Source organism: uncultured Paraglaciecola sp. (genome assembly GCF_937123705.1).
GTDB lineage: Bacteria > Pseudomonadota > Gammaproteobacteria > Enterobacterales > Alteromonadaceae > Paraglaciecola.
Genome location: NZ_CAKZKO010000037.1, coordinates 57,672 through 248,960, shown reverse-complemented (window position 1 = coordinate 248,960; position 191,289 = coordinate 57,672). Strand labels below are relative to the sequence as shown.

At 41.7% G+C, this 191,289-nt stretch carries 175 protein-coding genes, 1 tRNA gene and 4 pseudogenes (1 of these 180 cut by a window edge); 110 read left to right on the top strand and 70 right to left on the bottom strand.

Going from position 1 to position 191,289, the window contains the following annotated elements; genetic code table 11:
* The first annotated feature begins 278 nt into the window (after positions 1 to 278).
* Both Q0688_RS06210 and Q0688_RS06205 read left to right on the top strand, forming a co-directional pair.
* Complete coding sequence (locus Q0688_RS06210; RefSeq protein ID WP_299074209.1) at positions 279 to 509, top strand: type II toxin-antitoxin system Phd/YefM family antitoxin; 231 nt, start codon at positions 279 to 281, stop codon at positions 507 to 509.
* Positions 509 to 895 (top strand): type II toxin-antitoxin system VapC family toxin, encoded by a 387-nt coding sequence (locus Q0688_RS06205; RefSeq protein WP_299074207.1) that lies wholly within the window; start codon positions 509 to 511, stop codon positions 893 to 895. The genes Q0688_RS06210 and Q0688_RS06205 overlap by 1 nt, the downstream gene beginning before the upstream one ends.
* 162 nt (positions 896 to 1,057) lie before the next feature.
* Here Q0688_RS06205 and Q0688_RS06200 read toward each other — a convergent pair whose 3' ends face one another.
* Both Q0688_RS06200 and Q0688_RS06195 read right to left on the bottom strand, forming a co-directional pair.
* Positions 1,058 to 1,402 (bottom strand): EscU/YscU/HrcU family type III secretion system export apparatus switch protein, encoded by a 345-nt coding sequence (locus Q0688_RS06200; RefSeq protein ID WP_299074205.1) that lies wholly within the window; start codon positions 1,400 to 1,402, stop codon positions 1,058 to 1,060.
* Positions 1,403 to 1,416: 14 nt separating this feature from the next.
* Entirely contained in the window at positions 1,417 to 3,654 is a 2,238-nt protein-coding gene (locus tag Q0688_RS06195; RefSeq protein ID WP_299074203.1) for a flagellar hook-length control protein FliK, read from the bottom strand.
* Positions 3,655 to 3,872: 218 nt separating this feature from the next.
* On the opposite strand from Q0688_RS06195, the gene ccmA reads away from it, so the two are divergent.
* The 11 genes from ccmA (at position 3,873) to Q0688_RS06140 (ending at position 12,703) form a co-directional block, all read left to right on the top strand.
* Complete coding sequence (gene ccmA / locus Q0688_RS06190) at positions 3,873 to 4,502, top strand: cytochrome c biogenesis heme-transporting ATPase CcmA (RefSeq protein WP_299074201.1); 630 nt, start codon at positions 3,873 to 3,875, stop codon at positions 4,500 to 4,502.
* A gap of 11 nt (positions 4,503 to 4,513) precedes the next feature.
* A complete protein-coding gene (ccmB, locus tag Q0688_RS06185) occupies positions 4,514 to 5,167 on the top strand; it encodes a heme exporter protein CcmB (protein ID WP_299074199.1) in 654 nt (217 codons plus the stop codon).
* Positions 5,167 to 5,934 carry a heme ABC transporter permease gene (locus Q0688_RS06180; protein WP_299074197.1) on the top strand — a complete coding sequence of 256 codons (768 nt, stop codon included), beginning with the start codon at positions 5,167 to 5,169 and terminating at the stop codon, positions 5,932 to 5,934. The genes ccmB and Q0688_RS06180 overlap by 1 nt, the downstream gene beginning before the upstream one ends.
* Positions 5,935 to 5,953: 19 nt before the next feature.
* Positions 5,954 to 6,205 (top strand): heme exporter protein CcmD, encoded by a 252-nt coding sequence (gene ccmD / locus Q0688_RS06175; RefSeq protein ID WP_299074195.1) that lies wholly within the window; start codon positions 5,954 to 5,956, stop codon positions 6,203 to 6,205.
* A gap of 1 nt (position 6,206) precedes the next feature.
* Entirely contained in the window at positions 6,207 to 6,692 is a 486-nt protein-coding gene (ccmE, locus tag Q0688_RS06170; protein WP_299074193.1) for a cytochrome c maturation protein CcmE, read from the top strand.
* Position 6,693: 1 nt separating this feature from the next.
* On the top strand, positions 6,694 to 8,700 hold the full coding sequence (locus Q0688_RS06165; protein WP_299074191.1) for a heme lyase CcmF/NrfE family subunit: 2,007 nt from the start codon (positions 6,694 to 6,696) through the stop codon (positions 8,698 to 8,700).
* Complete coding sequence (locus Q0688_RS06160; protein WP_299074189.1) at positions 8,697 to 9,269, top strand: redoxin family protein; 573 nt, start codon at positions 8,697 to 8,699, stop codon at positions 9,267 to 9,269. The genes Q0688_RS06165 and Q0688_RS06160 overlap by 4 nt, the downstream gene beginning before the upstream one ends.
* Positions 9,270 to 9,289: 20 nt before the next feature.
* On the top strand, positions 9,290 to 9,742 hold the full coding sequence (locus Q0688_RS06155) for a cytochrome c-type biogenesis protein (RefSeq protein WP_299074187.1): 453 nt from the start codon (positions 9,290 to 9,292) through the stop codon (positions 9,740 to 9,742).
* Complete coding sequence (gene ccmI, locus Q0688_RS06150) at positions 9,739 to 10,995, top strand: c-type cytochrome biogenesis protein CcmI (protein WP_299074184.1); 1,257 nt, start codon at positions 9,739 to 9,741, stop codon at positions 10,993 to 10,995. Before Q0688_RS06155 ends, ccmI begins: the two co-directional genes overlap by 4 nt.
* Positions 10,992 to 11,756 (top strand): VacJ family lipoprotein, encoded by a 765-nt coding sequence (locus Q0688_RS06145; protein ID WP_299074182.1) that lies wholly within the window; start codon positions 10,992 to 10,994, stop codon positions 11,754 to 11,756. Before ccmI ends, Q0688_RS06145 begins: the two co-directional genes overlap by 4 nt.
* A gap of 104 nt (positions 11,757 to 11,860) precedes the next feature.
* Positions 11,861 to 12,703: a transposase gene (locus Q0688_RS06140; RefSeq protein ID WP_299074179.1), complete on the top strand. Its 843-nt coding sequence runs from the start codon at positions 11,861 to 11,863 to the stop codon at positions 12,701 to 12,703.
* Positions 12,704 to 12,741: 38 nt separating this feature from the next.
* Here Q0688_RS06140 and galE read toward each other — a convergent pair whose 3' ends face one another.
* The 3 genes from galE to Q0688_RS06125 all read right to left on the bottom strand — a co-directional run bounded on the left by galE (position 12,742) and on the right by Q0688_RS06125 (position 15,647).
* Positions 12,742 to 13,755 carry a UDP-glucose 4-epimerase GalE gene (gene galE / locus Q0688_RS06135; RefSeq protein WP_299074177.1) on the bottom strand — a complete coding sequence of 338 codons (1,014 nt, stop codon included), beginning with the start codon at positions 13,753 to 13,755 and terminating at the stop codon, positions 12,742 to 12,744.
* A 2-nt stretch (positions 13,756 to 13,757) separates the two neighbouring features.
* Entirely contained in the window at positions 13,758 to 14,063 is a 306-nt protein-coding gene (locus tag Q0688_RS06130; RefSeq protein ID WP_299074175.1) for a DUF6170 family protein, read from the bottom strand.
* 81 nt (positions 14,064 to 14,144) lie between these two features.
* Positions 14,145 to 15,647 carry a peptide MFS transporter gene (locus Q0688_RS06125; protein ID WP_299074173.1) on the bottom strand — a complete coding sequence of 501 codons (1,503 nt, stop codon included), beginning with the start codon at positions 15,645 to 15,647 and terminating at the stop codon, positions 14,145 to 14,147.
* A 389-nt stretch (positions 15,648 to 16,036) separates the two neighbouring features.
* Here Q0688_RS06125 and Q0688_RS06120 point away from each other — a divergent pair, with 389 nt between their 5' ends.
* Positions 16,037 to 17,377 carry a UDP-glucose/GDP-mannose dehydrogenase family protein gene (locus Q0688_RS06120; RefSeq protein WP_299074171.1) on the top strand — a complete coding sequence of 447 codons (1,341 nt, stop codon included), beginning with the start codon at positions 16,037 to 16,039 and terminating at the stop codon, positions 17,375 to 17,377.
* 2 nt (positions 17,378 to 17,379) lie between these two features.
* Positions 17,380 to 18,273 (top strand): UTP--glucose-1-phosphate uridylyltransferase GalU, encoded by an 894-nt coding sequence (gene galU / locus Q0688_RS06115; protein WP_299074169.1) that lies wholly within the window; start codon positions 17,380 to 17,382, stop codon positions 18,271 to 18,273.
* 51 nt (positions 18,274 to 18,324) lie between these two features.
* Here the strand turns inward: galU and Q0688_RS06110 are convergent, their stop codons facing one another.
* From Q0688_RS06110 to queF, 5 genes are all read right to left on the bottom strand, one after another.
* Positions 18,325 to 18,627, bottom strand: coding sequence for a helix-hairpin-helix domain-containing protein (locus Q0688_RS06110; protein ID WP_299074168.1), 303 nt, complete (start codon positions 18,625 to 18,627; stop codon positions 18,325 to 18,327).
* Positions 18,628 to 19,203: 576 nt separating this feature from the next.
* Entirely contained in the window at positions 19,204 to 20,949 is a 1,746-nt protein-coding gene (locus Q0688_RS06105) for an HDOD domain-containing protein (protein WP_299074167.1), read from the bottom strand.
* A gap of 38 nt (positions 20,950 to 20,987) precedes the next feature.
* The gene (locus Q0688_RS06100) at positions 20,988 to 21,362 is read right to left on the bottom strand and encodes a DUF3192 domain-containing protein (protein WP_299074165.1); all 375 of its coding nucleotides are present in this window, start codon (positions 21,360 to 21,362) and stop codon (positions 20,988 to 20,990) included.
* 98 nt (positions 21,363 to 21,460) lie between these two features.
* Positions 21,461 to 22,822: a nucleotide 5'-monophosphate nucleosidase PpnN gene (gene ppnN / locus Q0688_RS06095; protein WP_299074164.1), complete on the bottom strand. Its 1,362-nt coding sequence runs from the start codon at positions 22,820 to 22,822 to the stop codon at positions 21,461 to 21,463.
* 30 nt (positions 22,823 to 22,852) lie between these two features.
* Positions 22,853 to 23,692: an NADPH-dependent 7-cyano-7-deazaguanine reductase QueF gene (queF, locus tag Q0688_RS06090; protein WP_299074161.1), complete on the bottom strand. Its 840-nt coding sequence runs from the start codon at positions 23,690 to 23,692 to the stop codon at positions 22,853 to 22,855.
* Between the two features lie 136 nt (positions 23,693 to 23,828).
* On the opposite strand from queF, the gene syd reads away from it, so the two are divergent.
* Positions 23,829 to 24,386: a SecY-interacting protein gene (syd, locus tag Q0688_RS06085; protein ID WP_299074159.1), complete on the top strand. Its 558-nt coding sequence runs from the start codon at positions 23,829 to 23,831 to the stop codon at positions 24,384 to 24,386.
* On the opposite strand, the gene Q0688_RS06080 is transcribed toward syd, so the two are convergent.
* Positions 24,383 to 24,679, bottom strand: a complete 297-nt coding sequence (locus Q0688_RS06080) for a hypothetical protein (RefSeq protein ID WP_299074157.1) — start codon at positions 24,677 to 24,679, stop codon at positions 24,383 to 24,385. The genes syd and Q0688_RS06080 overlap by 4 nt on opposite strands.
* Before the next feature lie 216 nt (positions 24,680 to 24,895).
* On the opposite strand from Q0688_RS06080, the gene Q0688_RS06075 reads away from it, so the two are divergent.
* Both Q0688_RS06075 and Q0688_RS06070 read left to right on the top strand, forming a co-directional pair.
* The gene (locus Q0688_RS06075; RefSeq protein WP_299074155.1) at positions 24,896 to 25,264 is read left to right on the top strand and encodes a DUF3192 domain-containing protein; all 369 of its coding nucleotides are present in this window, start codon (positions 24,896 to 24,898) and stop codon (positions 25,262 to 25,264) included.
* A gap of 114 nt (positions 25,265 to 25,378) precedes the next feature.
* A complete protein-coding gene (locus tag Q0688_RS06070; RefSeq protein ID WP_299074153.1) occupies positions 25,379 to 26,020 on the top strand; it encodes a GNAT family N-acetyltransferase in 642 nt (213 codons plus the stop codon).
* Positions 26,021 to 26,689: 669 nt separating this feature from the next.
* Here Q0688_RS06070 and Q0688_RS06065 read toward each other — a convergent pair.
* Both Q0688_RS06065 and Q0688_RS06060 read right to left on the bottom strand, forming a co-directional pair.
* Complete coding sequence (locus Q0688_RS06065) at positions 26,690 to 26,995, bottom strand: DUF3301 domain-containing protein (protein WP_299074151.1); 306 nt, start codon at positions 26,993 to 26,995, stop codon at positions 26,690 to 26,692.
* Complete coding sequence (locus tag Q0688_RS06060; RefSeq protein WP_299074149.1) at positions 26,992 to 28,017, bottom strand: DUF3549 family protein; 1,026 nt, start codon at positions 28,015 to 28,017, stop codon at positions 26,992 to 26,994. The genes Q0688_RS06065 and Q0688_RS06060 overlap by 4 nt, the downstream gene beginning before the upstream one ends.
* Before the next feature lie 80 nt (positions 28,018 to 28,097).
* Between Q0688_RS06060 and Q0688_RS06055 the strand changes: the two genes are divergently transcribed.
* Genes Q0688_RS06055 through Q0688_RS06045 form a run of 3 tightly spaced genes read left to right on the top strand, consistent with a single transcriptional unit; the run spans position 28,098 to position 29,655 of the window.
* On the top strand, positions 28,098 to 28,421 hold the full coding sequence (locus tag Q0688_RS06055) for a YqcC family protein (RefSeq protein WP_299074147.1): 324 nt from the start codon (positions 28,098 to 28,100) through the stop codon (positions 28,419 to 28,421).
* A 1-nt stretch (position 28,422) separates the two neighbouring features.
* A complete protein-coding gene (gene truC / locus Q0688_RS06050) occupies positions 28,423 to 29,169 on the top strand; it encodes a tRNA pseudouridine(65) synthase TruC (RefSeq protein ID WP_299074145.1) in 747 nt (248 codons plus the stop codon).
* A gap of 39 nt (positions 29,170 to 29,208) precedes the next feature.
* Positions 29,209 to 29,655, top strand: coding sequence for a flavodoxin domain-containing protein (locus tag Q0688_RS06045; RefSeq protein WP_299074142.1), 447 nt, complete (start codon positions 29,209 to 29,211; stop codon positions 29,653 to 29,655).
* 55 nt (positions 29,656 to 29,710) lie between these two features.
* Here Q0688_RS06045 and rpsT read toward each other — a convergent pair whose 3' ends face one another.
* A complete protein-coding gene (gene rpsT / locus Q0688_RS06040) occupies positions 29,711 to 29,974 on the bottom strand; it encodes a 30S ribosomal protein S20 (RefSeq protein ID WP_299074140.1) in 264 nt (87 codons plus the stop codon).
* 235 nt (positions 29,975 to 30,209) lie between these two features.
* Between rpsT and murJ the strand changes: the two genes are divergently transcribed.
* The 6 genes from murJ to ispH all read left to right on the top strand — a co-directional run bounded on the left by murJ (position 30,210) and on the right by ispH (position 37,623).
* Positions 30,210 to 31,772, top strand: a complete 1,563-nt coding sequence (murJ, locus tag Q0688_RS06035; RefSeq protein ID WP_299074138.1) for a murein biosynthesis integral membrane protein MurJ — start codon at positions 30,210 to 30,212, stop codon at positions 31,770 to 31,772.
* A gap of 174 nt (positions 31,773 to 31,946) precedes the next feature.
* Positions 31,947 to 32,873, top strand: a complete 927-nt coding sequence (gene ribF, locus Q0688_RS06030) for a bifunctional riboflavin kinase/FAD synthetase (protein ID WP_299074136.1) — start codon at positions 31,947 to 31,949, stop codon at positions 32,871 to 32,873.
* Positions 32,874 to 32,915: 42 nt separating this feature from the next.
* Positions 32,916 to 35,732, top strand: a complete 2,817-nt coding sequence (gene ileS / locus Q0688_RS06025; protein ID WP_299074133.1) for an isoleucine--tRNA ligase — start codon at positions 32,916 to 32,918, stop codon at positions 35,730 to 35,732.
* A complete protein-coding gene (gene lspA / locus Q0688_RS06020) occupies positions 35,725 to 36,219 on the top strand; it encodes a signal peptidase II (RefSeq protein ID WP_299074131.1) in 495 nt (164 codons plus the stop codon). Before ileS ends, lspA begins: the two co-directional genes overlap by 8 nt.
* Entirely contained in the window at positions 36,212 to 36,658 is a 447-nt protein-coding gene (gene fkpB / locus Q0688_RS06015; protein WP_299074129.1) for an FKBP-type peptidyl-prolyl cis-trans isomerase, read from the top strand. The genes lspA and fkpB overlap by 8 nt, the downstream gene beginning before the upstream one ends.
* Positions 36,659 to 36,678: 20 nt before the next feature.
* Positions 36,679 to 37,623 (top strand): 4-hydroxy-3-methylbut-2-enyl diphosphate reductase, encoded by a 945-nt coding sequence (gene ispH, locus Q0688_RS06010; protein WP_299074127.1) that lies wholly within the window; start codon positions 36,679 to 36,681, stop codon positions 37,621 to 37,623.
* Between the two features lie 83 nt (positions 37,624 to 37,706).
* On the opposite strand, the gene Q0688_RS06005 is transcribed toward ispH, so the two are convergent.
* Entirely contained in the window at positions 37,707 to 38,123 is a 417-nt protein-coding gene (locus Q0688_RS06005; protein ID WP_299074125.1) for a type IV pilin protein, read from the bottom strand.
* Between the two features lie 103 nt (positions 38,124 to 38,226).
* On the opposite strand from Q0688_RS06005, the gene Q0688_RS06000 reads away from it, so the two are divergent.
* The 9 genes from Q0688_RS06000 to Q0688_RS05960 all read left to right on the top strand — a co-directional run bounded on the left by Q0688_RS06000 (position 38,227) and on the right by Q0688_RS05960 (position 47,962).
* Positions 38,227 to 38,745, top strand: coding sequence for a Tfp pilus assembly protein FimT/FimU (locus Q0688_RS06000; protein WP_299074123.1), 519 nt, complete (start codon positions 38,227 to 38,229; stop codon positions 38,743 to 38,745).
* A complete protein-coding gene (locus Q0688_RS05995; protein WP_299074121.1) occupies positions 38,739 to 39,368 on the top strand; it encodes a prepilin peptidase dependent protein B in 630 nt (209 codons plus the stop codon). Before Q0688_RS06000 ends, Q0688_RS05995 begins: the two co-directional genes overlap by 7 nt.
* Positions 39,361 to 40,488 carry a hypothetical protein gene (locus Q0688_RS05990; RefSeq protein ID WP_299074119.1) on the top strand — a complete coding sequence of 376 codons (1,128 nt, stop codon included), beginning with the start codon at positions 39,361 to 39,363 and terminating at the stop codon, positions 40,486 to 40,488. The genes Q0688_RS05995 and Q0688_RS05990 overlap by 8 nt, the downstream gene beginning before the upstream one ends.
* Positions 40,489 to 40,503: 15 nt before the next feature.
* Complete coding sequence (locus tag Q0688_RS05985) at positions 40,504 to 41,073, top strand: prepilin-type N-terminal cleavage/methylation domain-containing protein (RefSeq protein ID WP_299074117.1); 570 nt, start codon at positions 40,504 to 40,506, stop codon at positions 41,071 to 41,073.
* A gap of 250 nt (positions 41,074 to 41,323) precedes the next feature.
* Entirely contained in the window at positions 41,324 to 41,956 is a 633-nt protein-coding gene (locus Q0688_RS05980; protein WP_299074115.1) for a prepilin-type N-terminal cleavage/methylation domain-containing protein, read from the top strand.
* Positions 41,953 to 42,813 carry a PilW family protein gene (locus tag Q0688_RS05975; RefSeq protein ID WP_299074113.1) on the top strand — a complete coding sequence of 287 codons (861 nt, stop codon included), beginning with the start codon at positions 41,953 to 41,955 and terminating at the stop codon, positions 42,811 to 42,813. Before Q0688_RS05980 ends, Q0688_RS05975 begins: the two co-directional genes overlap by 4 nt.
* Complete coding sequence (locus Q0688_RS05970) at positions 42,810 to 43,391, top strand: PilX N-terminal domain-containing pilus assembly protein (RefSeq protein WP_299074111.1); 582 nt, start codon at positions 42,810 to 42,812, stop codon at positions 43,389 to 43,391. Before Q0688_RS05975 ends, Q0688_RS05970 begins: the two co-directional genes overlap by 4 nt.
* A gap of 12 nt (positions 43,392 to 43,403) precedes the next feature.
* On the top strand, positions 43,404 to 47,486 hold the full coding sequence (locus Q0688_RS05965) for a PilC/PilY family type IV pilus protein (RefSeq protein ID WP_299074109.1): 4,083 nt from the start codon (positions 43,404 to 43,406) through the stop codon (positions 47,484 to 47,486).
* Positions 47,483 to 47,962 carry a type IV pilin protein gene (locus Q0688_RS05960; protein ID WP_299074107.1) on the top strand — a complete coding sequence of 160 codons (480 nt, stop codon included), beginning with the start codon at positions 47,483 to 47,485 and terminating at the stop codon, positions 47,960 to 47,962. The genes Q0688_RS05965 and Q0688_RS05960 overlap by 4 nt, the downstream gene beginning before the upstream one ends.
* Positions 47,963 to 47,975: 13 nt before the next feature.
* Here Q0688_RS05960 and Q0688_RS05955 read toward each other — a convergent pair whose 3' ends face one another.
* Positions 47,976 to 48,167 carry a YwbE family protein gene (locus tag Q0688_RS05955; RefSeq protein ID WP_299074105.1) on the bottom strand — a complete coding sequence of 64 codons (192 nt, stop codon included), beginning with the start codon at positions 48,165 to 48,167 and terminating at the stop codon, positions 47,976 to 47,978.
* Positions 48,168 to 48,416: 249 nt separating this feature from the next.
* Complete coding sequence (locus Q0688_RS05950; RefSeq protein WP_299074103.1) at positions 48,417 to 50,456, bottom strand: winged helix-turn-helix domain-containing protein; 2,040 nt, start codon at positions 50,454 to 50,456, stop codon at positions 48,417 to 48,419.
* Positions 50,457 to 50,604: 148 nt separating this feature from the next.
* On the opposite strand from Q0688_RS05950, the gene Q0688_RS05945 reads away from it, so the two are divergent.
* Complete coding sequence (locus Q0688_RS05945) at positions 50,605 to 52,938, top strand: CocE/NonD family hydrolase (RefSeq protein ID WP_299074101.1); 2,334 nt, start codon at positions 50,605 to 50,607, stop codon at positions 52,936 to 52,938.
* Positions 52,939 to 53,197: 259 nt separating this feature from the next.
* Complete coding sequence (locus Q0688_RS05940) at positions 53,198 to 54,403, top strand: hypothetical protein (protein ID WP_299074099.1); 1,206 nt, start codon at positions 53,198 to 53,200, stop codon at positions 54,401 to 54,403.
* An 82-nt stretch (positions 54,404 to 54,485) separates the two neighbouring features.
* Here the strand turns inward: Q0688_RS05940 and Q0688_RS05935 are convergent, their stop codons facing one another.
* Positions 54,486 to 54,875, bottom strand: a complete 390-nt coding sequence (locus tag Q0688_RS05935) for a MerR family transcriptional regulator (protein WP_299074097.1) — start codon at positions 54,873 to 54,875, stop codon at positions 54,486 to 54,488.
* 76 nt (positions 54,876 to 54,951) lie between these two features.
* On the opposite strand from Q0688_RS05935, the gene Q0688_RS05930 reads away from it, so the two are divergent.
* Entirely contained in the window at positions 54,952 to 57,009 is a 2,058-nt protein-coding gene (locus Q0688_RS05930) for a TonB-dependent siderophore receptor (protein ID WP_299074095.1), read from the top strand.
* A 108-nt stretch (positions 57,010 to 57,117) separates the two neighbouring features.
* Here Q0688_RS05930 and Q0688_RS05925 read toward each other — a convergent pair.
* Positions 57,118 to 57,378 (bottom strand): annotated as a pseudogene (locus Q0688_RS05925) (endonuclease III); the annotation flags it as partial.
* A gap of 178 nt (positions 57,379 to 57,556) precedes the next feature.
* On the opposite strand from Q0688_RS05925, the gene Q0688_RS05920 reads away from it, so the two are divergent.
* Together Q0688_RS05920 and map are read left to right on the top strand one after the other, a co-directional pair.
* Positions 57,557 to 57,763 (top strand): ParD-like family protein, encoded by a 207-nt coding sequence (locus tag Q0688_RS05920; RefSeq protein WP_299074093.1) that lies wholly within the window; start codon positions 57,557 to 57,559, stop codon positions 57,761 to 57,763.
* Positions 57,756 to 58,523 (top strand): type I methionyl aminopeptidase, encoded by a 768-nt coding sequence (gene map / locus Q0688_RS05915; protein ID WP_299074092.1) that lies wholly within the window; start codon positions 57,756 to 57,758, stop codon positions 58,521 to 58,523. The genes Q0688_RS05920 and map overlap by 8 nt, the downstream gene beginning before the upstream one ends.
* 84 nt (positions 58,524 to 58,607) lie before the next feature.
* Here map and Q0688_RS05910 read toward each other — a convergent pair.
* The 10 genes and pseudogenes from Q0688_RS05910 to Q0688_RS05865 all read right to left on the bottom strand — a co-directional run.
* Positions 58,608 to 58,856: pseudogene (locus Q0688_RS05910) on the bottom strand (endonuclease III); the annotation flags it as partial.
* Positions 58,857 to 58,950: 94 nt separating this feature from the next.
* The gene (locus Q0688_RS05905) at positions 58,951 to 59,688 is read right to left on the bottom strand and encodes a hypothetical protein (RefSeq protein WP_299074091.1); all 738 of its coding nucleotides are present in this window, start codon (positions 59,686 to 59,688) and stop codon (positions 58,951 to 58,953) included.
* Between the two features lie 150 nt (positions 59,689 to 59,838).
* Positions 59,839 to 60,498 (bottom strand): endonuclease III, encoded by a 660-nt coding sequence (nth, locus tag Q0688_RS05900; protein ID WP_299074090.1) that lies wholly within the window; start codon positions 60,496 to 60,498, stop codon positions 59,839 to 59,841.
* A 38-nt stretch (positions 60,499 to 60,536) separates the two neighbouring features.
* Positions 60,537 to 61,235 (bottom strand): electron transport complex subunit E, encoded by a 699-nt coding sequence (locus Q0688_RS05895; protein ID WP_299074089.1) that lies wholly within the window; start codon positions 61,233 to 61,235, stop codon positions 60,537 to 60,539.
* Entirely contained in the window at positions 61,228 to 61,929 is a 702-nt protein-coding gene (rsxG, locus tag Q0688_RS05890; protein ID WP_299074088.1) for an electron transport complex subunit RsxG, read from the bottom strand. Before rsxG ends, Q0688_RS05895 begins: the two co-directional genes overlap by 8 nt.
* The gene (gene rsxD / locus Q0688_RS05885; RefSeq protein WP_299074087.1) at positions 61,926 to 63,020 is read right to left on the bottom strand and encodes an electron transport complex subunit RsxD; all 1,095 of its coding nucleotides are present in this window, start codon (positions 63,018 to 63,020) and stop codon (positions 61,926 to 61,928) included. Before rsxD ends, rsxG begins: the two co-directional genes overlap by 4 nt.
* A complete protein-coding gene (gene rsxC, locus Q0688_RS05880; RefSeq protein ID WP_299074086.1) occupies positions 63,020 to 65,182 on the bottom strand; it encodes an electron transport complex subunit RsxC in 2,163 nt (720 codons plus the stop codon). The genes rsxD and rsxC overlap by 1 nt, the downstream gene beginning before the upstream one ends.
* Positions 65,183 to 65,191: 9 nt before the next feature.
* Positions 65,192 to 65,758, bottom strand: coding sequence for an electron transport complex subunit RsxB (gene rsxB / locus Q0688_RS05875; protein ID WP_299074085.1), 567 nt, complete (start codon positions 65,756 to 65,758; stop codon positions 65,192 to 65,194).
* Entirely contained in the window at positions 65,758 to 66,339 is a 582-nt protein-coding gene (rsxA, locus tag Q0688_RS05870; RefSeq protein ID WP_293756416.1) for an electron transport complex subunit RsxA, read from the bottom strand. The genes rsxB and rsxA overlap by 1 nt, the downstream gene beginning before the upstream one ends.
* Positions 66,340 to 66,511: 172 nt before the next feature.
* A tRNA-Asn gene (locus tag Q0688_RS05865) sits at positions 66,512 to 66,588 on the bottom strand.
* Positions 66,589 to 67,658: 1,070 nt separating this feature from the next.
* On the opposite strand from Q0688_RS05865, the gene Q0688_RS05860 reads away from it, so the two are divergent.
* The 7 genes from Q0688_RS05860 to Q0688_RS05830 all read left to right on the top strand — a co-directional run bounded on the left by Q0688_RS05860 (position 67,659) and on the right by Q0688_RS05830 (position 75,734).
* Positions 67,659 to 68,969, top strand: a complete 1,311-nt coding sequence (locus Q0688_RS05860) for an MATE family efflux transporter (protein ID WP_299074219.1) — start codon at positions 67,659 to 67,661, stop codon at positions 68,967 to 68,969.
* Positions 68,962 to 70,971, top strand: coding sequence for an excinuclease ABC subunit UvrB (gene uvrB, locus Q0688_RS05855; protein ID WP_299074084.1), 2,010 nt, complete (start codon positions 68,962 to 68,964; stop codon positions 70,969 to 70,971). The genes Q0688_RS05860 and uvrB overlap by 8 nt, the downstream gene beginning before the upstream one ends.
* A gap of 300 nt (positions 70,972 to 71,271) precedes the next feature.
* A complete protein-coding gene (locus Q0688_RS05850) occupies positions 71,272 to 72,036 on the top strand; it encodes a DUF6090 family protein (RefSeq protein WP_299074083.1) in 765 nt (254 codons plus the stop codon).
* 145 nt (positions 72,037 to 72,181) lie between these two features.
* Positions 72,182 to 73,102, top strand: a complete 921-nt coding sequence (locus Q0688_RS05845) for a LysR family transcriptional regulator (RefSeq protein ID WP_299074082.1) — start codon at positions 72,182 to 72,184, stop codon at positions 73,100 to 73,102.
* Between the two features lie 144 nt (positions 73,103 to 73,246).
* A complete protein-coding gene (locus Q0688_RS05840) occupies positions 73,247 to 74,326 on the top strand; it encodes a DUF3179 domain-containing protein (RefSeq protein ID WP_299074081.1) in 1,080 nt (359 codons plus the stop codon).
* 15 nt (positions 74,327 to 74,341) lie between these two features.
* A complete protein-coding gene (locus tag Q0688_RS05835; protein ID WP_299074080.1) occupies positions 74,342 to 75,265 on the top strand; it encodes a transporter in 924 nt (307 codons plus the stop codon).
* On the top strand, positions 75,255 to 75,734 hold the full coding sequence (locus Q0688_RS05830; protein ID WP_299074079.1) for a TlpA disulfide reductase family protein: 480 nt from the start codon (positions 75,255 to 75,257) through the stop codon (positions 75,732 to 75,734). The genes Q0688_RS05835 and Q0688_RS05830 overlap by 11 nt, the downstream gene beginning before the upstream one ends.
* 60 nt (positions 75,735 to 75,794) lie before the next feature.
* On the opposite strand, the gene queC is transcribed toward Q0688_RS05830, so the two are convergent.
* Complete coding sequence (queC, locus tag Q0688_RS05825) at positions 75,795 to 76,451, bottom strand: 7-cyano-7-deazaguanine synthase QueC (protein ID WP_299074078.1); 657 nt, start codon at positions 76,449 to 76,451, stop codon at positions 75,795 to 75,797.
* Between the two features lie 98 nt (positions 76,452 to 76,549).
* On the opposite strand from queC, the gene queE reads away from it, so the two are divergent.
* The 4 genes from queE to Q0688_RS05805 all read left to right on the top strand — a co-directional run bounded on the left by queE (position 76,550) and on the right by Q0688_RS05805 (position 80,149).
* Positions 76,550 to 77,224 (top strand): 7-carboxy-7-deazaguanine synthase QueE, encoded by a 675-nt coding sequence (queE, locus tag Q0688_RS05820; RefSeq protein WP_299074077.1) that lies wholly within the window; start codon positions 76,550 to 76,552, stop codon positions 77,222 to 77,224.
* 97 nt (positions 77,225 to 77,321) lie between these two features.
* On the top strand, positions 77,322 to 78,182 hold the full coding sequence (locus Q0688_RS05815; protein WP_299074076.1) for an amino acid ABC transporter substrate-binding protein: 861 nt from the start codon (positions 77,322 to 77,324) through the stop codon (positions 78,180 to 78,182).
* 465 nt (positions 78,183 to 78,647) lie between these two features.
* Positions 78,648 to 79,271: an amino acid ABC transporter substrate-binding protein gene (locus Q0688_RS05810; RefSeq protein ID WP_299074075.1), complete on the top strand. Its 624-nt coding sequence runs from the start codon at positions 78,648 to 78,650 to the stop codon at positions 79,269 to 79,271.
* Between the two features lie 194 nt (positions 79,272 to 79,465).
* A complete protein-coding gene (locus Q0688_RS05805) occupies positions 79,466 to 80,149 on the top strand; it encodes a PEP-CTERM sorting domain-containing protein (protein ID WP_299074074.1) in 684 nt (227 codons plus the stop codon).
* A gap of 86 nt (positions 80,150 to 80,235) precedes the next feature.
* Here Q0688_RS05805 and asnB read toward each other — a convergent pair whose 3' ends face one another.
* Positions 80,236 to 81,903 carry an asparagine synthase B gene (gene asnB / locus Q0688_RS05800; protein ID WP_299074073.1) on the bottom strand — a complete coding sequence of 556 codons (1,668 nt, stop codon included), beginning with the start codon at positions 81,901 to 81,903 and terminating at the stop codon, positions 80,236 to 80,238.
* 244 nt (positions 81,904 to 82,147) lie between these two features.
* On the bottom strand, positions 82,148 to 83,797 hold the full coding sequence (locus Q0688_RS05795) for a M28 family peptidase (protein WP_299074072.1): 1,650 nt from the start codon (positions 83,795 to 83,797) through the stop codon (positions 82,148 to 82,150).
* Between the two features lie 67 nt (positions 83,798 to 83,864).
* On the opposite strand from Q0688_RS05795, the gene Q0688_RS05790 reads away from it, so the two are divergent.
* On the top strand, positions 83,865 to 84,692 hold the full coding sequence (locus Q0688_RS05790; protein WP_299074070.1) for a DUF3025 domain-containing protein: 828 nt from the start codon (positions 83,865 to 83,867) through the stop codon (positions 84,690 to 84,692).
* Here Q0688_RS05790 and Q0688_RS05785 read toward each other — a convergent pair.
* The gene (locus tag Q0688_RS05785) at positions 84,684 to 85,391 is read right to left on the bottom strand and encodes a YIP1 family protein (RefSeq protein WP_299074069.1); all 708 of its coding nucleotides are present in this window, start codon (positions 85,389 to 85,391) and stop codon (positions 84,684 to 84,686) included. The two genes, Q0688_RS05790 and Q0688_RS05785, sit on opposite strands and share 9 nt — an antisense overlap.
* Before the next feature lie 159 nt (positions 85,392 to 85,550).
* On the opposite strand from Q0688_RS05785, the gene Q0688_RS05780 reads away from it, so the two are divergent.
* Positions 85,551 to 86,336 (top strand): ATP-binding cassette domain-containing protein, encoded by a 786-nt coding sequence (locus tag Q0688_RS05780; protein WP_299074068.1) that lies wholly within the window; start codon positions 85,551 to 85,553, stop codon positions 86,334 to 86,336.
* 12 nt (positions 86,337 to 86,348) lie between these two features.
* On the top strand, positions 86,349 to 87,542 hold the full coding sequence (locus Q0688_RS05775) for an ABC transporter permease (RefSeq protein WP_299074067.1): 1,194 nt from the start codon (positions 86,349 to 86,351) through the stop codon (positions 87,540 to 87,542).
* Between the two features lie 98 nt (positions 87,543 to 87,640).
* Here Q0688_RS05775 and Q0688_RS05770 read toward each other — a convergent pair whose 3' ends face one another.
* Entirely contained in the window at positions 87,641 to 88,567 is a 927-nt protein-coding gene (locus Q0688_RS05770; RefSeq protein ID WP_299074066.1) for a GGDEF domain-containing protein, read from the bottom strand.
* 109 nt (positions 88,568 to 88,676) lie between these two features.
* On the opposite strand from Q0688_RS05770, the gene Q0688_RS05765 reads away from it, so the two are divergent.
* The 9 genes and pseudogenes from Q0688_RS05765 to Q0688_RS05725 all read left to right on the top strand — a co-directional run bounded on the left by Q0688_RS05765 (position 88,677) and on the right by Q0688_RS05725 (position 98,471).
* Positions 88,677 to 90,650, top strand: a complete 1,974-nt coding sequence (locus tag Q0688_RS05765) for a monovalent cation:proton antiporter family protein (RefSeq protein WP_299074064.1) — start codon at positions 88,677 to 88,679, stop codon at positions 90,648 to 90,650.
* Between the two features lie 3 nt (positions 90,651 to 90,653).
* Positions 90,654 to 92,444, top strand: a complete 1,791-nt coding sequence (locus Q0688_RS05760) for a carboxyl transferase domain-containing protein (protein WP_299074063.1) — start codon at positions 90,654 to 90,656, stop codon at positions 92,442 to 92,444.
* Between the two features lie 85 nt (positions 92,445 to 92,529).
* Positions 92,530 to 92,754, top strand: coding sequence for a hypothetical protein (locus Q0688_RS05755; protein WP_299074062.1), 225 nt, complete (start codon positions 92,530 to 92,532; stop codon positions 92,752 to 92,754).
* A 77-nt stretch (positions 92,755 to 92,831) separates the two neighbouring features.
* Positions 92,832 to 93,317, top strand: a complete 486-nt coding sequence (locus Q0688_RS05750) for a GyrI-like domain-containing protein (RefSeq protein ID WP_299074061.1) — start codon at positions 92,832 to 92,834, stop codon at positions 93,315 to 93,317.
* A 76-nt stretch (positions 93,318 to 93,393) separates the two neighbouring features.
* Complete coding sequence (locus tag Q0688_RS05745; protein ID WP_299074060.1) at positions 93,394 to 93,858, top strand: DUF1456 family protein; 465 nt, start codon at positions 93,394 to 93,396, stop codon at positions 93,856 to 93,858.
* Between the two features lie 246 nt (positions 93,859 to 94,104).
* Positions 94,105 to 95,064 carry an aldo/keto reductase gene (locus tag Q0688_RS05740; RefSeq protein WP_299074059.1) on the top strand — a complete coding sequence of 320 codons (960 nt, stop codon included), beginning with the start codon at positions 94,105 to 94,107 and terminating at the stop codon, positions 95,062 to 95,064.
* Positions 95,065 to 95,077: 13 nt separating this feature from the next.
* Positions 95,078 to 96,061 (top strand): TauD/TfdA family dioxygenase, encoded by a 984-nt coding sequence (locus Q0688_RS05735; RefSeq protein WP_299074058.1) that lies wholly within the window; start codon positions 95,078 to 95,080, stop codon positions 96,059 to 96,061.
* A gap of 51 nt (positions 96,062 to 96,112) precedes the next feature.
* Positions 96,113 to 97,090: a putative sulfate exporter family transporter gene (locus tag Q0688_RS05730; RefSeq protein ID WP_299074057.1), complete on the top strand. Its 978-nt coding sequence runs from the start codon at positions 96,113 to 96,115 to the stop codon at positions 97,088 to 97,090.
* A 130-nt stretch (positions 97,091 to 97,220) separates the two neighbouring features.
* A pseudogene (locus Q0688_RS05725) lies at positions 97,221 to 98,471 on the top strand (cation:proton antiporter).
* Between the two features lie 132 nt (positions 98,472 to 98,603).
* On the opposite strand, the gene Q0688_RS05720 reads toward Q0688_RS05725, so the two are convergent.
* The 5 genes from Q0688_RS05720 to Q0688_RS05700 form a co-directional block, all read right to left on the bottom strand.
* On the bottom strand, positions 98,604 to 100,982 hold the full coding sequence (locus Q0688_RS05720) for a TonB-dependent receptor (protein ID WP_299074056.1): 2,379 nt from the start codon (positions 100,980 to 100,982) through the stop codon (positions 98,604 to 98,606).
* Between the two features lie 262 nt (positions 100,983 to 101,244).
* On the bottom strand, positions 101,245 to 102,288 hold the full coding sequence (dctP, locus tag Q0688_RS05715; protein ID WP_299074055.1) for a TRAP transporter substrate-binding protein DctP: 1,044 nt from the start codon (positions 102,286 to 102,288) through the stop codon (positions 101,245 to 101,247).
* 1 nt (position 102,289) lies between these two features.
* Positions 102,290 to 103,576, bottom strand: a complete 1,287-nt coding sequence (locus tag Q0688_RS05710) for a TRAP transporter large permease (RefSeq protein WP_299074054.1) — start codon at positions 103,574 to 103,576, stop codon at positions 102,290 to 102,292.
* 1 nt (position 103,577) lies between these two features.
* Positions 103,578 to 104,120: a TRAP transporter small permease gene (locus Q0688_RS05705; protein WP_299074053.1), complete on the bottom strand. Its 543-nt coding sequence runs from the start codon at positions 104,118 to 104,120 to the stop codon at positions 103,578 to 103,580.
* Positions 104,120 to 106,240, bottom strand: coding sequence for a TIM-barrel domain-containing protein (locus Q0688_RS05700; protein WP_299074052.1), 2,121 nt, complete (start codon positions 106,238 to 106,240; stop codon positions 104,120 to 104,122). Before Q0688_RS05700 ends, Q0688_RS05705 begins: the two co-directional genes overlap by 1 nt.
* Positions 106,241 to 106,492: 252 nt before the next feature.
* On the opposite strand from Q0688_RS05700, the gene Q0688_RS05695 reads away from it, so the two are divergent.
* Positions 106,493 to 107,242, top strand: coding sequence for a GntR family transcriptional regulator (locus Q0688_RS05695; protein WP_299074051.1), 750 nt, complete (start codon positions 106,493 to 106,495; stop codon positions 107,240 to 107,242).
* On the opposite strand, the pseudogene Q0688_RS27630 reads toward Q0688_RS05695, so the two are convergent.
* The 4 genes and pseudogenes from Q0688_RS27630 to Q0688_RS05680 form a co-directional block, all read right to left on the bottom strand.
* A pseudogene (locus Q0688_RS27630) lies at positions 107,225 to 107,269 on the bottom strand (hypothetical protein); the annotation flags it as partial. The gene Q0688_RS05695 and the pseudogene Q0688_RS27630 overlap by 18 nt on opposite strands.
* Before the next feature lie 168 nt (positions 107,270 to 107,437).
* Positions 107,438 to 108,766, bottom strand: a complete 1,329-nt coding sequence (locus Q0688_RS05690; protein ID WP_299074050.1) for an MFS transporter — start codon at positions 108,764 to 108,766, stop codon at positions 107,438 to 107,440.
* 137 nt (positions 108,767 to 108,903) lie between these two features.
* Entirely contained in the window at positions 108,904 to 109,860 is a 957-nt protein-coding gene (locus Q0688_RS05685; protein WP_299074049.1) for a glycerophosphodiester phosphodiesterase family protein, read from the bottom strand.
* A 53-nt stretch (positions 109,861 to 109,913) separates the two neighbouring features.
* Positions 109,914 to 112,598 (bottom strand): TonB-dependent receptor, encoded by a 2,685-nt coding sequence (locus Q0688_RS05680; RefSeq protein WP_299074048.1) that lies wholly within the window; start codon positions 112,596 to 112,598, stop codon positions 109,914 to 109,916.
* A 363-nt stretch (positions 112,599 to 112,961) separates the two neighbouring features.
* Between Q0688_RS05680 and Q0688_RS05675 the strand changes: the two genes are divergently transcribed.
* Both Q0688_RS05675 and Q0688_RS05670 read left to right on the top strand, forming a co-directional pair.
* Complete coding sequence (locus Q0688_RS05675; protein WP_299074047.1) at positions 112,962 to 114,128, top strand: ROK family transcriptional regulator; 1,167 nt, start codon at positions 112,962 to 112,964, stop codon at positions 114,126 to 114,128.
* A 63-nt stretch (positions 114,129 to 114,191) separates the two neighbouring features.
* Positions 114,192 to 115,538 carry an MFS transporter gene (locus tag Q0688_RS05670; RefSeq protein ID WP_299074046.1) on the top strand — a complete coding sequence of 449 codons (1,347 nt, stop codon included), beginning with the start codon at positions 114,192 to 114,194 and terminating at the stop codon, positions 115,536 to 115,538.
* A 122-nt stretch (positions 115,539 to 115,660) separates the two neighbouring features.
* Here Q0688_RS05670 and Q0688_RS05665 read toward each other — a convergent pair whose 3' ends face one another.
* The 3 genes from Q0688_RS05665 to Q0688_RS05655 all read right to left on the bottom strand — a co-directional run bounded on the left by Q0688_RS05665 (position 115,661) and on the right by Q0688_RS05655 (position 121,344).
* On the bottom strand, positions 115,661 to 117,241 hold the full coding sequence (locus Q0688_RS05665; protein ID WP_299074045.1) for an amidohydrolase family protein: 1,581 nt from the start codon (positions 117,239 to 117,241) through the stop codon (positions 115,661 to 115,663).
* Entirely contained in the window at positions 117,241 to 118,404 is a 1,164-nt protein-coding gene (locus tag Q0688_RS05660) for a M14 family metallopeptidase (RefSeq protein WP_299074044.1), read from the bottom strand. Before Q0688_RS05660 ends, Q0688_RS05665 begins: the two co-directional genes overlap by 1 nt.
* Positions 118,405 to 118,503: 99 nt before the next feature.
* Entirely contained in the window at positions 118,504 to 121,344 is a 2,841-nt protein-coding gene (locus Q0688_RS05655; protein WP_299074043.1) for a TonB-dependent receptor, read from the bottom strand.
* A gap of 242 nt (positions 121,345 to 121,586) precedes the next feature.
* Here Q0688_RS05655 and Q0688_RS05650 point away from each other — a divergent pair, with 242 nt between their 5' ends.
* The 7 genes from Q0688_RS05650 (at position 121,587) to Q0688_RS05620 (ending at position 130,415) form a co-directional block, all read left to right on the top strand.
* Complete coding sequence (locus Q0688_RS05650; RefSeq protein WP_299074041.1) at positions 121,587 to 123,305, top strand: Na+/H+ antiporter NhaC family protein; 1,719 nt, start codon at positions 121,587 to 121,589, stop codon at positions 123,303 to 123,305.
* A gap of 11 nt (positions 123,306 to 123,316) precedes the next feature.
* On the top strand, positions 123,317 to 124,234 hold the full coding sequence (locus tag Q0688_RS05645; RefSeq protein ID WP_299074040.1) for a LysR family transcriptional regulator: 918 nt from the start codon (positions 123,317 to 123,319) through the stop codon (positions 124,232 to 124,234).
* Positions 124,235 to 124,311: 77 nt separating this feature from the next.
* Positions 124,312 to 125,310, top strand: a complete 999-nt coding sequence (dgcN, locus tag Q0688_RS05640; protein ID WP_299074038.1) for an N-acetyltransferase DgcN — start codon at positions 124,312 to 124,314, stop codon at positions 125,308 to 125,310.
* Positions 125,307 to 126,347: an N-acetyl-D-Glu racemase DgcA gene (gene dgcA / locus Q0688_RS05635; RefSeq protein WP_299074037.1), complete on the top strand. Its 1,041-nt coding sequence runs from the start codon at positions 125,307 to 125,309 to the stop codon at positions 126,345 to 126,347. Before dgcN ends, dgcA begins: the two co-directional genes overlap by 4 nt.
* A gap of 102 nt (positions 126,348 to 126,449) precedes the next feature.
* Positions 126,450 to 127,487, top strand: coding sequence for an MBL fold metallo-hydrolase (locus Q0688_RS05630; RefSeq protein ID WP_299074036.1), 1,038 nt, complete (start codon positions 126,450 to 126,452; stop codon positions 127,485 to 127,487).
* A 2-nt stretch (positions 127,488 to 127,489) separates the two neighbouring features.
* Complete coding sequence (locus tag Q0688_RS05625; RefSeq protein WP_299074034.1) at positions 127,490 to 128,239, top strand: NUDIX domain-containing protein; 750 nt, start codon at positions 127,490 to 127,492, stop codon at positions 128,237 to 128,239.
* 76 nt (positions 128,240 to 128,315) lie between these two features.
* Positions 128,316 to 130,415, top strand: a complete 2,100-nt coding sequence (locus Q0688_RS05620; protein WP_299074032.1) for an SHOCT domain-containing protein — start codon at positions 128,316 to 128,318, stop codon at positions 130,413 to 130,415.
* Positions 130,416 to 130,451: 36 nt separating this feature from the next.
* On the opposite strand, the gene Q0688_RS05615 is transcribed toward Q0688_RS05620, so the two are convergent.
* Positions 130,452 to 131,690 carry a saccharopine dehydrogenase NADP-binding domain-containing protein gene (locus tag Q0688_RS05615; RefSeq protein WP_299074030.1) on the bottom strand — a complete coding sequence of 413 codons (1,239 nt, stop codon included), beginning with the start codon at positions 131,688 to 131,690 and terminating at the stop codon, positions 130,452 to 130,454.
* A gap of 138 nt (positions 131,691 to 131,828) precedes the next feature.
* Between Q0688_RS05615 and Q0688_RS05610 the strand changes: the two genes are divergently transcribed.
* Positions 131,829 to 132,941, top strand: a complete 1,113-nt coding sequence (locus tag Q0688_RS05610; RefSeq protein ID WP_299074028.1) for a DUF2855 family protein — start codon at positions 131,829 to 131,831, stop codon at positions 132,939 to 132,941.
* Positions 132,942 to 133,031: 90 nt separating this feature from the next.
* On the opposite strand, the gene Q0688_RS05605 is transcribed toward Q0688_RS05610, so the two are convergent.
* Positions 133,032 to 133,511 carry a DUF4920 domain-containing protein gene (locus tag Q0688_RS05605; RefSeq protein WP_299074026.1) on the bottom strand — a complete coding sequence of 160 codons (480 nt, stop codon included), beginning with the start codon at positions 133,509 to 133,511 and terminating at the stop codon, positions 133,032 to 133,034.
* A 242-nt stretch (positions 133,512 to 133,753) separates the two neighbouring features.
* Here Q0688_RS05605 and Q0688_RS05600 point away from each other — a divergent pair, with 242 nt between their 5' ends.
* Together Q0688_RS05600 and Q0688_RS05595 are read left to right on the top strand one after the other, a co-directional pair.
* Complete coding sequence (locus Q0688_RS05600; RefSeq protein ID WP_299074023.1) at positions 133,754 to 134,383, top strand: hypothetical protein; 630 nt, start codon at positions 133,754 to 133,756, stop codon at positions 134,381 to 134,383.
* 80 nt (positions 134,384 to 134,463) lie between these two features.
* Complete coding sequence (locus tag Q0688_RS05595) at positions 134,464 to 135,348, top strand: formate dehydrogenase accessory sulfurtransferase FdhD (RefSeq protein ID WP_299074022.1); 885 nt, start codon at positions 134,464 to 134,466, stop codon at positions 135,346 to 135,348.
* A gap of 6 nt (positions 135,349 to 135,354) precedes the next feature.
* Here Q0688_RS05595 and dsbB read toward each other — a convergent pair whose 3' ends face one another.
* A complete protein-coding gene (gene dsbB, locus Q0688_RS05590) occupies positions 135,355 to 135,873 on the bottom strand; it encodes a disulfide bond formation protein DsbB (RefSeq protein WP_299074019.1) in 519 nt (172 codons plus the stop codon).
* Positions 135,874 to 135,887: 14 nt separating this feature from the next.
* Positions 135,888 to 137,471 carry a sodium/proton antiporter NhaB gene (gene nhaB, locus Q0688_RS05585; protein WP_299074017.1) on the bottom strand — a complete coding sequence of 528 codons (1,584 nt, stop codon included), beginning with the start codon at positions 137,469 to 137,471 and terminating at the stop codon, positions 135,888 to 135,890.
* 214 nt (positions 137,472 to 137,685) lie between these two features.
* Here nhaB and fadR point away from each other — a divergent pair, with 214 nt between their 5' ends.
* The 3 genes from fadR (at position 137,686) to Q0688_RS05570 (ending at position 139,640) form a co-directional block, all read left to right on the top strand.
* Complete coding sequence (gene fadR / locus Q0688_RS05580; protein WP_299074015.1) at positions 137,686 to 138,396, top strand: fatty acid metabolism transcriptional regulator FadR; 711 nt, start codon at positions 137,686 to 137,688, stop codon at positions 138,394 to 138,396.
* Between the two features lie 235 nt (positions 138,397 to 138,631).
* Positions 138,632 to 138,985, top strand: coding sequence for a phasin family protein (locus Q0688_RS05575; RefSeq protein WP_299074013.1), 354 nt, complete (start codon positions 138,632 to 138,634; stop codon positions 138,983 to 138,985).
* Positions 138,986 to 139,079: 94 nt separating this feature from the next.
* On the top strand, positions 139,080 to 139,640 hold the full coding sequence (locus Q0688_RS05570; RefSeq protein ID WP_299074011.1) for a hypothetical protein: 561 nt from the start codon (positions 139,080 to 139,082) through the stop codon (positions 139,638 to 139,640).
* Positions 139,641 to 139,748: 108 nt separating this feature from the next.
* On the opposite strand, the gene Q0688_RS05565 is transcribed toward Q0688_RS05570, so the two are convergent.
* Entirely contained in the window at positions 139,749 to 141,221 is a 1,473-nt protein-coding gene (locus Q0688_RS05565; RefSeq protein ID WP_299074008.1) for a DUF3336 domain-containing protein, read from the bottom strand.
* Between the two features lie 227 nt (positions 141,222 to 141,448).
* Here Q0688_RS05565 and Q0688_RS05560 point away from each other — a divergent pair, with 227 nt between their 5' ends.
* Positions 141,449 to 142,666 (top strand): DUF445 family protein, encoded by a 1,218-nt coding sequence (locus Q0688_RS05560; protein WP_299074006.1) that lies wholly within the window; start codon positions 141,449 to 141,451, stop codon positions 142,664 to 142,666.
* Here Q0688_RS05560 and Q0688_RS05555 read toward each other — a convergent pair.
* Positions 142,652 to 143,419 (bottom strand): ParA family protein, encoded by a 768-nt coding sequence (locus tag Q0688_RS05555; protein WP_299074004.1) that lies wholly within the window; start codon positions 143,417 to 143,419, stop codon positions 142,652 to 142,654. The genes Q0688_RS05560 and Q0688_RS05555 overlap by 15 nt on opposite strands.
* Positions 143,420 to 143,540: 121 nt before the next feature.
* On the opposite strand from Q0688_RS05555, the gene Q0688_RS05550 reads away from it, so the two are divergent.
* A complete protein-coding gene (locus Q0688_RS05550) occupies positions 143,541 to 144,185 on the top strand; it encodes a TetR/AcrR family transcriptional regulator (protein ID WP_299074003.1) in 645 nt (214 codons plus the stop codon).
* Positions 144,186 to 144,222: 37 nt separating this feature from the next.
* Entirely contained in the window at positions 144,223 to 145,671 is a 1,449-nt protein-coding gene (locus tag Q0688_RS05545; RefSeq protein ID WP_299074002.1) for a wax ester/triacylglycerol synthase domain-containing protein, read from the top strand.
* 45 nt (positions 145,672 to 145,716) lie between these two features.
* Here Q0688_RS05545 and Q0688_RS05540 read toward each other — a convergent pair whose 3' ends face one another.
* Positions 145,717 to 146,433, bottom strand: coding sequence for a hypothetical protein (locus Q0688_RS05540; protein ID WP_299074000.1), 717 nt, complete (start codon positions 146,431 to 146,433; stop codon positions 145,717 to 145,719).
* Positions 146,434 to 146,697: 264 nt separating this feature from the next.
* On the opposite strand from Q0688_RS05540, the gene Q0688_RS05535 reads away from it, so the two are divergent.
* Positions 146,698 to 148,314, top strand: coding sequence for a choline dehydrogenase (locus Q0688_RS05535; RefSeq protein WP_299073998.1), 1,617 nt, complete (start codon positions 146,698 to 146,700; stop codon positions 148,312 to 148,314).
* 63 nt (positions 148,315 to 148,377) lie between these two features.
* Here the strand turns inward: Q0688_RS05535 and glpQ are convergent, their stop codons facing one another.
* From glpQ to Q0688_RS05520, 3 genes are all read right to left on the bottom strand, one after another.
* Complete coding sequence (gene glpQ / locus Q0688_RS05530; protein ID WP_299073996.1) at positions 148,378 to 149,394, bottom strand: glycerophosphodiester phosphodiesterase; 1,017 nt, start codon at positions 149,392 to 149,394, stop codon at positions 148,378 to 148,380.
* 9 nt (positions 149,395 to 149,403) lie between these two features.
* Positions 149,404 to 149,787, bottom strand: coding sequence for a lactoylglutathione lyase (gene gloA, locus Q0688_RS05525; protein WP_299073993.1), 384 nt, complete (start codon positions 149,785 to 149,787; stop codon positions 149,404 to 149,406).
* Between the two features lie 139 nt (positions 149,788 to 149,926).
* A complete protein-coding gene (locus Q0688_RS05520; protein ID WP_299073991.1) occupies positions 149,927 to 150,469 on the bottom strand; it encodes a GspH/FimT family pseudopilin in 543 nt (180 codons plus the stop codon).
* A gap of 219 nt (positions 150,470 to 150,688) precedes the next feature.
* Here Q0688_RS05520 and nadE point away from each other — a divergent pair, with 219 nt between their 5' ends.
* The 17 genes from nadE (at position 150,689) to Q0688_RS05435 (ending at position 166,513) form a co-directional block, all read left to right on the top strand.
* Positions 150,689 to 151,519, top strand: coding sequence for an ammonia-dependent NAD(+) synthetase (gene nadE / locus Q0688_RS05515; protein WP_299073989.1), 831 nt, complete (start codon positions 150,689 to 150,691; stop codon positions 151,517 to 151,519).
* A 37-nt stretch (positions 151,520 to 151,556) separates the two neighbouring features.
* On the top strand, positions 151,557 to 151,895 hold the full coding sequence (glnB, locus tag Q0688_RS05510) for a nitrogen regulatory protein P-II (protein ID WP_299073987.1): 339 nt from the start codon (positions 151,557 to 151,559) through the stop codon (positions 151,893 to 151,895).
* Positions 151,896 to 152,075: 180 nt separating this feature from the next.
* The gene (locus Q0688_RS05505) at positions 152,076 to 152,447 is read left to right on the top strand and encodes a hypothetical protein (RefSeq protein WP_299073984.1); all 372 of its coding nucleotides are present in this window, start codon (positions 152,076 to 152,078) and stop codon (positions 152,445 to 152,447) included.
* A gap of 96 nt (positions 152,448 to 152,543) precedes the next feature.
* A complete protein-coding gene (locus Q0688_RS05500) occupies positions 152,544 to 153,392 on the top strand; it encodes a DUF692 domain-containing protein (protein ID WP_299073982.1) in 849 nt (282 codons plus the stop codon).
* On the top strand, positions 153,392 to 154,132 hold the full coding sequence (locus tag Q0688_RS05495) for a putative DNA-binding domain-containing protein (RefSeq protein ID WP_299073980.1): 741 nt from the start codon (positions 153,392 to 153,394) through the stop codon (positions 154,130 to 154,132). The genes Q0688_RS05500 and Q0688_RS05495 overlap by 1 nt, the downstream gene beginning before the upstream one ends.
* A gap of 122 nt (positions 154,133 to 154,254) precedes the next feature.
* Positions 154,255 to 154,377, top strand: a complete 123-nt coding sequence (locus Q0688_RS05490) for a hypothetical protein (protein ID WP_299073978.1) — start codon at positions 154,255 to 154,257, stop codon at positions 154,375 to 154,377.
* Between the two features lie 48 nt (positions 154,378 to 154,425).
* Positions 154,426 to 154,962, top strand: coding sequence for an adenine phosphoribosyltransferase (apt, locus tag Q0688_RS05485; protein ID WP_299073976.1), 537 nt, complete (start codon positions 154,426 to 154,428; stop codon positions 154,960 to 154,962).
* A gap of 6 nt (positions 154,963 to 154,968) precedes the next feature.
* Positions 154,969 to 157,293 carry a DNA polymerase III subunit gamma/tau gene (dnaX, locus tag Q0688_RS05480; protein WP_299073974.1) on the top strand — a complete coding sequence of 775 codons (2,325 nt, stop codon included), beginning with the start codon at positions 154,969 to 154,971 and terminating at the stop codon, positions 157,291 to 157,293.
* 35 nt (positions 157,294 to 157,328) lie between these two features.
* A complete protein-coding gene (locus tag Q0688_RS05475) occupies positions 157,329 to 157,658 on the top strand; it encodes a YbaB/EbfC family nucleoid-associated protein (RefSeq protein WP_299074217.1) in 330 nt (109 codons plus the stop codon).
* Between the two features lie 27 nt (positions 157,659 to 157,685).
* On the top strand, positions 157,686 to 158,285 hold the full coding sequence (gene recR, locus Q0688_RS05470) for a recombination mediator RecR (RefSeq protein WP_299073972.1): 600 nt from the start codon (positions 157,686 to 157,688) through the stop codon (positions 158,283 to 158,285).
* A 105-nt stretch (positions 158,286 to 158,390) separates the two neighbouring features.
* Complete coding sequence (htpG, locus tag Q0688_RS05465; protein WP_299073970.1) at positions 158,391 to 160,331, top strand: molecular chaperone HtpG; 1,941 nt, start codon at positions 158,391 to 158,393, stop codon at positions 160,329 to 160,331.
* Positions 160,332 to 160,520: 189 nt separating this feature from the next.
* On the top strand, positions 160,521 to 161,165 hold the full coding sequence (gene adk, locus Q0688_RS05460) for an adenylate kinase (protein ID WP_299073968.1): 645 nt from the start codon (positions 160,521 to 160,523) through the stop codon (positions 161,163 to 161,165).
* Positions 161,166 to 161,247: 82 nt separating this feature from the next.
* Positions 161,248 to 161,637, top strand: a complete 390-nt coding sequence (locus tag Q0688_RS05455; protein WP_299073966.1) for an MAPEG family protein — start codon at positions 161,248 to 161,250, stop codon at positions 161,635 to 161,637.
* 383 nt (positions 161,638 to 162,020) lie between these two features.
* Positions 162,021 to 163,241, top strand: coding sequence for an efflux RND transporter periplasmic adaptor subunit (locus tag Q0688_RS05450; RefSeq protein WP_299073964.1), 1,221 nt, complete (start codon positions 162,021 to 162,023; stop codon positions 163,239 to 163,241).
* A 1-nt stretch (position 163,242) separates the two neighbouring features.
* Positions 163,243 to 163,974 carry an ABC transporter ATP-binding protein gene (locus Q0688_RS05445; RefSeq protein WP_299073962.1) on the top strand — a complete coding sequence of 244 codons (732 nt, stop codon included), beginning with the start codon at positions 163,243 to 163,245 and terminating at the stop codon, positions 163,972 to 163,974.
* Positions 163,975 to 164,014: 40 nt separating this feature from the next.
* Positions 164,015 to 165,253: an ABC transporter permease gene (locus Q0688_RS05440; RefSeq protein ID WP_299073960.1), complete on the top strand. Its 1,239-nt coding sequence runs from the start codon at positions 164,015 to 164,017 to the stop codon at positions 165,251 to 165,253.
* A 15-nt stretch (positions 165,254 to 165,268) separates the two neighbouring features.
* The gene (locus Q0688_RS05435) at positions 165,269 to 166,513 is read left to right on the top strand and encodes an ABC transporter permease (RefSeq protein ID WP_299073958.1); all 1,245 of its coding nucleotides are present in this window, start codon (positions 165,269 to 165,271) and stop codon (positions 166,511 to 166,513) included.
* 70 nt (positions 166,514 to 166,583) lie between these two features.
* On the opposite strand, the gene Q0688_RS05430 is transcribed toward Q0688_RS05435, so the two are convergent.
* The 3 genes from Q0688_RS05430 to Q0688_RS05420 form a co-directional block, all read right to left on the bottom strand.
* The gene (locus Q0688_RS05430) at positions 166,584 to 168,749 is read right to left on the bottom strand and encodes a malate synthase G (protein WP_299073956.1); all 2,166 of its coding nucleotides are present in this window, start codon (positions 168,747 to 168,749) and stop codon (positions 166,584 to 166,586) included.
* Positions 168,750 to 168,871: 122 nt separating this feature from the next.
* Positions 168,872 to 169,816 (bottom strand): LysR family transcriptional regulator, encoded by a 945-nt coding sequence (locus Q0688_RS05425; protein WP_299073954.1) that lies wholly within the window; start codon positions 169,814 to 169,816, stop codon positions 168,872 to 168,874.
* A gap of 250 nt (positions 169,817 to 170,066) precedes the next feature.
* Complete coding sequence (locus Q0688_RS05420) at positions 170,067 to 171,665, bottom strand: isocitrate lyase (RefSeq protein WP_299073952.1); 1,599 nt, start codon at positions 171,663 to 171,665, stop codon at positions 170,067 to 170,069.
* Between the two features lie 256 nt (positions 171,666 to 171,921).
* Between Q0688_RS05420 and Q0688_RS05415 the strand changes: the two genes are divergently transcribed.
* Both Q0688_RS05415 and Q0688_RS05410 read left to right on the top strand, forming a co-directional pair.
* Positions 171,922 to 172,875 (top strand): chemotaxis protein CheV, encoded by a 954-nt coding sequence (locus tag Q0688_RS05415; RefSeq protein ID WP_299073950.1) that lies wholly within the window; start codon positions 171,922 to 171,924, stop codon positions 172,873 to 172,875.
* Positions 172,876 to 172,984: 109 nt separating this feature from the next.
* Positions 172,985 to 174,295 carry an alkaline phosphatase gene (locus tag Q0688_RS05410; protein ID WP_299073949.1) on the top strand — a complete coding sequence of 437 codons (1,311 nt, stop codon included), beginning with the start codon at positions 172,985 to 172,987 and terminating at the stop codon, positions 174,293 to 174,295.
* Between the two features lie 48 nt (positions 174,296 to 174,343).
* Here Q0688_RS05410 and Q0688_RS05405 read toward each other — a convergent pair whose 3' ends face one another.
* From Q0688_RS05405 to Q0688_RS05365, 9 genes are all read right to left on the bottom strand, one after another.
* Positions 174,344 to 175,042, bottom strand: a complete 699-nt coding sequence (locus tag Q0688_RS05405; RefSeq protein ID WP_299073947.1) for a VC0807 family protein — start codon at positions 175,040 to 175,042, stop codon at positions 174,344 to 174,346.
* 55 nt (positions 175,043 to 175,097) lie between these two features.
* Complete coding sequence (locus Q0688_RS05400; RefSeq protein WP_299073946.1) at positions 175,098 to 175,664, bottom strand: rhomboid family intramembrane serine protease; 567 nt, start codon at positions 175,662 to 175,664, stop codon at positions 175,098 to 175,100.
* A gap of 74 nt (positions 175,665 to 175,738) precedes the next feature.
* The gene (locus tag Q0688_RS05395; RefSeq protein ID WP_299073944.1) at positions 175,739 to 176,902 is read right to left on the bottom strand and encodes a glutathionylspermidine synthase family protein; all 1,164 of its coding nucleotides are present in this window, start codon (positions 176,900 to 176,902) and stop codon (positions 175,739 to 175,741) included.
* A 36-nt stretch (positions 176,903 to 176,938) separates the two neighbouring features.
* A complete protein-coding gene (locus Q0688_RS05390; RefSeq protein WP_299073943.1) occupies positions 176,939 to 177,547 on the bottom strand; it encodes a DUF1190 family protein in 609 nt (202 codons plus the stop codon).
* 9 nt (positions 177,548 to 177,556) lie between these two features.
* Positions 177,557 to 177,973: a DUF350 domain-containing protein gene (locus Q0688_RS05385; protein WP_299073940.1), complete on the bottom strand. Its 417-nt coding sequence runs from the start codon at positions 177,971 to 177,973 to the stop codon at positions 177,557 to 177,559.
* A 34-nt stretch (positions 177,974 to 178,007) separates the two neighbouring features.
* Positions 178,008 to 178,655 carry a YjfK family protein gene (locus tag Q0688_RS05380; protein WP_299073939.1) on the bottom strand — a complete coding sequence of 216 codons (648 nt, stop codon included), beginning with the start codon at positions 178,653 to 178,655 and terminating at the stop codon, positions 178,008 to 178,010.
* 8 nt (positions 178,656 to 178,663) lie between these two features.
* A complete protein-coding gene (locus Q0688_RS05375) occupies positions 178,664 to 179,716 on the bottom strand; it encodes an ion channel (protein WP_299074215.1) in 1,053 nt (350 codons plus the stop codon).
* A 33-nt stretch (positions 179,717 to 179,749) separates the two neighbouring features.
* Positions 179,750 to 180,430: a PspA/IM30 family protein gene (locus tag Q0688_RS05370; protein WP_299073937.1), complete on the bottom strand. Its 681-nt coding sequence runs from the start codon at positions 180,428 to 180,430 to the stop codon at positions 179,750 to 179,752.
* Positions 180,431 to 180,459: 29 nt separating this feature from the next.
* Entirely contained in the window at positions 180,460 to 180,849 is a 390-nt protein-coding gene (locus tag Q0688_RS05365) for a YjfI family protein (RefSeq protein ID WP_299073935.1), read from the bottom strand.
* A gap of 185 nt (positions 180,850 to 181,034) precedes the next feature.
* Here Q0688_RS05365 and Q0688_RS05360 point away from each other — a divergent pair, with 185 nt between their 5' ends.
* Positions 181,035 to 181,340: a DUF6471 domain-containing protein gene (locus Q0688_RS05360; protein ID WP_299073933.1), complete on the top strand. Its 306-nt coding sequence runs from the start codon at positions 181,035 to 181,037 to the stop codon at positions 181,338 to 181,340.
* A gap of 261 nt (positions 181,341 to 181,601) precedes the next feature.
* Entirely contained in the window at positions 181,602 to 182,648 is a 1,047-nt protein-coding gene (gene queA / locus Q0688_RS05355; protein ID WP_299073931.1) for a tRNA preQ1(34) S-adenosylmethionine ribosyltransferase-isomerase QueA, read from the top strand.
* A gap of 136 nt (positions 182,649 to 182,784) precedes the next feature.
* Here the strand turns inward: queA and Q0688_RS05350 are convergent, their stop codons facing one another.
* Positions 182,785 to 183,579: a PEP-CTERM sorting domain-containing protein gene (locus Q0688_RS05350; RefSeq protein ID WP_299073930.1), complete on the bottom strand. Its 795-nt coding sequence runs from the start codon at positions 183,577 to 183,579 to the stop codon at positions 182,785 to 182,787.
* Positions 183,580 to 183,778: 199 nt separating this feature from the next.
* Complete coding sequence (locus Q0688_RS05345) at positions 183,779 to 184,825, bottom strand: hypothetical protein (protein WP_299073928.1); 1,047 nt, start codon at positions 184,823 to 184,825, stop codon at positions 183,779 to 183,781.
* A 351-nt stretch (positions 184,826 to 185,176) separates the two neighbouring features.
* Between Q0688_RS05345 and tgt the strand changes: the two genes are divergently transcribed.
* The 5 genes from tgt to Q0688_RS05320 form a co-directional block, all read left to right on the top strand.
* A complete protein-coding gene (gene tgt / locus Q0688_RS05340) occupies positions 185,177 to 186,289 on the top strand; it encodes a tRNA guanosine(34) transglycosylase Tgt (protein WP_299073926.1) in 1,113 nt (370 codons plus the stop codon).
* Between the two features lie 46 nt (positions 186,290 to 186,335).
* The gene (gene yajC / locus Q0688_RS05335; RefSeq protein WP_299073924.1) at positions 186,336 to 186,671 is read left to right on the top strand and encodes a preprotein translocase subunit YajC; all 336 of its coding nucleotides are present in this window, start codon (positions 186,336 to 186,338) and stop codon (positions 186,669 to 186,671) included.
* A gap of 63 nt (positions 186,672 to 186,734) precedes the next feature.
* Entirely contained in the window at positions 186,735 to 188,579 is a 1,845-nt protein-coding gene (gene secD / locus Q0688_RS05330) for a protein translocase subunit SecD (protein WP_299073922.1), read from the top strand.
* Between the two features lie 10 nt (positions 188,580 to 188,589).
* Positions 188,590 to 189,531, top strand: a complete 942-nt coding sequence (secF, locus tag Q0688_RS05325) for a protein translocase subunit SecF (protein ID WP_299073920.1) — start codon at positions 188,590 to 188,592, stop codon at positions 189,529 to 189,531.
* A 198-nt stretch (positions 189,532 to 189,729) separates the two neighbouring features.
* A protein-coding gene (locus Q0688_RS05320; protein WP_299073918.1) for an insulinase family protein crosses the window boundary here: on the top strand, positions 189,730 to 191,289 show its 5' portion. It continues 1,323 nt past the right edge of the window; only the first 1,560 of its 2,883 coding nucleotides appear in the window; its start codon is at positions 189,730 to 189,732; its stop codon lies beyond the right edge, outside the window.

Sequence of the window (191,289 nt, the reverse complement as noted above, 5' to 3'; positions counted from 1 at the left end):
ACACTCATGATGAACAACGAAGATAGGGGCAAAAATAGCGCTACTTACAGGCGTTTCTTATCCCGAGTTCGGGTTAATTAATGTCGCATAAAAAAACCGCTTTGTTGCGGTTTTTTTATGCGACATTGAAAATTATTGAAAAAATAGAATTAGAGAATGGTACTAGCATTCGCACATGACTTTTTAAGCTTTGAATAAACGCCATAATATAAGATTTAATTAAATTTTACTTTTGCAGTATACTATAGCTAAGTCTAGCTAAGTCGTGAAGGTGTGTTATGCAAACAAATATGCATGAAGCAAAAAGCAAATTATCCCAACTCGTAGAGTTAGCATTATTGGGAGAAGAAGTAATTATCGCCAAATCAGGGAAACCGACTGTAAAATTGGTGCCTTACACACTTCAAAAAACAAGAACTTTCGGGCAGTTTAAAGGGCAATTCGTAGTATCTAAAGACTTTGATTCAAAAGAAGTTAACGATGAAATAACAGATTTATTTGGATCCTAATGAAAAGAATTTTATTGGATACTCATGCACTAATTTGGTGGTTAAATGGAGATAATCAATTAGGCGCGAATGCCATTGAGCATATCGCTAATCCAGAGAACGACATCTATGTTAGCGCTGCTACTGTTTGGGAAATGTCCATTAAACAGCAAATGGGTAAATTGGTAGTACCAGAAGATATAGAATCAAAAGTAGAGCAAGCTGGGTTTAGCGAACTACCGATAACATTGTTTCATGGACAGCAAGCGGGACGACTGCATTTACACCATAGAGATCCTTTTGACCGCATGTTAATTGCACAGGCGCAAGCGGAAGGCTTACAGATATTAACTAAAGATGAACAGTTTCCTGCGTATGGTATTAGATTAATTAACGCAAGCCACTAGATTTGAGTTGACCGTCCCACGGATATAATACAAATCTCTCTGTTAGCCGTTTCAACGTTGATCTTTAGTAATCTAAAATCTCGCGAATATGTGGGATTTTTTATGAATGCCTATTTGTGCAAAGTTATTTATCTGCTTCTCTTATTTTTTGGAATAATGGTATTACACCTTTTTCGACACCTTGTTATGCATTTTTGCCCAACTATCTGGGAACTTGCCTTGTAATACATAAGAGAAGGAAATGAGTTCGGCAATGACATGGTATAGCTGTTCGGGTATTTCTTGTCCTAAGTCAAGAGTGGCAAGAAAGTCGCTAAGATAAGGATCTTCATGAATCAATACGCCGTTTTGCCTCGCTAGCGTGATGATTTCTTCTGCTAGGTCACCAAAGCCTTTGGCTATTATTGTGGGCGCTTCACTAGATGCAGTATTATCGGCAGAGTTTTGTTGATATTTTAGGCCTACCGCACTTTTTTGTTTGGACTGTTTTGAGGTTTTATCTGACATCACTTTATGGCCTGTTACGCTTTAGCTTGGAATACATGATAAGGCCGCTTTTGCAGCGAATCGGGAATTTTGCCTAGTTGGCATTGGCTGTTACTCACTTCTATACCTAGGGAGGCAAACTTTCTACGCAGCAAGGGCAGGTAGTTCATGACTTGAATTTTTACGGTTTCATTAGAGGCGTAAAAATTGATGTCTAAGGTGTCACCACTTAATTTGGCCTTTGTTAGTAATTCTCCTAATTCGCCTACACCTAGCTTCATCGTTAGTTGCCAAGTTTTAGGGGCTTGTTTATCGCTGGATGCTGGATCTTTACTGTCGTCTTCTCGTTTGATTAATAATTCAATATCTCTAACAACGCCGCCCAAGGCAGATGGCAAGTTGTAGTAAAAGCTATCTTGGCCTTGAAGCATTTGCTCGGCGTTACTTAACTTGCTGGTTTGATGCCCGGCAAATAAACGTCCAATTTCTTTCATTAATTGATGTTTTTGCTCTAATTGCGACATCTCAGTCATCGCTTTAGGTGTTACTTTGGCAGTACTGGAATGGCTCAATACCGAATTTAATGTTGTGGTTATGTGTTCTGCACGACTACTTTGATGACGACTGAGCCTAGCACTAAGTGACATTTGTAAGAGGGTGACTAAACCACTCATAAACCCTTGACTGGATGTGGGGTTAACCATTTGCAGTGCCGATAAATTGAGCGCTGGGGTTGTTAGTAATTGCTTAATTTGATTGGCATCTTGCTCCCTGCCCTGAGGTAAAGACAGCTTTATTTGTTGCATTATTTCAGCAAGCACTTGCTTACTCGGCTGCTCGGGGGCGCTTTTAAAAAAGTCGCCATCGTTAAAGGCTTTTTCAAGGGATTGTAAGCCGAGGGTTGGTGCCTCTGCTTTGGGTTGCACAATGCGTAATAAAGTTTGCACTAAGTTGCTTTGTTCTGCTTTGTTGCTGAGTAAACTCGGGCTTATCACACTTTGATGTATAGGACTATTCTGAACCACAGTCAGCAAATCGGCCCTCGCTTGTTTTAAGCTAATTCCGGCGTCTTGATGTTGACTGCCATCAACCTTAGGTAGCGGCGATTTACTATGGGTTTCAATGGTTAAGTTTTTGGAAATATCCGATGCTAAAAGTGCGCGGCTTACTTGTGAAGACAGCTGCGCCTCTTTTTTGGCATCATTTAGCAAATCAAAAGATTTGATAATGGCCTGTTGATTCGGTAATTTTAGCACCGCCAAGGCCTGTGCTATTTCCTTAGTAATGGGGATATTGGCAACAGGCTTAGTGCTTTGTAGCTGCAATTCAATATCGCCACTTGGCTTAACTTGCAATGTTAGCTTTTCAATGGGTAACGCCTGAAGCTGTTTCAGCAAATGTTGTGATGTATCTACTTTGCTCAATTGCTGCAACGCCTGCTTGATGGGCAGCTCAAGCTCTATCGGTGCGCTTAGTTTTGGCTCAAGCATGCTAGCCTTAATTAAAGCCGTGGCCGCAGCGGGTGACAGTATACTCTGTTGACTCTTAGAGGTTGTATCTGCTACCACAGGGTTCATTCGTGCATCGGGTAGGTTTTGATGTTGCGCTATGCTGACTTGCCAGTTTTGACCTTTTGGCGTCAAGGTTAGGGTGACTTTTTCGCCCACATCAAACGAAGTCAACGACTTAACAGGAAGAGATATCTCAAAGGGAGGACGCTGACCACTAAGACCTAGTTGCAGCGTATTTTGTCGTTTAACTGCAGCAGTGTCGGTTGCAGCTATAGGGTGACTGGCAACTTGCGATTTGATTTCTTGGGTATTGAGCTGCTCTTTAGAAGGGAGCGCTAAAACCGTGGCTCTGAGTACAGGTAGTTTTATGGCGCTGCTTAATTGGCCTTGTAAATTTTTAGAGAATAACTGATTTGCCGGTAATTTAAGTAAAGCCTGCAACTGTTGCTCGTTAAGGGGCACAGTGCTGATTGCCTGGGTGCTTGCCTTTGAAAAAAATGCCAATGAAGGGCTAGGCTCACTGTTTAACTTTACCTGATGAATTTCTGCTTCTGCTAGTTTCCCTGTTATTTGCGGCGCAGCGAGTAAGGCGGTTTTATGCAATAAACTGTTGCCTTTGGTTAAGCTTAATACGTTGCCCGCTAGATGTTTAACCAATACATCAACTCCTTGACGTGCCGCTTCTGAGGTGGGCGCGAGTTGACTCAATTGGGTGAGCGCCTGAGATATGGCAGCGAGAGAAGATTGGGAAATGTCAGACATATACAGGTTATCGGCCAATTTCAAGAAGCATGAGTTTATACCAATTCCAATAAATAAGTGAGCACTCAGAAAACACCAGCCATTTCTGAACTAGGCGTCACTCAAATTATTTTGTAAGCAATTTCCATTTTAAGTTGTTTTTAACTGATTGGTCGCCATCCCTATGATATTATTGGCGGCTAATTTTCAGTCTCTTTCATTAAAAAACGAGGAAATCTTTGGCGGTCCTTTCTGTAACGAATTTATCTGTGACGAAAAGAGATAGGTTATTGTTTGATAACTTAAACTTTGCTGTTGAACAAGGGACTTTACTGTACGTTAAAGGGCAAAATGGCGCGGGTAAAACCAGTATGCTTAGGGTGTTGGCGGGTTTGGTTGCTGGTGATTGTGGCGAAGTATTTTTTCTGCAACAAAATATTCAAAACTGCCGTGAAAGTTATCATCAGAATTTAGTGTATTTTGGACATAAATTAGGGATCAGTCTTACCTTAAGCGCCGTTGAAAACATCTTGTTTTGGTGTAAGCAGCACCAAGTAGATACGTCTCTCGACAAAATTTTCGATACCTTAGGGCAACTTAATTTGGTGGGTCTGGAAGAGATCCCTGTGGCAAATTTGTCGGCGGGGCAACAAAGACGCGTTGCTTTAGCAAGATTTTGGTTTAAACAAGATGCAAAATTGTGGATTTTGGATGAACCTTTTACCGCGCTGGATACCCAAGGCATAGCTTTATTAAGCGCGCAGATCATTCAGTTTTTAAGCACGGGCGGCGCAGTGGTGATGACATCTCATCAAGCCTTGCAATTAGATTATCCAACTAACGAATTGACCTTGGAGTATCGAACTTAGTGGCCCCATTGATGGCAATTTTGAAGCGCGACTTGGCCTTAGCTTACAGGCAACGAGCAGAGCTTATGCAGCCGGTGTTATTTTTTGTTCTGGTGATCAGCTTATTTCCTTTAGGAGTAGGCCCCGAACCTAACACCTTGCAGCTAATTGGTCCTGGAGTGATTTGGGTGGCGGCCATTTTATCTTCATTATTAGGATTAGAGCGCTTATTTCGGGATGATTTTCAAGACGGATCACTCGAACAGCTCATGTTGTCTAGTACTTCACTACCCGCAGCGGCGTTAGTTAAAGTGTTGGCCCATTGGATAACTAGCATAGTCCCTTTGATAATATTATCGCCCTTGCTTGCGTTGTTTTTACACTTAAATGAAGCCATGTATTGGGCGTTATTACAAACCTTATTATTAGGCACGCCTTTGTTGAGCCTAATAGGGGCAATAGCCGTAGGATTAACCGTTGGTTTAAATCGTGGCGGGGTGCTATTAGCCTTGTTGTTGCTACCCGTGTTTATTCCTTTGCTTATTTTTGCTACCTCTGCGGTAGAGTCCGCTGCCATGCAATTGCAATATCATGGGCAACTGGCGATTATTGGCGCCATGTTTTTATTCTCTTTAGCCTTGGCTCCTTTTGCCATCGCTTATGCACTTAGAGTGAGTCAAACCTAATGTGGAAATGGTTACATCCCTACGCAAAAACCGAGCGTAGCTATCAACTTTGCCAAAAATTTTTACCTTGGTTTAGTGTTTTTGGATTATTAACAATATTAGTGGGCACAGTTTGGGGCTTAGCTTTTGCCCCTGCCGATTATCAGCAGGGAGAGGCTTTTCGGATTTTTTATGTGCATGTACCTAGTGCGATTTTATCCAAAAGCCTTTATATGGCCATGGCTAGCGCGGCTTTTGTGGGGCTAGTGTGGCAAGTCAAAACCTCTTTTATGGCTATGGTGGCTTTGGCTCCGGTTGGCGCTATGGTGACTTTTGTTTCTCTTATTACAGGTGCCGCTTGGGGCAAACCTATGTGGGGCACATGGTGGGAGTGGGATGCAAGAATGACCTCTCAGTTGGTTTTATTATTTTTGTTTCTTGGGATTATTTCTTTGTATAAATCCTTCGAAGACAAACAACAAGCCAGTAAAGCGGCGGGAGTGATGGCCATAGTGGGCATTATAAACCTGCCAATCATTCATTATTCAGTGGAGTGGTGGAATACCTTGCATCAAGGTGCCACCGTAATGAAAATGGATAAACCCTCAATGGCGACTGAAATGTTATGGCCCTTTTTAGTGTCTTTATTAGGCTGGATGCTAGTGTGTGCGGCCATTGCTTTAATACGTTTACAAAATGAGATTTTACGTCGTGAAATCAGGCGTCCTTGGGTAGTAGCTTTGGCGGCTAAACAAAAAGAAAAAACGCAATCAAGCGCTCAAGCATGAGTCAAACATAGGAAATAGTATGCACTTTGAAGATATGAATGCCTTTTGGCACATGGGCGGTTATGGCACCTATGTTTGGTTATCTTTTGGTATGGGCGCACTGAGTGTGGCTGTATTATGGCTAGATGGGATTTTTGCAAAACGTAAATTATTTAGGCAAATCTTAAGCGAACAAGCAAGGCAAATACGTATTAGTAGCGCTGCGGCTAAACAAAATACTGCGGCCAGTCAAAAAGCTGCAGAGCAAAAAACACAAGTGGTGAACAAATAATATGAATCCAAGACGTCAAAAACGCCTAATGGCAGTGTCAGCAGTGGTAATAGTGATGGCAGCAGCTATTGCCTTAATGTTGTATGCGCTGAATCAAAATATTGATTTATTTTATACCCCTTCTGAGATCATCGAAGGTAAAGACGGGAAAGTGCCACAACTTGGGCAAAGGCTACGCATAGGTGGCATGGTGGTACCAGGTACAGTTAAGCGCGATCAACAAAGCTTAGCGGTGAGTTTTGATTTGATGGATACCGGCCCTGTAGTGACCGTTAGTTATCAGGGCATATTGCCTGATTTATTTCGTGAGGGACAAGGCATAGTCGCAACTGGGATATTGACTCAAGCTAATCATATTGAGGCCCATGAAGTGTTGGCTAAACATGACGAAGAATATATGCCACCAGAACTAGCAGAAAAAATGAAAGGCATTAAACATGTTAAGCCTAGCCAGGCTAACTATAAAAACGCTGGGGCAGGTGAATAACATGCTTGCAGAATTAGGTCATCTTTCTTTAGTGCTTGCCCTGATGATGGGCATATTGTTGGCCATTTACCCCATGTGGGGCGCTTATAAAAACCACGCAAAATTAATGGCGATGGCGAAACCTTTAGCCATAGGCATGTTTATTTTTACTGCTTTTGCTTATGGGTGCTTAACCCACGGGTTTATCACCGATGACTTTAGTTTGACCTATGTAGCCAACACATCGAATAGCACCTTACCTATTTATTACAAAATTACCGCCGTATGGGGTGGCCATGAAGGTTCGTTCTTACTTTGGGTCTTGATATTTTCTATCTGGACAGTGGCGGTGGCGCTATTTAGCCGAGCTATTCCTCCTCAAATGGTGGCTAGAGTCTTGTCTATTCTAGGTATGGTGGGCATAGGGTTTTACCTGTTTATGTTGCTTACTTCTAATCCATTTGAGCGATTGTTGCCGTTTTTCCCTATTGATGGCAAAGATCTCAATCCACTGCTACAAGACTTTGGGATGATTATTCATCCACCTATGTTGTATATGGGCTATGTGGGCTTTTCGGTAGCCTTTGCATTTGCGCTTGCGGCGTTGATTTCCGGGCAACTTGATTCAACTTGGGCAAGATGGTCAAGACCTTGGACCCTAGCCGCCTGGTCTTTTTTAACCGTAGGTGTGGCCTTAGGTAGTTGGTGGGCTTATTACGAACTTGGATGGGGCGGCTGGTGGTTTTGGGATCCCGTTGAGAATGCGTCTTTTATGCCTTGGTTAGTGGGCACCGCGTTGATCCATAGTTTAGCGGTAACGGAAAAACGCAAAGTATTCAAATCTTGGACAGTGTTATTGGCCATATCTGCGTTTTCGCTGAGTTTGTTGGGCACTTTTTTAGTGCGCTCAGGGGTATTGGTTTCGGTGCATTCCTTTGCCAGCGATCCTAGCCGTGGCTTATTTATACTCGGATTATTAGTAGTGATCATTGGTGGTTCATTAGGCTTATATGCCTACCGTGCACCGCAACTTAAAGCCAGTGGTAGATATCAACTTTTTTCTCGAGAAGTGTTGTTGATAGGCAATAATGTGTTTTTAAGCGCGGCTACTTTGGTGGTGTTACTCGGCACATTACTGCCTTTAGTCCATAAAGAGCTGGGTATGGGCTCGATTTCAATCGGCGCGCCGTTTTTTAATCAAATGTTTACCTATTTGATTGTGCCTTTTGTGTTGATTTTGGGCGTAGGGCCTTTGTCTCGCTGGAAGAGCCAGTCGGCACAAGCTTTGTATAAACAGCTATTGTTTGCGTTGGCTTTAAGCGTCTCAGCTGGGGTGTTGATCAATGCCAGTTTCGAACAATCAAGTTATATGGCCGCTCTTGGCTTGGTCTTGAGTTTTTGGATTGTCATCACAACTATCATGGAGGTTAGGCAGCGGATCCAACCACAAATTGCCTTAGGAAAAATGACAGTGTTGCAGAATTTAACAAAGCTGACTCCTAGTCATTGGGGGATGGTGGCGGGTCACTTAGGCTTTGCTGTTACCCTTATAGGTATTGCGTTAGTGAGTGCTTACAATGTAGAGCGCAACGTAAGAATGGCGGTAGGAGATGCCGTAAGCCTGCAAGGTTATGAGTTTGTATTCAAAGATGTTTCCCAATCAAAGGGCCCCAATTATACCGCAGATATTGGTCATGTAGATGTATACCAAGATGGGCAAAAAGTAGCGTCGTTAGCTGCCGAAAAACGTTTTTATCCGGTGCAGCGCAATGTGATGACCGAAGCGGGTATCGACTCTGGTTTCAGCCGTGATTTATTTGTTGCTTTAGGCGAGCAATTAAAAAATGGTGATTGGTCAATTCGTATCTATGTTAAACCTTTTATTAATTGGATTTGGCTAGGAGCATTTATTATGGCCTTTGGCGGGGTGTTGTCTATTAGTGATAAGCGTTATCGAAGCGCTAAAAGGGTAAAAAAAATGGGAGCCCAACAGACTTCCCACTCAGCATTATCGGAGCAAACATCTTGAAAAAAATAGCCATCTTTTTAGTCCCTTTGGTGTTGTTTTTGGGATTAGTTATCTTTTTGTTTCAAGGTTTGTTTTCTAACCCAAGAGAACATCAGTCCACCTTGCTCGAACAGCCAATGCCTGATTTTGTGTTGCCAGACTTGATGAATGTCGAGCAGTTCTACACCCAAGAAGTCTTTATTGGCAAGGTCACTCTGCTAAATGTATGGGGGGTGTGGTGCGTAACTTGCGCCGTTGAATTACCTTATCTAAAACAGCTGCAAGGCGAGGGGAAACATATAGTGGGTTTATATTTTGACCAAGATATTGACCCCGATTTTGGCGTAAAAACCGTGCAGCGAGTACAACAAGAAGTGACCGAGAAGCTTAGTCAATTAGGTGACCCTTATGCCTTTAATATCTTCGATATCAAACGGGATTTATCTTTAGATCTTGGAGTAACGGGTGCCCCAGAAACCTATCTTATTGATCAGCAAGGCAAAATACGCTTGCATCATATAGGCGATATCAACCCTAGGGTGTGGAACAAAAAGTTTGCCTCTTTATATAACGAGTTAACAGGACTGTGACGAAAACTATGACAAGCACTATGACCGGAATAATCTACCGATTTGTTTTAGTTATTTTAACCTGCATTTGCACACTAGCCTTAGCAACAGAAGACAAATTTCACTTTGATGAGCCCGCAAAAAACGCTTTGTTTATTGAACTCACCAAAGAGTTGCGCTGCCCTAAATGCCAAAATCAAAATATCGCCGATTCGGATGCCATGATAGCGGTAGATTTAAAACGTAAAGTCTATGACTTACTTAAAAAAGATTATGATAAACAACAGGTGATTGATTTTATGAAACAAAGATATGGTGACTTTGTGTATTATCAACCACCGGTAAACTCAATGACGATTTGGTTGTGGTTATTACCTGCGTTGTTTATTTTTGTTGCTTTAGTGTTACTAGTGATGTCGCGTAAACGCCAAGTAACTGAGATAGACAAAGCGCAACTTGCTAAAGCGCAGCAAATGTTGGAGCGTGATGAATGACTATGTTTTATCTATGTTCGGCGCTGTTTGCAGTGATCTTTGTTCTTTTTGTGGTTTTTCCATGGTTAAAAAAGAGCACAGACCAGTCGGTTAACCTTAACACCTTAACCAATAAGAGCTTAATTAAACAACGCCTAGATGAACTACAAGACGAGCAGCAGCAAGCCTTATTGAGTGATGCAGATAGACAGCAATCTGAAAATGAATTAAAAATTGCATTGCTAGATGAAGTAAAAAGCCCCAATAGGCTTACAACCCAAGATCCCAAGGCGAGTATCGCCATTTTCATTGGCGCTATATTAAGTGTGTTAGTGGGTGGTGCGGTATATTTCCAAGCCAATCAAATTCAAGCTATTGAGCAATGGCAACAGGCACAGCAGCAAACCAGTAGTCTGGGGCAGCGTATGCTCAAAGGGGATGAAAGCCTTAACCTGCAAGACTTACAACATTTCGCCTTAGGTCTACGAACCAAACTACGAGACACACCACAAGATGCCACGGGTTGGATGTTATTAGGCCGCGTGTCGGGGGCTATCAATAGGGTGGATAGTGCTATTCAAGCCTTTGAAAAATCACTGCAATACGATCCTAATAATATTGGCACCTTATCTAGCTATGCCCAAGCTTTGTTGATGACAGGGCAAGAACAACAAGTGTTGCAGGCAAAACGTGTGTTGTTACATATTCTTAGCTTAGAGCCCGACAATACCAATGCTATGGGTGTATTGGCAATAGTGGCTACAGAACTAGGCGATAAACAATTAGCCCTTGAAAACTGGCAAAGACTGCTAGCCTTTATTCCCCAAACTGATCCCAACTATGGGGCGGTCAATCAAAGGATTTTGCAATTGCAACTAGAGCTAGGGCAAGTAGCAGCACAATCACCTCAAGTGCCAAGCGCCACAAGTGTAACGGTAACCGTAAATATCAAGCAGGATCTACAAACACAATTGCCTAAAGGTGCCTTTTTGTTTGTATTTGCCCAAGAAACCACAGGAAAAGTAAGAATGCCCGCGGCTGTGGTAAAAATGCCATTGGCCACCTTTCCTATTGTGGTTGAGCTATCGAACAACAATGCCATGATGCCCAATTATACATTATCGCAATTGCAGCAAGCTAAGTTAGTGGCTAGAGTCTCGGTGGATGGCGATGTTGCTCAGTCACCGGGTGAATTTCAAGGAGAAACTGTGGTGAATCTAAAGCCAAATGAAACAACACAAACAACCATTATGATAGATAGAGAAGTGCAATGAAGAGAATACACCTTCTAGTCCTAGCAGTAAGTTTATTACTACTAGGCGGCTGCGCGTCTCAACAAGCAACAACCGAGCAAGCGCAGCAATATGAAGATTCAAAAGATCCACTGGAATCCCTAAATAGAACACTATGGGATTTCAACTATGAGGTTCTAGACAAATACATACTCAGACCCACAGCCGTAGTCTATGTGGATTATATGCCGCAAGTCGCCCGTACTGGGTTGCTCAATATGGCTGAGAATTTAGAAGAACCCTCCAACAGCCTAAATAATCTATTACAAGGCAAATTAGAGGGCACTTTTATCAGCTTAGGGCGTTTTATGCTTAACTCCACTGTAGGTTTGTTGGGGGTGTTTGATGTGGCCACTGAAATTGGCTTAGAACTTGAAAAAGAAAGTTTTGGAGAAGTACTAGGCAAGTGGGGCGTGGGCACCGGCCCCTACCTAATGATACCTGCAATGGGGCCTAGCGATATCCGCAGCTCTGCTGGTGATTTTGTCGATTCATCCTACTCTCCAATTGATGGCCTCAATTTCTATTTAGGTGCTTTACGCATGGGTATAAATGCATTAGAAGGCCGAGCAGCGTTAATTCAACAAGAACAAACCTTAAATTCCTCAGCGGACCCTTATGCCTTTGTAAAAAGTGCCTACTTCCAAAACCTCAAATTTAAAGTACAAGACGGAGTCATTAAACAATCCGCAGAAGAAGAAGCCCTTGAAGACGATATAGACGCATTTTTAGAAGACTTATAACCCTCTTATTTGAGATCGACAAACCCTTGGGGGTCAGGTCTTGTGTTTTGCTTATTTTTGCTAGTTGACTAAGTTTATATAAAATACATTAGTCGGAGAGCAATATGAGTCGCCCGTTACGCTTGGAGTTTGCTGGCGCGCTTTATCACGTTACATCTCGAGGTAACGATAAAAAGAAAATTTACTTTCAAGACACTGATTTCAAGTTGTTTTTGAAGATATTAAATGATGCGTGTGAACAATTTAATTGGATTATTCATGCATATTGTTTGATGACTAATCACTACCACTTATTAGTTGAAACGCCAGATGCCAATTTATGTAAAGGCATGCGGCAACTCAATGGTGTGTTTACCCAATCGATGAATCGAAAACACCAGCGAGTAGGTCACTTGTTTCAAGGGCGTTACAAGGCGATATTGGTTGATAAAAACGCTTTCCTACTTGAGTTGTGTCGATATATTGTACTTAATCCTGTTCGCGCAAACTTGGTTAATTTTCCACATGAGTGGCAATGGAGTAGCTGGCATTGCACTATTGGAAGTCAAGCGTCGCCTCCTTGGTTAGCGACAGATTTTTTATTGAAATTATTTTCTGAAGACAGAAAACAAGCAATTAATCAATACACTCATTTTGTTGCAAAAGGTGGCAAGGCAACTATTTGGAATAAACTGCAGCATCAAGTATTTTTAGGTGATGATGCTTTTATCGAGAAGTATCAACCACTACAAAGTGCGCGAATAGGTGATTTAAAAGAAATACCCTTGAAACAGCGCCGGAGTACTCCGTTAACTTTGCAGCAATATCAAGCTCAATTTGACGTATCCCGTGATGAAGCAATAATGATGGCATACAAATCGGGTGGTTATACTTTGAAAGAAATAGGCACGCATTTTGGACTGCATTACTCAAGAGTGAGCCGTATTGTGGCAAAAGGCAAGACCTGACCCCATCCATGCTTTAGCTCGCAAATTTTGGATTGAAGCTAATACCCTTCTGGGTTGTTGGATTGCCAGTTCCAGGCGTCTCTGCACATTTCGGGTAGGCCTCTGGTGGCTGTCCAATCTAGTTCTTGGCTGGCAGTTTTGGGGTCGGCATAACAAGCTGCCACATCGCCACCTCTGCGAGGAACAAATTGGTAGGGTATGGCTTTGCCGCTTTGCTTTTCAAATTCTTTAACCATATCTAGCACGCTGTATCCCTGGCCTGTGCCTAGGTTGTAGGTAACTATTCCTGGGGAAGTAAAGAGTTTATCTAGGGCTTTTAAGTGGCCTGCGGCTAAATCTTCAACGTGAATGTAATCTCTTACGCCTGTACCATCTGCAGTATCATAATCATTGCCAAAAATCGATAATTGCTCGCGTTTGCCAGTAGCTACTTGGGTAATAAAGGGCATTAGGTTATTAGGAATGCCGTTAGGATCTTCACCTATACGACCCGACGGATGTGCGCCCGCAGGGTTAAAATATCTGAGCAGCGCAATGTTCCAGTCATTGTCTGATTGGTATAAGTCACTAAGTACCAACTCCACCATCAATTTTGACATACCATAAGGGTTGGTGGGTTGGCCGGTTGGCATATCCTCACGCAAAGGCAGTTCAACAGGATCGCCATAAACGGTGGCCGATGAGCTAAACACCAAATTTTTCACACCAAATTTTTTCATCGCTTCGCATAAGGTTAAGGTACCGTATACGTTGTTATTGTAATAGTTAAGGGGTTTTTCTACCGACTCGCCTACCGCTTTTAATCCGGCAAAGTGAATAACGGCATTTATTTTATGCTTCGAAAAAAGTAACTCTAAAATGGTATGGTCGCGAATATCACCTTGTACAAAAATAGTCTTTTTGCCGGTGAGTTCTTCAACCCTATCTAAAGATTCCTGAGAAGAATTACACAAGTTATCTAGCACTATGACCTGATTACCCGCTTCTAAAAGTTGTAAAACCGTATGGCTACCTATGTATCCAGCCCCGCCTGTGACTAAAATGGTTTGCATAATTATTCTCCTTCAGGATGAGGATTGGGTTGAGGTATATATTTAGCACATAACCCGTATTGTACTGGTTTGATTAGCACAGGATAAAGCAAAGTAATTAATAACGCCCAAACTATTGCCATCCAATTTGTTGCTACTTGAATAATAAGAATAAATACGGGGATCACCAGCAACATTTTTAGTACATTCAATAATAATTTTTCTGGGCCAATTAATTTGCCTTGAGCAATATGTATAGCGGCGAGTCTTTCGGTTAAGGATAAATGCTGTAGTTGTGGGATCTGTTTGGTCGAAAAGTACAACTTCATATCAAGATGATCTGCCTATAATGATAAAAGCCCAACTCAGTCAAAAACTCAGTTGGGCACTTTCTTTAAGGTTTACTAAAACTAGCTGCTTGGTTGCTCTGCTAGTTTCTCCCACTTCTTAGTTTTAAAGGTTAATAGGAAAATAACTATACCAATTGCAATAGTAAATAAGCTGATTTGCAAATAAAGATTAGGCATATCTTCAACTTTATTAGGATCAAAGTTACCTGCCAATAATCCCGCCACCACGTTACCAATTGAGTAAGTGAGTACAAACACACCCATCATTTGCCCCGCAAAACGTTTTGGCGATAATTTACTAACCGCAGACAAGGCCACAGGGCTTAAGCACAGCTCACCTACTGTATGTAAAAAGTAAGTGGCAATAAGCCAATAAGGGGCGACTTTTAATCCAGATGCCGCCACTTGAGCAGCAAAGAACATGACTAAAAAGCCCAATGCCATGATGATTAGACCAATGGCACATTTTAACCCATAAGAAGGGGTAATCATTTTTTTAGCTAAGTTAATCCACATAGCAGCGAAGAAAGGCGACAAAATAATGATAAAAGTAGAGTTAGCTGATTGCAGCCATTCAGGCGGGATTTCAAACGTACCTATGATCCTGTCTGTATAATTCTGCCCAAATAAATTTAAAGACGAACCGGCCTGTTCAAATCCTGTCCAGAAAAATATTGACGCAATACAGACTAAAAATAATGCACCTAGCTGGCGTTTTTCATCGGGTGAATTATTTCCCATAAAAAATACTGCCGCAAAATAAGCTAAGAAAATAACAGTGGCAATAATCGCAAATTTCTCGGCAACAACAACGGCGTTAAATGCCATCATATTGTTCATTAACATATAGGCTACAGTCACTATCGCTAATAAAAATAATCCAATCACCGACCAACTGATTTTTGCGGCTTTAGGCGACAATCTAACGGTCGGCTCTGCGCCAGCACCTTCTAATTTACCTAAAGTCATTTTGTAGGTAATTAAACCAATACCCATGCCAACTGCAGCCGCGCCAAATGCCCAGTGCCATCCAACGTTTAAGCGTAAATATCCACAAACTGTATAACCAATTAAAGATCCTAAGTTGATACCTAGATAATACAAGGTGTAACCACTATCTCGTCTTTTGTCTTCACGAGAATATAACTGGCCAACCATAGCGCCAATATTTGGTTTAAGTAGACCTGTGCCTAACACCACCAAAATTAACCCGATAAAAAAGGTGGTGTCATCTGGAATGGCTAGCACTATGTGCCCACACATAATGATGATACCGCCGTACCATACCGCTTTTTGTCCGCCAATTAATCGGTCAGCCATCCAGCCACCAGGCAAGCCCATTAAATAAACCGAGCCCGTATATAAACCATAAATAGCCGTGGCCGAAGCCACTGTTATCGCTAATCCGCCTTCTTGAATGGATGCAGTCATAAAGAGCACCAACATAGCGCGCATGCCGTAGTAGCTCATGCGCTCCCACATCTCAGTGGTAAATAGTGTTAAAAGCCCTCCTGGATGGCCTAAAAAGTCTTTTGTTGTTGTTTGAATAGGTTCAGTTGTCATGTATCTGCCTTTTATTTTTATAATATACGGCTAGTTATTTAAAGCGCAAAGTACACTCTTTTAAGGGCATATTTCATGTGCGATTATGAATTTTCAGCACTGTCTAAGAATGATATTTAAAACGGTGTTGAAGAAATAACTAACTACATCTGTCATTTGGACGCATTGTTTATACTAGAGTCGCAGCAACAACTCAAGAAAACTGCGCATCAGTAGCAGATAATCCATTTACTTTGTTTGCAGTGAGTTTTTATTTTTATGGACAATAACCTAAGTTATAGGTGTCAGGCTATTGTTGCGTTTAGATTTTGTTTTTACTCTCATTTCCTATATCTTGTAACAAATTAAGGTATTAGAGATTAAAAGATAGGTTAAGGAATGTTGTTTAAATGAAAGTAACGGTATTTGGGATTGGCTATGTGGGGTTAGTACAAGCTGCTGTAATGGCAGAGGTTGGCCATGATGTGTTATGTATCGATATAGACCAGAGTAAAATTGACGGCCTTAAAAACGGCCAAATTCCTATTTTTGAGCCGGGTTTAACTCCTTTGGTTACCTCTAATTACGAAGCGGCCAGAGTAGACTTTAGCACCGATGCTGCCCGTGGCGTTGAGCACGGTGATGTCATTTTTATTGCTGTTGGAACACCACCTGATGAAGATGGTTCTGCCGATCTTAAATATGTGTTGGCTGTAGCCGAGACCATAGCTACGCATATGGTGTCTCCCAAAATTGTGGTTAATAAATCTACTGTACCTGTGGGTACCGCTGATAAAGTCAAAGCTAAGATAGCTGATACTTTGGAAGAATATGGAAAAACAATAAGTTACGACGTGGTTTCTAACCCGGAATTTTTAAAAGAAGGGGCGGCAGTAAACGATTGTATGCGCCCAGATAGGATTATTTTAGGGACTGCGAGCGCAACAGCAGAGAAGAAACTTCGCGAGTTATATTCACCTTTTAACCGTAATCACGACAAAATCATAGTGATGGACATTCGTAGTGCCGAGCTCACTAAATATGCGGCTAATTGTATGTTAGCCACCAAAATTAGCTTTATGAATGAAATGTCTAACCTTGCTGAGGTTTTTGGGGCGGATATTGAAAATGTGCGCCGTGGTATAGGTTCAGACCCTCGAATTGGCTATCAATTTATCTATCCTGGCTGTGGTTATGGTGGTTCGTGTTTCCCTAAAGATGTGCAAGCGCTCGCTCGCAGTGCGTCGGCAGCAGGGTATACCGCTCGCGTTTTGAACGCAGTGGAAGAGGTGAATTACGATCAGAAAGAAAAATTATTTGAGTATATTTCACAGCATTTTTCAGGAAATCTTCAAGGCAAAACGGTGGCATTGTGGGGGCTGTCCTTTAAACCCAACACCGATGATATGCGTGAAGCATCAAGTCGAGTATTAATGGAGAGGCTTTGGGCGGCAGGGGCTAAGGTAAAGGCCTATGATCCACAGGCTATGGATGAGACCCAGTGTATTTATGGTAGTCGTGAAGATTTGTTTTTGGTAGGCACTAAAGAGTCGGCCTTAGACGGGGCTGATTTTTTAGTTATATGTACTGAGTGGCAAGCCTTTAGAGCCCCAGATTTTGAATTGATTAAAAGTAAACTCTCTTCACCTTTAATTTTTGATGGCCGCAATTTATTTGAGCCGCAATTGATGTTGGAATACGGCTTGTTTTACTACGCCATTGGGCGCGGATTATCGGTTAGGGAACACTAAGTATGAGTCAAGTGAAAAAAGCCGTGATACCTGTAGCGGGATTAGGAACCAGAATGCTGCCCGCCACTAAGGCAATTCCTAAAGAGATGTTACCTGTGGTGGACAAACCGCTGATTCAATATGTAGTGGCTGAATGTGTAGCCGCAGGTATAAAAGAAATTATTTTGGTGACTCATGCCAGTAAAAATAGTATCGAAAACCATTTCGATACTAGCTTTGAGCTTGAAGCTACCTTAGAAAAACGCGTAAAACGACAGCTACTGGAAGCGGTCCAAAGCATTTGTCCAAAAGACGTCACAATTATGCATGTACGCCAAGGCGTAGCCAAGGGCTTGGGTCATGCGGTGCTTTGTGCTCGTCCTATGGTAGGCGATGCGCCATTTGCTGTGGTGTTGCCTGATGTCATTATTGACGAATATACCAGCAACCTTAAAAAAGACAATTTAGCGGATATGGTCGCTAAGTTTAACACTAGTCGCGTTAGCCAGATTATGGTTGAGCAAGTTCCACAACAAGAAGTGAGCAAATACGGTGTGGTTGATCTCGAAGGGGCAAGGTTGCAGCAGGGCGAATCAGGTAAAATTCATGGAGTGGTAGAAAAACCTGATGTAGAAGATGCTCCTTCTGATTTAGCGGTAGTGGGGCGTTATGTGCTGTCTGGAAAAATTTGGGATTTACTTGAGTTTACACCACCAGGTGCCGGGGACGAAGTGCAATTAACAGATGCGATTTCGACTTTGATGAAAACCGAACAAGTGGATGCTTACTACATGAAGGGCCTAAGCCATGATTGTGGGAGTAAGTTGGGGTATATGACTGCAAGTGTAGAGTATGCACTGCGCCACCCTGAATTAGGCGATGAATTTAGGTCTTTTTTGGCTAACTTAAAACTTTAAAAAACAGGCCGCTTATGATCTGCATAAGCGGCCTAAGTATATAATTAATATCTATTTTACTACTAATTGACTCTTGAACTTAGCAAGCATTTTTTTACCGACACCTTTTACTTTTAGTAAATCGTCAACGGACTTAAACTTCCCGTTTTTTTCGCGATAGCTAACGATCGCAGCCGCTTTTTTCTTACCTATTCCAGGTAATGTTACTAATTGATCTACTGAAGCATTGTTTAAGTTTATCTTAGACATGTGCTTTTGGCTGATCTTAGATTTTACGGTTTCGGAAGCAGCAATACTGGCGGAGGTTGTGAAAAATGCACTGGTAAGTAATAAAACAAAGATAAGTTTTTTCATAGGTAAATCCCTTCTTGTTAATTCCATGTAGATGTAAATACATCAAAATAAACATAGTAGAGGCCCAGTAATTCGTAAAGAAAATCAATCTATAATTTGAAACTATTAAGGAGCATGATTATTTGATTGCCATAGGTGGCTACCACTTGTCACATCTATTTATAAACTTAGTGTTAACCCAAGCAAGCCGTCCTCGCGCATGCGGGGACCCAGCGACTTTGTTGTCTGGGGGGATTTACTTATAAAAGTCGCTGGGTTTCCGATAAAAGCACTTGTGGGGTCAGGTCTTGTGTTTTGCTTTTTTGTTTACACTTATGGGGTCAGGTCTTGTGTTTTGCTTTTTTGTTTATAAAAGCCTAATGAGGCCTACATGGTCGTCCTCGCGCATGCGGGGACCTAACGACTTTTTTGATTTCTGGGGGTATTTACTTATAAAAGTCGCTGGGTTTCTGATAAAAGCATTCGGAAACGACAGGGGGGTAGCATTCGGAAACGACAGGGGTGTAGCACTCGGGAACAAAGATGTGTGGTATTCGGGAACGATGTGGTGTGGTATTCGAAACGGACGTTAGTGGGTTATAGGCAAAACAGATTGTTGCTTGTGACTATATTTATCATCATCCTTTTCACCTCGTCTTGCTTTAGATCTAATTCCTTGAGTGCGGCGTCAAAGTAAGCCGTTGTTGTGTTACAAAATGGGGGGGCAGAAAAGTAGTACTCTTGGGCAAGGATTAAACTGAGTCCTATCAGATTGCAAAACTGGCGAGTTGATTTTTTTTCAAGTTGTTTTGGAACGATTTGATCGTATTGTTGCAATACCTCAATTACGAGTGGACTCTGGAGCCAAGCCTTGGCTAGCAATACAGCGTCGCTTTTGAGGTTTTTGTTTTGTTGTGTTTTAACAATACCGGCGACATGGAATGCTGGCAATGTTGATGCTTCCCAATGACTTAACATGCGTATGCTAGGTAAAGTAAAAAGCCTTGATACCACAAAGTAGGCGGTTGTGCTGGCTAATTCTGGGCTGACCTCTTTGGTTTTAGAGGCTAGTTCACTCACTATCAAAGTAAAAAACTGACTAAATTGTAAGAGCTTATGTTGCAGCGGAAAATAGCTTTGATTTAGTTGTGACAACAACGAATATTGCAATAGAAGACTATTGGTTCGCTCAAACCCAAGCATAGCTAACCCATGCTGAATGCTTTGTATGGGCTGCTTTTTTCTGTTCATTATTGTCGCTGACACTTGTAATTGCTGAGCATAGGCAGGCTCTTTTTCTATGGCTTTAACAATGACAGTAACTTCGGCAGCAGGTTGATTTAGTTGGTCTTGAATAACCAATAATGATGCAGGAGCAGATTGTATGGGTTTGATAGGTTCAAAAGCACTAATTTGTAACTGTTCAGAATGGTTAGTGAACCAATTTACCAAATTATTGGCCCACCATTGATTCAGTCGAGAAAAGCTATGTAATGGCTGGCCTGGATAACTCTTTTTTACTTGCTCAAATGCGGTAAATTGAATGTTTATACTCGTCGCCATCGACGTACCAGATTGTTTGTTTGGTAATAGGGTAGACACTAGTCCTGTCGAGCTTACTGATAGCACCATATGTACAGTGTCATCGCGTAATCGGATATAACTTCCGGGGGGAGATAAAGTTGGATATTTTAGCAGCGGGGTAAGTAAGTAGTACCACTTAGCACTGCATTGTAAGCTTAGATATTTTATCGCCTGTGCAAAGCTCATCGTTGGCTGACGTTTGTTTGTAATGGTTAACAATGCTAATTTGTTTGCCACATAAGACAATGCAGTAACTGGGGACGTTAAACGAGATGGTGCGTATTGCGCTATATGTAACTGAGGGCAAAGTCGATAATTGGCTAGCCAAATGGTTTGTTGAGCGGACCTTAGTAATTGCTTGAATTTAGCATTGCTTTGCCCAACCATCGCAGATGTTAATTCACCATCCTTGGCTGTGGTTTGATAGTACTTTTCTAGAGTTTCTTGCTCTAATGCGTAGATACTTAAAGAGCCACACATTAATTGAAGGGTTACCGCGGGATCAAACTTGTTTCTAACTGCTAATGAACAGGTGAACACAGTTGCATTGAATGCCAGGTTAGTAGCCCAAGACAACTGCGGTTTGTGTAACTGCGGTTGAGCAAAAATTAAGTCGGGGTGGGTTTTCGCTGCTTGGTATAAGCTTTTGCAAAAGTTATGGGTGAGCCTTAATAGGCTTTTATCTATAGGCCTAATGCGATAAGTTTTGAGTAACTTTGCCAGAGCAAGATAGTGTTGCTTAACTATTTCGTCAGACATAAAGCCCTTGTTTATTTAAGTTGGTTTGACTTAGTTACTTAACCATCAATAAATGATTGATAGGCTGTATCCCCCCAAGCAATGAGCTCGTTATTTTTAAAAAGTAACGCTGTACATTCATCTTCTGTAGTGATGCCATCGGCTTGTTTGTGTTGGGTGCGATAAAACATCACTTGTAATTCAATATCATTGTTGCGCTTAGCTTCAGAAATATCAGGGCTACCCAATAATTCTAAAATTTGCTTTTTATGTAGACCCAACTCCAGCGTAGATATTTTCACTTTGTTATAGGCTTCTCGGTCTTCCCAGCCCATATCTTGAGCTGAGTCTGGATAAAACATAATAACTGCAGCAACAAAAACAGCGTATAAAGCTGCACCTATTCCAATTCTTTTAACTACTTGTTTATTCATGTGTCTCTTTCTAGTGTTTATCCAGTTAAATCATATAAAAAATGATGAACTATTGGCATCATTTTGAACGCAAATTTTCGGTGTTCGAACTTATCACTTTAATCTTGAGTTATCCGATAACATGGAACGTACCTGCTACCGGGTAGTTTCATTCTTTGTTGTTCAACAAAAGACTCCAGTAACGCGTCCATCATTTTCATTAACTTGGGCTCTCCTTTCAATTGGAAAGGTCCTTGCTCTTTAATTAAAGCAACTCCCTCCGACTTTACATTTCCCGCTACTATCCCCGAGAATGCTTGTCTTAATGCAGCGGCAAGTTCAGTTTTGGGTTGCTCAAGATGCAGTTTAAGTGCTGCCATGTTTTGGTGGTTTGGGATAAAGGTTCTTTGAAATTCTGGTGCAATTTTTAATGACCAATTAAAGTCAAAAGCATCGCCAGTTTGTTTACGATACTCTCTTACAACGCTTTGCTTTTGCTTAATTATTTTTGCAACTTTTGCCGCATCACCTACGACTATTTCGTATAACGACTGGGCTTCAGAGCCTAAGGTTTCACCAATAAATTGGTCGATTGACTCAAAATAAGCTTTACTGTGCTCAGGTCCGGTAAGCACTATTGGCAATACTTGTTCTTTGTTTTGTTCATCTAACATAATGCCAATTAAGTACAGCAGTTCTTCTGCGGTCCCTGCGCCACCTGGGAAGATAACTATAGCGTGAGACAAGCGAATGAAAGCTTCTAAGCGTTTTTCAATGTCGGGCATTATCACCAATTCATTCACTATGGCATTGGGTGGTTCGGCGGCAATGATCCCAGGTTCGGTTAAACCTAAATAGCGACCATTGTTGTATCGCTGTTTGGCATGACCAATAGTGGCACCCTTCATTGGGCCTTTCATCGCGCCAGGGCCACATCCTGTGCATATATTGAGTTCTCGTAGGCCTAACTGATAACCCACTTCTTTAGTATATTGATATTCTATTTCCCCGATTGAATGTCCACCCCAACACACCACCATATTGAGTTCAGCGGTATTTTTGAAGGTTTGGGCATGCCGCAACATATCAAATACGCTATGGGTAATGTAATCAGCATCGGGCGCAACGCGCAGTGACTGAGCCGAATACTTAGCGCCCATATGCAATAAGTCACGAAGTACTGCAAAAATGTGTTCATGCACACCTTTTATAAGCTGTCCGTCAACAAAAGCATGTGCAGGAGGGTTCACCAACTCAACTTTTACACCTCTTTCTCGGCCTATCAAATTGATAGCAAAATCATGGTGCGGGGCAAATATGTTTTCACTGTCGTCAATTTCAGCACCACTGTATAAAACGGCTAAACAGCAGTTTCTGAATAATTGATATAAATCACTGTCGGTAGACTCACTTAGCAAATTAACTTCTAGTTGCGATAGCTGGCTCATGGCGCCAACAGGATTAAGTTGAATTTTGTGCATACTCACCTGGAATTATTGATTGGGGTTAAATTATTGCCTAGCCAGTCTACTCTCTGGATATATTTTTTCAAAGTTACTTCTAAAAGGGTTGATGTCAAGGCCACCGCGCCTAGTGTATCGAGCATAAACACTTAACTTATTTGGATGGCAGTTAGCCATGATGTCACAAAATATGCGTTCAACACATTGTTCATGAAACTCATTGTGTTGCCTAAAAGAGACTAAATAACGTAGCAAGCCCTCGTGGTCTATCTGTTGGCCTTGATAACGAATAATCACACTGCCCCAGTCGGGTTGATTGGTAATTAAGCAGTTTGATTTTAGTAAGTTACTGCTAAGGGTTTCTGTAACTTGGTTGCCCTTAGTAGTGAGGTAGCTGCTATCTAATTGATAATTACTCACTTCAATATCTAAATCGTCGATAGACATGCCCTCTAAGCTAGATATCTGCATCCTAGAAAATTCGCTGGGACTGAATAGCCTAACGTCGACTTGTGCGCCCGCGCATCGAGATAAATCTTTGGTTAAGGCGTCAGAGATTGCGGCTTGAGAATCAAAATGACTTTGGTTAAAGCTGTTTAAATACAACTTAAAAGATTTTGATTCTACTAGATTGGGTGAAGATGCCGGCACTTCACAGCGCATCATGGCTACTTGCGGTTTACCTTTAGGCGTTAACCAAGATAACTCGTAGCCATTCCATCGGTCTATACCTGTAAAAGGTAACTCGGTGGTTAAATTCAGTTCTACTCTATTCATGCTTCTAGGCACTGCTTGTAGCAAGTTTGGCGAGTATGTTTCTAGGTACTGAGTTGTTTTGCCTAAACTCAGTTTGGCAAGGGTTGCTTGTTTATCAATTTTTTGGTTCACACTGACTCTTTATTGAATTGATGTGTTTATGCAAAGTATTCTACGCTATGACTTCATTAGTCAAAACCTTGGGATATCATTTTTTCACAATGATGTTAGATTAGCCGGCAAACCCCTTGGTTAAAAGAATATTATAATGAGTGAAGCAGTAACTTTGGCATTAAAAGAATTTGTACATAAGTATGTAACTACCGCACAGCAGCATCCTGCGATGTTAACCCTTGAGTATGACGACGAATGGCCCTCAGATTGTTATACAAGCACAGGGAAACTAGGAGATAAGGTTAGCTGGCAGCCAGTTAAGCGTCATCAGACTGCTAACTTCAATGATCTAGAAAATGCCCTTGAGATGACTATTCATAAGGATGTTGTCAGTTATTTTTCAAGCTATTGGAGTGATAATTTAAACGCTGAAACAAGTAATGGTAATTTACAATTGTTGCAGCCTTGGAATCAACAGGATTTTGAACGACTGCAACAAAATTTGGTTGGACACATCTTGATGAAAAGAAGGTTAAAACAACCTGACACGCTATTTTTCGCATTAACAGATGAAGATGACTTTATTTTAACGGTAGATAATATCAGTGGCGAAGTGATGCTTGAGCAAGTAGGCCTTGTGCCCAAAGAAGTAGTGGCACCGAATTTGGCTGTTTTTATTCAGTCATTACAACCTTCAACAGTACAGTTTTAACTGCTTTTTTTATCTGTTCGCTGTGCCAACTGTTGCATGATGGTGGCGACTTGGTTCTCCAATTGAACCACCCGTTGCTGTAAGGAAACGTCTGACTCTATCTCAAACCTCTGTTGCTCATTTTGAATTTTTGGGCGGCTTGAGGGGTTGGACTTCCAATGTTGCAAACCTTTAATGACATCAGGGATGGTTAAGGGTTGTTGAGCGATATTTCTGATTAATGCAACGGTAGGGGTTTTACCTTGCTCTGAAATATCAAAGCATAAATTGATCACGTAGTCGATATTACTCATTAGCTTGGTCAAAAATCCTAAATAGTTATCTGAATCACAACCTTCATTTTATCTCCTAATGCTCGAAATCACCATATATTTATATAAAACAAAAGGTTAGCGTTTTGGCCTTAATATTGAATGTCGAGTGCCAAACTGATTGTTTTTAGTCTTTGAAAGCTAATGCCAATCAGTATCTGTAAATGAACAAAAATTATAATAATTTAGGAGCGTTATATGAAAAAGGTAATGGTGGCGGCAGTTTGTGGGTTATCACTTGGGTTAAGTGGCTGTGTTGTTTCTGTTGGAGGTTCTGATGAATATGGTACTCAGTCTGACTGGCAAGACAGAGAACAAAAAAACCGTAGACATATTTCGCGGTTACAGCAAAACAATACCCATGATGAAACATTAAGGCGTATGGGTGTTGCTGACTTTAATGAACTTTATGTAAAAGGAGAGGATACCTTTCAGGTTTTATATTACCGAACCCAACGTATTGAAGGAGATGGTGTGACATCAAAAGACGAATGCACCCCCTTAGTGTTTAAAAATAGTCTACTAGTAGGTTGGGGGGAAAGTGCCTATAAACTTATCGGCCAATAAGGAGCGCATCACGCTTCAGTTTTTCTAACAATATCCTTTCTTTGCTGCAACAAAGTGTTAACAAGGGGCCGTCCTTAGGGTAAAGTGTTTGAAAAATACCAGACGATTAGGACAATGCAATTGCAACAACAAATGGCAGACACAGATAATATAAAGGCGGTTTATTTAGCTGCAGATGATCTTAAAATAGCTGCATCTATTTTGTACCTTGCTTATCATGATGACCCTTTGTTTGTTGATATTTTTCAATACGATAAAGAGGGGTACGAATCTCGGTTGCGCTCGGCAATTAGAGAAGAACTCAATGCATTTTGGACTGCTAGGCAACCAATGATTGGTTTGTTCGATGATGAACGATTGGTTGCTGTAGCTTGTTTAATGAGCCCCGACCCAGAATTAGGGCCGAGTCGGTTTTGGCATTGGCGCTTAAAAATGCTGCTTACCGCGGGATATTTCGGTACTAAACAAATGGTTGAGAAAGAAACCATTGTTCGTGAGCGTGTGCCTGCCGAGCATTTTCATATGCTATCGTTAATAGGTGTTCACCCCGATTTGCAACATCACGGCTTAGGCCATGTTTTGATGAGTGCGATCGAGGGAATTATGCTCGAAGATCCTATTAGTCAAGGTGTTGGCATGTATGTCACTTTACCCAAATGTTTGTCTTTTTTTGAAGATGGGCGCTATAACCTAGTGGAAGAGTTAGAGGTTGGAAACATTAAAGGACATCTAATGTTTAGACCTCGTGAAACCTGATAAATTGAGACGTAATCTTTTCGCTATATCCGTGTAAGAAATTTCGTACAAAGGTGTAAGTGAAGTCGTCAATTTTCAGTGCTTTTTTCCCTTCGATATTTCAACCCTCTGTTTTATAAGACATAAATATTTACACCCCATTATTATTAAAAAATAATGGGGTGTTTTGCTATTTTTTATGCTCGCAATCTTTTTTAGATCCCCTATCTTTATACCCGTCACAAGGAAACACGACGAGTCAGGATGACCTCACGGATGAACTTGGACAGCTTCTGGATTGAAGTTAATGCAACAGGGCTGCTGCAGCAAATGGATTGGAACCTAGGATGGGTGCTTTACATGGATGGTAAAGCCAATGGATTAGGAACACCAGAGACGGTGACTCGTATAGGATACGAGAAAAGGACAGGAACTTAGGAAGAGTGGTTAAATAGGATGTTAACTCAAGGATTAGGAACACACTGGTACGGTGCCCCATTTGAACAAATGGGATGAGTGGCTCATCGGGATAAATGAGAACAGAGGGAAAGGGCTAATACGGATGTTGCTGAATACATGTTGCAACGGATAGCAGAGAGGGACCCTCAAAATTCTTTAAGGGCGTGGCTTGAAAATTTTCAAGTCACGCCTTTTTCATATTTGCTTGTTGGCATTATACCATAATTGGTATTACTCAACGCGATACGCAGGTGTGTCGATACTGTGAACTTTTAGGCCAATCATCTTCACTTGACCCTGGCTACTATCTTCTCCGTTGCCAGAAAACTCAAAAACAAAGTCACTATGAAAGTCAAGTTTACCTCGATAACTGGCAATACGTGTTTTCACCCGTGCCACACTAATAAACTGTAACTGTTGTTTTTCACAATAGCTATCTAGTTGAGTTCTGACCGACTCAGAAATCGCTCGAAACCGCCAAAACATCGCTGCCAGTAGAAATATACTGAGCAGTAGTATCAAATCGTAAATATTCATTTTGCATTTTGTCCGAATAATTGACCTATCGCTTGTGTGAGTTTTGGGCTTTTTTCAGGCCAACGTAAAACCTTTAACATATCTTCTCTTAATGCAGGTATCTGTACTAAATCGGGGTATAAACCGCTAAATAAATCATGGTCACTGTTGGCTAGTAACTCCATATAAAGTGATAGGATGGAGGGGTGTTGTAAATGTTGCCAATGCCTTGCAGCAATAAGCATTAATGTTGCACTTGAGTTGCCATGAGCGTGATTAAGTACTGATGAAACCAGGTGTTCGACAGCCCCTTGTATTTGGCTTTGAGTTAAGCCCCTAAGCACACTGTGTAGTCTTTTTTCATCTTGTGGATCTTGTTGATACCAATCTATGAGTAACTGACTGACCTGTTCATCTATTTGGTGGTTCTCAAACGACGTGCACAATGCATATTGCATGTCAGGTGCCAAAGTTGAAAATTGCTTCAAAAAAAGTTGTTTTAACCTGTTTTGATCTAGTGACGCGGTAAAGTCAGCAATACCTTGCAAAGGTATAGTGCGCCAATCATGTTGCTCTGGTTTAGTTATGTATTGTACCGTAGTCGCTAAGTGCTCAGATAAGGGGATAGCTAATTTAACTCTACCGATACTATTAAAATCAGCTAATTGTTGTTGATTTGGCACAAAAGTGAAGGGATTCTCGGGTAATTGATTGTTTGGGTTATTGTCTTTCTCTAAAGATTGGCCTAGTGCTTCAATCACTATCTGTAAAAATTGTTGTCTGGCTGCACCAATGACTAAACCTTGCTCATCCAATGGTAATTTCACAAACCAAATATAGTGTTCTTGACTCAGTTGTTTATTAAAAAATAAAATGCCAAACCAAGCATGTTGCTGCCTAGGGTAGGGGGCTGGCTTAATGGCGCTTTCAATGTCTAGAAAAAATTGTGATTCAATTGGCCTAATGCCGCGAGCCATGTCAAAAATGCGATAGTCAGTGCCAGCCTGTAATAAAAATTCGCTGATAGTATTGATTGTACTCATGTTATTCTGGACACTTCTGTAATGTTAGTCGGTAAGAAAATAAATCTGATTGTTATTTTCAAAGGTTGTTGCTGTAGATCATGCCATGTAGTCATAAAGAAGTCGAAATTCTGCTAAAAAAACTGCAACAAAGTTTACAAGAAGCCAAGTTGTGGTCGAATGTTGTTCCACCTTCAAAGGCGCTGCAAAGTTTGTTACCTTTTGCGGTTGACACTCTTTCATTTGAACAATGGCTACAGTTTATTTTTATTCCTAAGATGCGTGAGCTTATTAATACTGAACCCCATTTGCCTAAAAATCTTAAGCTGCTTCCTATGGCTGAGCAAAGCTTTCAATCCAAAGAGGAACAGCTTGGCGTTATGGAAGTGATCAGGCAAATTGATTTAGCTTTTGCTGTTTTATAACATGCTGCTTTCTATTATTTATCAAGATGAATACCTTGTGGCCATTAATAAGCCGTCTGGGTTATTAGTGCATCGTAGCTTGTTAGATAAACATGAGACCCAGTTCGCCTTACAGCTACTGCGAGACCAAATAGGCCAACATGTATTTCCTGTGCATAGATTAGACAGACCAACGTCGGGAGTGTTGGTGTTTGCTTTATCAGCTGATATTGCCAAAAGATTAGGAGAGCAGTTTGCCCTGCAGACTATTGAGAAAACCTATCTAGCTGTGGTGCGAGGACACATAAAAGAGGTAGGGGAAATAGACTACGCCCTCAAGGAAAAACTCGACAAAATTGCCGACAAAATGGCGAAGCAAGATAAACCCGCACAACCCGCGCTTACTCATTTTCAAAGGCTCGAAAAATTTGAACTGCCCTTTGCTGTGAGTCGCTATCCTTCGGCGCGTTATTCTCTGGTGCAATTATCACCTAAAACGGGGCGAAAACATCAACTCAGACGTCACTTAGCCCACATTAATCACCCTATTGTCGGTGATACCACACACGGCGATGGCAAGCATAATACCTTTATACGTCAACAGTTTAGCTTCAGTCAATTGGCATTGACCTGTAAGTCCATGGTGCTAAGCCACCCAGTGTCAGGGGCCTCGTTAACTTTGCGTTCTGATTTGGATAAAAATATGACTGAGTTACTAGAAAAATGGCAAGTCAGTCACCATCAATATAACAAATTAAATGAATTGTAGTTGTGTAGGGTACGCCCGCACCAAATTGGGATAGTAAATATGAGCAAAATCGGGATTTTTGTTGGGTCGGTATACGGTAACGCACAGCATGTAGCAGAGGAAGTAGGCGCTATGCTAAGTGAGCACGGTCGAGAATCTGAGGTGTTCACTGATCCTACTTTGAATGATGTTAGTCAAGTTTCTTCATTGCTATTTATTAGCTCGACAACTGGGCAGGGTGATATTCCACCTAATTTAGAGTTTTTTATCGATGACTTAAAGGATGAGTCACCCAATATGGGGCAGCGACCTTTTGCGGTAGTCGGTTTAGGGGATAGCAGTTATGGTGAAACATATTGTGGTGCAGGGCGGCAAATCTTTGAGCTATTGACACAATTGCAAGGTAAGCCAATTACTACACTTTTGCAAATAGATGCTTGTGAGACCCTTGAGCCAGAAGACGAAGTGGTAAAATGGGCTGAAAAACTACTTCCTGACTTGCAATAGGCTATTTCAGGTATAAAAAAAGCGCCATCGGCGCTTTTTTAAAATATTTACAAATCTAGCCTAAGGCTTTGATTTGTGCAGCAAGGCGGCTCTTATGACGAGCAGCTTTGTTTTTATGGATCAAACCTTTAGTTGCCATACGGTCAAGTAAAGGTGTTGCTGCAGTGTATGCAGCTTGAGCAGCTTCTTTATCACCAGAGGCGATAGCAGAAAGTACTTTTTTCAAAGATGTACGTGTCATAGAGCGACGGCTAGCGTTATGTTGACGACGCTTCTCCGCTTGTATAGCACGTTTCTTAGCAGACTTGATGTTAGCCAAGTTGGAACTCCCAAAAAATTCTAGTCAAAATTCAAGGGTGCGGATTATGCGGATCAAGTAGGATTATGTCAATCAGTTTTGTGGATTTTATAGGCAAATAATGGATTCTTTTTGCATTAATGGATCAAAGCGGTTGTGTAGCCCAAAATAACTCCCCTAAACCCTATTGGTTCTCTATAGACTCACCCTCTGTTGTTCGCGCATAATAACGCTTTTGCTGCTTAGGAAGAAGTGGGTGTCAGCTAAGTTATTTAAATCAGGCTTGATTGTCAGTGCCATGACATTTATATCCCGTATTCTAGGTTTAGCCAGAGATGCAGTTATTGCAAACTTAATGGGAGCGGGCGCGAATGCGGATGTATTTTTATTTGCTAACAAAATTCCTAACTTTTTAAGACGTCTTTTCGCAGAAGGAGCCTTTGCACAAGCATTTATTCCTGTGTTAGCAGATGTTCAGCACGAAACTGATGAGCAACACCTGAAACAATTTGTCGCTAAAATCAGTGGTACATTGGGGGTGATAGTGACATTAGTGACTATTGTGGGTGTTATTGCTTCGCCAATCCTTGCGGCTCTTTTTGGTATGGGCTGGTTTATTGAGTATGTGAACGATACCCCTGAGGGAGCAAAATTTGAGCTTGCATCTTTAATGTTAAAAATAACCTTTCCCTATTTACTCTTTGTGTCTTTAGCTGGTTTAGCCGGTGCCATTCTTAATACTCTGAATAAATTTGCTGTGGCCGCCTTTACGCCAGTATTACTTAATGTGGCAATTATCAGCTGCGCACTATTTTTAGCACCTCAATTTGATGAGCCTGCTTTTGCTTTGGCTTGGGGAGTATTTATAGGTGGGCTATTGCAGTTACTTTTTTTATTACCTTTTATATTCAAAGCGGGATTGTTAGTTAAACCTAAATGGGGGTGGTCTGATCCTGATATTGTTAAAGTGCGTACTTTGATTATTCCTGCTCTTTTTGGTGTCTCTGTAGGGCAACTAAACTTACTGTTAGATACGGTTATTGCGAGCTTTTTAGAAACAGGCTCTATTTCTTGGTTATATTATTCCGATCGATTATTGGAATTTCCATTAGGATTATTTGGGATCGCCATAGCAACCGTTATCTTACCCACTTTGTCCCGTAACCATGTGACTAAAGACGACAAAGCTTTTAGCGCAAATATTGATTGGGCCATAAAAATGGTTTGTGTGCTGGGTATTCCCGCTGCAACGGGTTTATTTATGCTGGCAGAGCCCATGTTACTGACTATTTTTCAACGTGGTGAATTTAGTCCTCTAGATGCGACTTACGCCTCCCATAGTTTGATGGCCTATGCCTTTGGTTTGCTAAGTTTTATGTTGGTCAAAGTGTTAGCCCCAGGTTTTTATTCAAAGCAAGATACCAAAACGCCAGTGAAGTTTGGAATTTGGTGTATGGCAGCCAACATGTTATTTAATCTCGTTTTAGTTTGGCCTTTTGCCTATGTTGGTTTGGCAATGGCAACCTCCCTATCTGCATTGATGAATGCCTTGTTACTTTATACAGAGCTACACAAACGAGGAGTCTATACAGTGTCATCCCAAACCTTACTGTTGCTTCTTAAAATAACCATCGCCTGTAGTTTAATGGGGCTTAGTATTTTTGTGGTTAATCCTATGGTGTCTGTGTGGGTTGAATTAACCTTATTAAACAAAGTCATAGAGTTAGCCAAGTTAGTCATCCTTGGGGCTGTGGTATTTACCGCAAGCTTGTTGGTTTTGGGGGTGAGGAAAAGCACATTTTCTCCTGCTAACACATAAACTAAGTCGTTCATTATCAAGTAATTGCGGTTAGGGGCTGTGTAAAAAATCACTTTCCTTGAGGTTACTGCTTTCAATCAAGCTGTAGTCGGTTATAATCCGCGCCTTTGATTGATTTTTAGCTGGTCTTTTTAGACTGTTAATGCAAACCTTTGAGTGTATAAAGAGAGTGCAGTGGAACTGATTCGTGGCCTACATAATATTCGTGAACAACATCGCGGTTGTGTATTAACAATAGGCAAGTTTGACGGGGTGCATTTAGGCCATCAAGCAGTGCTCAGCCAAGTGGTTGAAAAAGCTAAAAAAATGGGTCTGCCTTCAACGGTCATGGTATTCGAACCACAACCAGAAGAATTGTTTACGCCAGAACAAGCGCCTGCCCGATTGAGTTTACTTCGTGATAAATATACCCAATTAAAAGCTTTAGGAATTGATCGTTTATTGTGCGTGAAATTTGACCAGCATTTTGCCGCTTTTAGTGCCACCGATTTTGTCGAAAATTTATTAGTTGCCCAGTTAGGCATTCAATATTTAGTTGTAGGGGATGATTTCCGCTTTGGGAAAGGCCGAGTAGGTGATTTTGCCATGCTAGAGGCAGAAGGCAAGAAGTGTCAATTTGATGTGGTCAGCACTCAAAGCTTTCGACTCGAAAATTGTCGAATTAGCTCAACCGCAGTGCGAGATGCATTGCACCAAGACGACTTTAATCTGGCCCAACAGATGTTAGGAAGACCTTTTACTATTGCTGGCAAAGTGTTACACGGTGATAAAAGAGGGCGAACTATAGGTTTTCCTACGGCAAACCTGTTACTGAAACGCTGTAAAGCGCCGGTAAATGGTGTGTTCGCAGTGATGATAACTGTGAAAGATAAACAATGTTCTGGCGTGGCAAACATAGGTCATCGCCCAACGGTGAACGGTCAGCGTTCCCAATTAGAAGTGCATATTTTTGATTTTAGTGGCGATTTATATGGGCAATTTATTTCGGTTGCCCTCGTTAGCAAGATCAGACAAGAAATGAAGTTCGACTCGTTTGAATTACTTCATCAACAAATACAAAAAGATGCGTTAGCGGCAAAAGCTTTGCTAGCGAATTGTTAATTTTTTTACTGTAACCATTGACCAATTTGGATAAAACCTGCAATGAGTGATTATAAACACACCCTGAATCTGCCGGAAACTGAGTTTCCTATGCGTGGCAATCTTGCGCAGCGCGAGCCAAAAATGCTTGCAAAGTGGACCGAGGAAAAACTCTATCAGCAAATACGTGAAGCTAAAAAAGGCAAAGCCCCCTTTATCTTGCATGATGGTCCTCCCTATGCAAATGGCGATATTCATATTGGTCATGCGGTTAATAAAATTCTAAAAGACATTATTGTTAAGTCAAAAACCTTATCAGATTTTGATGCGCCTTACGTGCCTGGTTGGGATTGCCACGGATTGCCCATTGAACTGATGGTTGAGAAAAAAGTCGGTAAACCCGGTAAAAAAGTCTCAGTGGCAGAATTTAGACAAAAATGTCGCGACTACGCCGAGAAACAAATTAATGGTCAGAAGACCGATTTTATTCGCTTGGGTATTTTAGGTGAGTGGGACAACCCCTACAAAACTATGGACTTCAAGTCAGAAGCTAATATTATCCGCGAATTTGGATTAGTGGTGCGTTCTGGTCATCTTGAAAAAGGCTTTAAACCAGTGCATTGGTGTACAGATTGTGGCTCGGCATTGGCCGAAGCTGAGGTGGAATATCAAGATAAAAACTCACCGTCAATCGATGTACGTTTTAAAGTTGCTGATGCAGACAAACTAGCAGCTTGTTTTTCTGCCAAAGCAGATGGTGATATTTCAGTTGCTATCTGGACGACTACCCCTTGGACCTTACCCGCAAACCGAGCGGTGAGTATTCACCCAACCCTTGAATACAGCTTGGTTCAGATTAAAGGCGAACAAGGGACTGAATGTTTAGTCATTGCCTCTGATTTAGTAGCGGATTGTATGCAACGTTTTGGTTTTGAGGATTTTCAGACTCTAGGTGTTTGTAAGGGGCAGGACCTCGAAAATCACGCCCTGCATCATGCGTTTTATGACTACCAAGTACCGCTGATTTTAGGTGACCATGTGACCACCGAATCAGGCACAGGATGTGTACATACGGCACCTGGCCACGGTGTAGACGATTTTAATGTAGGTAAAAATTACGGCTTAGAAGTTGCCAACCCGGTTGGTGCTAATGGTGTGTACTTAGAAGGTACTGAATTGTTTGCCGGTGAACATGTTTTTAAGGCTAATGACCATGTGATTGAAGTATTAAAAGAGCATGGGGCATTGTTGCACTATCATGTGTACAACCATAGTTATCCCCATTGCTGGCGCCATAAAACGCCGATTATTTTCCGAGCCACGCCCCAGTGGTTTATCAGCATGGACAAAAATGGTTTACGGCAAGAGTCCATTAAAGAAATTCATAAAACGCAATGGATCCCAGAGTGGGGCGAAAGTCGCATTGAAACTATGGTATCTGGTAGACCTGATTGGTGTATTTCAAGGCAGCGCACTTGGGGTGTACCAATAGCCTTATTTGTACATAAAGACACCGGCGAATTGCATCCCCGCACTGATGAGTTGTTAGAACAAGTGGCTGTGCTGGTGGAGCAAAAGGGCATTCAAGCCTGGTGGGATGTTGAGCCTGAAGCATTGTTAGGCGCAGACGCTGAAACCTTCGTCAAAGTACCAGATACCTTAGATGTGTGGTTTGACTCGGGGGTGACGCACTATTTTGTCGTGGATCAACGGGATGATATTCCAGCATCGGCAGACTTGTATTTAGAAGGCTCTGACCAACATCGTGGTTGGTTTATGTCTTCGCTTATGACATCGGTTGCGACTAAAGGCCATGCGCCTTATAAACAAGTGTTAACTCATGGTTTTACTGTGGATGGTGATGGCAAGAAAATGTCAAAGTCCATTGGTAATACCATAGCGCCGCAGCAAGTAACAGGTAAATTAGGTGCCGATATTTTGCGTCTTTGGGTGGCTTCTACCGATTATCGTAGCGAAATTGCAGTATCAGATGAAATTCTAAATCGTTCAGCCGATGCTTATCGCCGAATTCGTAACACTGCGCGCTTTTTGTTAGCCAATCTAAACGGTTTTGATCCAAGTAAAGACTTGGTTGCCATCGAAGATATGGTGGAATTAGATAAATGGGTGATGGGCCGTGCTTTTACTATGCAGCAGGACATTATCGAAGCATACGAAAAATACGACTTGCTGGTGGTCACTCAAAAGTTAATGCAGTTCTGCTCTATCGAGCTGGGCAGTTTTTACTTGGATATTATTAAAGACCGACAATACACAGCTAAAGGCGACAGCCATGCGCGTCGCTCGTGCCAAAGTGCCTTGTATCATATCATCGAAGCATTAGTGCGCTGGATGGCACCAATCACCAGTTTTACCGCCCAAGAATTATGGCAATCAATGCCTTGGCAACAAGACAAATTTGTTTTTACCGGTCAATGGTACGCAGGGTTAACTGAAGTGAGCTTAACTAGCGACTTTAGTAATGATTTTTGGCAGCAAGTTTTAGCGGTTAAAAATGAAGTGAACCGCTGTATTGAAATGACCCGTAAAGATGGAAGAATTAAAGGCTCGCTGCAGGCCGAAGTGACACTGTATGTAAACAGTGATTTGGCAGCAGTACTTAAAAAGCTTGAAGATGAGTTGCGCTTTGTGTTGATAACGTCTGCCGCGACTGTAGTTGAAACCGGCGATATTCCCGCGGGTGCGGTAGCAACCGAAGTGACAGGTTTGGCAGTTGCCGTTTCTGTATCATCTTCTGAAAAATGCAGCCGTTGTTGGCATCATCGTGAAGATGTGGGTAGTCATGCCGCTCACCCTGAGCTTTGTAATCGTTGCGTTGACAACGTAGATGGTGAGGGTGAAAAACGCGCTTATGCTTAAACTTTTCACCCAAACGGGATGGCGCTTTTTGTGGTTAACTTTATTGGTGTTTATTGCTGATCAATATACCAAAACCTTAGTGCTTGAAAATATTGAGCACTATCAAGCTATTCAGATATTGCCCTTTTTCAATTTGACCCATGTCTATAATTATGGCGCGGCTTTTAGTTTTTTGAGCGATGCGGGCGGGTGGCAAAGATGGTTTTTTACTATCATCGCTTTTGGTGTCAGTGCCATGGTGTTGTGGTGGTTAAAACAAACTAGTAAAGAACAAATTCTTATGCCAATGGCCTTTAGTTTGATTATAGGCGGAGCTATAGGTAATGCCGTTGATAGATTAATTCATGGTTACGTGATTGATTTTTTAGTGCTGTATTATCAAGATTGGTATTGGCCTGCGTTTAATGTGGCCGACAGCGCGATTTGTATTGGAGCAGCACTGTTGATAATTGATATGATCAAGAATAAAGAGGAAAACCATGACTGAGTCGGCCGAAAGTATAATTAAGCAAGGGAGTGAAGTGGTGTTGCACTTCGACCTGAAATTGGCCGATGGCTCAGCAGCCGATAGTACCCGTGTTAATAACAAACCTGCTAAGTTAGTTATAGGTGATGGCAGTCTAACTCTTAATTTTGAAGATTGTTTGTTGGGTCTTCAAGTGGGCGATAAAAAATCATTCACTTTGGAAGCAGATGATGCCTTTGGTATGCCGAACCCAGATAATTTACATCACCTCGAACGGAGTAAGTTTGGGGCAGATACACCAGCTGAAGAGGGCATGATCATTGCCTTTACACAGCCAGATGGAACCGAGCTTCCGGGTATAGTGCGTGAAGTGACAGGGGACTCAGTAACCGTTGACTTTAATCACCCTTTGGCTGGGCAAGTCATCACGTTTGACGTTGAAATACTGTCAGTAAACTAATTAGGTTGTAAGGAAAAACTATGCAGATCCATCTTGCTAATCCACGAGGTTTTTGTGCTGGTGTTGACCGTGCTATCACTATTGTTGAACGTGCTTTAGAAATGTTTCCGGCCCCCATATTTGTGCGCCATGAAGTAGTACACAATAAATTCGTGGTAGATGGCCTTAAAGATCGTGGCGCTGTGTTTGTGGATGAGTTATCTGAAGTACCCGATGACAGTATTGTTATTTTCTCTGCTCATGGCGTGTCTCAAGCTGTACGTACTGAGGCGGATAGTCGAGGCTTAAAAGTTTTTGATGCCACATGCCCGTTAGTGACGAAAGTGCATATGGAAGTGATGCGCGCCAGCAAAAAAGGCATAGAATGCATTTTAATTGGCCACCACGGACACCCAGAAGTAGAAGGCACTATGGGTCAATACGATAACCCTAATGGCGGGATTTATTTAGTGGAGTCAGCTGAAGATGTCGCAAGTTTAACGGTTAACGACCCTTCACAGCTTTACTATTGCAGTCAAACCACTTTATCTGTGGATGATACAGCCGATGTAATCGACGCCTTAAGGTTACAGTTTCCTGCCATCGAAGGACCCCGAAAAGACGATATTTGTTATGCTACCCAGAATCGTCAAGATTCAGTAAGAGAGTTATCTGCTGACTGTGAATTATTGCTAGTTGTGGGTGCACAAAACAGCTCCAATTCAAATCGCCTCAGGGAGTTAGCCGAGAAAATTGGTGCGAAAGCCTATTTAGTTGCAGACGCTGAAAGTATTCAAAAGCAATGGCTAGAAAACGTAGCTCATATTGGAGTAACTGCTGGGGCTTCAGCTCCTGAGGTGTTAGTGCAAGGTGTTGTTGAACGCTTGAAGCAGTGGGGTGCAACCAAGGCCATCGAAAGAAAAGGCCGTGAAGAGAATATTGAGTTTGCAGTACCTAAAGAATTGCGAATTAAAAATATTTCTTAATTTCTCGTTACCTAGAAAAGAAATTGTGGGTCAAAAGGTTCTTTAACTATCCAAGGTTCAGGTTAACAAGCGTGAACTTTAGACTATAAAAAACACGTGCTTGGCGTTTTATTCAAAGATTGATCAATCTGCAGATGTACACAACCTATATCTGATGTTTGACTAGCTATCGCCTGGGCGTGGATGGTGTAGGTGGTAGCAGAAACATTCGAAACACTAAAGGTATAATATTCGCTAGTCGGTAGGCCTAATTGTGCTGTTGTCGCGAAACTATCATTCTCTAATCTAAAAGCTTCTTGCTGTATCTTTAGCCGCAGTAGTTGCGTGATCCCGTCCCCTCGTCTTGATGCCAAGATTTGTTGCTTAAAAGTAGGGAAAATAACACTCGCGAGCACACCAATTATTATTACAACTACCATCAGCTCTATTAGTGTCACGCCGTCTTCAGTGCCAATGGTTGAACACCTTTGAGGGTTGCGATCCTTGAAGTGTATTGGCATAGCGATTCCTTTTGTATGCGTTTTTGAATAAATTGAACTACATTCTAGTTAAGGGATTTAATTATAGGCTAATTCTACATTGGCGCTAAGTAAGGATACCAATATGCATCATATTTCTGGGTTAACACTTCTTGAATTACTCATTACTATCTCAATTATGGTACTTGTTGTTTCTCTTGGCTCACCTGCAATTAATGGGATACAAAAAAACTTACAGTTGCGCGGCGCGGCCGAGTCTAGCTATTTTGCGTTTCAACAAGCTCGGGTGGCAGCAATCACTAAAAGTGCTGATATAACCATAGCATTAAAACCTGGTGAAAATTGGTGCGCTGCATTGAGTGACACGGGCCTGTGTGATTGTGCCATAGCCAATGCATGCACATTAGATGGCGTAGAGCAAAAAGTTACTTATGCAGATTATAACTTTGTCAGTATCGACACAGTTACATTTGGGCCTAACAATGTGGCCGTTTTTGATGGAAATCGAGGGTTGGCGATTGGTCATGCGGGGTCTGTTGTTTTTGGTGACGGAGAAAAGCAACTCAAGTTGATTCTGAGTAACATGGGGCGAGTTAGAGTGTGTGCAGTGGATACTTATATTGGGGGATATGAGCCATGTTAACTCTATCTATTCAGCAGCGAGGAAATAGTTTAGTTGAATTGATGATTGCTATGACTCTGGGGCTAGCATCAATAACAGCTATGGCCTCGCTAGTTGGCCATGGTATCGCGTTGAACGCCAATTTACTGGCAGCCTCTAGGTTGGAAGAGGAACTAAATGCAGTTATTGCCGTTATAAGCCATGATTTAAAACGAGCTGGGTATTACGCCCATACGAAAGAAATCGTGATAAGTCCAATTGGACACTTTAACCCTTTTGACGGTAGCGTAATCATTGCAGCATATGGTGCAGAGCAAGCTAATAGTTGTATTAATTTTGCCTATGATCGTAATAAAAATGGCGTGTTAGATAGCGCCCCTAATAATGAAAATTATGGTTTTCGTTTAAAAGACCGTGCCATTGAAATCCGTTTAGATGGTAGTGCATGCGATTTATCAGGATGGCATGATTTAACGGATCCTAAAGTTGTTCAAGTAACGGACTTTAGTTTTAGTCTTGAACAAATAACCCAACAGCAAATGACTCAAGCTCGGGTCAAAATTGATTTACAGGCGCGCCTGAAAAAACACCCTAATATATCAAGGCGGATTAGCACCAGTGTGCTGATAGAAAACTATGAATAAACAAGGGTATAAAAATAACATTAGCGTTAAAAATCAGAAAGGCGCGGCGATATTGTTAACAGTAGTGTTGTTATTGGTTATGGTGACTCTTGTTACCCTATATACGGGAAAAATACAGTCATTTGAACATCAAATCCTGTTAAATACTCAAAATCAGAAATGGGCACAAGCATCAGCCAATGCAGGACTCAACCAAGGATTGGCGGTGCTCAATAGCCATAAGTTATGGCCTGATAGTGAGATTACGGGCAGCTTAGGTGATAACAGTACTTTTGTTATTACTGGAGTCAGTGAAGATTTACTGGATAAGCGTCAGTTGGTGACTATACAAGCAATAGGCACATCAGCGGATGGCTTAGCCAAGGCCACAGTCGCTCAACAATATTTGGTGTACCCAATACTCTTTAACCTGCCTAGCGCTCCTTTGATAGTCAAGCAGGGGTTTAGCACTGATGGTCAATTTGAAATAGCAGCCAATCCTGATGGTTTAGGTGCTGCTGCACCCTTGTCATTGTGGACAGATGAAATGATTACTTTAACCGGTACCCTTCATCATAGTTGTGCTGTCAATGCGTTTAATGCCGGAAATTGCAGCTCAAACACTTATTCAGATCATAATCTAAAGCATACCGATATAAGTGATGGGTCAATGACATTTCCTATAGATCTGTTTAGTTATCTGTTTAATGTGCCAGCTGGTGAATGGAAGCAGCTACAAGAACAAGCCGATTTTGTTTTCACAGATTGCGATAGTTTAGATGTCGGCAGTTGGGGCCTGATATGGATAAATGGAGATTGCGAGGTAGCAGCCAGTACCTTTGTCGCCCATGAAACTGCGCCAGTTATATTGATAGTGTTCGATGGAAATGTTGAGTTTCAAAGCGATGTTGTATTTTACGGCCTTTTGTTTGCATTTAAACCACATAACTCGATTAAGGTGTTAGATATAAATATGCATACCGATAGTGCTGTGTTGGGGGCTGTGGTCAGTAATTATCAATTGGGAACTAAAAACGGGCTAACGCGCGTTGTGTTTGACGAAGATGTGATGGCTAATTTACAAAGCCATAAGAGTCTAAAAAGAATCGCTTCTGTACCAGGTAGTTGGCATGATTTTTAAGAGGAGGGGAATCTAATGGAAAACCAAAAGGGCTTCTCTCTGGTTGAAGTATCTATAGCGTCGTTAATTATTATGTTAGGTGTTACTGGTTATGTCACTCTTCAAAGTGAGTACGTTATCGCAGACGCAAAAATAAATCTAAGGGGACTAGCGTTGCAGTTAGCTCAAAATAAACTAGCAGATCTATCTTATTTTCAGCAACTTAGTCATGTTGAAGGGGGTAAATCCTACCAGAGCATCGAGACTAATTTAGGGGGCAGTACGCCAGCCGGAGAACAACAAGTGATTCTGTCGTCTGCTACCAATATGCAAACATATGATACTCAATGGCAAGTTGAAAATTTGTATTTTGTCGATACCAATTTTGATGATGTTGCGGATACTTGGGTAAAGTTTGGTGCCCCGTTTTTTCCAACTAAAAAGGGCCGATTCGCCGATTTAAAAAGTGTGAAGGTTATGGTTACTTGGATGGATACCAGTGGCGATAGTAAGCAATTGGATATGTTTGGGTATATCGCCCCTGTTGCACAAGCATCAAGCTTTCATGCTAAGTATCGATTGCCAAGTACACTCGCCATACCTTAAGGCTAAAAATAATTCATTCAGTTAAGAGCAGCAACCTGAAAATCCACTATGCTTTATGTCAAGTAACTAGGTGATAATCTATTGTTTTAAAAGTGTTTATTGTGATATTTCATACTTAACCATTCAAAATATATACCTTTATTCCCCTACTAATAACCTACTGCTTGATAATTTTAGCTACTATCTAGTCATAGCTTTATCTAGGCAATTATTTGAAAATTTATGTTTTGCAACCAGAGTGAGAATAAACGTGAAGAGCACACCAAGACAACAGTATCCATATAATCAACAAGGTGTAGGCATGATTGAAGTGCTGGTAACTTTGTTTATTTTATCAGTGGGCTTGCTTGGTGTCGCCTATTTGCAGTTTGTTGGCTCCTTTACTAACTCTGAAGCACTAAGTCGCTCCCAATCTGTGTTGGTTGCTCAACAGTTAACTGAACGTTTAAGATCTAGTGCGGTATTCTCACCCTTAGGTAAAGGATTAGTAGTGCATAACGATTATTTTGACGAAGACTTATATAATTTTGCAAATATGTCTTGTGCCAGTGGGTTGCCACATGCTTGTTACTGTATTGAGCGTCCCGTCGCAATCCCTGATTGCAATACACTCACTTGTACCGCAGCGCAACTCGCTGTATTTGATGCGTACGAGGTGTCCTGCTCAGCGGTTGCGGCCAATCCAGAATTAAAAATTAACCTAAGCTGTGAAGAAGATAAGAATGTAGCCGATACTGATTCTTGTAGCGTAGGCTCAAAGCATATTGTTATCTTAAGTTGGCCAGTAGAAAGCTGGCAAGGTATTGAACGAACCTTAAATGCTGATTGTAATGTTGATGAAACCCTACCCCATGACTGCGTTTCAGTGGATGTAACATTATGAGAAATTATGACAAACAAAGAGGTTTCACCTTAGTTGAGCTAATGATTTCACTGACATTAGGTCTGATTATTTCTGCTGCTGTCGTTCAGGTGATGATTAGTAATAATTCAACCGAGCGTTTAAATCGATCAATCGCATCTGTTCAAGAGAATGGCCGCTTTATTATCGCAAGATTACGAAACGATTTAATTATGACTGGACGTTACGATATGTTGCGCCCTGAGCTAAATAATGATGTTGATATAGTGGTTGAAGCCGCGTTTGCTCAAAACAACCCCATCCCAGTGTTGGGAGACTTTTCTAATGGCCTTGATAAAGGGGCTATAGAAGGGGCGGGGGTGACTAGTGATACCTTGATGGTCACACTGCAGGCAAGTCAGGACTGTAGAGGCGCGACTCATGGTTATGCACTCAATGAGGAATTTTTGGTAGTCAACGAATATTTCTTAGAAGGAACTTCGTTAAAATGTAAAGGATATAATGGCAGAGTGTTAAGGGGGCAAGAAGTGTCAGTTGAGGATGATGATGCTTATACATTGTTAGATGACGTCATCAGTTTTCAGGTTCAATATGGCATTACAGATAATATTGCTTCAAAAGACAACTCTGCAAGGCCGGTGAAATTTATCGACGCAGACACCTTAGGCGCTGAAAAGGCTGCAGGCGCCTTAGTGGTGGCTATTCGCATTGCATTATTGCTCAAAGCGGATTCTGAAGTATCAATCAGCCCTGTTCCTAGATTCAAACTATTAAATGAAGACCCGATACAACCATCTGAAGAGCGGTTGTACAAACAGTTTGAAACCACAATCACTTTGCGTAACAGCAAAAATTTCGCTCGAAGTAGAAATATATGAACTATCTATCTAAACACAAAAATTCTGGCATGGTCATGGTATTTTCTTTACTAATACTCATGAGTCTCACCATCTTGGGGGTGTCTTCTGTCTCAAGTAGCTTGATGCAAACTAAGATGGCCACATCCATGGAAAAACGCTCACTTTCATTTGATGCAGCAGAATCAGCTATCGCTGCTGTTATGTTTGAATCTGAAGATGAAGCGCTTCTTAGTGACACAGCAAGAGACGACCCATTGTCAGCCGCAAGATCGGGAACCCTTTTAGACCTAGGGGCGCAAGATTTGAGTTGTTTTAATGACGAAACTTGGACCAACAGGATCCTGACTAAAAATGGTTTAACAAAAAATACCCAACATATCATTCCAGGAAATTACACCGATAAACCTGTGGTGCAAAGTTGGTCTCGTGCGGCCTTTGTCCGTGAGCAACCATGTGTTGGCTCAAGCAACGTAATAGGTGGAAGTAATATCAGTTGTCATATCTTTATTGTAAGAGGGTGTGGGCAAATGGACGATAGTAATTACGCAGTGGCAAATTCTGTCAATGCATCAGTGTTTGCGCCAGCAACTCAATAAGTGGTGTTTATCATGAAAAATATTAACAGAATTTTAGCAATAGGTTTAGCGACGAGCTTGACCATCTTTAGCCAGCTAGTAAGTGCCGATGACACCGAAATATACCTTGGCAATGCAGGTAATGAGGTCACTTTTAATCCAAATGTACTCTTTATCATGGATACGTCGGGTAGTATGGGAGGGAAAGATGGTGGCACTCAGTCCAGAATGTTGCGTGTGCAAAATGCCCTAAAAGAAACCCTTAATTCCGTCACTAATATCAATGCTGGATTAATGCGTTTTTCAGATTTTGGTGGCCCCGTTTTATATCCCGTTAGACCCATAGATGATCCTGTTTCTCCTGAAATTATTACTTCTATTTCACAAGACACTGATGATGCCTATGAAATATCGTCATCGGTTAATACCTCCAGTAATAGACTAAAGTTATCAGACGGTACCAATACAGTGACCTTAGGTCTTCGTTATCAAGATCTAAATATACCTCGAGGAGCAGTAGTAACCCGTGCCTATATTCGATTTAGCTCACATGAGCCAAATCTCGGCGCAACAGACTTAACGTTTAGTGGTGAGCTGGTTGGTGATTCAACGACTTTTAGCAACACCAATAATGATATATCGGATCGAATTAAAACCACGAATTCAGTGCTGTGGGATACAGATAATAACTGGCCTGAATCCGGTGACACCTTAGTATCCCCTGATTTAAGCAGTGTTATCCAAGAAATTGTTGATCAAGCAAGTTGGTGTGGTGGTAACGCCCTAAATATTTTAGTTGAAGGCCAAGGGCTAGGGGCCAGTAGTGCTCGTGTGTCACCTGCATATGAAGACGGTGAAGGTCTCACTCCACAACTAGTAGTGGTATACGATGATACAACGGCAACGGGTTGTGTGAAGGGTAAGTTAAGTTATCAAGTCGATTCACAGAAAAACAATGCCGAAGAGCGTAATGATGGTTATGAATCTACAGGTACAGAGTTGTCATTTAAAAGTACTTCGAACAAGTATATCGGGGTTAGATTTAGGAAAATCGGGTTGCCTCAAGGTGCGACTGTTAGCAATGCGTACTTGGAGTTTACAGCGAATACCAATAGTTCCACTTCTACTGCTAGTTTTAATATCTCTGGCGTGAATCAAAATGATCCTAGTAGTTTTAAATCCTACCCTAGATATTTGTTACGAGATAAACCAAAAACGGCATCTGTTGCCTGGACTGGCATCCCCCAATGGCTTAAAAATGATACCTATCAGAGCCCTCCTGTAACTAGCATTGTTCAACAAATTGTTAACCGCGGTGGTTGGAATATTGGTAATGATATGATGTTTGTTTTCTCCAATTTTGTCGGGTCTCGCGGCGCCTACACTTATAACGGAAAGCCATCATCTACCGTTAGATTGGTCATAGAATATGAAGGAAGTGCTACACCTGGTAGTACCTCAACCGTACGGGAGCATCTTGTCAGTCAGGTTGATTCTTTAAGCGCCAGTGGACAAACTCCTATAGTGGATACCTTGTACGAAGCTGCCAGTTATTATGGTGGTCTACCTGTTTATTATGGAAAAAAACGCGGTGAATCCACTGTTTCAAATACAGTTCGTCAAAACACCCGTGTAAGTCATAGACTGTCTTATGTTGGGGATGATTCGGTTTTACCTTCAGGTTGTACAGTTGAAAATTTAAGCAGTAGTGATTGTAAAAATCAATATATTCCATCAGGTGCTGACTATATCAGTCCAATAACTGATCAAGTTTGTCAAACTAACAATCACATCGTTTTGTTATCTGATGGGGTCGCAAATAACAATCATAGTGTGACTGAAATCTCAGCCTTGCTAGGGAAGTCCTGTAGCGGTTCTGGTGGTGAAAAATGCGGTGTGGACCTTGTTAAAAATATTAGCGATGGTGATGATTCTAAAATAGATGCGCGAGTGTTCACCCACACAATTGGCTTTGCGGCAGGCGCAACGGCCAACTCCTTTTTAAATAACTTAGCGATTAACGGTAATGGTGACTTCTACACAGCTGAAAACTCTGAGGACTTAGTGGGTGTTTTCCAGTCGATATTAAAAACCGTGAAAGATGTAAATGCCACTTTTGTGTCACCAGGTGTGGCGGTAAACCAGCTTAACCGATTGACCCATAATGATGAGTTATATTTTGCATTATTTAAGCCAGCAGAAGGGGCGATTTGGCCAGGAAATGTTAAACGATATCGATTAGATGGCTCGGATATTATGGATAAGAATGGCTTAAATGCGGTGGACAGCGTAACTGGGTTCTTCAATGATAGCGCTCACAGCTTTTGGTCTCTTTTAGCAGACGGGAATGATGTTCGAGAGGGGGGAACTGCGGGTAAAATGGGGTTACCTCGTAGTGCCTATGCTTTTGATGGCGTGGGTACCATTATTAAAACTGCAAATCTATTACATGAAAACAACACTAGCTTAACTGTGGCAGACTTAGCTGTAGGTGCAACGGCTAATCCTAACGCCACCCGCGAAACCGTATTGAAATGGGCGCGAGGTGTTGATGTTAAAGACGATAACGCTAATGGCAGCACAACTGACGCAAGGAAAACTATGGGTGACCCTATTCATTCACAACCTGTCATCGTTAACTATTCCCTGACCGACAGTGCGGTGTTTGTGGCCACTAACCATGGTTTCTTGCATTCCTTTGATCCCTCAACAGGGGAAGAAAACTTTGCCGTTATACCAAAAGATTTACTAAATAATTTGCATGATCTCTATCTCGATAATTCGACTTTCTCTCATATTTATGGATTAGATGGAGATATGGTTTTAAGAACAGTGGGTAGCAACATATATTTGTATGTTGGTATGCGCCGTGGCGGTAACAACTACTATGCTTTTGATATTACGAGCAAAACTAATCCAAGGCTGATGTTCAAAATAGCGGGCGGAACCGGTGATTTTGCAAACTTAGGGCAAACTTGGTCGAAACCTACAGTGACCAAGATTAAAGTAGGTGGCATTAGTAAAGATGTATTGATATTTGGTGGTGGGTATGACGAAGATCAAGACAATAAATTACTTAGAAGTCCTGATTCGGTTGGTAACTCTGTGTTTATTGTTGATGCAGATACCGGTCAGTTGTTATGGTCAGCAAGTGACGAAAACGCAGATTTAAACTTACCTGAAATGGGCTACAGTATTCCTGCAAGGATTTCTGTTATTGACCGCGAAAATGATGGGCTTGCCGATCATATGTATGTCGCAGATATGGGAGGTCAATTGTTTAGGTTAGATATTCACAATGGTGAATCAGTAAGCAATTTAGTGACAGGTGGGCTCCTTGCTAATTTTGGTGGCGATCTCCAAGAAGATAACAGACGCTTTTTCTATGGCCCAGATGTATCTGAGATCAGTCTAGGTAGTGATCACTATTATGCGGTCGTGCAGGGTACTGGTTACCGAGCTCATCCATTAAATACTGTAATCAGTGATCAATTTTACATGATAAAAGATGAAGGTGTATTTACACTGGATATCAATGGAAACTTTGCCCTACCTGCTACGCCATTAGGATTGGGTGATCTGTATGATGCTACCGATCATCTTCTCACATCCTCAGATAGCGATGTGCAAGAATTAGCTCACGATGAATTTTCCGAAGCTCAGGGTTGGTACATTAGACTAGGTACGGGAGGGGAGAAGGTTCTCGCCTCGCCACTGATTTTGGATTATCAAGTGATTTTTACCACTTACTTGCCAGCTACGGCTAGTGAAAGTGAATGCGCTCCGCCTACTGGTAACAGTCGTGCATACTTGGTTGAACTTATCAATGGCAACTCAGTTGTCGATCTAAATCAAGATGGTACTCAGTTACACGATGATCGCTTTGCACAGTTAAAGCAAACCGGAATAGCTCCCGATACCAAAATACTAATTGAAGATATTATTAAACCTATTATCTGCTTAGGAACTGAATGTGCGTCCACCGTTATCGATGTTGATGAGGATGGAAACAAAGTAGAATGTGGCTCAGACTTCGAGTGTTTAGCTGAGAATATTCACAGCTATTTTGAACGAGTACAAAAAAGCAGTTGGCAAACAGAAACGGAAAGACCATGAAAACAGTTCTAAATGTTACAAATAAAGCTCAAAAAGGATTTACATTAATCGAGCTAATGATAGTGGTCGCCATTATTGGCATTATCACGACTATTGCTTACCCTAGCTATCAAGGGTTTATGGTGGACACAAATCGTGGTGCGGCTCAAGCTGATTTAGTCAGCCTTGCCGCTGCGATGGAGCGACATAAAGCCGCTAGTTTTAGTTACCAAGGCGCGGCAGAATCAGCTGCTGATACGGGTAAGCCTGATATTTTTCATCAGCACTCGCCATCAGCAGAGCCCTATGCCAATCGCAAATATGATTTATACATCAGTGAAGCTTCAGGTAGTGCCTACCTGCTTGAAGCTAAGCCTGTATCGGGAACCCCCCAAGCCGGCGACGGTAATGTTGGTTTTTATAGCGACGGGCGCAGAGCATGGGATGCCAATAACAACGGTACCTATAATGCTTCAGAATTCTGTTGGAATTGTTAATAATCGCATTTAATTAGTGGATAAGTTTCACTCTACCAACTTGTCCACTTTCTAATCTGACTTTAATCCCATGGGGATGATTGGGTGAATTGGTGAGGATTTTCTGCACCACCCCTTCGGTCAAACTGCCGGTATTTTGATCTTGTTTTAAAACAATTGAAACCTGTGCGCCAATTTTTATATTCGCTCTTTTTGTGCCTGCCATTTTTAGTCCCTCGTTTTTAGTTTTACATCATTGTTTGTTGCATTGACTACTTGTTCATTCAGCGACTTCCCATGGGATATTACGCTCTTCTGTCATGCGCTTAAATTAGAATTGTATTTTGTAATAGACAAAAAACTAGTCCACATGAATGCCCAAATGATGTTTGTTCAACCGAAAACCAAATCAATCGTGAAGACGTTACTTATTTAATACATATTGATTGAGTTACAAGTCATTAAGGTTTGCGGTCTATTTAGCGCTTACGCTAAAAGTTTGGTAAATATCACTGTCATTTGTTTCTGACGACTTTTGACTAATTAACACAATGTCTCCTTTGATTGAAAAATGCCCTATTTGGCTATTTAGGGAGGTGAAGGGTTTATCTGAACCATTTTTGTAGATCTGAAGTTGCTCCTGATGCCTATCGAAAACCGCAATGTATTCTCCACTTTTCTTAACGTTAAACTGCCTGCCATAAAAAACGGATAAGTTTTGCTTTGCTAGTTTTAAAGGTGTTGGGTTTTCTCCTTGAAACCATTTGTTATTTTGGTCAACCCACAACCAATTCTCTGGCAATGTATCGTATTGAATGCTTTTCCACTGGGGATCAAGACGCACCATAGAATTGTCATTCAAATTAAATTCAACCACTTGCCAGACCGAGCCCAACTTCATACTAAAGGCAACGTGATGAGGTGATTTAAATGACATTCCTCGAAATTCCTTCTCGGGTAAGGTCAATACATCGGCCTCACCTGTGTTCAGATCAATGATGTGAATACCATTCAAGGTCAGTGCCGCTACTTTCATTTCATCCGGCGACCAAGCCAAATCTAAATAGTGTCGGCCATCTGCAAATTGCGTGACTTTTTTCTTGTTACTTGTATCTCGATCATACAACCACAGTTCTTCATTTCCCGACGTTAAACTAATATAGGCGACTCGATTCGCAGCAGGCGACAGCACAGCTAATCTTTCGTCGAAAGTGTCATTTAGTATCGGCTGCGTTTGGTGTGCACTTATAACGTATTCATTTACGTTCAAGTCGTAATTAGCTACCGAAAACGCATAGTCGATGCCATTGCTATGTCGTTCAGGTCGATGTAGTTGTTGAGGGCCGGCAAATATGACTGTTTCATTGCTACCATCAAGATCATATTGAATGATTTCACGGGCTGGATGTTCGCCCATTAGCACAACGTGTTCACCATCATGTGACCAAATGCCACAACAAATATAGGCGTTAAGCTTAAACAGAGAACGTAATCGCTGGGTATCTAAATCCAACTGATAAAACCCTTCCCACTGTTGTTCATCTGGAGAGGATATCAGTAATTTATTTTGAGTTGGATGTACGTCAAATTGATTATTCCCGCCTATGTGAATATCTGGCTGTGGAAGCCACTGAGTTTTATTTGATTCAAGATCTAATGAATAAAGAGAATACGGTTTTCCTACCTCTGGAGATTCAGAGAAGATAAGCAAATTATCAATGTGAGTGAATTTAATGGCACCATAACTTCCGGGGTTACAGGTATATATTAATGTCGGCTCAGACATGACTAAGCCATTGAAATCGCGAATAAAGTACTGACAACTTTCTTTAGTTGCCACTAAATATACGAGTTTGGTGCCAGTATCGTTCCAATTACCCGGGCCAACTCCTTCGCCGACACCATGAGTTACTTCAACTTGTTCGCCAGAAAAAATGTTTTTTACGTACAGTTTGAACCTTTCACCGTCATGATTCATGTAGGAGAGTCGTTCGCCGTCAGCAGCAAAACTAGGAAAATACTCACTACCTTTATCTGATGTGACCGCTTTTGCAGAAACAATAACTTTAGGACTGGCATGATTTGAAAGCGCAAACCACACAAGGGTAACAATAGTGAGTAACGCCAAGGCGAGTAAACAGACTTTATAATATAAAGGTGGCACAGTTGATGTGCCACTCTTTGTATGGGGATTTGACTGTTCTTGAATAGGCTTAGCGTCTGCTACGAATTGATATCCCCTTTTGGGGACAGTAACAATAAATTCAGGATTTCGAGCATTATCCTGCAATACTTTTCTGAGCTTAGTAATGAGCTTACTGACTGTATTATCGCTTACGTAACGACCATGCCAAACAGCCTCAAGCAATTGCTCTTTACTGATAATTTGATTTTGATGCTGGCAAAAATATGCTAAAAGTTCGCACATCATGGGTTCTATTTTCAGCGTGTTTTGCTCGTTTGTTAACGTCTGTTGCTGTTCATGGAACACAAATTCTTTAATTTTCCAGCTCATATATACCTATTGATTCTGCCGCGCAGCCCTTTTAAATTAAGGCGGTCATAAAAAGTCATAACTTTTCATTTCATTGTCAGGACTTTAAGTCGTCAACATCATACGGTGTGACCAATATTTATTGCGAACTATAGAAATGGAAAAACAAATGAAACAATCGAGTCTAACAACAGTGGCGATCTATTTGGTCATTATCTTACTAAACTTATTACAAAATACCTATGCTACAAACAATCCAGAATATCCAGTGCCCAGCATTATTGCTGAAACCGAATTAACAACTGTTGAAGATGTCGATCGTATTTTATCTTCAGAGGCGTTTAAAAGTGACCTAAAGTCATTTGCCAACAACCTTACAAGGGATGAAATTGCACAGCAAAGTATGTTCAATAAAATTGCCTTGTTGTCGCTACGTGGTGAGTTTGGGTTAATTTCAAGCAATATCATGCAGCAGGGCAACACATTGGAATTTTCCCATTACGAAATGTTTCATCAAACGCGCATCGCCCTACGTAATGAAAAGGTATCGAAAAAACGTTTTGCGCTAAAGGCGAAAGAGTTAATCCAGCGAAAATTTGAAAAGCTTAATGACGAGGTGTTTGTACAAATGTCTTTGGCTCTGGGTTGGTCGGTTTCAGGAGCCAAAGACTATGCGTTTAATGTATACAAACAGCTGCAAAATGAAGCGGAATTATCTCAAGAAGCCATGATTAATATTGCCGTCAATACCCATTTATATCACGTGCTACAAGTCATCATCCCGGTTTCTAATAAAATATTAAAATTAGAGCAACAACGTCGCTTTGTTATCCAATCGGATGTGTTGGTGAAGTTAAAAAATGGTACTGAGCTATCAACCACAATTGTACGAAGTCGAGGTCAAAATAAGCCCAATAGCACAGCGTTACAGTTTACCATTTACGCCGATGAGGGCGCCCATATTAAAACCGCCATGCATGCCGCAGCGCACGGATATATCGGTATTGTAGCCAATTCTCGTGGTAAGCGTTCAAGTCGTAATGAGATGGTACCTTGGGAGCACGAAGGAAAAGATGCGTCTCAACTAATTAATTGGATCACAGAGCAAATATGGAGTAATGGTTCAGTGGTTATGTACGGAGGGAGTTACAATGGCTTTACTCAGTGGGCAACGGCTAAATATATGCCTAAAGGTTTAAAAGCGATAGCACCTTATGTTGCGGCAAATCTTATTACAGGCTTACCCTACGAAAACAACATTGCTTTAACCGGCAACTTTGAATGGCCATTGTTTGTTACGAACAACAAAACGGTCGACAACAGTGTTTATAATGATTGGCAGCGCACCGACAGCATAGTAAATGAGCTTTATACTAGTGGTCGTGCAATAGTTGATATCGATAAAATCGCCCAAAAGCCAAACCCTTGGTTACAAAAATGGCTGGCACATCCAGAAGATGACGCGTTTTATCAAAACATGGTTCCGCATCAAAAAGATTACCAACGAATTAATATTCCAGTGCTCAGCATTACTGGTTATTTTGAAGGAGGTCAAATATCAGCACTTAACTATCTGCACGAGCACTATAAATATAACCCCAATGCGAACCATGCGCTTTTAATTGGCCCTTATAATCATAGGTCTGCACAAAACAAGCCCGGTTCACATCACAGTAATTACGAGTTAGACCCTGTGGCGCTTGAAAAAGATACAGATGAAGTAGTCTTTGAGTGGTTTGATCACGTCTTATATAACAAATCCAAGCCAAAGCTCGTGCAAAATAAAGTGAATTACCAAGTTATGGGCACAAATGAGTGGCGGTTTGCTGACTCACTACAAGCACTCAATCAACAAGCATTGAGTTTTTATATTCAAGACAAAAAAATGAATCACGAACAAAATTATCAGCTGGCACAAAAACAGTCCTCAAAACCTAATGAGTACATCGAACAGACTATTGATATGGCTGATAGAACAGAGCAAAGAAATCGCGCACCCTGGCCTGTTATTCAAAACAGTATTAACAAACAAGGGGGGATTCAAATTGAAACAGCTGTACTAAAGCAAGACATGGAACTTAGTGGCGCGATTACGGGTTTTTTTGATATTGCAATCAATAAAAGAGATGTAGATATTGGCTTTAACTACTATGAAGTAACCACTAATGGTGACGTATTTCATTTAAACAATTACCGAAGTCGCGCCAGTTACGCAGATGATATGAGTAATAGACGCTTACTGATCCCTAATGAAAAGCGCCGAGTTCCTATTGTTAATGCACGATTTACATCTAAGTTGATTAAAAAAGGTAGCAAGATTGTTCTGGTCCTAAATGTGAATAAGAACGTCGATGCGCAGGTAAATTTAGGTACAGGGAAGGGAGTAAACCATGAGCATGTTTCTCAAGCGGGCAAAAAGTTGAAGTTAAAATGGTATTTGTCTTCCCAAATTAACCTACCGCTGAAGCTTAATCACCTATCTCAAAACAACGATAGCTTGTAGCTGCAAGCATACGAATATTGCTCATTACAAAAGCCAGCCGTTACGTAGTGTTGCAGTTGGCTTACTCTGCCTTGTGTCAATTTACATAAGTCATTAATCGTACCTGTATTTTTGCGTATTTACGGGCAATACACGCATCTTACCTATGGCAAACTTTGCGTAGTTAGATAAACAGTCAATTGAATTAGCTACAATTCGGTTACTTAGTGAGGGTAACTGCTATAGTCTTTGGCAACTTTATTTCTTCAAGCCGATAAAAATGAATCACCCCAATAATGAAGATGATAAAATTAAAGTGAGTTCAAAAATTCAAGGTGTGAGCCAGTTAACCATAGATGCGGTAACGGCGATTACCGATATCGTTGAATCATTGCATAGCCGTATAGATCCTATGAGTGGGAGCTCGCAAGGCAAAAAGGAGCAAGTTTCAGGCATAGGAGGGCTGGTTTATCATAACGTTCGCCAGATAACTAAGATGGTTGGCAAAAACATCGATAAACCGTTAGCTATATTAAGTAGCGTCATAAATTCTCAACCCGACTCTCAACAAAATCACAACTTATTGTCAGCAGTCAATGGTGTGTTAGGAGATTACTTAGAGAGTAGCGACAATTCTCTTGCGATAAAAATGCAGTTTCGTGTAAACGGGCAAACTTTGGATAGATCGCAACTTTCAGCTATCGTTGAACGAAGTCGTGGACAGTTACTTATTATGGTTCACGGTTTGTGTATGAATGATCTGCAATGGAATTACAAAGGTCAGGATCATGGTGCACAGCTCGCTAAATCATTAGGCATGGACGTGCTGTACTTGCATTACAATACTGGGCGTCACATCTCAGATAACGGCAAGGACTTCGCTGAATTACTTGAGTCGTTAACAACTTTTTCGGATAAGCCTCTGCAACTTAATATAGTTGCCCATAGCATGGGCGGGTTAGTTTCTCGTAGTGCTTATCAGGTGGCACAGAGTACAGGCTATAACTGGCCTGATTCGCTCAAAAAGATAATGTTTTTAGGGACACCTCACCATGGCGCCGCGCTGGAAAAAACAGGCAATTATTTAGATCTTATATTGGGCTCTCATTTTTATACCGCACCTTTATCGAGTTTGATAAAAATTCGCAGTGCGGGCATTACCGACCTGCGTTATGGCTATATACAAGAGTCAGACTGGTTAGATAAAGACCGTTTTGAGTTCACCGCAGACCAACGCAGTCCTGTGCCTTTACCTGAAGGTGTGCAATGTTATGCCATCGCTACCAGTACTGGGAAAACAACCCAACACCTATTAGGAGACGGCTTAGTATCAATTGATAGTGCCTTAGGTAAACACAAAAATGCAGAGTTAGACTTGGGATTTCCTGAATCTAGGCAATGGACGAGTGCCAATATAAACCACTTGCAGATGCTGGGAGATCAACAGGTTTACCAGAAGCTACTGACTTGGCTTAGTAATCAATAAGCTTGCTGATTGATGCTGTAAATTAGAGCCCCCTAAAAACATGTTATTCAATGTTATCTTTAAACTCATATCAGTAGTCATCTCATTTTGACTTTAGATGAAGTAATATTGAACAGTCTGCTATTTTATGATTGGCACATGAAGACGCCAAAGCGAATAACGATGTTTCTAACAAAGCAAGTTCTCTTTGGGTTTGCTGAATTCGCTCTAGTTGTTTGGCAATAATTTCATCCACTAATGAACACGAAGCTTGAGGATTTTGCTGTACATCAATCAGCTGTCTTATGTGATCAATAGCTATATTTAATTCTCGGCAGCGACGAATAAACACCAGTGTTTCTATATCCTTTGGCTGGTACAGACGATAGCCATTATCATTTCTAATTGCAGGAGCAATTAGGCCAATCTGTTCGTAGTAGCGGATCGTTTTTGTTGGCACCTTTGACGCACCAGAGAGTTCACTTATTTTCATCTTGACCTTCCAGTCACTATAACCTTTATACTTCAGTATATCAGTTGCCCATAAATTTATTCGATAGAACCTGACTATGTATTCAATATCTCGATCCACCTTGTTGTGTGTGCTTCTTGGCACAACTACTGTTAGTTATGCTGTTCAAGACATCACTTCCGATTCAAACATTCGAAATACCCCCGCACTCGAACTTTCCCAGCAGCAACATGATGACGAACATGACGAACATGACGAACATGACGAACATGACCATTCTGAAGCAATCGAGAAAATTATTATTCAAGCCACTCGTTCCGGTCGAATTGCTGATGAACAGCCCATGCGTGTAGAGCTTATCAACCGAGAAGAAATACTAGAAAAAGCTACCATGCGCCCGGGAAACATTTCAATGTTAGTCGCAGAGACTGGCGGCGTGCGGGTGCAAACTACTTCTCCAGCATTGGGTAGCGCTAATATTCGACTGCAAGGAATGTATGGACGTTATACCCAATTATTGGCTGATGGTTTGCCACTTTATGGAAATCAGGCCGCATCAATAGGATTGCTGCAAATACCACCAACTGATTTGGGCCGAGTTGAAATTATTAAAGGTTCGGCATCATCTTTGTATGGCGGATCTGCGTTAGGGGGAGTCATTAATTTGGTGTCAAGACGACCTAGTGAGAAATTTAATGCTGAGACCTTGCTTAACCTAACGACTCGTGATGGACAGGACATCACCACCTACGCAGAATCCCCCTTAAGCGATTCATTAAAGGGGTCCTTAACAGCTGGGGCCAATCATCAAAAAAGTGAGGATATTGATAACGACGGCTGGATTGATTTGGCAGGTTACGAAAGATATACCCTTAGACCCAGACTTTTTTGGGAAGGGGAAAATGGGGAAAGCCTCTACGTGACCACTGGGTATATGACTGAAAATCGTGAAGGGGGAACCCTAGAGGGTAGTATCGTTGCTGACGGAGAGCCATTTCAACAATCTCAACACTCCCGCCGAAACGATGGTGGACTGGTATACACCTTGCCAATATTAAAAGCGTTTACCTTTAGTACTAAGGTGTCTGCTATGGTGCAGCGCCATGAACACCTTTATGGTGATGTTAAGGACGTTGATAAACACCAAAGTTATCTATTTGAAAGTAGCCTGTCTGGATACAGTGACAACAATGACTGGGTCATAGGCATGGCCTATCAGTCTGATATTTTCCAATCAAATAGCTACCCTGAGTTTGAGTACTCTTATGAGGTTCCCGGAATATTCGCACAATTAGACTACGAAGTGTCACATCAACTAACAACGTCTTACAGCGTGCGAGTTGATCAACACAGTGAGTATGGCACTCAAATTAGTCCCAGAATTTCCTTACTCTACCGCCCGGGTGATTTAACCATACGAAGCTCCTACGGTCGGGGATTTTACGCACCAACAGCATTTGTAGAAGAGATAGAAGCAGCAGGACTTTCTAGACTTGAGCCAATGCAGGATTTACATGAAGAGCTTGCCGAAACAGCCTCGTTGGACTTCACTTATAAGTTTGAAAATATTGAAACCAGTCTGACATTGTTTGGCTCGAACGTTGACAATGCGACAGAGCTCGACGCTTTTTCATCTGCCAGTAACGGAGTATTGGATAGGGTCAGGTTGATTAACGCCAAAGGGGAAAGTCAAATTCGCGGCTCTGAAGTTTTGCTACGCTACTATTGGAAGGATATCAAACTAACGGCGAGTTATTTGTACTTAGATGCGACTGAACAAGGGAATGATAATGAGGACAGGAAAAAAATGGCTCTGACGCCGCAACATTCTGCTGGCTTTGTTGCCATGTGGGAACAGCATGGCAACTTTCGTGCAGGTTTTGAAGCCTATTATACCGGCTCACAAAGTTTGCAGAATAATCCTTATCTTGATGATTCAAAACCATACTGGCACTTAGGCCTTATGGGAGAAATCACCCTTGGACCTGTCAGTTGGTTTATCAACTTTGAAAATTTACTGGATGTGAAACAAAGCGATGAACATCCACTGCTTTTACCTATTAGAGCATCAAGCGGCCAATGGACGACAGACATCTGGTCGAGAAACGATGGGTTTATTGCTAACGCTGGCGTCAGAGTTAAGTTCGGAGGTTAACACTAAACCCATAGATACCAAAAGAGGCTCCAAGCCCACCTTTAACCCTTTGTAGCATATTGGATTTTATTTAAAAAATGACCGAGTCTGGTTCTATGCAGACTCGCGTTATTCAGTTTTATCCTTAAACTCACACAAGTCTTCAATAATACAAGAGCCACAGCGGGGTTTACGGGCGATGCAAGTGTAGCGACCATGCAGAATTAGTCAGCGATGCACGTCTACTTTAAACTCCGCCGGACCCACCTTTAAAAGCTTTTGTTCTACTAAGTCTACGTTTTTACCCATGGCAAATTTAGTGCGGTTGGATACGCCGTCGATGTGGGTGTCTACGGCTATAGTTGGCCAGCCAAAAGATAATTAAAGTAGATGTTCATATTAACGAGTAAACATTAATGTGTGTTATGTGGTTGGTTACGTCAAAATAGACACTCTCTTAAAATGTTACTTACCAATTAGAAAAACTTATTATGTCTGACTTGATATGTTATGCTTCGAAGTGTAGTAAAGTATATCAAAATGTAGCAAAGTGTAGTGGGTGGGTCCTTTGGGTATAGTAAAAATTTCAGATGAACTTCATGAAGAAGTTAGGAAAAACAGCTCGGTAATGGAACGTTCAATAAACTCTCAAGCAGAGTTTTGGATGAAAATTGGTAGAATTGCAGAACAAAATCCAACGATGACATACGAACAAATTATTGAACGAGAGAAAAAAAATCAAAACATTTCAACTATGAAACTTATCAATGAATAATATCAAAACTCGCGAAGAAATTTCACTTATGCGTAAATCGGGTCGATTACTAGCTGAGGTTTTCAATGAGTTAGATAGATTTGTTGAGGTTGGCAAATCAACGTTAGAAATTAATGACTTTGTAGAAGATTTTATTGTTAATAAGTTGAAAGCTAGGCCAGCTAGTAAAGGGCAATATGGATACCAATACGTTTTAAATTCATCAATAAATGAGGTTGTCTGTCACGGAGTACCTTCGGAGGCGAAAAAGTTAAAGAACGGCGATATAGTTAATATTGATGTCACCTTAGAAAAGAATGGGTTTATTTCTGACAGTAGTAAAATGTATTGTCTTGGCAAGGTTACACCACTTGCTAAAAGACTGGTCGATGTTACTTATGAAGCTATGTGGAAAGGCATACAGACTGTAAAGCCTAACTCGACAACAGGTGATATAGGGAATGCTATACAGAACCACGTTGAAAAGTATGGTTACAGTGTGGTTAGGGACTACTGTGGGCACGGCATTGGTAGGGAAATGCACGAAGAGCCTCAAATTTTACATTTTGGTAAACCTGATTCTGGCATCACCTTAAAAGAAGGTATGACTTTTACTATTGAGCCTATGGTCAATCAGGGATCTTATAAAACCAAGACCAAAAAAGATGGATGGACAGTGGTCACTCGAGACAAAAAATTATCTGCTCAATGGGAACATACTATTTTAGTTACATCTGACGGCTTTGAAGTGCTTACCCTCAGAGATAAAGAGCACTTTTAAGGCAATAATTAAAGTCTTAACTTCTAGTGTGGTAATTGCCCTAGTTATCTCCAGATTCAATTGTTACTAAATGGTAGCGTTTGACTATTCAGTCTTATCCTTAAACTCACACAAGTCTTCAATAATACAAGAACCACAGCGTGGTTTGCGGGCAATACAGGTGTAACGCCCATGTAGGATAAGCCAGTGGTGCACGTCTACTTTAAACTCTGCGGGGGCTACTTTAAGCAGTTTTTCTTCAACCTTGTCGACGTTTTTTCCCATAGCTAATTTGGTGCGATTCGATACTCTGAAAATATGGGTATCGACCGCTATAGTAGGCCAGCCAAAAGCGGCAGTATCGTTGTTGATAAAACCAATCATATAATTGTGAAAGAGTAGGTTATTGCAAAAAGTATTTGTTGGCAATTCATGCTACTAACACTTTTTAAGATGCTCCTATAATCCATGGTGCAGCGTTATTCCACCACTCAGATCGGGCTATCCAAGCAGCAGATATTTGTAAAGGCAAAAGTATGGCAATACATGTAATGGTCGCTTTATGAAGGCGCCCCAGAGTACGAAAGTCATAGAGTGCCAGAGCAATTAAAAACGGGGAAAACACTAAATATACAACAATGTCCAAAGTAAACGGGTCAAAGTTAGGGAGCTTTAATGTCCAACGTGTTGCTGCGGGAATCACTAGACAAAGCGCGGCGGTAAAGGTTAGGCGTCTATGCCATTCTTTGTGTTTTGTGACTAGTAATATAGACGCTAACATCAGTAACGAAAACAGACTTATATCGACTATGTTGTACCAAGTGAACTCATAAGGAGCGTCAAAACCGCTAGCAATCCTTAACTCAGCAGCTCTTTGAGCCATCCAATAGCCCAGCAGAATGACAGCACCTGTCAACGTAAACCCCAGCATGCCGAGTTCACGGTGACGTGCCATTTTGCCTCGTATGGCAAGTTGAGTCTGCAATACATAGAATCCAATCCAAGCAAAAAACGCAACACCATGCACATGGTGTATCAGCTGAAACTGTTTTGATGCGGTAACAAGCGGTATATAATAGGTAAGCGGAAAGCTTAGTACCACAATAATCGCCATGACAATGGCTGACCATGCAAAAAAGACATTAGGTTTGGATGAAGTCGACAACGCTCTTTTTCTAGTTTCCATATTGAGTCCATGTTTCCGTTAAGTTAACTGCCTTATTCCGCCTGTTCAGAGCTACCTAGTCGAAAGGCTATAATTTGCGACATACGGACAGTTAGGACTTTAGAATCTAAGATATCAAAGTGGTGTTGAGATAACTACTTTGAATTCATGTTATTCGGTTTTATCCTTAAACTCACACAAGTCTTCGATAATACAAGAACCACATCTAGGCTTTCTGGCAATGCATGTATACCTGCCATGTAGTATCAACCAATGGTGCAGGTCATACATAAATTCAGTTTTGTTAGGGGTGTTCTTAATGATGTTTTGTTCGGTTTCTTCAACCGTCTTTCCTTTGGCATAACCCGTGCGATTAGCGACTCTTTGAATGTGCGTGTCGACCGCTATGAAGTATCTACCTTCATTATCTTTTAGCCAGCCAAAAGCGGTATTGAGTACCACGTTAGCGGTTTTGCGGCCTACTCCTGGCAGGGATTCTAAGGCCTCCCTGTCTTCGGGTACTTGGCCGCCATGTAAGTCCACTAACATTTGGCAGGTTTTTAGAGTGTTGACGGCTTTAGTATTAAATAAACCAATGGTTTTAATGTATGACTTTAAGCCATTCAACCCCAAATCTAATATTGCTTGTGGCGTGTTGGCGACTGGGTATAACTTAGCAGTCGCTTTATTTACGCCTACATCGGTAGCCTGAGCGGAGAGTAAAACTGCGATCAATAATTCAAAGGGTGAACTGAAATTAAGTTCAGTAGTAGGATGTGGATTGTCGTCTCGTAACCGAGTTAATATTTCTAAACGTTTGGTTTTATTCATTTTATTATCGTTTAATTCTCTAAAGGAGCTAGAAGCTCTTAGGTCTCGGTGGTAACCCGTGCCCGCTGTACCACTTTTTCTTCAGTTTTAGCGGCAAATAAACGTTCCATATGACTATCTAATACATTTTTAAGGGCTATCAACAGGCCCATACATAAAAATGCACCGGGTGGTAAAATCGCTAATAAAAATGGGCTTTCGGTTTCAAATACGGTGATTTTTAAGCTAGTTGCCCAGTCACCTAACAATAGGTTAGCGCCGTCAAATAAGGTGCCGTAGCCTAATAACTCTCGCATTGCGCCTAATAATACCAGCACTACAGAAAAACCTAATCCCATCATCAAACCATCAAATGCGGATTTACCAATAGTATTTTTAGAAGCATAAGCTTCGGCCCGTCCGATAATGGCGCAATTAGTCACTATTAGTGGGATAAAAATGCCTAATGCTTGATATAGGGTAAAAGTATAAGCATTCATCAACAGCTGCACTATGGTCACAAAGGCGGCGATGATCATCACAAAAATGGGGATACGGATCTCACTTGGCACCCAATTACGTATGATTGAAACAGTCGTATTGGAGCCTATCAGCACCAGCGTAGTAGCCAGCCCTAGGCCTAAGCCATTGGTGATAGTGGCGGTTACCGCAAGTAAGGGACACAGACCTAATAATTGTACTAAGGCGGGGTTGTTCTTCCATAGCCCTTGCCAACTTAATTCTTTAAATTCATTCACTAGCTTCTACCTCTTGAACAACAGAAGCATTGATAACCGCACTGTTAGAGCATGCGTTGTCTGCTTCAAATATAGCGGCCTGGTTGGCGAGATAATACTCTGCACTATGCTTGACTGCTTTGACTACTGCTCTTGGCGTAATGGTGGCGCCAGTAAATTGGTCAAACTGTCCGCCGTCTTTTTTAACCGCCCAAATGGATTCATTGTCTTGATGATAAACTTGTTGGTTGAAGTCCAGTACCCAGTCGTTGATCCTCAAATCTATTTTGTCACCTAAGCCCGGTGTTTCTTTGTGCTCCAGCACCCTGACACCTGAAATGACGACTGTGTTCTCTGGTGTTTTAGTTAGCCCAACAACCAAGTGAATTTTACCGTTGTAGCCATCAGTTGCAGTGGTTTCTATGGCAGCGGCGACGCTTTTTCCTGCTTTGCTGGCACGGTATATGTGCTGTGGCGTATCTGAGCCTAATAGCTGATTTGATGTGAATAAGGCGCAATCTAGGTGAATAGCATTGTCATAACTGTTTTTATCAATAACGGCATTTAGAATGGATAACAATTTTTGTTGTTGCTGGCGAGCTATTTGATCTTTGGTACCAAAGTAGGTCAACGCAATTAGTCCAGTTGTGACTATGGCAAACAAGGCTAAAATGAGTCCATTTCTAATCATAGTTTGCTGGATGTTTGTTGTCATGGCTGGACCTTGTTTGCTGATTTTGCCTTGTTGCTGGCATGGCCATAGGTACGTGGGCGGGTATAATAGTCAATCAAAGGTACCGCCATATTCATGATCAATACTGCGAAGGCTACGGCATCAGGGTAACCGCCCCAGGTTCTTATCAAGTACACCCATATACCAATAGCTGCGCCAAAAATTATTCTACCTTTATTGGTTGTCGATGCCGATACCGGGTCGGTGGCAATAAAGAACGCACCAATAATAATGCTACCGTTGAATAAGTGAAAAAGACTCGAAGGATGTAAGTCGGCATCAACCAAAGACATCAATAGCGCGCAAATACATAATCCGGCAATCATGCTGAGGGGAATATGCCAGTTAATGACTTTTTGTTTCAGTAAAAAAAGCCCGCCAAGTAAATAACCTGCTGCAATCCAACTGGATGCCACTCCAAGCCCTATTATGACACTATCAAATATGGGAAACTCAATTGTTTCTGAATATGTGAATCCTTGAGCCAATCCGGTTTTAACGGTATCGAGCCCAGTCGCCATAGTTACGCCATCAAACCCGGTATTTAGCTGCGTCAGGCTAAAGCCTTCGACACTGAATTCTGTAAATATAGCATTTACGTCATCCATAAAATTATGGCTGTACTGCGCCAAGTCCATAGGGGGTAACCATTGAGTCATTTGCACTGGAAATGAGACCAAGAGCATCACATAAGCCGCCATGGCAGGGTTAAATACATTAAAACCCAGACCGCCATACAATTGTTTGACTATGGCGATCGCGAAAAAAGTCCCTATCACCACTATCCACCAAGGTGCGAAAGGAGGAATGCTAATGGCCAGTAATATGGCCGTTAAGATGGCACTATTATCTTTTATAGCGCGCTCGAAATCACGTTTTCGTATTTCTAAAATGGCCGCTTCTGTAACCACAGCTGTCATAACGGCTAAAACTATCTGAATGATAGTGCCCCATCCAAAGAACCAAGTTTGCAATAAAATGCCAGGTATCAACGCAAACATAACTAATCGCATCACTTGGCCGGTACTGCGGCGAATATGTTGATGAGGAGAGCTGGCTAATCGAAATGTCATCAGGATTTATCTGCCTTATTCATTGCGGCTTTTTCAGCCGCTTTTTTGGCTTTGGCTTTCGCTACTGCCGCGGCTATTTTGCGTTTTTTTGCTTCTATTTGTTGTGCTTGTGTTGGCTCTTCAGATATATCAGGCTGCGAGTCTTGCCCTTTTGAAATGGGCTTGGGAGTCGAGGTGTCTTTCGAGTTGGCCGCTTTTTGTGCTTCTCGTTTTGCTTTCGCTTTTGCTACAGCCGCCGCTATCTTAGCTTGTTTGTTGTCAGTTGCTTCTGGTTGTTTGCTGGTTTTCGCCAACACTTTTTTAGTGGTGCTTTTTGGGATAGATGCGGGTTGCGTGCTTTTTTCTTGGGTTGCCTTATCTTCAAGCTGAACTTTACCTTTGCTTGCGACAGGGCTAGTTGTGTCGTTTGAACCTTGAGAGGCTAAGTCTGAATCAATTTTACTGGTTTCTGCCGCTGCCTTTTTGGCTTTTGCGCGGGCAATGGCTGCTTGCACCCGCTGATTTGAACTCGCCGCCTTTGAAGGTGTATCTGTACTTTGTTTATGCTCTGATGAAGTGTTTGTGACGACCTCAGATGGCGCTACTGACTGCTCGTTCGGCGAGTCGGTTGATTGTTTCTTAGCTTTTGCTCTGGCTAAAGCCGCTGCAATTTTGTCTTTGGCGTTGCTGCCATTAGTTGCCATGGCTTGTTTTCTAGCCTCTGCTGCTAAACGGTGCTTTTCGTCTCTGGCTTGCTGTTCGGCGATCAACCGAGCTTCACGTTTTTCAAATCGCACTCTTGCTTTATCAGATTTTTGTTTTTCGTCCTGCTCTAATTTAATGTCAGACTTGGCAATGCGATAATAGTGAACCAGAGGAATTTCGCTAGGACAAACGTAAGCGCAGGCACCACATTCAATACAATCAAATAGATTGTATTCTTGGGCCTTATCTAATTCTTTTGCTTTGGCATGCCAAAATAACTGTTGTGGCAACAAGCTGGCAGGGCAGGCATCGGCACAAGCTCCACAGCGAATACAGGGTTGTTCGTTGTTATGAGAGATTTCGTTGTCGTTTGGCGCCAAAATACAGTTTGTGGTTTTTACCACAGGTACTAAGTCACTGGTGAGGCTAAAGCCCATCATAGGGCCGCCCATAATAATATTGGCTTGTTTCTGGCGCTCTGGTTTGAATTCAGTATGGTTTAAAAGGTGTGCAATAGGGCTACCAATCATGGCCCAAAAATTACCGGGCTTTGTTATGGCTTCTCCTGTGACAGTAACCACTCGTTCAACTAATGGTTTGCCTGCAAACACTGCGTCTGCAATAGCAAAGCAAGTCCCCACATTGTGCATGATTACGCCCACATCTATAGGCAAACCGTTAGCTGGTACTTCTCTGCCCGTTAGCACCTGAATAAGTTGTTTTTCTCCACCAGTAGGGTATTTAGTTGGCAGATCACACACTCTATAGTTGGGGTTTTCGCGACAGGCGACTTGCATCGCTTCTATGGCTTCGGGTTTGTTAGCTTCAATACCAATTATGACGTGCTTGGGCTCCAGTAGATGGCACAAAACGTCTATTCCCTGTCGAACTTGCCAAGCATGTTCGCGCATTAAACGATCATCAGAGGTAATGTAGGGCTCGCACTCAATGCCATTGATAATTAAAAATTCGACGTTTTTCTTGGGTGATGACTTTATATGAGTTGGGAAACCCGCGCCGCCCATGCCACTAATGCCGGCTTCACATATAGCCGTGAGTAATTGCATTTTAGGCTGATTTTGATAATCAATGAGTGGGCTCAATTCGGTCCAGGTATCCTGTTGATCACTGGTTATTTGCACTGTTAGCTCGGGCAAACCTGACGGATGTGCGGAGACATGGTTATGAATAGCAGTGACTTCACCAGACGTAGGGGCATGTACGGGCACCGCAAATGGATTCATACTTTTGGTCAAGGCTTGGCCTTTAAGTACCTTTTGCCCTAACTCAACTATTACATGACCTTCAACGCCAATATGCTGTTTAACTGTGACATATAGCTGCTCAGGAATGGGGAGCTTTGCAATGGGTATTTGATTCGACAGGGTTTTACGCTCTGCAGGAAACACGCCACCAGGAAAATCCCATAGCTCATGATTGTTTAGTTTTTCAATAATGTTGTCGTAGCTATTATGCATGGTATTAATCTAACCTATCTGCTTGATAGGAATGTGCTTGAGATCCCAACGCCAAGAAGTTGAATGAGTGGGTACAGGTACCATGTCGATGCAATCAACGGGGCAGGGATCGACACATAAATCACAACCGGTGCACTCATCAACTATAATAGTGTGCATTTGTTTGGCCGCGCCTAATATGGCGTCAACTGGGCAAGCTTGAATGCATTTTGTGCAGCCAATACACTCGTCTTCACGTATAAAAGCGACTTTCTTAATATCTTCTTCACCATGTGCGGCATCTAAAGATATAGGCTCAACGCCCATTAAATCGGCTAGTTTTTTTATGGTTACATCACCACCGGGCGGGCATTTGTTGATTTCATCGCCGTCGGCTATGGCTTGGGCATAAGGTTTACAACCGGGATAGCCACATTGGCCACATTGAGTTTGTGGTAATACTTGGTCGATTTGATCGACCAAAGGATCACTCTCTACTTTAAATTTTATAGAGGCAAAACCTAGCACTCCTCCGAAAACAAGAGCCAACAGGCCTATGGCTAATAAAGCCGTTAAAATAGCAAAACCAAGAGACATTAAAACTTAACCAAACCAGTGAAGCCCATAAAGGCAAGAGACATGAGTCCAGCAGTAATCATACCTATAGAAGCACCTTTAAAAGGCTTAGGTACATCGGCTACAGCTAGACGTTCACGCATGGCAGAAAATAATATCAATACTAAAGAAAAGCCCACAGCGGCACCAAATCCATAGATAACCGACTCAACAAAATTATGTTGTTGGTTGATATTGAGCAATGCGACTCCTAACACCGCACAATTAGTCGTAATAAGGGGTAAAAATATCCCGAGCAATCGATATAAGGTGGGGCTGGTTTTATGAACCACCATCTCAGTAAATTGCACCACTACGGCGATAACAAGAATAAAGCTTAAGGTACGTAGATAGCCAATGCCAAGAGGTAACAATATATAATGTTCAACCAAATAACTAGAAAGCGACGCTAGGGTTAGCACAAAAGTCGTCGCCATAGACATGCCTATAGCTGTTTCTAGTTTTCCTGATACCCCCATAAAAGGGCATAGACCTAGAAATTGAACCAACACGAAATTGTTCACCAGTACTGTGCCAATTAATAAGAGTAAAAATTCGGTCATGAAAATGGTTCGTTGCCAGGAGTTAAAAATACCTTGCTATTATCTTTCTTTAAGAGGTCATTAACAACTTGATATTTAAAAGTTTAATGAGAAAAGGTGTTTATTATCGAAATAAAAGTCGATAACTATCAATAATAACAGAGGAGTTTACTTGGAATATAGAGATCTGAATTGGCTCCCCCTCCCCGACTCGAACAGGGGACCTGCGGATTAACAGTCCGTCGCTCTAACCAGCTGAGCTAAGGGGGAACACTATACTTATAGTTAAAAATATAACTTAGTAGTAAACATTTTGTCTAAACCAAGCTGCTTTTCAACGGGGGCGAATCTTAATGAGCATACCGCTCTCTGTCAACACTCAAAGTAAGGTTTTTCGCTAAAAATTTCTAAACGGTTATAGAATCGACAAGTATTGGCCATTTATTAAGTTTGGTACTGTGTAACTGCCCTCAAATCTAACTATTTGGAATTGTTAATGGCATCTTAAACCAAAGACCATTTTTTGATTTCTTTATAGCTAATTGTTATTAATGATTTATTGAATGCTGTATAAAATGCCAGTGTTTAATAAAAGTGTCACCTTGCTTGGCGATGCAAAAGGTTAGTGACTACCAACTAAAAAAAAAGATTAGATGTTGCGATAGTACGCCATCTAAAGGATAAAGGCAGTTATCCACGAAACTTGTGGATAAGTTTGTGGATTAAACTGTTGGTAGAAAAAGAACAAGCATTGATTCAATGTCAAGACGTGATACGAAAAATATTTTAATTGTTTAAAAAAACATTTAAAAACAAGATGATACGAAATTTTTAGTGGTTATAAGAAAAGTGAAAAAAAATAATAAAAAGTGTGGAATTATGCTTGTGTGTTGTTTTTAAAGAGAAAAGCAAAAATATGTTAAAAGCAGCCAAATTAATTCGAAGTTTAAAATTGATTATTTTCAAATCACTCTAGATTACTTTTCTATAAATAGCTTCACTAAGCCCTAAGGCGTCAATAAATAGACAGATAAGTGTATTTAAAAAGGTACAGGTTAGGATGTTACATGTATTAACAATTCTGCAACATAAATTTCAGAAAATATAATAATACTGAGCTGAAAATCGCGTATTATAGACCAAGCTAAATCCTAGTGATGATGTCAGTAGGGTGAGTCAAAATTTTAAGATAAAAAACGTCATTATGTGATTTTGAGCTTGTAAAGTAGCTTACCCACCAATACCTTCATTTAAGAGAGAGCACAAGGTTGACCTCAAGCACTAAAAAAGCGCCTCCTGCAGATTTGCTGAATAATGATATAGCAAGCACATTGCGAAAAATGACCTTGCCTATGATAGTGGGTATGGTCGTATTGATGACCTTTGGGCTAGTTGATACGTTTTTTATTGGTATGTTGGGTACACAAGAGCTGGCAGCTATTAGTTTTACCTTCCCCGTTACTTTCACCGTAATAAGTTTAAATATTGGCTTAGGAATAGGTACTTCTGCCATTATTGCCAAATTACTAGGACAGAAGAAGTACCAGCAGGCTAAAGAAACCGCAACGGGCGCATTGATGTTAACTATGGTGTTGGCGATTGTTTTGGCCATTATAGGCGTCTACACGATTGAGCCTATTTTTCGTTTGATGGGCGCTGAAGAACCTTTGTTGGTTTTAATCAAGGAATACATGTTGGTGTGGTATGCAGCTGGTGTGTTTTTAGCTATGCCTATGGTAGGAAATAGTGTGCTGCGCGCATCTGGCGATACTAAAACACCTAGCTTAGTGATGGCGTTAGGTGGCCTTATTAATGTTGTACTGGACCCGTTATTGATATTTGGCTGGGGGCCAGTACCCGCTTTCGGTATCCAAGGTGCGGCAATATCGACTCTTGTCGCTTGGGCAGTGGGGTTATTTTATATTTTGTATATATTGGCTGTCGAGCGCAATATGATCGAAACCAAATTGCTTAATTGGCACCAGTTTAAACGTAGTACAGGCGGTATTTTGAAGATTGGACTGCCTGCTTCTGCTGCTAATATGCTCACCCCCATTGCTGCAGGTGTTGTCACTGCTATAGTCGCAGGATATGGACCTGAGGCGGTAGCTGCATGGGGCGTAGGGGGCCGATTAGAGTCTATTGCCAGCATAGTGGTGCTGTCTTTGTCTATGTCATTGCCGCCTTTTATCAGTCAAAATTTTGGAGCTAACCAACTAGCTCGTGCAGGGCAAGCCTATAGTTTATGTGTCAAGTTTGTGATTGTATGGCAACTGATTGTTTTCGTGGTGATTGCACTGTTATCAGGAGTGCTCGCTAACATATTTACCAACGAGCCAGAGGTGGCTTCAACCATAGTTCTATTTCTAATCATTGTACCTCTGGGATATGGGTTTCAAGGAGTCACCATTTTGACCAACTCATCCTTTAACGCCATGCACATGCCTATGTCTGCAGTCTCTTTAAGTGTTGTGCGCTTATTTTTGTTTTTTGTGCCTTTTTCTTTGATTGGCAGCTATTGGTTTGATTTGCTTGGGCTATTTTGGGCCGGTGTTGTGGCCAACTTGGTGGTTGGGTGTATTGCTTATGTATGGTGTAAGCGCATCATTACTTCTCGATTTGAACAGGGTGTATTGAGTAAATATGAGTAGAGCCTTTGAAATATCTTCAAATTATTCACCGGCAGGTGATCAACCTAAAGCAATTGATGCCTTAGTTGAAGGCTTAGACGATGGTCTTGCGCGACAAATACTATTAGGTGTCACTGGTTCGGGTAAGACTTTTACTATGGCCAATGTCATTGAAAAAGTGCAACGGCCAACGCTGATATTGGCGCATAATAAAACCCTAGCCGCCCAGCTTTATGGTGAGATGAAAGAGTTTTTCCCCAATAATGCAGTGGAATATTTTGTTTCTTATTATGATTATTACCAGCCCGAAGCCTATGTCCCTTCCAGCGATACCTTTATAGAGAAGGATGCCTCGATCAACGAGCATATCGAGCAAATGCGATTATCCGCCACTAAATCACTGATGGAAAGGCGCGACGTAATTATAGTGTCCAGTGTGTCGGCTATCTATGGATTGGGCGATCCTGAGTCTTATATGAAAATGTTGGTGCATTTTCGCCAAGGCGACATTATGAATCAACGGGATATCTTAAGGCGTTTAGCAGAGATCCAATATACTCGAAATGATGTGGCTTTCGAGCGGGGTACTTTTAGGGTGCGCGGCGATGTAATAGATGTATTTCCCGCCGATTCAGAACGTCACGGCATTAGAGTCGAATTGTTCGATGAAGAAGTGGAGCGTATTAGTATTTTCGACCCACTTACCGGAGCCGTTGAAAAAACAGTAACCCGTGCAACGGTTTTTCCGAAAACCCATTATGTCACACCCAGAGAAAAAATCTTGGGAGCGATTGAGCATATCAAGGTTGAACTAAAAGAAAGGCGCGAACAACTTAAATCTGTTAATAAATTAGTCGAAGAGCAACGTGTGTCTCAGCGTTGCCAATTTGATATAGAAATGATGCAAGAGTTGGGCTATTGCTCAGGCATTGAAAACTACTCCCGCTATTTGTCGGGTCGTAATCCTGGGGATCCACCTCCTACTCTAATCGATTATTTTCCAGCCGACGGCCTGATGTTTATCGATGAGTCTCACGTTACCGTATCGCAAATTGGCGCTATGTATAAAGGTGATCGCTCTCGCAAAGAAACCTTAGTTGAATATGGGTTTAGATTGCCATCGGCACTAGACAACCGACCTTTAAAGTTTGAAGAATTTGAACAAATCACCCCGCAAACGATTTATGTATCGGCAACACCGGGTAAATTTGAACTAGAAGCAGCGCCCGACGACATAGTTGAGCAACTGGTGCGCCCCACAGGTTTGCTCGATCCAGAAATTGAAATTCGCCCAGTGGCCACTCAAGTGGATGATTTATTGTCTGAAATCAATAAATGTATTGGCCTAAATGAACGGGTGCTAGTGACCACATTAACTAAACGTATGTCCGAAGACTTAAGTGATTACCTAGACGAGCACGGCATAAAAGCGCGGTATTTACATTCCGATATCGACACAGTTGAGCGCATTGAAATTATCCGCGATTTACGGATTGGGAAATTTGATGTGCTGGTGGGGATCAATCTACTCAGAGAAGGGCTAGACATGCCAGAGGTATCGCTGGTAGCTATTCTCGATGCCGACAAGGAAGGCTTTTTACGCTCAGATAAATCCTTAATTCAAACCATGGGCCGAGCCGCTAGACACATTAATGGCCGTGCTATTATGTATGGCGATAGAATAACTGGCTCGATGCAACGTGCTATGGATGAGATTGACAGAAGACGAGATATTCAACGAGCCTATAATCTGGAACATGGCATAACCCCAACGCAATTAATCAAGCCTATTACCGATATTATGGATGTAGGCGATGGCAGCTCTGACAGCAAAGTGAAACTAAGACTGGTGGCCGAGAACAGTAAAAAATATCAGTCATTAAGCACTCCGCAAATTTTGCAAAAAATCACCGAGTTAGAAAAAGTCATGTTTAAAGCGGCAAAAGATTTAGAGTTTGAAAAAGCCGCAAGCCTACGGGATGAAATAGAAGCATATCGCGCACAAATAGTGAAAAACTCTTAGGAATATCTTTTGCCTTAAATCTTGGGTGAAAAATGCCTGAAAATATTATATTAATCTAGAAGCCAGAGTTTATGGAGATTGGTATTAGCAATTTGTTTAAAGTTTCTGTTGAATTATCTCAGCTAATACTAATTTATTTGACATTATATCTTCTTACACGATTCTCATAGAGTTAATTGAGCGAGCACAGCTAACAAAAAACATAATTTGGCTTGCAAGCTCGCTGGAACCATTACTCATTGGCTGGCGCTTCGCGCTGCTTAGCCAACAAGCTTTTTCATTATCAGGAACCTGTAACCAATGATCAGATTTTTTAGAAAAATTAGACAAAATTTGCTTTTGGAAAGCAAAACTGGAAAGTATCTCAAATATGCGTTTGGAGAAATTGTTCTTGTTGTTTTCGGAATTTTGATTGCTCTGCAAATCAATAATTGGAATGAGCAAGTCAAGCAGGATAAATCGATAGATGATCATCTTGAAATACTGAATCAGAATTTAACTGAAGACCAAATACAGCTAAAAGATTTAAAGAAGAAAATCATTGAAAGCAAATTAGCAGCAGATTCTGCGATGTCTCAAATGATGACAATAAAGCCAATGATAGATATCCAGCTAAAGAAATATTTGTCTATGTTGCAACTAGAATTCAAATTTAGCCCAAATACTAACGCAATTGAAATAATTAATCAGTCAAATGAAATACCTGCTTTAAACAACAAATTGAGAACCGCTATTCTTGACTATTATTCGTTGATTGAAAAAACCAAAGAAAGAGAACATATTTCTAACACTCAAATACAATCGAAATACGAGCCGTATATAAATAAAAATTATCCATCGATGTTTCAAAAAAATAATGAATGGGAGTTCATTGCTACATTCTATAAAAATGATCCAAGACCTACTTCAATAATAAATAATGAGCAGTTTCTTAACGACAAAATGTTAGAAGCTCTATTAGTCTCTCGATATTACCAAACTGTTGCTTTAGAAAATTTTTACAACAATTTGATTACTTCATCCGATAAAATACTGTCATTGATTGAAAAAAAGAAGCATAAATAACGAAAGTACCTACAACACCTTTTTAGATGCAATGGCATTAATTTAGGGCAATTTTATTTTTCGGTAAAATTTACATTGTAATCCCCTTTGGTGTTTTCTACTATGTACATTAGTATAAAGAACTATACCTATAAGTGGTGCTGAAATGTTAAATCGCCTACAAGAATCCGATATAAAGTTATTACGCGTTTTTTATGCGGTGGCTTCATGCAATGGCTTCACCGCCGCTGAGCCAGTCCTTAGAATGCAACGTCCCAACATTAGCGCCGCCATTAAAAAGCTCGAAGAACGACTAGACTTAGTGCTATGTCATCGTGGTCGAGGTGGCTTTCAGATGACCAAAGAAGGTGAGGTGGTTTTTCAAGAGACCAAACGGATCTTTAATTCTTTCGATAATTTTGTTTTTAATCTAAAAAGTTTACATGACGATTATTCTGGCCATATTACGCTTGTGATGATGGCGGGATTGCCACTTTCTTACCATTTATCTGTGAGTAAGGCCGTTAAAAGCACCATGAAAAAGTTCAATGATATTCATGTGAATATTCAAACTCGTTTGTATAACGAAGTGGAGCATGTGGCCTTATCTGGTGAGTGTCATTTAGTGCTATCCACTTACGATATGATGAAGCCAGAGTCAGTCACTTTTCACCCTGTGGATGTAACGTGCAAAGGGCGTTTATATTGTGCTCCGTCTCATGTGCTTGCTAAGTATCGTGATGGCCTTCCAAATAATATTAAAATTGAAGACTATCCTGCCATCGGCATTTCTGGTCTTTCCTCTGCCAATTACATATCTGACGACACACGTATGGCCATTCAAACCTTTTCTGATTCATATGATGGTTGTCTGTCTGCCATTATGACGGGAGAGTATGTTGGCTTATTGCCCGACTATGTACTAACCAATCAAGCGGCGGGCCTTGGCCTGGTTCCTGTAGGTAAAGGCTTGTTCGAATTTAACCACGACTTATTTGTAATGAACGGTAAAAATACCCGCTTAAATCCTGTGTTACGGCATTTAATTAAGGAAATTAGCTACTTTATTCAGCAAGTAGATAAATAAAACCAATTTCACTAAATATAAAGTTTTGCAATATAGCCGCCTTGTCGCGGCTTTTTAATATTCTTTGGTTTGCTTTTATTGCAATGAAAGTTAAATTTATTTGCTTCGGTCTCATCCTATACAACAAATAGCAGGTGCATAAAGTTGAAGAACAAAATATCTATTATGGGCTGTTTAACCGTTTTGCTTCTGTCTTGTGGTGGCTCTGGAGATTCAAATGAAGGCAGTACTATTTCAAGTAATGATAATTCGAGCAGTCGTTGGACCATAGATACGGATTTCATTCAAGATGGGGGCCCAGGAAAAGATGGCATTCCCTCTTTAGACCAACCTAGTTTTCAAAGTATCGAAGAAACCAATTTCATGTTTGCCTCTGATCTAATTGTGGCCCTTAAAATAGGTGACCAAGTAAAGGGGTATCCACATAAAATTCTTAATTGGCACGAAGTGGTCAATGACAGTATTGCTGATGAGCACTTTGTTTTAAGTTATTGTCCATTAACAGGATCGGCTATGGCTTGGAATATTGATAACCAAACAGGCAATACAGAGTTTGGCGTTTCGGGACTTTTATATAACTCAAATTTGATCTTATACGACCGAGCAACCGATAGTCATTGGCCTCAAATGTTAATGAAGAGCGCAAATGGCGCCTTGTCAGGTAATTCTGCTACGCCAAAACCTATTGTCGAAACGACTTGGGAAAAATTTAAAATGATGTTTCCCCAAGCTGAAGTCCTAAGTGAAGATACCGGGTTTAGTCGAAATTATGACGAATACCCCTATGGAAATTATCTAACAAATCCAAGATTACTCTTTGTTGTAAAAAATGTTGAAGATGAGAGATTACATAAAAAAGCGCGTATTTTAGGAATTAGAGTGGGTAGTGCCACAAAAGCCTATAATATTTCGGAATTTTCCATTGATCTCGAAGTGATTAACGATTCAGTTTCCAGTAAAAAGGTTGTTATTGTAGGCAGTCAGGATGATAAATATGCGGTAGCGTTTGAGAGGCAACTTAGTGATGGTACTGTTCTAGAGTTTAGCCCTGAATATAACCAATTGCCTATTGTTATGGCGGATAACGAAGGCAACCTATGGGATATTTATGGCAAGGCCGTTACTGGGCCTCGTGAAGGTGAGCAACTTGTGGTTCCTTTTAGTTATATTTCTTTTTGGTTTGCATGGGCCGCTTTTTTTACCGATGCCCCAATTTACCAGTGAAGTAGTAAAGAGATTATGAAAATAACTCAATTGTTTTCTGCTATTGGCTTGGCTACCTATAGTGTCAATACTTTTGGCGCAACTTGTAGTTGTGCTGGTGTTCCATTGTTAAATAGTATGAGTTCTTCATCGGTGGAACAACGGCAGTGGTTCGTTAATGTTTCCTATGAACAACATGAAATGAACCGACTTTATTCAGGTAGTGATGAAGTTAAGGATGAAACTAATCGCAATAGAAGTACCGATTCAATGATTGTGCAAACCGACTACGGTATAAACGAATTTTGGTCGGTTTCAACTATGGTTAGTTATGTCGATCATCAACGTGAGATTGGCAGTAGCACTAATAGCTTTTCTTCTGCCTCTGGTTTAGGTGATGGATTACTTTTATTCAAATATACCCCAAAGAAAATCGATCTATTTTCAAAATGGCAATATTCTCTAGGCGCGGGGGTGAAGATCCCTTTGGGTGAAGATGATGCCAAAGAAAATGGTGTCACGGTTTCCGAAGATCTACAACCTAGCAGTGGCAGCTACAGTGCGTTAACTTGGGCATATCTGGGTTATGCGTTTGAGCAATCTGGGCAAACCCAAATTTTCATTTCTAGTCATTACAGCTTCAATCAAGAAAACCGCAGAAACTATACTAACGGCAATGAATTTAACCTTGTGTTAGGCGCCAGTTATTCCATGATGGAAAAATGGGGTTTTGCTGCTCAGTTGAGATACCGCACCACACAAGCAGATGAACGAAATGGAGATGATATAGCCAATACAGGCGGCTCCTGGGTGGACTTTATTCCAAGTGTGCAATATCGCATAAATGATAAGTCAGCGGTTAATTTTGGAGTACGAATTCCTGTCCACCGAAATTTGCAAGGCGCCTTACAATTTACTACCTCTAGCGCCGCAACATTAGGTTTTAGCTATGGGTTTTAAGCGATTACCTATTATTTTTTTGTTCTATTGCTTGGTTGGGCACACCGCAGAAATATCCCTTCAAAATTTTTCTTTACCTGATATTAGAAACAACCAACAAGTTACTTTAAGCGACTATCAAGGTAAAGTTGTCTACCTCGATTTTTGGGCATCTTGGTGCAGCAGTTGTGCCAAAGCCTTGCCGTTATATAAAAACTGGGCCCGTACTTTCGGCGATGACTTTGCTGTTGTTTCTGTGAATGTTGATGAAGTAAAGGCCGAAGGAATATTAATGGCACAGCAGCTACAGCTTGATTTTCCTATTGCCTACGACAAAGACTTAAGCGTTGCAAAAATGTATCAAGCCTCGGTATTGCCTGTTTCATTTATTATTAATAGGCGAGGGCAGATAGTCTATCGACACTTAGGTTTTAAAGACACTGATGCCGAAAAATTAGAGCGTCTAGTTCGCCAATTGTTGGCAAACTAGCTCAAGAGGTAGGTAGTCGTTACGTAAAACAACAACGACTAACAACTAACCTTATCTGCGCTATTCATACTCCAAAGGATCATTCACGCCATTTTTGGCAAAGGCTTCTAGGCGTTCTTGACAGGCGCCACATTTACCGCAGGCTTTATCGCGGCCGTTATAGCAGGTCCAAGTTTGGTTGTAATCTAACCCCATCTCTAATCCTGCGGTTAAAATGGCTATCTTGCTTTCCTCAAGATAAGGGGTAACTATTTCAACGGCTTCATAGTTAGCTATGGCACATACGTCATTCATCTTGTGAACAAATTCAGGACGACAATCGGGATATATAGCGTGGTCGCCAGAATGGGCACCGTAGTAGACTTTATTGGCATCTATCGACACTGCATAACCCACCGCCATCGATAATAAGATCATATTCCGATTAGGCACCACTGTGCTTTTCATACTTTCTTCTTCGTAATGCCCTTCTGCCACCTCAATATCTGAGGTGAGAGACGAGCCACCAATGAGTTGATTGATGGCTGATATATCCACAATTTTATGCTGCACACCTAACAATTGGCAGGCCCGTGCGGCATAATCCAGTTCCTTTTTGTGCCTTTGTCCATAATCAAAAGATAAGGCAAACACCTCTAAACCTTGTTTGACTGCTAGGTTTAAGACTGTAAACGAGTCCATTCCTCCGGAAAAAATTACCACTACCTTTTGTGACATGGGCTTTGCTTCTTTATAATCAATTAATTAGCAGTGATTTTAAGTGATTTGACGGTAAATTCCCACCACAGGGTGCGTTGACTCGAAAGGAAAAGTGATTGAGTATCTATAAAATAAATGAAGTGTTTGAGTCGTTGCAAGGTGAGGGCAGTTATACAGGATTGCCATCCATTTTTGTGCGCTTGCAAGGCTGCCCTGTAGGTTGTCCATGGTGTGATACAAAACATACTTGGGTGGTGTCGCCTGAATTAAAAAACAGTAGTGATAAGGTGATGGCCGAAACCGCCGAGTCCGACAGTTGGTTTGAACACACCACAGAGCAACTATTAAGCCTTTTTAATCACCATGGATATGTGGCTAAACATATCGTCCTAACGGGTGGTGAGCCGTGTTTGTATGATTTAACAGAGATCACCAGCAGCTTGATTGCAAAAGGTTATTCAGTGCAGGTTGAAACCAGCGGTACTTATGAAATCATTGCCCACCCGAGTACTTGGATCACAGTGTCGCCCAAAGTGAATATGCCAGGTGGCAGGCCAGTACTCAGTAGCGCCATGCGCCGCGCAAATGAAATCAAACATCCAATAGCTATGCAAAAGCATATTGAAGAGCTAGACGAGGTGTTGACCTTGTTGGGTGAACAAGCGCCACCGAATATTTATTTACAGCCTATTAGCCAACAAAAACGTGCCACTGAACTTGCAATTAAAACCTGTATAGCGCGTAATTGGCGTTTGTCGCTGCAAACTCATAAATTTATCGGGATCGAATAACTGTCTCGCATATATCTAGGCATCATTAAGCAGCTAAGAAAACTGGGGTAGTCATTGATGAGAAAAATGGCATTGCTTATTTGCATGAGGAGCAATTATGAATAAATTACTGATGGGACTGGCTCTGTTGTTTAGTGTGAATGCTCAATGTGCATCATGGCAGATTACTTACCCACGCCCTGTTGAAGCAACGTCAACAATTGAAGAGTACCCCCTACAATTATTGGCGCTAGCACTCGATCAAACTGGGGTGAATTATCAGTTAAATCCATCTGAAAATCTTCTTCCTAAAGGTAAGGCATTAAGCCGATTACAGGATAATAGGGAGATTAATATTGTTTGGGGTATGACTAATCCTCAGCGCGAAAAAGACCTACTAGCTATTCGTATCCCCATATTTAAAGGGTTGATTGGCTGGCGTTTGTTGCTTATTCGCAAAGATATGGCGGAACGATTTACCTACATTCAGCAACTGGAACATTTACTTAAACTTTCACCCTTGCAAGGACGAGATTGGGCAGATACCAAGATTTTGCAATCTAATGGCTTTGATGTACTGACCGAGCGTACCCATAGTGCCATGATGAAGATGCTGGGCAATGCACAGGGGGACTTCTTCCCTCGTTCTATCATAGAGATATGGGATGAATTGGCCAATAATGAACTGGAGAATCAGATCCAGATCCAACCTACTATTGGCATTCGTTATCCCGCTGCCATTTACTTTTTTGTCAATAAAAAAAGTGTGCCATTAGCTAACATCATCGCCAGCGGCCTAGAAAAAGCCATTAAAAATGGTAAGTTTGAAGCCTTATTTAAGGAGCATTATCAAGGCTATATTGACAAAGCGCAGCTTGGTGGCAGAACCTTTTATCAGTTAGATAACGCATTTTTACCCGAAGAAACCCCTTTAGAAAGAAAGGAATTATGGTTTGACGGAAAAGTTAAGGATGAATAACCCCCCCGAGTTTGGGTGCATTTATTAACATATAAAGGGTGTCGAATAAATTTACACTTTTGGGGTGGTTAATTTTAGTATTTAAAATATATTTTGTTAAAACAGTGTGTTATATGTTGGCACAATAACTGCTTTATTTGGTGTGAGTCGTATTTAACCTATGTGTTTTTATTATCCATAGCAACGGTCCATTAAGGACCGTTTTTTTTTGCTCAATTTCCTAATACTCTACACTTTTCCGTGAATACTCTTCATTGAACGACCCGACGGATCGGCGTTGTTTTTAAAACTTTCATCCCACTTGAAGCTGTGTCAACCATTGAATAGTACCCTATACAATTATTGTCATTGGCTTTAGATCAAACTGGGGTGAATTATCAGCTTAAGCCCTCAGAAAATGTTCTGACCAAGAGGAAGGCTTTAGGTCGACTGCAGGATAATAGAGAGGTAAATATTGTTTGGGGTATGACTAGCCCACAGCGTGAAAAAGATCTCTTGCCTATACGCATTCTTATTTTTAAAGGCCTGATTGGATGGCGTTTATTGTTAATTCGCAAAGATATGGCTGAGCGTTTTACATACATTCAGCAACTCGACCATTTAATTAAGCTCTCGCCATTACAAGGGCGAGATTGGCCAGATACTAAAATATTGCAGTCCAACGGTTTCAACGTGAACACTGAGCGAACTCAAACTGCCCTGATGAAAATGCTTGGCAATGCCCAAGGGGATTTTTCCCCACGCTCTATCATAGAAGTATGGGGTGAGTTGGATAAAAGCCCTGTGGTAAATCAAATTCAGATCCAACCTTCTCTTGGCATACGTTATCCCGCCGCTATTTACTATTTTGTGAATAAAAAAAGTGTGCCTGTAGCAAATATCATTGAAAGTGGGCTAGAAAAAGCCATTAAAAATGCCAAGTTTGACGCACTATTTAAAGAGAATTATCAGGCTTATATCGACAAAGCGCAGCTTGAAAATAGGACATTTTATCAGCTGGAAAATAATTTCTTACCAGAAAAAACACCGTTAGATAGAAAGGAGTTATGGTTTGATGGGGAGATTAAAACGGCTAAAAAAACAGAATAATCAATTCAGATTGTGTCGCTTTTTTCATTCAAGTTTGTCGGATAAATTTACATTTCTAACTTCACCAAATCAAATAATCTAAAAAATTATTTTAATAACAACAAGTTAAGAGTTGGCATGTTAAGTGCATTAGTTTGTGAGAGTTGTTTTAATTAATGTGTTTTCTAATAGTTTGAAATAAGGAATTTTATAAAATGTTATCTAAATTATGTGCCGCCGCTTTATTACTTTGTGCCTCTATGGCATCTCACTCTACTGTGATTTTTGGAGAAGATTTAGATCCTTCTTCAAGTAACGCAAACAGTATTGCTGCAAACGCCAGTTTTTTGTCTCAGCTTGTAGGTGTGGGAACAGAAGATTTTGAGTCTTTTTCAAACAATCAAAGTGGCCCACTAGTTGCTGATTTTGGTGTGGCTGGAACGGCTACTCTTAGTGGTTCTGGAGAGATTGTTGGAGACGATGGATTTGGCCGATTTGCTACGTCAGGCACTCAATTCTGGGAAACCAATGAAAACTTCATGATCACTTTTTCAAATGCCATCTCCGCTTTTGGTTTTTTTGGCACGGACATCGGTGATTTTGGTGGTCAAATTACATTAGGTTTTGAAGATGGAAACGCTACTTCCTTGATGGTTAACAATACTACTTCAGCACCTGATGGCGCCTTACTTTTTTGGGGCATCATCGATACTGCTAACCCTTTTACTAGTGTGACATTTGGTAATACCGATAGTTCTGACTACTTTGGCTTTGATGATTTAGTTATTGGTGTTGCTGAGCAAGTTATAGTTGGAGAAGTGCCAGAGCCTTCTGCTTTCTTAATCTTTGGTCTAGGGATTGCTGGTTTAGCTTTATCAAGAAAGCAAACAAAAAAGTAAACTTATAAGATTTCTTATTACTTTATTCGAACAATAAAAACGGTCCTTAAGGACCGTTTTTTTATTCTTGAATGTTAACCAAATATTTACACTTTTCCGTGAATGCTCTTCATCGAGCGACCCGAGGGATCGGCATTATTTTTAAAGCTTTCATCCCACTCTAATGCTTCCACTGTACTACAAGCGATTGACTTGCCTCCTGGTACACATTTGGCCGCAGTTTCTTGGGGGAAATATCCCTCAAAGATAGTGCGATACACATAGCCTTCTTTAGTATCTGGAGTGTTAGTAGGGAATCTAAACTCGGCAGAAGCGAGTTGCTCGTCATTTACCTGTGTTTCTACATAGTCTTTAATAGAATCAATCCACGAATACCCAACGCCGTCACCAAATTGTTCTTTTTGACGCCATAATACTTCTGCTGGTAGATATTCATTATTGTCGAAGGCTTTACGTAAAATCCATTTTTCCATTTTGCCGTCAAGACACATTTTATCTTGAGGATTAAGACGCATCGCCACATCTAAGAACTCTTTATCTAAGAATGGTACGCGGGCTTCGACGCCCCAAGCAGAGGTGGATTTATTAGCACGAGCACAATCAAACATATGCAAACGCTCTAATTTACGTACGGTTTCCTCATGAAACTCTTGTGCGTTTGGCGCTTTGTGGAAATACAAATAACCACCAAATATTTCATCGGCGCCTTCCCCCGACAACACCATTTTTATGCCCATGGCTTTGATTTTTCGAGTCATCAAATACATAGGCGTAGCGGCGCGTATGGTGGTAGTGTCGTAAGTTTCAAGGTGATAAATTACATCACGAATAGCATCTAAGCCTTCTTGAATGGTGAAGTGAATTTCATGATGCACTGTGCCTATCATATCGGCCACTTTTTGCGCGGCGATGAGATCAGGTGCCCCTTCAAGGCCCACGGCAAATGAATGCAGGCGCGGCCACCAAGCATCAGACTGGTCGTTATCTTCAATTCGCTTAGCCACGTATTTTGCGGCAATGGCAGAGACTAAAGATGAGTCTAACCCGCCTGACAACAATACTGCATAAGGCACATCAGACATAAGATGGGATTTAACGGCTTTTTCAAATGCAGCTTTTAAATCGTCTAAATTGGTTGAGTTATCCTTAACATTATCGAAGTCCATCCAGTCGCGCTGATAGTATTTGGTCAGCTCCCCAGTTTGGCTCCACATATAATGTCCAGGAGGGAATTCTTGCACGGTTTTACAAACCGGTACTAAGGCTTTCATTTCTGAGGCCACGTACAAGTTGCCGTGTTCGTCGTAACCCGTGTACAGCGGGATAATACCCATATGGTCGCGGGCAATAAGGTAGGCATCTTTTACTTCATCATATAAAACAAAGGCAAACATGCCTTGTAGTTCATCAATAAAACTTAGCCCTTTTTGCTGATACAAAGGCAGAATCACTTCGCAGTCAGACTTGGTTCTAAAATCGTATGGTGTAGCAAGGCTCTCTTCTAAAGCCTTGTGGTTATAAATTTCGCCATTGACGGCTAACACTTGATTATTATCGCGGCTTATTAGCGGTTGAGCGCCTGTGTCTACGTCGACTATAGCCAAACGTTCGTGACATAAAATAGCATTATCATTATTCCAAATACCTGACCAGTCAGGACCGCGATGGCGGAGTAATTTGGAAAGCTCTAAGGCTTGCGTTCTAAGTTCTGCTGCATCACTTTTGATGCCCAGAATACCGAAAATACCACACATAAAAATGTTTCTCTTAATTGCTGGTTATGGGGAGTTGGTGATCTTGTATCACCAAACCTGTTCTCGCGAAGTGTATTAATATTACAAAGGGCTGAATCGCGACCTTGAATTTGCCAGTATGAGCGAAAAAAGCAAGAGGAAAGTGTTATTTTCTTACACTTGTTGGCTATTAGTAAGATCAAAGGGTGTTTTATGGGGTTTACTCCAAGCAGTCACCCTGCTTGGAGTACTAAAGAAAGCTATTTTACTCTTTGCGTTGAAACTCACTGCTTGGTGCCCATTTAGGCCATGCATTAGAAGTTACAAGGTCATGGCCCACTTCAAATAGCAATTGGGTATCTTGCACTATGCCGGATAAATCCCAGTTTTCACGGTATTTATCACAAACTTGATGATAACAACCTGTGATTATTACATTAGTGCGCTTTCGATATTGAGCTGTGGCTTCGTCAATCGGTATATCGCCGCCTTCAGCATAGAGAGCGGGCACTCCTTGTTTTGCAAAACTGAAATGATCAGAACGGTAATAATACCCTGCTTCAGGACGACCTTCTTGCACCAAGTAACGACCTTGACGCTTGGCTGCTTTTTCAAGATAAGTTTCTAGTTCTGATTTACCCATACCAACCACAGCTACATCTTTGGTTTTTCCTAGTACATTCATGGCATCCATATTGAGATTAGCGACTGTTTTACCTAGTGGAATAATGGGATGTTCAGAGTAATATTTTGAGCCTAGTAAGCCTTGCTCTTCGGCCGTGACGATTAAAAAAGTAGTCGAACGTTTAGGGCGGTTACTTAATTGTGAATACGCCTTAGCCATCACTATCGCCGCCGCTGTGCCTGTGGCGTTATCATGGGCACCGTTATAGATTTGGTCGCCATCTTTGGTTTCATCTTTACCTAAATGATCCCAGTGGGCGGTATAGATAATATGCTCGTCAGGTGTTGCAGCGCCTGGCAAAGTAGCAATCACATTATAACTAGTGGACTTTTTGAAACTGTTGTTAACGGTTACCGAGGCGCGTAACCCTAAACCCTTGTTGTAAGGGGATGCTATGGCTTTGGCTTTTTCATTTGCAAACTTGAGACCTGCATCGGCAAACACTTTTTGTGCGGCTTCGCGGGTTAACCAGCCTTCCACTGCCACACGATCGGCATTGCCATTTTTACTGACCAGCCCATATTGCGGGCCACTCCAGCTATTGGCCACAACCGACCAGCCATAAGAGGCGGGCTTGGTCTCATGCACGATTAACGCGGCTTTGGCTCCTTGGCGGCTGGCTTCTTCGTATTTGTAAGTCCAGCGCCCGTAATAGGTCATCGTTTTACCTTGAAACTTACCTCCTTGAGGATTTTCAAATCCAGGATCGTTCACTAAGATCACCACGGTTTTGCCTTTTACATCTAAGCCTTGGTAATCGTTCCAATTGTACTCGGGTGCGTTGATACCATAACCCACAAACACGAGCTCTGAGTCTTTAAGTGTAACTTTTGTTTGTTCTCTTTTAGTAGAGGCCATCATGCCTTTTTTGTAGGCAAAATGATTATCGCCTATGGTCATGGTCATATCCGCATCGGCGGTCATTTCTATTAGTTCAACTGGCTGTAGGAAACTATCGCCATTGCCGGGTTGGTAGCCGAGTTGTTTGAACTCATTAACTAAGTAATCCAAGGTTTTTTGTTCGCCAATTGTGGTGGGTAGGCGACCTTCAAATTCATCTGATGCTAGGGTTTTGATGTGTCTCTTTAGATCAGCAGCGTTAATACCTTGATAAACCTCTTCAAAATTATCAGCAACTGGTTGTGTTGTCTTGACTGTTTGGTTCTGACAGGCAGAAAGGGCTAAGGTAAGAGGCAGGCAAAGCATCATTAGCTTGTAGCAAGTTTTCATAGTGTTGCTCTTGTAGTGAAATATTATAAAATCCTATTTTTACATTAGATCAATCATAAGGGCAATTGTGACCGCTTGGAATCACGACTTTATTCAGCAACTTTCTAGCTTGCCAATGGGGCAACTCGATCTTCATTTCGGGTTAAGCACTATGCCTACTTGGCCTAATGCTATGGGGCTAAATGCGTTGAAAAATAGCTTACCCATCGCAAATTCATCCATTCCCGAGTTTGTCTGCCAATCTGATATTGCTGAATCGGCGTTGTACTACGAACAAGTCATTCAGCAACATAATATTATTCCCACCCGTCCTAACAGCTGGCATGATTTGTTTAATGGTCTAATTTGGCTACAGTTTCCACAAACTAAGCGCTTGTTAAATCAACAGCATGTGGAAGACATCCAGCAGTTTGGGTTATCACCTAGAACGCATAGACGAAATAACTTGACCCATTTTGATGAATGCGGGGTGATAATTACCTATCGAAGCGAGGATACGTTTGCCAAGCTCATAGCCGGATTACAGCAACATCAGTGGCATAAGGTATTGGTTGAAAATAGACAGTATTGGGGCAATGAGCTTAATTGTTTTATGTTCGGCCATGCCAATTTAGAAATGTTACTGCAGCCCTTTATTGGATTAACCGGAAAGTTCTTGGCTTTAGAGGTCGACAGCCACTTTGCTACTATGCCTTATGCTGAACAGCTGACTTTGCTTGATAAAATTTTGTTTGATTCCATTCAGAGTAGAGATTTATTTTCTATTAATAAGCCCTTGAGTCCTTTGCCGTTATTGGGGATCCCTAATGTGTGCAGCGCCAATCAAGATCCCGCGTTTTATGCCAATACCGACTATTTTAGGCCTAAGCCGTTAAGCAAGCTCTTACTAAAGTAAGATAAACAATGCCCACACCAGCCAAATTAAAATGTAAGGTGCAACAGCAATTATATAGGTTTTTCTAGCAGGTAATTGGGTCCATTGACTTAATCCAACCGCCACTAAGTACATCACCCAAAAGGATTCCAAACGAATACTCTGGGCAAATGACGACCAAGTTGATGCCATATCTACATCAAAAATAAACGCCATTGAAGTAGGCGATAAACTAACAGGTGACAATTGGTTATCTGTTGCCAATAACACCACAGTCATGGCAACAAGACTGCCAATAATAGCTGGTACACTGACCCACCAACTAAAGCCGTACCAGTCGGTATAGCCTTGGACACATTCTTCATCTGCCTTAGTGACCACATTTAGATAGAGAGCTAATACAGCGTTACTTATTATCACCACAAATACTGAACTAACCAAAGTCATCCATAAACTTTGCTCTTGATTGGAGAGACTAGTGCGCACGATATTTTGTTCGGCTGGACTTAGATCCCCTGCCACCGATTGCACCATTAGCTCGCTATACCAGGCAAAATCAACAAAATCAAAATACATATAAACAGGAAGCGCCCCCAATACCCCAATACAAATAAACGGGATCCAAGACCAATTGTGGGTATCTTTAATAGTGGCAAACACTCGGTTAGGCCGAATAAAAATCTGTTTCATAGCTTGAAAAGGATGACTGACTTGTGACACGTAACTCTCCCAAATAATTTTACAAAGTGTTGTGCAGCTAACCTAGCGCAGCGCATAACGAATTGAATATTATGACATATTTTATTTCTTAAGCGCATCCAATAGATTTTTAATTAGAAGCTCTATAGACTCCTAGCCGTTATAAATTAGGAATACTCAATGATAGAAATAAAGCAACTGGCGAAAAAATTTGCAGTGGAAAACCCTAAAAAACTCAGTGAACAAGAAAAGAAAGATCCTCGACTTAAAGGCCGCTTTTTTCATTCGGTGCAAGATGTCTCTTTCACTTGCCAAAAAGGCGAGGTACTTGGCTTGCTTGGGCCCAATGGAGCCGGTAAAACTACTACTTTACGTATGTTATCAACGGCTCTAAAACCCGACCACGGCAGCGTAGAAATTAGTGGTGACAATGTGTTGGCCAACCCTGTTATTGCACGCAACAAGATAGGTTTTCTATCAGGCTCAACTGGCTTATACGGACGATTAAGTGGACGTGAAAATATTCATTATTTTGGTCAGTTGCATGGCATGAGTGAAGCTTCGATTGCCGCGCGTATCACCCAGTTGGCTGATTTATTGGATATGCACAACTTTTTAGACAGACGTTCAGAAAATTTCTCTACAGGTATGAAGCAAAAAACAGCGATTGCACGTGCGGTAGTGCATTCTCCCGAATTGGTTATTTTGGACGAACCTACTACAGGCCTAGATATTATGGCCACCCAAACGGTTTTAGAATTTATTCGTGGTTTAAAACAGCAAGGAACACCGGTCATTTTTTCTACCCATCATTTGGATGAAGTACAAGAGTTATGTGACAAAGTGACCGTTATCGATCAAGGCCGAACTATGTTTGATGGTGATATCGCCACCTTTAAAGCCCTTGCCGAAGGTTCCTTGCATCAGTCGTTTATGGCTGCCATTCAATCAACGACTAGCGAATAAGGAGACTAAACCATGTGGTTAGTATTTAAAAAAGAGATAAAAGAATTACTTCGCGACCGTAAAACATTGTTTTTTATGATTGCTTTGCCATTACTCATTTTTCCGCTGATTTTTGGCATTGTGGGTTTTGTGGGTAAACAAGCAATTGATAAAGCTGAAACTCAAGTGCTCAATTATGCTTTGGTAGGCGGTCAATATGCGCCTGATATTATTAAAGAGTTGCAACAACCCGACAAGTTTAATCTTGTCGAAATAGACAAAAACGCCGATTACACCTTGATAATTCGTGACGATACGGTCGATTTTGTTTTAGAAATCCCTCAAAACTATTCCAGTGATGTACTAAAAAATGGTCAAGCTAAGATTAAGTTACATTTTAACGATGCGGGTTTGAACCTCGTTTACAGGCGGGTAAATGAAATTGTTAATAGTCAATCTGAGTTGTTTCAACAAAGTGCATTTACTCGTTTGGGATTGAATGAAGCGGAACAAAACGCTTTGATTGAGCCTATAGTGTTGGAAAAAGTGAATACCGCAGATGATCGCGAAAACTGGGGCGAAAAAATAGGGGGCATGTTGCCTTATCTGTTGTTTATCATTTGTTTAACGGGCGCTATGGCGCCTGCTACCGATATTGGTGCGGGCGAAAAAGAGCGTGGCACACTGGAAACTTTATTGATTTCGCCCATTGAACGAAACAAAATTGTCATGGGAAAATTTTTAACTATTGCGTTCGCCGGTACCATGACCGCATTAATTACTGTTGCTAGTATGGGTATTTGGGGCTTAGTACTCAGCCAAGGTTTAGCCATAAAATTTGTGGCTGATTTTATGGCGCAAATTGCGCTGCTTGATTTTTTACTGATCTTTCTAATGTTGGTGCCTGTGGTGGCTATTTTTGCTGCGGTATTATTGAGTGTTTCCATCTATGCGAAAAGCTTTAAAGAGGCACAAAGTTACATGGGACCCATGACCATTTTGGCGATTGTACCTATTATGTTGGCGCTTTTACCCGGCGTAGAATTAAAAGGTGGTTGGGCTTGGGTGCCTATTACGAATGTGTCATTAGCAATGAAAGAATTGGTAAAAGGGACTATGGACTACTATCAATTATTTGCCATCTTTGGCTCAACGGCGATCATCGCTGGCGCCTTGTTTGCTTTTTGTGTGTATTGGTTTAATCAAGAGAAAGTATTATTTAGATAAAATTGTCGTTTATGTAAATCTAAAGCCGTGCTGAGTAGCATGGCTTTATGGTTTATACGGCAATATTTTGCCGTTAATAGGCCGCTGCCGGTTTTTGCCTAAGCGGCTCTAATACAGTTTTTTCCCGCTTCTTTGGCTGCGTATAGGGCTTGATCCGCTCGCGAAAAAATACCTATTTGTGAGTCTTGTTTTTGAAAGGTAGCGCTACCTATACTGCAAGATATATTGTGGCTTTGCAGCAGCAAATTTGATTGTATTGCGCCGCGGATGCGCTCTGCAATTAAGTTGCTGGTTTGTTCATCTGCTTCAGGTAACAGACAACAGAATTCATCACCCCCCAACCTGAAAGAAAAGTCCGATTCCCGCAAGCTTTGTATGATAGTTTGCCCACAAGCCACTAATACTTCATCGCCTTCAAGATGACCGTGTGTATCGTTCACCTGTTTAAAGTTATCCATGTCTAGCACCAATAAACCAAAAGGCTGATAATGTCTTTGTGATTGGCTTTCCAAACGACCCATGGTTTCATTGTAGCTGGCTCTGTTTCCTAAAGACGTTAACACGTCTTTCATGGCGCATTGTTTAATTTTGTGATGCTCTAGCGCATTCTTTAAGGGGTAGCAAAAATTAACATGCATTTGTTGCAAAATTTGCCAATCTGTTAAAGATAAAGGGTGGGTAAATGCATAATCAACAACAGCTACTGAGCTATCAAAGTGTTCACAGTTTAGGGATTTCATGTGAGCATTTTCTACCCCTTTGCCTTCTGTAATACAGTTATCTTCAAACTGGATTTTTAGTTCAGACAACGGTAGGCTGCTTTGTAATTGTTGAAAATACAGTTTAGCCAGTTTTGGCAGGTCTATGGTTGTAAGCAATTTTAAAATGAATTTATGCAGTTCGCTGTGTGTCATAATTTGCTTATGCCCAAGTTTGATCCCATGTCCAATATCTTGGCTGGTCTCTTCAATACTAAAGAAAGACTCAGCGACGTTTGCGTCGTATAACTGGTTAAGTTGTTCCAACGGGCTCTCCTGCCAAAAAATTGGCTAATTGCGATACAAAAACGATTCATTGTTAGTTCAAAGCAAATATTGTGCCTAACAGATATTAAACATAGGAAAGTAGCAGCTTATGCATGGCAATTTAGGCAATATAGTAATATTAATGGCCGTAGCTGTGATGACGGTATGGCTATTTAAACGCATAAATTTACCGCCTATTTTGGCCTACCTATTCTGTGGTATTTTGGCCGGCCCAGATTTACTCGCACTGTTTGAACATCCGGAAGATATGCAAAATTTTGCCGAGCTCGGCATAGTCTTTTTGCTGTTTTCTTTGGGATTAGAGTTTTCCCTTCCCAAAATGTTAGCCATGCGCCACTTAGTATTTGGTGTGGGATTGGCACAAATGCTTCTTACTACATTAGTTTTTATGGGCCTTGCCTTATTACTGGGGTTTGATGGCAAAGCGGCCTTTGTGATAGGTGGCCTTATTGCGCTGTCTTCCACCGCCATCGTGATTAAACAAACCAGTGATTTGGGAATTTTAAATACTCCTCGAGCACAAATTGCCGTAAGTATTTTATTACTACAAGATCTTGCCGTGGTGCCTTTGCTAATTTTGGTGCCCTTGCTTGCTGCTGATTCTGAGCAAAGTTTAGGCATTGCTATTTTATTGGCTTTTGTTAAAGGGGTGTTTGTGGTGGGCATTTTGTTATCCATTGGAAAATGGGTATTGCCTAAAGTGTTTAGTGAAGTTGCTCGTACCCGCACCGATGAACTCTTTGTGTTGACCACCATAATGGTGACTCTAATGGCTGCTGGTTTAGCGTTTTCTTTTGGTTTATCTATGGCCTTGGGCGCTTTTTTAGCGGGTATGATGTTAGGTGAGAGTCAATATAAACATCAACTCGAGGCCGATATTAGACCCTTTAGAGATATCTTGATGGGTCTGTTTTTTATCACCATAGGAATGCGCCTTGAACTGCATAATTTACCTAGCCAAATTCATTGGGCATTCTTAGGTTTAGTTGTCATAGTGGTACTTAAGGTTGTGCTTATTCGAGTTTCTGCGGAAATATTCAAGTTAGGTAAGCAAGATGCTTGGGCTGCAGGCCTTAAGCTGTGTCAAATGGGAGAGTTCAGCTTTGTGCTGGCAGCATTGGCGGTAGATCAGGCGCTATTAAGTTCAGAGCAAGGCTCTTTGATACTTACTATAGGTGTGTTGAGTATGGCTATTACACCTTGGTTGGTGGATCATAGTCCAGTCATTGCAAAGTCTATCAGTCCTGATACCCCGCCCGACGTTATTGGCCTTGAACAACTTTCCAAAAAAGATCAACAACTTAGCGATCACGTATTAATTTTTGGTTTTGGACGAGTGGGGCAGTCAGTTAGCCGACTATTAAAAATTGAGGCTATCCCTTATTTGGTGATAGACGCCGATCCAGTGAGAGTGCAAGAAAGTCAAAGTGCCGGCGAACCCGTGTATTTTGGTGACGTGAAACAAAAAGATATCTGGCGCTCGGTAGGAATTGAGCGAGCTAAAATGGTGTTGATTACTTTTGATCAACACGAAAACGCAATGAGAGTCATCCATTTAATTAAGAGCCTATATCCCAACCTGCCAGTAGTAGTTCGAACCAGAAAAGATCATCGTACGCAAGAATTGCTAACCGCAGGTGCCTCGCAAGTTGTGCCAGAAATTCTCGAAGGAAGTTTGATGTTAGTGACACAAGTGTTACAGATGTCGGGTGTGCCTATGTCGCGCATACTTAAACGAGTGCGAATGGAGCGCAAAGGGGATTATGCTAATATGCACGGCTTTTTCCCGGGTGAAACCACAGAGCTCGATTATGCCAAACAAGACAAATTAGAGTTTATGCATGCGGTTGTATTGACTCAAGATGCCTTCGCAGTAGGTAAATCATTGCAACAACTTAATTTACAGCAATGGAAAATTAAAATTAAAGGGCTAAGAAGAAACAACCATGAGCTAGAGGAGCCAGATCAGAATATGTTGTTAGAAGTAGGTGATGTCATAGTGATTGCCGCAAAACCTCGCAAAGTGGAGCGAGCCGAACGTTTTTTATTAGAAGGAGATTAAAATATGGCTGCAACTCACACTTATAGTGCGCCAAGTATTGGTACTGTTGTGGCTGTTTTAGTTAGCCCCAATCAACAGGTGACTAAGCAGCAACCCTTAGTCATCATCGAAGCCATGAAAATGCAAAGCACTTTATGTGCGGAGCAATCGGGTCAAGTTGAGCAAGTTTTTGTGTCTGTGGGTGACGAATGTGTTGCGGGTAAGGCTTTAGTCGAGATTGCGAGTGATGGTGAAAATACCGCTACAGCCGCAGTCCAACCCACTGCGTGGCATGCCAATCAAACATTATTAAATGAACTGCGTAATAGAACGGCCCTTACTCTTGACGAAAAAAGAATGGAGCAGCAACAAAAACGTCATCAAAAAGGCTATTTAACGGCTCGAGAAAACTTACACAATCTATGCCCAGCACAGCAGTTTATGGAGTATGGACAGATGGCGGTGGCCGCGCAGCGGTTGCGCCGTAAATATGAGGATTTGAAAACGGCCACCGCTGCCGATGGCGTTATTACAGGCGTGGGGCAAGTGAATCAAGGTGTTGTGGCACAGGCCAATACACAGACCGCTATAGTGATAAATGATTACAGCGTGTTAGCGGGTACTCAGGGATATTTTCATCACTTAAAATTAGATCGTATCTTAGAAATAGCTGCCGCTAAAAAACTCCCTGTGATCATGTATACCGAAGGCGGCGGGGGGCGCCCAGGTGATACCGATATCACAACAGTCAATTCGGGGCTGCAATGTTTATCTTTTGCCACTTGGGCAAGTTTACAAGGGAAAGTTCCCCGCATATCGGTGGCGAACGGATATTGTTTTGCTGGTAACGCCGCGCTATTTGGGGCTGCCGATATTACTATTGCCACCCAGTCTTCTTGGATAGGTATGGCCGGACCTGCCATGATTGAAGGGGGCGGTTTAGGAGTAGTGAAACCCACAGACATTGGCCCCAGTACCAAACAATTCAAAAATGGTGTGATCGATATCTTAGTGGAAAACGAGCAGCAAGCCGCGGATGTGGCGAAAAAATGTTTGTCGTATTTTCAAGGACCTTTGTTGCAAACAAATCCAATCAAATGCGCAGAACAGCAGATGATCAATGATATTTTGCCTCAAGACCGACGATTTGTTTACGACGTGAAAGCTATTATTCAGGTGCTAGCCGATACTGATTCATTCACCGAGATTAAATCTGAGTTTGGCGCCGCACTTATCACCGGATTTATGCATTTGCATGGGCATCCAGTTGGGATAATTGCCAGCAACTGCAAAGTATTAGGCGGTGCTATTGATGTGGATGCAGGGCAAAAAGCCAGTGAATTTATGCAGCTTTGTCAGCAATTTTCTATTCCTATTGTGGTGCTGTGTGACACCCCAGGGTTTATGGTAGGGCCAGAACATGAAGATCAAGGAGCGGTGCGCAGACTTTCCCAGTTGTTTGTGGCAGGCAGTCAACTAACCGTGCCCTTAGTGGCTGTGGTACTTCGAAAATGCTATGGCTTAGGTGCACAGGCATTATTGGGTGGCAACACTAGTCAACCTAGTTACACCATAGCTTGGCCTACAGGGGAGTTTGGTGCCATGGGACTAGAAGGCGCAGTTAAGCTAGGATTTAAGAAAGAACTAGCAGCAGTACAAGATGAAAAAGCGCGAGAAGCCTTGTATCAGCGGTTACTAGCAGAACAATATCAAAAGGGGCAAGCTCAGGAAGTGGCAAGTGTTTTAGAAATTGACGCGGTGATTGACCCTGCTGATACTCGACAAACCTTGTTATTAGCCTTAAACATAATGTAAATCAGAGATAACTTAAAAATTATAGTTGCACAATTAACAAACAATAATATACTGTATGTATAACCAGTTGTTTGTTGGAGGCAACATGAATTGTAATTCGAGTGTAGATTATGATCTAAGCAGCGGTAACCATAACACTGGCCTAGCTGCTGAACATTATACGACTATGGACTTATGCAGTCAGGCGCAAATGTTTGAAGATTCAGACAACATTCTTAGTCGAATGAATAAGCTGAGGATTTTTGCTAAGGAACAACAAGCTAAAGCTGTACAGCCACAAAAACGGCAACGTAGTTTTTGTTTTATGTAATACCCGTAATTTAATCACACTGGGCGCGTTGCTTTACATGAACAGCCCAGAATTTCCGCATACTAAAGGATCAAAAATTGCCAGTTAAACATTCTATTGCACCCGTTATTGTAATTGATTTTCCAGAGACCAGAGTTGCTGCATTAGAGCATAGAGGTGCACCTAGTAAGGTTATGGAAACTGTGGGGCAATTTGTCCAATGGCGTAAAGAAAACGGCCCATCACCTAAAATCAGCGACACTTTTAATATTTTATATGACGATCCCACAGCCGTTGCCCCTGAAGATTACCGATTTGACGTATGCGCGACCATTCAAGCGCCCGTTAAAGCTAATCATTATTCGGTGGTTGAAAAAAATATTCCAGCGGGGCGCTGCGCGGTACTTAGACATAGTGGCGCTGAAGGGTTACTGGGTAAGAGTATTCAATATTTGTATTCACAGTGGTTACCACAATATCAAGAAAGCCTCAGGGATTTTCCATGTTTTATAAAAAGGGTAACGGTTTATCAAGAAGTACCCGAGCATGAAGTGATCATTGATATTTATCTGCCAATAAAATAACGCATTCATCTTAAAAAGCTTTAAACTAGTGGTATTTTTTAAGGTTAGATACGCTAACCTCGTTTCTAGGAATATTATGATTAATAACGATATTATGCGCCGCGTGCGCTATATTTTTGATTTTAACGATGCAAAAATGATTGAAATTTTTGCACAAGCCGACTACCCCGCAACGGTTGAGCAGTTACATAGCTGGTTACGTAAAGATGATGATCCCGCTTTTGTGGCGATTACCGACTTGCAGTTTTCATTGTTTTTAAACGGTTTAATTAACTTAAACCGCGGCAAGCGTGAAGGCGTAGAAGCCCCAGTTGAGCGCCGCCTTACTAACAACATAATTTTTATGAAGCTAAAAATAGCCTTGAATATGCAAGCTGAAGCGGTATTAGAAGCCATGGATCTCAGTGGTTTTAAAATCAGTAAACACGAATTGAGCGCATTTTTTAGGAAACCTGAAAATCGCCAGTATCGTGCCTGTAACGACCAAGTTATGCGTAATTTTTTGAAGGGGTTACAGATTAAGCTTCGCCCCGAGTCATAACAGGGCCGTAATTAAGCGGTTATTAAGTCGCTACTGCCGCGGCTTATATTGTTATTTGAAGAATTTCAAGTATGCCCTTTTGGGCATATCATCCTTGTCATACACTTTTGATGCCTATCACAATACAGTGATTCGAAATATATCCTTACTGCTCTGTCTTATTTGACAAAGTTTGAGCATTCCCTTAACTTATGTCTTATATAAGACATTAATGTTAATAAATACTATTTTAAGTGGAAATAAGAGATGCCTAATAATCATAAAGAAATGCCAAAAGTCGGCTTTGGTCTGTGGAAAATACCTCAGGATATCTGTGCCGATGCAGTGTATAACGCTATTAAGGCAGGGTATCGTCACTTAGACAGCGCTTGTGATTACGGTAACGAAGTGCAAGTAGGCGAAGGCATTAAGCGAGCTATCGCAGATGGCCTGTGTAGCCGTGAAGATTTATGGATAACCTCTAAGTTGTGGAATACCTATCATGCTAAAGAGCACGTAGGGTTGGCATTAGAAAAAACCTTGGCCGATTTGCAACTAGATTATCTTGATTTGTATTTGATTCATTTTCCTATCGCCCAACCTTTTGTGGATTTTGACGATCGTTACCCGCCCGAGTGGATCACCGATCCCGCTGTCGGTAAAATGGAATTAGCGCCTGTACCTTTATATGAAACGTGGCAGGCAATGGAAGTTCAATACGATAAAGGTCTGGCAAAACAAATTGGCGTTTGTAATTACAACACGGGTTTATTGCATGATTTAATGGCTTACGCTCGGGTAAAACCCTCTGTTTTGCAAGTGGAGTCTCACCCTTATTTAACCCAAGAACGTTTAATGCGTGTAGCCAAACAGTACAATTTACAGGTTACTGCTTTCTCACCTCTTGGGGCTTTATCCTACTTGGAACTGGATATGGCTGGCGCCGCAGAGTCTGTGTTACAACAAGCTGTGGTTAAGCAAGCCGCGTTAAGACTAGGTAAAACTGCCGCACAAGTTGTATTACGTTGGGGAGTACAGCGGGGCAATGCAATTATCCCTAAAACCTCTCGCCCTGAGCGTTTAGTGGAGAATTTAAGTATTTTCGATTTTGAACTCACAGAAGAAGAAATGCAGAGCATTGCTGCGCTAAATAGCAATAGGCGTTTTAATGATCCTGGTCATTTCTGCGAAGCGGCCTTTAATACTTTCTATCCCATTTACGATTAACGGAAATGAGTCAATGTCAGCAATTAACTATGTAGATGTGCCCCATCAGTTGGACTGTGGAGGATCAGTTTTTCCTACTGTTGTGGTAAACGACGGTTTGCTTGTAACGCTGCAACAAAGTAAAGCATGGATCAAAGCCAACTTGAGTGAACTAGAAGTGAAGTTGGCCGAGTCTGGGGCGATTTTATTTAGAGGTTTTCCTGTGGATTCGGCCGAAACCTTTGATGCCTTTTCAAATGCATTCGACTATCCCAACTTTACTTACAAAGAGTCTTTGTCTAACGCGGTGAGGATCAATTTCACCGAAAGGGTGTTTACCGCTAACGAAGCGCCTAAAGAGGTGGAAATATTTCTGCATCATGAGATGGCACAAACTCCGATTTCGCCAAGCAAGTTGTTTTTCTTTTGCAAACGAGCCGCCGATCAAGGCGGGGCCACACCATTATGTCGTTCTGATTGGTTATTTGAGGATTTAGCCAAAGAAATGCCGGCACTTGCCGCAGATTTTGTGACTAAAGGGCTTAAATATACCACTCAGATGCCTGCCGAAGATAACCCTGATTCAGGTCAAGGGCGCAGCTGGAAAAGTACCCTCAGCGTCGAAGACGGAACTCAAGCAGAACAAAAACTGGCTGACCTTGGCTACGGCTGGGAATGGCTGTCTGATGGTAGTCTACGAGCCACTACGCCAGTACTGCCGGCAGTGATTGACTTAGGAAATGATAAAAAAGTCTTTTATAACCAACTCATTGCTGCATTTATGGGATGGAAAGGGGTACGGGAAAACCCTTCTAGTGCCATTACCTTTGGCGATGGTTGTGCTATTCCAATTGACGGCTTAGAGCTAATCGTTAGATTGTCAGAAAAGTACACCTTTGATTTACCTTGGCAAGACGGCGATGTAGCCTTAGTAGACAATTATATGGCTATGCATGGCAGGCGCCCTTATTCAGGTGAGCGTAAACGGCAAGTCTTGGTTGCATTAGCTATAGACTAAGCCTAGGGTAACCTCTTTTATGGCAAACAATAGATCACGCGAGCACAAACTTTGCAAATAAAAACTAAGCTCCCAGGTATTTCAGTGTCAGTTATTGTGGGCTTAGCGGCCCTGTTTTTAAGCGAACATTATGGCGCACCTGCCATGTTATTTGCCTTATTGTTAGGCATCGCCCTATCATTTTTATATGAAGGAACAACTTGCCAAGAAGGCATTGAGTTTACCGCCAAGCATATATTACGCATAGGTGTGGGGTTGTTAGGTTTACGTATTGCGTTTGGTGACTTAGCCGCGCTAGGTTGGCAAACTGCGCTGTTGTTGGTGGTGGCGATTGCCAGCACAATCGGCCTAGGTATAGTGTTAGCTAAAGCCTTTGGTCTACAAAAACGCTTTGGCATATTAACAGGTGGTGCGGTAGGTATTTGCGGGGCATCTGCTGCTATGGCCATTGCCGCAGTATTACCCGAGAGTAAAGAAAAGGACCGAGACACATTACTGACAATAGTGGGTGTTACTGGGTTATCTACTGTGGCTATGGTGCTTTACCCAATAGCAGCAGAACTCCTCAATCTTAGTCCCACTCACACCAGTATTTTCTTGGGCGGCACTATCCACGATGTAGCCCAAGTAGTTGGCGCTGGGTATTCGGTATCAGAACAAACCGGCGATTTAGCCACAGTCACAAAATTAGTCAGAGTCGCCTTTTTAATGCCAGTAGTAGTGTGTATCTTATTAGTACTGAGGATGAACTTTGACAAAAACTCTGATGCGAAACCGCCTGGCATTCCGGCATTTTTAATTGCCTTTGTAGTGTTAATGACCATTAACAGCTTAGTAGATTTGCCCGACGTATTAACTCAAGGTGCCACCGATATATCCCGTTTTGCTTTAGTGATTTCTATCGCTGCTATTGGTATGAAATCGAACTTAGGTAAACTGCTAGAAGTGGGGCTAAAACCCGTTTTATTACTAGTATTAGAAACACTGTGGATAGCGGGCTTAATATTGCTGAGTTTGCCGTACATTTAATTATCAAGGCTTAGCCACTGTTTGCTGTGTTTATTTTTAAATGCTTTCACTCACAGCAAGCCTAATAGCCTTAGGGCTGATCAGAATCAATGCAATACTTGGCTACGGCGTTATGCTTAATCTCTAGTCTATGGAGATCAACATGCATGATATTGCCGTTTTGGCCTTGATTTGGACCACTGTCTTTCTTGCCTCCTACTTGGCACACAAAACCCGTTTAACACCGGTTCTTTGGTATCTATTTTGTGGCACTTTGTTTGTTAACCTAGGTTTTTTACCAGAGGTTTTGCCGATATTTATCATTGATTTCGCAGAGCTTGGGATTATTGTCATCATGTTTGCTCTTGGATTCGAAGAAGATACTTCGAATTTTTTGCAAGGGATCAAGCGTAGTTGGGGGATAGCTTTATTTGGTGCTATTACACCCTTTGTAATTGGTTACAGCATGGCGAGCATTTTTTGGGACGATCCTAATACCTCGCTATTTTGTGCTTTGGCCATGACTGCCACAGCGGTGTCGCTCACTATGGTTTCTCTTAAAAGCGAAGGACTAAGCAATACGCCGGCTGCAACGGGTATCATGACCTCAGCCGTATTGGATGATATTGCGTCTTTGGCTTTGGTGGCTATTTTAGTGCCTATTGCAACAGGTGAAGCACAGCTTTCTATGGATGGCATTTTACTCATTTTAGGAAAAGCAGTGGCATTTTTTGCCATTGTGACACTTATGGGGGGCTGGCTGTTTCCGGCAAGCCAAGGCATGGCTCAAAAAATCCCTGTGCTAGGCAAACTCAATTTACGGTAAGTATTAGCCATGGGCAAAGGCGAATATACCGTTCTAGCCTTGTTATTGATTGCTGTACTAGTTGGACTCTTGGCCCATGAATTTGGTTTTCATCCAGCTGTTGGGGCCTACATGGCGGGGTTGATTATTCACCGAGAGTATTTTGATTTCCATAAAGAGCAGGACAAGGACTATTATCAGCAAGCCCGAGAAATTATCGATAATGTAGCATTTTCATGGGTGGGGCCGGTCTTCTTTGTGGCGTTAGGCAGTAAACTTTTGTTTGATTTAGATACCTTTTTGTCGGTGTTACCCGAGGCCTTGATGTTATTTGTTGGATTGTTTATAGGCCAAGTGCTTTCTGCTGCTATTGCGGCCCGTTACACTGGACATTTCGACTGGGCATCCAGTTGGATGATTGGTTTTGGTATGTTGGGTAGGGCAGAGCTGGCCTTTGTGGTTTTGGACATTGCTTATGTGCAGCATCACATCATGTCTGTTGAAGCATTTTATACTTTGATGTTGGTGGCCTTTATGTTGAATTTATCGGTACCTATCACAATTAGTTGGCATAAACGGCATTTTAAAAGCGTTTAACTCATAGTTAAGTTTTACCAAGTGGGTACTTCGTTTATGTTGTTTGGTATAACCAGAGCAGAGGGGCGATATTTAGGTAAAAAAAAGCCCCCAACTTGATCAAAAGTTGAGGGCTACTTTTTACGTTAAGTCTTAAAACTTAGCCCGTAATTGCACACCAAAGTAGCGGCTTGCGTCTCTAGGGATTTGATAACGGAAATTATCACCGCTGTAAGTGGTCACAAACTTCTCATCGGTTAAATTTTTACCAATAAGTGACACACGGTAATCGTCATCGCTGAATGAGAAGGCAAGGCTTGCGTTAAATATGCCATATTCTGGCAATAGTGCTTCTGGGTTGGTGGCTTCGGTTGCGCCTGGTGCCCCAGCAAATATTTCAGCTGTGTACACATAGGCGCCGTTTAGATAAATTTGCATATCATCTACATCCCACACATATTCACCTGTTACTGAGTATTTTAAGTCAGGTGAAAAGGGTAGGTCGTCTCCCGAGCTGCCGTCACAGGTATCTAAACCTACTGGGCAAAGAAACTGATCAACTTCCGCTGTGACTGTAGATAAACCGCCTGTCAGCGTGAAATCTTCTGTGGCTTGCCACATAAAGTCAAGCTCTGCGCCTTGGGTGATAATTGAACCAGCGTTGGTTAATCGAGTAATAAATACGCCGTCTAACAATTCAGGGTTGTTGGCTTGAAAACCATCAATTTCGGTGCGAAATACTGCAGCGTTAAATATCAAATCACGGCTGGCATACTTATAACCCAGCTCATAGGCATCAGAGGTTTCGGCACCAATGGGCAAAGTATCGTTATCTGCCATATTGTAAAATACGTTGAATGCTGGGCCTTTGTAGCCTTGTGAGTAAGTCGCGTACACCATACTGTCGTCGTTGATATCAAACTGCGCGCCAAACTTAGCCGAGGTATTGGACTCATCTGTTGAGCCACTGTAATCAGTGTTAAATCCTCGAACTCCCACCCCAGTACGGCTGTATTGATCGTTGTTGATGCGATTGTGAGAATAACTCACTTCATCGTTGGTGTAACGCAGGCCAAACAATAGTCTAAAGTCGTCACTAATATGGTATTTACCATCGGCAAATAATGCCCAGTTATCAAATTCGGTTTCCATGTACGCTGTGGCGCTGACAATATCATTTGAATTACATCTTATGCCTTCGTCGCTAATATATTGTTGTATGTCAGCATCGGATGGATCGGCTACACCCAGTACGTCTGTCATATAGTTGCCAATGGCTGCATTGAGTTGCTCGCCGTTATTTTGGCAACTGGCATCACGAGTGAAGTTACGCTCTGAGCTTTGATTCCACCAGAAAAAACCGGCTTGGTAGTCAAAGGCTTCACCAGTTGGAGAAGCGATCCTAAGTTCTTGAGATATTTGATCCCACTCCTGATTACCTATGTCATGCAACTGAAATGGCACACCAAAAACCGGCATAGGTAAATCACCGGCTGTGGAAGTAAAGTCTCCTTCACGGAACTCAGTGTTTTTCCAACTGCGGTAGGCGGTAATGGATGTTAATTGATGATCCCCTAGCTCTTTATCTACTTGTATCGAAAACGCTGTGGTTTCATCTAAGGTGCGGGTTTCAAAGTCATGATCAATTTGTCTTTGGCTAAGATCTAAATCACCTATGCCGCTGCTATTGGGTGATGATTCGGAATCATGGCGACCACTCGGTGTTAATTCTAAATCAGCACAACAACTGTCATTTGAGTCCATGTTCTCGAAAATAAACAAGATATCGGTATCGTCTGACGCTTCGATATCCAGCATAGCGCGAACGCCTTCTTTATCGTAGCCACTAACGGTTTCATTGTTATAAACATTATTGATGTAACCATCAAATTGAGATTTCAATACGGTTAAGCCACCACTGACGTTATCGTTTAGCGGGCCAGAAACACTGGTTTTTAAGCGGTATTCGTTGTCTTGAAATAAGGTAGCTTCAAAGCTTCCTTCAAACTCATCAGAAGGGCGTTTAGTGGTGATATTCACCACACCAGCCGAGGCATTTTTACCAAAAAGTGTCCCTTGTGGGCCACGCAACACTTCAACCCGCTCTAGGTCGTATAAGTCTACGAAAGCTTGACCAGAACGGCCTAACACCACGCCATCAACAACAGTTGATACACTAGGTTCAGCAGCAACACTGAATGAAATAGTCCCTACACCACGAATGGTGATGGCTGAGTTACGGTTTGTATTACCTTTTCTAAAACTAACAGAAGGCACTAATGCTTGCAGGCCTTCTATATTGGCTGAAAAAGCCGAGTTGATTTGATCTTCTCGCAATACCGATACGGCAACAGGTACTTCATTTAGGTTTTCAACACGCTTTTGCGCGGTGACCGTGATTTTTTCCATCAAACCTTGTTGCTCGTCACTTTGGGCTTCTTGTCCATGAGCCGTTGCGCCCATTGTTAAACAAGCCGACAAGGCCAGTGCCTGAGCAATGCTAGTGTGTAAGTGACTGGGTTTTAGTTGCATGGTGTTCTCCCAAGATGTGTTCTTGATCTGGTTATTTTTAGCCCGTGAAAGAATGTATAAACTGACTAGGGCCATGGCTTGTGTGTTATTGGATGTTGACACCCATCATTATTCTAATTTTATTATAAGATTGACTTTCCCTGTCTTATATAAGACAGAAGACGGTGAAAATTTACCCTCTCATTCAGTAATATGCAATCATTTTGTTGCTAAATTGTTAACGGTTAGGGCTTATACCATTCTAGAATGGTATAAGCGGCATTTATGATGGGAGATGGGTATTACATTGTTCAACCGACGACTCCAATAAATCTAGCCAATCTTCGCCAAAATTATTGATAAACCACTGGCGCATATTAACCGATGCATCTTTAAAGGCTTGTTTTTCTGCCATAGAAGGGCGATAAATGGTGCCGCCAGCTTGTTCAAATAGTGTGTAGGAATGACTTTCTTGGGTGGCCACTAAATGACTGGCGGCGGCTTTTTGTTTTTCAAAGCCTTTAAGTACAATTTGTTGAATATCTGCCGGTAAGGTTTTCCATACTGGCTCAGAAAACCACCAGAGGGTGGCCATATAAGAGTGACCATCGAGAATAATGTATTTTAAGTGCTCTTGAAGTTTGGCGCCAATGATATCTTGAATGCCGTTTTTGCTGCCCTCAACCACACCTGTTGCTAATGCTGTGTAGAGTTCTGCCCAAGAAATAGGCGTGGCGTTGGCACCGAGTTGTTTGACTAATTCTTGTTGAATTTCGGCAGGGGTGGTGCGAATTTTTTGACCTATTAAGTCTTCAGGGCTGTGGATTGCTTTTTGGGTGGTGGCAAAGTTACGCCAACCACCTGTGTTGGATACGCCAATTAAACGTATATTTAAGCCATTGCCCAGCACAGTGTCGCGCATTTTTGTTAAAATTGGCCCATCTAATACACACTCGGCTTGGGCGTCACTGGTAAATACGTAAGGTAAATCCAACACTTGAGCAGGAGCGAAAAAGTTACCGGTGCCGCCTGCGGTGCTGGGAAACATTTCTAACACCCCTGACTGTAAACTGCCGATACACTCGGGTACGCTGCCGCAAAATTGCCCCGACGCATACAACTGCACTTGTACCCGGCCGTTGCTGTGTTTTTCGACATATTCTTTAAAAGCCAATAATCCTACGTAATCTTCGTCTTGAGTCGAGGCTTGAATTGCAGCCTTAATAGTAAATTCTGCTTGGGTCACGCTGGCGCGAAAAATGCCCACTAAGCAGCCCACGGCAATCAGTCCATAAATAATCAGTAAAATGAGGCGTTTTATGGTCATATTAAGCGAACCCAAAATATCTAGGCAAAGTCATGGTTAGGGCAGGGAAGTAGGTGATCAAAAATATCACCAAGGCTTCTACTGCTAAAAAAGGCAACATTTCAAAGGCGATATTTTCGGTTTTTTCACCTGATACCGCAGCCGCAACAAATAACACTAACCCCATAGGTGGCGTGGCAAGCCCAACGGTTAAGTTAACACACATGATCACGGCAAAATGTAAGGGGTCGATACCGAGTGCGATAAAAATCGGCGCAAGCACTGGGCCCAAAATTAAGATAGCGGGTCCCGCATCTAAAAACATGCCGATAGCAAATAAAAACAAGTTGATGATCAGCAGTAGCAACAACACATTATCGGTGATCCCGGTGATTTCTGAGGCGAGGGTATCGGCCATGCCCGAGACTGTGATGATCCAAGCGAAGGTGACCGCCGAGCCAACTAATAATAAAATAGTGCCCGATTGCACCGCTGCATTCACTAATATGTTAGGCAATTTATTCAATGTAAGGGTGTGAGTAACAAACAGGGTAATAATCAGCGCATAACCTGCCGCAACGGCAGCTGCTTCGGTGGGCGTAAATACCCCTAACACTATACCACCTAATAATATGACGGGCGTAAGCAGCGGTAAAAATGAACTTTTCAGAGCGCTGCCGCGTTCATGCCAGGAGGCTTTAGCATTGGCTACAGGATAATTGCGTTTTTTAGCGATGCGGCTGGTCATTAACATCAAACCTGCACAAATCAATATGCCCGGCACAATGCCCGCTAAAAACATGCCCGCCACAGACACGTTCATAATAAAGGCATATAAAATCATAATGCCAGAAGGAGGGATTATCGGGCCTATTACTGAGGATGCAGCCGTGACCGCAGCAGCAAAGCGTCTGCTGTAACCGTTTTGCTCCATTGCCGGAATAAGCATTTTACCCAGCGCTGAAGTATCGGCCACAGCCGAGCCAGACAAACCGGCAAATAACACCGAAGATAATATATTTACTTGGGCTAATCCGCCGCGGTAATGGCCTATTAAACTTTGACTAAATCGCACGATAGATTGGGTAATTCCCCCTTGATTCATCAACTCACCCGCCAAAATAAAAAACGGCACGGCCATCAGCGGAAAAGAGTTCATGCCCGAGTACAATCTATTTAACAGCGCCGAAAAAAACACTTCTTTGCCGTCTAAAATCAAACTAACCCCTGGGCCAATTAACAGGGCGAAAATTACCGGTGCACCGGCGGTTAATAATAAGATAAAGACCCAGAAATAACTTAACGACATATTAACGGGCGTCCTGAGGTGGAATAACACAATGGGCTAAGGGCAAACAGAGTTGTTCGATTAGCCGTTCAAAGCCCACCAAACATAGCGACCCAAAAGCGAAAGGGGCGCAACTATAAAAGTACGCCAGTTTGATAGGCACAGAAGACGCGTTAATGCTCCATCCCGATTGCCAAAATGCCAGACTTTGCATAAAAAATATGCCGCAAATAAGTATCACCAAGAGCGTAATGACAATTTCGGTGGCTCTGCGTAACAGTGCTGGTAAGGCATCGGCAAACATTTGTATCGACACATTTAGGTGCGCGCGGTATGCCCAAGGGGCCACTAAACACGCTATCCAAACCATAGCAAATTTTGCAAGTTCTTCGGTCCAAGCCAAAGAGTCGTTGAGTACATAGCGAAAAAATACTTGGGCCAGAATCATCATTAACATCACCGCGAGTAAGCCTCCGGCGAAGTTTTTAGCGGTATTGGCAACGGCAAAGTTAAGTTTGCCAAGGGGCTTGTTAAGGGCAAATAGCGTTTGTTGCAACTTAGTCATCAAACAACCACATCTTGTGCGGGCCAATAATGCTTGATTTGTTTGCCGCTGGCCGGGGGTGTTAATTGCTCGGTATGTAACACATCTGGGCCTATAGGTATGTTTTGCCCAGCAGGCACAAATACCGCCATTTCCTCTAAAGCTAAGGTGAGGGTATGCACTTTGCCACCGCTAAATATTTGCTGATCTGGAAATCTTAACCACTGGCCATCAGGCAAATAAAATTCCACCTCACCGCCTGGTTGGGTACAAGGCACTACCAATAAATTGTCACCAAACATAAATTGCATCTCAAAGCCTCGCGCCAGCCTGTCATTAGGAAAGGCCAAGGCCATTGCCCGCATTAATGGCATGCCTGTCTCGCTTGCTTGCTCCATAGCCGTTTGAATATAAGGAATAAGCTGGTAGCGCAGTTTTAATGCTTGGTTGACCGCTTGTTCGGCATCATGGCTATAGCTCCACGGCTCGCGCTGACCTATGCCATGCAAACGTATATGGGCTGAGAAAACTGCCATTTGCGACCAACGCACAAATAATTCTGAATCACGGGTGTCTTTGTAAAACCCGCCTACGTCAGTTGCAAAATAGGGAGCGCCAGACATGCCCCAAGACAAAGCACCGCGAATGCTGCCAATTAACCCTCCCCAATCGGCTTGAGGATCGCCGCCCCACTGACTGGGGTAGCGCTGCGAGCCACTCCATGCACTGCGGCTAAATAAAAATGGGCCATTTTGACTGTATTTTTCGGCGGCCTGATACACGCAGCGGTTGTATAAAAGGCTATACACATTGTGCAACCTATGGCCAGAGTCACCATTGTGGGCCAGCATATTGTCATCTTCTACTTGCTCGCCAAAGTCGGCCTTGATCATATCTACCCCTAAATCAAACAGTGGTTTGTGTGATTCGAGCCAAAAATTAAAGGCATCGGGGTGGGTAAAGTCTACTATGCCAGACTCAGGTAAAGGAGTCAGCACTTCGGCAAAGGCACTCATATCCCATTGATAACGGTAAGCTTCGCCGCTACGTTTATCTTTTAGCAACCAGCCTTTTTTAGCCATCTGGGCAAACAGCGGATTTTGCACCGACACTAAAGGGTATTCCCAAATACACACCTTAAAGTTCATGGCTTTTAAATCGGCAATGACTTGGTTGGGCGGAAAATGCGCAAAACGCTTAGGATCCCACTCAAAGGCAAAACGGGTATCGGTATCTTGCCATGCGCGGCCATCTAAGGTGATCACATCACAGGGCATAGCATGTTCGCGCACCGCTTTGGCGGTAGCCATTAATTCGGGCACATCTTGATAGTAGGCTTTAGATAAAATGACCCCTAAGCTCCACACTGGTGGCACCGGTGCCTTGCCCGTAAGTTGGGTATATTGATTGATGATTTCGCCGCCATTTTTACCATGCAATATAAATATATCTAAGGCATCGTCTTCAACCAATAAGCCATAAGCACGCTGTGACCAAGGAGCATACCCTACGCCGTGACTGACGGGGGCGGGCGTATGCACAAAAACACCCCAACCCGATGGGCTCCATGCAAAAGGCGTATTTTTATAGGAAATCTCGGCATTGACCCCAAGGGCATCATGATTATAAGAGCGAATAAATTGGCCGCGTTTATTTAAACTCGACCATTTTTCTCCTAGTCCATATACCGGCTCTTCGGCGCCTAAATGTAAACTAAATAACCAACCTTGCGCCGTTTTAGTCAGCGGGGGCATACGGTATTGGCGAACAAAGTGCCCATCGTTAGGGGTTTGCTGTATGGTTTTGCCTGCACAATTTAGGCTAAATGAAAAAGGTTGATGTTGGATGATTAACGCATAGTCACCACACACAATAGTGCTGCTTTGCTCTGAAGAGGTTAACTGGCAAGGCAGCGACTCAGGCTGATGGGTGAGTATGTCATAATCGCTGCAAGCATCAGCGGCTATTTGCATACGCAGTCCACTTTTATGAAAACTGAGTTGTAACAAACCCGCCGATGTTGGCAATATGACCGATGTTTTCCCTGCGCTATAGCCCTCACCCGTCACAGTAACTTGAGGTACTGTATTCCAATCGGGCGCTGATAAATTAACAGTGGAAGCAAACGAAGGGGATTGCACTGACAAAGGTGACCTCGGGTTGTTGAGTAGCGCCTATATTTTATTCATCCTATTGATTTTGATGAATTTTTATACCATCAATAAAGACAAATAAAACATAGCGCAATAAATTCTTATATAAGACCTAAGTTATAGCAGAGTGAATTTATTGTCAATCCATGAAAATTGCCAAGAGGTTATATACATTAACCTCTTGTATAAGAGCAAGGGTTGATATTACTCTAGAGGTCAATTGACTTATTGTTAACATTTATGAATAAAAGCCGTTTTGATAATAAACTGAGCCGCCCAGGGCTTGCGCTACAACCGCTATATAAACAAGTTGAAGAGCATGTTACGCAACTAATAGTAGAGCAGCGTTGGAAGCCAGGTGAAATGTTGCCAAGTGAATTTCAATTAGCTAGCGAACTGGATGTGAGTCAAGGCACGGTGCGTAAAGCCTTAAATAGCTTAACCGATGCCAATATTCTAAATCGAAAGCAAGGAATAGGCACCTTTGTCTCTGAGCATACAGGTCACCACAGCTTGTATCGTTTTTTCCCTTTGATCGCCGATGGCAAAACCCCCGAATTACCCAAAGCCGAATTGATGTCGGTAAACACTCAAGTGGCAAGCAAACAAGTGGCAAAGGCTTTAGAGTTAACACCTAAATCAAAGGTAATAGTGCTCAGTAGAAGGCGCATTTTGAACAATGAGTTTTGTATGGCAGAAACCATCTTTTTACCTTACAAATACTTTGCAAAATTAGAAGAGCAACCTGAAGTACCGCACACCCTGTACCACTTTTATCAAACTCAATTTAACCTAACAGTGCGAGATACCCGCGACAGTATTAAAGCTGTGCTGGCAACAAAAGATGATGCGCAATTGTTGGCCATTCAAGCAGGACAACCACTACTAGAGGTGACCCGCGTCACACACTCATTGGATAATAAAGCGATCGAATATAGGGTGAGCCGTTGCCGCAGCGATCATTATCATTATTTGGTGGAGTTGGGGTAGTGGGTTTAGGTTAACACCTAAATTCAAAATAAATAAAATGTGAGATAAGTGACTCTGGCAAACGTCTTGTTCAACGTCACTATGTTGATAGTAACCCGATATGCTGTGTCACATTTTTCATAGCATTGCCATGCCATTCACGTTTTCGAAGTTCTAACATTGATGAGTCTTACTATTTAGTAACGACTCTCTTTGTTAGTTGTGGTGAGGTTTAACATTCCACACTAAGGTTGCAAGAAGCATCGAAAACAACGATGCACCAATCCAAAAATAGCCAACTGTTTCAAAGTTATACACAACTTCGCCTTTAATCATGGTTACGCTGTCATCAATGAGGATACCGCTAACTATGTCTTGGATCCCTGCTCCAACATAACTGGCTACACCTACAATACCAAGCGCGGTTCCTGATGTTTCTTTTGATGCAACATCTACCGCCATTAATCCTCCTAAATAAATGATGAGCACACCAAGAGAAAGGCCAAACATAACCATACTAAAAGTGTCTATCACTGAGTTAGCAGGTCCTAAAACAAAAAGGCTAATAGAAAGGAAATAGATAAAACCAAAAATCAGCGCCGGAAAATTACGTCGCCCTTTAAAGTACTTATCAGAAAGGATCCCAGAAAAAAACGTACCCAAAATACCGGCAATGGCATTCACAGAAATTATCGACCCAGCCTCCAACGTGCTATAGCCTTTTTCTGCTTCTAAAAAGAACAACCCCCAACTATTAACTGCATAACGTGTTACATAGAAAAAGGAACTGGAAAACGCTAAAATCCAAATGGCTGGAGATTTGAATACTTGCCATTGTTTTGCTCCCATGGATATATTTTGCTTAGGGGAAGCGCTTTCTTCAGGTTTAGGTAAGCCATAAACTTCTGGTCTTTCATATAAACATTTCCACATAAAAAAGCATATAATTAGGCAAGAAATGCCCGCAGTTCTAAAGCCCCACATCCAACCAAAACTTCCAACAACAAAAGCCGTTAAAATAAATGTAATCGCTTCACCTATGTTGTGACTTGTCCCCCACATTCCCCATATAGATCCTCTTTCCTTACCCCCAAACCATTGCACAATAGATACCACACTAGAAGGTGCCCCAAATGATTGAAACCAACCATTTATCCCCCACAATATTGCAAAGAACCAAAATTCAGTAGTGGAACCTAAAATTATGTTTACAACAGCAGATACTAACAATCCAGTGGTCATAAATTTACGCACATTGACCCTATCAGCGAGTAAGCCATTGGCAAGCTTCCCAAATGCATAAGCAAAAAACAGTGCCGATCCAATCAGACCAATTTCTGTTACCGTAAATATTCCTTCATCAGCCAGGGATTTTTTAGCCACGTTGAAACTAAGACGACAAACGTAATAAAAACCATAACCCACTGTGATGGCGAGAAATATCGATAGTTTTTTTCTTTTTAATTCGTTGTCTTGATGAACATTAGTAGAAGAATGTGCACTTGGTGAACTTCTTTTATAAAAATTTGAAATTGTTGTAAACATATCTGAGTTCGCTGTGCAAACCTTAAATAAAGCGCATTCATTGATTCTTTAACCCATATCAAGTGGGTGTGTTCAATGAGCATTGCCGTGTTTAAGGTCGATTGATTAATTTGCTAACTGCTAGTTTGGCTGGCGTTTTATGGTTCTTTTGCAATAACTAACCCGCATGGTTGAGTTCTGTTAAGACCAGCATAATTAGGGCGTAAACTCTTGTTTGATAGAATCGCTAAAAGCTCTTCTGGTCTATCTGTTTGGATAACATCCACTCTAGCGTCAATAAAATGATCGCTGGCAGTGAGACTCCCATCTTTCAAAAATGAATCTATTTTTCCAAGTGCATTTACCCAGCCAGCACTATTGTTATCATCTAGAAATATTGAAAGGCCACTGCTTATATAATTCTCCTTAAGGTGAACGATTTCAATGTCAAACTTTGAAGCGATAAACCGTGCTTCTTTATCGTTTGAGGCCAATGGCATAATAACCGTGTCAGGTCGAATCGTTCTTAGCTTTGATAGAAGCGCAAGGTCATCATTAAAAAACATGGTGTAGCTAAAAGCTTGCGCTTCTTCCACCACTTTTGAAATGGCTAATATGTCTTCTGCTTTTATGTCAATATTGACAATTATTCTATCCTTCGCTTGAACCAGTACTTCAGCTAGGGTGGGGACGTGATGTGCTGTGGGTTTTCCGTCAAACAATAGTCTTAACTTCCTAATTTCTGCAAGGGACTTATTGGAAATAAGGCCTGTGCCATTGGTTGTTCTATTCACACTTTTATCATGCATTAGCACCGGTATGCCGTCAGCGCTGAGTCTTACATCAAGCTCAATTATGTCTACCCCTAAATCTATTGCCTTATCAATTGAGGGTAATGAATTTTCTGGTTGTGTGTTGTGTGCTCCCCTATGAGCGGCCACGAGAATACGATTTGTCCCTTTACTTTTAATCGAATTCATTACTAAATCACTGCGGCAAACTATGTGTTGCGACGATTTGTTTTTTGTTTTTAAACGCTCTGTTGACGCGATAGCCATCGACTTACAAATACTCAACGAGAGGACTATCAAGGTTACTAGTAAACGTATTTTCATTTTTAATTACCATAAATATTGGAGTTACTTCTAATCCCTGGACCTATAATTGACTAATTTTTGATGGAGAAACCAATAAAGATAGCGCGGCCAAAATCTGATTCCCAACGTGTGAATTCTTGGTCTCTACCTAACAATTCATACTGTTCTTTATCAAATAGATTGGTGATATTGGCATATAAACCAACACTATCATTTACGTCATAACGAAATTGCACATCGACTTGTGTACGTGCATCGTCGTACTGATCTCGGTAGGCGTCTATGATTTTGCTGGTGTATAGATTATTCAACTTTAACCCCGTTCGATTCGCCGCCACACGAGCCTCAAAGGGGCCCCTTTGATAATAAATCACTGCATTGGCGGTGAAGTTGGCTTGTTGAATAAATGTTTCGGGTTCTCTATATTCTCTATCTTCAAGTTCAACTTCATAATCACTACCTAAAAACGTGGCATTTAGATTAAAACCAAGACCTGGGAGGATTTTGTCTAGCTCTTTGGTATAACCAAGTTCAAGGCCATATAGATCGGCATCTTCACCGTTAACATATTCACGTATGCTGGTCGGGGTAAGTTCTAAGTTTCCATCCCCATCTTGGTCATATAAGGTCTCATCGTCTCGCGTGGTACGATAGATTTGGTTATCAATATTTTTGTAAAAAAGAGCACTAGAGAGTAAGCCCCCTTCTTCAAAATACCACTCTAAACCTATATCAAAATTGTTTGCTTCTCTTGGTTTTAGGTTTGGATTACCCCGTGTAAGCGTGAGTTCGGTGCCGTTAAAATCCTGTCTCTCTCCTCTTGCTGCTTGATATGAAATTCTAGGGCGAGATATTGACTGAGAGAAGGCTGTTCTAAATACGAGTTCGTCACTGATGTCGTATTTGAGATTAGCGGACGCCAGTAAGTTGTCATAAGTGTTTTCATTGCTGCTTACGATAAATTCACCTAGGTCTTTGTCTTCCCGTTTTCCGGTAGATGAGAAGTCTGTATCTTCATATCGTAGGCCAGCGGTAAAAAAATGTTTTTCTCCGGTATGAACAACTAAACCATATAAGGACGTCACTTTTTCCGAAGCATCATAGTCTCGGTTATTATCGTCATCTTCATTTTCACGAAGATCTGTTTCATCGGAAGAGAGGTACTCAGAAACTAAGTCATGGATTGAGTTGCTATCCATGGTAATAAATAAATCATTATTACAACTTGGCATTTCATCGGGGCAACTTCTAGACCAGTTTATGCTGTTTAAGTTTAAGTCATCTGCAAACCGATATTCAGTGCGCTCATAATCATAAACTTTATCTTTTTGTCTGTACTTGAACCCGACTTTATAGCCCCATCCGATATCATAAGATTGGTTATTCCAGCCTAAATCTGCCGAAACAGAAATGATATCTTCATCTAATCCATCGATGTTTATTTCTCTTTTTTGATAATCGAATAAATCACCGTTAAATGCGTCTTCAGATGTGGGTGTCCATTGAGTGATCCTTGAACGGGTGTCAAATTTGAAGTCAGCTGATTTTTGAACAAACCTATCCCAAACTTGTGGTTGTTCGTAACTTGAACCTGAATAATTTATTGCTGGCTCAAAAGTATACTTTTCTTTAAGGGAATATTTACCATAGGCTTTTAAACCGTAGGTTTGGCGCTTAAAGTCAAACTCACCAAGCTGAGTGGACCATTCAGTATTTTCAAGGGTGCCAGAGCTTGCATCTGCATAGGTAATACGTGCATTTTTTTCACGGTTCCACATTTTTGTTTCCATCCGGGCTTCTTGATCGTTCGCTTGATTGAAGAAACCACGGATCCAGGTCTTGGCATCATCGGACGGACGATGTTCAAATCTAAAGCTGCCCCCATATCTTTTTCGACTATTGTAATAGTCTAAAGCTTTCCATTCTTCTGGGATATATATGTCACTTTCATAAGGATCAACACGGTCGCTTCGAGCGCTTAATTCAGTTCCTGTTTCGCCATGAAATAATATCTCGTCACCTTGTTCAATCCTGCCTAAATAAGATTGACGGAGATAATAATTTGCAGATACAACTAGACCAAACTGTTCATTATCACCCAATATATTTGACCAAACTAAATCGCCATTGCCACTTGGGCCGCTGCCCTTATAACCGTTGTCATTTTGATATTTACCAACAGAGCCTGAAAAAGACATAAAACCATCTTCATAATCAAAAGGACTGCGAGAAACAAAATTAATCGTACCACCCACAGCATTGGCGTCCATGTCTGGGGTTAGTGATTTAATAACCTGTATAGTGCCAGCCATTGAAGCAGGAACAACATCCATCTCAATTTTCCGCCCATCAATATCGGTGGAAGAAAGAGAAGCACCATCAACAGTGGTATTATTAAAGTTTGCATTCAACCCACGAATAGTGACAAATCGCCCTTCAGCCTGATCATTTGCAACGGTAATACCTGGAATTCGCCCTAAAGCTTCCGCTGCATTAAAGTCTGGCAGGCTGCCTAAATCATCTTCTGTTACTAAATCTGCAATTCGTTGCAGCTCACGCTTTTCGTCTATAGCACTTCGCAATTGGCTCCTGGTACCAGTGACGACTATGATTTCCACGTCAGATTCAGCTGTCACTGTTTTTGGGGCGCTTTCTGTAGCAGAAATCACTACAGTATTAGTTTGTTGCGCAAAACTAGTGGTCGTCACAGCAATCGTTAATGCAATAACGATGGCTATTTTAGTTTTAGGGTACATGTGTTGTCCTCGTGTGAAACAAATTATTTAATTATACTCACCATGAGTAAGTATAATTGCATTGTTATTAGTAACTTGCAATACGGCTTCTCTATTTAATTTTTGATACAGCTTGGAAACGCTAGTTTAAATAGGTTTTTATGTGTTAAGTTATTGTTATTAAATTGTTTTTTTTGTGCTATTTGATTTTAAAGAAACAAAACTAGTCAAGTTGTTCTTTGTGCGCTGTTAATAATGGAGACACATTTAAGTGAATTTTTAAGGAAGGAGATCTTTAAATCTCACGCATTGTAAGTGAATTTATATTGAATGTTTCATAGAATTTGGTAGCGTAATGGAAAATAGGTCATCACGGAGGTTCATGTGTCGTCGTTTTTTCGAGATAGTCTCATCACGGCTAAGTACTGGGATCTAAAAGATAAAGCGCTTGTGAGTGCTGGAGAGGCCGGAATATTAGGGATTTTGCTAAGAGATAAGTCCGCAACACAAGCCGACTTAACCAATGCTCTGACTTTTTCTCAGCAGTCCGTGTCCAGAATGCTTTCTGCCTTAGATAATAAAGGAATGATTAAAAAATCGTCTCTTAAAAACACAGGGGCCAGAGGTCAACCCAGTGCTACCTTTTCACTAAATTCACACTATGCCTATTCTGTAGGTATCTCATTAAAAGCTGATGGGTTATGCCTAGTTTTGTCTGATTTTTCCGGCGAAACCTTAGATACGTTGGTTCCAATAGTGTCGGATATGGGACGAAACAAAATAGTAACGTCGGTGAAAGAATCGATTGATATTCTTCTTGCTAATAATGGTGTCGACAAAACTAATCTATTCGGTGTGGGCTTAAGTACTTCTGGATTTCACACTGGCATTAATGAGGCTAGTTATAATACGCCTGAATCTTTACAAGATTTTGCATTAATTAATCTTGAAGAATTATTTGGTAAAGAACTCGGATTACCTGTTTGGTCAGAAAATGATGGTAATGCCGCTACAATAGCCGAAAACTATTGTGGAGTAGGTAACCAAGTGCAAAGCTTTGCATATTTTTATTTTGCAACAGGTCTTGGAGGGGGGGTAGTAGCAAATGGCAAATTATTTAGAGGGGTAAACGGTAATGCAGGAGAATTTAGGGCAATTCTGCCTATCGATGACATGCCCCCCCCAACTATGGAAAATCTCAGGTTACATTTAAATAGCTTGGGAAGTCACTTCAATAGTGTTGAAGCGTTAGTCGATAACTACGATGATCATTTAGAAGGTGTTGGCAGCTGGATTAAGGAAGTACTGCCTTCCCTCTCTCTTATGGTATCGGCTACAGCCGCTGTACTTGATACGGAATTGCTGGTGTTTGGTGGTGTCGTGCCTGGCAAGCTAAAAACAAGAATGATTACGCAATTACAATTTTTTGATATTAATCGTCGAGGTATTCGAAGGAAAACAGCTGAAGTGGTCGCTTCCGAAGTTAAAGGAGATGCTGCTGCTATTGGTGCATCCTTTTTGCCATTTATTAACAAGTTTTATTATTCGTAAACCGATAAGATTAATTTATTTTGAGTCATTAAATATCGAAAGTGTTTCGATATAGGAGTTGTTTTGCGGTTTCAGCATGGGCAGTATGCACTGGGAAATATGGGCAAATCCTCAATTGCCACATTATTTGACTATTTTGCATTATTCTATTTAACAGATGTGTTAGGAATACCTGCACTAATTGCAGGCAATTTGATACTTATATCCTTGGTCTGGGATGGTGTAACTGATCCATGGATAGCCATACTAATTGACAAACTAAGAAAGCATTTTTCAACCGTTAAATTGTATTTTTTAGTCGGCTCTCCCTGTACTGCCATCGCTGTTTTTAGCTTTTTTAATGCTCATCATATACCTGAAGAGTTCATGTTGTTGTATACAACTTTAGTACTTCTCTTTTATCGAACCGCATACACCATAGTTGATGTTCCTCACAATAGTTTGCTTTCTTTTATTGCTACTGATGCCCGTCAAAGAACGAATATTGTTGCCATGAGAATATTCTTTAGTTCTCTTGGGCGATTGTTGGTGACTGCTTTTTCAGTAGATTTCTTAGTTAATGATAATGTGCAATCGATTCAGGGAAACTTCTCACACGCTTCCTTATTGTTCTCCATTTTTTTCTTGTTGATTATGGCAATTTGTCTTAACGCAGTTAAGCGAGTATCTATTATTCACCTAAAAGAATCCCTGACTGAGTTTAAGTTTTTCGAATTACTAAAATTACTTTGGTTCAACAAGGCAGTGCTTATCGTATTTTCCGTTACCGCTGTGACTTCAATTACAACTCATGCCTTAGGAAGTGGAATTATATATTTTGCAAAATATGGACTGTTTGATGAATCAAAAGGAGGTGTTGCACTAACCGTTTTGTCTTTTTCTCAAGCTGTATTTCTTTTCATGTGGATGTATTGTGCGAACAATTTGTTAGATGTTTGGAAGACATCAATCTTAGCAAACGTTTTTCTAATATTTTCACTTCTGATTGCTGTAGTTGGTATATCAAATCATCTGCAATTGTATGCCTTTTGTTTTTTGGCAGGAGCGGCATTAGGGGGAATATATATGTTCAATTGGGTTTTATTGCCAATGTCAATCGATCATTCTCCTAGAGAAAACCTACGAAGGTACGATTTGAGTATTTTTGGATTCTACACCTTAACGAATAAAATTTGTCATGGGTTGTCATTAGCTTTTGTTGGGTGGGTGTTACAATTTAATGACTATGTGGCGGACTCAAAATTAGTTGAGTCAACAATCAATGATGTGTTTCTCACGATATTATTGTTTTCTTTGGTGGGAAGTATTACTTGCATTGGTTTGTTGCGAAAATTAGGTAAAATTAATTCAAATCAGGTTAATGATTTGAATAGTAACAACGACAAAATCTATCAAGATAGTGCAACTTAATATCAGTAAAAATAAATGTTTCTTTGAAGATATTGAGAGCAAAGGGAAAATTTTGTACACCTGCTTACTTTAAGGATTAATCCGCCTCTTAACATAGAGAGTCACAACTCTGGATAGACTTTTTATTTCTTAATTGCCTCGCGTTTTAATTTAACAAATTGCCCAGCTCGTTTACCTGTGTATTTCCCATGTGTAATAACCTGCTGGCCGTTAACCAGCAAATGTTGCACACCTTTTGATAAGCGGTTCCATGTTTTAAAATCTGCTGCTGCGGTAAATTGTTTGGGAGCAAACACCACAATATCGGCTTGTTTGCCTGTTTTGAGTATGCCTCTATCACTGATACCCAATATGCCAGCGGTTTGACCGGTGCTGCTGTAGATAAATCGTTGTAGGGATAGGGTGTTAGATTTGACTACAAACTCTTGGTATTTCTGCGGGAAGCTGGCGTATTTTCTGGGGTGACCGTTGGTGCCATCGGAAGAGGTGACCACCCAAGGTTGCTGCATAAAGGCAATAATATCGTCTTTATTCATATTGAAAGATGCGACCCGAGTTCGACCGTTTCTAACTAAGTAGATAACGGTGTCTACCGCGGATTTTTGCAGTTTTTGAGCGAGTTGTTCAAGGGTGAGCCCTAAAAGCTCGGTGTTTTTTGATGCGGTGATGAGCAAGGCATCAGGCCCGCCTCGGCGTCGAATGTTTTCTTTAATTTCGGTTTTGATTTGCTGGCCTAATGTAGGATCGTCAAGGCGCTTTAGAAAGGCTGTTTCAGAGTCGGCCATGGCCCACTTGGGCACCACGGCACTTCTAACATTGGTACCTGAAGCTTGCCATGGGTATTGGTCGGCAGAAATACTGACGCCAGCTCGCCTAGCTTGGTTGATTTTTTCGATAGCCGCTTTGCTCTGCCCCCAAACATCGACACCAAGCGCTTTAATATGGGCAACATGTAAATGAATATTAGCCTGCTTAGCAATGTCGATGGCTTCGTCTAGTGCCGCCAAAAAGCCAATGTTGAAGGTGCTTTCGTCTCTTAAGTGGGTGTCGTAAATGCCATGGTATTTAGCTGCGACTTTAGCGAGTTCTACCACTTCTTCTTTAGATGCAAAACTTCCCGGTACGTAATACAAACCAGAAGACAAACCTAATGCGCCTTGTTGCATGGCGGTGTCTAGTAAGGCTTTCATTTTTTCTATTTCAGCGACTGTGGCATGGCGCTTGGCTTTGCCCATCACTTGTTTGCGTAAACTGCCGTGACCCACGTAAAACGCGGTGTTTGTGCCTATACCATTAGGATTTAATTTCTGAAGGCTTGCAGAGATATCTACCGGTCCATCGCCATCATTGCCGTTGATAACTGTAGTGACACCTTGAAACAAATAATTCAGATTTTGGTGTTTATCTGTGCTTTTTAATTCTTGATAAGAATGAGTGTGCGGATCGATAAACCCCGGACTGACGATTAGTCCTGTAGCATCTATTTGCTGGCTGGCCTGATAGTGCTGTTCACCGGATGCGCTTAATCCACAAATTATTTCGCCGCAGATGGCAATGTCTATTTGTTTGGCGGGGCTGTCTGTGCCGTCGAATACTGTGCCTGAATGGATCAACAGATCAACTTGTTGGCTTTGGGTATTAGCTTGATTTGAACAAGCGACTAATAATGCTAAGCATAAACAAACAACGGCAAGGTTTTTCATTATTGAGATGTCTTATCTTTAAAGTAAAAAGCGCTGGATGGGGTGGCCAACATGGTTTCCATCAAAGTATTTGCGGCTTGTTTTGCCACATGTGTAATCATTTTACGATTGGTGTTATCGCCCATTTCATAGGTGATAGCGTGCACTTTGTAGGTATCGGTAAAATATTGTTTAAATACGCCTCGACCAGGACTCACACCGGGTTTGTTACGCACCACAAAAGAAGACGCGGTGTTTTTCTTCACTTTAGCCAACCAATCTTCTACTAAATTACTAGGGGCAACAGTGTAGTCAGTGGGAATGGTATAAAACACATCTTGCTGGGTAGAGTGAAAGTCCACACCCATCACCATTTTGCCGCCACTGGCGACAATTTCATTGAGCTTGTCCCGCACGATTCTGGTTTCAATTTGATTAAAATTTTTCCAGTCGCGGTTTAAGTCGATGCCATTAACATTATGACGCCAATGGCCATTGGTTACGCCATCAGGATTAAGATTAGGCACCATAAAAATATTAAAACGCGCCCTAAATTTTTGCGCTAATGGGCTGTCTGACAACACCATTTCGGTAAAAGGTAACATCGCCAAAGCACCGGTGACTTCAGGTGGGTGTTGACGGCCAAGTAAAATCAGCCATTCTTTGTTATCAGCTTGGGTGCTTAACAGTGCGCCAATCGGTCTCCCTTGGGTTGATTTTCCAAGTTGAAAGCGTTGATAAGCTTTATTTTGACCTAACTCGTCTAACCAATCGCTATATTTTTGATTGCCAAACAACTCTTGTCCCGCTATCCATAGTGGCGTTGTGGTGGCTTTGACATAAAATGTCATCACACCGTCATGTAGGTCAAAATCTATATTGCTCCAGTCGCGGCCATTGTGGCTTATTTTTGGCAGATATCTAGGGCGCTCGCCATCAAAGCGCAGATTAATTTCAAGGTCTTTTGGCTTTTTAGCCAACACTTTAAAGGCGTACCAAGGACTATGATTGATGGGGCGGTTTTCGGGCGTGGTTTCTAACATAAATGCGCCATCAGACAATTGGCTACAGGTATCCAATTTGGCCATTTCAAAGTCTGATTTAAAGCTAACATCGGAAAACTCGCAAGCCTGTGCTAGGCCATTGCCTAACAATAACAACCCAATTAAAAGTAACGCTCTCATGGCTTTAACTCCAAGTATTTTTAAACGAAGATGACCCATCTAAGATGGGTCAAGTAAGTGATCTCTGCCACCATAGTAACAGGCCAAAACAAAGAGGTTTTAGAAATCTTTGCTGAAATTCATATACAGGTAACGGCCTCTATTTGAATGCAAAGAACCAAAATAACCATGTGCTAACTCGTCGGCCAAAGGTGGCTCTTTATCGGCGATGTTGCGTATTCCAAAGCGTACTTTACTGTCTTCTAAGTAACCCTCTTCTTGGAAGCGGTAATCTAGATACACATTAACCCGAGCAAAACTATCAATGGGTAAGGTGGTGACCACGCCATTAATGGTCGCTGTGGTACTGGTGTCTATGATCTCGCTCACATAATTGCCATTAATACCCGCGCCCCATTGCTTGTGACGCCAAGTTAATGAGGCTCTGGCACGCCATTCAGGGCGGCCGTTTTCTTTTATCAAGTCGCCCGCACCGGCCACGGTTCTATCGGCTGGAACTGAAGGGTCTCCCGCTTCTTGTGCGGCAATCAGTTGTGCAGATATGGCATCGGCATTTTGTTCAAACTTCTGTAAGTTGGCAGCATTAAAGGCAAAAGACCATTTTCCTATATCTGTCGCCCAATCATAATTGACACTAAAATCGATGCCTTCAATGGTTCTGACTCCAAGGTTAAGGTAGTCGTTGTTGATGTGTACCACTTCGTTTGTAACGGCGTCTCTGATCACTGCGCTGTTATTTGAACCTTGGCTTCTTAGTAATGAGTCGTACAGCAAATGCGATGCACCAGGTAAAATACCCACTAATTCGTCTTGTTCTATTTTCCAAGAATCAACAGTCACAGTTAATCCATCTAAGGGCTCTAACACTATGCCAAATGAGGTGTTCTCATCATTTTCTGGTTTGAGATCTGTGGTACCACTACGAATATCAACAATGCCGTAGCTGGTGTCTAGTACAGGATCATACAAGCTATTTGAGCGAGGCACACCTTCGGCAGATACTTGAGGAAGACCCGGTGCACGAAAACCACCGGCATACGATGCCCTAAGACTTAACCAATCTGCAGGCTCCCAAAACGCGGCTATTTTAGGCTTTAATGCATCTCCTACATCAGAGAAGTTTTCATAACGGGCAGCAAGTTGCACTTCGGCGTATTGTGAGCCAGTGTCTAGAATCGGTACAATAAATTCTACAAATGCGGAGCTAATGTTGCGGCTGGCTTTTGAGTCGGGTGTGGGGCTACTGCCTAACACATCACTGTTAGTTAAGGTTACGCCGGTATTTTGATCAACAAAAGGAACACTACCGTCTAATAAGTCATCTCTATCGTCTTCGTATGTCTCGCGGCGAAACTCCAGACCCATAGCCACTCCGACATCTCCCGCCGGTGCGCTCCATATTCCGCTATTGCTGACTTTAAAATCCACCGAGGCTAGGCTGGTTTCTGCATCCCTAGATACGTTAACCATAAATTGATCGATGACACTTTGAGGGTTAAGTGTACTGTCACCAGCGTTCGGGTTATTGATATCGCCGCCTGTGAATATATTGTATGCCAGTGCTGGGTCGGTGTTATTAACGGCGGCCTGAAATGCGCTGGCTTGGATCCTATTGGCCACGTCTTCTGTTTTTGCTTTGGTATAAAATGCGGCGCTTTCCCAATCCCAGTCGCCAAAGTCACCTTTTATTCCTGCTAAAATTCTAAAGCTAGTATCATCTACTTCAACATTTCGCGGGCCGGTATCGACTGCTCTGTAACTTCTCAGGGTGACATCTTCACCAAAGGGGTTAAACGCGGCGTTCTCAGAAATCGAAAAACGCTGCGCCGTTAAATTGTGAGTTTGTTCTCTGGTTCTTTTGGCGGTGGCGCTGTAATAAGTGACTTCTGAGAACAGATCCATATTATTATCGAGTTCATGCACTAAATAGGTGTAAAGGTTGAGGCGGTCGACGTCAGAAACAAGAGAACGAGTCGTGCCTCGGTCAAATCTTAAATCTCTTGGAAAACTGCCACTATCGGCACAAATGCCATTGCCTAAATCGGTTACACACCCTGAGTTTGTGTCGGGCTGTAAATGAAAACGACCTAGGCTATCAGAGGTGAAATCACCCCAAGGTGTTGCAGTGGTGCGATTATCTAACTGGGTATCACCGATAAAGTCTTCTGGAAGAGTAGGGTAGTCGCGCAAATCATGACTGGCAGAATAAGAGCGTTCTGAGGCCATCATGCCGGATCTATCATAATAACTAAGCGACGCGGTTAAATGTGACTTACCGTCATTAAAATCGAATCCGGTTAAATAATTAAAGGTCAGTTCATTTAAATCTGTACCTTCTGATCCCCCATACGACAAGCTCACTTTATTGCCAGTGTAATCGTCATTTAATTGATAGTTAATCACACCCGCCACGGCGTCAGAGCCATAAATAGCGGCAGCACCATCACGTAAAATTTGTAGCGAACGTAATCCAGAAACGGGTAAGGCGTTGGCATTAACAGTAGATACCGGCACAAAGTTTTCAGATTGTGTGCCTGGGTGGGTCACTAGCCGTCTGCCATTTAGCAGCGTTAAGGTATTGCCTGTGCCCACACCTCGTAAATTAATCGATGACACGTCACCACGGGCATCGTTTACTCCGCCATTTCCGGTCGAAGCGCCAAAACTGACTTCGCCCATTTGCGGTATTGAGCGGATTAACTCGTCACCCGACATAGCCGCGGTGTCTTCAATATCGGCTGCAGTCATAATGGTAACGGGCAGCGCACCTATGTCTCTATTGGCTTTTATATTTGATCCCAATACTTGAATTTTTTCTACTGATTGTTCTTGTTCATTTGTTGTTTGGGCGTTGGCTGTGACACTTAAGCCCGACAAGGCAGCGAATATACTTAAGGTGAGTAGCGAACGGGTGGTTTTAAATTGTTTCGTTATTTTCATTGCTGATCCCGACTATTTATTATGTGTTGTTATTGCGCGTGTGTTTGAGTGATTTTCGATGTTAACCATGTGTAAATAGTGTTTAAAAATCAATTAACGGTTTATGATGGGGTCATAACCTTGGGTTATGCCTTGCGGCTGTAATGTCACACCACAATAGGTGATTGTCGTGATAGCTTAAGGTGACCATTTCACATGATAAATAACTAAAATAAATCATTTTTTTGACTGGAGTGAGACGTTTGACTGCTAATAAAGCTGGACTAATACTGTTTATTATCGCGCTTTTTTCTGCGATTTACGTGGATCAATTTACCCATCCTACCTGGAAAGAACAAAGCTATCTGTACGATACTTATACCAATCAATCGGGCCAAACCGCCTATAAATTTAAAGACACCGAAGTGATTATTCCCCACATAATCGACTATCAGCAATCACCCCTTCGTCAGGCGGCACTAAACCAGTTAACCGACAAACCTGCCATCTCACAACAATGGGTGTTTGACGAAAATCAGCAACCGGTATTGTTAAAGCCGGGCTTTCATTATGGGTTATGGTCGATTTTACCGGCTATTGTGGCCATTGGGTTATGCCTGCTCACCAAGGAGCCCATTACTGCTTTGTTAGGAGGCACTGTCATAGGTGCGGTGATGTTGGGGCGTTACGATATTACCGACAAAGTGCTACAACCCAGCATGGCCAGTGATAGCGCCGCACTTATTTTGCTGCTGTACTTATGGCTATTAGGCGGTTTGATGGGGGTGTGGTCAAAAACGGGCGCGGCCCAAGCCTTTGCCGACTTTATGACGAAACATTTTGTTAGCGGCCCGCGCTCGGCAAAGTTAGTGACGTGGGGATTAGGGGTGATTTTTTTCCAAGGGGGTACCGTCAGCACCGTTTTAGTGGGCACTACGGTTAAACCTTTGGCCGATAAAGCCAATATTAGTCATGAAGAAATGAGTTATATCGTGGACTCAACGGCTTCGCCCATTGCATCAGTATTGGCTTTTAATGCGTGGCCTGCTTATATTCAAGCGTTAATTTTTGTGCCGGGCGTGGCGTTTCTGGCTACCGAAGCCGACCGCATCAAGTTTTTCTTTTCGAGTATTCCCTTTAGCTTTTACGGCATATTCGCAGTAGTGGGCACGTTATTGTTAAGCCTTAATATCACCACGTTTTCTGGTGCGAGGATCCGCAATGCCAAAAAACGTGCCGAGCAAACCGGTGAGTTGGACGCCCCAGATGCCCACCCCATGAGTGCCAAAGAATTATCTGTTCCCCAAGTACCTGAAAAGTACCAACCCCATGTTTTGGAATTTATTCTTCCACTTGCATTATTAATGACACTCGCAATAGGCACTTTTGTTGCCTTCGGTACCCCTAAAGTTAACTGGGCTTTTGGCAGTGCGTTATTATTATCGAGTGCTATTGCTTTGTATAAAGGCATGAGCTTACACGACCTTTTAGACGGTATGGGCAATGGTTTTAAAGGGGTAGTGGTGGCCTCTGTGGTACTTATTTTAGCCATAACCATAGGTGGGATCAGTAAAGAAATTGGTGGCGGCTTGTATTTAATCGATCTGCTAGGTAATCAAATCCCCTTTTGGTTATTGCCGGTATTGCTGCAAGTGTTAACCATGATTATTGCCTTTTCTACAGGCACCAGTTGGGGTACCTATGCCATAGCCTTTCCTTTGGCAATGCCTCTTGCTTGGGGGATTGCCGATTCGCAGATGTTGGCTAATCCAGAAATTTATATGGCGATTTGTTTTGCCACAGTGCTAAATGGCAGTGTATATGGCGATCAATGTTCACCTATATCTGATACCACTATTTTAAGTGCCATGACCACAGGCTGTGACTTGATGGATCACGTTAAATCGCAAATTGTCCCCGCATCTATTGCCGCTTTCATTGCCGCAATATTGTGGACACTTTGTACGCTTATTTGGGCTTAGTGAGATAAATTATGCGCCTTAGGCATATTGAAATATTCCATGCGATTTATACCACGGGCTCAATCACTAATGCTGCCAAGTTGTTGTATGTGTCGCAGCCATCGGTAAGCAAGGTATTGGCCCATGCAGAGCAACAATTGGGCTTTCAATTATTTAAAAGAGCCAAAGGCAAACTTATCCCCACGGCCGAAGCCAACATGCTGTTTTCTGATGTGGATAAAATCTATAAACAAATTCATTCTATTCGAAAAATGTCAGAAAACATTCAGCACAGTGCCGACGGATTAGTCAATATTGCACTGTCGCCGGCATTGGGATTTGACCTTTTGCCTAAGGCCATTGCTAAATTTCGGCAACGCCATCCTAAGGTGCGTTTTAAGTTGCAAACCCTTCACAACGAAGAAGCCCTGCAAGCACTGATAGAGCACAAATGTGATCTGGCCCTGTTGTATTCGTCGCCATCTATGCCCGGTGTTAAAGAACTTGATTTAGGCGAAAGTGAGATGGTTGTCTTATATCCAGATGAGGTTTTCCCCCATAAGCCTGAAAAATTAGCTATTGAGGATTTGGCTGATACTGAATTAATTGGCATTTGGGGCAGCGGCCCACTCGGTGATTTAGTATGGAACCACTTAGCCAGAAGTAATATTCAGATAAAAAGTTCACTGCAAGTGGATACCTATTTTATTGCCGCTAAGTTGGTATCACAGGGGCTAGGTTGCTGCACCATAGACAAATACACCGCCCTAGGTAATTTATCTGATAACACCAGTATGGCTTCCTTTGAGCCTTCATTACCGATTCAACTTAAAGGGTTATATCTTGACAGTCAGCCTTTACCCAGAGTGTGTGAAGAATTTACCGAATTTGTTAAAACTGAAGTGCAACAAGTACAGGCTTTAACCGCCATAACCCAGGGTTATGAATAGTGAAACGGATGGTACTTTTTATTACAATCAATCCGCCTATCATAGCAATTAATTTATTCCAATAAATGAGCCTAACCATGAATATTAAGTCTCCTTACCTTCTTTTTATCGGCGATGCTGTTGACCCATTAAGTATTAAAATGGCGCGAAGTGCTGCCGATTGGTGTCCTGAACACTGCGTCGGGGAATTTACTCTGCCTGGCTGCTCGGTGACCACGGGTTTACCTGATATGAGCATTGCACACGCGGCGCAATTAGGGGCTAAAAGTTTTGTCTTAGGCTTTGCCAATAGCGGTGGCACCTTAGACTCGGCTTGGGTACCGGCTATTCTTGAAGCGCTCGATGCTGGGCTGGATATTGTCAGTGGTTTGCATGATAAGTTGTCTGATATCGAAGTTATCAAAACCAAAGCCCAGTTACTAAACAGACAATTGATTGACCTTCGCCATCCCAAGGATAAATTCCGCACAGGTACAGGTACCAAAAGAACAGGTAAGCGCATCTTAACGGTAGGCACAGATTGCTCTGTGGGTAAAATGTATACCTCTCTTAGCCTGAAAAAGGCCATGGATAATCGTGGCGTAGCCAGTACGTTTCGAGCAACAGGCCAATGCGGCATTTTAATCAGTGGCGGCGGGGTGGCAATTGATTGTGTGGTGTCAGACTTTATCTCTGGCGCGGTGGAGTCCTTGTCGCCCGACAACCAGCCAGAGCACTGGGATATTATAGAAGGGCAGGGCTCGTTATCGCACCCCGCCTTTGCCGGAGTAAGCTTAGGTTTGTTACATGGCGCTCAAGCTGATGCGCTAGTGATATGCCATGCCTTTGGACGGGCCCATATGCGAGGACTACCTCAATACGCTGTGCCAACAATTGAACACACCATAGCACTAAATGAGTCGGCGGCAAGGTTAACCAACCCTGAAGCTAAGGTAGTAGGTGTGTCGGTGAATTCCTCTGCATTAAATGAACAACAGGCCTTGCAACAATGTGATGAATTGTCACAGCGCCTAGGTTTACCGGTAGCCGACCCTTTTAGGCATGAGATGAAAACTATTTTGGACAATTTCCTATGAGCTTAAATATTCAGGTTTTTCACCAATCCTTGCCTTTAGCCCAAGTTTTTAGAATATCCCGCGGGGCTAAAACCAGCGCCGAAGTGGTAGTAGTAGTCATCAGCGACGGGACTTTTATTGGTTGGGGAGAGGCGGTGCCTTATGGCCGTTACGGCGAGTCTATTGATAGTGTTGTGCAACAAATCAAGGCGCTGCGGCTTTCGAGTGTCGAAGATCATGCAAGGCTTAATTCTATGCTTGCCCCAGGCTCTGCCAGAAATGCTGTGGATTGTGCGCTTTGGGATTTAACCGCAAAAATACGTGCAACGCCTGTCGGTACGCTATTAAACCTTCCGGCAATTAATTCTTGTATCACAGCGCAAACCATCAGTGTGGATAGTGCAGAAAAAATGCACGAGGAAGCCAAAAAACTCAGTAACGCACCTCTTATTAAAGTCAAATTAGATGCGGACTCTGTGGTAACCAAGATGCAGGCAATCCATCAAGTCTGTCCACAGAGCCGTTTTATTCTGGATGCCAACGAAGCTTGGGACATAAAATTGCTTGCACAAATAGTTGAACCTTTAAAAGCCTGCAATGTGGCTTTGATTGAGCAACCCCTACCGGCAGACTTCGATGACGACCTGCTAGGTTTTCAATCTCCTATTGCGATTTGCGCCGATGAGTCTTGTCATGGGGCTGATGGTTTGCCTAATTTAGTGGGTAAGTATAATGCGATTAATATTAAGCTGGATAAAACCGGCGGCTTAACCGAAGCGGCTAATTTGTTAACAAAAGCCAAGTCATTAGATTTTGAAATTATGGTGGGCTGTATGGTAGGTAGCTCCCTTGCTATGGCCCCCGCTTATACATTGTGCGGTCTAGCGGACTATGTGGATCTTGATGGGCCTTTGCTGGTGGCCAAAGATCGCGCCAGTCACTTTAGTTTCGATAATGGAGTCATGTCGGACATTCCGTCTGCTTTGTGGGGAAGTGGAGAGGCAGCCTTTGTGGATCCAGAGTTGGCTAGCCTAAGTAGTACCAAACCACATAAATAACCCCGATATTTTTCTTTGATAGATATCAATACATAATGATGCTTGGAAGTTGCGTGAATTTTTGGGTCTAATAGTCATCTCGAAATTTATATTTGAAACTCTATGCACGTCACTTTTATAGATACTGGAATACCCGAATTAGGCAAGCTACAACAAGTGGCCGAAGGAATATTTTGGCTTCGTATGCCATTGCCCTTCGATCTTGACCACATCAACCTGTATTTACTTGAAGATAATCACAATGGACAACAAGGCTATGCGGTTATTGATACGGGTATAGGAACCAGCCGTTCAGAAGCATTGTGGGATACTTTACTGGATACCTTAGATAAACCCATCACTAAGGTCATAGTCACTCACTTGCACCCAGACCATATTGGTATGGCAGGGTATTTAGTGGAGCGATTTCGAGTGCCCTTGTTTATGAGCCAGGCCGAGTATTTTACCGCCCGGGCCTTATCTGCTGGCGCTCGCGGTGCTTCTGATTGGCAAGATGACGAGTATTTAGTGCGCTGTGGCATGTCAAAAGACTATGTGGAAAACGCCAGTAAAAATCGTAAAAACAGCAAAGGAGTAGGGCAGGTTATTCGGCCTATTCCGTTACAATTTTATCGCTTGCAGCAAGGCGATAAACTGACCATAGGTAAGCATGATTGGCAGGTGTATATTGGCCGAGGTCATTCCCCTGAGCATGTGTGTTTGTTTAATGCCGACACCAACATATTGATATCGGGAGATCATGTATTACCGGGTATTTCACCGAATATTGGGGTCTACAGTACCGAGCCCGATGCTAACTCATTGCAACTGTACTTAGATACTTTACCGCAATTTACTCAGTTACCAGCAGATTGCTTAGTGTTGCCTTCCCATAAAAGGCCTTTTCACGGTTTACATACTAGGGTACAAGAACTTATCAGTCATCATCACCAGCATTTAGATAATCTAAGGGCGTTTTGCGTGCAAGGTAAAACTATTGAGCAATGTTTACCTGTGTTGTTTAAACGCAAGCTAAGTGATCAGAATATGTTTTTTGCTATTGCTGAGGCGTTCTCCCACCTTAATTACTTGTATTTCTCAGGTGGCGCGAGCCGAGAAATTAATAGCGATGGCCATTTCGTTTTTAAAACCAGTGAGTAGTTTTGTTAGCATTTGAATACAATAATTTTAATGGTGTGATAATCGACAGCAAGCAGTTGCCTGAAGATATCCAAGTGTTTGCGCTACAACTTCGGGCTTTATTGAATCACGCAAAGGTAAATAATAAGGCGGTTATTTGGTTAACTTTGCCTATAGAATTAGCCCATTTAATTGACGCAGCCACTAAGCTCGGTTTTACTTTTCATAACTGTTTGAGCGCAGAAGTGACTTTAATTTATAAGTCTCAAGTGGATGATCTTGCCCCTTTCGCCCCCACCCATTCCATAGGGGCGGGTGGTTTTGTTCAAAATGCTCAAGGTGAGATATTAGTGATCCGCGAGCGGGATGCCACAACGTATAAATTACCGGGAGGACACCTCGAATTAGGCGAGAAAATTGAAGATGCGGTGATCCGTGAAGTGTTAGAAGAAACGGGAGTTTACACGACTTTTAGCGCCATTTTAGCCATGGCCAGCACTCACCCTTATCGCTTTGGAAAGTCCAATATATACCTAGTATGTAAGCTGAATCCTATGTCGACCCAAATCGATATTCAAGATACTCACGAAATTGCAGATGCTAAATGGATACAGCCACAAGACTACCTAGATGATAACAATAATAGCGTATTCAACAGATATTTGATTAAATCACTATTAAACACAACAGGATTAGGCAAATCTACCTTAGATATCAGTCAGTTCTCGGCTCTTAAACATGAAGTTTTTTTAGCCAATAATGAGCCGAAATAAAGATTTATTACCTGATATAATTTGATCCAAAGTAAGGAATTGCCATAAGTTCTCATTTAGGATAATTAAGCTTTTGATGAATAGTCACCTAGTTATTAGTTTTCAAGAAAAATTTTTGCATAGTGTTTATTTGACTATAGCGATCTGTACGTTGTTGTTAGCACCTAGTGTGTTTGCAGCCGAATACCAGTTGAAACTGATTGTCGATTTAAGTGAGATTAAAGATGTCAGTACTGAGGCTTTATGGTTAGAACCGCTCACTAGCCCAAATAGGGATAATTCGTTTTTTGTGGCGCAAGATAGCGGGATTCTTTATTGGGTTGATGGCGACGCTTTAAATAATCAAAAGAAAATTTTGGACTTGGCAAGTAGCCTTGAAAATCAGAAGTTTGTGTCTCTCAACGCTTTCGCGCTTCACCCAAGTTTTACTAAACCAGACAAGCCTGGTTATGCCACTTTTTTTACAGCGCACACAGGTACATTCAATTCAGAAACAAGACGTAATTTGCTACAACCAAAGGCCAAAAATTTTGCCTTTGAATTTACCTTTGAAACAGTGATTACAGCTTGGCAATATGATTTTGAGAAACAAGAAATTGATCCTCAAAGCCAAAGAGAAATTATACGTATACCAATAAAAAATAAGGATGGTGCCATCCAAAAACTGGCATTTGACCCGTTTCAAAAAGAATGGAACCCGGATTATGGACAGCTTTATTTTTCCCTCAATTATTTAGATGAGTTGCAGCAGCACCCTTTATATTCAGGGGCAATTCTACGTATTCACCCTTTGATGTTTGGGGCGCGTAATTATACTGTGTCTGGTGCCAATCCTTTTGTTAAAAAGCCTAAGATTAATAATGAAATAGTGCTATTAAATGGTCAAAACATTGATGATTTTTACTGGACTAAGAACGAACACGCATCCATATTTATTCAGCATAATAACGCTGAGCAACATTGGTTGAGTAAAACTAAATTGGGTGATGATTTGCTTAATCAAGCCCCAACCAACTCACTTTGGCAACAAGCAAAGCCCATGTCTTCAATGTTGCTCTATCAGGGGCGCAGTATACTTAGCCTCAGAAATAGTGTTGTATATTTTACATTGATTGATGGCCAATGGCATTTAACATCTCGCTCTCTTGAACTCATCGGTGGTGAATCTTCGGTGTTTGATGGACTGATCGAAACACAGGATTTATCTACTGATGCGGGATTGAGTATTCACCAAGATCAGCAAGGTGAAATCATACTTTTTGATCACCAAAACAGCAGAATGTACTCCCTACTATTAGTTTATTCTGGACAAGAGGAGACAGAAGCCCCGACCACAGTCATAGCTACGCCTGGACCGACTCATAATTGGTTGTACATAGTTATCTTGGTTGCAGTATTAGTCCTATTGATTTTGCTGTACCGCAAAAATGCTGAAAAGCGACCCCATGGCCATTTATTAAGCCGTGAATATGTTCGATATAGGTTTGAGCCTACGACTCAAAATATATTGCTCTATAAAAGTATAAAGAAAGATGAGCACTATAGCCTCCCCCTGAAAGATATTACTGGTTGTGACATTTTGTTGAACGATAATGTGATTTGCACTATCGATGATAAACAGGGTAATGCCCTTAGCAATCAAATTGAAAAAGATATCCGCGCCATTTTTATAGAAGAATACAGTGATACCTTGCATGATGAGATAACCCGCCACATTGAAATTGTTTTGTATAATAAGGAAGAGCATTTTCCCGTATCTGTCTATCTTAGAAAAGGTAATAATAGGGTGATTGGCTCAAAGTACTTTGAGATTGTGGACATACTTTTTGACCTCTGTTGGAATATCTCGAAGCACCTTAATCCTAAGGAAACTGAAAGTCGTGTGGCGCCTAGAACTGCTGTTCCTGGGCAGAGTTTTGCAGCGCGAACTAAAAAACTCGCGAGGGCCAAGGCCAATAACGAAGCAAGTGAGCGCCACAGTGTCACAAATAACGACGGCAAAGACAGTAAAGTAGCTGAAAACGCCGAAGTAATGACGGACGGGCAAGCAATTGTACAAACCGGTGTGGTGGACTCGTTGGACAAATTAGTCAATTTGCACCAACAGGGGTATTTGAATGATGAAGAATTTAAAGCGGCGAAAACCAAGTTATTGCAAAGCCTCATAGGAAGTTAAGGCTTAGGCAATAACAGGTTTTGTGAATAATGAAGATCAGTCTAAGGTTTCAAATGTTAAACCGGCATGACTCTCTAGGCGCTCAATTAGTTTATTACCAAAAATACTGGCTGGCGTCCAAAAACCGCCTTGTACTTGTTCTTTACTGATGTCTTGCACTAAACACGCAGCGGCTTGGGCTAACATTTTTCCCGTCGAGCCATAGCCTGGATCTTGGTCGCCCGTTACCTTGCAGCGAATTTCTTGGCCAGTTTCGGTTTTTCCATAAAAGCGTAAATCATAAAAGCCTTTTTCTTGGGCCTCAGGACTTGGGCCTTCACCGGGTTTAGGCAAAATAAACTTCTCCATGGCCCAGCGGGTTGGGGGAATAGCGGCGGCTATGGCAAAGCCACCTAAGCCTATACCTACACCCGCGGCCATGCCACCGCCCATTATGCCTTTACCTGTTAACATGGCTTCGTTGTACTCAAAATTTTGGCTATAACCCCCATCAATTAAACTATTACTTCGATGTACAATGCGGGTGTTGATCACTGCCATCACAAAAGGCGCCACCCAGCTGTTAAAGTCGTCGTCATATTGCGGGCGGTTCATACTGTCTTGATAGGTTTTATTACCATGTTCCTTAGGACAGATGGCGTAGGGATTGGCAAGTGTTTTACGCAGCGAAGGATCGCTGGCCACTTCTTTAAATATATTGGTCATACTCGCCACTGTACCGCCAGATGCCGCCCCTTTCATGGCTTTAACTCGCATTTTTACGCTACTACAGGTTTCACCAAACTTTTGTTTGGCTTGTTGTTGTAAAAAGTACACCCCTAAGTCAGACGGAATAGAATCAAAACCACAGCTATGCACTATACGGGCACCGCTTTTTTTAGCTTGCTCTTCGTAACTTTCTAACATCTTAGCAATCCACTGCACTTCGCCAGTTAAGTCGCAATAATCTGTGCCTAAAGTGACACAAGCTTTAACTAGAGGTTCGCCATATAAGGCATAAGGCCCTACAGTTGAAATTACCACGCGGGTAGCAGCGCACATCGCGTCTAAGCTATCTTCATCTGCTGCATCGGCCACTAAAATATCAAGATCTTGTGCTGCATTGCCTAAAGATGATTTAAGTTCTTCTAACTTGCTTTGGGAGCGTCCGGCAATGGCCCATTTAAGTTCACCTTCGAGGGGAAATTGCGCAACCATATAACGGGTTAATATTTGCCCAACAAAGCTGCTGGCACCAAAGATTACGATGTCGAATTTTGCGGTGTTCTGTGGCATGGTTCTGTGGCCTTCTAGCTAATCATCTTGATTTATTTCATAGCATTCAAATTTGTGATGCTATAACGTGGGTTTAAAATCTTATACTGAGTCTGTCGATATAATCTACCAGAATACATTCACTTAGGGCGAAATATAATGAGCAATAAATACAATATTACTGAAGTTTGGATAGAAAAGGCCAAGCTAGAGAACACTAAGGTTATTGAAAAAGAATTCACAAGCGCTCAACTCAAGAGCGACGAAGTGTTGCTTGAAAGTGACGCCTTTGGTTTTTCAGCCAACAATATCACCTATGCTGTATTTGGTGACAAAATGGGCTATTGGGGATTTTTCCCGGCGGATGACACTTGGGGGATAGTCCCTATGTGGGGCTTTGCTACGGTGCGCGAGTCAAAACATCCCGAGGTAAAAGTGGGCGAAAAAGTCTACGGATATTTACCTATGGCATCACACTTAGTGATCACTGCGGGCAAAACCTCGCCAACACACTTTTTTGATATCAGTGAAAAACGTAATAGTATTTCACCTGTTTACGACAATTATGTACGTTGCGCCAGCGATCCTGGTTATCAATTTGATAGGGAAGTGTGGCAGCTAAATTACCGTCCATTGTTTATGACTTCTTTTGTGCTAGATGATTTAGTCGGTGAAGGCTTGATGGCGGCAAAACCACCCGTTACCCAAGTGTTAATCACCAGTGCCTCGAGTAAAACCGCTTATGGAGCGGCGCATTTGTTGATGAAACACAAAAAGGATCGTGGCCTAGATTATCAAGTGATAGGCTTAACATCTGCCAACAATAAGGCCTTTACCCAGGACTTAGGTTGTTACGATAAAGTGCTGAGTTATGACGACATTGCCCAGTTAGGGAAAGAGCAAGTTAGCTGGGTATTAGACTTCGCTGGCAACAAAGGGCTGTTACTAAATTTACAGACACAATTTGCCGACAAGCTCGACAAATTAGTGCTGATCGGATCAACCGATGTCGATGCGCAGCAAGATAAACCTGATGGCCACTTAGACAGTGAGTTTTTCTTTGCCCCAAGTCAAATCAAAAAGCGTACCGGGGAATGGGGCCATGCTGGCTTTGCAGAGCGTTACGCCAGTGCTTGGCAAAGTTTTGCCCTACATATGAATGATAAAGTGGCAGTGGCAGAATACTCAGGGGTTAAAGCCATTGAAGCGCTATTTCATACCGGCCTAGAGAATAAGTTAAATAACGCTGAAATTAATGTGCTGAAATTTTAAATTTGAAAAACACTCAGTGGGCGTTTTCTTCGTGGATAACGCCCATTTGTTTGTGTTCTATATCGGATGAAAAGTAGAATTTTGCCTTAACTAGCTGCGAGGAATTTTCACACTATCCGCCACAATCTCATACACTACACCTGCTTTAAGCAGATTTGTTTCGCTTTTTAAGTCGGCTTTAAAATGGGTTGCTTGTTCTAGGCTAAGATTTTTTTTGATTAGCTCGCCAGCAAGAGTAACGGTTTTGCCGCTACTGTCGGTGGGAATAAAAAAGCCATAATCCCGAAACGATACCCGTAAAATATGTTCATCTTGTTGGGCAATAAAAAAACAACCTTTCTTTTGGCACACTTTGGCTATTCTGGCTTCAACTTGAAATGGTTTGGCTAAGTGAGTAGCCGATTCAGTTGCAAGGTTAGCCATACTCAATTTAGGCAAGGAGCTATTAAGTTTAACGCCAAAGGTTTCGCTTTGAGCGTCTTGCGCCACAGGTGTCGATAATCTTATGGTATCGGCAAACACACTGAAACTAAGGGTAAAGCCGAGTAAAGGGGTAAGCAAGAATTTCATATGTTTTTCCATTGATGGTTTGAATGGTTGGCCGAATGTATCGCTCAGGTTACTGAATGCTCGGCTACAAAGCAAACAGTTGGCAAAGGGTTGCCGCTTCTGCCATTAAAAACCTCAGATAACAGCAAAACGCAGGTTTATATTTTATATCTTGTTGAATTTTATGATATTTTGTTTTTATGAAAGCTGGCTTGTAAATTGCTGTAGCCAATGCAAATTCATCAAAAGTGTCTTCAAACTCTATGATAGAAATCAACAACAAAGCATTATCACTATTTAACTATATCGGCTCAAACAGTCAGTCAGATGAAGTATTGCAAGGACTAGCTCAGAATGTTGATAGAGATATTAGCGGTAGCATTGATGTGTTGGAGAGTGGCTTACACACAGGAAAATTTGACGAAACGTTAGCACTTTTGGAAAAAGGTGAAATTGATATCGACCTGAACACGGTTGACAATTATTTTCAGTTTAATCGTCAAAAGCTAAACAGAGAAATTGCAGAGCTGGCGAAAAACTTTGATCTTTCCTCTGAGGTAGCGATATCAATTGAAGATGATAAGTTGCTGGTAGCTGGGGATACAAAATCGACTCAGGCTCTGCAACAATACTTCGACAAAGATACCCGCTTAAATACTTTGGTACAGCAAACCGCTAAGTTGTCGCAATTCGTTGAATGGGGACAGGCTAAACAGCAAGCCGCTGTTTACAAGTCAGAAGATATGCCCGAAGAGCAGCTAGTCGATTTTCTAAAAGATGCCCGCTTAGTGGTGACACAACAGAATCAGTTTCTTTTATCTGACAAAGGTTCAGCGTTCTATTCCCAAGGTCATTCTCAATTTTTAATGGACAAAATACAGCGAAGTAAGTGATTGTTTTGGTGAACGCTGCTTTACCCCTGAGCATTGCTGAGGTAGCTTAGTGCCCATTGTATTTCTGTTAAAGCCTTAATTTGCCTGCCACCAAACAATTTTCGATAACTAAGGTTATCCAGTCTACTAACAGTGACGCCCAGTCTAACCCGTTTGAGCGTGACGATTGCGTTGTAACCGAAGAGCCTTTGGAAATATGGCTTTCTGCTTATCCTAGTGCATCTTTGACATTATTATTTACTACTATGCGCACACCTGGTGATGATCTGAACTTAGTAAGAGGCTGGTTGTTATCAAGTGGAGCCATTCAAAACGGCTCAAACATTCTTTCTATCAAGCATACAGGCACTGGACGATTAAAGGAGCAGCCAACTAATAGAGTGCAAGTTCATTTGGCTGTAGATGCAAATGTTGATTTGACGGCATACCAAAGAGTTGAAGTCATGAATTCAGCGTGCGGCGTTTGTGGCCAGCAAAGTATCGAAAATATTTTAGATAAAAGATCGCAACCTGTTATCACCTACTCTCAAACATCTTTGCTGCCCATTACCGCCATCCATTCATTAACTCAGCAATTGCGATATAAACAAATCATATTCAATCAAACAGGCGGCACTCATGGGGCGGGATTATTTGATCAGTCTTGGCAATTATTAGATGTGCGTGAAGATATCGGTAGGCATAACGCCTTAGATAAACTAATAGGGGCTAATGAACACTTGTTAGCGGTTGAAAATTGTCCGGATAATTTAGTTTTAGGTGTGGTGTTAAGTTCAAGAGCCAGTTTTGAGCTAGTACAAAAGGCTGCAATGGCGAACCTAGGGTTTATTATTGCTTTGGGCGCTCCTTCTAGCTTAGCCATAGAGTTAGCTAAAGATTGCGACATATGTCTAATTGGTTTTGTTAAATCTTCAGATGATATAACTGAGTTTAATGTGTATTCAAGCACCCATAGGGTGGCTTGAATTCAACTAAAGACTGCGATTAACCCATAGCCTACTGGTGAGGATAAACGCTAAAATAACAGTATAAATAGCAAAGATAACCATCATCCATTGGGGCATGCTCATGTCCATAAAAGACCAATCGATATTTCCGCAATCGCCTGTTGCCCCAAAAATATTCGGCAGCCATTGATGTAAAGGTGCCCAAGATGGGAAGTTAGGCACAAATTCACAAGTGGCAAAAAACGGATTCACGGCAGTTTGAATGTCCACATGCTCGTAAGCAATAATAAACCCCCAAATCGCCGAAATCGCCCACCCAACATAGCCAATGAGCCGCGTGATAAGGTTGTTGATTATCATCGCAGGCAGTGCCGCAAACATAATACCAAATACGGCGGTACGCTGGTAAATGCACATAATGCAAGGGCGTAGATCTGCTACATGTTGAAAGTACAAAGCTGCAATTTCTAAACATAAGGCAGAGCCAAACAACAGCCCCCAAGCACGTTTACTTGTAGGCATAGATGATAAATAACTTAACAAAGACTTAAATCCTCTTAGTGGGGTGCTGCTGCACCATTAGGTATTACACCTGTATGGTGCTCAATCAGGTGCATTTGGTACAACCAGTCTGTTAAATCATATAAGCCAAAGTAAGTGGCGGCCAAACCTACCAGTGTTAATACCACAGTGTAAGGCAACGCCATATACACCATAGTGCCGTATGACAATCTAAGCAGCGGCGCAATAGCCGACGTTAGTAAGAATAAGAAGGCTGCTTGACCATTAGGCGTAGCCACACTAGGTAAATTAGTGCCGGTATTAATAGCCACTGCTAACATATCAAATTGATCACGAGTGATTGCACCGCTATTTAGTGCAGCTGTTACTTCTGTAATATACACCGAGCCAACAAACACATTATCACTGACCATAGATAATAAACCGTTGGCCAAATAGAACATCACCAGTTGTGTTTTACCTTCAAAGGTTAATACCCAATTAATGACAGGGCTAAATAACCCTTGGTCGATAATCACCGCCACTACGCCAAAAAATACACATAACAAAGCGGTAAAAGGAAGTGCCTCTTCGAATGCTTTACCAATAGAGTGTTCGTCAATAACGCCGCTCATTGAAGTCGACAAAACAATAATAGACAGGCCTATTAGTCCTACCGCAGCTAAATGTCCAGCCAAGCCTATTACTAACCACACAGCTATTAAGCCCTGTACCGCTAATCTGGCTTTGTCTTGAGTCGTTAAGTTGGACTCAACATCTTTGTCGTAGTCGGTCAATATTTGGCGAACGACTGGGGGTAATTGCGCACCGTAACTAAACAGCTTAAATTTTTCTACAACAAAGGTGGTGGCTAAACCCGCAAAGAATACTGGGATTGTGATAGGCGACATACGAATAAAGAACTCCACAAAGTCCCAACCGGCTTTATCGGCGATAATCAGATTTTGTGGCTCACCTACCATAGTCATAACACCACCAAGGGCAGTACCTACGCCTGCGTGCATCATTAGGTTACGTAAAAAAGCCCTGAAGTCTTCTAAATCATTTCGGTTGGGGTTAGAGACTTCGTCATCATGGGAGTGATCATGCTCAGAATGAAAGTCTTTTCCTGATGCTACTTTGTGGTAGATAGAATAAAACCCTAAGCCTACGGTAATAATAACGGCCACTACCGTTAGCGCATCTAAAAAGGCGGATAAAACCGCCGACGACGCGGCGAAAGCAATAGATAAGGCAATCTTGTTTTCTAGTTTTATCAATAATTTAGTGAAAAGATAAAGCAATAACCCTTTCATAAAGTAAATGCCAGCCACCATAAAGACTAGCAATAAAATAACCTCAATATTCACCACCATTTCATGTTTCATATGTTCTGGGGTGGTCATGCCAATAAACATTGCTTGCATCAACAATAATCCACCAGGTTGCAGTGGATAACATTTTAATGCCATAGCTAACGTAAAGATAAATTCTAGTACTAGTGCCCAACCAGCCATATAAGGATTTAAAATAAATAAAATGGGGTTGAGGATAAGAAAGGCGATTATCGCCTGCTTGTACCAAGTTGGCGCTTTACCCAAAAAGTTGGCTGCTACCGCTTGAGGTATTGACATCTGCATAAGAAAAATTCCTTGCTGAATATTATGATTATTGCCTAAGTGTACCCAAAAATAATCGTAAAATCCCATAGTTAGCAAACATTTAGGTAAATTTTGTCTACTTTTTGTGAATACTTTGTTAGCAACTCAAAGTTTACTTGTTACCCACAAAAATCATCTGGTACAATCAGTCGACAATAATGACAAAAATAATAACAAACGAAGTGAGTGGTTGATGATATACAAGGCACAAAGCCCGGCAGGATTCGCTGAAGAATATATAGTTGAATCAATCTGGAGTGGCCGTTTCCCCCCCGGCACTATTCTTCCAGCCGAACGTGAATTATCCGAACTGATAGGTGTCACCCGTACAACGTTACGAGAAGTATTGCAGCGTTTGGCTCGGGATGGTTGGTTGACTATAAAGCATGGAAAGCCCACTAAAGTGAACAATTTCTGGGAAACGTCTGGACTTAATATTTTAGAAACCTTAGCTCGGCTCGATGAAGACGGTATTCCTGAGCTTGTCGATCACTTGTTGGCAGCCAGAACGAATTTAAGTGCGGTGTTTATCCGCGGCGCAATTCGTAATCAACAACAAAAAGCCATAGACATATTAAAACAATATGCCGACGTGCCGGATGAGGGTAAGACCTTTGCACAACGAGATTATCAACTTAACCATGATTTAGCTACCTCGTCTGGTAATCCAGTTTATGTGTTAATGATGAATGGTTTTAGAGGGTTATATTCACGTATAGGTGGTTATTATTTCTCGAATCAAAAATCTAGAGACTTAACCCGTGACTATTACAAGCAGCTATTAGCACTTGCAGAAGAAGGTGACTTTGAACGGGTTCCAGTAGTGATCAGAAACTATGGCATAGAAAGCGGTAAGATTTGGCAAGAATTAAGGGCAGATATGCCAAAAGGTTTAGTGGATTAGTCGACAACATCTTCTATTTTTCCATTGTAGAATTCAAATTTGGCTAACGCAGTCGTTAGTCAGTTTATTTTTTATTTCGACAGCCTAAAGTTAAAACCTCTTATTTATCAATTGTTTAAAATTTCAACAAAACAAACCTCAAAAAAAAACGCTCAATTAGTATGCGGATTCTAATTCATTTCTTTAATCTAGCCTCAATTCAAGTAGTACCACTAAATTAATTGAGGAAACACCCATGACTAAATTAGATTCAATCAAAGGCAAAGTAACTGAAGCAGAAGAATTTGCACGCAACATCTGGCTTGCTGGTTTAGGTGCTTACGGTAAAAGTTTTGACGAAGCTCAAGGCCGTTACGAAAAAATGAGTGCCGAAGCAACTAAGTTGTTTGAAGAATTAGTGGTTAAAGGTTCTAAAATTGAATCTGAAGCCAAAGACAAATTCCAAGTAAAAGACAAAGTGGAAACCCGCGTAGCAGAAGTACGTCAGAAACTGGGTTTAGACAAAGTTAGCGCCGATCAGAAAGTAGAAGAGTTATCTGCAAAAATTGATGCACTTACCGATGCAGTGGCAAAATTAGCTGCAAAGTAATTGTCTGAAAACTTAACGCAGGCCTAAATTTACTCGCCTGCGTTAGGGGTTTTTAATCTTGTATTGGCTGAGGCCGGATATCTGGAGAATTAACATGAGTACGGCTAAAAAAACGCTATCTTTCGCCCATAAAACTTTGTTAGCAGGGGTAGGTGTCTACGACAGCGGACGTGACAAAGCAGCGAATAAATTCGATCAAATATTTGTTGATGGTTCAGCATTCGTCAATGGTTTACTGGAAAAAGGTGAGTCACTTGAAACGCAAATACAAGCAAAATTGGAGGCAAGAATAATGTTACAAAACAAAATTTCAGCGCTTCGCGCAAAGTTGGGATTCGGCAATGACAGCCGTGATCAACAAATTGATGCATTAACACAACGAGTTGACAGCTTAATTGAAGTAGTGGCTAAACTTGCGCAGCAACAGTTAGCTGAGAGCAATGCAAGCACCCCAAAGAAAGCACCAGTTAAGGCAGTTAAAAAAACAACGGCAAAAGCTTCGGCAACCAAATCGGCAGAACCTAAAGTTAAAGCGACAGCCGCTAAAACAGCTAGCAAAAAGCCTGCTAAGTCAGCAGCTAAACCCGCTGCTAAACGTGTAGCCTCTAAAGCACCTGCAAAGGCGGCAACAAAAGCAGCGAAAGCAAACGATTAGAATTAACGAGTAAAATTTTAAACCCCTTTCAATTTTACTATTGTTAATAAGGCCACTAGATTTAGTGGCCTTTTTTTATGCATCTGATTTGACAACTTGTATTAGCTATCAGCTATTAACTACACGTAAACCATTATGGTCACTCAGTAATCTTGCTTCTCGTTGTTTTAACTTGCGTAAGTAATCTCTGATTGTTTTACTGATCATGGTGTTACGTTTGATTAAATCTAACTGCGGCCAGGTAGCACGCTCACCATGGTGGATGAGCTCTTGAATACTTTTTAAACTTGGATTTGAGCCAATATGTTTAAGGTTAGCCAAGCTGGCACTAGGTAAGATATTGATGTCGCCTACATATTGTTGATCAATCACCGAGCGTACTTTGTGAATGCCTAGTCTGGCGGCGCGATGACTAATAATATTTTCGAGCATGTCAAAGGCATAGATACTGTTTACTTTGGCTATTTTTGCCGCGTAGCGCCACGTTAACCCTATAATACCAGTGGTATCTCTTTTATCTCTAGCTAGAAAAGGTACAGCAATCAAATTGGTTTGACTGACAATACTATGATTCACGCCATAAATGCGGGCTAAACGATCAAAGGGCAAATCCGCCATAATCGAGCCATCGGCAAAGCGGCGGTTAGGTATATAAGGTACAACCTCATTGGCTCTATTTTTAGCCTTAAGTTGCACCGGCTTAAATAGTATTGGGATGGCGGTTGAGGCGCGCACTGCCTGAGTAATAATAGCATTGGGTGAAGTTTTAGCGTTTAACAAACGGGAATGTTGGTGCAACTCTGCCCCAGACACAGTAATAGTGATATGTCGTCCGGTCTTCTCGAAGGCTTCTTCAAAGGTGGTTAAGTCGAATAATTCAATCAGCGCATTTTCAAGGTTGCTGCTATCGAGCAAACTGTCTTTGCCAAAGCCTTGCCAGAGCCGCCACTGCTTGAATTTTTGTTGGATGATTTCTGGTTGGATCACCTCTAGAAGTTCATCATCGGTACGAGTGCCGACTAATGCAGCTATGATGGAGCCTGCGCTGGCACCTGATATCACTTCAGGCAGTAAATCATGTTCGACTAAGGACTTAATGACGCCACAATGAAAAAAGCCAAGGCCGGCACCACCGCTTAACATTAAGCAACTGCTGCCAAATGCCTGAGCGGTTTCTTCAAAAAATGACAATTTTTCATAAAAGTCGATGACATTTTCATCAGCTTGATAGATGAAATCTAAAGCGCTACAGACCTCTTGAATAAATTCTTCGATAAGATGCTTAGTGCCCAGTTTGCTATGCTGGTTTAATGCAGAAGATGCAATATTACCCAAATTACCGTGTAATCCTTCATGTAAAATATACATAAGGCCATCAGCGTCACCACTGAGCCTAGCCTGCTTAATACGCTGTACACGTTTACGTATAAGGCGATAGTCATAATCTTTACTGGTATCTTTGGCCTTCCATATTTGCGCGCCAGACAATTCGTCATAAGCTTGAGCGGCTTCTTGATATTCTTCGTAAGAATCGGCGTGTTTCATGATGTTTTGCAATTCTGAAAGGGAGGGGTTCGCCATGTATGTCTCTTAATTTACTAATCTGATGTGATATAACCGTAAATAATTAGAAATTGCTACCCAATGTTTAGCTCGCAATCATTGTTATCAGGTAATTTATAAGGGTTTTATAGGTATAATGTGCATCCTAAGGCATTTTTAGATTGACCATTCTAATTCCAATAGTTAGCCTCTTAATTAGTCTGTTTAGACCTAATAACAATAATAACTAGGCGCACCTGCTTTTTATGCAAATATTTGATCAACTTATTACCCATCTTCCTTTGCTATCTATTCCTTTTATTAGCGCGATAGTGGGTTGGTCTACTAATTTTCTTGCAGTCAAAATGATGTTTTATCCTATTGAGTTTATAGGCATCAAACCCTTATTAGGGTGGCAAGGTTTAATTCCTGCCAAACGCCAAGAAATGGCGGAGATTGAAGTTGAATTGGTATTAGGTAAATTACTTAGTGTGCAAGAGTTAGCCGAGCGTATCGATCCCGTTGAATTGACTAAGGCGATACAAAGACGGCTTAAACAAACTATTCGCACTATCATCAATGATGTAATGAAACAATCTGCTCCGCAGCTTTGGGCGTCTCTGCCGGTCCATGGTAAGAATTTGGTGTATGCCCGGGTAGAAGCTGATATGCCCAATGTTGTCACTAAAATGGTGGATGACTTTAAGTACAACATAGAAGAAATTGTTGATATCAAAGAATTGGTGGTGGAGCAATTGGTAAATGCTCCTGAGCTTATCAATGAGATTTTCCTTAAGTCGGGCGAGAAAGAGTTTCCTTTTATCGAAAAGTCCGGGTTTTATTTTGGCTTTTTGTTTGGTGTGCCCACTATGTTGGTGTGGGCGTTTTATCCTACTTGGTGGGTATTACCTGTAGGGGGCTTGATTGTAGGTTATGCCACCAATTGGATTGCGTTGAAGATCATTTTTGAGCCTAAACATCCCATTAAATTTATGGGCTTTACTATTCAGGGCATGTTTTTAAAACGTCAGAAAGAAGTATCTCGGGTGTATTCAGATATTATTGAGTCTAAATTAATGACCTCTAAAAATATTATGGAAATCGCCGTACATGGTTCGGGATCAGGCCAGTTGTTGGAATTGATTGAATTGCACGTTAACGACGCCATCGAAAGATATGTGGCCATCGCCCAGCCTTATTTTGCTTTAGGTATTGGCTCGGATTCCTATTACAAAATGAAAGAACTCACTACCCAGCGTATTTTTACCGACTCAGAAAAATATTTAGCTTATGCCTACGAATACACCAATAAAGCCCTACGCATAGGCGACGATTTATGCGAGCGAATGCAGGCCTTATCGCCAGAAGAGTTTGAGGGGGTGTTGCGCCCAGCCTACGAAGCCGACGAATGGAAGCTCATAGTTACAGGCGCGGTTTTAGGCATGGGCGCGGGTTTTATGCAGTTATACTTAGTCTTTATGTAATAACTCAAAAATTCCCAGCAACGATTGGGTTAATTTATGTTTAGGGGCCATTACAATAAGGGGTTTCTTGGCTTGATGAGACTCGCGCATTTTAACTGACTGCCCGATATATGCTGATAACACAGGAAACCCTTCAGCAATCAACTCATTAACGATTTGTTTGGGTAAGTTGGCGTTGCTCATATATTGATTGGCAATGATCCCTTCTATTTCTAAATCTTCGTTGTGATCTTCTTTAATTTCAGCAATTTTTTGCTGCAAACTATATAAGCCTTGCCGTGCAAAATCGTCGCAATCAATAGGAATGAGGCAGCGCTGCGCGGCTATAAGGGCCGACATACTGTAAAAGTTAAGCGCCGGCGCGGTATCGATAAAAATATTATCATAGCTGTCGGTTAACGAGGCTAAGGCTTCTCGTAGTTTATAAATTTTATGCCTGCTGTCTAACTCGCTTTCTAGCTCAGATAAACGCGCTGATCCGGCAATAATATCCAGATTTTCAACCTGGGTGCCATGACAAAACTCACTGGCAGGGCGGCGATGCAAATGAAAAGTAATGGTTTGCTCAAATAAATCGGCGATGCTGCTGTCTTTAGGCAAATCTGTCACATTTAGATAAGCGGTGCTGTTGCACTGGGTATCCAAATCTATGAGTAAGGTTTTGTATCCTTGGGTCGCGGAAATAGCTGCCAAGTTTACCGCTAGACTTGACTTACCTACGCCCCCTTTTTTATTAAACAATACTCTTATCATTAGTTGTCCTATTCGGTTGGTATAATGTTTAAAAACAAAAGCCTTATTTTCAAACACTTGCACATCATGCTTGCAGTGTGGAATGATACAACATGCTCCATCACATATGGGTGATAATAAAATGAAAACGGCTGAACGTATACTGGTAACTGCCCTTGATATCTTTAATCAACAAGGCGAAAGCAATGTCAGTAGTGTAGAAATTGCCATGGAATTAGATATCAGCCCAGGCAACTTGTATTATCATTTTAAGGGTAAAGAAGTCATAGTGGCGGCGCTATTTGAACTCTATCAAGAGCAAATGCGGGCTATCATTGATGCTCCAAGTAAAGATGCAGATACTGCCCTAAGCATTGAAGATTTTTTTTATTATCTTTATCTGATCATTGAGAAAAATCATTTATTTCGGTTTTTATACCGCAACCCCACAGATTTAACCGATAAATATCCAAGTGTGCATAAAGGTTTTATTAAATTAATGGCCGCACAACAGCGTTGTGTGACAGAATTATTGGCGGCATTTGAAGAGCAAGGCACTATTTCGGCTTCGCCAGGGCAGTGTCAGCAAATGGTTGAAATTATTGGTTTGGTATTTAGTCAGGCTGGAAATTATTACTCATTAAAGGGCCATGACATTAATGATGATGAATATCTGTACAAGAGTTTGTCAGCCATTTTGTTTGCTTTATTGCCTTATATTAAAGTTGAACAAGGTGAACTACAGCGTTTGCAAGAAGCCATAGTAAACCGCGCGTTTTCTGAGTAACAATAAATCAATAAGAACTGGGTAAAGGGATAGCGAATTGAGCAAAAAATTAACCTTTCTAGATAAAACATTTTGGATCACTGAGTCTGAAGATAACCCAAAACATGTGGCCACCATTCAGTTGTTAAAAATGCCAGCCAATGCCGACAATGATTATGTTGATAAGTTACTGGCACAGATGCGCAGCTTCGAGCAAGCTACCGCCCCTTTTAATTGCCGGGTTAAAAGGGTACTAGGCTACCCTGTTAAATTTGTACCTGTTGAGCAGTTAGATATGCAGTACCACGTGCAACTGCATACTATTGATGATTTGAGTGATAGGCCGAGCTTAGATAACTTTGTTGCCAGCTTACACGAACCTTGGTTAGACCGAGATAAGCCCTTGTGGCAATACCATTTAATTAAAGACCATAATACCGAACAATTTGCCATTTATATCAAAATTCATCATATGTGCGGAGATGGCAGTACCCTGATACGGTGGTTTCAAGCGGGGTATAGCCAAAGCCCTGAGCCTAATGAATTCACACCCGTTTGGGCAATGGACCGGAGTCAAAAGACGCGCCCTAAACCGCCCTTTTTTAAAGCTGTTTTTGGTGGATTATGGGATATGCTTATTGCCACTAAAGATCTTGTCTGGATTTTGTGTCGGCTACTTTTTAAATTGCTTAGAATCAACCAAAACTACATGCCTTTGCCTTTTAGTGGCACTAAAACTGTGCTGACTGGGCAAGTTAAAAAAGGCCGCGCTGTGGCCACCCTGAATATGGATTTTGGGCGCATTCAAAAACTGAGTAAACGCCTACGAGCCTCGGCCAATGAGGTAATGTTATCTGTGTTCGATATAGCGGTGCACCAACAACTCAGCGATTATGGCCAGACCTTTGAAAAAGCCTTGTATACCAATATGCCGATTAATCTGCGTAAAGCCGGTGAAGTCAGTTACGGCAATCAAATTGCTATAGTGCCGGTAGAGCTGGCTCATGGGCAAACCGATCCTTACTTAAGACTCAGAGAAATTATTGCTAATCATCGTATAGTAACCAAGGCGGCAAAAGCCTCACACCCTGCTTCTTTTAGTTATTACACCTTATTGATTCAAAGTTATGCCACTTTATTTGAAATGCTGGGTTTGTCTAATTGGGTTAAACCTATTGCTAACCTGTTGGTATCGAATATGCCAGGTCCTAGGGAGACCATGTATTTTAAAGATAGCCAGTTATTGGCCAGTTACCCTATTTCTACTATCACCCCAGGTGGAGGTGTCAACATTACTATGGTGAGCTACCAAGGGCAGGCCAACATAGGTTTTGTGTGTTGTAATCAAAATATTAATAGCTTAGAGCCATTGGCCCAATATTGCATCGAGGCGTTTGATATGTTGGAGCAATGTATCGACGATCCTAGTTTGAATATCGAAGACATTGGCGAAAGGGTAAATGAAGAGCATGTTTCAATTGTTGAAGATGGGTCATTTCATCATTAATTTTAAATGCTAAAAAGGTGTTGGGACGAGCGTGTAATGTTCAACTTAAAATTTAAAACGAACATTGCCTTGTTCAACCACTACCTTTTTGCCGTATTGCATAAATAGGCCCTCTTCGAAGTCGTGCTTGTCTAAGCTGTACTGCATATCTTCAGCAGCGGCTAAATCAACAATAATTTTTTCGATTTGAGGTTTATGGTAATCCAATACCTTTTGTTTGCTGCCACTTAAATAGACCTCTAAGTAATGTGTTGCTTCAGAGGTTGTGGTACCTGTCATTAGGTTAAAGGCGGTTTTCATGGTGCCAGATACTATTGACGCCACCGGGCTTGGAACCAATAAATTAAGCAAATTAGAGGTATCTTTAAGGATCGAGTATTCATCGTTTAACATATGAATATCTGTCACCTTAATGTCAACCAAACGTACGCTTTTGCTTTGATTATCATATTCGGGCTTGGCTTGTACCACTAACACCACATGAGCGCGATAAATGGGGTTAGCGAGATAGCTAATGTGGATATTACCCAAGACTTCAGCTTGAATATAATCGGCATCAAATGGCATGGATATATTGATTTTTGTAAGGCTAACTTGACCATCACCTCTTGGCACCGAAATAGGCAAAGTAACAGGCAAGTGGGGCGCAATAAGTTCGCTAATTTCCGCTACGGTATAGTCCACATAAGTGAGACGCCTAAAACGAATCAGGCACTTGGCAGTAAACAAACGTAAGGATGTTTTAATAGATTGGGCGCCCAAGTTAATGCTTCTCCATCAATATTTATGATAATGCGTTTTGCTAGTCACATTTTATAACTAATTGAATTTTATTGTTTAAATTTATGCAGCTGATTAAAGTTAAAGTTTACAGGAAAGTAACATTAAGATAGCTTTTTTGATACACTAACTGGTATGACATCCGAGCAGTGCTGTGGTTAATATCACTCTAGACAATGCTAGTGCAACAGCGTTTTTAAGCACAACACACGCTATTATTTTTAGTTCAATTAAGTATTAAACTTCATGCAAAAATTATCTCAAACACAATTCGATTTTATTATTATTGGCGCCGGATCTGCTGGTGCCACTTTAGCGGCGCGACTCACTGAAAACAGTCAGTTTAGTGTGTGTTTAATTGAAGCCGGTGGTAAAGACAAAAGCCCCTTTATTCATATTCCCTTTGGCTTGGCTTTTCTTTCTCGTTTGACCAAATTAGGGTGGGAGTACGATACAGAGCCGCAATCACATCTTAATAATCGTTCACTGTTTTGGCCAAGAGGCAAGGTGTTAGGTGGATCTAGCTCTCTTAATGCTATGTGTTATATACGAGGTGTGCCTGAGGATTATGACAAGTGGAGTGAGTTAGGCGCTAAGGGCTGGGATTGGCAGTCGGTATTACCATATTTTAAAAAGTCTGAAAAACAGCAACACGGCGAAAGTGAATTACATGGCGCAAGCGGTTATTTGAGTGTCAGTGACCTACGCCATACTAATCCAATGTCCAATGCCTTTGTGGATGCGGCCCCAGCGGCTAATTTGTCCAAAGTAACAGACTTTAATAGTAAAGAGCGCGAAGGGTTAGGCTTTTATCAAGTGACACAAGAAAACGGCCAGCGCTGCTCTGCCGCCAAGGGGTATTTAACCCCAGCGTTAAAAAGGCCGAATTTGACTGTGTTAACTAAGGCATTAGTTGAAAAAATTGTTATTAATGATGGTGTGGCAACAGGTGTACAACTGCAGCTCAATGGTCAACCTGTCGAGCTGGTGGCTAATAAAGAAGTGTTGTTATCTGCAGGTGCTATTAATTCACCACAAGTTTTAATGTTATCTGGTATTGGGCCTAAAGCGCATCTCACTGAAAACAGTATTGCAACAAAAGTAGACTTGCCTGGAGTAGGGCAAAATTTACAAGATCACCTCGATGCCATAGTGCAACAAAGATGCAAAAATAAAGATAGCTATGCCGTGGCCCCGTCTCTCATTCCACGTTACGCTATCAATGCATTCAACTATATGTTTAATCGAAAAGGTATTTTCACAAGTAACGTTGCAGAAGCTGGAGGCTTTGATAAAACCCAATATGCAGGGGATATCCCCGACATCCAATATCATTTTTTACCCTCCATTTTGCTTAATCATGGGCGAAGTACAGCTTTTGGGTATGGATATGGTGTCCATGTTTGTTGTTTGTATCCCAAAAGTCGCGGTGAAATAAGATTACGTTCCAACAAGCCAACTGATTTGGCGGCCATTGACCCGAATTATCTGGAACATCCAGACGACCAAAAAGTGATGATAGACGGAGTGCGCCGCGCCAGAAAAATCTTAGCTGCGCCATCTTTTGACAAGTACCAGTCTTGGGAAATTGGTCCTGGCCCCGAAGCACAAAGTGATGAAGAGATTTTAGCCTTTTTACGTGAAAAATCCGAAACCATTTATCATCCAGTAGGCACCTGTAAAATGGGTGATACCGACGACGAGATGACAGTGGTGGACTCTGAACTTCAAGTGAAAGGCGTTAAGGGTTTAAGGGTCGTTGATGCTTCGGTTATGCCGACACTAGTAGGCGGCAATACTAATGCTCCTGTTATTATGATCGCAGAGCGCTGTGCTGATCTCATTAAACAACAATATCAATAATCATGAAAAACAGTGACTTACAGAGCAAGAACATGACATATTGCTCTGTAAGTATAGTATTTTCTATTCTGCGAGATGTTCCACTACAGTATCTGTAAAGTCGGTAAACAATCCATTCACTTTGATTTTTGTAAACAGCAACTGCAGAGTTTGTTGAGTATTCAACCCTTTAGGTAGCGCGTCTTGCCTAAAGGTGTAAGGGTGTACTTGTAAGCCTGCTAGGTGTGCTTGCTTCACTAAGCCTGTGGGTTGTAGTGTTTTTAAATCAACTAGCTGCGGGATCCACGGGCCAACACCTTGGGCGACTTTGGCGATGGCTTTTAGTCCCGCAGGGGTTTTTAACAGGTCATAATCGCTAGGGGATTCTTGCCAATCATTTTCGGCAAGTAGTTGCACTAGTTTTGCTTTGAGTTTTAGCTCGTTACGTAATCTCTGAGTCTCTTCAAAATCAAAGCATTGCACATAAATCGCTTTATTTGGGTCATCTAAATTATGTTTTCGCAACTCTGCCACAACAAGTTTACTTATGTCTACTCCTTGTTGTCGGTGCCAAGCGGGGGACTTTATTTCAGGATAGAAGCCTATGGTTTTATTAAACTGGCGGTTAAGTTGTTGGATGAGTTCAATATGTTCTTCAAAGGTGGCGATGGTAAAATGGCCATTACCTTGATATCGGTTAGGAAAGACTTGTTTTGCTTTACCGTCTTGACGTTCGTGTACCCTAAGGGTTTTTAATTCGGCTAAGGTGAAGTCTAAGGCGTAATAACGGCCATCCCCTCGTTTTCTGCTAGGAAACATTTGCTCTACATTAGTGACGGTTTCAAGGTGAATATCATGCAATACCACTATTTTTGAGTCTTTCGTCACCACTAAGTCTTGTTCGATAAAATCAGCCCCTTGTGCAAAGGCTAAGGTAGCAGACTCTAAGGTATGCTCTGGCAAATAACCAGGAGCCCCTCTATGTGCAATTACCAGAGGCTTAGTAGCAGCCAAAGATTTAATAACAGGATCTATAGGTTTAACAGGAGCCACCTGGCAACCAGAAACCATCAATAGCAGGCCTAAAAGATATAATTTCATAATACTCACTTATTTACGTTCAATTAATTCGATAGCATAACCGTCTGGGTCGCGCACAAAAGCAATCACGGTGTTACCACCTTTTACAGGACCGGGCTGACGATATACATCGCCACCCTGTCGCTCAATAGACTCACATAGGTCATAAATATTGTCTACCGCAATCGCAATATGACCATAAGCGTCACCCATTTGATATTCTTTGGTATCCCAGTTGTAGGTCAATTCCAGCACAGTCGTGTCCGACTCTTCACCGTAGCCTACAAACGCTAGGGTATATTTGTACGCTTGATTGTCACTTTTCCTGAGTAATTTCATGCCCATTATTTGAGTATAAAAATCGATAGATGCTTGGAGATTGCCAACCCGCAGCATAGTGTGCAGTAAGCGCATGAATATTCCTTTGAATGAGTTGATATGAGCCCATAATAAAACAAAAATAAGAAAATAATATGACAAGCAGATGTTTATTTAACGCAAGGGAGGTGAATCAAGGGTATTTAAGGGTAGTCATAAGGAGCTACCCATAGTATTAACAGGAAAGTTCGGTTCCGGCAGCGTTTTCGTTGATACCATTTCTATCACTGTCGCTGCTCATTTTAACGCGACCTTGTAGGCTGACTGACAAAGCTCGGGCATATTTTGCTTCACCATCTTTGTGGCACAGTAAAATTTCGGTGGCTAGGTTAGCTTCGCCGGTTTCAGAAAAAATAATAATAGCGTTGGTGTTGGTCATCACGCTGGCTTGTGATGTTTTACCGATAGACACCAATAACTCTTCATTGGCGCCGCGAATGGTGTTGGCGTCATCATCAATAAACACTATTTTGGGATCATTCCAATCTGTAGAGCAGTTAGAATAATCCGCAGAAGGACAGACCACGACTAAAGCTTGTTCGTCAATTGCATGGTGCCTAGCATATTGGATCAGCGAACTGGTTTCGTTAATCTCCGCAACAATACGATTTTTAATTAATATACTCTGAACACTTGGGGCAACAAATGCCAATATTATTGCAACAATCGACACGGTGACCATTAACTCAACCAGTGTCACACCTTTCTGTTGTTTCACGTTATTTACTCGGTCATTTTGAGGTGAATGGCTAATAAGATAAACTATATCTGAATTTTTAGGGTATGTAATCGTTGTCAAAGGTTAGGATTAACATACACATCTTAATAATATTGAACTGTAGTTTACTTTCAGGTTATAACCACTAGATAATAATTATGATAAAAATCATCAACCTAACCGTATAGTAAAACTGGCATGTCGTTATAAGGGTAAGAAATGCAATCGAATAGTGTGATAGAGAAAATGCGAGTTTTACCTAAAATTGATGTTAAATATGAAGTTGAACGTAGGGTCAATTTTATTAAGGCGCAACTTAACAGCAGTGGCAGTAAAACCTTAGTATTAGGGATCAGTGGTGGTATAGACTCATGTACATTGGGGCGTTTGGCGCAAATAGCAGTCAACGAACTCAATCAACAACAGCAACTAGGTTATCAGTTTATAGCGGTTAGATTGCCCTATGATGTGCAAGCTGATGAAGATGATGCTCAAGCATCAATCGATTTTATCCGGCCCAGTCAAAGTTTGACTATTAATGTGCAACCCGGTGCTGACGCTATTGATAAACAAACTCGTATTGCGATGCAAAATGCGAAGTTATTGCCAGAAAACGAAACTAAATGCGATTTTGTAAAAGGCAATGTTAAGGCTCGTACCCGCATGGTGGCGCAATATCAAGTAGCCGGCTTACTCGATGGTTTAGTCTTAGGTACAGATCATTCAGCAGAGAATATTACTGGTTTTTATACTAAATATGGAGATGGTGCCTGTGATCTCGCCCCTTTATTTGGTTTAAATAAACGTCAAGTAAGGCAGATAGCTATGTTTTTAGAGACTCCAACACATCTGGTGCATAAGGCGCCCACAGCAGATTTAGAATCTTTGTCACCACAAAAGTCAGATGAACAAGCTTTAGGCATGAGCTATGACCAAATAGATGATTTCTTAGAGGGTAAAAAGGTCACAGATGAGATAGCTGAAAAACTTGTCACTATTTTTGAAAAAACGCAACATAAGCGTGTACCAATACCCACAATATACGATTAAGAGTTTACATTCACCAGCGACATTAACTGAGAAGAAAATGAAAAAGATAGAAGCGGTAATAAAGCCATTTAAGATGGATGATGTGCGTGAAGCATTGTCAGAAGTGGGCGTTAGCGGTATGACAGTAACTGAAGTCAAAGGCTTCGGTAGGCAAAAAGGCCATACTGAATTGTACCGAGGGGCAGAGTACAGTGTCGACTTTCTGCCCAAAGTGAAAATTGAACTTATTGTAGCGAATGATCAAGTAGATAGATGTATCGAAGCCATTATGAATACCGCACAAACTGGGAAAATAGGAGATGGTAAAATATTTGTATGTGAAGTAGAGCGCGTTATCCGAATTCGTACTGGCGAAGAAAATGAAGATGCGGTTTAACCGTAAGATTGCTATCAAAATTAAGCTGTTTAACTGAATTACAACGTCGTTCATCGATAATCAAACCGTTTTAGAATAATTCTGAAATAATTATTATTGCTGTTAGGTCTTGTAAATTGAAACCGAAAGATTAAGTCTAACATTAGTGTTAATTAGCCAAATGATTAAAGGAAAACCTTTATGCAACAAATTAATAAAACGACTATCGCTACTGCACTAGGTGCAGTTGTTATTGGCTCACTAGCTTCTGTAAGCGCCCAAGCCAGCACTAACCCATTCAGTGTTCATTCTTTAGAATCTGGTTACATGCAGGATGTCACTGAAGGCAAATGTGGCGAAGGTAAGTGTGGTGAAGATAAAGCCAAAAAAACCGCTAAAGCCATGAAAGAAGGCAAGTGCGGTGAAGGCAAATGTGGCGAAGGTAAGTGCGGTGGTGATAAAGCCAAAAAAGCCGCTAAAGCCATGAAAGAAGGCAAATGCGGTGAAGGCAAATGTGGCGAAGGTAAGTGTGGTGGCGATAAAGCCAAAAAAACCGCTGACGCCTCTAAGTAACTGAGTTTGCTGCGTAAGTTCAATACCTAAAATTGACTAAATGGATAAAGGCCGGCTAATGCTGGCCTTTATATATATGTTTGAGCGACAAAGCTAATGAACAAAAAACATCTTTCTGGGGTAGGCTTAGGGTTGCGCCGAGAAATGCTTAATGAGCTACTACCGGACATTCCTCGTTCAGTGGATTTTTGGGAGGTGGCACCCGAAAATTGGTTACCTCTTGGCGGTAAATATCAGAAAAACCTTAATCAATTTACGTCTACGAGCCATTTTGTTAGCCACGGTTTATCTTTGTCTATTGGTAGCCCTGACCCTTTAGATGTTAACTTTGTCAAAAGCATTAAGACTTTTTTAGATAAACATCAGATGTTGTATTACAGCGAACATCTAAGTTATTGCTCGGGGCAAGGGCATTTGTATGATCTGCTGCCAATACCTTTTACCAGTGAAGCCGTTAAACATGTGGTCGAGCGCGTAAAGCAAGTACAAGATATTATCGAACGGCCTTTGCTGTTAGAAAACGTATCGTATTATGCTGCTCCCGGACAAGAAATGACTGAGCAGGAATTCACTTTAGCCGTACTACAAGAGTCGGGTTGCTTGATGTTGCTAGATGTGAACAACATTTATGTCAACTCCATTAACCATCAGTACGATCCCGAAGCCTTTTTAGCGGCCATGCCCACAGGTAAAATTGTTTATGGCCATATAGCCGGACATTTTGATGAAGCAGACGATTTAAAAATTGATACCCATGGCGCGGATGTGATTGAGCCTGTTTGGCAATTGCTCAAAAAAGCCTACGAAATTCATGGGGTGTTTCCTACCTTGTTAGAACGAGATTTTAATATTCCACCTATCCATGAATTGTTAGTTGAGGTTGAAAAGATAAGGCAAATTCAACAACAAGTTTGTAACCAGCAACCCACAAAATTTAGCGCCTAATGACATCTTTCAAAGATACCCAACAAGCTTTTATACAGCACATTAAAAATCCTCAAGCGCACCCCAAAGTAACCGGTATCGAAGATAGACGTCTAAAAGTATACCGAGAGTTATTTTTTAATAATATTTTGGGTTTCTTGAGTGCCGGGTTCCCAGTATTAAAGAGTGTATATTCTGAATCACAATGGCAAGCCTTAGCCCGAAAGTTTTTTAGCGAACATAGCTGTCGCTCTCCTTATTTTATTGATATCAGTAAAGAGTTTGTTGAATACTTAAGTAGCGAGTTTGAGTTAACAGCAAGCGATCCCGTTTTTATGGCTGAATTAGCCCATTACGAATGGTTAGAGTTAGACGTAAGTGTGCGTCAATCTAGTCAAAAATTTACGCCTTGGAATGGGCGTTCTCAGTTTAGCCAAGTGCAACTATCAGACTTAGCGACCTTAGTGAGCTATCAGTATCCAGTACATCAAATCAGTGTCGATTTTCAACCGTCACGACCTAGTGAAACGGTATTTTTGGTGATATATCGAGATAGGGCAGATGCAGTGAAGTTCACCTTAGTTAATGAAGTAACAGCACTTTTGTTAAACACTATTGCTCAGCAAGGCGTGGTGAGGGTTGAGTCTTTGACACAAATGATGATTGCGGCACTTCCGCAACTAGGCGCCTCACAAATTACTGATTCATTACTACAAACATTGCAGCAGTTATTGCACCAAGAGATTTTATTCCCCCTATAGGCCTACCCTTAGCTATACCTTGGCTTTTAGGGCTATCAATTTACTAAGCTTTGCATTAACATCTGCGCCTTCAATATTGTTGTTTAACAAGGGAGCCATCCCTTTAAGTCTGGAGCGTAACAATGCAAGATGAAAATATGTCGAACGACCCTTTTAGTTGGGGCTATTTGCTTGCTGGTTTAGGTGTGCTGCTAGCACTGCCATTAATGCCTACCATAGCTGGCTGGTTCGTTTTCTACCTTTAATATCCGCCGCTATCTCACTTATCTTATTATTAAATTACGGAGAAATTCGTGCCCGCCGAATATATAAAATCGGTTATTAAAACCGTTCCCGATTATCCAAAGCCTGGGATCATGTTTCGTGATGTGACCTCAGTTTTAGAAGATCACAAAGCTTACTCAGCCACTATCGAACTTCTGTTAAAGCATTATGCGCCAATGGGCTTTGATAAAGTGGCAGGTACCGAAGCTCGTGGATTTTTGTTTGGTGCGCCTTTGGCCATTGAACTTGGCATAGGCTTTATTCCTGTGCGTAAGCCCAAGAAATTGCCACGAGAGGTGATCAGCGAAAGTTACGAACTTGAATACGGTACAGATTGTTTAGAAATACATCGCGATTCAGTCAAGCCTGGCGAGAAAGTACTCATGCTAGATGATTTATTGGCCACGGGCGGCACAATGATCGCCACCGCAAATCTAATTCGCCGTTTAGGTGGCGTGGTAGAGCACGCAGGTTTTGTTATCTCTTTACCTGAACTCGGTGGTGAGCAAAAACTTATCGACTGCGGTGTGACCAGCTATTCTATTTGTGAATTCGAAGGCGAGTAGTCAATTATGAGTTATCAGGTGTTAGCAAGAAAATGGCGACCTAACCGCTTTGGCGAGTTAGTTGGGCAAGAACATGTTGTCACGGCTATTTCTAATGCACTTGATAACAATAGATTACACCATGCTTATTTGTTTACCGGCACCAGAGGTGTGGGTAAAACCACCATAGCGCGAATTTTTTCAAAAAGTTTAAACTGCGAGCAAGGATTAAGTGCCCATCCTTGCGGTCAATGTAGTACCTGTAAAGAAATCGAAAACGGTAATTTTATCGACTTGCTCGAAATAGATGCCGCATCTCGCACTAAGGTCGAAGACACTCGGGAGCTACTCGATAACGTACAGTACAAGCCTAGTCGTGGTCGTTACAAGGTTTACCTGATAGATGAAGTACACATGTTGTCTAAGCATAGTTTTAATGCTTTGCTTAAAACTCTTGAAGAGCCACCGCCTCATGTGAAGTTTCTACTAGCGACCACAGATCCACAAAAACTGCCTGTGACTATTTTATCTCGCTGTTTGCAGTTTAATTTAAAAGCCTTATCGCGCACTCAAATTAGCCAGCAACTCGAACACGTGCTGGGGCAAGAAAGCATCCCATTTGACAAAGAGTCACTGAGTCAATTAGCCAGAGCGGCCCAAGGCAGTATGCGCGATGCCTTAAGCCTAACCGATCAAGCCATAGCACAAGGCAATGGTGCCATAAGTGTGCAGATAGTCACCGACATGCTTGGCCTGATGGATAAAAACCAAGTGCTTAAATTGATCCATGGGGTTATCCAAAAGGACAGTGCGGCAACCTTGCAGCAGGTTGAATTGATGGCGCAACAGGCGCCCGATTATGGCTTGGTTTTGGCAGAAATGATGAGCTTGTTACATCAAATTGCATTAACTCAGTTTGTACCCGACGCCTGTAAGCTTGAAACTATTGCTGCAAGAGCAATTTTTCAGTTGGCTAAAACCGTGCCAGCAGAGCAAATTCAATTACTGTATCAAATTGCTTTAACGGGTAAAAAAGACTTACCTCATGCTGCAGATGCCCGAACAGGGCTAGAAATGACTCTATTGCGTATGCTGGCGTTTTGTCCTGGAAACTTGAAATTAGATGCGCTGGATATCGCCGCAAAAACACCCAAAGTCGAGGGTGCTGTTGCACCACAAGCAAACCAGGCAGCCAGTATTGCACCCGAAGTCACAATTGACAGTTATGGTGCCAAGCATCAACAAATAGCGCCTGAGCTAGCCTCGCAACCAGAGTCGCAACCTCAGTCACAACCACAAAGTTTAGCGCCCCAAGTGACGCAACCCACAGCAACAGAAGCGGAAGAAGCGGACTTATTTGCTCAGCAGCAAGATATTATGGCTCAGGCCGAAGGTTTTGGTCATCAAGTTGTCGATTACGATCAATATCAAACTGTAGCTATGGATGAGCAACCAACTGAAGCAGTGCTGAATGATGTCCCCCAAAGGGCGTTTGAGAATACTGAAGTAGCCACAGATGAACAGCATCAACAAAATACACATCAAACCACCACCGCCGATTTAATCGCGCTACGTAATAAAATACACCAAAGTAAAAGTGAAGAGGGGGAAGGCACAGACCCAGTAAAAAAGCTTGAGAGTGTCACGCCGCCCAATTTAGCTTTTGCTCGCAACCTTAGCCAAGATGTTGATAATGCACCTGTAGCACACCGTGCTGAAGTACCCAGTCAAACCTCACCTCTGGGATCAGAACCGATACCAGTAAAGCCCAATGGTAATAATGCTCCGCCTTGGTCTGTAGACTCACCACTCCCCGATATTCCTGCTAATGCCGGCCCTAGTCCATTTTCAGCAGAAAGTGAACCTCAAGAAGCTGTTGCATTTGACTCAAGTGCGCACTTGGATAAAGAAAATGTGGGGGATGTCACCTTAGACATAGCAGCCTTTTTGCCAAACAAACAAAAAGTGACAAAGGCTTTGCAAGTCGATAACTGGAGCCGCTTGATAGAAGAGATGCAAGTGACAGCGTTGACCAAGCAACTGGCCTTACATTCTGCATTTCATCACCAAGGCAATACCGTTAAATTAACCTTGTTACAATCAAAAGCCCACCTTATTTCAGAAACGGCTCAGCAACAGTTGCAACAAGCCCTGTGCTTGGCACTTAATCAAAGTATTGAACTTGAAATCGAGCTAGGACAACCCATTAACACTCCCTACGCGCTACAAGGTAAAGTAAACCAAGTGCGTCAAGAATACGCCCGTGAAGTGGTTAAAAACGACCCCGGCATTCAATTGCTGCAACAAAACTTTGCAGCAAAAGTAGACCAACAAAGCATTCAAGCAAGATAGTCACAACAAATTTTAATTAAGAGAAAGAGAGACAAATTATGATGAAAGGTGGAATGGGTAACATGATGAAGCAAGCGCAACAAATGCAAGAGCGCATGCAAAAGAATCAAGAAGAGTTAGCCAAAACAGAAGTCACAGGCGAGTCGGGTGCGGGTTTAGTTAAAGTGACTATGACGTGTAATCATGCCATACGCCGCGTCGATATTGACGCAAGCCTTATGGAAGAAGACAAGGAAATGATCGAAGACTTAGTGGCCGCAGCGTTCAACGATGGGGTTAGACGTGTCCAAGAAACCACCAAAGAAAAAATGGCCGACGTAACAGGCGGTATGCCTTTACCTCCTGGCTTTAAGATGCCGTTTTAAGTTACGCGCTATAAACACAGGTGAGAAATGCAGTTTAGCCCCTTAATAAAAGAATTGATTGATGCCTTTAAAATTTTGCCAGGTGTTGGGCCTAAAAGTGCCCAGCGTATGGCGTTTCATCTTTTAGAGCGTAATAGACTAGGGGCGATAAAGTTAAGCGATGTGCTGCATAACGCTATGGAACACGTCACACATTGCGAGCAGTGTCGTACCTTCTGTGAAAATAAGTTATGTGAAGTGTGCGCCAATCCTAAACGCCACGAAAACCAAATTTTGTGTGTGGTGGAATCTCCACAAGATATGTTGGCCATCGAGCAAACCTCTGAGTTTAAGGGCCGCTATTTTGTGCTAATGGGGCATTTATCGCCCATTGACGGTATTGGACCTGCCGATATTGGTTTAGAGCAATTGGCGCAAATTTTTCAGCAAGACGAGATCCAAGAAGTGATCCTAGCCACTAACCCTACAGTGGAAGGCGAAGCCACCGCGCACTACATTGGACAAATGTGTAAAACACAAGCTATTCACGCCAGTCGTATTGCACACGGTGTGCCTGTAGGCGGCGAGTTAGAATATATTGATGGAAATACTTTGACCCACGCCTTTGCTGGGCGAAGAGAGCTTTAGAAAGCACCATTGCAAACAAATTATTAATTTATCCTTGAAATCAAGCTAAGCGGCCTTATCTCCTAATCGTCATTTTAGTAACCACAACTTAGGAGATACTTGGCTATGGCTGAAGCAGCCCAACAAGAAACTCATGGATTTCAAACTGAAGTAAAACAATTACTTCAATTGATGATCCATTCGCTTTACTCAAATAAAGAAATATTCTTACGTGAATTAGTCTCTAACGCGGCCGATGCTGCAGATAAATTACGTTTTAAAGCCTTGTCTAACGACAGCCTTTACGAAGGTGACGGCGATTTGCACGTTAAACTGAGTGTCGATAAAGACGCGGGTACTGTCACTATTACCGACAACGGTATAGGTATGAACAAAGCCGATGTGGTTGAACACTTAGGTACCATTGCTAAGTCGGGTACCAAAGAGTTTTTTGGTAAGTTGTCGGGCGACGATGCTAAAGATTCACAGTTAATTGGTCAGTTTGGTGTTGGCTTCTATTCTGCATTTATCGTAGCCGATAACGTGACTGTACGTACTCGTGCGGCAGGCGACGACAAAACACAAGGTGTGCAGTGGCAATCGGCCGGTGAAGGTGAATTTACAATCACCGAAATTGAAAAAGCCGAGCGCGGTACTGAAATCACTTTGCATTTAAAAGAAGACGAAAAAGAGTTTTTGGATGATTGGCGCTTACGCTCAATAGTCGGCAAATACTCTGATCACATCAGTATTCCCGTGAAAATGTTCAAAGCAGAAGAGCCAGAGCGTGATGGCCCTAAAGGTCCTGACGGCGAAGAGGGTGAAAAAATCCCAGCCGTACCGGCGTTTTGGGAAGCAGTAAATAAAGCCACTGCTCTTTGGACTCGTGATAAGTCTGACGTTAACGACGACGAATACAAAGAATTTTACAAGCATATTTCTCACGACTTTAGCGATCCAATGACTTGGTCTCACAATAAGGTTGAAGGCAAAACCGAATATACAAGTTTGTTATATATTCCAAGCAAAGCGCCGTTTGATATGTGGAATCGCGAGCACAAACATGGATTAAAACTCTATGTACAGCGTGTATTTATTATGGATGACGCCGAGCAAATGTTGCCCACTTACCTACGTTTTGTAAAAGGTTTGTTGGACTCAAATGATTTGCCGCTGAATGTGTCTCGTGAAATATTACAAGACAACAAAGTGACTCAAGCAATGCGCCAGGGTTGTACTAAGCGTGTATTACAAATGCTTGAAAAAATTGCCAACAAAGACGCAGACAAGTATCAAGAATTTTGGGCTGAATTTGGTAATGCTTTAAAAGAAGGTCCTGCTGAAGATCAAGCCAACAAAGAGAAAATTGCTGGTTTGTTACGTTTTGCTTCAACTCATAGCGATTCAGAAGCACAAACGGTTTCTCTTGCCGACTACATTAGCCGCATGCAAGAAAAGCAAGAAAAGATTTACTACATCACAGCCGACAGCTATCAGGCGGCTAAGTCTAGCCCACATCTAGAAATCTTCCGTAAGAAAGGCATTGAAGTGTTGCTTATGGCTGATCGCGTAGATGAATGGTTAATGTCTCACCTGACTGATTTTGACGAGAAATCGTTTGAGTCAATCACTCACGGTGCATTAGATTTAGGTGACTTAGACGACGAAGAAAGCAAAAAGGCCCTAGAAGAAGCTGAAAAGCAAGTTGAAGGTTTAGCTGAGCGAGTAAAAGCTGCCCTTGGCGATAAAGTGAAAGATGTTAAATTCACATCTCGTTTAACGGACTCTCCTGCGTGTATTGTGGCTGATGAACAAGGTATGACCACGCAAATGATCAAGCTGATGCAAGCTGCGGGTCAACCTGTACCTGAAGCGCAGTACCATTTTGAAATGAACCCTGAGCATCAATTAGTGAAGTTATTAGCTGACGTGCAGGATGAAGAGCAGTTTTCACAATGGACAGAAGTGTTGTTTGATCAGGCAGCGTTGTCTGAACAGGGCAGTCTGAAAGATCCAGCAAGCTTTGTGCAAAACTTAAACAAGCTACTCGCTAGCTTGGCCAAATAGCGGTCAAAACGCTATAGATTGTTTACTAAAAACGGGCTTTAAGGCCCGTTTTTGTTTCAAAAGTCTAAAAGTATACTATTTAAGGATATCTGGACCTATCTAGGCCTTAATATTCTTGTAACATTAAAGTTGAATGTGTAAAGTTGCCACTTTACTTTTTAACGCAAATTTTTATTCAGAGGACAAGGCATGCGCATTATTCTTCTTGGTGCTCCTGGAGCAGGTAAGGGTACTCAAGCCCAATTTTTAATGGGTAAGTATGGTATTCCACAAATATCGACAGGAGACATGTTGCGAGCAGCCATTAAAGCCGGTACTGAACTGGGTTTAGCTGCTAAGCGTGTAATGGATGAAGGGCAACTGGTTTCCGATGAATTGATTATTGGCTTAGTCAAAGAACGTATTGCTCAAGCCGATTGTGCTAATGGGTTTTTACTCGATGGTTTCCCTCGTACTATTCCCCAGGCTGATGCCATGCAAGAAGCAGGAATTAATGTAGATCACGTGATTGAATTTGATGTGGCTGACGAAGTCATAGTTGAGCGTATGAGTGGCCGTAGAGTGCATCCAGGTTCGGGTCGTGTTTATCACTTACGTTATAACCCGCCTAAGGTAGAAGGTAAGGATGACGCAACGGGCGAAGACTTAGCAATACGCCCTGATGATCAAGAAGATACGGTCCGCAAGCGTTTAGGTATTTACCATGAACAAACTAAGCCATTGGTTGATTATTACACTGAGTTAGCCAATTCAGGTAACTGTGCCTACCATAAGCTCGATGGCACGCAAGCCGTTGAAGCGGTTAATACTCAACTAGCGACTTTACTAGGGTAAGTTAACGCTAATATTGAGTTACTTGAGGCCTGCTGTTATTGCGGGCTTTTTTATACCTTGAATTCGTTTTTGGAGAAAATATATGCATACCCCCATTACAGCGTTTTATGCCGGTTTATTGGGTATTTTGTTTTTGTATTTTTCAATATTGGTAGTGAAAGGCCGCTTTAGTAAACAGATATCTTTAGGTGATGGAGGTGACCATCATTTTCAGCAGGTGGTCCGCGCTCATGGTAACTTTAGCGAATATACCCCCATAGTGCTTATTTTGTTGTTTGTAGCAGAAGTGAATGATAGTCATCCTATTGCTTTACATTTAGCGGGTACGGCATTGTTAGCTGGTCGATTTATCCATGCATTTGGGGTGCGTCGTCACTCAGGCTCAAGTTGGCAACGCGTGACAGGGATGTTGTTGACTTTTGCTGCGCTGTTTGGACTGAGTGTGCTTAATATTTTGATTTTGTATAAGTAACAAGTGTTGCAGCAATTGTAACAATTTTATTGCAGGTGAATTTTGAAAGCCTGGCCATTGTTCTCGGTTCGTTGTAGCGCGTTTATAGCGCTATAAATCTCGTGGTTTCAGTCTTAGCCTTTTATAAATAACACCTTAATACGATTAGGCTGAATTTTATTAGTCTATAAATACTTCAATAACCCCCCCTTTATTCTTAAACTATTCCGCCGTTTCTCTCGACTTAGATATAAATGAATTTAGTTTTTGTTACTTTTGTACATGAATACTTACGTATCTTAGATGTAATAACTTCTAAATCATCACTAAGCTTTATTTAAATTTTGGCTCAGAGGAAAATTCCTGTGAGTGAGTCGAGTATGTTTAAATCCGGAACCCAAAAAATGAAAACAACAACAAAAATAATCACCAGCATCATTGTATTAGCTATTGTAGGCGGGGCGGTATTTCAGCTCACTAAGGAAGAAGAAAAGCAAGGTATCGAAGTAGAAACGGCTAAAGTCGAACTGGCGACTATTATTCAAAAAGTAAATGCCACGGGTAAAATCCAGCCAAAAACCCAAGTGAATATCAGCGCAGATGTCAGCGCAAAAATTACCAAATTGGAAGTAAAAGAAGGCGAGTGGGTTGAGAAGGGACAGTTTTTAGTCGAGCTAGACAGGGAGCGTTATGTTGCCAGTCTCGAAAGTGCTGAAGCCAATGTACGCTCTGCTCAAGGGCAAGCCAAACTAGTGATGGAAAACTTGAAGCAGGCTAAACGTGTTCTCGATAGAGCCAAAGAACTCGTCGCCAAAAAGCTCGACTCTCAAGCTACTTTAGACAGTGCTGAAGCCGCTTATCAAGTGGAAGTTGCTCGTCATGAGTCGGCCCTAGACCAAATTGAGCAAACCCGAGGCATGTTAAAACAATCTAAAGACGCCTTATCAAAAACCACTATATACGCGCCTATGTCGGGCACTGTCAGCAAACTTAACAAAGAATTAGGCGAAATTGCCATTGGCTCCCAGTTTCAAGAAGACGTGATAATGATCATTGCTAATCTGAACCAAATGGAAGCTTTGGTTAAAGTCGATGAAAACGACATCGTTTCTATCGCTTTGGGGCAGCAAGCGGAAATTGAAGTAGATGCACTATTGGGTAAAAAAATTAACGGTAGTGTGAGTGAAATTGCCAGTAGTGCGGTTGATCAACAGCCGGGTAGTAATAGTCAAAAAACAGAATTTGAAGTCACTATTAGCATTACTAGCGATGTGAAAGAATTGCGTCCCGGTATGACCGCCAGCGCCGATGTGGTAACCGATACGCGGGAAAATGCAGTAAGCGTACCCTTACAGTCAGTAACGGTACGCACCGAAGAACAACTCAAGGCTGATGGCAAAACCTACACCGCAGCAGAAGATGGCTTTGTGGAAGTTGTGTTTGTTGAGAGCAACAATAAAGTGACAGCAAAACAAGTGAAAACTGGGATACAAGGCGAATCTTTGATTGAAATAGTAGAGGGTGTCGAAGTTGGAGATAACATAGTAACAGGAAGCTACCGCGCCATATCCCGCGAGCTAGAAAACGGCTCTGATGTAAAAATCAAGGAACAGGAGGATAACTAATATGGCCTCTCAAAACGGCTCTCAAGCAACCTTAGTGATTGATAATATTACTAAGACTTATCAAATGGGTGAACAACAAGTTCGTGCTCTAAAAGGTGTGTCTTTGCAAATTAGGCAAGGCGAGTATGTCGCAATTATGGGGCCTTCTGGATCGGGCAAGTCAACCTTAATGAATATGATTGGTTGTTTAGACGTTCCAACCTCAGGCACCTATATGTTAGAAGGCGAATCAGTAGGGGAAATGAGCGAAGACCAACTGGCTGCTATTCGCAATGAGAAGATTGGTTTTGTTTTTCAAACCTTTAATTTGGTTCCTCGAGTAAGCGTATTTAACAATGTTGAGCTACCTCTCATTTACAAGGGAGTACGTAAATCCCAACGCAAAAAGATTGTAGATGAAGTGATTGAATCGGTGGGGCTTACCTCCCACAAAAATCATAAGCCCAACGAGCTTTCAGGCGGGCAGCGACAAAGGGTCGCCATCGCCCGAGCGTTAGTATGCAATCCGTCGATCATTTTGGCAGATGAACCAACCGGTAACCTCGATACTGAAACGGGTGATGACATTATGATGTTGATGGACGAACTTCACGAAAAAGGTAACACTATCGTATTGGTAACCCATGAAGATGATATTGCCGAATACGCTCAACGAGTGGTGCGCCTAAGAGATGGTGTACTGGAAAGTGACGTGCGTCAGGTAGCAAAGCGGCTTCGCGAAGTTTGCGAATAAGTTAGTTGTGATCTAATTCTATTTTGAATTGAGATAAGTTATGAAATTAAGTTTAGAAATGAGTGAATCATTTAAGATTGCCTTAAATGCCCTCACTGTTAATAAAGCTAGAGGAGCCCTAACAGCCTTAGGGATCATTATTGGCATAATAGCAGTGATTGTCACCATGACGGCGGCAAATGGATTACAAATAGCATTTCGAGAGTCCTTTGCTTCCGTTGGCTCTGATGTGATTTATGTGTCGCAGCGTCCTTGGGTACAAAATGGTCCTTGGTTTAGGTTTAGAAATCGACCACCTATAACCTTAGATGCCAGCGCACAATTACAGCAAAGGTTACAAGGGCAAGGGGTTGTTAATCCTAGTATGGGACAAAATCAGTCCATCAAATATCAATCCAAAGTGATAGATGGAGCGAGAGTAATAGGTACCACAGATAAGCAAACCATAGTGTCGAATATGTTACCTGAAAGTGGCCGTTTTTTGATGCCATTTGATGTGGCATACAAAAAACAAGTGGTGGTTATTGGCTCAGAAATCGCAACAGACTTATTCGAAGATTTTGATCCCATTGGGAAAGATATCAAGATTGGCCGTTATAAATTTAAAGTGGTCGGTGTGATGGAGGAACAAGGGGGCAGTATCTTTGGTGGTCCCAATTTCGACAGACAAATTTTTGTGCCTATTACAACCTACAGTAAAGTTTTCGGTAATAGTGGTGGTAGAGCCAATGTCGACATTGCCATTAAAGCCCCATCGCCTGACGCCATGGAAGATTTTGAATATCAGGTAATAGGCGAGATGCGTAAGATCAGAGGATTAAAACCTATTGAAGAAGATGATTTTGCCATTAATAAACTAGGCACATTATTAGATGCTTACAACTCTATCATGGGGGTTGTGGTAGCGGCAGGTTTAGGGATCACCAGTATTTCGCTGTTTGTTGGTGGGGTAGGGGTGATGAATATTATGTTTGTATCTGTCACCGAGCGCACTAAAGAAATTGGGATCCGCAAGGCTATTGGGGCCAAGCGCAGAACCATACTGATGCAGTTTTTATTCGAAGCATTATTGATTTGTCTATTCGGCGGAATAATAGGGTTATCGCTGGCCGCTGCTATTACCGAGGTAGTGAACCAAACCCTTTTACCGGCTAGTTTATCACCCACCATTATCATTGCTTCTTTGGTTATCTCTATGTTGGTTGGGGTAATTTCTGGTTTTGTGCCGGCCTTTAGAGGAGCAAAGTTAGATCCTATCGAGGCCCTTAGGTATGAATAGCGGAAGGTATACAAAATGAGTTTTTTCGATACATTTATGATGTCTTTCGGGGCAATTAGAAGCAATAAGCTACGTTCAGGGTTAACGCTATTTGGTGTCATTTTGGGGGTGGCGTCGATTATTGGGGTGATGACGGCTATTTCGGTGATACAAAAAACCATGGAGCAGGAAATGACAGTCTTAGGCACACAAACTTTCCAAGTTCAAAAATGGCCAAATGGATTTTCCAGTGAAGAGCAACGTAGAGAGGCCATGAAATGGCCGGCTGTTACTTTGGAGGAAGCCCAAGCGATCCGTGATCACGTTCGATCAGTCGATATAGTGGGCACGGAGTTTTGGGATGGGGGTAAAGTTGCTTCCTTTAATGGTTATAGCACAGAGCCAATGGTGTCTATATGTGGAGGATCACCAGAGTACGCCGAGAACAACACCCATTATATTGCCAATGGTCGTAATATCTCCCGTATGGATATGGCAGCCCATAGAAAAGTAGTGGTGTTAGGTAACGCCTTGGCCAATGAACTTTTTCCATTTACCGATCCCATAGGGCATAAAATTCGTTTAGACGGCACAAAATATGAAGTAATAGGTACTTTTGTGCCCAAAGAATCTGCTTTTGGTGGACCTTACGAAGTGCTGGCCTTAATACCGGGTACGACATACACCCAAACGTACGGGTTAATGAATGGCCGTGGCTTTAAGCGTAGTGCCAATGTCACTATTCATTCTCGTACTCCAGAATTATTAGACGATGCTATTGCAGAAACCCGCAGTGTGCTGAGGCGGATCCGTGGACTGAAACATAATGAAGCCGATAATTTTTACTATTTCACTAGTTTAAGTCAGATTGATCAATTTAATGAATCAACTAAACCCGTGAAAATTGGTGCTTTTGTGATGGGGACAGTAGCCCTTATTGTGGCTGGTGTGGGGATCATGAATATTATGTTGGTATCGGTAACCGAGCGAACCAAAGAAATAGGCATTCGAAAATCTCTTGGAGCAAAAAGAAATAATATCCTGACGCAGTTTTTAATCGAGGCGATAGTACTCTGCAACTTGGGAGGAGTCATTGGCATCATACTGGGATTTGGTTTAGGAAACATAGCCTCTGCGGTGACGGGGTTTGACGCGAGTATTCCCTACGAGTGGGCATTGCTAGGTATGGGATTTTGTAGCTTTATTGGTATTACATTTGGCATGGTGCCTGCCATTAAGGCGTCTAAATTAAATCCGATTGTGGCGTTAAGTAATGAATAAGATGACGGCAAAAAACCACGGCGCTTATAAGTAAGCGCCGTTGTTTCTACTATTGTAAGCTGGGTTGCTATCACCTCGCCATTTTTTTCACTTCGGCTCTTTTATGATGCAGTAAAGGTTCAGTGTATCCACTGGGCTGCTCTTTACCTTTAAATATCAATTCATATGCGGCCCTAAAAGCGATGGAGTCATCGATGTTTGGGGTCATGGGGACATAGTGCGGGTCAGAGGCGTTTTGTTGGTCAACCAGTTTGGCCATTGTTAACATGGCACTTTCCACTTGTTCTGTTGTGATCACCTTATGTAATAACCAGTTTGCGATATGTTGGCTGGATATTCTTAATGTGGCTCGGTCTTCCATTAATCCAACATTGTTAATATCCGGTACTTTTGAACATCCAATACCTTGGTTAACCCATCTAACCACATAACCTAAGATACCTTGCACATTGTTATCTAATTCGCGCTGTATCTGCTCGGGTGTTAGCTGCTCGTCTTGAAGTAATGGAACATCTAACATTTTTTCAAGCAAGCCATCTACATCGGTGGCTAAATTTGCTCTGATATCAAATACGTTTGCTTGATGGTAATGCAATGCATGCAATGTGGCCGCAGTTGGCGAGGGCACCCAAGCTGTGTTTGCCCCCGATTGTACATGGGCAATTTTAGCTTGCATCATATCTGCCATATTATCGGGTATTGGCCACATGCCTTTGCCGATTTGAGCCTTACCAGATAACCCCGAGTTGAGCCCAATTACCACATTAGATTGTTCGTAAGCGTTTAACCATGGCCTGGTTTTAATGGTGGCTTTACTGGCAAAAGCGCCTAATTGCATAGAGGTGTGTATTTCATCGCCAGTACGGTCTAAAAAGCCAGTGTTGATAAATACCACTCGCTCTTTTGCGGCTTGTATGCAGGCCTGCAAATTTAAGCTGGTGCGCCTTTCTTCATCCATGAGGCCTATTTTAAGTGTATGTATGGGTAAATCGAGAACCCTTTCCATGGTGGAAAATAATAAATCTGCATAAGCCACTTCTTCAGGCCCATGCATCTTGGGTTTCACTATATAAATACTGCCTGCATGACTGTTTTTGAACTTGCCATTACCTAATAAGTCATGTTTTGAAACTAAACTAGTGACTAGGGCGTCCATTATTCCTTCGTATATAGGCTGATCGTCAAACAAGATGGCATCGGTGCTCATCAAATGTCCAACATTGCGAATAAACATTAAGCTTCTTCCTGAGAGGCTAAATGTCTCACCTGTTACCGAAGTATATTCTCTATCAGGGTTTAAGCTGCGGGTAATTTGTTTACTACCACTGGTAATAGTGGCGCTTAAATCACCTTTTATCAGTCCTAGCCAGTTTTTGTAGACTAGGGTTTTATCTTGTGCGTCCACGGCGGCCACCGAGTCTTCACAGTCCATAATAGTGCTTAATGCGGACTCTAAAAATACATCTTTAATACTGGCGCTATCTTGCTGACCAATAACACTTTGTGGATCAAACTGAATTTCTGCGTGAATGCTATTATGCTTAATGAGAATACAGCTTGGTTGTTCAATCGGGCCTTGAAAGCCAACAAATTGCTCGGGAGCGGCGAGCTCCACAACCCTATCGTCTGATAAGGTTACCAATAAGGCACCATTACTAATGGCATACTTTTTACTTTGTGCATGCTTACCCGCAGATAGAGGGGCAATCACATCTAACCAATTCCTCACATAGTCTATGACCTTTTGCCCTCTTGTGGCATCGTATCCTTGCGTATTGCTACTCGCTGTTTGCTGGATAATATCTGAACCATATAAAGCATCGTACAAACTCCCCCATCTGGCATTGGCAGCGTTGAGTGCAAATCTGGCGTTGTTTATAGGCACCACAAGTTGTGGCCCTGCCATAGTGGCGATCTCAGGATCCACATTCTGTGTGGTAATTTTCAAATCGCTAGGCGCGGCTTGCAAATAGCCAATCTCAGTCAGAAAAGACTTATACTCTTGCATATTGATAGACTGCCTAGTGCGGCAATATTCATCTATTTGAGTTTGCAGCTGCGCTCTTTTTTGCAGCAGGTTTTGGTTGACTGACATAAGTTCGGGCAGTGAATCAGCGAACTTAGTCCAAAGCTCATCAGCAGATACTTGTGATTTGGGTAAAACTTCTTGAGTGATAAACTGCTCTAATTCTTGGGCAATTTTTATTCGGCCTTTTTGTACGTATTGAAGTTGCATAAGTTGCTCTGTTGTTTTGCATATAATACTAAGTTTACGATCCTAGTATTATACTCATTAATTTATGTTAGTTATTCCTTTCATTCACAGAAGATATAACATTTATTGGAAATGAATTGTCGTTAAGCGTTACTGAGTTTTGCACCGACTTCAGTGATCAACCGTCTTAACCAGATATGCCCAGCGTCATGTTGCAGTAAGGCACTCCAAGCCATTTTTAATGCTATTGGGGGAATATCAAACGGTGGAGCAAGTATGTCAACTTGGGGATCATTCTGGTAAATATTGGCGGCTCTTGTTGGTAGAGTTGCGATTAAGTTTTGTGCTTTGGCTAGCTGTAAGGCAACGTGATAGTGCCGAGTAAACACCCGTATATCACGTTTTTTGCCTATTTTTGTCAACTCAGCATCTACCCAACCTAATTTCTGTACTTCATTTGGATCGATTCCTACACCCACACCAAAACCGGTTTTACTTACCCAAATATGTTTGCTAGTTAAATACTGTTCGAGATCAAAGTTTTTGGTAATAGGGTTATCGCTACTTACAACACAAGAGAAAGTGTCATACCAGACTACTTTTTGATGAAACGAAAGAGGCAATTCATCAAATCGATTGATCGCCATATCTACTTTACCTTGCTCTACATCGTGAAAAGTCACATCGCTAGGAGTGATCAGGTCAAGCGTGACATTGGGTGCTTGATGATTTAATCGCTCAATGACTTCCATTAATAAGGTTGACTCTGCGTAATCGCTGGCCATTATCCTAAATGTGCGCTCGCTTTCCAACGGACTAAAGTCTGTTTCTGGCTGAATAGTGGTTTCAAGTTTAGAAAGCACATCTCTAATAATAGGTTTCAATTCTAAGGCGCGTTTAGTTGGGGTCATGCCGTCACTGGTACGTACCAAGAGAGGATCGGCGAATAAGTCTCTTAACCTTCTAAGACCATTACTCATTGCGGGCTGAGTGATACTAAGTTGGTTTGCCGCTTTAGTGACACTGCCTTCTCTTAGTAATACATCTAAATAAACTAATAAGTTTAAATCTACCTTGGCAATATTCATGGTTGTTATCTCATTGTAAAAACTGATTTCATTGTAGAATATTATCAGTATTAATTATCTATTCCAGATATTAGGTTATTATTTAAAAACAGTAACTTAATCTTTTCGTAAAGGCAGGTTGTGAGTTGTGTGACTTATTTGATTTAGTATTAATATTGATGATCTGAATGATATTGATAGCTTGTAGCCTAGGCTACAAGCTATCAAATAACGCTACTAACAGACGCTTCTTATTCTGAGTAGGAGTGACTTAGTTAGCGTCAAATTGATTCATAGTATTGTCTTCTCCCGAAGCTTTTAGGGCTTGGTCGCCAGAGAAGTATTCCTTATGATCATCACCCATATTCGAGCCTGCCATGGCTTGGTGTTTAACGCATGCTAGGCCTTGTCTAATTTCTTTACGTTGTACGCCCTTCACATAGGCCAGCATACCTTGGTCACCAAAGTAACCTTTGGCAAGATTATCAGTAGATAACGCTGCAGTATGGTAGGTAGGTAAAGTAATAAGGTGATGGAAAATTCCGGCTTCACGAGCGGCATCTGCCTGGAATGTTTTAATTTTTTCATCCGCTTCAAGGGCCAATTCTGACTCATCGTAAGTGACTGACATCAATTCATCACGTACATATTGGCTAGTATCTTTACCTGCTTCTGTCCATGCATCAAATATTTGCTGGCGGAAGTTTAAGGTCCAGTTGAATGACGGAGAATTATTATACACAAGCTTGGCATTGGGGATTTCGTTTCTGATGGCTCTAACCATATCGCCGATTTGACCCACGTGTGGTTTTTCGGTTTCAATCCACAGTAAGTCAGCGCCATTTTGCAATGAGGTGATGCAGTCAAGTACCACGCGATCAAAGCCAGTATTTTCTTGAAACTTATATAACCCGTTTGGTAAGCGTACCGGTTTAACTAACTTACCGTTTTGTTTAAGTACAGAATCGCCTTCAGCTAGATCATCGACTGATGTCACCTCGCTGGCATCAAGAAAAGCGTTGTACTGAGCCGCTAAATCGCCTGGGCTTTGTGATACAGGTATTTTTTGGGTAAGGCCTGCACCTAATGAATCAGTACGAGCAACGATTACGCCTTCTTCCACACCTAACTCTAAAAATGCGTAACGCACTGCGTTAATTTTTGCCAAAAAGTCTTCATGTGGTACTGTCACTTTACCATCCTGATGGCCACATTGCTTAGCGTCAGATACTTGGTTTTCTATTTGAATACAACAAGCCCCGGCTTCGATCAGTTTCTTCGCCAATAGATAGGTGGCTTCTTCGTTACCAAAGCCCGCATCGATATCGGCAATAATAGGCACTACATGGGTTTGGTAATTATCAATTGAGGCTTGAATACCTGATGTATCTTGGCCATTTTGTTTGGCTTCATCTAATTGCCTAAATAGATCGCCTAGTTCACGGGCATCAGCCTGACGTAAAAAGGTGTATAGCTCTTCAATCAGTGCCGCAACCGAAGTTTTTTCGTGCATAGATTGGTCAGGCAATGGGCCAAACTCGGAGCGTAGTGCGGCTACCATCCATCCTGATAGATACAAGTAGCTTTTATCCGTGGTGCCTTGATGTTTTTTTACCGCCAACATTTTTTGTTGACCAATAAAGCCGTGCCAGCAGCCTAATGACTGGGTGTATTGGCTTGAATCAGCATCATAGTCTTGCATATCTTTACGCATGATACCTGCTGTATACCTAGCAATATCAAGTCCCGTTTTAAAGCGATTTTGCGCTTTCATTCGTGCGGCATAATCTGGATTGATTGCATTCCATGCCCCAGCTTTAGCTGCTCTAAGTTTTGCAAATTGGTTAACATCATTTTGATATTGAGACATTTGAGTATTCCTATAACTGTATGGTAAAAAATTAAGCAACCGATAAAGTGTAGTGGGTTGCTGTTGGTGACCATCCTATATAGGTCATGGATATATTTGAAATCTATATAAAGTATTCTCATCATAAGTATTGTGAATGTTGATAAGGTGTTGTTTGTACTTATCGACAAAATTGTTTTGAAGTCGCTACTATTGAGCGTGCCAGCAGGTGTATTATGTAACTAGGCGGTAGCCAAAACATTAAAAGAGAGTTTGTATGTCAGAATTAATGTCGTCAATTGATCAACGCACTAAGCTTGTAGGTGAAAACAGACTAGAATTACTGATGTTTAAATTGGGCTCTAGACATATTTTTGCTCTAAATGTGTTTAAGATCAGAGAGGTAATTACTGTGCCTGTCATGAATCAAATGCCTGGCTCTCATCAGCACCTATCAGGTGTAACAAACTACAGAGGAAAATCTATCCCTATTATTGATCTTCGTTCGGCCATTAAAATGTCTATCAATCAAGAGCAGTACCAGCCAGCGAATGTGATTATCACAGAATATAATAGAAGTGTTCAGGGGTTTTTAATTGGAGAAGTGATCCGTATTGTGAATACCTCTTGGAGTGACATTCAACCACCACCTAGTACCGTAGGTAAAAATAATTATTTAACCGCCATTACTCAGATTGAGATTGAAGACAGAAACGAGTTGGTTGAAATTATTGATGTTGAAAAAGTACTGGCTGAAATTGTTGAGTACGATACGACTATTTCTGAAGAGGTATTAGATAATAGTGTGACGAGTCATCTGGTTGGTAAGAAGGTACTGATTGTGGATGATTCAGCCACTGCGCGCTGGCAAATACGAGAAACGTTGAGTCAATTGGGGCTAGAAATCATTGAAGTAAATGATGGGTTAAAAGCATTAAAGCTATTAAAAAGCTGGGCTGAAGCAGGTAAGATCGTCACAGATGAAATTTTAATGATGTTCACCGATGCAGAAATGCCTGAAATGGATGGCTATAGATTGACCTCAGAAGTGCGACAAGATCCTCGTATGAGCGATTTATTTGTGGCATTAAATACATCCTTAAGTGGTAGCTTTAATGAGGCCATGGTTGAAAAAGTAGGCTGTAATCGCTTTATTTCAAAGTTTCAACCTGACCTATTGGTGGACGTTGTACAGCAACGGATGCGCCAAATACTAGACGCTGGTAATTGAATTATCTAAAATTTCGCGTTTCATTTTTTGTTCATATAAACAAACTATATTGGGGTGATGTTAAGTAACTCCAACTATTTTTATTCACATATTCAACCTCGGAGACCAGATGAAGCAACTTACGACTCCTTTATTGGCGGCATTATTATTAACAGCACAAAGCCAGTTTGCAATGGCAGCGAAGACACCTAAAAATGTCATTATGATTGTGGGTGATGGCATGGGCCCATCTTATACAACGGCTTATCGTATGTACGCTGATGATCCTAGTACCCATGAAGTGGAACAGACTGTATTCGACAGATTATTGGTTGGCATGGCTAGCACGCATCCAGATAGAGACACGGGTTATGTGACTGATTCGGCCGCCAGTGCCACAGCTTTATCAACAGCGACTAAAACTTACAATGGCGCTATAGCGGTTGACGCTCATAAAAAGCCTGTACAAACCCTAATTGAACTTGCTAAAAGGCGTGGCTTAAAAACCGGTGTGGCCGTTACTTCGCAGATTAACCATGCGACACCAGCGAGCTTTGGTGCGCATAATGAAAGTCGCCATAATTACAATCAAATAGCCGATAGTTATTTTGATGAAAAAATTCAAGGGCAATTCGTTTTAGACGTGATGTTAGGGGGGGGATGGAAATATTTTATTCGTGAAGATCGTAATTTGGTCGAGCAGTTTAAAGCTGCAGGTTATCAATATGTCGATAAATTAGCCCAACTTAACACTGTGAAAGCGGGCACACCATTATTAGGTTTATTTGCAGATAAAGGCATGCCTTGGGCGTTAGAGAGTACAGACAAATTGCGGTTGCCTACACTGTCTAAAGCAGCCATTCGCCAGTTAGAAAACGATCAAGGGTACTTTTTATTAATAGAAGCAAGCCAAGTTGATTGGGCTGGACACGGCAATGATATCGCCTCTGCTATGGCTGAAATGCATGATCTTGCCGTTACGTTAGAATGGCTAGAGCAATACCTAGAACAAAACCCTGACACTCTTATGGTTGCCACGGCCGACCACAGTACCGGTGGCCTAAGTATTGGTGCTAGAGGTAACTATAGTTGGAAACCTGATTGGTTGAAAAATTTAAAAACTTCACCAGAGGCCATCAGTTCACAATTGGTCTTGGCTAAAGACAAAGGGGCATTGGCCTCTGAGTTATTAGGGTTTGAACTGAACCAGTCAGAAATTGCCAGTATTGAAGGTATCGATTCCAAACAGTCTAGACCTTTTCTTAAAGCAATTTTTAACATTCTGGATAATCGTTCCGATACAGGTTGGACGACTGAAGGTCATACAGGGGTAGACGTGCAAATTTTTGCTAAAGGGGCAGGAAGTGAACGTTTTCGCGGGCATATGGACAACATCGAAATAGCTCATACTATCTTTGAAATATTAAACCCTAAGAAATAAAGGCTTATGTTGCCCGGATAACTTTTGTTATCCGGGCATTATTATCGTTTAAATATCAGCCAAAAAATGTTCTAGATCTTCACCTGTTAGTTTTTTTATTTGTGAAAAAATGTACCACAAGGCTGCTATTAACATTAGCATGCTTGGGATCACAATCACTGGGTAACTTAAGGCTGTCATACGTCCCAACTCTTCAGTGTATTCTGGGGTACCTGGAGGACTAACTAAGATCAACTTCGCCAAAATATAGTTGAGCGCTGCCGACAAGAAAAACGATCCCGCAACAATATACGAGCTTACCGCCATTTTTTTCTCAAATTCACTACTAGTACCAGAATTTTCTAAGGATTGATTCAGATTTTGCCAATTGATGATTTGCTCACTTAGCACAAAGACTTTTAATAAGGGTTTGCTGGTTTTTTGGGTAATAAGCACTGCAATACCAATAATAGCGGGAATAGTGGCTTCTTTAATGGCAATGTACTCAGCCGGTAGTTCAAGCAAACTAATACCGCCTGTTAAAAATACACTGACAATACCCAGCACTGAAAATGGGTTTATCTTGGCTGTCTGTTTAAGATCCCAAATGCCATAACCAATAGGAAAAATTAACGCCGCCACAATACTCCACGCTGGACCTAGATATTCTTCGGTACTTAGATTGGTTAAAATCAGTACCGGAATGACGATATTAAAGGCTAAGTTTCCTAGAAGGCCTGACTGTTTTTGTGGTGTAGGATTGGACATTAATTACCTATTATTCTGCATTAGATGGCTTGGGCATTATATTCGGATTCTGGGTTCAGCGCGAAGGTTTTGCCCAAAATTTTGCTGCGGTTAACCCTGAGATAAATCCAAACAAGTGCGATTCCCAAGAAACAAAAGGGCTAGAAGGTAAAATACCAAAGATTAGCCCGCCGTAAAAAAATGCGACGAGTACCGCAATAATAATCAGTTTAAATTTACCACTTAAGAACCCCGCCAACATTAGATAACCAAAATAGCCATAAATGATGCCACTAACACCTATATGTGTGGCAGGCCTTGCGAATAACCATACTAGTAACCCAGAAATTAACAGGATCCAAATGGTGACTTGCACATAACGTTTTAGACCATATTGCAGTAGCAAATAGCTAAAGATACATAGGGGAATAATATTAGAAAAATAATGTTGTACACTGCCATGTACAAAGGGCCCCAAAATAATGCCTTTGAGGCCAGGCACATAGCGAGGAATAGTACCCAATTGGCTCAGCATACGTCCAGTGAACAAATTGATGATTTCTATCACACTAAACACGACGAAAATGCCAAGCACTAAACGAAAATGTTGATTGTAGTTTAAAGGCTTAATGATGGAATTCATAAGGTCAATAATGGGTTGTTGGAATTGATAGCCAAAGTGTGACGGATAAACTTCACATTAGTCATGTCAAATTGTCACAAAATAATATGGGGTAAATAACGCGAGCCATCTTGAGTAATAGCCGAAGCGTCTTCCCTTACAGAAATGCCAGCCGCTTGATTGTTTACCAACCATGAGCCTATTAAAGTATGGTTATCACCAAACTGCGGCAGGGGCGAATAGGCTTGATAAATAAACCCTTCTTCACCATAAGGCCCATCTGCATGTAGCACGGTTTTACCATTCTCAATCACACTGATATTGGCTCCTTCACGGGAGAAAATAGGCTTTTTAACCAGTTTACTCTCTTGTGCCTTAGCCAACTCATCTTCGAAATAAGCGGGCAGTAAGTTGGGATGTTTGGGAAATAATTTCCAAAGCATAGGCATCAATGCCTTATTGGATAAAATTGACTTCCATATTGGCTCTAGCCAATTAACTTGGGCCTTTCCAATAGCCTGCCCAAACTCTTCTCGTTGCATAAACTCCCAGGGATAAAGCTTAAATAACGTTTGAATTTTATTATTTTGTAAATCACTAAAGCTGCCACATTCTGCTAAACCAATATCTTCAATAAACACAAAGTCATCACCTAAACCGGCCTCTTTGGCGCAGTCTTGTAAATATTGCACTGTACCGCGATCTTCATCAGTATCTTGGCAGCAAGCAAAGTGCATTTGATTGATATTGTAATGTTTGGCTATGGCAGCGAGTCGATGTACCAGCTTTTCTTGCAGTGAGTTAAATTGGTCGGCTTGCTTGGCAATTTTACCGGCATTAACTTGCTCTTCTAACCATAGCCATTGCCAAAATCCAGACTCATATAAAGAGGTAGGGGTATCGGCATTGTTCTCGTATAGCTTGGCAGGGCCTTTGCCGTGGTAGGCAAAATCTAGTCGAGAGTACAGGCTAGGTTCTTGGGTGTTCCATGAGTCAGAGACTTGTTGCCAAAATACTGGTGGAATCTGAAATTTTTCTAGCAACTCTTGAGAGTTTGCGACTTTATCTACCACCTGCAAACACATCTGATGAATTTCTTCGGTGGGGGCTTCTAGGTCTTGTTCAATTTGTTGCAGCGAAAATTGATAATAAGCCGACTCATCCCAGTATGGTTCACCGTACATAGTATGAAACTTAAAACCAAATTCGGCGGCTTTCCTTTTCCAGTTAGCGCGTTCTGGAACTGAAACTCTTAACATGGTGTGTGCTTTTTTATTAAGCCTTTAGCGCCGGGGTTAACCACCCCAGCCACCTCTTTTAGAGCTGCTTCCCCAACTCGATTTAGCACGTACACTGCTGCCAAAGCCTCCCCGGCTTATGGTTTTAGTTACAGTAGGTTTGGGTTTGAATGATTTCTCATTAACCCTTAAGGTTCTTCGGCGATTGTCACCAAAATCGTAACCATCGGCTCCTATCCACCTATTTCTGTAAGAGGAATGTCTTGAATATGAGGTGAACATCGGCTGGGAGTAATACCCTCTAGGCGACATGATATTGCTTAACATATAGCCAGCCATAAATGGCATAAAAAATGAGCCAGATTGGCTTCTAGTACATTGGTTTGGACCAAATTCAGACTCACAATCTCTTTGCGTGTTGTATTTGGGGCCAGTGCGTTCAGCCTCTTTTAAGGCGTCCTCGTAGGCCGCTTTACATTGAGCAGCATATTCAGGGTTGGCGTTAGTGCAGTCACTTACATTGACGAACACTTGAGCTTCTTGTTGGTCACCACATGCTGAAAGAAAAATAGCTGCAATACCTAAGGCCAGTGGTTTAACACTGAAACTCTTACGCATGGCACTAAGATTGATTGATTGTGAACGTTTTGTTTTATTGGATTGCATTTGGCTCTCCTAATAACTCATACAAGCGGCATTTAGCAGACCTACCGAAATAGACACCGCAGCTAAAATTGTGCCTGCAGATATTTCATTTTTATCGATACGATCGGCAATTTTAGGCATAAAGGTAAAGCGTAACAATGCAAAGGCTAAGGATTGCGCTATGATGGCCACAACACCCCACACCACAAAATCAATTAAAAACTCTGAATTCGCTACGGCGCCCGCTAAGGCAAGGCTAAAGCCTATCATTGCGCCACCAAAACCTATGGCTGCCGCTTGGTTTTTATGCACTTTAACCAATGCCCATTCATCATGAGGAGTAACAAAGGCATATACCACTTTAAACACAAACAATAATAAAATTGAAACGGCAAAATACAGTGCAAAGTTACCTAAGCCTGAAATTGAATTTAATACTGCGTCCATAATTTATCCTTTTATTCTAAGTGAACAATAAACGTTAACCGTTTATTGTTATATCTGCTTGCCCAATATTAAAACCAGTGCTGATAACTAAGCAACGGTCGAAATTGTTATTCACTAACTTTTCTTCGGCGGTAACCATTAATGTTTCGGTTTCATCATCTGCAAGATGACGTTCATATAACATTACAAATTGGTCGGTTTCGCTGGTGTCGCCGTCTTCTTCATAGGTTTTTTCTGTCATAGCAACGGGCGGAGACTCTTCACCTACTGCATCCCACACTCGCTGATACTCTGCGCTTTCTAGTTGATACTTAGGCTTAGAAACACCGGTTGCGACTGTTTGTTTCCATTGGGCTTCAGATCCAATGGTTTTGGTTTCATAAAAATACCATAACTTCACATCTGTGATATGACTTTCTGTGTCGCCACCGTCTAATACAACTTGTAAAAAAGCATCGTCATCGGTGTAAAAACGTAAAATTTTTCCGCCCGTATCTAAATGTACTTCACCTACGGCTTGGATCAGGTGTTGGCTGGCGGCTTTTTCAATCATCAATTCTGGTTCTATAAGGCGTAGTTTTAGGGGATCGAGCTCAAACGAGCCACCTAAGTATAACCCCATAATCTCAGGGGCCTTAGGTTTGGTTTGGGTGTCTTTTTTTCCAAATAATTTGCTAAACATATTTTGGCCTATAAGTTTTCGACAAAATCATCCCACTGAAACTTGATAATTCTCTCATCGGCAATGTAAAAAATCTTATCTCCGGGGGAAAGTATCGCATCCAAGGCAGGGTTGACTTGAATATTCAAAGCGTCACCCGCCTTGACCATACCAATTAGGGTTGCACGATACTTACGTTTTAGGATCTCGAAAATATTTTCAATTTTCACGGGCGGCACATGGGCAGGAATTTTGACCGAATATTGGGCCTGGCCATGGTTAATATCTAACAGATCGTGGTGCAATAAACTTGAACCAGGATCGAAGGCCGATTTGGCGAGCATTTCCACAGCTACACTGGGTGTACACTCTACATTTGGACAGTGTTTTTGTAATAAACCCACTAGGCTTTCATCGTTAAAATAGGCCACCATTTGTGCATTTGGATTACGTTGGCTGCAATATAAAGCCGTGGTCATTGTAAGGTCATCTTCGGGATTATCCATTAAGACAACTCGCGCTGTATCAACACAGGCTCTGTCCATATCAGCATCTTTACTGAAGGTAGTTACTTTTACAAATTCAATTTGATTAGGTAGTGGATTAACAATATCGGCCCTTACACACAACACTATGGTGGGATCATCTTCGATAGAGGCGCGCTCTCTGATCAACAATTCCAATAAACGAATAGTGCGGTGGCCGTTCCAGCCCAACACCAAAATATGGTCTTTAACGTCTAAACTTTTCAAACCTCTTGCTCCTTTGTGCCATTGATTCGATACCCAAGTTGCCACACGTCCTAATACTAGGGCAAAAATACTTAGACCAAGTGGGATAATGTAAAAGGATACTAAGTACTTGCCGGCAGTCGTGCTTGGAGATAGATCGCCATACCCTACTGTTGAGCCTGTGACGACCAACCAATAAATAAAATTTTCAGATTGAGTTAAGGCAGTTTCATCTGCAAGGTTTAATAGTAACCAGCTAGTAAGCCCATAAAAAAGAAGCGCCAGTACAATAGTGTACCAGCGCATCTCGGCAAAAATTCGAATAAACATTTTGCGTAATTTAATAAACATCATTAGTTTTATTTCACTTTACTAGCCAATGAATTATTTGCCTAAAATACGGCTAAGTTCGTCATCTGCCGAAGTATTACCACCGGCTATACCTGCCTCAGCAAGACGCTTGCTCAAATCATCACTCGATTCTTCAGTCGCCAATTCTTCCGCTGCTTGTAGTTCAGCATTACGTAAGTTTTGTTTGTCTTGGATACGTGACAAAGACTCGGTTGCGGTTTTCATTTTGCTATTTGCACCTAAATGACGTGATGAAACTGCCACTTGGGCTTTTTGTACTGACTCAGTCGCCTTTACCATATCCACCTGTTGTTCTAAGCGCTTTAAGTTGGATTTTGCTTGGCCAATATTGCTAGCGAGTTGCTTTTCAGATTGTTTAAACTGATCAAGATACTTCTGTTCGCCATCTTGTTCGGCCCGTAAATCACTCACTTTTTGCGCGCAATCTAAGGCTAATTGACGATCTGTGTCTACCGCTTTGCGAGCATGGGCTTCGTATTGTTCGATAGAAGCTTGCAAGCTATCTACTTTCTGCTGGGCGAGTTTACACTTAGCCAGTATTTGCGTTCTTGCATGATCCGATTTGCGTAGTTCATCTTTGGCTTCGCGGATCTCTTGCTCAAGAATACGAATGGCCTGACTGTCGGCTACAGACTGCGCCGCTTCAGTTGCTCCGCCTTTTACAGCAGTGACTAATTTTCTCCAAACTGACATATTCTTTCTCCTAATTAATACTTTAACTGTTATTGCAAATGATCTTCATAAGCATCTAAAAATGCTTCGACATTTTGGAACAGAGTAGTTAGTTCTATCATTACACTCTCTGCTTTTGATTGTGAACTTAATGATCCAAAAGCTGTGTAATACTCTTCACCCGCTACTTGGGATATGCCCACAGTAGTGAGAGGGAATATCATGTGTGTTTTCAATATTTCTTCATTTAACACAGCGCAATCTTTGACTTCAGTCTTGGCAAATAATAACGATTCAACCAAAATCTGTTCGCCACTAATGGCTAACCAGGCATCGATTCCGTCACTATTGGCAACTAATAAACAATTTTCTTCTTTAGTCACAACCAAATCGTGGCTGTCTACTAAAAGGGTCTCAAGTTGGTTAAGATCCCAAGTCATGGCTTCTCTCCTGTAGGGCTAATGACTAAACTGTAATTCAAAGATGTTAGTCATCAGTGATATTACGTGACACAGTGTAGTCAAGTTAAAGTTATTAAGTCAACTTATATTTTCAACATTTGATATTTATATGTTTTAAATGTAAATTATAATTCACGTTTGGTTAATTGGTAAAGCTTAGCAATATGTCCGAAAATAATGATAGAGCAACAAACAATACAGTACCATCCCTAGCCGCTGATTGGCGACAACTTGTTCAGCGCTTGCTTAAAGCTGAAATGTCTAAACGTGGCACTAAGTATCAAGATCTCAGTGATAGGCTAGCAAATATAGGCATACATCAAAGCGCAGACAACTTAAGAAATAAAGTGAATAAGGGAATAATGGGGGCGGATTTGTTGTTACAAATCATGTATGTACTGAATATGCGTAAGATTGAGCGAGACGAAATCACTGAGATTTTTGCTGATCTTGGTAGTCCACTCGAATAAATTTCAGGCAAAAAAAAGCCCGGAATCAACAAACCGGGCAGAAAACAGTCTCTGGGAGATAACGTCAATAAATAACTGTGCAGTAATCATAGTGCTGTGGAATTTTTGTGCAATACAATTAGGGTATGCAGGCTCGGTTCAGGGTATGTAAAAATATACTTAAAACGCTTTTTTATAAAAATTAGTTGCTTCGTTATTACTCGTGGTTAATTGTTGCTTTGAATTGGTATACCATGCGCCGCAAATAATGTTGAGACCACTATGAAATTATCTGACTTCCATTTCGATCTACCCGAAGCACTTATTGCTCGATACCCTACTGAAAAACGTAGCAGTAGCCGTTTAATGCAGCTCGATGGCAATAGTGGTGCTATTGCTCACCGGCAGTTTACAGATGTTGTTGATTTGATAAATGAAGGTGACTTACTCATTTTTAACAATACTCGGGTGATCCCAGCAAGGCTACTAGGCCAAAAGGAATCGGGCGGTAAAGTCGAAGTATTAATTGAACGGGTGTTAGACGAGCACCGAGTCCTGGCCCACGTAAGAGCCAGTAAATCTCCGAAAGTTGGCACTAAGCTCATTCTCGAAGGCTCTGTACAAGCAGAAATGATGGCACGGCACGATGCTCTGTTTGAGCTAAAATTCTTAAATAAAGAAACAGTGCTTTCCCTGCTTGAACAATTTGGGCATATGCCATTGCCACCTTATATCGACAGGCCAGACGAAGCCTCAGATAAAGAACGTTATCAAACTGTGTATAACCAAATACCCGGTGCTGTGGCCGCACCTACCGCTGGATTGCATTTTGACGAGAGTATTTTACAGCAGCTTAGAGAGAAAGGTGTCAATAGTGCTTTTGTTACCTTACATGTTGGCGCAGGCACATTTCAGCCGGTGCGGGTTGAGAATGTCCTTGAACATCAAATGCATTCGGAGTATGCCGAAGTGCCACAACAAGTCGTTGATGCCATTGTAGCCACCAAAGCCGCAGGTAAACGGGTGATAGCAGTTGGTACTACTTCGGTACGATCCATAGAATCCGCCGCTCAAGCCTCACGTAAAGAGGGTACTGGATTAAAGCCGTTTTTAGCGGATACCGATATTTTTATCTACCCAGGTTACGAGTTTCAATTAGTAGACGCCATGCTCACTAACTTTCACCTTTCTGAGTCTACCTTGCTTATGCTAGTCAGCGCATTTTGCGGTAAAGAGAATATTGAAAATGCTTATCAACAAGCAATTGCACATGAGTATCGGTTTTTTAGTTATGGTGATGCGATGTTTTTGCAGAAGAATAATGTCTGAATGATTATAAAACATGCAAGTTGAAGCATAAAAACAAACAATAAAGTGACAACTTTGAAGTCTAACGGGGTGTAGTATGTATAGCCAACCTACTGGTTGGCTATACTGAGATCAAATAAATATTTGCTAGAAATCTTTATTGTGTTTTGCGGCGTTGTAGTCTTAAACCCAACAATGCAGACGCTAGTAAAACAAAGGTTGTGGGCTCAGGTACATCTGTTACATTTTTTGGCTCTAGATCGTACTGTAGTAATCCTTTTTGTCCAAAATCAAATACAACATTATCTAATAATCCTGTAAATCCATCAGCCCAACCAGAACCGGTACCAATCTTTATTCCTAGAATTTGTTCATTGGCATAATCCACATTGGCAAAACTATAGAAATCATCATCTGCATAGTTTGTATCGAACAATTGTTCAAGTGAAGGGGAGTTATAACCTCCAAAGTTTCCACCCGCTGAATCATAAATAGCGAGTGAGTTTTCAGCGCCATCGGTTGACCAAGTATTCCACTGATTAGCCGGAGCATTGATGTTATCAGCATATCTAGGATCGAAAGTTACTCGTTGTCCATACCAGCCCGCACCATCACTGATATCGTTCGCTGTGGTATAAATTTGGATGTAAAAATCATTTGCTTCACCTGCAACTGACTTAAAGGTATCGAAAGACAGTGACGACAAATCCCCTAATAGGTATTCAGCTGAAGTCTGATCAGTGTCAAAATAGAAATAAAGCTCAGAAGAACTACCAGCTATTCCAAGAGTTTGAGAGGACCAAGCACCATTTCCAAGTGGAGCTGTTGGGTCGTTCACCGATATTAACCCTGTTCCAACAGTAGGGTCGTCTAATACTATTGGAGAAGCACTTACTGTACTAACAAATGAACAAAGTGCGATAAATTTCACAAGTTTACTTTTTAAAAACATAATATTCCTTTTAAATATTGGTAATTGAAAACAATTGTAAATTAAGCAATAAGTGTACCACCTTCAGTGAGCCTAATGTTTTATTGCTTTCAGGCGAAAAATCAACAATCTATTACAAAGGATTTGTAAAATATTCTGACACTTTGCCTGTGGTGAGGTTTATCCGTCTTTATTAGCTGCACTTATTTTTAAGGCAACATTAATGCTTTGTCGGCTGACTCCCATTGGAAAAATTACCCACACAGGGGCCAACACTAAAGAAATAGCCTAGTTCAGAATCATCTTGTTGCACCAATAAAATAGAATTTTCATCTATGGGCAAACTGCGTTGTTCATCTGGTTTTTTGCAGGCTGACTTTGGATAAGTTTCAAAATGATAAATGAAGCCAGCAATGAGTTTGTCTATCCATTTTATTTGGTTGTCTTGGTCAATTGACAAAATGAAAGGTGTATTACTAAGTGTTGCCGGCAGATTTTCTGATTCTGACTCCTCAATTACCAAAGGAGGATTATCACCACTTGTTTGCTCTTCATTGCCGATTTTCTTAATAAATGCAATGGACTGCTCAAACAATTCAATTTGTTTTGCATAGGGCAAGGCGATATACAACAGCGACATAATCACATAAGGGATTAAGATAATCCTAAGTATCATGGTAATGAAGACAAAAGATTTATCTTCCCAGTGAACTTTAATTTTAACCCTTATTAAGCGCAGTAAAATGCCAATTACTAGCCATAAATTACCTACTATTAGTGCCACAGAGAAAAACACTATGGAGCTTAATAGCATCCAAAATGGCAACATAATCAAGGTAACAAACCCCAATGTAAAAATAAAAGGTTGGGGTTCAATGCCCGTAATCACATTAATTTTGAGTGCCGAAACGGCTAAGGCGAAGTTAGCAGTGGCAGCATATAAAACCAAAATTAAGCCTTTACCTAACATGTGCTCCCACACTCGATTAAATACATGCCAAAGCTCTCTAATTAGTCCTAGAGCTGCGATAGCGCCGACCAATAATACTTCCGAGGTTTGCTCGATACTTTGCTCTTGTTGCATCAGTAACAATAAGCCCGCTGCAAGGTACATCCACTGTGAAAGAGTCAGTAAGGATAATTTCTTACGCACAGCTGTAATCATTGTGGTGGGCACCAACCCTGTTATTCTCTGAAAGATCCCATTGGGTTTGGTTTTAGATATTTCTTCTTTGTTTTCAAAGTTTTGTAGAAGTTTGTCAGACAAGAGTGAGCGCCCTTGGTAGATGTATTATTGGTTAGATTGACACCAATATAATGGATTTTATCTCACTATGTTAGCGGATTTTTGGACTGATAATATTGTTAACTGGCTACTGAATCCAGTGGTATCGCAAGCCTTCTGAGTGAGTCATTCGCTTTGAGGGTTTACATAAAGCTCAAATAAGCCCCGATAAATTTTCAAACCTTTGGCTGATTCGTATATAATCCCGCATCGTTTTTAAGCATGGCTTGCTAATCATGTGCTGCCTTTAAGTATTTTAGCGTGGTAAAACTTGAGAAATTTAGCAAACCCATTTCGCCATCGGACTGTTTTCCGGTAAGCAGAGATAAAATAATGAAATTTGAATTAGATAATACAGACGGTAAAGCTCGCCGTGGCCGCTTGATTTTTGACCGTGGCGTGGTAGAAACTCCGGCTTTTATGCCAGTGGGTACCTACGGCACAGTTAAAGGGATGACGCCTGAAGAACTTGACGAAACTGGTGCACATATTTGCCTAGGTAATACTTTTCATCTCATGTTACGTCCGGGTACCGAAATCATCAAACAACACGGTGATTTGCATGATTTTATGCATTGGCAAAAACCCATTCTTACGGATTCTGGTGGTTTTCAGGTATTTAGCCTAGGTGATTTGCGTAAAATCACCGAAAAAGGCGTGACTTTCCGTTCACCAATTAACGGTGAAAAAATCCTGCTTACACCAGAAAAATCCATGCAAGTGCAGCGCGATCTCGGCTCAGACATTGTAATGATTTTTGATGAATGTACACCTTATCCCGCTACTGAAAGCGAAGCGCGTGTGTCCATGGAATTGTCACTGCGTTGGGCCAAGCGCAGTAAAGCAGAACATGGTGATAACCCATCAGCCCTGTTTGGTATTATTCAAGGTGGTATGTATGAAGAGCTGCGAGATGTCTCTTTAGCTGGCCTTGAAGATATAGGCTTTGATGGTTACGCCATAGGCGGCTTATCAGTAGGCGAGCCAAAAGAAGAAATGATCAAAGTGCTTGATCATACCACAGACAAAATACCTGCGGATAAGCCCCGATACTTGATGGGAGTGGGTAAACCAGAAGATATAGTCGAAGCAGTACGTCGTGGTATTGATATGTTTGATTGCGTGATGCCAACCCGTAATGCCAGAAACGGCCACATGTTTATTAGCAGTGGTGTGGTCAAAATTCGCAATGCGGTACACAAAACAGATACTGGCCCACTTGATGAAAAATGTGATTGTTACACTTGTAAAAACTATTCTCGGTCATATCTACATCACTTGGACAAATGCAATGAGATACTCGGCGCGCGCTTAAACACTATTCATAACTTACGTTATTACCAAAGAGTTATGCAGGGATTGCGTGATGCTATTGCAGCGAATGAATTAGATGCTTTTGTTGACGAATTCTATACACAGAAAAACATGCCAATACCACAGCTATAAAACGCAGGGTATGACAAACTAAAATTTATAAAAATTAGGGGAAATTATGAGCTTATTTATATCTAATGCCTACGCGCAAGAAGCGGGTGGCGCTGCAGGTGGCGGTTTTGAAATGTTGATCATGCTAGGTGTTTTCGGTTTGATTTTTTATTTCATGCTTTATCGCCCACAAGCAAAGCGTGTTAAAGATCACAAAGACTTAGTGACTTCACTCAGTAAAGGTGACGAAGTGCTGACTCAAGGTGGCATGGTAGGCAAAATTGTTAAAGTTACTGATGAGAAAGACTTTATCGAAATTGCTTTGAATGACAGTACCAACATCGTTATTCAAAAATCAGCGGTTTCAGCGGTACTGCCTAAAGGTACTATGAAAGCCATCTAATTCAGAGATGGCAAATAGGGGCGTTAACGCCCCTTTTTATTGAAAGAACGGAAGGAAATTTTTGTGCTAAATCAAACTCCGCTATGGAAGTACATTTTGGTGATCTTTGTGGTCGGCCTATGTGCTCTATATGCCTCTCCTAACTTGTATGGTGAAGATCATGCTGTACAAATATCTGCAGGTAAAAATGCAGTGGTTAACGCAGCTGTTGTCGAAAAAGTGACAGCTGAATTAGCGGCAGCCAACATCACCAGTAAAAGTATTGTATTAGAAAACGAGCAGATCCTTATCCGTTTGAACAACTCTGATACTCAGTTGGTTGCCCGTGAAAAAATCGAGAAAGTCTTAGGTGATGATTATTTTGTGGCCATGAATTTGGCTCCCGATACACCCAAGTGGTTAGAGAATCTGGGTGGAACACCCATGAAACTTGGCTTGGATCTACGGGGCGGCGTGCACTTTCTTATGGAAGTAGATATGAAATCTGCTTTGTCTAAAACCTTACAGGATATGGTGGGTGACTTTCGTGGTGCATTACGTACCGAAGGAATTCGATATCGTACAGTAAAACTATTGGATGAAGGCATTGCCCTTTATTTTCGAGATCAAGAAACCTTAGATAAAGCCGAGTTTTTCCTTAAAAACCGCAATCGTGATTTTGTGTTTGTTGAGAAACAAGACTTAGTGCTATTTGCCACCATGTCTGAGCAAAAACTCACTGAAACACGAGATTACGCAGTCAAACAAAATATCACTATTATTCGTAACCGCGTAAACCAATTAGGTGTTGCTGAGCCTACAGTACAAAAACAAGGGCCAGATAGAATAGTTGTGCAACTGCCAGGTATTCAAGACACGGCTAAAGCCAAAGAAATCCTGAATGCCACCGCTACCTTAGAATATCGAGAAGTCGACCTTGATAACGATGTGCGCGATGCCATAAACGGCCGAGTACCAGCTGGTTCTGAGTTATTACCCTACGAAAAAGGCGGTCCGCAATTACTCAAGAAAAAAATCATAGTAAAAGGTAGCTCTATTATCGATGCCAACAGTGGAGTGGATCAATATGGTATGCCAAAGGTATCTATATCACTTGATTCAAAAGGTGGAGCTAAGATGCTTAACTTCACCAAACGAGCGGTAGGTAAACCTATGGCAGTGGTCTTTATTGAATACAAAGCCACAGGTGAACGAGATGCTGATGACAAGTTAATTTTCGAAGCAGAAAGGCGTGTTATCAGTGTAGCCACTATCAATGGCGTATTTAGCAACCAGTTTGAAACCACAGGTTTAGACTCACCACAAGAGGCCTACGACTTAGCGTTATTATTGAGAGCCGGTGCCTTGATTGCACCTATTCAAATTATTGAAGAACGTACTGTGGGGCCAAGCTTAGGGCAAGAGAATATCGACTTAGGCACCCAAGCCATTATTTGGGGCTTTGTTGCTGTGCTTATCTTTATGCTGATTTATTACAAAAAATTCGGCTTTATCGCGAATATTGCTTTGACCCTGAACTTGGTAATGATTATTGGCATAATGTCGTTGATCCCAGGAGCCACTCTCACCCTACCTGGTATGGCAGGTATAGTCTTAACTGTAGGTATGGCAGTGGACGCTAACGTACTGATATTTGAACGAATACGCGAAGAAATTAAAGACGGTCGTAGCCCACAGCAGGCTATACATCATGGCTATGATAGTGCCTTTTCTACTATATTAGATGCAAACATCACCACCTTCTTAGTGGGCCTGATCTTGTTTGCCGTAGGAACTGGGCCGATAAAAGGTTTCTCTATTACTTTGATGATAGGGATTGTCACCTCAATGTTCACGGCTATCATTGTGACACGAGCAATCGTTAATGCATGGTGGGGCGGTAAACGTCTGACCAAGTTGTCAATTTAGGAGCGCCAACATGCAAATATTAAATATGAAACAAACCATCAACTTTATGTCGCTCAGAAAGCCTGCTGCCATATTGTCGATATTATTAGTATTGGGGTCGCTTACGTCTTTAGCCGTTAACCAATTGAATTGGGGATTGGATTTTACTGGCGGTACTCAAATTGAAGTCGGTTATGGTCAAGTTGCCAATTTAGAACAAATTCGAGCCCAGCTAGAAACTTCTGATTTTAAAGATGCAGTGGTACAAAATTTTGGTAGTAGTCAAGATGTACTGATCCGCTTAGCTTCACGTGAAGGTGTGAAACCTGCAGAATTAGGAGACGCAGCATTAAAGGTACTTAAAGAGGCAGACAGTAGCGCTGAAATGCGTGGGAGTTCATATGTCAGTTCAAGTGTAGGTGATGAGCTTACTGAGCAAGGTGGACTGGCTATGTTGGTGGCCTTAATTTGTATTCTTATTTATGTAGCTTTGCGTTTTGAGTGGCGTTTTGCTTTGGGGTCGGTAGCGGCGTTAACCCATGACGTGATCCTTACTTTGGGACTCTTCTCGATACTAGGTTTAGAGTTTGATTTGACTGTATTAGCTGCGGTACTTGCGGTAATAGGTTATTCACTGAACGATACTATAGTAGTGTGCGATCGTATTCGAGAAAACTTCCGTAAAATACGTAAAGGTGAATCGGAAGAAATTATTAATGTGTCTCTTACGCAAACCTTAAACCGGACGATAGTCACCTCTTTGACCACTATTTTAGTGTTGCTTGCCTTGTTCTTTTTAGGTGGCGCGACTATCCATGGATTTGCTACAGCCTTATTGTTCGGTGTGGTAATAGGTACCTATTCTTCAATCTATGTTGCTAGTCTAGTGGCCTTAACATTAGGTATTAGCAAAGAAGATTTAATGCCAACAGAAATTGAAAAAGAAGGCGCCGATCAAGACGCTGTAATGTAAACAACCAACAAAGTTGGATCCCAAAATCACAGATGATACAGAAATAGCCACTCTGTTATCATCTGTGTGATGCCACCTAAGTGCTATTATCCCTTTCTAAAAACACAACTTAACACCAGTTTTATTCCATAATGTATCCGTGAATAGGGTATATTTTGTGGCGCCAAGTTTTCAATGCTAATACATCAGGATATATCTATGAACAGCTCGTTTGGGCATTACATATCACTTGCTCTAACGGTATGCGCGTGCTTTTTGTTTTTTGCTTGCAGTTCGTCCGGTAAATTTAACGCTATAAGCTCCTCGGTCCAAACCAATCAGCATATTGAAATTATAAAAAGTCCTAGCGATAGCCGTCAGTACGCATCCATAGTGTTAGAGAATCAATTGGAGCTGGTGCTTGTCTCCGATCCTAGTAAAGAGAAGTCCACTATCGCCTTAAGTGTGGCTGCGGGGTCATTTCAAGAGCCCAAAGAATTTGCCGGTCTAGCCCATTATTTAGAGCATATGCTTTTACTTGGTACCAAACGTTTTCCAAAAGCTGGTGCCTACAACGAATTTGCCATTCTAAATGGTGGTTTTCAAAATGCTTATACGCAGCTCAATCATACAAATTATATGTTGACGGTGAACAATGCTGCCTTTGACGAAGGCTTGTCGCGCTTTAGTGACCTATTTTACCAAGCGCTATTCGATGAAACATATGCAGACAAAGAACGACAGTCTGTGCATTCAGAGTGGAGTATGCAGGGCTTAAATGATGGGGTTATCTTAGAGCAGCTTAATGGCTCTACACTCAACCCTGCCCACCCTGTGTCGCGCTTTAGTTGGGGCAACTTAGATACTTTAGTCGACAAGCAAGATAACAAACTGCACCGGGCTTTAGTGGCTATGTACCAACACTATTACTCTGCAAATCTAATGAAAGCAACCATGATCAGCAATTTGCCTCTTGATGAAATGAAAATACTGGCTAAGCAGCACTTTGCCAAAATTCCCAATAGACATACCTCAAAACCCCAAATCAGCGCACCAGTGGCAACGGCTGAGCAGTTAAATAAAGTAATCCACTATGTACCACAGGCAAATATGAAGCAGCTACGTTTAAGCTTCGTAATTGATACTAATACCGAGCAATTTGCAGTTAAGCCTAACGCTTATATAAGCTACCTATTAGATAATGAAATGCCAGGTACTTTGGCCGCAGTTTTAAGGGATGCCGGTTTAAGTGAGGCTGTCTATTCTGGTTTTGATGCTGATCAGTATGGCAATGCAGGTAGCTTTACCTTGTATATTGATTTAACCGAAAGGGGGAGACAAAATCGCGATAAAGTCATGGCGGCGACGCTGAAGTATTTAGCCTTGTTACGTGATCAAGGTGTGAACGCCCAATACTTTTCTGAAATCAAACAGTCTCTTAGTAATAGTTTTCGTTTTAAGGAGAAAACCAAGGACTTCGAGTACGCCGTGCAGATTGCGACCAACTTACATTATACTCCGGTTGAATTTGTATTAAGCTGTGCTTACCAATACCAAAATTTTGATCCTGATGCCATTCATGACGTTTTAGCGCAGTTAACACTAAGTAATGCGCGGGTGTTTTATATAGATAAAAAGCAGCCCTTCGATAGTAAAATGCAATATTTTGAAGGGCAATATAAGCTAAATGATATAACCCCGAGTATGCGTCAGACCTGGCAAGACTTATCGGCTCAGTTTACGCTAAATCTGCCGAACGAAAATCGCTTGATGCCGCAA

Coding starts and splice junctions, on each gene's coding strand:
- Q0688_RS06210 (WP_299074209.1), top strand. CDS start 279: ATGCAAACAAATATGCATGAAGCAAAAAGCAAATTATCCCAACTCGTA.
- Q0688_RS06205 (WP_299074207.1), top strand. CDS start 509: ATGAAAAGAATTTTATTGGATACTCATGCACTAATTTGGTGGTTAAAT.
- Q0688_RS06200 (WP_299074205.1), bottom strand. CDS start 1,402: ATGTCAGATAAAACCTCAAAACAGTCCAAACAAAAAAGTGCGGTAGGC.
- Q0688_RS06195 (WP_299074203.1), bottom strand. CDS start 3,654: ATGTCTGACATTTCCCAATCTTCTCTCGCTGCCATATCTCAGGCGCTC.
- ccmB (WP_299074199.1), top strand. CDS start 4,514: ATGGCAATTTTGAAGCGCGACTTGGCCTTAGCTTACAGGCAACGAGCA.
- Q0688_RS06180 (WP_299074197.1), top strand. CDS start 5,167: ATGTGGAAATGGTTACATCCCTACGCAAAAACCGAGCGTAGCTATCAA.
- ccmD (WP_299074195.1), top strand. CDS start 5,954: ATGCACTTTGAAGATATGAATGCCTTTTGGCACATGGGCGGTTATGGC.
- ccmE (WP_299074193.1), top strand. CDS start 6,207: ATGAATCCAAGACGTCAAAAACGCCTAATGGCAGTGTCAGCAGTGGTA.
- Q0688_RS06165 (WP_299074191.1), top strand. CDS start 6,694: ATGCTTGCAGAATTAGGTCATCTTTCTTTAGTGCTTGCCCTGATGATG.
- Q0688_RS06155 (WP_299074187.1), top strand. CDS start 9,290: ATGACCGGAATAATCTACCGATTTGTTTTAGTTATTTTAACCTGCATT.
- ccmI (WP_299074184.1), top strand. CDS start 9,739: ATGACTATGTTTTATCTATGTTCGGCGCTGTTTGCAGTGATCTTTGTT.
- Q0688_RS06145 (WP_299074182.1), top strand. CDS start 10,992: ATGAAGAGAATACACCTTCTAGTCCTAGCAGTAAGTTTATTACTACTA.
- Q0688_RS06140 (WP_299074179.1), top strand. CDS start 11,861: ATGAGTCGCCCGTTACGCTTGGAGTTTGCTGGCGCGCTTTATCACGTT.
- galE (WP_299074177.1), bottom strand. CDS start 13,755: ATGCAAACCATTTTAGTCACAGGCGGGGCTGGATACATAGGTAGCCAT.
- Q0688_RS06130 (WP_299074175.1), bottom strand. CDS start 14,063: ATGAAGTTGTACTTTTCGACCAAACAGATCCCACAACTACAGCATTTA.
- Q0688_RS06125 (WP_299074173.1), bottom strand. CDS start 15,647: ATGACAACTGAACCTATTCAAACAACAACAAAAGACTTTTTAGGCCAT.
- Q0688_RS06120 (WP_299074171.1), top strand. CDS start 16,037: ATGAAAGTAACGGTATTTGGGATTGGCTATGTGGGGTTAGTACAAGCT.
- galU (WP_299074169.1), top strand. CDS start 17,380: ATGAGTCAAGTGAAAAAAGCCGTGATACCTGTAGCGGGATTAGGAACC.
- Q0688_RS06110 (WP_299074168.1), bottom strand. CDS start 18,627: ATGAAAAAACTTATCTTTGTTTTATTACTTACCAGTGCATTTTTCACA.
- Q0688_RS06105 (WP_299074167.1), bottom strand. CDS start 20,949: ATGTCTGACGAAATAGTTAAGCAACACTATCTTGCTCTGGCAAAGTTA.
- Q0688_RS06100 (WP_299074165.1), bottom strand. CDS start 21,362: ATGAATAAACAAGTAGTTAAAAGAATTGGAATAGGTGCAGCTTTATAC.
- ppnN (WP_299074164.1), bottom strand. CDS start 22,822: ATGCACAAAATTCAACTTAATCCTGTTGGCGCCATGAGCCAGCTATCG.
- syd (WP_299074159.1), top strand. CDS start 23,829: ATGAGTGAAGCAGTAACTTTGGCATTAAAAGAATTTGTACATAAGTAT.
- Q0688_RS06080 (WP_299074157.1), bottom strand. CDS start 24,679: ATGAGTAATATCGACTACGTGATCAATTTATGCTTTGATATTTCAGAG.
- Q0688_RS06075 (WP_299074155.1), top strand. CDS start 24,896: ATGAAAAAGGTAATGGTGGCGGCAGTTTGTGGGTTATCACTTGGGTTA.
- Q0688_RS06070 (WP_299074153.1), top strand. CDS start 25,379: ATGCAATTGCAACAACAAATGGCAGACACAGATAATATAAAGGCGGTT.
- Q0688_RS06065 (WP_299074151.1), bottom strand. CDS start 26,995: ATGAATATTTACGATTTGATACTACTGCTCAGTATATTTCTACTGGCA.
- Q0688_RS06060 (WP_299074149.1), bottom strand. CDS start 28,017: ATGAGTACAATCAATACTATCAGCGAATTTTTATTACAGGCTGGCACT.
- Q0688_RS06055 (WP_299074147.1), top strand. CDS start 28,098: ATGCCATGTAGTCATAAAGAAGTCGAAATTCTGCTAAAAAAACTGCAA.
- truC (WP_299074145.1), top strand. CDS start 28,423: ATGCTGCTTTCTATTATTTATCAAGATGAATACCTTGTGGCCATTAAT.
- Q0688_RS06045 (WP_299074142.1), top strand. CDS start 29,209: ATGAGCAAAATCGGGATTTTTGTTGGGTCGGTATACGGTAACGCACAG.
- ileS (WP_299074133.1), top strand. CDS start 32,916: ATGAGTGATTATAAACACACCCTGAATCTGCCGGAAACTGAGTTTCCT.
- lspA (WP_299074131.1), top strand. CDS start 35,725: ATGCTTAAACTTTTCACCCAAACGGGATGGCGCTTTTTGTGGTTAACT.
- fkpB (WP_299074129.1), top strand. CDS start 36,212: ATGACTGAGTCGGCCGAAAGTATAATTAAGCAAGGGAGTGAAGTGGTG.
- ispH (WP_299074127.1), top strand. CDS start 36,679: ATGCAGATCCATCTTGCTAATCCACGAGGTTTTTGTGCTGGTGTTGAC.
- Q0688_RS06005 (WP_299074125.1), bottom strand. CDS start 38,123: ATGCCAATACACTTCAAGGATCGCAACCCTCAAAGGTGTTCAACCATT.
- Q0688_RS06000 (WP_299074123.1), top strand. CDS start 38,227: ATGCATCATATTTCTGGGTTAACACTTCTTGAATTACTCATTACTATC.
- Q0688_RS05995 (WP_299074121.1), top strand. CDS start 38,739: ATGTTAACTCTATCTATTCAGCAGCGAGGAAATAGTTTAGTTGAATTG.
- Q0688_RS05990 (WP_299074119.1), top strand. CDS start 39,361: ATGAATAAACAAGGGTATAAAAATAACATTAGCGTTAAAAATCAGAAA.
- Q0688_RS05985 (WP_299074117.1), top strand. CDS start 40,504: ATGGAAAACCAAAAGGGCTTCTCTCTGGTTGAAGTATCTATAGCGTCG.
- Q0688_RS05975 (WP_299074113.1), top strand. CDS start 41,953: ATGAGAAATTATGACAAACAAAGAGGTTTCACCTTAGTTGAGCTAATG.
- Q0688_RS05970 (WP_299074111.1), top strand. CDS start 42,810: ATGAACTATCTATCTAAACACAAAAATTCTGGCATGGTCATGGTATTT.
- Q0688_RS05965 (WP_299074109.1), top strand. CDS start 43,404: ATGAAAAATATTAACAGAATTTTAGCAATAGGTTTAGCGACGAGCTTG.
- Q0688_RS05960 (WP_299074107.1), top strand. CDS start 47,483: ATGAAAACAGTTCTAAATGTTACAAATAAAGCTCAAAAAGGATTTACA.
- Q0688_RS05955 (WP_299074105.1), bottom strand. CDS start 48,167: ATGGCAGGCACAAAAAGAGCGAATATAAAAATTGGCGCACAGGTTTCA.
- Q0688_RS05950 (WP_299074103.1), bottom strand. CDS start 50,456: ATGAGCTGGAAAATTAAAGAATTTGTGTTCCATGAACAGCAACAGACG.
- Q0688_RS05945 (WP_299074101.1), top strand. CDS start 50,605: ATGAAACAATCGAGTCTAACAACAGTGGCGATCTATTTGGTCATTATC.
- Q0688_RS05940 (WP_299074099.1), top strand. CDS start 53,198: ATGAATCACCCCAATAATGAAGATGATAAAATTAAAGTGAGTTCAAAA.
- Q0688_RS05935 (WP_299074097.1), bottom strand. CDS start 54,875: ATGAAAATAAGTGAACTCTCTGGTGCGTCAAAGGTGCCAACAAAAACG.
- Q0688_RS05930 (WP_299074095.1), top strand. CDS start 54,952: ATGTATTCAATATCTCGATCCACCTTGTTGTGTGTGCTTCTTGGCACA.
- map (WP_299074092.1), top strand. CDS start 57,756: ATGAATAATATCAAAACTCGCGAAGAAATTTCACTTATGCGTAAATCG.
- Q0688_RS05905 (WP_299074091.1), bottom strand. CDS start 59,688: ATGGAAACTAGAAAAAGAGCGTTGTCGACTTCATCCAAACCTAATGTC.
- nth (WP_299074090.1), bottom strand. CDS start 60,498: ATGAATAAAACCAAACGTTTAGAAATATTAACTCGGTTACGAGACGAC.
- rsxG (WP_299074088.1), bottom strand. CDS start 61,929: ATGACAACAAACATCCAGCAAACTATGATTAGAAATGGACTCATTTTA.
- rsxD (WP_299074087.1), bottom strand. CDS start 63,020: ATGACATTTCGATTAGCCAGCTCTCCTCATCAACATATTCGCCGCAGT.
- rsxC (WP_299074086.1), bottom strand. CDS start 65,182: ATGCATAATAGCTACGACAACATTATTGAAAAACTAAACAATCATGAG.
- rsxB (WP_299074085.1), bottom strand. CDS start 65,758: ATGTCTCTTGGTTTTGCTATTTTAACGGCTTTATTAGCCATAGGCCTG.
- rsxA (WP_293756416.1), bottom strand. CDS start 66,339: ATGACCGAATTTTTACTCTTATTAATTGGCACAGTACTGGTGAACAAT.
- Q0688_RS05860 (WP_299074219.1), top strand. CDS start 67,659: ATGACCTTGCCTATGATAGTGGGTATGGTCGTATTGATGACCTTTGGG.
- uvrB (WP_299074084.1), top strand. CDS start 68,962: ATGAGTAGAGCCTTTGAAATATCTTCAAATTATTCACCGGCAGGTGAT.
- Q0688_RS05850 (WP_299074083.1), top strand. CDS start 71,272: ATGATCAGATTTTTTAGAAAAATTAGACAAAATTTGCTTTTGGAAAGC.
- Q0688_RS05845 (WP_299074082.1), top strand. CDS start 72,182: ATGTTAAATCGCCTACAAGAATCCGATATAAAGTTATTACGCGTTTTT.
- Q0688_RS05835 (WP_299074080.1), top strand. CDS start 74,342: ATGAAAATAACTCAATTGTTTTCTGCTATTGGCTTGGCTACCTATAGT.
- Q0688_RS05830 (WP_299074079.1), top strand. CDS start 75,255: ATGGGTTTTAAGCGATTACCTATTATTTTTTTGTTCTATTGCTTGGTT.
- queC (WP_299074078.1), bottom strand. CDS start 76,451: ATGTCACAAAAGGTAGTGGTAATTTTTTCCGGAGGAATGGACTCGTTT.
- Q0688_RS05815 (WP_299074076.1), top strand. CDS start 77,322: ATGAATAAATTACTGATGGGACTGGCTCTGTTGTTTAGTGTGAATGCT.
- Q0688_RS05810 (WP_299074075.1), top strand. CDS start 78,648: ATGACTAGCCCACAGCGTGAAAAAGATCTCTTGCCTATACGCATTCTT.
- Q0688_RS05805 (WP_299074074.1), top strand. CDS start 79,466: ATGTTATCTAAATTATGTGCCGCCGCTTTATTACTTTGTGCCTCTATG.
- asnB (WP_299074073.1), bottom strand. CDS start 81,903: ATGTGTGGTATTTTCGGTATTCTGGGCATCAAAAGTGATGCAGCAGAA.
- Q0688_RS05795 (WP_299074072.1), bottom strand. CDS start 83,797: ATGAAAACTTGCTACAAGCTAATGATGCTTTGCCTGCCTCTTACCTTA.
- Q0688_RS05780 (WP_299074068.1), top strand. CDS start 85,551: ATGATAGAAATAAAGCAACTGGCGAAAAAATTTGCAGTGGAAAACCCT.
- Q0688_RS05775 (WP_299074067.1), top strand. CDS start 86,349: ATGTGGTTAGTATTTAAAAAAGAGATAAAAGAATTACTTCGCGACCGT.
- Q0688_RS05765 (WP_299074064.1), top strand. CDS start 88,677: ATGCATGGCAATTTAGGCAATATAGTAATATTAATGGCCGTAGCTGTG.
- Q0688_RS05760 (WP_299074063.1), top strand. CDS start 90,654: ATGGCTGCAACTCACACTTATAGTGCGCCAAGTATTGGTACTGTTGTG.
- Q0688_RS05755 (WP_299074062.1), top strand. CDS start 92,530: ATGAATTGTAATTCGAGTGTAGATTATGATCTAAGCAGCGGTAACCAT.
- Q0688_RS05745 (WP_299074060.1), top strand. CDS start 93,394: ATGATTAATAACGATATTATGCGCCGCGTGCGCTATATTTTTGATTTT.
- Q0688_RS05740 (WP_299074059.1), top strand. CDS start 94,105: ATGCCTAATAATCATAAAGAAATGCCAAAAGTCGGCTTTGGTCTGTGG.
- Q0688_RS05735 (WP_299074058.1), top strand. CDS start 95,078: ATGTCAGCAATTAACTATGTAGATGTGCCCCATCAGTTGGACTGTGGA.
- Q0688_RS05720 (WP_299074056.1), bottom strand. CDS start 100,982: ATGCAACTAAAACCCAGTCACTTACACACTAGCATTGCTCAGGCACTG.
- dctP (WP_299074055.1), bottom strand. CDS start 102,288: ATGACCATAAAACGCCTCATTTTACTGATTATTTATGGACTGATTGCC.
- Q0688_RS05710 (WP_299074054.1), bottom strand. CDS start 103,576: ATGTCGTTAAGTTATTTCTGGGTCTTTATCTTATTATTAACCGCCGGT.
- Q0688_RS05705 (WP_299074053.1), bottom strand. CDS start 104,120: ATGACTAAGTTGCAACAAACGCTATTTGCCCTTAACAAGCCCCTTGGC.
- Q0688_RS05695 (WP_299074051.1), top strand. CDS start 106,493: ATGAATAAAAGCCGTTTTGATAATAAACTGAGCCGCCCAGGGCTTGCG.
- Q0688_RS05690 (WP_299074050.1), bottom strand. CDS start 108,766: ATGTTTACAACAATTTCAAATTTTTATAAAAGAAGTTCACCAAGTGCA.
- Q0688_RS05685 (WP_299074049.1), bottom strand. CDS start 109,860: ATGAAAATACGTTTACTAGTAACCTTGATAGTCCTCTCGTTGAGTATT.
- Q0688_RS05680 (WP_299074048.1), bottom strand. CDS start 112,598: ATGTACCCTAAAACTAAAATAGCCATCGTTATTGCATTAACGATTGCT.
- Q0688_RS05665 (WP_299074045.1), bottom strand. CDS start 117,241: ATGAAAAACCTTGCCGTTGTTTGTTTATGCTTAGCATTATTAGTCGCT.
- Q0688_RS05660 (WP_299074044.1), bottom strand. CDS start 118,404: ATGAGAGCGTTACTTTTAATTGGGTTGTTATTGTTAGGCAATGGCCTA.
- Q0688_RS05655 (WP_299074043.1), bottom strand. CDS start 121,344: ATGAAAATAACGAAACAATTTAAAACCACCCGTTCGCTACTCACCTTA.
- Q0688_RS05645 (WP_299074040.1), top strand. CDS start 123,317: ATGCGCCTTAGGCATATTGAAATATTCCATGCGATTTATACCACGGGC.
- dgcN (WP_299074038.1), top strand. CDS start 124,312: ATGAATATTAAGTCTCCTTACCTTCTTTTTATCGGCGATGCTGTTGAC.
- dgcA (WP_299074037.1), top strand. CDS start 125,307: ATGAGCTTAAATATTCAGGTTTTTCACCAATCCTTGCCTTTAGCCCAA.
- Q0688_RS05630 (WP_299074036.1), top strand. CDS start 126,450: ATGCACGTCACTTTTATAGATACTGGAATACCCGAATTAGGCAAGCTA.
- Q0688_RS05620 (WP_299074032.1), top strand. CDS start 128,316: ATGAATAGTCACCTAGTTATTAGTTTTCAAGAAAAATTTTTGCATAGT.
- Q0688_RS05615 (WP_299074030.1), bottom strand. CDS start 131,690: ATGCCACAGAACACCGCAAAATTCGACATCGTAATCTTTGGTGCCAGC.
- Q0688_RS05610 (WP_299074028.1), top strand. CDS start 131,829: ATGAGCAATAAATACAATATTACTGAAGTTTGGATAGAAAAGGCCAAG.
- Q0688_RS05605 (WP_299074026.1), bottom strand. CDS start 133,511: ATGAAATTCTTGCTTACCCCTTTACTCGGCTTTACCCTTAGTTTCAGT.
- Q0688_RS05600 (WP_299074023.1), top strand. CDS start 133,754: ATGATAGAAATCAACAACAAAGCATTATCACTATTTAACTATATCGGC.
- nhaB (WP_299074017.1), bottom strand. CDS start 137,471: ATGCAGATGTCAATACCTCAAGCGGTAGCAGCCAACTTTTTGGGTAAA.
- fadR (WP_299074015.1), top strand. CDS start 137,686: ATGATATACAAGGCACAAAGCCCGGCAGGATTCGCTGAAGAATATATA.
- Q0688_RS05575 (WP_299074013.1), top strand. CDS start 138,632: ATGACTAAATTAGATTCAATCAAAGGCAAAGTAACTGAAGCAGAAGAA.
- Q0688_RS05570 (WP_299074011.1), top strand. CDS start 139,080: ATGAGTACGGCTAAAAAAACGCTATCTTTCGCCCATAAAACTTTGTTA.
- Q0688_RS05565 (WP_299074008.1), bottom strand. CDS start 141,221: ATGGCGAACCCCTCCCTTTCAGAATTGCAAAACATCATGAAACACGCC.
- Q0688_RS05560 (WP_299074006.1), top strand. CDS start 141,449: ATGCAAATATTTGATCAACTTATTACCCATCTTCCTTTGCTATCTATT.
- Q0688_RS05555 (WP_299074004.1), bottom strand. CDS start 143,419: ATGATAAGAGTATTGTTTAATAAAAAAGGGGGCGTAGGTAAGTCAAGT.
- Q0688_RS05550 (WP_299074003.1), top strand. CDS start 143,541: ATGAAAACGGCTGAACGTATACTGGTAACTGCCCTTGATATCTTTAAT.
- Q0688_RS05535 (WP_299073998.1), top strand. CDS start 146,698: ATGCAAAAATTATCTCAAACACAATTCGATTTTATTATTATTGGCGCC.
- glpQ (WP_299073996.1), bottom strand. CDS start 149,394: ATGAAATTATATCTTTTAGGCCTGCTATTGATGGTTTCTGGTTGCCAG.
- gloA (WP_299073993.1), bottom strand. CDS start 149,787: ATGCGCTTACTGCACACTATGCTGCGGGTTGGCAATCTCCAAGCATCT.
- nadE (WP_299073989.1), top strand. CDS start 150,689: ATGCAATCGAATAGTGTGATAGAGAAAATGCGAGTTTTACCTAAAATT.
- glnB (WP_299073987.1), top strand. CDS start 151,557: ATGAAAAAGATAGAAGCGGTAATAAAGCCATTTAAGATGGATGATGTG.
- Q0688_RS05505 (WP_299073984.1), top strand. CDS start 152,076: ATGCAACAAATTAATAAAACGACTATCGCTACTGCACTAGGTGCAGTT.
- Q0688_RS05500 (WP_299073982.1), top strand. CDS start 152,544: ATGAACAAAAAACATCTTTCTGGGGTAGGCTTAGGGTTGCGCCGAGAA.
- Q0688_RS05495 (WP_299073980.1), top strand. CDS start 153,392: ATGACATCTTTCAAAGATACCCAACAAGCTTTTATACAGCACATTAAA.
- Q0688_RS05490 (WP_299073978.1), top strand. CDS start 154,255: ATGCAAGATGAAAATATGTCGAACGACCCTTTTAGTTGGGGCTATTTG.
- dnaX (WP_299073974.1), top strand. CDS start 154,969: ATGAGTTATCAGGTGTTAGCAAGAAAATGGCGACCTAACCGCTTTGGC.
- recR (WP_299073972.1), top strand. CDS start 157,686: ATGCAGTTTAGCCCCTTAATAAAAGAATTGATTGATGCCTTTAAAATT.
- htpG (WP_299073970.1), top strand. CDS start 158,391: ATGGCTGAAGCAGCCCAACAAGAAACTCATGGATTTCAAACTGAAGTA.
- adk (WP_299073968.1), top strand. CDS start 160,521: ATGCGCATTATTCTTCTTGGTGCTCCTGGAGCAGGTAAGGGTACTCAA.
- Q0688_RS05455 (WP_299073966.1), top strand. CDS start 161,248: ATGCATACCCCCATTACAGCGTTTTATGCCGGTTTATTGGGTATTTTG.
- Q0688_RS05450 (WP_299073964.1), top strand. CDS start 162,021: ATGAAAACAACAACAAAAATAATCACCAGCATCATTGTATTAGCTATT.
- Q0688_RS05445 (WP_299073962.1), top strand. CDS start 163,243: ATGGCCTCTCAAAACGGCTCTCAAGCAACCTTAGTGATTGATAATATT.
- Q0688_RS05440 (WP_299073960.1), top strand. CDS start 164,015: ATGAAATTAAGTTTAGAAATGAGTGAATCATTTAAGATTGCCTTAAAT.
- Q0688_RS05435 (WP_299073958.1), top strand. CDS start 165,269: ATGAGTTTTTTCGATACATTTATGATGTCTTTCGGGGCAATTAGAAGC.
- Q0688_RS05430 (WP_299073956.1), bottom strand. CDS start 168,749: ATGCAACTTCAATACGTACAAAAAGGCCGAATAAAAATTGCCCAAGAA.
- Q0688_RS05425 (WP_299073954.1), bottom strand. CDS start 169,816: ATGAATATTGCCAAGGTAGATTTAAACTTATTAGTTTATTTAGATGTA.
- Q0688_RS05420 (WP_299073952.1), bottom strand. CDS start 171,665: ATGTCTCAATATCAAAATGATGTTAACCAATTTGCAAAACTTAGAGCA.
- Q0688_RS05415 (WP_299073950.1), top strand. CDS start 171,922: ATGTCAGAATTAATGTCGTCAATTGATCAACGCACTAAGCTTGTAGGT.
- Q0688_RS05410 (WP_299073949.1), top strand. CDS start 172,985: ATGAAGCAACTTACGACTCCTTTATTGGCGGCATTATTATTAACAGCA.
- Q0688_RS05405 (WP_299073947.1), bottom strand. CDS start 175,042: ATGTCCAATCCTACACCACAAAAACAGTCAGGCCTTCTAGGAAACTTA.
- Q0688_RS05400 (WP_299073946.1), bottom strand. CDS start 175,664: ATGAATTCCATCATTAAGCCTTTAAACTACAATCAACATTTTCGTTTA.
- Q0688_RS05395 (WP_299073944.1), bottom strand. CDS start 176,902: ATGTTAAGAGTTTCAGTTCCAGAACGCGCTAACTGGAAAAGGAAAGCC.
- Q0688_RS05390 (WP_299073943.1), bottom strand. CDS start 177,547: ATGCAATCCAATAAAACAAAACGTTCACAATCAATCAATCTTAGTGCC.
- Q0688_RS05385 (WP_299073940.1), bottom strand. CDS start 177,973: ATGGACGCAGTATTAAATTCAATTTCAGGCTTAGGTAACTTTGCACTG.
- Q0688_RS05380 (WP_299073939.1), bottom strand. CDS start 178,655: ATGTTTAGCAAATTATTTGGAAAAAAAGACACCCAAACCAAACCTAAG.
- Q0688_RS05375 (WP_299074215.1), bottom strand. CDS start 179,716: ATGTTTATTAAATTACGCAAAATGTTTATTCGAATTTTTGCCGAGATG.
- Q0688_RS05370 (WP_299073937.1), bottom strand. CDS start 180,430: ATGTCAGTTTGGAGAAAATTAGTCACTGCTGTAAAAGGCGGAGCAACT.
- Q0688_RS05365 (WP_299073935.1), bottom strand. CDS start 180,849: ATGACTTGGGATCTTAACCAACTTGAGACCCTTTTAGTAGACAGCCAC.
- Q0688_RS05360 (WP_299073933.1), top strand. CDS start 181,035: ATGTCCGAAAATAATGATAGAGCAACAAACAATACAGTACCATCCCTA.
- queA (WP_299073931.1), top strand. CDS start 181,602: ATGAAATTATCTGACTTCCATTTCGATCTACCCGAAGCACTTATTGCT.
- Q0688_RS05350 (WP_299073930.1), bottom strand. CDS start 183,579: ATGTTTTTAAAAAGTAAACTTGTGAAATTTATCGCACTTTGTTCATTT.
- tgt (WP_299073926.1), top strand. CDS start 185,177: ATGAAATTTGAATTAGATAATACAGACGGTAAAGCTCGCCGTGGCCGC.
- yajC (WP_299073924.1), top strand. CDS start 186,336: ATGAGCTTATTTATATCTAATGCCTACGCGCAAGAAGCGGGTGGCGCT.
- secF (WP_299073920.1), top strand. CDS start 188,590: ATGCAAATATTAAATATGAAACAAACCATCAACTTTATGTCGCTCAGA.